The following is a 224,960-nucleotide window of genomic DNA, read 5'->3' as shown; positions in this document are numbered from 1 at the left end:
CGCGGTACACCGCCGGGTCCGTCGACGGACGCGAGCTGCCCGCGTACGCCTCGGAGGAGGGCGTGGACCCCGAGCGCGGCACCGAGACGCTCGCCGAGCTCACGGTCGAGATCGACACCTGGCGCTGGGCCGGCGTGCCCTTCACGCTGCGCTCCGGCAAGGCGCTGGGCGAGCGCCGCCGCGAGGTGGTCATCCGCTTCAAGCCCGTGCCGCACCTCCCCAGCGGCTTCCACGGCACGGAGTCGCCCTCGGTGCTGCGGCTGTTCCTCGCTCCGGACAAGATGGCGCTCGAGCTCAACATCAACGGTCCCGGCGACCCCTACACGCTCGAGCGCGCGTCGCTCGAGGCGACCTTCGGAGCCGGCGAGCTGCTGGCCTACGGCGAGGTGCTGTCGGGCATCCTCGACGACGACCCGTCGCTCTCGGTGCGCGGGGACGCGGCGGAGGAGTGCTGGCGGATCGTGCAGCCGGCACTCGACGCCTGGCGCTCGGGCGCCGTGCCGCTGGACGAGTACCCCGCGGGCAGCGAGGGCCCGGAGGGCTGGAAGCAGGTCTGACCGGGAGGCGCGTCTCACGACCCCGCGGTGCCGGGGGGATCTCGATACGCCCGCTGCGCGGGCTACTCGATCAGCGAGGGGCCTCTGCTGGTCGAGTAGCGCCGGGGCGCGTATCGAGACCGACGTGTCCGGGCGGTGGGGGATCTCGATACGCCCGCTGCGCGGGCTACTCGATCAGCAGGGGAGGGGCGGGATCCGCTCGCCGGGCCTAGCGGGTCGCGTCGACCGGGAGCTGCGCGGGTGCGTCGGGCTCCGCCCAGACGGCGATCGGCTTCGGTTCCCAGGTGAGGGCCGCGGGCTCCGTCTCGACGGGCGGAGTGGAGGCGCGCATCACCGGGATCGCCGAGGTGACGGGATTCTCGGTCTCCGCGACGCCTGCGCGCAGCTGCTGCGCCTGGATCGCTCCGGCGAGCTCGTGCGCCAGGGACCTCGCGAGCATCCCGTGGAAGATCGGATCGCGGTCGTCGTGGCTGCGGCGCGTGACGACCCACGCCCCGTCGGAGCCGACGAACGCGGCGAGGCGCTCGTGCACGACGGCGAAGAGCTCGTCCTGCGTGAGCGCCGGGGCCGCGACGACCTCGGGGACCGGCGGGCGGCGCCTCAGACGAAACCTCATGACGAACCCCGATTCCCGTGCGACCAACAGCTGAGACCAGTGTCGCGGGGGAGCGGGGACGGGGTCCGCTGACACGCCGCCGCACAGGGCGAACGGCGCGTCAGCGGGCACGATCACCGATCGCGCACACGATTCCCGTCAGCGCGATCAGCGATCGCGCACACGATTCCCGTCAGCGCGATCAGCGATCGCGCACACGATTCCCGTCAGCGCGATCAGCGATCGCGCTTCTTGCCCTTCTCCTCCTTGGCGAGCTCCTTGGAGTCGTAGGAGACGGATCCGAAGGCGACCGCCACGGCGATCGCCCAGCTGACCCACTGCAGGACGAGTCGCCAGTCGCGCGGCCCCTTGCGGGTCGTCTGAAGGATCGACCAGCCGCCGACCAGCGCGCTGATGACGCTCGAGTTGAGGATGAACTTGCGCATCGATTGCCTCCCGGTGTTCACGACGACGCTACCGGTGCCGTCGCGATGCCCGGAGCGGTTGACAGGACGGACCCGTCCTCCCGCTACCGTGGACCGCCGCCCGGCAGCATCCGGGCGCCGGGAGGAACGGAACCGCATGCGCACCGCAGTCATCGGGGTGGTCCTGCTCCTGCTCGGAGCGGTGGCGGTGCTCACGGGCGTCCTCCCTCCCGAGGCGCTGGGCGAGCTCGTCGAGCGGACGGGACCGATCCTCGCCTTCGTGGTGGCGGTCACGGTCGTGGCCGAGCTGGCCTCGGAGGCGGGCGTCTTCACCGTGGTCGCCGAGCGCGCCGCCGTCTGGGGTCGAGGCCGCACGGCCGTGCTCTGGCTGCTCGTCGTGCTCCTCGCGGTGCTGAGCACGGTCTTCCTGTCGCTCGACACGACCGCGGTGCTGCTGACGCCCGTCGTGGTGCTGCTCGCGGCGCACGTGAAGGTGTCGCCCCTGCCGTTCGCGATGGCGACGGTCTGGCTGGCGAACTGCGCGTCGCTCCTGCTGCCCGTGTCGAACCTCACGAACCTGCTCGCGGAGCGTCGGCTCGGCGTCGACGGGCCGCTCGAGTTCGCCGCGCTGACCGCTCTGCCCGCCCTGGTGGCCGCCGCGGTCCCGGTGCTGGTGCTCGCGATCCGGTACCGCCGCGAGCTGGCGGGCCGCTACAGCGCGGGGGAGCGGACGCCGATCGGGGACCGCGTGCTGCTCGTCGGCTCCGGCGCGGTGGTGGCCCTCCTGCTGCCCGCGCTGGTGTCCGGGCTGGAGGTGTGGATCCCCGCCACGGCCGCGGCGGTGGTGCTGGTCGTCCTGTTCGCGGTGCGCCGGCCCCGCGCGCTCCGCGCCTCGCTCCTCCCGTGGCAGCTCGTCGTCTTCGCGGCCGGCCTCTTCGTCGCGATGGAGGCGGCGCACCAGCTCGGGCTGGGGGCGGCGCTCGCCGTGGTCGCGGGGCAGGGCGGCGGAGTCGCGGACCTGCTGCGTCTCGCCGGCTCCGGAGCCGTGGCCGCGAACCTCGTCGACAACCTGCCGGCGTACCTCGCTCTCGAGCCCGTGGCCGCGGATCCGGTGCGACTGGTCGCCCTGCTGATCGGCGTCAACGCCGGTCCGCTGATCACGCCGTGGGCGTCGCTCGCGACGCTGCTCTGGCACCAGCGGCTGACGGCGATGGGCGTCCGGATCTCGTGGGCGCAGTACGCGCTGCTCGGTCTCGTCGCGGTCGTGCCGACCGTCGGCGGCGCCGTGCTCGCTCTTGCGCTGACGCAGGGCTGAGCGGCGGGCGGACATCTCCTGTCCGACACCCGTTCGAGAGGGGCTGGTAGCCTCCTGGGGTCCACGACGACCCGATTCGACGAGGGGTACACCATCTCCGAGCACGCAGTTCCCGACCTCCAGGACGGTGCTCCGGCGCCGCGCAACGCGTTCGTGGTGGTGTCCAACCGGCTCCCCGTCGACCGTGTGACGGCCGAGGACGGCACCGCCTCGTGGAAGACGTCCCCCGGCGGCCTGGTGACCGCGCTCGAGCCCGTCATGCGGGCGAACGAGGGCGCCTGGGTGGGCTGGCCGGGAGTCGCCGACGAGGTCGTCGCCCCGTTCGAGAACGACGGCGTGCTCATCGTGCCCGTCGCACTCAGCGCGCAGGAGCTCGAGGACTACTACGAGGGCTTCTCGAACGACACGCTCTGGCCGCTCTACCACGACGTCATCGCGCCCCCCACCTACCACCGCGACTGGTGGGACGCCTACGTGCGGGTCAATCGGCGCTTCGCCGAGGCCGCCGCCGCGGTGACGGAGGAGAACGGCGTGGTCTGGGTGCAGGACTACCAGCTGCAGCTCGTGCCCAAGATGCTCCGCGAGCTCCGACCCGACGTCACGATCGGCTTCTTCAACCACATCCCGTTCCCGCCGTACGGGATCTTCGCCCAGCTGCCGTGGCGCAAGCAGATCGTCGAGGGCCTGCTGGGCGCCGACGTCATCGGCTTCCAGCGCCAGGGCGACGCCGGCAGCTTCCTCCGGGCGGTGCGGCGACTGCTCGGCTACGACACCCGCAGCACCGTCGTCGAGGTCCCGGTCGAGGACGAGGCCGCCGGCGGCACTCGGCGCGTCAACCGCTCCCGCCGGGGGGCGAGCGTGCGGCCCGTGGTGGCACGGCACTTCCCGATCTCGATCGATTCGGCCTTCTTCGAGGAGATGGCCCGCACGCCCGAGATCCAGGCGCGCGCGAAGGAGATCCGCGACGAGCTCGGGAACCCCGAGGTGATCATGCTCGGCGTCGACCGGCTCGACTACACCAAGGGCATCGGGCACCGCCTGAAGGCGTTCGGCGAGCTCCTCGCCGACGGCCGCCTCAGCACCGCCGACGCCGTGCTCGTGCAGGTCGCGAGCCCCAGTCGCGAGCGCGTCGACACCTACCGCCAGCTGCGCGACGACATCGAGCTGCAGGTCGGCCGGATCAACGGCGACTACGGCAGGATCGGGCACCCGGCGATCAGCTACCTCCACCACGGCTACCCCCGCGAGGAGATGGTGGCCCTCTACCTCGCCGCCGACGTGATGCTCGTCACGGCGCTGCGCGACGGGATGAACCTCGTCGCCAAGGAGTACGTCGCCTCGCGCTTCGACAACGACGGCGTGCTGGTGCTGAGCGAGTTCACCGGAGCGGCCGACGAGCTGAAGCAGGCGGTGCAGATCAACCCGCACGACATCTCGGGGCTGAAGGACGCGATGGAGGCCGCCGCGCGCATGCCGCGGGCCGAGAAGACGCGGCGGATGCGGGCCCTGCGCCGCCGGGTCCTCGAGAACGACGTCGCGCGCTGGTCCGAGAGCTTCCTCGCGGCCCTCACCGAGCACGCCGCGGGCCAGCAGCTCGACGTGCGCCCGGCGGCGCGCGGCCAGGAGGCCCCCGTCGGCCAGGAGGCCGAGCACCGCGAGGACTCCGAGCGCGGCAAGGAGGCGGAGGCGCGATGAGCACCGTCACCCCCTCGCCCGTCGACCCGCACCTCCCCGGCGTCCCCGACCGCCTCGTCCTCGCTCTGCGCGAGCTGGCGGCGACCGGTCGGCTGCTCGTCGCCCTCGACTTCGACGGCACCCTCGCCCCGGAGGTCGACGACCCCGCGCGCGCCCGCGCCCTGCCCGAGGCGCGCGAGGCCGTGCTGCGCCTCCTCGGCCTGCCCGGCACCCGCGTCGCGCTCGTCTCGGGTCGAGCGCTCGAGAGCCTGGAGGAGGTGTCGCAGCTCCCCGACGAGGCCCTGCTCGTCGGCTCCCACGGAGTGGAGATCCGGCTCGACCCCGACGAGGACGCCGTGCGTCTGAACCCCGTCGAGCTCGCCAAGGTCGACCGGCTCGAGGGCGTGCTCAAGGGCATCGCCCGCGGGATCGACAACGTGTGGATCGAGGACAAGCCGGCCGGCTTCGCCCTGCACACCCGTCTCGCCACCGACAAGCACAGCAGGGTCGCGCACGTCGTCGCCCTCTCGGAGGCGCGCGCCGAGGTCGCGGGCGTCCACGTGCGCGAGGGCAAGAACGTGCTCGAGTTCTCGGTGCGCTCCACGACCAAGGGCGAGGCCGTCGAGCACCTGCGCCGCTACACCGGCGCCACCGCGGTGCTCTACGCGGGCGACGACGTGACCGACGAGGACGCCTTCGCCGTGATGCGCGCGGGTGACGTGGGCGTGAAGAGCGGGCCGGGCACCACCTCCGCGGCGTACCGCGTGCGGGGCCCGGAGCAGGTCGCGCACGTGCTCTCCCTGCTGGCGGAGTTCCGCGGCGCCTCGGCCTGACGAGGAGCGCGATCGGGGCGCTCGGGAGCGCCGGAGCAGGGGTCGCGAGGCGGTAGCCTCGTCACATGCCGGAAATCGATTGGAAGCCTCGTTCGCGCACCGTCACGGACGGCATCGAGGCCACGACGTCCCGCGGGATGCTCCGCGCCGTCGGAATGGGCGACGACGACTGGGAGAAGCCCCAGATCGGGATCGCCTCCTCCTGGAACGAGATCACCCCCTGCAACCTCTCCCTCGAGCGCCTCGCGCGCTCCGCGAAGGAGGGCGTGCACTCGGGCGGCGGGTACCCGCTGCAGTTCGGCACCGTCTCGGTGTCGGACGGCATCTCGATGGGCCACGAGGGCATGCACTTCTCGCTCGTCTCGCGCGAGGTCATCGCCGACTCCGTCGAGACCGTGATGATGGCCGAGCGCCTCGACGGCACCGTCATGCTCGCCGGCTGCGACAAGTCGCTGCCCGGCATGCTGATGGCCGCCGCGCGACTCGACCTCGCCGCCGTCTTCGTCTACGCCGGATCGATCGCCCCGGGCTGGGTCAAGCTCTCGGACGGCACCGAGAAGGACATCACGATCATCGACTCCTTCGAGGCGGTCGGCGGCGTGAAGGCCGGGATCATGTCCGAGGAGGACGCCAAGCGCATCGAGTGCGCCTTCGCCCCGGGCGAGGGCTCGTGCGGCGGCATGTACACCGCGAACACCATGGCCAGCGTCGCCGAGGCGCTCGGGATGAGCCTGCCCGGCTCGGCCTCGCCCGCCGCGGCCGACCGCCGCCGCGACTACTTCGCCCGCAAGTCCGGCGAGGCCGTCGTGGAGCTGCTGCGCAACGGCACCACCGCGCGCGACATCCTGACGAAGGAGGCGTTCGAGAACGCGATCGCCGTCGCGATGGCCTTCGGCGGCTCGACCAACGTCATCCTGCACCTGCTCGCGATCGCCAACGAGGCCGAGGTCGACCTCACGATCGACGACTTCAACCGCATCGGCGACACGATCCCGCACATCGGCGACCTCAAGCCCTTCGGCAAGTACGTCATGAACGACGTGGACCGCCACGGCGGCGTCCCCGCCGTCATGAAGGCGCTGCTCGACGCCGGCCTCCTGCACGGCGACTGCCTGACGGTCACCGGCAAGACGGTCGCCGAGAACCTCGCGGCGATGGACATCGCGCCGCTGGACGGCGAGGTCATCCGCACGCTCGACAACCCGATCCACGCGACCGGCGGCCTGACGATCCTCAAGGGCTCGCTCGCCCCCGAGGGCGCGGTCGTCAAGACGGCCGGCTTCGACGCGTCCGTGTTCGAGGGACCCGCGCGCGTCTTCGAGCGCGAGCGCGCCGCGATGGACGCCCTGACGAACGGCGAGATCGAGAAGGGCGACGTGGTGGTCATCCGCTACGAGGGCCCGAAGGGCGGCCCGGGGATGCGCGAGATGCTCGCCATCACCGCCGCCATCAAGGGCGCGGGCCTCGGAAAAGATGTACTACTCTTGACCGACGGACGATTCTCAGGCGGCACAACCGGCCTGTGCATCGGACACATAGCACCCGAATCGGTGGACGCAGGTCCCATCGCATTCGTGCGCGATGGGGACCCGATTCGGGTCGACATCGCCGCTCGCTCGATCGACCTACTTGTCGACGACTCCGAGCTCGCCGCCCGCCGAGAAGGCTGGGCCCCCCTTCCTCCGCGCTACACCCGCGGTGTCCTCGCCAAGTACGCCAAGCTCGTGCGCTCGGCGGCCGTGGGCGCCACCACCGGGTGACCCCGGCCCGCTCCCGCCGGCCGCGCACTCGCGCCTCCCGCGTCCAGGACCTCGCGGTCCCGGGCCCGCCGCCGCACTCCCTCTCGAAGGAAACGACACCCGCATGACCCCGGACCCGTCCGCCGTGCATCCCGCACCCACGCCCCAGCCACCCCGCCCCGCCGCGTCCGCAGCGGCCCCGGCCCCGCGGTCGAGACCCTCACCGGAGCGCAGGCGGTCGTCCGCTCGCTCGAGATGCTCGGGATCGAGGACGTCTTCGGCCTGCCCGGCGGCGCGATCCTCCCGGTCTACGACCCGCTGATGGACTCGTCGAAGATCCGCCACATCCTGGTCCGCCACGAGCAGGGCGCCGGCCACGCCGCCGAGGGCTACGCCTCGGCGACCGGCAAGCTCGGCGTCTGCATCGCGACATCCGGCCCCGGAGCGACGAACCTCGTCACGGCGATCGCGGACGCCTACATGGACTCGGTCCCGATGCTCGCGATCACCGGTCAGGTCTTCTCGACGCTGATGGGCACCGACGCCTTCCAGGAGGCGGACATCGTCGGCATCACCATGCCGATCACGAAGCACTCGATCTTGGTGACGCGACCGGAGGACATCCCGCAGGCGCTCGCCTCCGCCGCCCTCATCGCGACGACCGGGCGCCCCGGACCCGTGCTCGTCGACATCACGAAGGACGCGCAGCAGAACGAGGCGCCGTTCCTCTGGCCGCCGAAGATCGACCTGCCCGGCTACCGCCCGGTCACCAAGGCGCACGGCAAGCAGATCCAGGCCGCGGCGCAGCTGCTGGCCGAGTCGAAGAAGCCGGTGCTCTACGTGGGCGGCGGCATCATCCGCGCCCGCGCCTCCGCCGAGCTCCTCGCGTTCGCCGAGACGTCCGGCGCGCCGGTGGTCACCACGCTGATGGCCCGCGGCGCGTTCCCGGACTCGCACGAGCAGCACCTCGGCATGCCCGGCATGCACGGCACCGTCCCCGCGGTGCTGGCGCTGCAGGAGGCCGACCTGATCCTCGCGCTCGGCTCGCGCTTCGACGACCGCGTGACCGGCAAGGCGGCGCTCTTCGCCCCGCACGCGAAGGTCGTGCACGTCGACATCGACCCCGCAGAGATCTCCAAGATCCGCACCGCCGACGTGCCGATCGTGGGAGACCTCAAGGACGTGCTGCCCGACCTCACCGACGCCTACGCCAAGGTGATCGACGGCGGCGCTCCCGACACCTCCGAGTGGTGGTCCTACCTCAAGGGCCTCCAGGAGGAGTTCCCGCTCGGCTACACGGAGCCGACCGACGGCCAGCTCTCGCCGCAGTACGTGATCAAGCGCATCGGCGAGATCACCGGACCCGAGGGCGTCTTCGCCTCCGGAGTCGGCCAGCACCAGATGTGGGCCGCGCAGTTCATCAAGTACGAGCGCCCCAACTCGTGGCTGAACTCGGGCGGCGCCGGCACCATGGGCTATTCCGTCCCGGCCGCCATGGGCGCCAAGGTCGGCGAGCCCGACCGCGTCGTGTGGGCGATCGACGGCGACGGCTGCTTCCAGATGACCAATCAGGAGCTCGCCACCTGCACGATCAACGACATCCCGATCAAGGTCGCGGTGATCAACAACTCCTCGCTCGGCATGGTGCGGCAGTGGCAGACCCTCTTCTACGAGGGCCGCTACTCCAACACGGACCTCAACACGGGACACGACACCGTGCGGGTGCCCGACTTCGTGAAGCTGGCCGACGCGTACGGCGCGCTCGGCATCCGGGTCACGAAGCCCGAGGAGATCGACGACGCGATCCGCCTCGCGATCGCGACGAACGACCGCCCCGTGGTCATCGACTTCGTGGTCAGCCGCGACTCGATGGTGTGGCCGATGGTGCCCCAGGGCGTCTCGAACAGCTACGTCCAGTACGCCAGAGACCACAGCCCGACCTGGGACGACGAGGAGTAGACCGCATGACGCACCACGTTCTCTCCCTGCTCGTCGAGGACAAGCCGGGACTGCTCACCCGTGTCGCCGGGCTCTTCGCCCGACGCGGCTTCAACATCGAGTCCCTCGCCGTGGGCCCGACCGAGCTCGACGGACTGTCGCGCATCACGGTCGCCGTCGACGTCGAGGATCTCCCGCTCGAGCAGGTCACGAAGCAGCTCAACAAGCTCGTCAACGTGATCAAGATCGTCGAGCTCGACCCCGACCAGTCGGTGCACCGCGAGCACCTGCTCGTGAAGGTGCGCGTCGACAACGTCACCCGCTCGCAGGTGCTCGAGGCCGTGAACCTCTTCCGCGCCCGCGTGGTCGACGTCGCGACCGACGCCCTCGTCATCGAGGTGACGGGCGACTCCGGGAAGACCAACGCCTTCCTGCGGGTCATCGAGCCCTACGGCATCAAGGAGATCGCGCAGTCGGGCCTGCTCGCCATCGGGCGCGGCTCGAAGTCGATCACCGAGCGCGTCTTCAAGAACTGACCGCGACCACTCCTCAACAGAAAAGGACACACCACGTGACCGAGCTCATCTACGACACCGACGCCGATCTCTCGATCATCCAGGCCAAGAAGGTCGCCATCGTCGGCTACGGCTCGCAGGGCCACGCCCACGCGCAGAACCTCCGCGACTCCGGCGTCCAGGTCGTCATCGCGCTCAAGGACGGGTCGAAGTCGACCGCCAAGGCCGAGGACGACGGCTTCGAGGTCAAGAGCGTCGCCGACGCCGCCGACTGGGCCGACCTGATCATGATCCTCGCGCCGGACCAGCACCAGCGCGCGATCTACAGCGAGCAGATCGCCGACAAGCTGACCGAGGGCAAGACGCTCGCCTTCGCGCACGGCTTCAACATCCGCTTCGGCTACATCGAGGCCCCTGCGGGCGTCGACGTGATCCTGATCGCGCCGAAGGCCCCCGGCCACACCGTGCGCCGCGAGTTCGTCGCCGGCCGCGGCATCCCGGACATCATCGCCGTCGAGAACGACGCGACCGGCACCGCCTGGGAGACCGCGAAGTCGTACGCGAAGGCCATCGGAGGAACCCGCGCGGGCGTCATCAAGACGACCTTCACCGAGGAGACCGAGACCGACCTGTTCGGTGAGCAGGCCGTGCTCTGCGGCGGCACCTCGCAGCTCGTCCAGTACGGCTTCGAGACCCTCGTCGAGGCCGGCTACCAGCCCGAGATCGCCTACTTCGAGGTGCTCCACGAGCTCAAGCTGATCGTCGACCTGATGTGGGAGGGCGGCATCGCCAAGCAGCGCTGGTCGGTCTCCGACACGGCCGAGTACGGCGACTACGTGTCGGGCCCCCGCGTCATCGACCCCAGCGTCAAGCAGAACATGCAGGCGGTCCTCGGCGACATCCAGAGCGGTGCGTTCGCGAAGCGCTTCATCGCCGACCAGGACGCCGGAGCTCCCGAGTTCCAGGAGCTGCGCGCCAAGGGCGAGCAGCACCCGATCGAGGCGACCGGCCGCGAGCTGCGCAAGCTGTTCGCCTGGAAGCAGACCGACACCGACTACACCGACGGCAGCGTCGCGCGCTGACGCACTGACGCCTGACGGACCGAGGGAACCCCGGACCGTCGAAGGAACCCGCTCCGGCGGGATCCCTCGACGGGTCGGGGTTCCCTCGCGTCCGGGGTTCCTCTGCCGATCGAGTGGCACGCGCTCTCTGCTGATCGAGTAGGCCGCGCAGCGGGCGTATCGAGATCCACCGGTCGGTCCGGTGGGATCGCCGATCCGCTGGCGTCGGCGGGTCTCGATACGCCCCTGCGGGGCTACTCGACCAGCAAGGGAGGGCGCGGGTCTCGAAGCGCTCGTAGGGGCTGCTCGACCAGCGAAGGGAGTGGCGTCCTCGGGGCGGCGGGTAGCGTGGGGCGGATGGAGCGACGGGCGCGGCGGCCGCGGCAGTGGGACGAGACGGCGGCGGCGATCCGGGACGGGCTGTCGTACGGGGTGGCGGCGGGGGTCGTGCTGTGCGGGCTCGCGGGAGCGGGTCTCGCGGCGGCGCTCGCGCTGCTGTCCGGCGGGATCCTGGAGTCGTCTCCGCCGCTGCTGCGCACCCTCGCCGCTCTGCCGCTCGCACTCATCGCGGCGACGACGCTGGTCGTGACGGCGTCGCAGCTCCGTCGGCACTCCGACCGTGCTGCGCGGCGGTTCACGGCGGCGGCGTGGCCCGTGCCGGCGGACTTCGACCGGAGCGATCTGGATCGGACCGCCGATCTGCCGTTCGACGTGCGCCTGCCCGAGGACGCCCTGACCCCGGCGGACCTCGCGCGGATCCTCAGCCCGTCGGCCGCCGAGCGCGCCGAGGCGCGGACGCGGAGCGCCGCGGCCGGCCTCGGGAGCCGCTCGGTGCTGGTCGCCCTGCTCTCGATCGCGGGCGTCGTCACGGCGGGTGCCGGTCTGCTCCTCCTGTTCGCGACCCTCCTCGTCACCGGAGAGGAGCGGCTCGTCGTCGCGGCCGCCGTGCTCGCCGCCGCCGGGGCCGGGGCGGGCATCGGATCCTCCCAGGCGAACGCCGTGCCGATCGCCCTCGCGCGCGTCGGCGACGCGTAGCTGGCGCGGAGCCGTCGCCTGCTCGTCGAGCTGTGGCCGGGGGACCTCGAGGAGGGGCCGCTGTCGGTCCGCGGGGGAGTGGCCGCGATCGACCGGCGGGCTCTGCCCGGAGCATCACGGAGGGCGGCGCCGGCGAGCCCCGCCGCCGGACGGGCGGCTCCGATCGTGATGCTGGCCGCCGTGCTGCTCCCGGTGCTGGTGCTGCCACTGCTGAGCTGACGGGCCTTAGCTCCCGGCCTCCCGCGCGAGGCGGCGCAGGCCGCCCTTCGGAGGGACGCGCACCGGTTCCGGCCAGCGGGGCTCCAGGTGGTCGCCGAGCGTGACGCGCCGGATCTTCCGGCCGACCAGGGGGAGCACCCAGTCCGTCGTCCAGCGCTGCTGGTCGCGCAGCCACTCGAGGGGAGTGAGCGGCTCGGGCGGATCCCACGGTCCGTCCGAGATCGAGTGCGGCACTCCGAGGGTGTCGAGTACGCGGGCGGCGAGGTACCGGTGGCCGCGCTGGGAGAGGTGCATCCGATCGGGCGACCACATCATCGGCTCGCGGAACGCCTGCATCCGCCAGTAGTCGACGAGGACCGCGCCGCGCTCCCGGGCGATGCGGCGCACGGCGCTGTTGTAGATCCGATTGCGGCGCACGAACATCCGCGGCGCCGGCAGTCCGGGGATGTCGAAGCCCGTGAAGAGCACGAGCACGGCGCCGGTGGTCGCGAGGTCGTCGACGAGGGACTCGTAGCGCCGGACCAGCACCTCCATGTCGGTGCCGAGGTCGAGGATGTCGTTCCCGCCGGCGTAGAGGGTGACGAGCGTGGGCCGCAGCGCGAGCGCGGGCTCGAGCTGCTCGTCGCGGATCTGCGCGAGGCGCTTGGAGCGGATGGCGAGGTTCGCGTACTCCCAGCCGGGCTCGGCCTTCGCGAGACGGTCGGCGACGCGGTCGGCCCAGCCCCTGACTCCGTTGGGCAGTCGCGGATGCGGATCGCCGACGCCCTCGGTGAAGGAGTCGCCGATCGCGACGTAGCGCCGCTCGCCGGCCGCCGCAGTGCGTTCCCCCATCCGGGGAGGATCGCGGGCGGGGGAGACCGGGCGGTGGCGAGCAGGTGTCCGGGCGGTGACCCCTCACTCCGAGCAGCCTGGGAGCCGGGCGCGGTTAGGGTGTCGGGGTGATCGATGCCAGGGACGACGACGCGCTCAGCTGGGCGGGCGAGGACGAGGACCCGACGCTCGCGGCGGGGCCGGGGACGACGCGGCGGCGTCCGCCCCGCGCGGTCCGCTCGGCGCCCCAGGAGCGACCGGCGCTCGAGGACGAGGCCGAGGAGCCGCTCCCGGAGGAGCTGCGCGAGGACGAGCCGGAGGAGGACGAGGCGTCCGAGCTCGACGCCGCAGCCGCCTCCTCCGTGCTGCTCATCGCGACCGGGGTCACCGCCGGCGTCTACCTGCTCTACACGATCGCGTGGATGATCTCGGCCACCCGTCAGAACGCCACGATCGCGGGCACCTTCGCCGGCGACGCGGTCGGCGGGGGGCTCTACGGCCTCGGGCTGTGGCTGGCTGTCGCCGCTCCCGTCGCCTGGTTCACCGCGACGCTGCTCGGCACCCGCGACGCGCGGGTGCGCACCCGCGTGCTCTGGCTGGTCGCGGGACTCGTGCTGCTCGCTCCGCTGCCGTTCCTGAAGGGGGCGTGAGGATGAGCGACGAGACCGCCACGAAGGCCACCCTGGGCGGCCGGCGCGAGGGTCGGGGGAAGCGCTTCGCGCTCTCGGCGCTGATCGCCGTGCTGTTCGGGGCCCTCTTCGCGTGGGACGTGTGGGAGGCGATCGGCAACCTCGTCGGCATCCGCGCCTACGCCGCGGGGCTGAACACCGATCTCAACGCGACCGGATGGACGGTGCTGCTGCTCGGGCTGGCGCTGCCCGTCGTGTGCTTCGCCGTCGCGCTGCTGCTCGGGCGGCGCCGAGGAGTCGCCGCGCGGGCGGGGCTCCTGTTCGCGTCGCTCTGCCTCTCGGCCGTGCTGTCGCTGGACGTGCAGCAGGTCTTCGGCTTCGCGAGCCTCGTCTCGCTCGGCTGAGCAGCGCGTCGTCACCGCGGGGAGCGCGGCGTCACACGGCCGAGCCCGGCGGCGGGGCTCCGCTACAGTGGCGGGGGCTCCCGCGACGCCCGCGTCCGGTGCCCGCACCGTCCCCTCCCCGAAGGAAGCGCACTCGTGACAAAGCCGGTCGTCCTGATCGCCGAAGAACTCTCGCCCGCCACCGTCGACGCTCTCGGTCCCGACTTCGAGATCCGCTCCGTGGACGGCACCGACCGCCCGGCGCTGCTCGAGGCGCTCGGCACCGCCGACGCGATCCTCGTCCGCTCGGCGACGCAGGTCGACGCCGAGGCGATCGCCGCGGCGCCCTCGCTCAAGGTGATCGCGCGCGCGGGAGTGGGCCTCGACAACGTCGACATCACCGCCGCGACCGCCGCCGGTGTCATGGTCGTCAACGCGCCGACCTCCAACATCATCTCGGCGGCCGAGCTGACCGTGGGCCACATCCTGAGCCTCGCCCGCCACATCCCCGCGGCGCACAGCGCGCTCGCGCAGGGCCTGTGGAAGCGGTCGAAGTACACGGGCACCGAGCTCTACGAGAAGACCGTCGGCATCATCGGCCTCGGCCGCATCGGCGCGCTGATCACCGCTCGCCTGCAGGCCTTCGGCGTCGACGTCGTCGCGTACGACCCCTACGTCACGAGCGCCCGCGCGCAGCAGCTCGGAGTGACGCTCCTGCCGCTCGAGGAGCTCCTCGCGCAGAGCGACTTCATCACCATCCACATGCCGCGCACCCCCGAGACCACGGGGATGATCTCGGACGAGCAGCTCGCGCTGATGAAGCCGACCGCGTACATCGTCAACGTGGCGCGCGGCGGCCTCATCGACGAGGACGCCCTGCACCGCGCCCTGGTCGCCGACACGATCGCCGGCGCCGGGCTCGACGTGTTCGTGAAGGAGCCGCCGGTCGGCTCGCCGCTGCTCGCCCTCGAGAACGTGGTCGTCACTCCGCACCTCGGAGCGTCGACCGACGAGGCCCAGGAGAAGGCGGGCGTCTCGGTCGCCAAGTCGGTGCGCCTCGCGCTCTCGGGCGAGCTCGTGCCGGACGCGGTCAACGTCGCCGGCGGCGTCATCGACGAGTACGTGCGCCCCGGCATCCCGCTGGTCGAGAAGCTCGGCCAGGTCTTCGCGGGACTGGCGCACTCTCCCGTCACCTCCATCGACGTCGAGGTGCGCGGCGAGCTCGCCGCGTACGACGTCAAGGTGCTCAAGCTCGCGGCGCTCAAGGGCGTCTTCACCAACGTCGTGTCGGAGACGGTCTCGTACGTGAACGCTCCCGTCCTCGCCGAGCAGCGCGGCATCGAGGTGCGCCTGATCACCGACGGCGTCTCGGACGAGTACCGCAACCTGATCACGCTGCGCGGCGCCCTCTCGGACGGCTCGCAGATCTCGGTCTCGGGCACGCTCACCGGCACCAAGCAGGTCGAGAAGCTCGTCGCCGTCAACGGCTACGACGTCGAGGTGCCGATCGCGAAGCACCACGTCGTGATGAGCTACGTCGACCGCCCCGGGATCGTCGCGGTCTACGGGCGCGAGTTCGGCGAGGCCTCCGTCAACATCGCCGGGATGCAGATCGCGCGCACCGAGGCGGGCGGCAAGGCCCTCTCGGTGATCACCATCGACTCGCCGGCACCGGCGGGCCTGCTCGAGAAGGTCCGCGTCGCGATCGACGCCGACATCATGCAGGAGATCGACATCACGGAGCAGTAGCCCCGTCGCTCACCGAGCACGACCCGAGCCCGTCCCGCGCACCGTCGCGGGGCGGGCTCCGTCGTCGGCGCGGTGCGCGCGGCGATCAGTCGCCGCGCGGGGCCAGGAGGCGGTCGATGACCGCGAGGACGTCCTCGGCCTCGCCGCGCGACTGCTGGCCCGTGGGCAGCAGGGCGGAGTTGTAGTAGAGGCCGTCGCTCATCAGGACGATCGCGCGGGCGACCAGCGGATCGCCGACGGCCTCGACGACGACGTCGTTCCAGCTGTCGTGGATCCGGGCGAGGGCGGCGCTCGCGCGCTCGTCGTGGCCCTGCGCGATGCGAGAGACGGCGAGGATCGTGCGGTCGAAGGGGGTGTCGGCGGCGAACGAGGTGCGGATCAGGTACGGGACCACGCCCTCGTCGGACGTGCGGATGCGGTCGATGTCCTCGGCGAGGCGCTCGTCGAGCCGTGCGACGAGTCCGTCGACCAGCGCGTCCTTCGAGGGGAAGTGGTAGAGCAGGCCGCCCTTGGAGACTCCGGCCGCGCGGGCGACGGCGTCGAGGGTGGCCGCGCGCTCGCCCTGCTCGTTCAGCAGCTCCTCGAACGCGTCGAGGACGCGGTCGCGGGCGGGGGAGGCGGGAGGCATGCGCCCCATCCTACGGTCGGCCTTGCGCTACTATACCGGCTGGACGGTATACTCCTCGGGTCGCCCGCTGCGCGCCGTCCGGTGCCGGCGCGACGTCGATCCGAGAGAGAGCACCACCGTGTCCGCCCGCACCGCCCCCGTCACCGTTCCGCCCACCTCCGCCGCGCTCGCCGAGGACCGCGTCGGCCGCCGAGCCTGGTTCGCCCTCGCGGTGCTGATGCTGCCGGTGCTGCTGGTCTCGGTCGACAACACGGTGCTGAACTTCGCGCTGCCGCTGATCGCCGAGGACCTCGGACCCACGGGCACCGAGCTGCTCTGGATCGTCGACGCGTACCCGCTGGTCCTCGCGGGCCTCCTCGTGGCGATGGGCAGCCTGGGCGACCGGGTCGGCCGGCGGAAGCTGCTCGTGATCGGCGCGATCGGCTTCGCCGTCGTCTCGATCGCCGCGGCGTTCGCTCCGACGGCCGGTGCGCTCATCGCGGCCCGCGCGGCGCTGGGCCTCTTCGGCGCGACGCTCATGCCCTCGACGCTGTCGCTCCTGCGCAGCCTCTTCCCGAACCGCGACCAGCGCCGTCTCGCGATCGCGATCTGGGCGACCGGGTTCGCGGTCGGCTCCGCGGTCGGTCCGCTCGTCGGCGGGGTGCTGCTCGAGAGCTTCCCCTGGGGCTCGGTGTTCCTGCTCGCGGTGCCCGTGCTGCTGCCGCTGGTCGTGCTCGCGCCGATCCTCGTGCCGGAGTCGCGCGACCCGCAGCCGGGGCCCGTGGACGTCGTCAGCATCCTGCTGTCGCTCGCGACCATGGCGCCCCTCGTCTACGCGGTGAAGTCGGTGGCCGAGCACGGCGTCGACGCGGTGGCCGTGACCGCCCTCGTCGTCGGCGTCGTGAGCGGCGTGCTGTTCGTGCGGCGCCAGCAGCGGCGCGCGGTGCCGATGCTCGACCTGTCGCTCTTCCGCCGCGGCTCGTTCAGCGCGGCCATCGTGGTGAACCTCCTCAGCGTCGTGGCGCTCGTCGGCGGACTCTTCTTCGTCTCGCAGCACCTGCAGCTGGTCATCGGGCTCTCGCCGCTGCAGGCCGGGCTCGTGCTCGTGCCGGGGCTCGCGGTGATGATCCTGGCGGGGCTCGGCGTCGTGCCGGTCGCGCGCCGCATCACTCCGCGGCTCGTCGTGCCCGCCGGGCTCGTGGTCTCGGCGGTCGGCTACGCGCTGCTGGCGATCGGCAGCGGGGCGGAGGGAGGCGCCACGGCGCTGACCGTCGCCGTCGCGTTCGCGTTCCTCGGCCTGGGCATCGGGGCGGCCGAGACGGTGTCGAACGAGCTCGTGCTCGCGAACGCGCCGGCCGACAAGGCGGGGGCCGCTTCGGCGGTGTCCGAGACGGCGTACGAGCTGGGCGCGGTGCTGGGGACGGCGACGCTGGGCACGGTGCTGACGTCGGCGTACCGCAGCGGAGTCGTGCTGCCCGCCGGCCTCGACGCCGATCAGGTGCAGCGCGCGGGGGAGACCCTGGGCGGCGCGGTCGCGGTGGCGGGCGAGCTGCCCGCCGACTCCGCCGCGAGCCTGCTGGCCTCGGCCGGCGCCGCGTTCGACGCGGGAGTCGGCTGGTCGGCCTGGATCGGCGTCGGCCTGGTGCTGCTCGCGGCGGTCGTCGCGGCCTGGCGGCTGCGGCGCAGCTGAGCGGCCCGAGAGTACGCTGGGACCGTCTCTGCCCCGCACTGCTCGCGCACTGCCCCCGCACGCCTGAGGATGCCCCATGCCCCGCACCGTGAAGCTCGCCGTCATTCCCGGAGACGGGATCGGACCGGAGGTGATCGCCGAGGCCGTGAAGGTCCTCGACGCCGTCATCGCCGACTCCGACCTGGTGATCGAGAAGACGCCGTTCTCGCTCGGGGCGGCCCGGTTCCTCGAGACCGGCGACGTGCTGACCGACGAGGACCTCGCGGCGATCGCGGCGCACGACGCGATCCTCCTGGGTGCCGTCGGCGGCGTGCCCGGCGACCCGCGCCTGAAAGACGCGAACATCGAGCGCGGGCTGCTGCTGCGCCTGCGCTTCGCGCTCGACCACTACGTGAACCTCCGCCCGACCCGCGTGTACCCGGGCGTCCCGTCGCCGCTGTCCGCGCCGGGCGACGTCGACTTCGTGGTCGTCCGCGAGGGCACCGAGGGCCCGTACGTCGGCAACGGCGGAGCGATCCGCCAGGGCACCCCGCACGAGATCGCGAACGAGGTGTCGGTGAACACCGCCTACGGGGTGGAGCGGGTCGTGCGCCACGCGTTCGAGCTGGCCCGCAAGCGCCGCTCGAAGCTCACCTTCGTGCACAAGACCAACGTGCTCGTCTTCTCCGGATCGCTGTGGAAGCGCCTCGTCGACGAGGTGGGGGCCACCTACGAGGACGTGGCCGTCGATTACCTCCACGTGGACGCCGCCACGATCTTCCTCGTGACCGACCCTGCTAGGTTCGACGTCATCGTCACCGACAACCTCTTCGGCGACATCCTCACCGATCTGGCCGGCGCGATCAGCGGCGGCATCGGCCTCGCCGCCTCGGGCAACATCAACCCCGACGGCGCGTTCCCCAGCATGTTCGAGCCGGTCCACGGATCCGCGCCCGACATCGCCGGGAAGCAGCTCGCCGATCCGACCGCCGCGATCCTCTCGGTGGCACTGCTGCTGGACCACCTGGGCCGGCCCGACGAGGCCGCCCGCGTGACGGCCGCGGTGACCGCCGACATCGAGTCCCGCGACGGCTCCGCCCGCGCCACCTCGGCGATCGGCGACGCCGTCGTCGCCCGGCTGAGCTGAACCGGCCCCCACTCCCGACGCTCCCGACGAAAGACACCGAGATGACCATCCCCCTCCCGCTCGCCCCCCAGGACCTCGCCTTCCAGGTGACTCCGAACCCCGAGCCGCGCTCGATCGAGGAGCGCGACCGGATCCTGGCCGACCCCGGCTTCGGCGTCTACTTCACCGACCACATGGTCGACATCTGCTGGTCGCGCACCGGCGGCTGGCACCGCCCGCGCGTGCAGCCCTACGGCCCGATCGCGCTCGACCCGGCCGCGGCGGTCCTGCACTACGCGCAGGAGATCTTCGAGGGGATGAAGGCCTACCGCCACGCGGACGGCTCCGTCTGGACGTTCCGCCCCGAGGCGAACGCCGCGCGCCTGCAGCGCTCGGCCCGCCGCCTGGCCCTGCCCGAGCTGCCGACGGAGCACTTCATCGAGTCGCTCCGCCAGCTGATCGCGGTCGACGGCGACTGGGTTCCTTCGGAGCCCGAGACGAGCCTCTATCTGCGGCCCTTCATGTTCGCGAAGGAGGCGTTCCTGGGGGTCCGCGCGGCCGAGAAGGTCGGCTACTACGTGATCGCGAGCCCCGCCGGCGCCTACTTCTCGGGCGGCGTCGCTCCGGTGTCGATCTGGCTGTCGACCTCGTACGCCCGCGCGGGCAAGGGCGGCACGGGAGCCGCCAAGACCGGCGGCAACTACGCCTCGTCGCTCCTGCCGCAGCAGGAGGCCTACGAGCACGGCTGCGCGCAGGTGCTGTTCCTCGACTCGCAGGAGTCGCAGTACATCGAGGAGCTCGGCGGCATGAACGTGGTGCTCGTCAAGAAGGACGGCACGCTCGTCACTCCGGAGTCGGACTCGATCCTCGAGGGCATCACGCGCGACAGCGTGCTGCAGCTCGCCGAGGACCGCGGGCACCGCGTGGAGCGTCGCCGCGTGAGCATCGACGAGTGGCGCGACGGGGTGGCGTCGGGCGACGTCGTGGAGGTGTTCGCGTGCGGGACCGCCGCGGTCATCACTCCGATCGCCGAGCTCAAGGGCGAGGGCTTCTCGGTCGGGCACGCGGACGCGCCCGCCGGCGAGCTCACGATGTCGCTGCGGGAGGAGCTGACCGGCATCCAGTACGGACGCCGCGAGGACCGGCACGGATGGATGACGAGGTTGGACGCATGAAGATCGCACGATTCGCCACGCAGCGCTCGGGGGACAACGGGGGAGCGATCCACTTCGGGATCGTCGACGAGGACGACCTCGTCGTGCTCGCCGGGGACCCCATGTTCGCGGGCTTCGACACGACGGGGGAGCGCATCCCGATCTCGGAGGCGAAGCTCCTCGCCCCGGTGATCCCGCGCTCGAAGGTCGTCGGCATCGGCAAGAACTACTCGGACCACGCGGCCGAGATGGGCGGCGACGCTCCGGCGGAGCCGCTGATGTTCCTCAAGCCGAACACGTCGGTGATCGGGCCGGACGAGGCGATCGTGCTCCCCGAGGACAGCCAGCAGGTGGACTACGAGGGCGAGCTCGCGGTCGTGATCGGAGCCGTCGCGCGGAACGTGCGGGCGGAGGACTACGAGGACGTCGTCTTCGGGTACACGATCGCCAACGACGTCACCGCCCGCGACCTGCAGAAGAGCGACGGCCAGTGGGCGCGCGCCAAGGGCTACGACACGTTCTGCCCGATCGGGCCGGTCATCGAGACGGAGTTCGTCTGGAACGAGGCGGCGCTGGAGACGCGCGTGAACGGGCGCCGCGTGCAGTCGGGGAACACGGGCGACATGATCCACGGGGTGCCCGAGATCATCGCCTACGTGTCGCGGGTGTTCACGCTGCTGCCGGGGGACATCATCCTGACCGGAACGCCGGCCGGGATCGGGCCGATCGCGAACGGGGACGCCGTGGCGATCGACATCGAGGGCATCGGGACGCTGTTCAATCCGGTGATCGTCCGGGGCTGAGCGCGCGACAGTCGGGAAGGGCCTTCCACCTGCGGGTAGGAGGCCCTTCTGCGCGTCGGGGCGCGTCAGTCGGCGGTGGTCGGGCCGGTCGTCTCGTCGGGGAGCTCGTCGTCGTCGGCGACGGAGTCGCCTCCGCTGTCGAGATCGGTGACCTGATCGGACGTGCCGCGGTCGATCGCGGTGCCGCCGGGAGCGGCTCCCGCCATCGAGGCGTCGGTCGCGTCCTCGCCGGGCAGGGTGGTCTGCGCGCCGTCGACGGCGGTCGGGTCGGCACCCGCGGTCGAGCCCGCTCCGGTGGTCTGCTCGGGGAGGTCCTCGTTCGCCATGGTGGCTCCTTTCCGGTCGGTGACCTCAGCCCAGCACCCACCGCGGCAGCGGCGCAGGACGTTGACAAATCCGCCGGAGGAGCGTCCGGCGCGTCGGGGGACCGGCTCGGGGGAGCACTTCACCGTGCTCCCCCGAGCTGTCAAGCGGAGTCGCTCGAAGAGGTGTTCGACGTAGCGTCGAAGGCATGAACTCGTCCCGGAACGACCCCGTCGCACGCATCGCCCGAGAGGACTTCGGCTGGACGTCGCTCCTGCCGGGGCAGCGCGAGGCGATCGAATCGGCGGCCTCCGGACGCGACACCCTGCTGGTCCTCGCGACCGGCGGCGGCAAGTCGGCGGTGTACCAGATCGCCGGTGCCCAGCGCGGCGGCGTCGTGCTCGTGGTCTCGCCGCTCGTCGCGCTGCAGGCCGACCAGCTCGCCTCCATCGAGGCCGCCCCCGCCGCACCGCCCGCCGTCGCCATCAACTCCTCAGCAGGAGCCGGGGCCGTCGCCCGTGCATGGAAGCGCATCGACGAGGGCGGCCCGCTCTACGTGCTGCTCGCTCCCGAGCAGCTGGCCAAGGAGGAGAACGTCGCGCGGCTCGCCGCGGCGGGCGTCTCGCTCCTCGTCGTCGACGAGGCGCACTGCGTGTCGTCCTGGGGCCACGACTTCCGACCCGACTACCTGCGCCTCGCCGACGTGCGCCGCGAGCTGGGCGATCCGCCGGTGCTCGCGATGACGGCCACCGCGTCGGGTCCCGTGCGCGACGAGATCGTCGAGCGCCTCAGGATGACCGATCCCGAGGTGCAGGTGCACGGGGTCGACCGCCCCGAGATCCGGCTCGTCGTGCACCGCCACGAAAGCGAGAACGAGAAGCGCGCCGCGGTCGTCGAGGAGGCGCGCAGCTGGACGGCTCCCGGTCTCGTCTACGTCGCGACGCGCAAGGAGACCGAGGCCTACGCCGCCGAGATCGCCGCAGAGGGGCGCCGCGTCGCCGCCTACCACGCCGGCCTCAAGGTGAGCGAGCGCCGCGACGTGCAGGACCAGTGGCGCGACGGTGGCCTCGATGTCGTCGTCGCGACTTCGGCCTTCGGCATGGGCATCGACCGGGGCGACGTGCGCTTCGTGCTGCACGCGACCACCACGGAGTCTCTGGACGCCTATTACCAGGAGATCGGCCGCGCGGGTCGCGACAGCGAGCCTGCGACGGCCGCCCTGCACTACCGCGCCGAGGACCTGGGGCTCCGCCGCTTCTTCTCGAAGCGGTCGGTCGACACGGCGGCGCTGAAAGTCGTCTGGGCCGCTGTCACCGGCGAGCCGGGAGTCGGCGTCGCCGACCTCGCCGCGGCGCTCGACAAGCCGGCCCGCACGATCGCCCGGCTCGTCAACGATCTCGTCGACGCCGACCTGGTCGACACCTCCGACGGGGTGCGCGCCACAGGAGACGCGGACGCCGACGCGGCAGTGCACGCCGTGAAGGAGGCGCTCGCCTCGCGGGAGCGGATCGCCGAGTCCCGCCTGTCGATGATGCGCGCCTACGCCGAGACGTCGCACTGCCGCCGCCGGGTGCTGCTCGACTACTTCGGTGTCGAGGGGTCGGAGTGGTGCGGGAACTGCGACGGCTGCAAACGGCACGAGGCCACGCACGAGGCGGCCGTCGAGGAGGCGCCCGCCGAGGCCCCGCTGAGCGTCGACGAGGTCGTCGAGCACCGCGAGTGGGGCTCGGGGACGGTCATGAGCGTCGAGAACGACCGTGCGACCGTCTTCTTCGAGTCGGAGGGGTACAAGGTGCTGTCGTTCGCGGCGCTCGACTCCGGCGTGCTGCGTGAACGCGAGACTGCGTCCGTCTGAGGAAGCGAGAGGAGGCCGCCCCCTCGGGGACGGCCTCCTCCGCCGTGCTCGAGCTCTGCTTCAGGCCTTCGAGACCGCCGAGCTGACGTCGGTCGGCTTCTCGTAGTCGCCCTCGGGGATGGCGCGGAGCGCGTCGAGGACGTCGCTGTCGGCGCCCTCCTTCTCGGCCGTCTCGACGATGGTGTCCTTCGAGGCGGGGTAGTCGATGCCCGAGAGGTACTTCTGGATCTGGATGGGGTTGGGGGCGTCCATGACGGTGTCCTTTCGTGGTGCGGTCAGTGCTGGTGCTCTTCGGCGAAGAGCCGGTCGAAGGCGTCGACGCGCCGGTCGGTGACCGTCGTGGGCGTCTCGAGGTGGACGGCGCCGCTGGGGATGAGCCCCGCGCCGCCGAACCGCTCCATGACGCGCCATTGCGCGGCGACGTCCTCGCCGCTGTGCTCCGGGGGCAGCTGCTCCCAGAAGTCGAAGCCGCCGCTGGCCATCAGGGCGTCGCGGCGGTAGAGGACGCACGCGCCGAGCCAGGCGACGCGGTAGGCGCGCCAGTCGCCCTCCGCCACGTCGAGCCGGGCGGCGAGATGCGTCAGGTTCGCCGCGTTGTGCAGCGGCCAGCGCTCGAACTCCGGGGTGCCGCGGCGGATGCGCTCGGGCTGCACGTCGTCGTCCCACGGCTCGAAGGCGGTCTGCTCGTGCGGTCGCTCGTCCTGGAGGTAGGACAGCCCCTGCACGGCGGAGCCGACGAAGCCGCAGCCGAGGCGCTCGAGGGCCTCGTGCATCCGGAGCAGCGTGCCCGGTTCGAGCCACACGTCGTCGTCGAGGAAGAGGACGGACGGCGCGGTGGAGAGCGAGAGCAGGTAGTGGCGCTGCTCGGCGAGTCCGCGGCGGGGGAGGTGCCTCCGCACGATCGGCGCGCGCCCCTGCGCCTCCAGCACGCGCAGCATCGCCAGCACCACGGGGTCGCTCTCGGCGACCGCGTCGTCGGACTGGTCGCTGACGATCACGCGGAACGGCGGATCGTCCTGCGCCGCGAGACCGGCGAGGGTCGCGGTCAGTTCGGCACGGCGTCCGGCGGTCGGCACGAGCACGTCGATCAGCGGCGCCTCGGGCTCGAGGGGCCGCCCCCACTGGCCCGACCAGCGCCGGCTGGTCACCGCGGGGCCGCCGACCGGATGCGCTGCACCATCTCGGTGGTGGAGTGCTCCGAGACGTAGCCGACCGTGGTGACGGTGCCGCCGTAGGAGCGGACGACCACCGCCTCCTGGAGCATGTCGGGGTTGTAGTCGCCGCCCTTGACGTAGACGTCGGGTCGTACGCGCTCGAGCAGCGGGATGGGGGTGTCGCCGCTGAACAGGGTCACGTAGTCGACGCAGCCGAGCTCGGCGATCACGCCGGCGCGGTCGCCCTCGGGATTGATCGGCCGGCTCTCGCCCTTCAGGCGGCGGACGGAGTCGTCGTCGTTCACGGCCACGACCAGCACGTCGCCGAGCTCGCGCGCCTGGCGCAGGTAGGCGGTGTGGCCGCGGTGCAGGACGTCGAAGCAGCCGTTGGTGAAGACGACGCGGCGGCCGCGGCGCGACTCCTCGGCGAGCACCTCGACGAGGCGGTCCTCGCCGAGGACCACGGCGCCGGGGGCGGCGAGGGAGGCGAGGAGATCGTCTGCGGAGCAGACGGAGGTGCCGGGGCGCTGGACCACGACGTCGGCCGCCGCCTGGGCGAGGTCGACGGCGGTGGCCAGCGATCGGCCTGCGGCGAGGGCGAGCGTGGCGGTGGCGGCGAACGTGTCGCCGGCTCCGGACGCCTGCTTCTCCTCCGCGGGCTGCGCGAAGGTGCGGCTGACGGTGCCGTCGGCGTCGAGGGCGAGGCTGCCCTCGCGGTCGAGGGTGACCACGACGTGACGGGCGCCGGAGCGCTCGCGGAGGGCATCGGCAGCGTCGCGGACGGCGGTCGCCCTCGCTGCTCCGCGGCCGAGGGTCGAGCCGAGGAGCGCCTCCGCCTCCTTCGCGTTCGGCGTGACGAGGTCGGGGCGGGCGAAGGCCCAGTCGGCGAGCTCGTGCGCGTCGATCACGAGCAGGTCCGGGCGGTGCTCGGCGAGCACGCGCTCGACGGCCGCGCGGAGGATGCCGGAGCCGTAGTCGCAGACGAGCACGGCGTCGGCGCCCTCGGCCGCCCGCACGGCGAGCTCGGCGAGCCGCGCGATCTCGTCGTCGGAGGGGCGGTGCGGTCCGGAGTCGACGCGCAGCATCACGCTGTCGCCGCCGACCACGCGGGTCTTGATCGTGGTGGCGGCAGCGGTCCGGAGGATCGACCCGGTGTCCAGGCCCGCCCGCTCGAGCGCCGCGATCAGGCGGTCGCCCTCGGGATCGCGGCCCGCGACTCCGACCGTGCGGACCTCGGCACCCAGAGCGCGCAGGTTCGCGGCGGTGTTGGCGGCACCGCCCGCGACGTCCACGACGTCGTCGAGGCGGAGGACCGGAGCCGGAGCCTCGCGCGTCACGCGCTCGGCGTCGCCCAGCCACCAGGAGTCGAGGATCAGGTCGCCGACGACGGCGACGACCGGCGGGTGCTCGCGCACGTGCGCGACGAGCGCGCTCGCTCGCTGGAGTGCGGAGCCCTCGAGGCTCATCGCGCGCCGCCGGGCAGGACGGGGAGGCCGAAGTGGACGACCGTGGTGGTGGTCATCTCGTCCAGCAGCTCGGGGCCGTAGCCGAAGCCGGAGCCGCTCGTGCCGCGCGGTTGGGCGCTGCCGCCGGGAGCGCCTCCGAAGACGGCGTTGATCTTGACGGTGCCGACGGGCAGGGCCGCCGCGGCGCGGTGCGCGTGCTCCATGTCGGCCGTGAGCACCGTGGCGGCGAGGCCGTAGGGGCTCGCGGCGGCGCGGAGGAGCGCCTCGTCGAAGTCGTCGACGACGACGATCGGAGCGACGGGGCCGAACGTCTCCTCGGTCATGACGAGCATCTCGTCGGTGCAGTCGGCGAGGACCGTGGCCGGGTAGAAGGTGCCGTCGCCGGGCTCGCCGCCGATGAGGGCGCGGGCGCCCGACTCGAGCGCCTCGGTCACGTGCTCGTGCACGGCGTCGCGCATCCGGGCGTCGACGAGGCGGGGGAGCGGGCCCGCACTCCAGCGGTCGGCCTCGGCGACGAGCGCCGCGGTGAACGCGTCGGCGACGGCGTGGTGCACGTAGATGCGCTCGACGGAGGTGCAGATCTGGCCGGCGTTCGCGAACGCGCCCAGGGCGGCCTGCTCGGCGGCCCAGACCGGATCGACGTCGGCGTCGACGACGAGCGCGTCGTTGCCGCCGTTCTCGAGGATCACGTGCGCACCGGTGACGGCGGCGACGCGGGCCAGTGCACGGCCCGTGGCCGTGGATCCGACGTGCGCGAGGACTGCGACGCCCTCGGTGCGGGCCAGGGCGTCGCCGACGGCGCCGTCCCCCTCGACGAGCGTCAGGACGCCCTCGGGGAGGGCCTCGGCGAGGATCCGCGTGAAGAGGGCGCCGGTGCCGGGGCTGCGCTCGCTCGGCTTGTGGACGACGACATCGCCCGAGACGATCGCGGCGCCGAGCATGCCGGCGGCGACGGCGACGGGGTCGTTCCACGGGGTGAGCGCGAGGACGACGCCGCGCGGGTGCGGGAGGGCGAGGTCGACGTTCAGGGCGCCGCCGCGGAGCGACTTGCCGCGGTGCAGCGGGCCGAGCTCGGCGTACTGGAGGAGCGTGTCGACTCCGGCGCGGACGCCGCCGAGGGCGTCCCCTGCGGGCTTGCCGGTCTCGTCGGTGTTGAGGGCGGCGAGCTCCTCCTCGCGTTCGGCGACGCGGTGCGCGGCGGCGCGGAGGAGGGCCCCGCGCTCGGCGGGCGGGGTGGCGGCCCAGCCGGGGAACGCGGCGCGGGCGCGGGCGACGGCGGCGGTCGCGGTGTCGGTGGTGCTGCGGGGGGCGTCGTCCGCGGTGGCGGAGTCGGCGGGGGTCGCGGTGTCGATGGTCACGGTCACCTCTCGTTCCAAGGCTCGCCGGAGGCGGCGGGCGCGTCTGCCCACGTCCGGTACCCCGGGGGTCCGCGGCTAGACACGGCGCGCGGGATCGCCGGACGGGGTTGCGCGGGAGGCGGGTCGTGCGGCGCGGTTCGGCAGGAGTTGCGGGAGAGGTGCGCGGTTACCGCGACTTCTGGAGAGGTGAGGGATGAGCGAGAGGAGGGTCGCGCCCGGTTCACCACAAGTTGCGGGACACGCTCGCGCTTACCGCAACTTCTGGAGGAGGGAGAGTGCGCCCGGGAGGAGGAGGTGCCCGGGAGGAGGGGCGGGCGCGGTTCCGCAGAAGTTGCGGGAGAGGCGCGCGCTTACCGCAACTTCTGGAGAAGGGCGGGGGCGATCGGGAGGAGGGGCCGGCGCGGTTCCGCAGATATTGCGGGAGAAGCGCGCGTTTCCCGCAACTTCTGGAGGAGGGAGTCGGCGAGCAGGGGAGGGTGGAGAGGGGACGAGCGGTGACGCGCCTCAGAGCCGCTCAGGCCGCGCCGAGGTGCGTCACCGCGGAGGCGATCGCGGGGGTGGTCTCGCCGTCCGGCCAGCGGAGGACGACGCCCTCGCCCGGGACGAGGCGGCCGATCGGGGCGGTCGCGGCGTACGGGGAGCGCATCCGCCCCCGGCCCGGCCGGTCGGCGGTGAGCATCGCGAAGCCGGGGAAGCAGGAGAGCCAGTCGGCGACTCCGGCGGCGGTGGGGCGGGGGATCGCGGCGACGTCGAGCTCGGCGGCGGTGCCGGACGCCTCGGCGAGCATGCCCACGGTGCCGACGAGGCCCGCCATGCTGACGTCCTTCGCGCCGTCGGGAGCGCAGGCGCCGACACTCTCGGCAAGAGAGCGCAGGACGTCGGGGGAGCGACCGGAGGTCGAATCCCACTGGGCTCCCGCGTATCCGGGGCGCCAGGATCCGCTCAGATCGGCGGTCAGGCTCAGCTCGTGACCGAGCGGGGCGGAGCCGGGGACCGGGCGGGAGGTCCGGCCCAACCCTGTCACGGACAGCGCGGCGGGGACGCCGAGCTGGGTGTGCCCGCCGAGCAGTGGAACGCCCCAGGCCTCGGACGCCGCGCGGAGGCCGCGCAGGATGCGGGCGGCGGAGCCTGCGTCGCGGGCGCCGACCGCGTCGAGCAGGCCCACGGGATCCGCGCCCATGGCGGTGAGGTCGTTCACGTTCACGAGCACCGAGCACCAGCCCGCCCACTCCGGATCGCGCTCGACCATCGAGGGGACGATCGCGTCGCAGACGGCGATCAGGTCGGAGCCGGGCACGGGGGCGCCGTCGTCGCCGCGGAAGCCGGGGCCGCCGAGCTGACCGGCGAACGCCTCGAGCAGCGGTCCGAGGGAGGCCTTCGCCGCGCGGGCGAGGCGGTCGAAGCGGTCGATCGGCCAGCGCATCCGCACGTGGGGCAGGCCCGCGACGTCGGCGGTGCCCAGGCGGTCCCAGCCGAGGCGGCGGAAGAGGACCTCGTTCTGCCGCTGCACGGTCGCCTCGAAGCGGATCACTCCGCGCGACTCCGCCTCGGCGCACGCGGCGCGCACGAGGGCGGCACCCAGCCCGGCCGCTCCGCGGGCGTCGCGGCGGACCACGAGGCGGCTGCCGGTCCACCAGCCGAGGTCCTGCTCGAGCGCGGGCGCGAGGCGCACCCCGCCGACGACCTCGCCGCCGAGGCGGGCGACGAGCACGACGGTGCGCGGGTCGTCGTCGAGGGCGTCGCGATCGTCGGAGTCGAAGAGCTGCTGCTCCTCGACGAACACCGCACGGCGCAGGGCGCGATAGGCGCGGGCGTCGGCCGCGTCGGCGACTCCGATCGACGGCAGGGCGGCCGGAGCGGTCCTCCGGACGCCCTCGAGGATCGACAGCTCCATCAGGCGCCGGCGGTCTTCAGCACGCCGCACGCGCCGCAGGCGGCGCAGCCCGCCTTCTGGCCCGACGACAGCATGCCGGCGGCGATGAGCAGCGCGGCCACCTGCTCGCTGACCGTCTCGAGGAGCGAGCCGGCGGGCGGGAGGACGTGGTCCACCTCCGTCGCGAGCGTGCCCTTCAGGGGGCGGAACGGGACGACGAACGGGTACACCCCCATCTCGATCAGCTCGCCGGCGCTCGCCACGAGCTGGTCCGGGTCCTCGCCGAGGCCGACGAGGAGGTAGGTCGAGACCTGGTTGCGGCCGAAGATCCGCACGGCCTCCGCCCACGCCTCCTTGTACTTCTCGGTCGAGACGCGGGCCTTGCCGGGGGTCCAGCGGCGGCGGATGTCGTCGTCCATCGACTCGATGTGGATGCCGATCGAGAGGGCGCCGGCGTCCTTGAGCTCCTGCAGCGCCGCGAGATCCTCGGGCGGTTCGCACTGCACCTGGATCGGCAGCCCGGGCACGGCCTCGAGCACGGCGCGGACGCAGCGGGCGAGGTGGCGGGCGCCGCGGTCGCGGCCCTTGGAAGTGCCGGTCGTCATCACCATCTGGCGGATGCCGTCGAGCCGCGCGGCTGCCTCGGCGACCTCGGCGAGCTGCGCGGGGGTCTTCACCGCGATGGTCGAGTCGTTCTTCAGGGACGCCTCGATGGCGCAGAAGCGGCAGCGCTCGGCCTCGTCGTAGCGCATGCAGGTCTGCACGACGGTGGTGGCGAGGATGTTGCGGCCGTGCAGCCGGGCGATCTTCTCGTACGAGACGCCCTCGGCGGTCGCGAGGTCGTAGAAGCGCGGGCGCTTCACCGGCTCGACGTCCAGGCCGATGTCGGCGCCGTCGAGCAGCAGGCGGCCGTTGGTGACGGAGTAGGGGCTGCGCGGGTTCACGGGGATCGCGGCGCCGAGGCCGCCGAGCACGACGTGGCCGTCGTCGCTCGGGCCGGCTCCCGCCTCGCGGTGCACGGGGGCGTCGACGCGGATGCCCTGCAGGGCGATGTCGACGCGGGTGCGCAGCGGAGTCGCTCCGCAGGACGAGTCGGCGGAGTCGGACGGGACGGAGTGCGAGGCGGTGCGCAGGCGGGGCATCTGCAGATCGGTCATGGGGCTCCTCGGTGCATCGAGTCGAGCGGTGCGCGGCGCGGACGTCCGTCGCCGTGAGCACCCATTAGAGGCGCCGGGTGTTTCCGAACGATGACATCGGGAACGCGATCGTGTTACATCCGCGACGGCTGTCGTGTAACGCAGGCTTCTTCCGCTCGAAACCACACGGAAACAGGAGCGGCCTTGACTGATCGGTACCGGGAGGCGTCCTCGACGACCCGGCCCCGTCGCTCCGCTCGTCCGGATCCGCCCCGAGCGACACCCGCATCACAGCACGACCGCATCACCGGCTCTCCTGTCCTTGCTCGACTCGCACCGTGCTCAGGCGCGGTCGTCCCCCCTCGCACCTGCGCCCCTCGGCGCAGGCACTCGACGAACCCCGGAGGTTCCCGTGTCCGACATCGAAGACCAGATCACCGCCAACATCGAGAAGTCGCGCTCCGAGATCGCGCACCCGTCGCTCCCGAACGGCAGCAACCTCTACGGCTCCACCAAGGTGTTCCCCGATTACCAGGCCGAGCCCGGCCAGTCCTACTTCACGCTCGTGCACGGCATCGCCCACGAGTCCTCCGTCAGCTTCGTCGCGATCCTGCAGGCGACCCGCGCCGCCCGGAAGGGCTTCGAGTCGGCCGTCTACTTCTACGGCCCCGGCACGATCAACGCGATGGCGACCCGCGGCTTCCCCACGGTCGGCGACTCCGGCTTCCCGGGCGAGCAGAACATCAACAACGCGCTGAAGACGTTCATCGACGAGGGGAACCGCGTCTTCGTCTGCCGCTTCGGCATGGCGCTGCACGGACTCCGCGAGGAGGACCTGATCGAGGGCACGATCCCGTGCCACCCGCTCGACGTGCAGGACGCCGTCATCCACTACGCCCGCAAGGGCGCCATCATCAACTCCACCTACAACCTCTAGGCGCCCGCGATGACCGTCGTCGGATCCGTCGCGGCCAACTTCACCCGCGACCTCGACCAGAACTACGCGCTCATCCAGGCGCTCGCCGACGAGGCGAGGGAGAAGCGCGTCGAGTTCCTCGCGCTGCCCGAGGCCGCGATCGGCGGCTACCTCTCCTCGCTCGGCAACCACGGCGACACTCTCCGCACCACCACGCGCTCCCTGCCGCCGGCGATCTCGCTCGACGGGCCGGAGCTGCGTCGGGTGCAGGAGATCGCGGGCGACCTGCTCGTCGCGATCGGCTTCTGCGAGCTCGACGAGGACGGCGAGACGCGGTACAACGCGGCGGCGCTGCTGGACGGCGGGCAGATCTACGGCAGCTATCGCAAGGTGCACCAGCCGCTGGGCGAGCACATGTCGTACTCGCCGGGCCCTGGCTACGCGGTGCACGACACCCCGGTCGGCCGCGTCGGCCTGCAGATCTGCTACGACAAGGCGTTCCCGGAGGCGGCGCGCTCGATGGCGCTCGACGGCGCCGAGATCATCGCCTCGCTCTCGGCGTGGCCGGCCGCGCGCACGGCGACGGCCGAGAACCTGCAGGAGGACCGCTGGACCTACCGGTTCAACCAGTTCGACATCGCCCGGGCGCTCGACAACCAGGTGTTCTGGATGGCGTCGAACCAGTCGGGCACGTTCGGGTCGCTGCGCTACGTCGGCAACGCGAAGGTCGTGGATCCGGGCGGCAACATCCTCGCGACGACGCTGCTGGGCTCGGGGATGGCCGTCGCCGAGATCGACGTGCAGGGCACCTTCGAGGCGATGCGCGGCGGCATGTTCCACCTGCGCGACCGCCGCCCCGACGCGTACGACATCGACCGGGTCTGGAGCGGGGGCCTCGTCCATGCCTGAGATGACCTTCTCCGTCCGCTGGCCCGACGGCGTCGAGGAGCGCTGCTACTCGCCGAGCCTGGTGATGCACGACTTCCTCGCCGCGGGCGAGAGCTACCCGCTCGAGGAGTTCGTCGGCCGCTCGAGCGAGGCCCTGCGGATCGCGAGCGACCGCGTCCGCGCGAAGTTCGGCTTCGCCTGCACCTCTGCGATGCAGCAGGAGGCGGACATCGTCGCCGCGGCCGCCCGCTTCGACGGCGGACGCGTCCGCGTGCTGGCCATGGATCCGCCGGCGGTGCCCTCGTGACCGCGCTCGAGAACGGCCGGCACGTCGAGGTCGCCGTGATCGGAGCGGGCCAGGCCGGCCTCTCGATCAGCCGCCACCTCACCGACGACGGGATCGACCACCTGGTGATCGAGCGCGACACGATCGCGCACGACTGGCTCGACCGGCGGTGGAGCAACTTCACGCTGGTCACGCCGAACTGGCAGTGCCGTCTGCCCGGCTACCCGTACGACGGCGACGACCCCGACGGGTTCATGACGCGCGACGAGGTCCACGTGTGGGTCCGCCGCTACGCCGAGTCGTTCGACGCGCCGGTGGCCGAGGGCACCGAGGTGCTGCGGATGCGCGAGCGCGAGGGCGGCGGGTTCGAGGTCGTCACCTCGCGCGGCACGATCACGGCCGACCGCGTCGTCGTGGCCACCGGCGGCTACCATCGCCCGGTGCTGCCGGCCGTGGCGCAGCGGATCCCCGACTCCGTCGCGCAGCTGCACTCGGCCGACTACCGCTCGGCGGCCGACCTGCCCGAGGGCGGTGTGCTCGTCGTCGGCTCCGGTCAGTCGGGCGCGCAGATCGCGGAGGACCTGTTCCTCGAGGGCCGCGAGGTGCACCTGGCGCTCGGCACGGCTCCGCGGGTCGCCCGCTTCTACCGCGGGCGCGACTGCGTCGCCTGGCTCGCGGACATGGGCGTCTACGACGTGCCCGTGCACGCGCAGGTCGGCGGCCTCTCGAAGCGGGAGTCGACGAACCACTACGTGACCGGCCGCGACGGCGGCCGAGACATCGACCTCCGAGCCTTCGCACGCGACGGCATGCACCTCTACGGCCGGCTGCAGAAGGTCGACGGCGGGGTGCTGCGCTTCGCGCCGACGGCGGAGGCGTCGCTGGACTACGCGGACTCGGTGGCGGAGTCGATCAAGAACGACATCGACGCCTACATCGAGCGCTCGGGAGTGGCGGCGCCGACCGAGGCGCGGTACGTCCCCGTCTGGCGGCCGGAGCGCGAGATCGAGGAGCTCGACCTCGCGGCGAGCGGGATCACGAGCGTGATCTGGGCGGTCGGCTTCCGCTCCGACTACTCCTGGGTGCAGGTCGGCGTCTTCGACGGAGCGGGGCACCCGACGCACCGCCGGGGTGCCACGTCCGTGCCGGGGCTCTTCTTCCTGGGCCTGCCCTGGCTGCACACCTGGGGCTCCGGACGCTTCGAGGCCATCGCGCGCGACGCGGGCCACGTCGCGGAGCAGCTGCGCTCCGGACGCCGACTGGACCGGCTCGAGAGCACCGCGGTACGGTGACGCCCACCGGTCGCGGGGCCGGTCGCCGGGAAGAGGACCATGACGACGATCACCATGGCCGCCGTCGCGGCGCACTTCGGCCGCGACCTCGAGCGGACCCTCGTGAAGCTGCCCGGGATGATCGCCAGCGCCCGCGAGCGCGGGATCGACCTGCTCGTGCTCCCCGACGCCACGCTCGGCGGCTACCTGCTCGACCTGCACCACCCGGGTCCGGACGATCTGCCGGAGGCGGTCGAGGTGGACGGGCCGGAGGTGGCGGCGGTCGCCGAGATGGCCGGCGACATGACGGTCTGCTTCGGCATCGCCGAGCGGGCCCTCGAGGGCGGGGAGGCGCGGCGCTACAACTCCGCCGTCTGCGTGCAGGGCGGTGAGGTCATCGGCACGCACCGGAAGGTCCACCTGCCGCTGGGGGAGTCGCGGGTGTACGCGCCGGGCGACCGCTTCGGCGCCTTCGACAGCCCGGTCGGGCGGATCGGCATGATGATCGACTTCGACAAGACGTTCCCGGAGTCGGCGCGCTCGCTCGCGCTGGACGGGGCCGAGATCCTCTGCTGCCTGAGCGCGTGGCCCGCCAGCGTGACCGACCGTTCCGACCGCATCCGCAACGACCGCCAGGCGCACCTGTTCGACCTCTACGACTGCGCGCGGGCGGCCGAGAACCAGGTGTACCTCGTGTCCTCGAACCAGACCGGGGTGCTGGGCGGGCTGCGCTTCCTCGGCCAGGCGAAGGTCGTCGATCCGGCGGGCGAGATCGTGGCGAAGACCTGGGCGAAGGGCGGGCTCGCGACCGCGACGGACGACGTCGCCGCCTCCGTCGCCCGGGCCCGCCGCAGCATGGACCACCTCCGCGATCGGGCGGAGCACAGCTACCACCCCGGCGTGCGGCTCGCGGCCGACGAGGGCTGACGGCGTGCGGATCGCGCTGCTGACGTACTCGACCCGGCCGCGCGGGGGAGTCGTGCACACCCTCGCCCTCGCGGAGGCGCTCGCCGGCCGCGGCCACGAGGTGACGGTGTGGACGCTCGGGCGCGGGGGCGACGACGCGTTCTTCCGGCCGGTCGCGCCGGCGGTGCGGGTGCGGGTCGTGCCGTTCGCGGCGCGCGACGACGAGAGCGTCGGCGACCGCATCGTCCGCTCGCTCGCCGCGATGGCCGCGGCGCTCGGCGGCGAGGCCGACGTCGTGCACGCGCAGGACTGCATCTCGGCGAACGCGGCGCTGGACGCCGGATTCGCGGGCCCCGGCGGACTGCTGCGCACGGTGCATCACCTCGACGAGTTCACGACTCCGGCGCTCGTCGCGTGCCACGAGCGCGCCCTGGTCGCCCCGGCGGCGCTCGTCTGCGTGTCGCAGGCGGTGGCCGACGACGTGGCGGCCGGATGGGGACGGCGAGCGGAGGTGATCCCGAACGGAGTGGACGCGGCGCGGTTCGTGGGCGCCGCCGGGAGCGACGCGGCGCTGGCCTGGCGCGCCCGGCTTGGCCCGTACGTGCTCGCCCTCGGCGGCATCGAGCCGCGCAAGGGCAGCATCGACCTGCTCGAGGCGCACGCCCGCCTCGCTCCGGGCACCGCGCTCGTCTTCGGCGGAGGCGAGACGCTCTTCGACTACCGGCCCTACCGCGAGGAGTTCGAGCGCCGGGCCCGCGAGCTCGGGGTGTCGCCCGTCGTGCTGGGCACTCTGGCCGAGGAGGAGGTCGCTCCGCTCGTCGCCGGTGCCTCGGTGCTCGGCTTCGTGTCGACCAAGGAGGGCTTCGGTCTCGCGGCGATGGAGGCGCTCGCCGCCGGGGTGCCCGTCGTCGCCCGAGATCTGCCGGTGCTGCGGGAGGTGTTCGGCGACACGGTGGCGTACGGATCGGACGTCGAGGGGATCCGGGCCGCGCTCGCGGCGGCGCTCGAGGGGTCGGCACCGCGCGACGGCCGGGCGCTCGCCTTCTCGCACGACTGGCGCGACGTCGCGGCCCGGCACGAGGACCTCTACCGCCGGCACCTCGCGAGCTGATGCGCCGCTCCTTCTCGCGCTGCGTGACGGCGCTCGCCGAGGCGGATCCGGAGCGGATCGTGGTGATCGCGGACGACCGCACCCTCACCGCCGGCGAGCTCGAGGCCGAGAGCACGCGGCTCGCCCGCGCGTACCTGGCGCTCGGAGTGGCGCACGACTCGCTCGTCGCGGTGTCGCTGCCGAACACGGCCGAGTTCGTCGTGGTCTGCGCGGCGATCTGGAAGGCGGGAGCGACTCCGCTGCCGCTGTCGAGGGACCTCTCGCCGCGCGAGCGGGCGGAGATCGCCGACCTCGCGCGGCCGGCGCTGACGGTCGGCTTCGCGCTGGACGGGGTGCCGTCGGTGCCGGCCGGGCACGAGCCGGACCCCGCGCTGCCGGACGCGCCGCTGCCGGACGCCGCCGCGTCGTCGTGGAAGGCGCCCGCCTCCTCCGGCAGCACCGGCCGACCGAAGATCGTGCTCGCCGCCGCGCCCGCCGTCATGGATCCGACGCAGCCGGTCGCCGCGTTCCTGCCGCGGGAGGGGGTGCAGCTGGTCGCGGGGCCGCTCACCCACTCGGCGACGTTCACCTACGCGTTCCGCGGGCTGCTGACGGGCCAGCGGCTCGTGATCCTGCCCCGGTTCGACGAGGGGCGGGTGCTCGCGGCGATCCAGGAGCACCGGGTGACCTGGGCGCTGCTGGTGCCCACGACCATCCATCGGCTGCTGCGCTGGCCGGGGCACCGCGACGTCGACGTGTCCTCGCTCGAGACGGTGCTGCACCTGGGCTCGCCGTGCCCGCCCGCCGACAAGCGCGGGCTGATCGAGTGGGTCGGGGCGCGGACGGTGGTCGAGGTGTACGCCGGGAGCGAGTCGAACGGGCTCACGATGATCCGCGGCGACGAGTGGCTCGAGCGGCCGGGCAGCGTCGGTCGGCCGATCGGAGGGACCGAGGTGCGGATCCTCGACGCGGACGGGGCTCCGGTGCCGGTCGGGCGGCCGGGCACGATCTGGATGCGGCGCGGCGCGGAGCCGGCGTACCGCTACCTCGGCGGGGAGTCGCGGCGGACCGGGGACGGCTGGGACACGCTCGGCGACCTCGGGTCGCTCGACGCCGACGGCCGGCTGACCGTGCTCGACCGCGTCGACGACCTCGTGCTGCGCGGCGGGGTGAGCATCCACCCGGCCGAGATCGAGCGGGTGCTGGAGGAGCATCCGGCCGTGCGCGGGGCCGTCGCGTTCGGCGTGCCCGACGAGGACCTGGGGCAGGCGATCGAGGCGGTGGTCGACATCGACCGGGCCGACGTGGGGGCGGAGGAGCTCCTCGCGTTCGCGCGGGAGCGGCTCGGGCGGGCGCGGACGCCGCGTGCCCTGCGGCTGCAGCGGGAGCCGCTGCGCAGCGACGCGGGGAAGGTGAACCGGCGGCGGCTGCGCGAGGGGTGAGCGGGGCGCTGCTTCCGCAGAAGTTGCGGTATCGGCGCGCGCTCACCGCAACTACTGAGGAACCAAGAACACGCGCGTGGGTGGCTGAGGCGCGGGCCGGACGTCGTCCGTGCTGCTTCCGCAGAAGTTGCGGTAACGGCGCGCGCTCACCGCAACTTCTGGAGAAGGAGGAGGGAACCGGCGCTCAGTCGCGCGGGCAGTGCAGCTGCGTGCGCTCGCCGGAGCGGTCGATCGAGTGCTGCGCCATCAGGCGGCCGCAGAGCGGGCAGACGGGGTCCGCGGGGGCGACGTACGGCTCCTCCGGGCGGCCGATGCCGACGTGGGCGGGGCCGGTGAAGGAGTAGATCGCGCGGTTGATCCGGTTGTAGAGGCCCGGCTTGCCGTCGAAGGGGTTCATCGGGTTCGGCGTGCGCTTCGAGGAGCCGTCGTTCTTCCTTCGTGCCATAAAGGTTAGTATACGAAGGATTAAGGCGAGCGGCGAGGGAACACGGGGTTCTGCTGTCGATCGCCGAGCCGCCCGCTGGCAGACTCGAGTGATGAGTGCGGCACTGCCGGCGGTGTCCGGCTTCGAGCACGCGAGCCGCCGGGTCGACGAGGCGATCGCCTTCTACTCGGACGGGTACCACGGCACGCGGTTCCGGGCGGAGCCGCTGCCCGACTCCTTCTTCTTCCGCTACACCGCGCTGGGCGACGAGCGGGTCAGCATCCGCACCTCGACCTTCCGCGGCTCCATCCGCGGCGAGATCGCCCCGCAGGGGGAGTACGTCGTCTCGTGGCTCCAGGCGGGCCGCGGAGTGATGGACGTCGGCCGTGACGAGACGCCGCTCCTGCGCGCACGCCCGGCCGTGTTCCCCACGGGACGCCCGTTCGAGTTCGACTTCGGCGAGTACGACCAGCGCCTCGTGCACGTGGACGGCGGGTTCCTCGAGGGAGTCGCCGCGGAGTCGACGGGCGCCGATCCGGCCCCGCTGGTCTTCGACCACCGCGCGGTGCCCCGACCCGCCGATGTCGACGCCTGGTGGGATGCGGTGCGCGACCTGTCCGGGCTGCTCGCCTCCCGCGCGTCGGCACTGCAGCTGGCCGAGGCCGACCGCGGAGTCGCGCTCCGGCTCCTCGCGGCGTTCCCGCACCGCCCGGTCGCCGTCCCGGCCGATGTGCTCCGGCCGAGCAACGCCCACCTCCTCCGAGCGGCCGAGTTCGTGCACGCCTTCGCCTCGTCGCCGATCTCGCTCAGCGACATCGCGACAGCGGCGGCGCTCACTCCGCGCGCGCTGCAGCTCGCGTTCCGGCGGCACTTCGGCCGGACCCCGCTCGGCTACCTCCGCGACGTCCGGCTCGACCGGGCGCGCGACGAGCTGCGGCACGCGGATCCGGACACGACGACGATCGCCGCGGTCTCGGCGCGCTGGGGGTTCCTCAACCCGGGCCGGTTCGCCGGCGCGTACCTGCAGCGGTTCGGGGAGTACCCGCTCGAGACGCTGCGCGGAGGGCGCTGAAGCGGGCACACGGCGCTGAGGCGGCTCAGGGCCCGCCGAGCCAGTGGTCGATGCGGTGGTGATCCGGCGTGAAGCCGTGGTCGACGCCCCAGAGCACGGCCTGCGTGCGACTCGTCGCTCCGATCTTCCCGTAGACGCTCCGGATGTAGGACTTGACCGTGTTGGGGCTGAGATAGGTGAGCGCGGCGACGTCGGCGTTGCTCTTGCCCTGCGTGATGAGCGCGAGAATCTCGGACTCGCGGTCGGTGATGCCCTCGTGCCGGCCCGGCCAGTCGAGCCCGGGCGCGGCTCCGGCCCGCTGCGGAGGATCGCTGACGACGATCTCGCCCGCGGCGACCCGCTCGAGGGCGGCGACGAGGTCGCGGGCGGGCAGCGTCTTGGAGAGGTAGCCGTGCACGCCCTGCTCGAGTGCGTCGGCGACGAGGGTCGGCGCGAAGTTCCAGGTGTAGACGACGACGTGGCGGGCGCGCGGGTTCCTCACGAGGCCCGCGATCTCGTCGTGGTCCGACTCCGGTTGCGCGAACGAGTCGTAGAGCACGACATCGATCGTGTCGGACAGTGTCGCGTTGGCGTCGATCTCGGCGACCAGCACGCGGTGGCGGTAGTGGTCGAACATGTGCGCGAGGCCGGTGAGCACCACGTCGTAGTCGTCGACCAGCGCGACGGTGAGGGGCGCGGTCCGGGACATGGGTCGGACGCTACCGCACCCCGGCGAGCGGAGACCACACCCCCAGGGGTGTACCGCAGCCTCCCTGCGGGTGGAACCTTTGCCTCAGGCCCCGCACCAGCAGGGCTGACACGCGGACCCGGTCCGCCCAACGGAAGGTGACCATCGTGATCGGTCTCATCATCAGCATCGTCGTCGTCGGTCTCATCGCCGGAGCGCTGGCGCGCCTCCTCGTCCCCGGACGGCAGAGCATCAGCATCCTCATGACCATCGTGCTCGGCATCGTCGGCTCGTTCGTCGGCGGGTTCCTCGGCTTCCTGATCTTCGGGCAGGACGCCGGCGACGGATTCCTGCAGCCGGCCGGCATCATCGGCTCGGTCATCGGCGCGATCATCGTGCTGCTCGTCTACACCCGCTTCGCCGGCCGCTCGGGCGCGCGCCGCTGACCCCGCGGGGTCGACTCCGGTCGCGGGCGTTTCGGATCGGGCCGTCCGGGGAAGGGGAGGAGTGCACCTTCCCCGGATCCGGCCCTCCGGCTCCGCACCACCGAGAGGAACACCCCGTGGTCGCCATCGCCCCCCTCCGAGAGCGCTTCGACGGAGTCGAGAGGATCGCCGTGCTCCGCGGCGGCGGCCTCGGCGATCTGCTGTTCGCGCTGCCCGCCGTGGATGCGCTGGCCGCCGCCTACCCGGGAGCCGAGATCACCCTGCTCGGCACTCCCGCCCACCGCGTCCTGCTAGAGGGCGGAGTGTCGCCCGTCTCCGACGTGGAGGTGCTGCCCGTGGCGCAGGGCGTCCGCGACGGCCAGGGCGAGGACCCGCGGGTCGTCGAGGACTTCACCGCTCGGATGCGCGCGCGCTCCTTCGACCTCGCCGTGCAGCTGCACGGCGGCGGGCGCTACTCCAACCCGTTCCTGCAGCGACTGGGCGCGCGCCACACCGTCGGCTCCCGCACACCCGACGCCGCCGAGCTCGAGCGCATGATCCCCTACGTCTACTACCAGCACGAGATGCTGCGCGCGCTCGAGGTCGTCGGTCTCGCCGGGGCGCCGGCAGTCCGGCTGGAGCCGGAGCTGCGCGTCGACGTCGAGCGCCGCGACCGGCTCGCGGCGACGCTGGGCGGCGGCGGTCCGCTCGTGCTGATCCACCCGGGGGCGACGGATCCGCGTCGCCGCTGGCCGTCCGAGTCGTTCGCCGCGGTGGCCCGGGCCCTGCTCGAGGACGGAGCGCGCGTGCTCGTCGTCGGCGACGACTCCGACGTGCCCGCCGCCGACGCGATCGCCGCGGGGGCGCCCGGCGCCGAGTCGTGGGCGGGACGCGTGGAGCTGCGCGACCTCGCTCCGCTGCTCTCGCTCGCCGACCTCGTGCTCGGCAACGACAGCGGCCCCCGCCACCTCGCCGCTGCGGTCGGTGCCCCCACCGTCGGCGTCTTCTGGGTGGGCAATGCGATCAACGCGGCACCGCTGGGCCGGCAGCGCCACCGCGTGCAGCTCAGCTGGACCACCGCGTGCCCGGTCTGCGGTCGCGACACGACGCAGGTCGGCTGGACGGCTCCGCGCTGCGAGCACGACCCGTCGTTCGTGGCGGACGTGCGGATCGAGGCTGTCCTGGAGGACGTGCGCGAGGTGCTCGCCGCCACCCGCTGAGACGCGAGATGCCACTCCGGTACGCCCGCGACGGCGTGTCGCGGACCGGAGTGGCATCTCGCGGAGTCGATCCCTAGGGGATCAGGCGGCTCACGGCCAGGACGGCTCCTCCTCGTGCGTGATGACGAGCTCGCGCACCTCGCAGCCCTGCGGCTGGCCGAGGACGAACATGACGGCGTTCGCCACGTTCTCGGGCTCGTTGAGCAGGGCGTCGGGGCCCGGCTTGTACTGCGCGTCGCGGTCGTCGAAGAAGCGCGTCTTCATGCCCGAGGGGATGAGCGTCGTGACGCCGATCTCGCCCTTGGTCTCGGCGGCGAGGGCGCGGGTGAAGCCGAGCACGCCGAACTTCGACGCGCAGTAGGCGGTCGCGTCCGAGACGGCCTTGATCGCGAGCGAGGAGGCGACGGTGACGACGCGGCCGTGGGTCTCGGTCAGGAACGGCAGCGCCGCCCGGACCACCGCGGCGGTGCCGAGGAGGTTGACCGAGATGACGCGCTCCCACTCCTCCGGGTCGACGTCGACGAGGCGGCCGCAGCGGTCGATCCCGGCGGCGGTGACGACGGCGTCGAGTCCGCCGTGCTCGCGGGCGATGTCGACGACGGCCTTCTCGGCCTCGCGGGTCTTCGCGACGTCCACCTGGTAGGCGGCGACGCCCTCGGCCACGCTCGAGACGTCGCGGTCGAGCACGATCGGCGTGCCGCCCGCGGCGGTGACGGCGGCCGCGACGGCGGCGCCGAGGCCGGAGGCTCCTCCGGTGATCAGGACGCGGCCGATGGGGGTGGGGGTGAGACTCATGATGTCCTTCTGGGTGACGGTGCGACGGGTCGCGGGTGGCTCGCCGTCGCGGGGCGGGAGTGGTGAGGTCAGCCGACGCGGGCGAGCGCCGCGGCGAGGTGGGTGGTCGAGCGGCCCGGGTGGTACGGCACGGTGAGCACGCGCCCGCCCCACTCGGCGACGGTCGCGGTCTCGGGGAGGGACTCGGCGGAGTAGTCGCCGCCCTTCACCCAGACGTCGGGGCGGATGCGGCGCAGCGCCTCGTCGGGGGTGTCCTCGCCGAAGACGAGCACCGCGTCGACGCATTCGAGCGCGAGCAGCAGGTCGACCCGGTCGTCCTCGGGGATGATCGGCCGCGACGCGCCCTTGAGGCGGCGGACCGAGTCGTCGGAGTTCAGGCAGACGATCAGGCAGTCGCCCAGCGCCCGGGCCGCCGAGAGCGTGCGGGCGTGTCCCGCGTGCAGCAGGTCGAAGCAGCCGCCGGTCGCGACGACCGTGCCTCCGGAGCCACGGACGGCCTCGGCGACGCGCAGAGCGTCGACGCCGGCGCCGTGCAGGACCGCGGTGTCGGCGGGAGCCGCGAGCGAGGCGACCCCGCCCGCGAGGAGGTAGGCGCCGGCGTCCGAGACGGCCGCGTTCACCGCCTCCGAGGCGGACGCGCCCGAGGCGAGGGCCACCGCGGCCGACGCTGCGAACCGGTCGCCCGCTCCGCACGGGTCGGTCGGCGGCACGGAGGCGGCGGGCACGACGACGGGCACGCCTGCGCCGCGCGAGCGCACGAGCGCACCGCTCCCGCCCATGGTCACGGCGACGGCGGCGCAGCCCCAGCGCTCGAGCAGGGTGGTCGCGGCGGTCTCGGCGAGCGTGACTCCGCGGCCCGTCGCCTGCGAGAACGCGGTCGCCTCGGCGAGGTTCGGAGTCGCGAGCGCAGTGCCGGCGACGGGCGCGGTGCCGCGGGGATGCGGATCCCAGACGAGCGGCACGGTGAGGGCGTCGAGCGCCGCGCGCAGCGACCCGTCCTCGGTGAGGCGGCGGCCGTAGTCGGCGACGACGACGGCGTCGACGTCCTGCAGCGCCGCCAGCATGCCGTCGGTGACGGCCGGGACCGGCGGGCGCTCGCAGCCGCGGTCGAAGCGCACGACGGCCTGCCCCGAGGCGGCGACGCGCGTCTTCACCGGAGTCGGTGCTCCCGACGGGCCGGCGACCACGTGGATCCCGTCCAGCGCCGCGCGCAGCTCCGCCACGTCGGCGTCGGAGTCGTCGGCCAGCGCCGTCACGAGGGTGACGTCGTGCCCGTCGCGGGCGAGCATCCGCGCCACGAGCCCGGCTCCGCCGGCGCGGACGCCGCGAGTCGAGACGTCGACGACGGGAACGGGCGCGTCGGGGCTCAGCCGCTCGGCGGGCCCCGAGAGGTCGACGTCGAGCATCACGTCGCCGACCACGGCGATCCGCAGGCGCGGGCTCACGCGGCGGCTCCCGTGCGGGCGCGGATGCGGTGCTCGAAGGCCCGGCAGAGCGCGTGCACGAGCACGAGCTGCGCCTCCTGCACGTTCGAGCCGTGGCCCTCCAGGGCGATCGCCTCGTCGCACGCGTCGGTCAACGGGTTAGGACCGTCCCCGGTGAGCGCCCAGGTGCGGGCTCCTGCGGCGCGGGCCGCCTCGGCGGCGTGCAGCAGGTTGGCGCTGCGCCCGCTGGTCGATAGCAGCACGACCACATCGCCGGAGCGCGCGTGAGCCGTGACCTGGCGGGCGAAGACGTGGTCGAAGCCGTAGTCGTTGCCGATCGCGGTGAGGCTGGACGTCTCGGCGTGCAGCGAGATCGCCGAGAACGGCACGCGGTCGCCGTCGAAGCGGCCGACCAGCTCGGCCGTCAGGTGCTGCGCCTCGGCCGCGGAGCCGCCGTTGCCGGCCGCGAGCAGCCGGGCGCCCGAGTGCAGGCGGTCGGCGAGCTCGACGCCCCAGGCGACGATCTGCTCGGAGTGGCGCTCCAGCTGCGCGACGACGTCGAGCGAGCGGGAGATGTGGTCGTCGACGATCCGCCGGGCGGCGTCCGTCGGGGTGTCCAGCACGGTGTCGATGCTCATCGTCGGGGGGCCGCCTTCCGGGTCTTCGAGGAGTGGGAGCTGCGGGGAGCGCCGGTCAGGACGGCCTCCCCGTCGCCGAGTCCGGCGAGGGTGGTGAGGTACGCGCGCTCGGTGTCCGCGGCGACGCGGTCCCAGGAGTAGCGCGACTCGACGCGCTCGCGTCCCGCGGCTCCGTAGGCGCGGGCGCGCTCGGGGTCGGCGATCAGAGCGGCGAGGGCGGCGGCGAGGGCCGCCGGGTCGCGGGGCGGCACGTGCACGCCGGTGACGTCCTCGACGACGGTGTCGATGAGCCCGCCGACCGAGGACGCGACGACCGGCCGGCCGCACGCCATCGCCTCCAGCGGCACGATGCCGAACGGCTCGTACCAGGGGGCGCAGACGACGATGTCGGCCGAGCGGAGCGTCGCGGGCATCTCGGTCTGCGAGAGCTGGCCCACGAGGTGGACGCGGTCCGCGACTCCGAGGCCCTCGGCGACGCCGTGCAGGCGCTGGTACTCGGGGTCGGCTGCGAGGGCGTCGCCCGAGCCCGAGCCGCCGACGATGACGAGCTCGGCGTCGTGCCCGTCGTCGACCAGGCGGGCGAGCGCCTCGATCGCGTGGCCCATGCCCTTGCGGGGCACGAGGCGCCCGATGCTCATGAGCCGGATCGGACGGGTCTTCTCGGCCACGGGTCCGTCGGGGGAGAAGCGTTCCAGGTCCACTCCGCAGGGCACGACCGAGATGCTGCTCGTCGGCACGCCGAGGCCCTTGAGCTCGAACGCCTCGTCGGAGCAGGTCGCGACGATGCCGTCGGCGCGCTGGCCGACTCCGGGCTCGAGCCAGGCGCGCTCCTCGGGGCTCGTGTCGAGCGCGCCCTGCTGGCGGCGCTTGACCACTCCGAGCGCGTGGAAGGTGTGGAACACGGGCACGCGGCGGCCCGTCGCGCGCTCCACCCGCTCGGAGGCGTCGAGCGCGGCGACCCCGGACATCCAGAAGTGGCTGTGCACGAGGTCGGGGCGGGAGTCGAGCCAGTCGTTCGCGAGGTCGACGGCGAAGTCGCCCATGTAGGGGAGCAGATCGTCCTTGGACACCTTCGCGGCCGGGCCGGCGTCGATGTGCACGACCTCGACTCCGGAGGTGAACGGGACGCGGCGGGGGAGCGAGGGGTCGTCGCGCCGGGTGTACACGGTGACGCGGTGGCCGCGGCGAGCGAGCGCGTCGGCGAGGGCCGCGACGTGCACGTTCTGGCCGCCGGCATCGACGCCTCCGAGCGTCGCCAGCGGGCTGGCGTGCTCCGAGACCATCGCGATCGCGAGCGGTCGGGTGGTGGTCGTGTGCGTCATCGGGTGCTCCCTCCTCGGGTCCCTGCGGCGGTGAGGGTCCGGCCGGTGCGGCGCGGACGATCGGAGAGGACCTCGTCCCAGTCCCGGTGGAACCGGGCGAGGCCGTAGCGCTCGAGGACGCTCTCGCGGGCGATCGCCCCGGCGGCGGCGGCGCGCTCCGGATCCGCGATCAGCTCGCGAGCGGCGGCGACGAGCTCGTCGAGGTCGTTCGAGACCGCTCCCGCGCCGGGCGGCACGGCGCGGCCCGCCTCGGTCGTCTCGAGCGCGATCACGGGCATGCCCAGGTGCATCGCCTCGAGCAGCGCGAGGCCGAGCGAGGTCCAGCGGAACGGATGGAGGTAGACGCGGCGGCGGGCGAGCTGCGCGTGCATCTCGCTCGTCCGCACGTCGCCGAGCACGTCGAGCCGGCCCTCCGGGAAGCCCGGCAGCTCGGCCAGGCCCTCGGTCTTCATCCCGAACACGTCGAGCGGCGCGACCTCGGCGAAGCGGGGCAGCAGGTCGGTGCCGGTGACGCGGTTGCGCCGCACCGGCTCGTTGATCACGACTCCGAAGTGCGCGAGTTCGCCGGTGTAGAGGGGCCCCGGATCGTGGATCCCGTGCTCGATCACCGTCGTCGGCGTCGATCCGGTGTCCCACATCAGCGCGTTGAAGTGCGTGACGTGCACCAGGAGGAGGTCGTCGCGGTCGGCGAGCGGGTGCCGACTGGTCGGGGCGTCGCCGCGCGGGGTGTTGTGCTCGACGTAGACGGCGGGCACGTCGTGGCCGAGGCGCCGGCCCAGCAGTCGCTCCGCTTCGGCGAGCTCCTCGGGGCGCTGCAGGAGCACGACGTCGACGTCGGCGTCGCGCAGATCCTCGGGGGCGATCTCGATCGCGTTCGGCCAGTCGCGGCCGCCGGTGCCCAGGCCCCAGCCGTCACGGGCGGCCGTCGTGGGGAGCAGGTACTCGTGGTCGCCGCGGACGAACGCGTCCGCCCAGCCGCCGTGCACGTGCCAGAGGAGGATCCTCATGCCATCGCCTCCGTCGTGGTCGTGGTGGAGCGCCCGAGGGCGCGGAGTCGCAGGACGGCGGCGACCGCCTCCTCGGCGCTCACCCCCGCCAGACAGGGGTGGCCGGGCACCGGGCAGACCCGGGCGCGGGAGCCGGCGCACGCGGCGCCCTGATCGCCCAGCAGCTCCACGGGCACGCCGTAGGGCGCCCAACGGATCGCGGGGACGACCGGGGCGAAGAGGCTGACGACCGGAGTGCCGACGGCCGCGGCGAGGTGCGCCGGACCGGTGTTGCCGCTGACGACGACCTCGGCGCGGGCGAGCACCTCGGCGGCACCGGCGAAGTCGGTCGCGCCGCCCAGGTCGATGCCGCGGCTGCCCGCGACCTCGGCCGTGAGCGCGCGCTCGCCGGGACCGCCCGTGACCGCGACGGCGAAGCCCTCGTCCGCGAGCAGCTCGACGGCGCGGGCCGCGTTCTCCGCGGGCCAGGCGCGCGCCGGCACCGCCGCTCCGGGGTGCACGACGACGTAGGGGCCCACTCCCTCGAGCGCGGCCGGCAGCGAGCCCTCGCGGTGCACGCGCAGGCGTCCGTCGTCGCCCTCGGGCAGCGCGAAGCCGGCCGCGGCGGCGATGGCGAGGGCGCGCTCCGGTTCCGGCTGGTCCTCCTCGAGGGTCTCGCCCGGAACCAGCCGCACATCGAGCAGGGCGCCGGCGAAGTCGACGGAGGCGCCGCTGATCCGCGCGACACCCGCGAGGCGCAGCAGCAGCGCGAGCGGCAGCGGCGACTGGTGGAAGGAGGTCAGGATCACGGCCTCGTCGGGAGCGAACTCCTCGACGATCGCCTGCAGTTCCGCCACGAGCGCGGCGTCGACCGGGCGCGAGGCGTCGCCGATCCACGGGCACCACCAGGTGCGGACGCTCGTCGGGCCGGGCAGCAGCGCCGCGGCGGGCGCACCCTGGGGCCCCGCGAGCAGCAGCACCTCCGCGTCCGCGGCGATCGCGCGGACGGCGGGGCCGCAGAGGAGCACGTCGCCCGCGCTGTCGAGGCGGGCGACGAGGACGCGGCGGGTCATGCGGCGCCCTCCTCGGACGGGTCCGGCTGCATCGCCAGGAGCAGCTCGACCGCCTCGAGGAGCGTGTCGGCGCGGAACGCCGCGGCCGCCACCTCCTCGGCCCGCGTGATCGGAGTGGGGACGAGCACGCCCCGCGCGCCCGCGTTGGCCGCCGCGCCCACGTCGGCGCCGATGTCGCCGATGACGGCGAGGGAGTCGGCGGGCAGCCCGAGAGCCGCCGCCGCGCCCAGCACCATCCCGGGCGCGGGCTTGCGGCAGTCGCAGCCGTCCTCGGGTCCGTGCGGGCAGAGCATCCAGACGTCGAAGCCGCCGAAGAGCTCGTCGACCCGCCGGTTCACCGCGTCGGCCTGCGACCGGTCGATGATGCCGCGGGCGATGCCGGACTGGTTGGTGACGACTCCGATCGCGAGCCCCGCCTCGCGCGCGCGCTCGACGGCGTCGAGGGCGGTCGGCATCGGCTCGACCCGGTCGGGGTCGCCGTTGTAGGGCACGTCGACCACGAGCGTGGCATCGCGGTCGAAGAGGATCCCGCGCAGTCGCGGGGTCCGCTCGAGCTCGGCGGTGCCGCGCTGCTCGCGCGGGTGCATCGGATCGGTCACACCGTTCTCGTACCCTGCTTCTCCTCCTCGTAAACGGTGCCAAGGAGAAGTGGTGCCGCTCGGGCGCGTCGGGATCGGGGCGCGTGCGTCTGAGCGTCCGGCGACGGGGTACGGGACCTCCGACAGGAAGGAGGCGCCGTGCGCGCTCTCACCGAACCGGACGGCACCCCGGAGGTCCTCGCGCTCCGCGCGCTCAAGCTCGGCGACATCCTCGTGGCGGTGCCGGCGCTCAAGGCGCTGCGCCGCGGCTTCCCCGAGCACCGGCTGATCCTCGCCACGACGCCCTGGCTCGAGCCGATCGTCGACCTGATCGAGGGGCTGGACGCCCTGGTGCCCACCCTGCACGGTCTCGACGATCCGCTGCCGATGGCCGCCGGCCGCGTCGAGCTCGGCGTCAACCTGCACGGCAACGGTCCGGAGTCGCGGCTGCGCCTCGCCGAGATCGAGCCCGAGCGCACGCTCGAGTTCCGCGTGCCGGCGCTCGATCCCGACGCGAGCCACGACGACCCGCGCCCGCTGTGGATCGACGGCGAGCTCGAGCGCGCGCGCTGGGCCCGCCTGGTGAACTCGATCGGCCTCGACGCCGATCCCGAGGACGTCGCCATCGCGGTCCCCGAGGTCGCTCCTCGCGTCGACGGCGCCGCCGTCGTGCACATCGGCGCCTTCTACGGCTCGCGCGAGTGGCCCGAGGCGCGCTTCGCCGCGGTCGCCCGCTCGCTCGCCGGCCAGGGGCACCGCGTCGTCTACACCGGAGGCGCGAACGAGGCCGACCGCGCCCGTCGCGTCGCCGAGCTCGCCGGCACCGGGGAGGTGCTGGCCGGGGAGGTCGACCTGGTCGAGTTCGCCGCGGTGGTCGCCGCCGCCGAGACGCTGGTCACCGTCGACACCGGAGCCGCTCACCTCGCCTCGGCTTACGGCATCCCCTCGGTCGTGATCTTCGGCCCGGCACCGCCCGAGGCCTGGGGCCCGCCCGTCAGCGGACCGCACATCGTGCTGACCGACGCGTCGCTCCGCAAGGGCGACGTCTTCTCGTCCGAGCCGGACCCGGCCCTCCTGGCCGTGCAGACCGAGGACGTCCTGGACGCCCTCGTCTCGCTGCCCTCGCGCGCCGAGGCGCACCTCAGGCGGACCGCAGGCGGGGTGCCTGCCGGACGGGCGTGACCACGGCGACGCGGGTACGGGGGGAGCGCGGCTGATGCGAGCGCGAGGGTGCGCCCAGCCGGTCGGCCAGCTGCGCGAGGATCCGGCGCTGCAGGCGCGAGACCTGCATCTGCGTCGTGCCGAGCGCCTCCGCGATCTGCTGCTGGGTCATCTCCTCGACGAAGCGCATGCGCAGCAGCTCGCGCTGCGCGTCCTCGAGCTCCGCGAGGGCCGTGGCGAGGCCGTGCCGGCGGTCGATCGCCGCGAGGTTCTCGTCGTCGCCGCCGAGCGTCTCGCCGAGCCGCACTCCTCCGTCGCCGCCCGTGCCGACCGTCTCGTCGAGGGAGAGCGGATGACCGGCCGAGCGGGCATCGGCGACCTCGGCGGCGTCGACGCCGAGCCGCAGAGCGATCTCGTGGTCGGACGGGTGCCGACCGAGCTCCTGCGAGAGCTCCTCCGCGACGACCCCGGAGCGGCGGTGCAGCTCCTGCACGCTGCGCGGCGGGCGGACCATCCAGCCCAGGTCCCGCAGGTGGCGCTTGAGCTCGCCGGTGATCGTGGGCACGGCGAAGGCCGCGAAGCTGTCGCCGCGCTCGGGAGCGAAGCGGCGGGCGGCCTTGACGAGGCCGACGTAGGCGACCTGGCGCAGGTCCGCCCAGTCGCCGCCGGCACCGCCTCCGCGCGAGACGCGGCGGGCCATGGCCTCGGCGAGTCCCAGGTGGTCGAGCACGATGCGCTCGCGGATGCGGTCGCCCTCGGCGCCCGTGGCCTCGGCGGCCGCGCGGAACAGCGAGAGGGTGCGAGCGTCCTTCTCCTCGCGTGCCGGATCCATCGCGGCGGTGGCGCGCGACATGGCGACGGTCGTGCTCATCCGAATCCCCTTTCCGGGCGTGCTGGCGCGAGGCCCGGGGCATGGCGGATGCGGTGCGCTCCTCATCGAGCGGCCCCGGAGAAGCGCTCTGCACAGAGCACCACTGCTCCTCGGAGAAGACGAGTCCGTTGACGCGGAGCACTGCTTCGCGATAAAGGGCGTGGGAGCGCGGTCATGCGGTCGATCCGCGGAGGATCCCGTCCGTACGGCAGTGCGGAGGGCCCCTGAACCGGCGTCCGCGCGGAGTCCGCACCCCCGGAACGCCCCTTGTCCAGCCCGACGGCACTGCGCGCTCCGCGGCTAGAATCGCGGGCGTATGTCTGAGCTCACCCCGCCCTCCGATCGCGCCGCAGCGGCGCACCCGTTCACGACCGCGACCGGGAGCGACGTGCGCGTCCGCTTCTGCCCGTCCCCGACCGGGACGCCGCACGTCGGCCTCATCCGCACCGCCCTGTTCAACTGGGCGTACGCGCGGCACACGGGGGGCACCTTCGTCTTCCGCATCGAGGACACCGACGCGGCGCGTGACAGCGAGGAGAGCTACGAGCAGATCGTCGACGCGCTGCGCTGGCTGAAGCTCGACTGGGACGAGGGCGTCGGAGTGGGCGGCCCGCACGGTCCGTACCGCCAGTCCGAGCGCAGCGACGTGTACCTCGACGTGATCCAGCGTCTTCTCGCCTCGGGCCATCTCTACGAGAGCTACTCCACCGCCGAGGAGATCGACGCCCGGAACGAGGCCGCGGGCCGCGCCAAGCAGCACGGCTACGACAACTTCGACCGCGGTCTCACCGAGGAGCAGCGCGCCGCGTTCCGTGCCGAGGGCCGCAGCCCCGCACTGCGTCTGCGGGTCCCCGACGCCGATCTCTCCTTCGACGACCTGGTCCGCGGCGAGATCACCTTCCCGGCCGGCTCCTTCAGCGACTTCGTCGTCGTGCGCCCCAACGGCCAGCCGCTCTACACGCTGGTGAACCCGGTCGACGACGCGATCATGCAGATCACGCACGTGCTCCGCGGCGAGGACATCCTGCCCTCCACCGCCCGGCAGATCGCGCTGTACCACGCGCTGATCGACATCGGAGTGACCACCTTCGTGCCGCGCTTCGGCCACCTCCCGTACGTCATGGGCGAGGGCAACAAGAAGCTCTCGAAGCGCGACCCCTCCTCCAACCTGTTCCACCACCGCGACCGAGGCTTCATCCCTGAGGGCCTGGTCAACTACCTCGCGCTGCTGGGCTGGTCGCTGACCCACGACCGCGACGTCTTCTCGATCGACGAGATGATCGCCGCCTTCGACGTCGCCGACGTGAACCCCAACCCCGCGCGCTTCGACCTCAAGAAGGCCGAGTCGATCAACGGCGACCACATCCGTCTGCTCGCCGTCGACGACTTCACCGAGCGCACCGTGCCGTACCTGGTCGCCGCGGGCGTGCTCGACGGCGAGCCGACTCCGTCGCAGCGCGCGGTGCTCGACGCCGCCGCGCCGCTCGTCCAGGAGCGCATCGGCCTGCTCGGCGAGGCGCCCGGCATGCTCGGCTTCCTCTTCACCACCGCCGAGGCGCTGTCCTACGACGAGGACGCCCTCAAGGGCCTCCCCGCGAACGCCGGCGACGTGCTCGCCGCGTCGATCGAGGCGCTGTCCGCGGTGCCGGAGGGGGAGTGGCTGACCGCCTCGATCCAGGCCGCGCTCGCCTCGGCCCTGATCGAGGGCCTCGGGCTCAAGCCCCGCATCGCCTACGGACCGCTGCGCACCGCGATCTCGGGTCGCCGCGTCTCGCCCCCGCTGTTCGAGTCGATGGAGATCCTGGGCAAGGCGGAGTCGCTCGCGCGCCTCTCGCGCCTCGCCGACCGCACCTCCGCCTCCGCCGGACCGGCCTGAGCATGGCCGAGGCGGTGGGAGGTCGCGATTATGACGTCGTCGTGATCGGCGCGGGCCCGGCCGGACTGTCGGCCGCGCTCAACCTGGCGCGCGCCCGTCGCAGCGTCCTGCTGCTCGACAGCAACCGTCCGCGGAACGCCGCGACGCTGCACTCGCACGGCTTCCTGACCCGCGACGGAGTCTCTCCGCTCGAGCTCCGCCGCCTCGGCCGCGAGGAGGTCGAGAGCTACGAGGCCGCTGAGGTGCACAACGCCCTGGTGACCTCGGTCGAGCGCTCCGGAGGCGAGTTCCTCGTCTCCGCACGCGGCGTGCGCGGAGCCGCGAACCGCGCCGTCGTGGCCACCGCCGTGGTCGTCGCCGCGGGCCTCAGTGAGAAGCTGCCCCGCCTGCCCAGCCTCCGCGCCTACTACGGCACCGCCGTGCACAGCTGCATGGAGTGCGACGGCTACGAGAAGGCGGGGGAGCCCCTCGCCCTGATCGGAGAGACCTCCGACCTCGCCGAGCGCGCCATGCTCCTCTCGCAGTGGTCGACCGATCTAATCGTCTTCACCAACGGCATCGGAGTCGTCAGCGACGCCGACGAGTCCCTGCTCGGCTCGATCGGCATCCGCGTCGAGCGCCGCCCTGTCGCAGACCTCGCCGGCGAGCGCGCGGAGATGACCGGCGTCCTGCTCGAGGACGGCGACGTCATCCCGCGCACCGGCGCCTTCGTCCGCCCGATCTGGGTCCCCGTCCTCGAGTACCTCGACGCCGCCGGCCCCGAGACCGACGGCGACGGCTTCCTCCGCGTGGATGCGGGCGGACGCACCTCCGTGCCCGGCCTCTACGCCGCCGGAGAGGTCACCGCCCCCGGCCCGCAGCAGCTGATCGTGGCCGCCGGCTCCGGCGCGCAGGTCGCCTCGGCCGTCAACCGCGACCTCGTGCGGGCCCGCCTCGGCGAGGCCGCCCCCGAGTCCGAGGCCCACGCGATCCACGAGGCCGGCGTCGATTTGAGCGGCGTGCGCCCGTAGGGTAGTGTTCTTCCTCGGCGCCGGAAGTTCTTCCGGCCGCCGCCTGGCCTCCTCCCTCACCTGTGGATGGCCATTGGGGTATGGTGTAATTGGCAACACGGCTGATTCTGGTTCAGTTGTTCTTGGTTCGAGTCCAGGTACCCCAGCAGTTTCTCGGCTCCGCTTCGGCGTGAGCATCCTCGCCGGAGTCGTCCTGCAGGGTCGTGTCGGCCCGCGCGTCGCTCCGTCCGCGTGTTGCTGTCGATGCTCCGCGTTCGATGCGCCAGAGCCGCGGTCGATCGCGTCACTCGACTCGGATCGGGCCTTTCGCGGTCCTCAGGCCCCGTTCGCGCGCAATCGCTCCGGCCTTCCTCCGTCAGTGGACGCGGAACGGCCTCCGTATTCCGTTCGGGACCCGATCCGCGACGACTCGTCGTCGAGCGAGCACGGACCTGCCGCGTGAAGCACGCCGAACGCGATCCGTCCACTCCGTTCGACCTCTGGAGCACGCGGTTACGCTGGCGCCATGCGGGCTGAGCGGATGCGGAAGTTCGAAGTCGCCGCCCTCGCCCTGACCTCCGTCCTCCTGCTCACCGGCTGCTCCGGCGACTCGTTCCGCGCCGACTTCGCACGGACTTTCGGCAGCGACGAGGCGATCGCCGATCTCGAGCTCTCGACGGTCGACAACATGCCCTTCACCGGCGGAGTGAGCGCCGAGGTGATGGCACGCGACGACCTCGCGGATGCCGACCTGCGGGCGCTCGCCGACCGACTCAGTGCCTTCGCGTCCGAACGCCCAGCGGGAGACGTCCGGGTCGTGCTCGACGCGGAGGGGCTCAGTCTCCCCGTCTCGGGCGACTCCGATCTCACCGACGGGAGGATCGCGGCGGCGCTCGAATTGCGGGACGATCCGCGCGTGTCGTCCGTCGCGCTGGCCGCGGACGACAGCGACGACCGAGTCAGCGGGCTGAGCCTCCTCCTCGCCGAGTCGGCGACGGCGCGGGACCTCTTCGCGCTCGCCCGGGACGCTCCCGACCTGCTGCCGGACGCGGCTCCGGTCCACGTCAGCGTGCAGAGCTCCGACCGGTCGGAGCTCGTCAGCGGCGACCCGGGCGTCTGGATCGACGCTGCAGAGGGCACGTGGGAAGCGGTTTCGGCGGCGGTGCCGGTGATCGGCTTCCGGGCGGCGCCGGAGCGCCTCGAGGTGACGCTGGGCAGTGAGGAAGACCTCGCGGCGGCGGAATCGGCAGCGGCATCGCCCGGCGGCCCCGAGGTCGCCTTCTCGAGTCCGCTGGTCGCGCTCGGCGACGGCGCGTCGGGGGAGTCGGCGCGCGCCGTGCTCGCCGCTCTCGACCCTGCGGTCCTCGCCGACCTCCGCTCCGTCTGGACGGACGACGACCACCTCCGGCTCGCCGTCGACACGGTGGATCGGGCGCTGACGGTCGCGGAGGCGGTGTCCGCGACTCCGGACGCCGCGCGGTTCTCGACCGTCACGATGAGCGTCGGTGAGGCTCGAACGCTCGAGATCAGCGCCGCTCCCCGCTCCATCGGCGGGGCCGTGGCCGACGCCTCGGCGCTGCTCGCGACTCCGAGCGTCACCGCGGTGGCCCGATCGGACCGGTCGGTGACGGTGACGGCCTCGGGTGACGACGGCGACCTCGAGCGACTGCTCCCTGCGGCGCGGAGCCTCGCCCCCGAAGGCGCCCGCGTCTGCGTGGAGCGCGTCGACGGCACCGGAGTCTGCGACACCTCCACCGACTGACGGCGCAGAGTCGCGGTCGCTCAGAGCCGATACCCGCCGCCCTCCGCTCCGCCTCGGGCCGGGGCATGCCACGATGAAGCCGTACATCGCTCAGAGACACGTCTCCGGCGTGTCCCGAGAAGGGGGAATCTCGTTCATGCAATCCGACCTGCTCTGGATCGTCATCGCGGGGGTCGTCGCCGGCGCCCTGCTGCTGCTGGCACTCATCGGCTTCTTCATCTTCCGCGCCTGGTATCAGGTGCCTCAGGCCGACGAGGCGATCGTCATCGTCGGCAAGAAGCAGAAGGGCGATGACGGGCTCACGTCCAACATGACCGTCATCACCGGCGGGGGTGCCTTCGTCAACAAGCTCACCCAGCGCTCCGACCGCATCTCGCTGCGGTCGCGGCAGATCAAGATGGAGCCGGTGGCGCAGACCAAGAACGGCGTCACGATCCACCTCGCCGGCGTCGCGCTCGTGAAGATCGGATCCACGGCCGACCAGGTGCGCGCCGCCGCCGAGCGCTTCGCCTCGCAGGACCAGTCGATCGACGTCTTCACGACCGAGCAGCTCGAGGGCGCCCTCCGCGGCGTCGTCGCGAAGCTCAGCGTCGAGGAGGTCATGCAGGACCGGCAGAAGCTGGGCGACGAGATCGCCGAGGGCATCAAGGGCGACCTGCTCGCGCAGGGACTCGTCCTCGACTCGTTCGCGATCCAGGGGGTCACCGACCGCAACGGCTACATCGAGGCGCTCGGCGCGCAGGAGATCGAGCGCGTCCGCCGCGAGGCCGACGTCGCCCGGATCAACGCGGCGCGCGAGGTCAAGGCCCGCCAGCTCGCGACCGACGAGGCGAACCTGATCGAGCAGACCGCCTACGACAAGAACACCGCTGCCGCGAAGTCCGAGGTCGGCCGGGCGAACGCCGAGGCCGAGCAGGCCGAGAACCTGGCCCGCGCCGAGCGCGAGCAGGCCGTTCTGGTGCAGCGCGCCGAGAACCGCCAGGCCGAGCTCGACGCCGACGTCAAGCGCGTCGCGGACGCCGAGAAGTACCGCCGCCAGACCGAGGCCGACGCCGACGCCTACGGCCGCGCCAAGAAGGCCGAGACCGACCGCCAGGTCGCGCAGCAGGTGTCCGACGCCGAGGCCTACGCCGTTCAGCGCCAGGCCGAGGCCCGCCAGGCATCCGCCGCCGCCGAGGCTGCCGCCGTGAGCGCCCGCGCCGAGGCCGAGGCGCATGCTCTGCGCGCCAAGGCCGGCGCCGAGGCCGAGGCCCTGCGCGCGAACGCGACCGCCGAGGCGGAGGCGATCCGCGCCAAGGGCGAGGCGAGTGCGGCGGCCATCGCGGCCGAGGCGGAGGCGCTCCGCGAGAACCAGGAGGCGATCCTGGGTCGCGAGCTCATCGGGCAGCTGCCCTCGCTCATGTCCGAGTTCGCCAAGGGCTACCAGAACGTCGGCACCATCACGCTGATCGGCGGCGACACCGCCGGCACGCACATCGCCCGCGAGCAGGCGGCGAGCCTCGCCGCGACCTTCGACAGCGTCAAGTCCGCGACCGGCGTCGACCTGGGGGCGATCCTCCAGGGCCAGGCGTTCGGCCGCGGCGTCGGTGCGGCTGCTCAGGGGTCGGGCCAGTCCGACCCGACCGCGGTTCCCTCGACGAGTTGAGCTCCGGTGGCAGGCCGCCCGACCCGGTGCCCGATGGTGGCCCCGGGTCGGGCGGCCGTCGTTCCATGCGAAGAGCTGGAGCGCGGAGCGACCCAGCCGGACGCGGCCCACTCGTCGCGCACCGGTGCTCGCGGGGTCAGCAGGCCCCGGTTCGGGTCCATCCGGCGCGGGCTCTGTCGCCGAGTGGACGCGGAACGGCCCTCACAGCTCGTTCAGGCCCCGGAACCCGTCCACTCGTCGCGGCGATACTCAGCGGCGACCAGTGCGCAGGCCGACGACGGGCCCAACGCGAACAGTGCACGCGCGACCACCGCGGAACTGTGGCCGCTACTCCGGCGTGCCCAGCTCCTTCCGCATCTGCACCGCCGTCGTCTCGTAGCCGAGCGACTCGTACAGTCCGCGCGCCGTCGTGTTGAACCCGAAGACGTTGAGGGCCAACGCGCGGTAGCCGCGCGCGAGAGCGTGCTCCTCCGCCAGGAGCATCGCGGCGCGACCGAACCCATGCCCGCGGAACGGCTCGTCCACCTCGACGTCCCAGATCCACGCCACGCCCTCGAGCTCCTGCGGGTGCGGCCCCACCCAGATCACGCCGACCGGGACGCCGTCGTCGAGGATCCGCAGCACGTCGTGGCCGGGTGCGAGGCGGCCCTCCGGGAAGACGCGGTCGTGCGAGGCGTCCGCGTTCCGCTCCGCCGCCGCAGCGTCGTCGCCCGCGCGCAGGCGGTCGGCGACGTAGGACGCACGCTGCACCTCCATCCAGGCGGCGAGATCGGAGGAAGGGAACGGGGCGAGAGAGACGGACACCCCTCCACGCTCCCACGATGCGGATCGATCAGTCGCGCACAGACCCTGCGCGCGATCGATCCGTCACTCCCGGCGCGAGGTCCCTACTGATCCGTCACGGACGGCCGCTCACCCCGAGCAGGGGCGACCGTTCGCGACGGATCGGATCACACCGCGTCACCGTTGGGCATGATTCGCTGCTCTGAGCAGTTCAGAGCCGCGGAAAGCCCCCAACGGCGGCGATCACGAGCGGTCCGCGTCCTCGCGCGCCGACACCTGGTCGGCGTGACGCTTCTTCCCGAAGCGCGTCGCCAGGAACAGCAGCGACCCGACCACGACGTACCCCGCCGTCCCGAGCCACACCACTCCGGTCTGCTGGGTCAGGAGCACGATGCTCGCGATGGTCGCCAGGATCGGGACGACCCGCGGCACCGAGAAGTGCGGGTGGTCGACGCGGTCCTTCTTCAGCACGAGCACCGAGACGTTCGCCGAGATGAAGACCAGGAGCAGGAGGAGCACGGTGGTCTCGGACAGCGTGCCGACGTCGCCGAGGACGCTCAGCACCATCGTCACGCCGCCGACGACGATGATCGACACCCACGGGGTGCGGCGGTTCGGCAGGACGCGTCCGAAGGCGCTCGGCAGCAGGCCCGCCGTGGCCAGGCCGAAGCCGACCCGGCTCGCCATGACCATGAACAGCAGCGCGCCGTTCGCGATCGCGACGAGCGCGATCAGGCCGAACAGCCACGGCGGCACCGCCACTCCGCTGGCCGCGACGACGTCGAGCAGGGGACCGGTCGACTCGGCGAGCTCGTCGATCGGCAGCACGATCACCGCGCCGAGGGCGATCAGGAGGTAGACGACGGCGGCCGTGAACAGGGCCGCGAAGAGGGCGCGCGGGTAGACCTTCGAGGGGTTCCGCACCTCCTCGGCCATGTTCGCCGCGGCCTCGAAGCCGAGGAAGGAGAAGAAGGCGACGATGGAGGCGGCGAACGCGCCCTGCAACGGGGCGACCTCGGGGTTGAACTCGAGCACTCGCGAGAAGTCGCCGTTGCCGCCGCCGAAGAAGATCGCCGCGCAGACGATCACGATCACGAGGCCGCTGACCTCGATGACCGAGGCGACGAGGTTCGCGGTCAGCGACTCCTTCACTCCGCGCAGGTTCACGAGGGTGAGGATCGCGATGAAGACGAGGGCCGTCGGCACGGGCGGCACGTCGAGCAGCGCGCCGAGGTAGTCGCCGGCGAACGCGTTCGCGAGGGCGGCGGCGGTCGTGATGCCGGACGCCATCATCAGGAAGCCGACCAGGAACGACAGGTACGGCTTGCCGAAGGCGCGGTCGACGTAGCGGGCGGCGCCGCCGGCGTGCGGGTACTTCGTGATCAGCTCGGCGTAGGTGCCCGCGGTCAGCAGGGCGATCACCAGGGCGATCAGCAGCGGGAGCCAGATCACGCCGCCCACGTCGTTCGCCATGGTGCCGACGAGGGTGTAGATGCCCGCGCCGAGGGTGTCGCCGACGATGAAGGCGAACAGGAGCGGCCCGGTAATGACCTTCTTGAGGGATCCCTTCTCGGATCCCTTGCCGGTCCCCGGGGAGCTCTCGCCGGTCGTGCTCGTCGTATCCGTCATCCGGTAACTCCACCCATGTGGGGGCACTCCGCGCAAGCCCTGGTGGTCGATCACTGCGAGATTTCTCACGGTCGAAACATCACGACGAGGCATCCACCGCCGGCAGCTGCGCCCCGATCACCCGCAGCAGTTCGAGCTTCTCGTGGCTCGGTGACCCGGGGGCCGCCGTGTAGACGAGCAGCGCGTGGGAGTCGACCGGGTCGATCAGTGTCTGGCAGGCGAGGTCGAGCCGCCCGAGCTCCGGGTGCTCGAAGCGCTTGGTCTCGCCGGGCCGCACGCCCACCTCGTGCAGCGCCCAGAGCGCACGGAACTCGTCGCTGCGCTCGAGGAGCAGCTCGACGTAGCGGGCGGCGCGGGAACCGGGTCCGCGGCGGCTGAGGACCTCGCGCAGTCCCGACGCCCAGACGCGCGACAGGTGCTCGTGACCCTCCTGGGCGTAGATCGCCCGGCTCGCCGGGTTCGTGAACCAGCGGTAGCCGATGCTGCGCTCGGGCCCGGTGAAGCGGGTGAGGTCGCCGGTGAGGGCGACGCCGAGCGGAGTCTGCCGCAGCGTCTCGCCGAGCTCCGTCACGATCTCGGCGGGCGTGTCCTGCAGGCGGTCGAGGATCCGGAGCAACCCCGGGCCGACGTGGCCGTCCGACGCTCCGCGCTCGGGCGGCCGGTGCCCGGCGAGGTGGAAGAGGTGGTCACGCTCGGCGAGGGTCAGGTGCAGTCCCTGAGCGATCGACGCGAGCATCTGCTCGGACGGCTGGGGGCTGCGTCCGCGCTCGATGCGCGCGTAGTAATCGGCCGACATGCTGCAGCGGGCGGCGACCTCCTCGCGCCGGAGCCCGGCGGTGCGGCGGCGCGCCGTGCGCGGCATCCCCACGTCCTCGGGCTGCAGCGCCTCGCGTCGTGCGCGCAGGAACTCGGCGAGCCCCTCCCGGTCCATCGTGCGCATCGGTCCTCCTGACGTTCGCTCCCTTTCTACCGGCGGTCGGCGCGCTCAGCCACGGTCCGCCGATCCACGGTTGAGCGGGACGTTCCTCCCGGGCGCCGCGGGCCGCACGCTGGCAGCACTGCACCTCGCAGCCCAGAGTCAGGAGCCCGACATGCCACGCCGACCGATCGACCTCGACCTCCCCGACCTCTCGGGCCGCCGCGCCCTCGTCACCGGGGGCAGCGACGGCCTCGGGCTCGTCCTCGCCCGGCGCCTCGCCGCGGCGGGAGCGGAGGTGCTGCTGCCCGTCCGCAACCGCGCGAAGGGGGAGGCGGCGCTCGCCCGCATCCGGGAGCAGCACCCGGGAGCCGCGGTCTCGCTCCGCGACCTCGACCTCTCGTCGCTCGAGTCGGTCCGGGCCCTCGCCGACACGCTCCTCGCCGAGGGGCGGCCGCTGCACCACCTGGTCGCCAACGCCGGAGTGATGACCCCGCCCACGCGCCTGAGCACGGCGGACGGCTTCGAGCTGCAGTTCGGCACGAACCACCTCGGGCACTTCGCCCTCATCGGCCGACTGATGTCGCTCCTGCGCGAGGGACGGGGGCGCGTCGTGTCGCAGGTGAGCGTCGCCGCGGATCGGAACGGGGTGCACTGGGAGGACCCGGACTGGGAGCGGAGTTACCACGCGTTCCGCGCCTACAGCTCGTCGAAGATCGCGGTCGGGCTGTTCGGCCTCGAGCTCGAGCGCCGCAGCGCCGCGCACGGCTGGGGCGTCACGAGCAACCTCTCGCACCCCGGAGTGGCGCCCACCAGCCTCCTCGCCGCCCGTCCCGAGACGGGTCGCACCCGCGACGGGCTCGACGTCCGGCTGATCCGGGCGCTGTCGCGCCGTGGTCTCCTGGTCGGCACGGTCGAGACGGCCCCGCTGCCGGCGCTGCTCGCCTCCGTCCTCGAGGGCGCGGGCGGCCGCTTCGTCGGACCGGGCGGCCCCGGTGGGCTCGGGGGAGCGCCGACGGAGCAGCGCCCGTTCCCGCGCCTCGTCGACCCCGAGGATGCGCAGCGCCTGTGGCGGCTCTCGGAGGAGCGGACCGGAGTGACGTTCCCGTGACGGCCGCGTTCACCTCGCTGTCACCTGCGCGGGTGATCCTCGACGGCATGTCGATGGCAGAGCCGTTCCTCCCGTCCTCCCGACCCGCCCGCGACGCCGAGCGGGCCGAGCGCGATCTCGACGTCGAGGCCGCCCCCGAGACCGCCGACCCCGAGGTGGGGCTCCCGCCTGCCGGGCCGTTCCGGACGCCCGCGCCCGGCGATCGGCTGAGCGCCGACGAGCTCGCCGCCGAGATCGGCGACGGCGAGCCCGCCGACTGCGACTGAGTCAGGAGCGCGTGCCGACCGCCACCACGACGGCCGCTGCCGCTCGATCGCCGGTGGTGGTCGCGGAGTTCGGCGTTCCGGCGCCGCACGGGAGCGACGCCCACCGAGTACCGCAGGCGCTCGCCGCGGCTCGCGTGAGGGGCGGCGGCCGCGTCAGCCGTCGATCCGCTCGGCCAGGGCGACGATGATGCCCTCGGGACCCCGGACGTAGGCCATCCGCCAGACGCCCTCGTGCTCGCCGACGCCGCCGACGAGCCCGTGGCCGTCATCGGCGAGCCGCGCGAGCACCGCCGCCAGGTCCTCGACCACGAACGCGAGACTCCGCAGCCCGGGCTCGGTCGCTCCGACCGGCGGCGGGACGGTAGGCGACGGGGGCCGGACGAAGCGCGAGAGCTCGACGGCCGTCCCACCGCCCGGAGGCCGGAGCATCACGATCTCGGTCCGCGCGCCGCTCAGGCCGATGACCGTGTCGAGGAACTCGCCCTCGACGGGAGTGCTGCCCTCGATCTCGAGGCCGAGTCCGACGAAGAACGCCGTCGCCGCCTCGAGATCGACGACCGTCACTCCGATGTGGTCGAACCCCGTGATCCCCGCCATGAGCGCCTCCTCGCGTCGGACCCAGTCAGGCACCGCCGCGGCGCCGTGTCAACGCACGGATGCACTCACGCCCGCAGCGCCGCCGCGCAGCTCGCGAGCAGGAGCGTCAGCCGCTCGCGGTCGCCGTCCGCGAGCCCGGCGACCATGCGGTCCTCCACCGCGCGGACCGCAGCGCTCGCCGTCCGCAGCTGACGGCGCCCGGCTGCGGTCAGCTCGGTCGGGAGGACGCGCCCGGACACGGGTCGCTCCGCCCTCGCGACGAGGCCCTGCTGCTCGAGCGACTGCAGCAGCACGTTCATCGACTGCCGTGTCACGAAGGTCCCCCGCGCGAGCTCCGAGTTCGACAGTCCCGGGCGCTGAGCGAGCAGCTCGAGGCACGAGTAGTGCGTGATCGTCATGCCCAGCGGATGCAGCATCTCCTCCATGGCGGCGCGCAGCGCGGTCGACGCGACCTTCAGCAGGTATCCGGGGGAGGCGGCGAGATCGATTCCACTCATGTCAGGATTCTGACATAGGATGTCACATGTCAAAAGACTGACATCAACGGAAGGACTCCCCATGACCGTCTCCGGACCCGGCTTCGTCTCGCTGCAGGTGCGCGACCTCGACTCCTCCGCCGCCTTCTACGAGCGGCACCTCGGCTTCGCGCGGCAGGCCGGCCCGCCGCACGCGGTCGTCTTCGCCACCTCGCCGGCGGCGTTCGCGGTCCGCTCCGCGGCGCCCGGAGTCGATCTCGACGCGGCCCCGCTGGGCCGGGGCGTCGGGCTCTGGCTGCACGCCTCCGACGCCGAGCGGACCCACGCCGCACTCGTCGAGGCGGGCGTGCCGATCGCCTCCGATCCGGTGCAGGGCCCGTTCGGTCTCACGTTCACGTTCGAGGATCCGGACGGCTACCTGATCACGCTGCACGACCGCGCCTGACGCGGCCGGCGGGCGACCGCTCGGCGGCGGTCGCGGGGCGCCGCCGCCCCCGCGCGACGAGCCAGAACAGGTACGCCCCGCCGACCGCCCCCGTCACCAGCCCGACCGGCAGCTGGAGGGGAGCGAGCACCCGCTGCGCGAGCACGTCCGACGCCAGCAGGAGGGTCGCCCCGATCGCCGCCGACGCAGTCAGCGGGATCCCCGCCGAGCCCGTCGCGCGGCGGGCGAGCTGCGGTGCCGCGAGCGCGACGAATCCGATCGGACCGCTGACCGCGGTCGCCGTCCCGGTCAGCCCCGCGGCGAGCAGGAGCAGCACCAGCCGGGTCCGCCGCACCGGCACTCCGAGCCCCGTCGCCAGTTCGTCGCCCAGCTCGAGCAGCCGCAGCCGCTCGCGCTGCGTCGCGAGCAGCAGTGCGAGCACTCCGCCGGCGACCGCGAGCAGCGCGGTGTCTCCCCAGTCGGTCGCCGACAGCGATCCGAAGAGCCAGATCGTCGCCGAGCGCGCCACCTCGGTCGGCGCACGGGTCAGGAGGAACTCGTTCGCCGCCGAGAGCAGGGCCGCGAGGGCGATCCCCGCCAGGATCGTCCGCTCGCTCGCCAGGCCCGCTCCGCGGGTGAGGAAGAGGACGGCGAGCACCGCGCCGATCCCGCCGGCCCACGCGCCGAGGGCCGGGTCGGCGGGCGGGGTCAGCAGCACCAGGCAGACCAGGGCGCCCGAGGCGGAGCCGGCGCTGAACCCCACGATGTCGGGACTGCCGAGCGGGTTCCGCGAGAGGGTCTGGAAGACGGCGCCCGCGACTCCGAGGGCCGCTCCGACGAGGAGCCCGGCGAAGACGCGGGGGAGGCGCATGTCGACGACGATCACGCTGGTCCGCGCCGACGCCGTGCCGAGGACGGCGTCGCGCACGTCGGCGAGCGTCGTCTCGTAGGAGCCTCCGACGATGCCCGCGACGGCCGCCGCGAGCGCCAGCACCGCGGTGACGGCGATCACGCGGGTGCGGCGCGCAGACCGCCGCTCGGCGAGCGTCATCGCGCGTTCCTCCGCGTCGCCAGGTGGAACAGGAGGGGCGCTCCCAGCAGGGCCGTCACGATGCCGACCTCCACCTCGCCCGGAGCGGCGATCAGCCGGCCGAGCACGTCGCCGACGACGACCAGCACGGCCCCGCCCAGTGCCGCCAGGGGGAGTCCCGAGCGCAGATCCGGACCGGCGAGGCGCAGCACGAGGTGCGCGACCAGGAGCCCCACGAAGGCGAGCGGTCCGGCGGCGGCGGTCGCGGCTCCGCAGAGCAGGGTGATCGCGGCGCCCGCGCCGAGGATCACGGCGCCGGGGCGCACCCCGAGGGAGCGCGCGACGTCGTGCCCGAGCGCCAGCTGGTTCAACCCCGGCGCGACGAGCGCGGCGACGACGAGCCCGAGCGCGACGAACGGAGCGAGCTGCGCCGCGGTGCCGAGCTCGCGCCGCTCGAGGGAGCCCACGACCCAGAACCGGTACGACTCGAACGTCTCGGTGTCGAGCAGCGTGACGATGCCGATCAGCGCGCTCAGGCACGCGCCCAGCGCGACTCCGGCGAGCACGGTGCCGATCGGGTCGCGGCCGTCGCCGCCGCCGACGAGGTGGACGAGCACCGCGGCGACGGCCGCACCGCCGAAGGCGAACCAGACGTACTCGCCCGCGCTCGAGACGCCGAGGAACCCGATGGCGACGACGACCGCCGCGGAGGCGCCCGCGTTCACCCCGAGCAGCCCCGGGTCGGCGAGGCGGTTGCGCGTCACCGCCTGCATCAGCAGCCCGGCCGCTCCGAGCGCGGCGCCGACGAGCAGGCCGGTGGCGGTGCGGGGGATCCGCAGCTCCCGCACGATCAGCGCGTCGGCGGTGGCGCCGCCGTGCAGCAGCGCGTCCAGGGCGGCATCGACCGGGACGGGTCGGGAACCGACCGCGAGACTCGCGGTGCAGGCGAGCACGAGCAGCACGGCGAGCAGCAGTCCCGCGCTGAGCGTCCGCCCGAGCGGTCGCCGAGGGGCGACGGGAGCCGTGGCGGGCTCCGGAGCTGCGGAAGGCGCAGGGGCGCGGTCGATCATTCAGGCAAGGCTATCCTTACCGGCGTGAACTCCTCGACCCGCACCGTCCTCGTCCGTCCGTCCCGCCTCCGGCTCGCCGTGCCGGCGCTCGCCGGAGCCGCCGTGCTCGCCCTGGCCGGCTGCTCGGGCTCCGCCTCGACCGCCGAGCTGCCCGACGCCGAGGCCGCCGCCGTCGGCGACTGGACCGTCTCGCGCACGATGGGCGAGGGCATGGGCGCCCCGGAGGAGGACGGCGTGTTCCCGCGCACCGTGGCGCACTACGCCGGGTCGACCGAGCTCGCCGCGGCCCCGGAGCGGGTCGCCGTCGTCTCGACGGGTCAGCTCGACGCCCTGCTCGCGCTCGACGTCGTCCCCGCCGCCGCGACCCGCGCCGAGAACAGCGGCCTCGTGCCGGAGTACCTCGCCGACCGTGTCGGCACCAGCGCCGGGATCGCGGACATCGGCGAGCGCACCGAGCCCGACGTCGAGGCGATCGCCCAGGCCGATCCCGACCTCATCCTGATCAACTCCGTCCGCGGAACGGAGCTCTACGACCAGCTCAGCGCGATCGCCCCCACCGTGGTGACGCTCGGCAACGGCGTGAACTGGAAGAGCGACCTCCTCCTGCTCGCCGACGCCCTGGGCCGCGAGGGCGACGCGCAGGAGATGCTCGACGAGCTGCACGAGGACGCCGACGCGTTCGCGGCGACGCTGCCCGATCCGGCGCCGACGGTCTCGTTCCTCCAGTCCACCGGGGACCGCACGCGGATCCAGGGCGTCCCGTCCTTCGTCGGAGGTCTCGCCGAGGACCTGGGGCTCGACCGGCCCGAGTCCCAGCGCTTCGACGACACCGCCCAGGAGATCAGCGCGGAGCAGCTCGAGCTCGCCGACGCCGACCACGTGTTCTACGCCGGGCTCGGCGACGGCCTCTCGCTGATCGAGGACGCGGCGCTCTGGCCCACGCTGACCGCGGTCGAGGGAGGCACGGCCGTCGAGGTCCCGATGGAGCCGTTCTTCCTGAACGCGGGGCCCCTCGCCGCGCGCCTCGTGGTCGACACCGTCACCTCGACGATCGGCTGACACCGCACCGCTCTCCCTCGGCGGGCTCCGGTAGACTGGAGCGCTTCGCAGTCGAGAGTGGAGCGGTCGCGGAGGAACCATGGGCAAGAAGCGCAATCAGGGACGATCCGGCGGCGGCCGATCGGGTGGTCAGGGCGGATCCGGCGGCGGGCGCACCGCCGAGACGGCGATGATGGTGCGGTTCCGCAGCTGGTACCGCGCGCACCTCGCGGAGGTCGGCGTCCTGCACGAGCACCTCGACGTCGACGAGGCCGTCGAGGTCCTCACCGACCTCTTCGCCATGACGCGCGACCTGCGCCCCCGCGGCTCCTTCGCCCAGCCCGACGCCGAGCTCCTCGAGGCGGTCTTCGACCAGATCGAGACCGACCTGTCGGGGGAGGAGAGCGAGGCCGATCTCGACGACACGCTCTTCACCGTCGCCGAGGTCATCGAGCACTTCCTCGACTTCCTGACCGACGAGGACCTCTGGACGGGCACCGACGAGGAGCTCGACGACTGCCAGGCGGTCCTCGACGAGGTCCTCGACCTCGCCGGCTCGTTCGTCGAGGCCGTCCTCGAGGATCTGACCGCCGTCGAGGACGTCCCCGCCTCCGAGCAGCTCGCCGCCGTGCGGGCCACCGCTCTCGTGCACGCCGCCGACGTCGTGGTCGAGCACCTCGCCGGCGCCGACGACGCGTCCCTCTCCGAGCGCGCGGCGCGCGAGATCGCGGTCGAGGCGGGCATCGCCTCCGCCGGGTCGACGCCGAGCGACGACGCCGTGCGGATCCCGGTCTCGGCCTGGTGGGACGCGCTGGTCGCCTCCTCCGTCCTCGAGACCGAGGGGTCCGTCGCGGTCCTCGGCGAGGCGGCTCCGCTCTGGCGCAGCTCCGACGCCCTCGAAGCCGCCGCCGAGCGCGTCGCCTACGTCGCCCGCTTCCTCGAGCAGTGGATCGTCAGCGCGCAGGCCGCGCTCGCCTCCGCCGACACCGAGAACGGGGCGTTCTCGCCCCGCGAGCGCGCCGTGACCACGACCGACGCCGTGCTCCTGCGCATCGCCGTCGCCTGCCAGTCGCAGATCCACCCCGGCCTCGTGGTCGGCGAGCTGGTCGACGAGCTCGCGGCCGACGCCGACGTGGCCCTCGAGGAGGCGCTCGACGAGCGCGAGCGCATGGTGGGCGCGGCCGAGCGGATGCTCGACGACGCCGCCGAGCTCGGACTGCTCCTGCACTCGCCCGAGTTCGGCTACGTGGTGCCCGAGGGCCTGCAGCCGGTGCTCGCCTCGGTCGTCCGCGCGAGCATCGTGCTGCTCGGTGAGCGCGACGCCTCGCGCCTCGAGATCCTCGACGAGGCGACGCAGGACACCGCCTCGGCCTACACCCTGAAGGTGGCGCTGCTGGGCACCAAGCCCGTGGTCTGGCGCCGCCTCGAGCTGTCGTCGGAGTCGTCGCTGCGCGATCTGCACCTCGCGCTCCAGCTCTCGCTGGGCTGGACCGACGCGCAGCCGCACTACTTCAGCGTCGGCGTGCCCGACGAGGACGGCACCCGCATCGGCTCGCCCGCCGACGCCGAGGAGCTCGGGGCCGATCTGGTCGACGAGGCCTCCGTCGCGCTGGCCGAGGTGCTCGAGAACGTCCAGGACGAGCTGTTCTACGTCTACGACCTCGAGGACGAGTGGCGCCACGTCATCCGGCTCGAGGCCGTCTCGCCGCTCGGTGCGGCGCTGCCACGGTGCGTCGGAGCCCGTGGCGCGGCTCCGATCGATGCACCCGGCGGCCCGGCGGCCTGGGCCGACACGGTCCGCGCGGCCACCGATGCGTCCTCGGCCGACCACGCCGAGGCCCTCGAGGCGCTCGGCCTCGCGGAGGGCGCCTCGTTCGACCCGGCCTCGGTCGACGTCGACGGCATCAACCGCTCGCTCGGGCTGCTCCGCTCCGGAGTCTGAGCCCGGGGCCCCTGCATCGGCCGGGAGTGCCCGTCAGCCGCGACTGACGGGTGCTCCCGGCAGGGGTTGCTGCAAGACGCCGACCGGTCACGGCGTGAGCAGCAGCTTGCCGATGTGGCCCGACGCCCGCATCCGCTCGTGCGCCCGCTCGGCCTCGGCCAGGGGCACGACCTCGTCGATCACCGGGCGGATGCCGCCGTCGGCGACCAGCGGCCAGAGCTTCTCGCGCACCTGGGCGATGATCGCCCGCCGCTCCTCGAGTGGCCTCGCCCGCAGTGTCGTCGCGTGCACCGCGCCGCGCTTGCGCATCAGCAGCCCGATGTCGAGCGCTCCCTCCGTCCCGGACTGGTTGCCGATGAAGACGATGCGCCCACCCGTCGCCAGAGCCTCCACGTCGCGCGCGAGGTAGTCGCCGCCGATCGGATCCAGGATCACGTCGACCCCGCGGCCGTCGGTCTCCTCGCGGATCCGAGCGACGAAGTCCTCCTCGCGGTAGTCGATCAGGACGTCCGCTCCCAGCGCCCGGCACGCGTCGAGCTTGCGCGGGCTCCCGGCCGTCACCGCGACCATCGCCCCGACGGCGTGCGCGATCTGGATCGCCGCAGTGCCGATGCCGCTCCCTCCGCCGTGGATCAGGACCGTCTCTCCCGCCCGCAGCCCCGCCACCATCACGAGGTTCGACCAGACCGTCGCGGTCGCCTCGGGCAGCGCCGCCGCCGAGACGAGCCCGACCGAGGCGGGCACCGGCAGGAGGAGCCCCGCGTCGACCGCGACGTACTCGGCGTAGCCCCCGCCCGAGAGCAGCGCGCAGACCTCGTCGCCCACCGCGACGCCCGAGACGCCGCGCCCCACCTCGACGACCGAGCCGGACACCTCCATGCCGAGGATCTCGGAGGCGCCGGGCGGCGGCGGGTAGACCCCGGCCCGCTGGCCGAGATCAGCGCGGTTCACACCGGCGGCCGCGACGTGCAGCAGCACCTCGCCCTCGCGGGGAGTCGGGGTCGGCACCTCCTCGAGCACGAGACGGGAGTCTGGTCCTGGTGCGACGACGCGGAGGGCATGCATGGCGCGATGCTACGCCTGCACCCCGCGAGCGGTCAGGGGTGCTCCGCGAGGAACGCGAGCACCGCCTCCTTGAACGCGCGCGCGGGCACCGTGCTCGTGTGATCGCGGCCGGGCACCTCGACGAAGCGGGCGCCGGCCGCGGCGGCGAGCCGGGCGCCGTCGGGGGCGATCGGATCGGCTCCGCCCGTCACCAGGAGCATCGGGGCCGCCGGGTGCTCGCCCGCCTCGGGATGCGCTCCGCCGCGCACGCCGTCGGCCACGGCGACGAGCGCTGCGAGGTCGTTGCCGGCGACGCCCTCGGCCATCCCGATGAACGCGCGGGTGAAGCGGTCGTCGATCTCCCCTCCGCTCGCCACGCGCGCCCGGGCCGCCTCGGCGTCGAACCGGGTGAGCGGCTCGCCGACGGTGAGCCCGCCGAGGCTGAGCGTCGCGACGAGCCCGGGGTGCCGGAGGCCCAGGACCCAGCTCATCCGCGACCCCAGCGAGTAGCCGAGCATGTGAGGAGCGACCAGGTCGTACGACTCGATCACCCGCACGAGGTCCTCGACCATGACGTCGACTCCGTAGGCCCCGGTGCGGTGCGGCTTCTCGCTCGCGCCGTGACCGCGCTGGTCGAGCGCGACCACCCGGTACCCGGCGCGGACGAGCGTGCGGAGCCAGCCCGCCGTCTCCCAGTTGAGGACGGCGTTGGACGCGAAGCCGTGCACCGCGAGAACGGTCGGCGCGCCCTCGTCGCCGACGGAGTAGGTGGCCAGTCGGGTGCCGTCGTCCGCGACGACGAAGACGGGGGAGGGGAACGCGATCGGGGTCACCGCTCCACCCTGCCGCATCCGCCGCGGGGCTTAGCGCAGCGGGCGGGAGGAGCGGACGAACGGCACCGCGATCGGCAGGCGCACGCTCTTCCCGCGGCCGGAGCGGATCCCGAGCACGATGCACACCACGAGGTTGAGCACCGCGAGCGCCAGGATCGCCGTGATCGTGACGACCGGCCAGTCGGCGCTGAGGGTGTCGCGCACCGAGACCAGCGCCAGGTGGAGGGGCACCAGCATGAGCTGCAGGGCGAGGTAGGTGAGCTGCCAGTTCACGGCGACGACGCCGTTGCGATCGCTGAGGCCGCCGATCCGCCGCTTCGCGCCCCAGGTCATCACCGTCGCGGTGAGCGAGATCAGCGGAGAGAGGAGCACGAAGCCGGCGACCGCGCTCAGCCCGGCGAACCACACCGCGCGGGCACCGCGGCTGTCGCGGGTCCGGTGCCGGATCTCGTCGTCGGTCATGGGTCACCGCCTCCTCGCGCGCCCGGCGGAGCACCGGTGATCCCAGTCTCGCACCCGCCCCCTCCCGCGTGCGGGGGCTTCCCCCCGTCGGCGGGGGGTTCACCGGATGGGGCGGCGCGAGCCGCGTCCGTAGCGTGGAGGCATCGCCGGAGACACCGGCCCACCCACGACGACCAGGAGCATCAGCCATGTCCAGCGACGAGACCACCCCCCGCAGCAGCACCGCCTCCGAGCAGCCGACCGAGGATCTCGGGATGCGCGCCACGGCCGTGCTCCCGGACCCGGTGGTCGAGGAGCGCGACACGCTCCGCATCGAAGGGGCGTCGCAGCACGCCGAGCAGGTGCGCCCCGAGGAGGTGCGCGCCGAGGACGTGCGCGCGTCCTACCCCGCGCCGTACGGGACCCCGAGCGTCCCGCCGCAGACCGTTCCCGCCGCTCCGTCGACGCCGTTCTCGCTCACCAGCCTGATCCTCGGCGTCACCTCGGTCTTCTTCGGCCTGACGGTGATCGCCCCGGTCGCCGGCCTCGTCTTCGGCCTCCTGGGGCTCCGTCGCGAGCCCACCGGGCGCACCCTGGCCATCTGGGGCATCGTCCTCAACGCGGTGATGATCGGGCTCGTCGGCCTGTTCCTCGCGTTCCTGATCGTCGCCGGGCTGCTGCTGCCGCTCGTCGCGGTCGCGACCGGCGACTACCGCTGACCCGGCGGCGCCGACCGGTCGCCTGACGGGTCCCTGACCGGTCCCGAAGCCCGGTTCGCGTCCACTCGCCGCGCGACTGAGCACCGAGTGGACGTGGATCGGGCTCGTGTACGCCCGCAGAACCCGTTCCGCGCCGACTGGCGGCGCCCGGCGTCGGCCTCGGGGCTATGCCTGCGGGGGCATCGGATGCGGCGGGTCGTTCTCGAAGACGGTCCCGTTCTCCGATCCCACGCTGGTCACGGTGTAGGGATCGAGGTTCAGAGTGTCCCCGGCGAAGAGCGTCGCCGCACCATTGCGCCGGACCTGGTTGAGAGCGTTGATGTAGTCGACGTGGAGGCAGAACCGCTCGGCGACCACGGTCCACACGTCGTCCGGAGCGACGAGGTAGGCGACCGGTCGGCCGGCGTCGTCGAGGACCGCGTCCCCGCTCGCGTGCTCGACCGGGCCCTGATCGACCGGGATCCGCATCGGACTGCTCCCGAGCGTGGCCACGATCGGAGTCGCGGGCGACCACGGCTCGTACAGCTCGAGGGGAGAGCAGGCCGAGACCGTGGGAGCGGGCGAGTTCGATCCGTCCGCTTCGGTCGAGGCGCGGGGCGTGCCCGCTTCGGTCGAGGCGCGGGGCGTGCCTGCCCCGGTCGGCGCTGACGCGGACGGTCCGGTGCTCGCGCCGGCTGCGGAGCCCGGCGAACCGGAGGGGGAGCTGGAGGACGTCTCGGGCGTGCAGCCTGCGAGGGCGATCGCCAGGACGAGTGCGGGAGCGATGAGTCGCGCGGTCCGGCTGGTCATGAGGCGAGCGTACCCATCCGTCGTCCGACGGCTCAGCTCTCGGCCGCCCTGTCGCGGTGCCCGCGGGCCGCGGCGACGAGGCCGCTGAAGAGGCGGTCGTCGGCGGAGTCCTCCTCCGGGTGCCACTGCACGCCGAGGGCGAAGCGCCGGCCCGGCAGCTCGACGGCCTCGATCGTGCCGTCGGCCGTCCGCGCGGTGACGACGAGTCCCTCCGCCACCCGGTCGACCGCCTGGTGGTGGTGCACCATCGCGACGAGCGACCGGACACCGAGCAGGTCCTCCAGTCGTGATAGCGGAGCGATGGCGACGTCGACGTGCGAGAAGACGCCGCCGGCCGCCTGGTAGCGGGTGTCGCCGACGACCTCGGGCAGGTGCTGATGCAATGTGCCGCCGAGGGCGACGTTGAGCAGCTGGGCTCCGCGGCAGACCCCCAGCAGCGGCAGGTCGGCCTCGAGGGCGGCCGTCAGCAGGGCGTCCTCCCACGCGTCGCGGTCCGGGCGCGGGAGGTCGGTCTCGGGATGCGGCTCCTGACCGTAGAGGGCCGGATCGATGTCGAGACCGCCCGTGATCACCAGGGCGTCGAGGCGGTCGACGACGGCGCGGGCCACGTCGGGAGAGGCGGGCTGCGGCGGCAGGAGCAGCGCGACTCCGCCGGCCCGGGTGACGGAGTCGACGTAGCTGGCGGGGAGGTACGGCGCCTCGAGGTCCCAGACGCCGGACACGATGCGCTCGCGGTAGGTGGTCAGGCCGACCATCGGGCCGGGCGCGGTCGTCTGCTGCATGGGATCCTCCGGTCGCGGCTCCCGTCGCGGCCGTGCGGGAGCCCTGGCGACGATGAAACCACGGCGAGGGGGCGGCAGACGGACGGTTCCCGGGTGATCCGCCGCGAGTCCGGGGCGGGCGGGCGCACGATCTGCAGGGGATCTGCGAGCGAGGTGCGCACGATCTGCAGGGGATCTGAGGGGAAAAGCGCATTCCTCCCTATGACGCCCGTGCGGAGACCCCGGATCCCCTGCAGATCGCACAGGTGCCTGCAGATCGCACGGACCCCTGCAGACCGTGCGGACCCCTGCAGACCGTGCGCGCCGCCGCGGCCGCTCCGCTCCTGCAGCCGCGACCTGCCTCCGGCGTAGGCTGGCGGCGCAGACCGCGGACCCCCTGCACCCCCGGGGCCGCACGACGACAGCAACGGAGCTGACGTGACCCTCTCATCGAGCACCCTCCCCGAGAGCGACCAGGAAGGACCCGCCGTGACCCGCACCGAGAGCGACTCCCTCGGCTCGCTCGAGATCCCGGACGACGCCTACTGGGGCATCCACACCGCCCGGGCCCTCGAGAACTTCCCCATCTCGAAGCGCCCGATCTCGATCTACCCGGATCTGGTCAGGGCGCTGGCGACCGTCAAGCTCGCCGCCGCGCGCGCGAACACCGAGCTCGGCACCCTGCCCGCGCACAAGGCAGAGCTGATCGAGGCCGCCTGCCGTCGGATCATCGACGGCGAGTTCCACGACCAGTTCGTGGTCGGAGTGATCCAGGGCGGTGCCGGCACGTCCACGAACATGAACACGAACGAGGTCGTCGCGAACGTGGCGCTCGAGATCGCCGGGCGCCCCAAGGGCGACTACGGCACCCTCCATCCGCTCGACGACGTCAACCGGAGCCAGTCGACGAACGACGTCTACCCGACGGCGATCAAGATGGCCATGACCTGGTCGCTGCGCCGGCTGCTGGACGAGCTGGCGCTGCTCCGCGAGTCGTTCTCGCAGAAGGCGGTCGAGTTCGGCGGCGTGCTGAAGGTCGGGCGCACGCAGCTGCAGGACGCGGTGCCGATGACGCTCGGCCAGGAGTTCCACGGCTTCGCCACGACCCTCGGCGAGGACCACGCGCGCCTGTCCGAGACGATCTGGCTCCTCGCCGAGGTCAACATCGGAGCGACCGCCATCGGCACCGGCATCACCGCGGATCCCCGCTACGGTGCCGCGGCGGTGCGCCACCTCAACGACATCACCGACCTCGATCTCGAGATGGCGCAGGACCTCGTCGAGGCGACGAGCGACACCGGCGTCTTCATGTCGTTCTCGAGCGCGCTGAAGCGCTCGGCGATCAAGCTGTCGAAGATCTGCAACGACCTGCGCCTGCTCTCCTCCGGGCCCCAGGCGGGCTTCGGCGAGATCAACCTGCCGCCGCGGCAGGCCGGCTCGAGCATCATGCCCGGCAAGGTCAACCCGGTGATCCCCGAGGTCGTGAACCAGGTCGCGTACTCGGTCGCGGGGGCGGACGTCACGGTGACCATGGCGGCCGAGGCGGGGCAGCTCCAGCTCAACGCCTTCGAGCCCGTCATCGCCCACTCGCTCCTGCAGAGCATCACCTGGATGACCCAGGCCTGCCTCACCCTCCGCGTGAACTGCATCGACGGCATCACCGCGAACACCGCCCGGCTGGAGGCGATGGTGGCGTCGAGTGTCGGCGTCGTGACCGCGCTCACGCCGAGCATCGGCTACACGGCGTCGGCGGCGATCGCCAAGGCGGCCCTCGCGACCGGGCGCAACGTCGCCGATCTCGTCGTCGAGGCGGGGCTGATGTCGCGGGAGGAGGTGCTGCGGCTGATCTCGCCCGCGCGCCTGTCCGGCATCGAGGCGATGACGGCGTCCCTGCCGATCATCCCGCCTGCCGCGGACCAGTAGCCCGCCGCGGATCGTCGGCCGCGCGCCGCAGGTGCTCTCCGGCGTAGCTGCGCCAGGGGGCCCAGCGGCGTCCGGCCGCGGCGAGCGCGAGGGGAGCACCACCGAGCCCGACCGCGATCGCTCCGCGTCGGACGCCCCTCTGCTCTGTCTGCAGGACGTCGGGATCGCCGGTGACGCGCATGGCCACCGCCACGGCGGTCCTGGCCGAGACGCCGGGGACCGCGAGCAGTCGCTCCGACAGCTCCTCGCGGCTCGCTCCGGCGTCCAGCCGCAACGCGCCGTCGGCGAGCAGGGCGCAGACCCGACGGACGGTCTCGGCCGCTCGACCCGGCACCGCGTCTCCGTCGGCCGCGATCACGGCGGAGGAGGGGAAAGTGCGCGAGACGTCCGCGCCGGCGAGCGCCGGGGGCAGCGGATCGCCGAGGAGCGCGACCAGCCGGGCCAGCACGGCGGGGCGCCCGTCGAGCAGGACGCGCACCAGGGTCTCGGCGGGGTCGACGGAGCCGGGCAGCCGGATCCCGGGGGTCGCCGCGACGAGCGGGGCGAGCACCGGATCGGCACCGAGCGCCTCGTCGATCGCGCGCGCGTCGGCGTCGAGGTCGAGCAGCCGGCGCACCCGCGAGACGAGCGGCGCGATGTCGGCGACGGAGGCGAGGGCGGCGGAGCAGCGCACCGCGGCACCGTCGACCTCCAGCCGGACGACGGCCGGCCCGCCCGGCAGCAGGAGCGAGCGCGTGTGACGGCCGCGGCCCCCCTCCTCCAGCCCCGGGATCGCCGACGCCGCGAGCGCGTCGAGGACGCCGGAGTCGAACGGAGCTCGGACGGGCAGCCGCAGCTCGAGCGTCGTCGCGCCGGGCTGCACGGCGACCCCGGTGCGGCCGCCGCGGGCCGAGGCGCGCAGCTCGCTCGGCGTCCGCTCGTACACCTCGGCGATCGTCGCGTTGAACTGGCGGATGCTCGCGAAGCCGGCCGCGAAGGCCACCTCCGACACGGGCAGCTCCGTCCCGGTGAGCAGCAGTCGTGCGGTCTGCGCGCGCTGGGCCCGGGCGAGGGCGAGCGGAGGCGCGCCGAGCTCCTCGCGCAGGATCCGGCCGAGGTGACGCGCTCCGTAGCCGAGTCGCGACGCCAGGCCCTCGACGCCCTCCCGGTCGACGACGCCGTCGGCGATGAGGCGCATGGCGCGGGCGGCCGTGTCGTCGCGCAGGTTCCACTCCGGCGACCCGGGCACGGCGTCGGGCAGGCAGCGTTTGCAGGCGCGCAGCCCGGCCTCGTGCGCGGCGGCCGCGGTGGGGTAGAAGCGCACGTTCGCGGCGCGGGGCGTCGTGGCGGGGCAGCTCGGCCGGCAGTAGATGCCGGTCGAGTGCACCCCGGTGATGAAGCGTCCGTCGAAGCGGGCGTCGCGGGAGGCGACGGCGCGGTAGCGCTCCTCGAAGAGCGGATCGGAGACGGGCACGACCCGAGCCTGTCACGCGGACGGCCTCCGCGGTCGCGGGAATCGGACACGGCAGGCCGGCGCCGTCCTGTCAACCGCCGGAGGCGCTCGCCGCCCGTGCCCTACTGTCGGTCCCCATGAGCGCCTATCCGCCGCCGGCTCCCGCCCGCCCCTCGATCGTCCCGACCGTGCTCGGCGCCCTCGGAGTCGCGCTGCTGGGGGTCCTGCTGCTGCTCGTGCTCGCCTACGTGGTGCTGGGGCTCGGAGTGAGCGCCGCGGCGGTCTGCGCGGTCGTCGCGCTCGTGCCGCTGCTCGTCGTGCTGTCGGGCGTGCGCTGGGTCGACCGCTGGGAGCCGGAGGCGCCCCTGGGGCTGTGGTTCGCGTTCCTGTGGGGCGCGGCGGGATCGGTCGCGATCTCGCTGCTGGTCGACCTGGGCGTGCAGATCGCGGTCTACGCCTCGGGGGAGCAGCCGAGCGGATCCGACTTCGTCGGCGCCGTGATCCAGGCGCCGCTCGTCGAGGAGAGCGCCAAGGGCCTGGGCGTGCTGCTGATCCTGCTGATCTGGCGCCGCACCTTCGACGGGCCCGTCGACGGCATCGTCTACGCGGCGGTCGTGGCCTCGGGCTTCGCCTTCGTCGAGAACATCCTCTACTTCGGCAGCGCTCTGGTGGAGGGCGGGCTCGGCTCGCTCGCGGTCACGTTCTTCCTCCGCGGGGTGCTCTCGCCGTTCGCCCACGTGCTCTTCACCTCGTGCACGGGAGCGGCGCTGGGCTTCGCCGTGTCGCGGCGGGCGGGTGCGGCCGTGCCGATCGCGCTGCTCGGCCTCGCCGCTGCGGTGTTCCTGCACGCGCTGTGGAACGGCTCGTCGTTCCTCGTCGCCGACTGGTTCGGCTTCTACGGAGTGGTGCAAGTGCCGCTGTTCGTCGTCGCGGTCGTGGTCGTCGTGCTGCTGCGGCGGCAGGAGCGCCGGGTCACCCTCGAGCGCCTCGGCGACTACGCCGCGGCCGGCTGGCTCTCGCCCGCCGAGGTGCGCATGATCGGCACGGCGGAGGGGCGCCGGACGGCGATGCGCTGGGCGCGGACCGCGGGCGGCGACCGGCCGCGGGCGATGAGCGCGTTCCTCCGCTCGGCCACCCGGCTGGCCCACCTGCGTCAGCAGCAGGTGGCGGGGCGCGGTGGACGCACGGGAGCGGTCGACGAGCGCGTGCTGCTCGAGGAGCTCGTGGCCCGGCGGACGGCGCTGACCGGGCGCTAGGCGCTCGCGGGCCGCACCGCGATCCGGCGCCGTCGCAGGTCGAGCAGGGCGACCACTCCGGCCGCCACGCACAGCAGGGCGACCACGGGGGCGACGAGATCCAGAGCGAGCTCGAGCCCCAGCGACGTCGCCAGCGCTCCGGCGGCGACCGCCGTGACGGCCTGGCCGAGGTAGCTGACGAGGTACACGGCCGAGATCATCGAGCCGCGGTGCTCGGCCGGCGCCGCCCGGCCGACGAGCGAGAGCCCGCCCGAGAAGCTCAGGGAGTAGCCGACTCCGCTGACGACGCTGAAGGCGAGGAAGAGGGCGAAGGAGCCGCTCGACGCGGCCCACTCCATCAGCGCGAGCCCGGCGATCGCCGCGCCGGCGCCGGTGACGATCAGCGTGTGCGCCGGGACGCGCTGGATCGCGAGGGCCGTCACTCCGATCACGACCGAGGACAGGGCGAGGGCCGAGCCGATCACGAGCAGGTCGGTCGCGCCGGTCAGCTCCCGGGCCATCTGAGCGCCCAGCGAGAGCACGAGAGCCCCGGTGGCGTAGGCGACCGAGACGGCCAGCGTCGCCCCGGCGTAGACCATGCGGAGTTCCGGAGCGACGTGCGGAAAACGAGGGCGCCAACGGGCCGCGCCCTCGGGGCGGTCGTCGCGGCTGAGGGCGAGCATCACGATCGTGAGCAGTCCGACCAGGGCGAGCACCCAGTAGCTCAGCTGCAGGGGCAGCGGCGCGTACTGCGCCAGCGCGCCCGAGACCAGGAGCGAGAGGGTGAGTCCCGTCGAGGTCGAGACCGTGGTCAGCGAGGACGGCAGTCGCGGATTGGCCGAGACGTTGTTGTCGACGAGGGAGGCGCTCGCCGCGCTCAGGGCGAGGGCCGTGCCGACGCCCTGCAGAGCCCGGCCGACGTAGAGCAGCGCGACTCCGCCCGCCAGCGAGAAGACGATCGCCGAGACCGCGATCAACGCGATGCCCAGGAGCATCGTGCGCCGCCGGCCGATGACGTCCGAGAGGTCGCCGACCACCAGGAGGCTCAGGAGCAGCGCCGCGGGGTACGCCGCGAAGACCGAGGTGACGACGACCGACGACAGTCCCCACTCCTGCGCGTACGTCGGGTAGAGGACCGACGGGGCACCGCTGGACCAGAGGCACAGCGCCAGCACCAGGGTGGACACCCAGAAGCTGCCGCGACGGCCGAAGCGGCTCATCGGGGCGCGCGTCGTCGCGGGCGGCTCACGCGGCGGCCGCGCGCAGCACCCGGCGCTCGCCGGCGGTCACCGGCACGCCGAGGCGGTTCTGCGCCGGTGGCAGCGGGCAGTTGTAGTGCGGCGAGAAGCCGCAGGGCGGGATGTACGCGCGGTTGAAGTCGAGCAGGACCGGGCCGGGCGTGCCGGCGTCGGCCGCGCCGCCCAGGCGCTGCACCACGAGGAACCGGCCGACGGGGTAGCTCTGCAGATCCGGGTCGTCCGAGCGGTTGGTCGGGTCGCCGAACGGCACCAGCAGCGTGCCTCCGTCGTCGAACGCGGCGACGGTGTACTCGTGGGCGCGGCCGTCGTCGACCAGCGAGAAGGTGATGTCGCCGGGCACGACGAGCTCGCGGGTCGCCCCGTTGTCCCGCAGGTGCTCGAAGGGGATCGTCCGCTCCCCGTCGACCGGCTCGAACCAGGCCTCGAGCACCCAGGCGGCGTCGAAGGGGAACGTCTCGATGGCGTCGAACGTGCGGACGCCCTCCGAGGCGGCGTCCCAGACGCGGTAGCCGTACTCCTCCTCGCCGGTCTCGAGGTTCGGGCGGCGCATCCGCGAGAGGGTGGCGGTGGGTCCGTACCCGGCGAGCGCCGTCTCGTCGTCGACGCTCTCGCCGGACTCGAGCCAGCGGGTCTCGACCAGGGCGAGGTCGCCGCGGGGGCCGGTGACGCGCTCGGCGCGGCGGGCGAGCCACGACTCCCAGCCGGCTCGCGCCGACTCGGTGGTGTCGATCGAGGCGCGGGAGGGGGCGGTGGTGCTGCTGCTCGTCGAAGGCATGCAGCGTGCAACGCGGGAGGCGTCCGAACTGTTCCCGGCGAGGAGCGCACAGATGAGACGCCTCTCATCCTCGTCTCACACCCGCCTTACGCCGCGTCACGAGGCTGTGAGCACGGGTCGAGGATCCGCCGCGGCCCCGGCCGCGACCGCCGCTGAGGGGAACGCCATGGTCATCCGCATCGCCCTGTACTCGCACGACTCCGTGGGGCTGGGACACGTCCGGCGCAACGTCGCTCTCGCGCACGCCCTGAACACCGCGCTGCCCGAGCTGCTCGGCGAGCAGGTGACCGGCCTCCTCGTGACGGGTCAGTCCTCCGCCACCGCGTTCGCCGCTCCCGACGGCTGGGACTGGCTCGCGCTGCCGGGCGTCACGACCGGCGAGCAGGGCTACCGGTCGCGGCACCTCGACGTGGAGCTGCGCACCCTGACGAGCCTGCGCGGAGGAGTCGTCCGGGCCGGGCTCGCGGCCTTCGCCCCCGACATGGTCATCGTCGACCGGCACGCGTTCGGCGTGCACGGCGAGCTCGAGCCGGCGCTGCGGGCGGTCCGCGCGGCGAACCCCGCCGCCGTCGTGGTGCTGGGGCTGCGCGACGTGCTCGACCGCCGCTCGGCGACCGCGGCCGAGTGGAAGGCCGTCGGGGGAGCGGCCGCCGTCCGCGAGCTCTACGACGCGGTCTGGGTCTACGGCGACCCGAGCGTCCACGACCTCGCGGCCACGGGGGAGATCCCGCCCGGGCTGCACGACCTCGTCGCCCACACCGGCTTCCTCGCGAACGGGCGCCTGGGCACCGGCCACTCCGTCGTCGACGAGCCCTTCGTGCTCACCACGGTCGGCGGAGGATCGGACGGGCGCGCGATCGCCGAGGCGGCCGTCGGGGCCGAGGTGCCGGCCGGCTACCGCCACGTCGTCGTCACCGGCCCGCAGATGCCCGCGGAGCACCGGCGGGCCATCCGCGCCGCCGCCGGCCCCGCGACCACCGTCGTCCGCTCGGTGCCGGATGCGCTCGCGCTGCTGCGCCGCGCCTCCGCCGTCGTCAGCATGGGCGGCTACAACACGGTCTGCGAGGTGATGAGCACCACCGTCCCCTCGCTCGTCGTGCCCCGCACGCACCGCCGCCAGGAGCAGCGGCTACGTGCCGAGGCGCTCGCCGCCCGCGGAGCCGTCGAGGTGCTCGACCCCGCCGACGTCACCGCCGAGCGGCTCGGCGCCTGGTTCGCCGCGAGCGTCGGCACCGAGGTGCACCGCACGGGGATCGACCTCGACGGCCTCGCCGCCGTCGGCCCGCTCGCCGCCCGCCTCGTCGCCGCGGCCCGCGGCACCGCTCAGGAGCAGGCCGACCGTGCCGTCTGACCCGCCCCCGTCCGTGACCGCGCCCACCGGAGGAATCCCGATGCCCCGCACCGCCTACGTCCTGAAGGTCTACCCCCGCTTCTCCGAGACCTTCGTCGTCTCCGAGATCCTGGCCCGCGAGGCCGCCGGCGAGGACCTCGTGATCTTCTCGCTCCGAGCGCCCGACGATCCCCGCTTCCACCCCGAGCTCGCCCGGGTGAGCGCGCCCGTGCGCTACCTCGACAAGCCGGTGAAGGCATCCGCTCTCTGGCAGGGCCTGCGGACCGCCGAGCAGTCGCCGGAGCTCCTGGCCGCGGTCGGCCGCCTGCTGCCGGAGCTGCTGCGCGCGAGCCCCGAGGACGCCGTGCAGGCCGTGCAGCTGGCCGCCGCCGTGCAGCGCGAGGGAGTGACGCACCTGCACGCGCACTTCGCCTCCAGCGCGACGACCGTCGCCCGGCTCGCGTCGCTGCTGACCGGGGTGCCCTACTCCTTCACCGCCCACGCGAAGGACCTGTTCCACGAGTCGGTCGACTCCGCCGACCTGGCCCGCAAGCTCGCCGACGCGAGCTTCACCGCGACCGTCAGCGACTACAACGTGCTGCACCTCGCGGCGCGCTTCCCCGAGGCCTCCGACCGGGTCCGCCGCGTCTACAACGGGCTCGAGCTCGAGCGGTTCGCCTTCTCGCCGCGCCCCGAGCGCGCGAGAGTGCTGCGCGTCGCCGCCGTCGGCCGTCTCGTCGAGAAGAAGGGCTTCGCGCTGCTCGTCGACGCGGTCGCGATGCTCGCCGCGGGCGGCCAGGACGTCGAGGTCGAGATCGCGGGCGGCGGCGAGCTGCACGGCTCCCTCGCCGAGCGGATCAGCTCCGCGGGCCTCCAGTCGCGCGTCCGGCTGCTCGGGCCGGTGCCGCAGAACGAGGTGGCCGCCCTGCTGCGCCGTTCCGACGTCTTCGTCGCACCCTGCATCGTCGGTGCCGACGGCAACGCGGACGGGCTGCCGACCGTGCTGCTGGAGGCCATGGCCACCGGGGTGCCGTGCATCTCGACGGCCGTCACCGGGATCCCGGAGGTGGTCCGCGACGGCGACACCGGTCTGCTCTGCCGGCCGGGCCGCGTCGACGACCTGGCCCGAGCGCTCCAGCGCGTGGCCGACCCGGCCTTCGACACCCCCGGAGTCACCGCCCGCGCCCGCGCGCTCGTCGAGCGCGAGTTCGACTCCCGCGTGCAGGCGCGGACCCTCGCGGGGCTCACCCGCGAGGCCGCCCGGACGGCGGTGGCGTGATGCGCGTCGCCGTCGTCTGCGCCGACCCCGGCGTGCCCGTCTTCGGGAGCAAGGGCTCCTCCGTCCACGTCCAGGAGATCCTCCGGGCCCTCCGCTCCCGCGGCGACGAGGTGCGCGTCTACTGCGCCCGTGCCGGCGACAGCGTCCCGTCCGACCTCGCCGATGTCCCGGTGCTCGAGCACCGCACTCGAGTGCAGGACCCGGCCGAGCGCGAGCGCGCGATCGCCGAGGCCGCCGTGCACCTTGCCGAGGCGGTGGTGCTCGACGGCTGCGACCTCGTCTACGAGCGCTACTCCCTCTTCAGCCGCGCCTCCGCTCTCGTCTCGCGCGCCCTCGGCGTGCCCGCTGTGCTCGAGGTGAACTCGCCGCTCGTCGAGGAGCAGCGCGAGCACCGCGTGCTCCTCGACGAGCAGGGCGCGCTCGACGCGACCCGCGCGGTCCTGGCCTCGGCGGCGGTCGTCGCGTGCGTCTCCGCTCCCGTCGCGTGCTGGGCGTCGGAGCACGGCGCCGTCGCTCCGCTCGTGGTGCCCAACGGGGTCAACACCCGCCGCATCGTGCCGGGAGCCGTGCGCGGCGACGGCCCGCTCACCGTCGGCTTCGTCGGCACGCTCAAGCCGTGGCACGGAGTCGGCGCCCTGCTCGACGCGGTCGCCCTCCTCGATCCCGCCCTCGTCCGGCTCCTCGTCGTCGGAGACGGACCGGAGGGTCTTGCGCTCCGCGAGCAGGCCCGGCGCCTCGGCCTCGACGTCGAGTTCACCGGGGCCGTCGCGCCCGAGGACATGCCCGCGCAGCTCGCCCGCCTCGACATCGGAGTCGCCCCCTACCCGGCGCGCGCCGCCGAGGACTACTTCTCGCCGCTGAAGGTCTACGAGTACCTGGCCGCGGGGCTCCCGGTCGTCGCGACCGGCGTCGGGCAGATCCCGTCGATCCTCCGCCACGGCGTCACCGGTCTCGTCGTCGAACCGGGTCGGCCGGAGGCGCTCGCCGCGGCGATCGCGTCCCTCGCCGCCGATCCCGCCCGCCGCCGAGCGATGGGGGAGGCCGCCCGGTCCGCCGCCGTGGCCGAGCACGACTGGTCGCAGGTGCTCGAACGGATCCTCGCGGCGCTGCCCCGCACCGAGGAGGCCGCCGCGTGAGCCGCACCAGCCGCACCACCCCCGACCCCGGAGCCCTGCGCCGCAGCCTCCACATCGTCCGCCCGCACCTGCGCGAGCACCGGCTGCTGATGCTCGGCGGCCTCGTCGCGCTGCTGGCCGAGGTGATCCTCCGGGTCCTCGAGCCGTGGCCGCTCAAGATCGTGATCGACAGCGTCAGCGCGAGCCTGGGCGCGACCGCGGGTGCGAACGCCGGCACCCCGCCGGCGACGATCGGTCTGCTCGTGGCGTGCGGAGCGATCCTGCTGGGCCTCGTGGGCCTGCGCGCGATCACCGCCTACCTCTCCACGATCGCCTTCGCCCTGGTCGGCTCGCGGGTCGCGACCTCGCTCCGGGCCCGGGTCTTCGCCCACGTGCAGGCCCTGTCGCTCCGGTACCACACGGTGTCCTCGGCGGGCGACACGGTGCAGCGCCTGGTCGGCGACATCGGCCGCCTGCAGGAGGTCGCGGTCACGGCGGGCCTGCCGCTGGTCGGTAACATCATCACCCTGGTCGTGCTGACCGTCGTGATGCTCTGGCTGGACCCGCTGCTCACGCTCGTCGTCGTCGCCGCCGCGGTCGTCTACCTGGTCTCGTCCCGGCGCAGCTCGACGTCCATCACGAGCGCCTCGCGCTCCACCCGCAAGGGCGAGGGCGCCCTGGCCGACACCGCCCAGCAGACCCTCGGCGCGATCCGCGTCGTGCAGGCCTACGGACTCGAGAAGGAGGTCGGCGGAGCGTTCGACCGCGGCAACGCGACCGCCCTGCACCAGGGCGTGAAGGCCCGCCGCCTCGCCGCCGCGCTCGAGCGCCGCACCGACGTCATCGTCGGAGCCGCGACCGCGTTGGTCCTCGTCGGCGGCGGCTGGCGCGTGCTCGAGGGCGTCATGACTCCGGGCGACCTCGTCGTCTTCACGATGTACCTCAAGATCGCCATGCGCCCGCTGAAGGACCTCGCGAAGTACACCGGCCGCATCGCGCGCGCGGCCGCCTCGGGCGAGCGCGTCGCCGATCTGCTCGACGAGCGGATCGAGGTGCAGGACCGCCCGGACGCGCGCGACCTGGTCACGACGGTCGGCGCGGTCTCCTTCCGGTCGATCGGAGTCGACGACGGCTACGGCCGTCCCCTCTTCTCCGGTCTCTCGCTCGAGATCCGCGGGGGCGAGAACGTCTGCCTCCTGGGTGCGTCCGGCGCGGGCAAGTCGACGCTCGTGAGCCTGCTCGTGCGCGCCTCCGATCCGCGCAGCGGCTCGCTCGCGATCGACGGCACGGATCTGCGCGACGCCACCCTGTCGAGCCTGCGCTCGAGCATCTCGCTGCTGCTGCAGGACTCGGTGCTGTTCGCCACGACGGTGCGCGAGAACATCCGCTACGGCCGGCTCGACGCGACCGACGCCGAGGTCGAGCAGGCGGCGCGCCGCGCGAACGCGCTCGAGTTCGTCGTCGCGCTGCCCGACGGCTTCGAGACGGTGCTCGGCGAGCGCGGCGGCACCCTCTCGGGCGGCCAGCGCCAGCGCATCGCCATCGCCCGCGCTCTCCTGCGCAACGCCCCGGTCGTCGTGCTCGACGAGGCGACGACGGGGCTGGATCCGGAGGCGCGCGCGCAGGTCGCGCAGTCGCTCGCCGAGCTCACCCGCGGGCGCACCACGATCTCGATCACGCACGACCCGGCCGCGATCGCGGGCGCCGACCGCCTGCTCTGGCTCGAGGACGGCCGCATCGTCGAGGACGGCAGCCCCCAGGAGCTGCTGGGCAGCGACTCCCGTGTCGCCGCCTGGTTCCGCCGGGCCGAGGTCTCCTCGACCGCGGCGGAGGTGCGCGCATGACCGTCGCCACCGCTGCCGCCGTCGCCGATCTCGCCCGACGCGATCCGTCGCTCCCCGCGCTCGCCTCCCTCCTCGACCCAACCCGGCTCGCCGAGGCGCTCGGCCACCCCGCCCTCGTGACCCGCCGCCGCTGGAAGCGGGGAGCGGACGTGGTCGTCGCCTTCGACGCGCCCGACGGCCCCGCGTGGATCGCCGCCTACGCCGATCCGGCCAAGCTCGAGAAGACCCGCGAGCGCGCCGCCCGCATCGGCGTCGTCCTGCGGGAGCACCCCGAGCTCGGCGCGGTCAGCGGTCCCGTGCGCGCCGACCGCGAGCTCTCGCCCACCCTCCGCCGCCTCGCCCGCCGCGAGCCGGCCCTGCTCGACGGCGCCCGCGTGCTCCGGCACAACCCGCACCGCCGCCTGGTGCTCGCCGACGGCTCCCGCGTCGTCAAGATCGTGGCTCCCGGAGCCGCGTCCCGCGTCGCGGACGTCGCCCGCGTGCAGGCCGCCCTGGCCGCGCGCGGCGTGCCGGTCCTCGTGCCGACGGTGATCCGCGCCGGAGCGTCCGCCACCGAGTGGTGGGGCGACGGCGACCTCGGCGAGCGCCCCTCCGAGAGCGCCGCGGCGGCCGCCGGAGTCGCGCTTGCCGGGCTCCACGCCGTGCACGGCGTGCCCGTGCCGGACGGCCAGGACGACGAGACGGCCGTCGCGGTCCGCGCCCTCGCCGACCTCGTCCCTTCCCTCGCCGCGCGCCTCGAGCGCCTCGCCGCGGCGCTGCCGGTGGTCGGACGGCGCCGCTGCCTCGTGCACGGCGACTTCTCCGCCGATCAGGTCCTCGTCGGCGACGGTGTCCGCCTGATCGACTTCGACCGCGTCCGGATCGACGAGCCCGAGCGCGACCTCGGCGGCCTCCTCGCCGCCGAGCCCCGCGGATCCGCCCTCGGCCCCGCGCTGCTCGACGCCTACCGCCGCGCCGGGGGAGCGATCGACCTCGAGGCTCTCCGCCGCCGCACCGCCTCGAGCCTGCTGCTGCGCGCCGTCGAGCCCTTCCGCACCGCCCGGCCGGACTGGCGCGAGAGCGTCGAGGCCGCCGTCGCCCGCGCCGAAGGGGTACTCGCATGCTGAGCGGTGTGCCGTCCGCGGTGATCGAGGACGGAGTGACGTGGACCGTGTCGCGCGCGTGGCCCGCTCCCGACGGGGCCGATCTCGAGGCGTCCGCCGAGGGGTCCGCCGATGTCCGCGGCGGTCACTGGAGCGCCGACCGCGGAGTCGAGCTGCTGCCCGCGGGGACCGACCGCCGCCTCCCCGCCCTCGCGCACGCCCGCCGCGAGGGAGCGGTCGTCGTCCACCGGCCGCGGCGGCGCGCCGTGATCCGGGCGGCCGACGGCCGCAGCTTCCTGAAGGTGCTCCGCCCGCACGCCGCCCCGGCGGTCGTGGCGGCCCACGCGAGCGCCGAGGCGTTCGCCGCCGGGTTCGACCTGCCCCGGGTGCTCCACCGCGACGACGATCCCGAGGGCCTCGTCCGCTTCTCGGCGCTGCCCGGCCGCACCGTGCTCGAGGTCGGTGCCGACCCCCGCACCGTGCCGGAGCAGTGGCGCGCGGTCTGGGAGCGCTGGGCCGAGGGCTGGGCGCTCCTGCCGGAGGCCGGCTCCGACCTTCCGGTGCACGGCCCCGAGGCGGAGGCCGCAGTCGTCGCGACGTGGGCGGCCCACGCCGCGACCCTCCTCCCGCCGGAGCGCCGGGCCGACGTCCTCGCCGCCGCCGCCCGCGCCGCCCGCACCCTCCTCGCCGGCCCCGCCGAGCCGCTGGTCCTCGCGCACCGCGACCTGCACGACAAGCAGCTGCTCGCCTCCGACGACGGGCGCCTGGCGCTGCTCGACCTCGACACCGCGGCGCGGGCCGAGGCCGCCCTCGACCTCGGCAACCTGCGCGCGCATCTGCGGCTGCGCACCGCCCAGGGTCTGCTGCCGGCCGCGTCCGCCGCGGCGGCGACCGCGATCGTCGACCGCGCCGCCGAGCGGGCCGGAGTGCCTCCGCACCGCCTCGAGGCGTACGAGAGCGCCGCACGCCTCCGCCTCGCCTGCCTCTACCTCTTCCGACCGGCGTGGCGCTCGCTCGCCGCCCGGTCGCTCGCCCGTACCACCGAGAGGATCCTCGCCCCGTGAGACGATCGATCACGTCCCTGTTCCGTCCGACGACCGACACCGGCCCCACCGGTCAGGAGAAGCCCATGACCCGACGCGGTCCCGTCCTGCTCGCCGTCGGCGCGGCCGTCTGCCTCGCCGCGATCGCGGGGGGCGTCGTGACGGTCGCCGGCGCGATGCAGCAGCCGCAGCAGGTGACCGAGATCGGCTCGACGCCGGTCGTCGGCCCGAGCCGTGCGCCGGGCTCCGAGGAGACCCCCGGGAGCACGGCGCCCGCCACGGACCCGGCGGCCACGGACCCCGCGGCGCCTCCCGCGGCGCCGACCGCCCCCACCGAGCAGGTCCCGCCGGCCGAGCAGAGCGGAGGCACCGCGCCCGTCCCGGTCGTCCCCGTCCCGGCGCCCGCACCCGCCGATCCCGACGACGACGACGGCGACGACGAGGACACCGACGATCCGGACGACGACGTCGACGACGATCTCGACGACTAGGGCCTCAGCCTGCGGGCCTCGGCCGGCGGGCCTCAGCCCACCATCCGGTAGCCCATGCCGCGCACCGTCTCGATCCGGTCGGCGCCGATCTTGCCGCGCAGGTAGCGCACGTACACGTCGACGACGTTCGAGCCCGGGTCGAAGTCGTACCCCCACACGCGGCTGAGCAGCTGCTCGCGGCTGAGCACCTGCTCGGGGTGGCGGAGGAACTCCTCGGCCAGGGCGAACTCGCGCGCAGAGAGGTCCACGGTCCCGCCCTCCACGGTGGCGCGGCGCGAGCGCAGGTCCAGCGCCACTCCGCCGTGCACGAGGGTGCCGTCGTCCGCTCCCGATCCTGCCGCGGCGGACTCGCGCAATCGCAGCCGGATCCGCGCGAGCAGCTCGTCGAAGCGGAACGGCTTCGCGAGGTAGTCGTTGGCGCCGAGGTCGAGCCCCTCGACCGTGTCGGTCACGGAGCTCCGCGCCGTCAGCATGATCACGGGGAGCGACTCCCCTTCGGCGCGGAGGGCGCGCAGCACCGCGAAGCCGTCCATCCCCGGCAGGCCCACGTCCAGCAGCACCAGGTCGAACCCGCCGCTGCGGAGGTAGGCGAGCGCGTCGTCGCCGCGGGTGGCGCGCGTCGTGGTGTAGCCCGCGGAGCGCAGGCCCTTCTCGACGAACGCGGCGATGCGCTCCTCGTCCTCGGCGATGAGGATGGTGCTCACTCGGCGCCTCCTGTCCTGTCGTGGTCGTCGGTGTCGTCGTGCGCGGGGGGCCGGAGGGGGAGCGAGAGGGCGAAGCGGGTGCCGCGGCCGGGGACGGAGTCGAGCTCCACCCGTCCGCCGTGCGCCCGGGCGATGGCCGAGACGATGGCGAGCCCGAGCCCGGAGCCGCGGATGCCGCGCCCGTCGTCGACGCGCCCGAACCGCTCGAAGATCCGCTCCCGCGCTGCGGCCGGGATCCCCGGGCCCTCGTCGGTCACGAACAGCTCCACCCGGTCGCCGCGCCGCTCGCTGCCCACGACGATGCACGACCCCTCCGGGCTGTACTTCGCCGCGTTGTCGGCGAGCTGCAGCCAGGCCTGGGTGAGCCGCGCCGGATCCGCGTGCACCCGGACCTCGGCCACCGGCCCCGCCTGCCACTCGCGTCCCGGGATCACGGACACCTTCGCGAGCACCTGGCGCGTGAGCTCGCCGACGTCGGTCGGCTGGGGGTCGAGCCGGTCCTCGCGCTCCGCCTCCGACAGCTCGGCGATGTCGCCCAGCAGGTGCCCCATGCGGTCCAGCTCGTCGAGGGCGATCGCGCGCGTCGACTCGACGTCGGCGGGGTCGTGCGGATCCACGAGTTCGAGGTGCCCGCGCACGATCGTGATCGGCGTGCCGAGCTCGTGCCGCACGTCGGCCAGCAGCCGACGCTGGGCTTCGAACGAGCCCTCCAGCCGGCCGATCATGTCGTTGACCGTGCGGGTGAGGTCCGAGACGTCGTCGTCGCCGCCGACCGGGATCCGCTCGCCGAGGTCGGTCGCCGTGATGCGCGAGGCGGTCCGCCGCAGCTCGCGGATGGGGGCGAGGAGGCGGCCGGCGACGAACCAGCCGACGAGCCCGGTCGCCGCCAGGGCCACGAGCGCGATCACCGCGTAGCTGAGCGACACGTCGCCGAGGTCCGCGAGGCGCGCGTCGGTGTCGATCGCCGTCACGTACACGCCCTCGGCGTCCGAGCCCTCGACGCGGAGGGGCACCGCCGCGTAGCGGAGGGTGCCGTCGTCGGTCTCGCCCCAGCCCAGCACCGTCGCTCCGGCGCCGGTCTCCTCCGACACCCGTGTCAGGAACTCGGGGTCGTCGTCCAGCAGGAAGCTGAGCGCGTACGGCTGCGGCTCCCACCGGGCGACCCCGTCGACGAGCCCGACGGTGCTGCCGTCCAGCCGGGGGAGCACCTGACCGAGCACCGTCCGCAGCAGCGCGTCGATGTCCGAGAAGCCGGAGCCGTCGGTCGGAGCCGCGGTGAGCGGGGCGCCGTCCGGTTCCACGATCGCCGCCTCCCCGGGCGACTCGACGATCGTGCGCACGCTCTCGACCTGCTGCCGCAGCTCCTCGTCGATCGACGCCAGGATCCGGTCGCGCTGCAACAGGAACGACGCACCGCCCGAGACGAGCAGCCCGAGCGCCGTCACGACCAGGATCGCCGCGAGGATCCGCACCCGCACCGAGCGCAGCCGCCGCACGGGCGCGGACGCGAGCGTCGGAGTCATGGGGGCTCCCGGAGGACGGGGCCGATCGACGGCCGGTCGGGCGGGAGCGCGGCTGGTCCCTCCGCCATCATCGCAGGAGCGCGCCGCGCGGTTCCTGGAGGGTGAGAGTCCTGACGGGCCCGGACAGAGATCGACCCCCGACGGCAGGGGCGGGGCCGCCTGCTCGGACCGGGGGTGGAACTCTTCTTGGGCAGAAGCCTCCTCCCGGAGCCGCCGTCCGTCAAGACCCCCGGGATCGCCGCCCGCGCCGACCGGACCCTGCGCGGTCGTTAGACTGGACCGCCTGTTTTTCTGCGGCCCCCGGAGTGCGATCCGCCTCCCGGCCGCGACGGCGATGCACGGGAAGGGCGCACGATGACGGACCAGAACACGATCCTCGAGTCCGAGCTCTCGCGCGAGCGCGAGTATGTGGCGGGCCTCTACGCCCGCCTGGACGAGCTGGTCGCGCAGGCGCGCGAGGCGCTGGACCGGGTCCGGATCCAGAGCGTGGGCGGCAACCACCAGAGCCGCTCCGAGCGCGACGCGTACGCCCGCCTCTACGAGGACCGCATCCAGACGCTCTCCGGAGCCGACGACCGTCTCGCCTTCGGGCGGCTCACCCTCGCCGATCAGGAGGCGGAGCACCGCTACATCGGCCGCATCGGCCTCCGCGACGAGGAGCAGGACACCCTGCTGCTCGACTGGCGCGCCCCGCAGTCCGCCGCCTTCTACCAGGCGACCGCCGCCCGCCCGATGGGCACGCGCGCCCGCCGCCACCTCACCACCCGCGGCCGCGAGGTCGTCCGCTTCGAGGACGAGGTCTTCGACGAGGAGCTGCTGCGCGAGGGCACGGCGCTCCAGGGCGAGGGCGCGCTGATGGCGGCGCTGGGCGCCGAGCGCACGGGTCGGATGCACGACATCGTCGCCACGATCCAGGGCGAGCAGGACCGCATCATCCGCTCCGACCTCCGCGGGGTCCTCGTCGTCCAGGGCGGCCCCGGGACGGGCAAGACCGCGGTGGCGCTGCACCGCGCCGCCTACCTCCTCTACTCCTACCGCGACCGCATCGCCTCCTCCGGCGTGCTGGTCGTGGGTCCGTCCCGCTCGTTCCTGCGCTACATCGAGGCGGTCCTGCCCTCCCTCGGCGAGACGGGCGTCGTGCTCTCGACCCTCGGGCAGCTCTACCCGGGGCTCGACCTCGTCGACGAGGACGACCCGGCCGTCGCCCGGGTGAAGGGCTCCGCCCGCATGGCGGAGCTGCTGCGCCGGGCCGTCCGCTCGCGTCAGATCGTGCCGGCCGAGACGCAGATCCTCGACGTCAACGGCGAGAAGCTGCGCCTCGAGCCGCACGACGTCGAGCGCGCGATCACCCGCGCCCGGGAGTCGCGCAAGCCGCACAACGAGGCGCGCGTGGGCTTCGTGAAGACCATGATCCGCGACCTCACGAAGCAGCTCGCCGATCAGCTCCGCAGCCACGGCAACACGGTCGACGAGGCCGATGAGGCGGTGCTCCGGGAGGACGTCCGCACCGCGAACGACGTGCGCATCGCCCTGAACACCGCGTGGATCCCGCTCACCCCCGAGAAGCTGATCCAGGACCTCTACGCCCGGCCGAACTGGTTCGCCGCACTCACGCCGCGCTGGACCCCAGAGCAGCGCGCGCTGCTGCGGCGGGGGCGCGACGAGCCCTTCACGGTCTCGGACGTGCCGCTGCTCGACGAGGCCGCCGAGCTCCTCGGCGCCTACGACGACCACGCCGACGCGCAGAAGAAGGCCGAGAAGGAGCAGCGCCGCCGCGACGTCGAGAACGCCGAGCAGGCCATCCGCAACATGGGCGTCGACGGCCTCGTCAACGCGAAGGACCTCGCCGCCGGATTCGCGGAGCGCACGAGCCAGGGCACGACGGCCGAGCGCGCCGCCGCCGACCGCTCGTGGACCTACGGCCACGTCGTGGTCGACGAGGCGCAGGAGCTCTCGCCGATGCAGTGGCGCGTGCTCATCCGCCGCTGCCCGATGCGCTCGTTCACGATCGTGGGCGACACCGCGCAGGCGTCGGGAGCCTCGGCCGCGTCGAGCTGGGACGCCGCGCTCCGCGACGCCTTCGGCCGTCAGGGCCGGGACGGCGAGCCGCCGGTGTGGCGCATCGAGGAGTTGACGGTCAACTACCGCACTCCCGCGCAGATCGTCGCGTTCGCCGAGCGGACGGCGCGCGGGAACGGACTCGAGATCACCCCGAGCCGCTCGGTCCGGTCGACGGAGTGGCCCGTCCGCACGATCCGCGACCGCGGCGACGCGGCGCTGCCCGACCGCGTGCTCGGCGCGATCCGCGAGGACCGCGCGATCTCGACGGAGGGGACCCTCGCCGTCATCGCGCCCGACGCCGACCTCGACGCCGTCACCGCCCGCCTCGAGGACGAGTTCGGCCGCGCCGTCGGCCGAGGCTCCACGGGGCTCGACCGCGCGATCGCCGTCCTCTCGACCACCGAGGCCAAGGGGCTCGAGTTCGACTCCGTCGTCATCGCCCGTCCCCGCCTGATCGCCGCCGCCGGCGAGCGCGGCGCCGCCGCCCTCTACGTCGCCATGACCCGCCCCACCCAGCGCCTCACCCTCGTCGAGTGACCCCCGAGGGAACCCCGACCCGTCGAGGGAGCCGGCAGCACCGGGCTCCCTCGACGTCCCCGGGCTCCCTCACCCGCCCGCGCCCACCCGTGCTGATCGAGTAGCCCGCGCAGCGGGCGTATCGAGATCGACGTATCCGGTCGGTGGTGGTCTCGACACGCCGCTCCGCGGCTACTCGACCACCGGACGCTGCCCGTCCTCTCCTCTCTACCCTTGCTGATCGAGTAGCCCGCGCAGCGGGCGTATCGAGATCGACGTCTCCTGGTGATGGCGGGCCTCGATCCGTCGCTCCGCGGCTACTCGACCACCAGGAACCGCCCGCCCCCTCCCTGCTGATCGAGTAGCCCGCGCAGCGGGCGTATCGAGATCCACCGTCTCCCGGCCCGCCCCTCCCCGCACACCCCGCTCCCGGCCGCCCCGCTCTAAGATCGATGACCATGAGCAGCGAGAACCTGACCAAGCCCGAGGTCGACGCCCCCGACGGCCCGGCCCCCGACTCCCTCGTCGTCGAGGACGTCGTCGTCGGCGACGGCGCCGAGGCGCAGCCCGGCTCGACCGTCGAGGTGCACTACCTCGGCGTCGAGTACGACACCGGCGAGGAGTTCGACTCCTCCTGGAGCCGCAACCAGTCGATCAACTTCCCCCTGAACAACCTGATCCGCGCCTGGCAGCAGGGCATCCCCGGCATGAAGGTCGGCGGACGTCGCAAGCTGATCTGCCCGCCGGCCCTGGCCTACGGTCCCGCGGGCGGCGGGCACCCACTGTCCGGCAAGACCCTGATCTTCGTGATCGATCTGCTCGGCACGAAGTAGTCCCTCCGCACCGACGACGAAGGCGCAGCTCCCGTGAGGGGCTGCGCCTTCGTCGTGTCCGGGGCCGGGGAGTCGTCAGCTCGGCTGCGCCTTGCGCACCCGGTCGACCAGCTCCCGCCATGCCCCGTCGAGCTCGGTCTCGCCGAGCCGCACGTGGTGGGTCTGCACCTGGATCTCGTACACGAAGCGATCCGGTCGGCCCGGGGCGGCAGCGGAGGCGGAGCGGCCGGCGGAGGCCTGCGGTTCGTCGTCCGCCTCCCACGGCAGGGACCCCAGCAGCTCCCGCCATGCGCGCTCGTCCGGCTGCTCCTCCACGTCGACCCGCCACACGCGCCGGAGTCCGGCGAATCCTCCGCTGCGCGACACGATGACGTCCATGCGCGCGATGGTACTCGCCCGCCCTCCGAAGGGGAGGGGTCGGCGCCCGCTCAGGCGGGGACCTCGACCCCCACCGTGCTCCAGCCGGTGCGCACCGCCGACTCGACGTCCGACCCGGCACCGTAGCGCTCGGCCGCCGCGGCGACCGTGAGCCTCGCGAATCCCGCGAAGTCGGCGGTCGCCGTGAGCACTCCGCCGGTCAGCACGTCGTACCAGACCTGGCCTGCGCGCTCCCACGCCTTCCCGCCGAGCTCGATCGCGGCCACCGCGAAGGCCCGGTTCGGGATCCCGGAGTTGATGTGCACGCCGCCGTTGTCGTCCTCGGTGTCGACGTAGTCGTCCATCGAACCCGGCTGCGGATCCTTGCCCAGCACGTCGTCGTCGTAGGCGGTGCCGGGCGCGATCATCGAGCGCAGGGCCGTGCCCTCGACCTCGTCGGTGAAGAGCCCCTCGCCGATCAGCCAGCTCGCCTCCTCCGCGCTCTGCCCGGCTCCGAACTGCTCGAGCAGCGCGCCGAAGACGTCCGAGATCGACTCGTTGAGCGCGCCCGACTGCCCGCGGTAGACGAGGTTCGCGGTGTACTCGGTCATCCCGTGCGCGAGCTCGTGCCCGATCACGCTCGGCGAGATCGTGAAGCGGCGGAACACCTGCCCGTCGCCGTCGCCGAAGACCATCCGGGAGCCGTCCCAGAACGCGTTGTCGTAGTCGTCGCCGAAGTGCACGGTCGCGTCCAGCGGCAGCCAGGCGTCGTCGATGGAGTCGCGGCCGTAGGCCTGCTGGAGGAACGCGGACATCGCTCCCAGCCCGTCGTACGCCTCGTCCACCGTGACGTCGCCGTTCGAGGGCTGCCCCTCGGTGCGGACGGTGACGCCGGGGAGCGACTCGGTCGTCTGCGCGTCCGAGATGGTGCGCTGCAGGGCGGCGACCCGGTTGCGGGGCGTCGGAGTGGCGGTGGCGGTCGGGCCCGGCGTCCCGCGGCCGGGAGACGGCTCGCCCGGGCGCACGCGCCGGAACGGCACGTCCTGCTCGAGGGAGCGGCTCGCGGCCCGGGCGGCCCGCGCGAACGCGGGATCGTCGAGTCGGGCGATGCGGACGAGGAGGTACGGCGGCACGACGGTTCGTCTCATGCGCCGATCCTCGCACTCACCGCCGACACCGGCTCGGGCTCGCCCGAGGGCCCGCGATGGAGTAGCGCCGCGCCGCCGCGATAGCCTGACGATCGACGAGCGGTTTCCACCGAGCCGGGGCGCTGCCCCGAGGACGACGAGGGCGGACATGGGCATCATCACGCGGGGCTTCTTCGGCAAGCGCGCCGAGAATCCGGACATCCCGCCCGGGCAGTACCTCGAGACGGGCTTCCCCGTCCTCTCCATCGGGCCGACGCCGAACATCCACGAGTGGAGCTTCTCGATCGACGCGGGCCCCGCCGGCGTCCGGAGCTGGACCTGGGACGAGTTCCAGGCCCTGCCGCAGGAGGACGTGCACACCGACATCCACTGCGTCACCCGCTGGTCCAAGCTCGGCACCACCTGGCGCGGCGTCTCGGTCGACACCCTCCTCGAGGGCGTCGAGACCGACGCCGGCTACGTCATGGCGCAGAGCTTCGGCGGCTACACCACCAACCTGCCGCTGGCCGAGATCCGCGGGGGCAAGGCCTGGGTGGCGACCACGTTCGAGGGCGAGCCCCTCGCCGCCGAGCACGGCGGACCTGCGCGACTGCTGGTGCCGCACCTCTACTTCTGGAAGAGCGCCAAGTGGGTGAGGAGCCTCCGCTTGATGCCCGGCGACGAGCCCGGCTTCTGGGAGCAGAACGGCTACCACATGCACGGAGACCCGTGGAAAGAGGAGCGCTACCGGTGATCTGGCAGGAGTCGACCGCCGAGGCGGTCGCCCCGCTCACCCCGACCTCGCGACTGATCACGCTGCGCGTGCCCGGCTGGCCCGGTCACCTCGCCGGGCAGCACCTCGACGTCCGGCTCACGGCCCCCGACGGCTACCATGCCAGCCGTTCCTACTCGATCGGCGCGCCCGCCGACGGCGAGCACGTCGAGCTGGCGGTCGAGCGCCTGGAGGACGGCGAGGTGTCGCCGTACCTCGTCGAGGGCCTCGAAGCGGGGGACAGCCTCGAGGTGCGCGGTCCGATCGGCGGCTGGTTCGTCTGGCGGCCCGAGCAGACCGAGCCCGTGCAGCTGATCGCCGGCGGCAGCGGTCTCGTCCCGCTGATGGCGATGGCGCGCGAGCACGGCCGGGTCGGCAGCGCGGCTCCGATGCGCCTGCTCTACTCGGTGCGCTCGCCCGTCTTCGCCTACTACCGCGACGACCTGCAGCGGCTGGCCGAGCTGCCGGCCGAGCAGGGCGGAGTGGCGACGAAGGTGGTCTACACCCGCGTCGCTCCGCCCGGTGCGGCCCGTCCGGCCGGCCGTCTCACTCCGGAGCTGCTCGCCGAGGCGGCCCTGCCGCCCTCGGCCGAGCCCACGGTCTACGTCTGCGGCCCGACCGCCTTCGTCGAGGCCGTCGCGACAGCCCTGGTGGCCCAGGGCCACGCCCCCGAGCGCGTCCGCACCGAGCGCTTCGGCGGTCCCTGACCCCATCACTCCGCCGCGAGATGCCACTCCGGGACGCGACACAACGGACGAGGCGTACCGGAACGGCATCCCGCGGAAGGAGACAGCAGGCGCGTCTACTCGAACGAGACGGTGCGGTTCTCACCCACGTCCGGCTGCCCGCCCCGGACCGCGGCGGTCAGCACCTTGAACAGCACGACGGGCCCGGGCTCGTCCGACGCCCACAGCTCCACCGTCTCGGCGTCGACGCGGATCAGGGCGACGGTCGGGTCGTCCTTGCCGTCGGGGAACCAGCCCGAGACGGAGGGGCTCCACAGCTCGTCGACCTTCGCCGCATCGTGCACGACGCTCGCGGTTCCGGCCACCGACAGGTAGCCCTTCTTCGACTCGAACGCCACGTTCACGCTCGGGTTCGCGCGGATGTCCTCGACCTTGGGCGAGGGGTCCTGGGTGAAGAACCAGAGCACGCCGTCGAAGTCGGTGTCCTGGGCGGCGAGCGGACGGCTGACGAGCTGGCCCGTGGCGTTCACGGTCGTGAGCAGCCCGATCTTCGCGCTCTTCACGAGCTCGGCGATCTGGGCGACGTCGTCGGAGTCGGCGGGGGTGATGTCGGTGTCGGTCATGGAGGCGACGCTACGCGTCCACCCGAGCGCCGCAAGGGGTGGCGAGCGCCCCGCGGGCGTGCCTACCGTCGAGGCATGGACACCACCACGTACACGGCCATCCTCGACAGCGGCGCCGAGCAGGAGAGCATCCGCCTCGAGCTCGTCGACGGAGCCCCGCAGCCCACCATCACCCGGGTCGCCGACATCGACGGCGAGGAGGTCGAGGTCGTCTGGGAGCTGGAGGACGACGACGAAGGCTTCCACGTCTACCGCCCAACGCGGGTCGAGGGGCGCGACGACGACAGCGGCGCCGTCTCCGACGAGAACCTCACCGACGGCGGCGGCACGAGCGACTTCGCGGGGGAGTGACCCCGGGTCCGCCGCGCTCACCGGGCGCGGCGGGTCGGCTCACGCCGTCGGACGCAGCGCGTCGTAGCCGCGGAACGCCGGCCGCGTCCGCAGCACCGCGCCGAGGATCCCGATGATCGCGAGCCCTCCGGCCAGCGGCGGCAGCCAGAGCAGCGCCAGCGAGGCCAGCAGCCCCGTGTAGAGGTCTCCGACGCGCGGACCGCCGGTCACCACCACGATGAACACGCCCTGCAGCCGCCCGCGCATGTTGTCGGGGACCGCGGTCTGCAGCATCGTCTGCCGGAAGATCGAGCTGATGTTGTCCGCCGCGCCGGCTCCGGCCAGGGCGACCGACGCGAGGGCGATGAGCGCGAGGTCCGGCGCCGAGTCCTCGTGCCCGACGAGCGCGGCGGTCAGCAGCACCGCGCCGAACGCCGCGATGAACCCGCCGTAGACCTGGATCGACCGTCCGATCGCGAGCCCCTGCTGCCGCACTCCCGTGAGCCGGCCCGAGAAGACTCCGCTGAGCAGCGCACCGACCGCGAACGCGGCCGTCAGGACCCCGACCGTGACCGCTCCGCCCCCGAGCAGGAGCGCCGCCGCCGCGGGGAAGACCACCCTCGGCTGCCCGAACGTCATCGCGACGATGTCGACGAGGAACGACAGGCGGATGTTCGGCGCCCCGCGCAGGAACCGCATCCCGAACCGCAGCGACTCGAGTCCCGGCCGCTGCCGCTCGCCCTCGGGCACCAGCGCCGGGAGACCCACGATCCCTAGGAACGCCGCGAGGAACAGCACCACGTCGATCGTGTAGGTCGCCGGGAAGCCGACCCCGGCCACCAGCACACCCGCCAGCGCCGGTCCCACGGTCACCTCGACGCCGCTCGCGATCCCGCCGAGCGCGGCGGCCGCGGGCACGGGCTCCGGTCGGAGCAGCCGCGGGGCGAGCGTCATCCGGGTGGCCACGATCACGGTGGTCGCGACCGCGTTGAGCGCGGTGAGCAGGTACAGGGTCAGCGGAGTCTCGGCGCCGAGCCAGGCGAGCGCCGCGATCCCCGCGGTCGATCCCCACGCCACGATCGCCGAGAGGAGGAGGACCAGCCGCCGGTCGAACGCGTCGGCGAGCATCCCGCCGTAGAGCCCCGCGATCACGGTCGGCACGAGCGCGACGACCCCCACCATCGCGACCGCGAGCGTCGAGCCGGTGAGCTCGTAGATGTGCAGGCCGACGGCGACGATCGTCATCTGCCCGCCGATGCCCGAGATCACGTTGCCGGCCCAGAGCCGGGCGAAGGCGGGCGACTCCCGGAGCGGCGAGACATCGATGACGTGGCTGCGCCGGGGCGCGCGGGGGACCTGACTCACCCGCCCCATTCTGCTCGCCGGGCGGCGCGGTGCCCGCACGGACCCGCAGAGCCGACCCTCTAGGGTGGTGGGCATGAGCACGTCTCCCGACGGCGCGCCCCGACGTCCGGCCGCCCCCGCGTCGCGCGCAGCCGGATCCTCTTCCCCGCGCCGCTCGGCCCGCGGCGCCTCGCCCTCGTACCGCCCGCGGAACGCCGCCCGCCCGTCCTCCTCCGGCGGCCGCGCCGCCGGATGGTGGCGTCGCTACGGGCCCGCGCTGGCAGGCTCGGCCATCGCCGTGGTGACCGTGCCGATCTCGTTCTTCGTCTGGTACTCGCTGATCTCGCTCGGGGCGTACCCGGGCGACCGCGCGATGAGCGACCTGATCGTCGGAGTCCTCTACACCGCCCTCATCCACGCGCTGCTGCTCGTGGGCGTCCTGCTCGGCGTCTCCTCGATCCGCGCCCGCCGCCGCGAGAAGCGCCCGCCGATCGCCGGGTGGATCGCCGTCGTCCTGAACGTGCTCGTCCTCGTCTACTGGGAGCTGCTCGTGTCGCCGTGGCTCGTCGTGCTCTGGAACAGGGCCGTCGGCGCCTAGGCGGTGTCGACCCGCCCCACACCGCTCCACCCTCTGGTAAGCTCGTGCAGTTGCCGTTCGACGGCCGCGGATCAAGAGAGCCCACGCATCAGGCGCCGGGCACCGCGCAACGAGAGAGAGGGGATCCACCTATGGCACTCGAAGCAGATGTCAAGAAGGCGATCATCGAAGAGTACGCGACCCACCCCGGTGACACCGGATCCCCCGAGGTCCAGGTGGCCGTCCTGACCCGTCGGATCAAGGACCTCACCGAGCACCTCAAGGAGCACAAGCACGACCACCACTCGCGTCGTGGTCTGTTGCTGCTCGTGGGTCAGCGTCGCCGACTCCTCGGCTACCTGTCGGACGTGGACATCAACCGCTACCGCGCGCTGATCGAGCGTCTCGGCCTCCGCCGCTAGTTCCTCACGGAGCGAGCGCGGGGTCTCGATGACACCGCGAACTTCTTGCCGAACGGGCCGTCCTCCTCGCGGAGGGCGGCCCGTTCCGCGTTCCCGGCGCGGCTCACGGGAGCCGCTGCGGTCGCTCCGCACCGCCCCAGGAGTACCCGCCCGCCGCCGCGAACCATCCCTCCGCCGCCCGCGCACGGGCCCGATCGTGCTCCAGCCGGTCCGGATCGCGGACCGCCGCGACGAGCGCGGGCAGCCGCCAGCCGTCCGCGAGCGCCCGTGATCCGGCGGCGCGCCACGCGCGAGCGCATCCCGCCGTCGAGGCGGCCCGTTCGAGTGCGTCGACGGAGGCGATGTCCCATCCGGAGGCGACCCCGCTCAGCGCGACGGCGCAGGTGAGCGCGGCCGATCGCAGCACCGCTCTGGGCGCCCGCGGGGGCAGCGTCGCCTCGGCGGCGTCCTGCGCCTCGACGATCGCCGTCAGGGCGAGGTGCAGTCGGGTCGCCTCCCGATCCGGCCGGGGAGCGATCCGTCCAGGCCCTGCCGAGACGGAGGCGGAGGCGCCCGGAGCGAGCAGCAGTCCCCGTCCGGAGCGCGACGCGTGGGAGCTGAGCAGCCCGCTGACGCCGCCCGCCTGATCGACGACGCCCGTCACCGACGGATCCCCGATCGCCCAGACCACCGGTGTGCGGTTGTGGATCGTCAGCCGGCGGTGATCCTCGTCGACGCAGGCGATCAGGTGCCCGGGGTCGGCGCCCTCGAGTCCCGGCGCGGCGGCCAGCAGCTCCCGGGAATCCGCGCACTGCGTCGGCGCTCCGGCCGCGGAGGAGGGGAGCGAGGCGAGCGGAGCGGTCGCCGCAAGCGCGAGGGCGAGCACGGCCGAGGCCGCTGCCGTCGCGGCCGTCGATGCGATCAGGCCGTGGGGCCGCGGAGCAGCCCGCCGCGAGCCCGACGCGGGTCCGGGTGTGCTGCGTCGCACCATCCGTCACTCCCTCTCGGCGCGAGCGTAACCCCGGAAACACACGCTGAACAGGGCGTTCCCGGGCTCGAGGGCACCCCGTAGGAGATTCTTCGGAGAAATCCGCCACGAGGTGCATCCGTCGAGGGGGTTCGTCCGGAAGTAGTCCGTGAAGGCCCTTCTCGAGTACCCACCGACCCGCTCCGGGTCCCATCGTGAAAGAGGAACACCGTGACCACCTCCAGCTTCTCCCGCCGTCTCCTGACCGGTGCCTGCGTCGGCACCCTCGCCGTCGTCGGCCTCTCCGCCGCTCCGGCCAGCGCCGCCGACGCCGACTCCGCCGACCTGTACGTCCTGCACGCCGTCCCGGACACCACCGTGGACGTGTACGTGAACGGAGCACTGACGCTCGACGACTTCACCCCCGGCACCCTCGCCGGACCGCTGGACCTGCCCACCGGCACCTACTCCGTCGCGATCACCGCGGCCGACGCAGCCGACGCGAGCGCTCCCGTCATCGGCCCGATCGACCTCGCGCTCGAGGCGGGCAAGAGCTACACCGCCGCCGCGCACCTGAAGGCCGACAACACCCCCACCGCGACGCTCTTCACGAACGACATCTCGACCACCGCCGCGGGAGAGGGACGGCTCACCGTCCGCCACGTGGCCGCCGCGCCCGCGGTCGACATCCTCGCCGGCGGCTCGCCCGTCCTGACGAACGTCACCAACCCGAACGAGGGCGTGCTGAACCTCGCTCCGGCGACGATCTCGACGGTCGTCGCGGCGACCGGCACCACGACCCCGGTCATCGGCCCGGCCGACGTCCAGGTCCAGGAGGGCGTCAACACGATCGTCTACGCCTGGGGCAGCCTCGAGAAGGGCAACCTCGCCCTCGCGACGCAGACCATCGACGGCCTGCACTCGACCCCGTCCGGCGTCCCCGCCGGTGAGGCCGGACTCGCCGCCGACAACCGCACCGACGCCGCCGCGGGCTGGTGGGGCGCAGCCGCCCTCGCCGCTCTCGGTCTCGCCGGAGCGGCCCTGTTCGGCCGTCGCAAGGCCGCTGCGGGCCGCTGACCCGCGGAAACACCACCGGCTCGGGCGTGCTGGAGCGCGCCCGAGCCGGTCACCCGATCACGACCCAGGAGGACGCCATGAGCCGGAACCCCTTCCCTCTGCGCGTCCTCGTCGTGATCGGGTCGATCGCGGTCGGCGCGGGTCTCGCCGGATGCTCAGCTCAGGCGGCTGGGGTCGTGCCCTCGCCCGACGCGAGCCTCTCGGTGCAGCAGCCCCCGCCCGCGCCGTCCGCGATCCCCTCCGCCGCCCCGCCCGCCGTGCCCCTCGCGGATGCGCGTCTGGGAGCGACCCCGGCGCCCAGCGTCGTCGCCCCCACGCGGATCGTGGTCGACGGGCTGCCGGTCGACATGCCGCTCGAGCCGGTCGGAGTGGCCGACGACGGCACCATGGAGCTCGTCCCCGACACCGCGACGGCCGGCTGGTACCGGTTCGGAGCGGGCCTGGACGAGCCCGACGGGACGATCGTCATCGCCGCCCATGTCGACTCCCTCGTCTACGGCCTCGGCCCGTTCGTCGAGCTGACATCGGCGCAGCCCGGCCAGATCGTCCGCCTCACGGGCGACGACGGAGCCGAGCGCTCCTTCACCGTGACGACGGTCGAGACCACCGAGAAGACGTCCGTCGATCTCCCGGCCGTGTTCACCCGCGACGGTGCGCCCCGGCTCGTCCTCATCACGTGCGGCGGCGACTTCGACTACGACACGCGCCACTACCTCAGCAACGTCGTCGTCACGGCGGTGCCGTCCCCGTGACTCCGACCGCCCGATCGCCGCGCGTACGATGAGCGCAGCGACCGCCGCAGCGCAGCCCGACGCCAGGGTCCAGCGCCGTCCCCACCTCAGGAGCATCCCACTGTCCGACGCCCTCCCCAGCGCACCCCTCGACGGGGCCGAGGACGAGCGCGCCGTCGTGCGCCGTCTCGGGCTCCGCTTCGCCGCGGGCGACGAGTCCTCGCTCGCGGAGGCCTACGCGCGGTGGTCCCCGCTGCTGTTCACCCTCGCTCTGCGCTCTCTCGGCGACCGGGGCGACGCGGAGGACGTGGTGCAGCGCGTCTTCGTCTCGGCCTGGACCGGCCGGCAGAACTTCGATCCGGACCGCGCCGCTCTGGGAGCCTGGCTGGTCGGGATCTCCCGCAACCGCATCGCCGACGCGCACGAGAACCGATCGCGCGAGCGCCGGCTCACCCAGGCGCTCGTCGCCGTCGCTCCGATCGAGGAGGGCGAGACTCCGGTCGATCTGGAGGCGAAGGTCCTGGTCGCCGACGAGCTCGCCCGACTCGACCCCGTGCCCCGCCGGGTGATGAGCCTCGCCTTCTACGACGACCTCACCCACACCGAGATCGCCGCTCGGACCGGGCTGCCGCTCGGTACCGTCAAGAGCCACATCCGCCGCAGCCTCGACAGACTCCGCTCCCGATTGGAGGTGAGCAGCACATGACCCACCTGGATCCCGACGAGATCGCGCTGCTCGCGCTCGGCGAGGAGTCGAGCGGCGAGGCCGACGCGCACCTGGCCGAGTGCCCGGAGTGCGCGCAGCAGCTCGTCGAGCTCGGCCACGTCGCCGAGGTCGGCCGCGACAGCCGCGGAGTCGTCCTCGAGACGCCGTCCGCCGCGGTCTGGGACCGCATCCGCGACGAGCTCGGTCTCGAGGAGCACTCCGCGGCTCCCGTGCTCGCCCCCGTCCCGGAGCGACCCGACACCGCTCCCGTCCCGGTCGCTCAGTCCGGCTCCACGGGCCGGCACCGTCCCGAGCGCCGTCGTCGGCGCACCGGCCGCGTGGTGCTCACCTCGCTCGCCGCCTTCTCCGCCCTCGTGGTCGGAGTGGCGGGCGGAGCGTGGTGGCAGGCGTCGCAGACGGAGGACGTGGTCGTCGTGGCGCGGGCCGAGCTCCAGGCGTTCCCCGACTGGCAGGGCGCGACCGGCTCCGCCGAGCTCGAGGCCGTCGACGGCGGTCGCGAGCTGATCGTGCGGCTCGACGTGCAGGGTGGGGACGGCGGCTACCGCGAGGTCTGGCTGATCGCCGCCGACGCGTCCGGCCTCGTGCCGCTCGGAGCCCTCGACGGCACCGAGGGCCGCTTCGCCGTCCCGGCCGGCCTCGACCTCTCGGAGTACTCGCTGGTCGACGTGTCGGAGGAACCGCTCGACGGCGACCCCGCGCACTCGGGCGACTCGATCGTCCGCGGTCCCCTCCTCGAGGGCTGACGCCGACCGCTCAAGCGCTCCGCCGCTCCCGGAGGAGCGCGGTCAGCGCCTCCACCGCGGCGGAGGGTCGCAGCGCGGTCCCGACCGAGAGCTCCCACTCGAGCCCCGGCCAGTCCAGGGTGATCGAGCGCACGCCCCCGAGCGCCGCCACGCCCGCCCGCGGCACGATCGCCACGCCGAGGCCCGCCTGCACGAACCGCGGGATCCCGGGCAGATCCGCGACCTCGGTCGCCACGCGCCGGGGGACACCCTCGGCGAGGAACGCGCGGTCGACGCTGACCCGGTTGCCGAAGCCGGCCGGAGTGTCCACGAACGTCTCGCCCGCGAGGTCCTTCGGTCGGGGTGCGGTCGCGTCGGCGAGCGGGTGGTCGTCCGGTACCAGGAGCACGTAGTCGCTGCGCGCGAGCGGCGTGACGGCGAGATCCGGCATCCCGTCCGCGGGGAGCGCGAGCAGTGCGACGTCGAGCCGTCCGCGGCGCAGGTCCTCGGCCAGGCCCGTCGATCCGGTCGCCGAGGTGCGCAGCAGCAGGTCCACGAGCGGATGCCGGCGCCGGTACACGCCGAGCGCCCCGGGCAGGTCGATCAGGTCCATCCCCGAGAACGTGCCCACCCGCACCCGTCCGCGCAGCCCCGCGGCGTCCTCGGCGGCGAGCGTGCGCATCCGGTCGAGCCCGTCGATCGCCCGGCGCGCCTCCGGCAGCAGCGCCTCGCCTACCGCGGTGAGGGCGACCCGGCGCGTCGAGCGCTCGAACAGCGCCGCTCCGAGCTCGTGCTCGAGGGCGCGGATGCTGGCGGACAGCGTGGACTGCACCACGAACAGCCGCGCCGCCGCCCGAGTGAAGTGGAGCTCCTCCGCGACCGCGACGAACGCGGCCAGTTGTCGATCGTCCATCCCGCCATCATCCACCGGACTCGATGAATGCGACCGAGATCCTCCGTTGGACACGCTCAGTCCGGCGGAGGAACCTGATCGCGTGACCACTCCGGACCTCGACCACCGCCCCTCCCGGCCCGCTCCCACGGGTCCGGCCTCCCGCCGACCCGAGCTGCCGCACGGCCCCGGCTTCTGGGTCATCGCCGCGGCGTTCCTCGCGGTCATGGCGTTCTCCACCGTGCCGACCCCGCTCTACGCGATCTACCAGGCCCGCGACGGCTTCCCGGCCTTCGTCGTCACCGTGGTGTTCGCCGCCTACGCGGTCGGAGTGGTCGCGAGCCTCTTCCTCGCCGGACACGTCAGCGACTGGCTCGGCCGCCGCCGCATCCTGCTCGCGTCGATCCTGGTCGAGGTGCTCGCCGCGATCGTCTTCCTGCTCTGGCCCGAGGTCCCGGGCCTCCTGATCGCCCGCCTGCTGACGGGGCTCGGCGTCGGCGCCCTGACGGCCACCGCGACCGCGCACCTCTCAGAGCTGCGCGCCGTCGCCCGCCCCGAGGAGGGGCCCGGCACCTCGCGGGCGGTCTCGACGCTCGTGAACATGGGCGGGCTGGCGCTGGGCCCGCTGGTCGGGGGCGTGCTCGCCGTGACCGTCGACCGCCCGCTGGTCGTCCCCTACGAGGTCTTCCTCGTGCTGCTCGTGGTCCTCGGCCTCGGAGTCGCCCTCGTGCCCGAGACCGTCGAGCGGCGCGAGGTCCTGCCCGCCTACCGCCCGCAGCGGCTCGCCGTGCCCGCCGAGTCGCGCGGCGCCTTCCTCTCGGCCGCGGTCGGCGCGTTCGCCGGCTTCGCCGTCTTCGGCCTCTTCACCTCGCTCGCTCCGACCTTCCTGGCCGGTCGCTTCGGCGAGACCTCCCACCTGGTCGCCGGCGCCGTGTCGTTCGGAGTCTTCGCCGCAGGCGCCGTGGCGCAGCTCCTCTCCGCCCGCCTCGCCGCCCGTCCCGCACTCCTGCTGTCGGCCGCCGCCCTCGCCGTCGGCCTCGTGCTGGTCGCCGTCGGCGCCGTGACGGCCGTCCTCTGGCCGTTCGTCGCCGGGGGAGTGCTCGCCGGTGCCGGAGTCGGGCTGCTGTTCCGCCTGTCCCTCGCGGTCGCCGGCTCGCTCGCCTCGGACGCCGCGCGCGGCGAGGTCCTCGCCGGCATGTTCCTCGCCGCCTATCTGGGCCTCGCGGTCCCCGTCCTCGCGATCGGAGCGGCCCTCGCGCTCCTTCCCGCCGTGCCCGTCCTCCTGGGCTTCGTCGCCGTGGTGCTGCTGCTGGTCCTCGCGGCGATCGCACGGATGCTGCGCTCCTCCCGCTCCTGATCGAGCCCCGGGGCCGCACCTCCGCTCGCGAGAGCCGCCCCGTCGCCGTCAGCGTCACAATGGGGGCATGAAGCTCTTCTCCTTCGGACGCGGACGCGACGACCAGAACCCCCTCCCCGCGAACGACCGCGGATCGGGGAAGCTCGACGACTACGACTACGACCTGCTGCCGAAGTCCCGGCGCGGGGAGACGCTGCTCGGCATCGCCGACAGCGCCTCGCACCAGGACGAGCTCGCCCGGGTCCTGGCGCTCGGCGAGGACGAGATCACGGCGGTGATCCCGCGCCGCACCCTCGAGGAGGAGCGCGTGGACGCCCCCATGCCGGTCCGCCTCTTCGCCAACCACCGCCCCTCCGACCTCGTCGGCTACGTGCCCCGCGGTCTCGAGAACGTCGTCGACGCGGCGCTCTCGCGGCTGTCGGAGGCGGGCAAGCAGCCGCGTGTGCCGGCGCGCATCGTCACGGTGAAGGGCGCGCTCCGGGTGCAGCTGCTGATGCACGAGACGCGCGGCTGAGCGCTCCCTGCGACAGCCGCCCCGGAGCGTCCCGCCGCGCGTTCCTGGCCGTCCGGCACCCGTGCTGATAGCATGAACCGGTTCCGAATCCGCAGCGGCCGCCGGCCGTCACCGGATTCGAACCACGGAGCAGGCCGGCAGGAAGCTGGTCCTCGGTGGTGGAGTCCCGGTTCACAGGTGCGGCGTCGTCGCACAGGAGGCGACCCGGAGCTTTTCTACTGGTGGCCAGCACGAACGCCCTCCACACGACGGCACGGCGCGACGCCCTGCCGTGGAATCGTCTCGATTCCTGACCGGAACTCTGCTCCGACGAACGCCGGCGCCCAGAACGGGCGCCGCTGCATACGTTGAAGGAGACAGAACCTCTTGGAAGGTCCTGAAATCACATTCGCCGAAGCCGTTCTCGACAACGGCTCGTACGGCACCCGCACCGTCCGCTTCGAGACCGGCCGCCTCGCGCAGCAGGCTCAGGGAGCGGTCGCCGCGTACCTCGACGAGGACACGATGATCCTCTCGGCCACCTCGGCGTCGAAGAACCCGAAGGACAACTTCGACTTCTTCCCGCTGACCGTCGACGTCGAGGAGCGCTCCTACGCCGCCGGCAAGATCCCCGGCTCGTTCTTCCGCCGCGAGGGCCGCCCCTCCACCGAGGCGATCCTGGTCTGCCGTCTGATCGACCGGCCGTTGCGCCCCTCGTTCGTCGAGGGCCTGCGCAACGAGGTCCAGATCGTCATCACGGTCCTGAGCATCGCTCCGGACGAGTTCTACGACGCCCTCGCGATCAACGCCGCGAGCGCCTCGACCCAGATCTCCGGTCTGCCCTTCTCGGGCCCCATCGCCGGTGTGCGCCTCGCGCTCATGTCCGACGGCTCGGGCAACGACCAGTGGATCGCGTTCCCCAAGGCCTCGCAGCTCGAGAACGCCGTCTTCGACCTCACCGTCGCGGGCCGCGTCGTCACCAACGAGGACGGCTCCTCCGACGTCGCCATCATGATGGTCGAGGCCGAGGCGACCGAGGGCTCCTGGAACCTCATCAAGGCCGGCGCCACCAAGCCCGACGAGACCGTCGTGGCCCAGGGCCTCGAGGCCTCCAAGCCCTTCATCCGCGCGCTCGTCGAGGCGCAGGCGAAGATGGCCGCGAACACCGCCAAGCCCGTCAAGGACTACCCGGTGTTCCTGCCCTACGCGCAGGAGACCTACGACAACGTCGCCGAGCTCAGCTACGACGAGCTCGTCCGCATCTACTCGATCGCCGACAAGGTCGAGCGCCAGGACGCCGACGACGCCCTCAAGGCGAAGGTCAAGGAGCAGATCGCCGAGCGCATCGCGTCCGGTCAGCTCTCGGCCGAGGCCTACAGCCAGGTCGGAGCGGCGTACAAGTCGGTCACGAAGGTGGTCGTCCGCGGACGCATCCTCCGCGACGGCGTGCGCATCGACGGCCGCGGCCTCGCCGACATCCGTCCGCTCGACGCCGAGGTCCAGGTCATCCCGCGCGTCCACGGCTCGGCGATCTTCCAGCGCGGCGAGACCCAGATCCTGGGCGTCACCACGCTGAACATGCTCAAGATGGAGCAGCAGATCGACTCGCTGTCGCCCGTCACGAAGAAGCGCTACCTGCACCACTACAACTTCCCGCCCTACTCGACCGGTGAGACCGGTCGCGTCGGGTCGCCGAAGCGTCGCGAGATCGGGCACGGCTTCCTCGCCGAGCGCGCCCTCGTGCCGGTGCTGCCCTCCCGTGAGGAGTTCCCCTACGCGATCCGCCAGGTCTCCGAGGCGCTGAGCTCCAACGGCTCGACCTCGATGGGCTCGGTCTGCGCCTCGACCCTGTCGCTCCTCAACGCCGGTGTGCCGCTGCGCGCCCCGGTCGCGGGAATCGCGATGGGCCTCGTGTCCGACGTCGTCGACGGCCAGACCCGCTACGCGGCGCTGACCGACATCCTGGGCGCCGAGGACGCGCTCGGCGACATGGACTTCAAGGTCGCCGGAACCTCCGAGTTCGTCACCGCGATCCAGCTCGACACGAAGCTCGACGGCATCCCGTCGTCGGTCCTCGACGCCGCGCTCAAGCAGGCGAAGGACGCGCGCAGCACGATCCTCGCCGTGCTCACGGCCGCGATCGACCAGCCCGACGAGATGGCCCCGACCGCGCCCCGCGTGATCTCGGTGCAGATCCCCGTCGACAAGATCGGCGAGCTGATCGGCCCCAAGGGCAAGACGATCAACGCGATCCAGGACGAGACCGGCGCCGACATCTCCATCGAGGAGGACGGCACCGTCTACATCGGCGCCGTCGACGGCCCGTCGGCCGAGGCCGCCCGTGCCCAGGTCAACGCGATCGCGAACCCGACGAACCCCGAGGTCGGCGAGCAGTTCCTCGGAACCGTCGTCAAGCTCGCGACGTTCGGCGCGTTCGTCTCGCTGCTCCCGGGCAAGGACGGACTGCTGCACATCAGCGAGGTCCGCAAGCTCGCCGGTGGCAAGCGCGTCGAGAACGTCGAGGACGTTCTCGGAGTCGGCCAGAAGCTGCTCGTTTCGATCACCAAGATCGACGACCGCGGCAAGCTGTCCCTCGCGCCCGTCGTGGCCGAGGAGGCCGGAGCCGAGGCGCCGGTCGAGGCTCCCGTCGAGAGCTGATCGCTCTTGCACGTCGTGACGCCCGTCCCACTCCGGTGGGGCGGGCGTCCGTCGTTCTGCGGCGGATGGGGTAGCGTTGCCGAACCGCGCCGTCGCACCGCCCCGACCGGAGGAACACCGTGATCGACCCGACGCCCCTGGCCACCGAGCCGGAGACGCCCGCCGCTCCCCAGCGCACCCTCGGTCGCACCGGCCTCCCCGTGCATCCGCTCGCCCTCGACGGCTCCGTCTTCGGCTGGGCCGCGGGGATCGACGACACGACCGAGGCGCTCGACGCCTTCGCGGCGCTCGGCGGCACCCTGATCTCGACCGCCGACCACTACGCGACCGGTCGCAGCGAGTACATGATCGGCCGCTGGCTCGAGGCGAGCGGCGCACGCGAGCGGATGCTCGTCGCCACCAAGGTCGGCCGCCACCCCGACGCCCCGGGCCTCGCTCCGGGCGACGTCCGGGCGGCCGTCGAGGGCAGTCTCGAGCGCCTGGGCACCCGGATCGACCTCCTGTCCTTCGACAGCGAGGACCCGGAGGTGCCGATCGAGGAGAGCCTCGCGGCCGTCGCCCCGTTCCTCGCGAACGGCTCCGTCGGAGCGCTCGGCGCCGCCCACTTCAGCGGCGAGGCGCTCGCCCGCGCCGAGGAGGCCGCGACCCTCCACGGGCTGCCCGTCTTCTCGGTCGTGGTGGCCGAGTACAACCTGATGGAGCGCAAGGACTACGAGTCCGACGTCGCCCCCGAGGTGATCCGGCAGGAGCTCGGCACGCTGGCGCGGCTCCCGCTCGCGAGCGGCTACCTCACGGGCGCGATGCGCCACCGCTCGGACGAGCCGCAGTCGGTCATGTTCGAGGCTGCGCTCGACTACGTGGGGCGCCACGGCAGCAAGGTGCTCGCCGCGCTCGACGAGATCGCCGAGGCCCACGGCACCAACCCCGGCACGGTCGCCCTCGCGTGGGTGCTCTCGCATCAGGAGGTCTCCGCCGCAGTCGTCCGCGCCCGCGGAGCCGAGGAGCTCGAGTCGGTCTTCGGCGCGGCCTCCCTCCCGCTGACCCGCAGCGACCTCGCCCAGCTCGACCGCGCCTCCGCCTGACCGGTCCGACGGCTCCCGGGTGATCCCCGGAGCCGTCGGCACGAGGTCGGGGAGCCTGTCGGCCGACCGCGCTCCCGATCAGCGGCGCAGGACCCGCGCCTCCCACGGCTGGAGCGTCGTCCCGGTCGACCCCGGCACGTTGCCCAGCACCGTCTCGGCCCCCGCCCACTCGGCCAGCAGCGACACCTCGAGCGGCTCGCCCGACACGTTGCCCACGGCGAGCAGCTCGCTCGCGCCGGTGCGCGTGAACGCGAAGAGCGTCGGGTGCTCGGGCTCGAGGAGCCGGAACCGGCCCAGCTGCACGGTCTCGTCGGCGTGCCGCAGCGCGATCAGGGCCCGGTAGTACTCGAACACCGAGCGCTCCGATGCCCGATCGGCCGCCACGTTCAGCTCGATCGAGTTCGGATTGACCGGGATCCACGGTTCGCCCGTCGTGAAGCCGGCGTGCTCGCCGCCGTCCCACTGCACAGGTGTGCGCGCGTTGTCGCGGCTCTGCGCCCGCAGACCCGCCAGGACCTCCTCCGGATCCTCCCCGCGGTCGCCGACCGCCTCGGCGTAGTAGTTCAGCGACTCGACGTCCCGGAAGTCCTCGATCCCCGAGAAGGGCACGTTCGTCATCCCGATCTCCTCGCCCTGGTAGATGTAGGGCGTGCCGCGCTGCAGGTGCAGGAGGGTCGCCCAGAGCGTCGCGGATTCGTAGCGGTAGCGGCCGTCGTCGCCGAAGCGCGAGACCAGCCGCGGCTGGTCGTGGTTGTTGAGGTAGAGCGAGTTCCAGCCGCGCTCGGCGAGGCCTTCCTGCCAGCGGGCGAGGTTCGCCTTGAGCGCGACGAGGTCCAGCGGCACCGGGTGGAACTTGTCGACGCCGTGGTCGATGCCCACGTGCTCGAACTGGAACACCATGTCGAGCTCCCGGCGCTGGGGATCGGTGACGAGCGCGGCCTCCTCCAGGGTCACTCCGGGCATCTCGCCGACGGTGAGGTAGGCGCCCTCGCGCCCCGCGAACACGGCCTCGTTCATCTCGCGGAGGTACTCGTGCAGCCGCGGACCCACTCCGCCGACGATGCCCGTGCCGCCGCCCTCGCCGTCGACCTCGTCGAGGTTCTTCGACACGAGGTTGATGACGTCCATCCGGAACCCGTCGACGCCGCGGTCGAGCCAGCGGTTCATCATCGCGTGCACCGCGCGCCGGACCTCGGCGTTCTCCCAGTTCAGGTCGGGCTGCTGCACCGCGAACAGGTGGAGGAAGTACTCGTCGGTCACGGAGTCCCGGGTCCACGCCGGCCCGGAGAAGTACGAGCGCCAGCCGTTGGGCTCGGCGACGTCCAGTCCTGCGTCACCGGCGGCCTCGAGCTCGGAGGAGACGCCTGCGGCGGCGCGACCCTTCCGCCACCAGTACCAGTCACGTGTGGGGTTCTCGATCGAGGAGCGGGACTCGACGAACCACGCGTGCTCGTCGCTCGTGTGGTTCACCACGAGGTCCATCACGATGCGGATGCCGCGTTCGTGCGCCTCCGCCAGCAGCAGGTCGAACTCCGCGAGGTCGCCGAAGAGCGGATCGATGTCCTCGTAGTCCGAGATGTCGTAGCCGTTGTCGTGCTGCGGTGACGGGTAGATCGGCGACAGCCAGACGACGTCCACTCCGAGGTCGGCCAGGTGGTCGAGCCGGGAGCGGATCCCGCCGAGGTCGCCGATGCCGTCGCCGTTCGAGTCCGCGAACGAGCGGGGGTAGATCTGGTAGACGACGGCGCTGGTCCACCAGGGCGTCGACGGGGGCGGGGTGAGGGGCTCCATGAGGGCGAATCTAGCCGCGACCCGGTGCCGCGGAGGAGTCGCCGCACCGCATCCTGGGGAGAGCGGAGCAGGTTCGCGGCGGGGGAGGAGACCGCCGTGTAACGATCTGATGAACCGTTCCGCACCGCCTCCGGAGCGGCGCTCGGCCCTCGGCTACTCTCGGTCCTGGCGGGTCCCGAGCCGCCGCAGGGAGAGTGGTGGCGTGCCGAGGCTGAAGGCCCGCGCGACCGTGAAGGCGACGCGTCACGGATCCCTCGGAGCGCTCCCGGAAGCGGGTTCCCCGGGCGACACCGGACCGGTCGTCGCCCACACGCTGCGCCGCTCGCTCGGCGACTCCGCGCAGTCCCTCTTCCCCCTCCTGCTCGACGCCGCCGTCCTCGGCCGTCGCGGCCACGACGCCGGTCCCGAGCTCCTCGAGCGGTTCGCGGCCTGGGGTGGCAACGGAGTCCTCGTCACCGACACCGCGGCCTCCGCCGCCGGCGAGGAGACCGTGGGCCGCTGGCTCGCCGGTCACCGGGATCGCGACCGCTTCCTCCTCCTCGGGCGCCTGGGACCGACCGCCGACGCCTCGCCGTCCCCCCGCGCCCTGGTCGCCCGCGTCGACCAGTCGCTCCGGCGCCTGCGCACCGACCACCTGGACGTCCTCGCGGTGCGGCCCGACAGCGCCGGGAGGCTCGACGAGCTGCTCAGCGCCGTCGAGGTCCTGCTCGCGCGCGGGAAGGTCCGGGCGGTCCTCGCCTCGGGGTTCGCGGCCGAGGAGCTCTTCGAGGCACGGGTGCTCGCCGGTCACGGTCTGCCGCGCTTCTCCGGGGTGGAGCTGCGCTACAGCCTGCTCGAGGGCTCGGACGCCGAGGGCGACCTCGGGCTCGTCGCGCGGGGCCAGGGGCTCTCCGTCGTGGCCACCGCGCCTCTCGCGCACGGCTTCCTGCACGGAGCGGCGCGCTCGAGGCGCGAACTGCGGGCTCTTCCCGACGGGGCGCTCGCGTCGGTGCATCTCGGCCGTCGCGGACGGCGGGTGCTCGCGGCGCTCGACGCGATCGGCGCCGAGCTGTCCGCGACCACGGCCGCCGTCGCCCTCGCCTGGCTGCTCGCCCGGCCGGGTGTCGCCGCGGCGACCGTCGAGCCCGCATCCTGCGCCGAGATCGACACCCTGGTCCGCGCCGTCTCGCTCGAGCTCGACGCCGCTCATCTCCACGCCCTCGAGCGCGCTCGACGCTGACGTCGAGTCCTGCACGGATGACCGCGGGCCGGGACAGCGCGTGCGGGTGACCTAGTGTGGGTCGGATGAACCACGGCGTCGCACTCCCTCTCGACCAGCCGGAGACGACGATCCGGGCCGCCGGTGGCTCGCTCGTCCGCCGCTCCGTCCTCTCCAGTGGTGTCCGCATCCTGAGCGAGGCCGTCCCCGGTGCCCGCAGCGCCACCGTCGGCTTCTGGGTCGCCGCGGGCTCGCGCGACGAGCAGCCCGCGCGTCCTGCCGAGGGCGGGCGTCCGGCGACCCCGTCGAACTTCGGCTCCACCCACTTCCTCGAGCACCTGCTCTTCAAGGGCACCCGGTCGCGCTCGGCTCTCGACATCGCCGTCTCCTTCGACTCCGTGGGCGGCGAGCACAACGCGCTCACCGCGAAGGAGTACACCTGCTACTACGCCAAGGTGCAGGACCGCGATCTCCCGATGGCCGCCGAGGTCATCGGCGACATGGTCACCTCCAGCCTGCTGGACCCGGACGAGTTCGAGACCGAGCGCGGCGTGATCCTCGAGGAGCTCGCCATGGCCGACGACGATCCGGCCGACGTGGCGAGCGAGCGCCTGTTCGAGTCCGTCTTCGGCGACCACCCGCTGGGGCGCCCTATCGGCGGCAGCCCGCAGACCATCGGCGAGGCCACCCGCGACGCCGTCTGGGCGCACTACCGGGCCGCCTACAGCCCCCGCGATCTCGTCGTCTCCGTCGCCGGCGCCGTCGAGCACGAGTCCCTGGTCGCGCTGCTCGAGCGCGTGCTCTCCTCCGACGGCTGGGACCTCTCCGTCCCTGCGGCTCCCGTGGCGCGCCGCGTGGGCCTCGAGGCCCACTACGAGCGGGGCAGCGCACTGTCGATCGTCCACCGCCCGACCGAGCAGGCCAACATCCTGATCGGGTTCCCCGGCCTCGCCGCGGCCGACGACCGTCGGATGACGATGGGCGTGCTCAACTCGATCCTCGGCGGCGGGATGTCCTCGCGCCTCTTCCAGGAGATCCGCGAGAAGCGCGGCCTCGCCTACTCCGTCTACTCGTTCGCCCCGTCCTACTCCGACGCCGGCATCTTCGGCCTCTACGCGGCGAGCACGCCCGCCAAGGCCGGCACCGTCGCCGAGCTCCTCGTCTCGGAGTTCCACCGCCTCGCCGAGGACGGCGTCTCCGAGGACGAGATCGGGCGCGCCCGAGGCCAGCTTTCCGGCGCCGCCGCCCTCGCGCTCGAGGACTCGGACACGCGGATGTCCCGGCTCGGCCGCGCCGAGCTGACCTTCGGCGAATTCGTCGACCTGGATGAGAGCCTGCGCCGTCTTGCGCGCGTCGGCGCGGAGGATGTCCAGGCTCTCGCGGCAGACTTGGCGAGGGGGCCGTCGTCGATCTCGGCCGTCGGTGCGGTCGACGCATCGACGTTCGCCGGTATCGCCGAGATCGAGAGCGCTCCCACCGTCTGATCCGTTCTCGCGAACGACCGTTGACCGCGCACCGTCGCGCCGCACCCGGGGGAGCCCCACGTGTCCCATTACATCTACCTCGTCCGTCACGGCGAGCAGCAGGACGCCGAGCACGGCATGCCCGACGGGCCGCTGTCGGCACGAGGGGAGCGCCAGGCCCGGCTCATCGCCGAGCGGCTCGGCGGCGTCCCGTTCACGGGCGCGTGGCACTCGCCGCTCCGGCGGGCGGAGGAGACGGCCGCCCGGTTCCGCGCGGTCCTGCCCGGACTCGCGATCGAGCCCTCCTCGCTGCTGTTCGACTGCATCCCCTCCGGCCCCACGCCCGACATGCCGCGCGCGTTCGAGCCGTTCTTCGGCAGCGTCACGCCCGCCGAGATCGAGGCGGGACACGCGCAGATGCAGGATGCGGTCTCGGAGTTCCTGGCCCCGTCGCGCGAGGACCGGCACGACCTCCTCATCACCCACAACTTCGTGATCGGCTGGTTCGTGCGGCACGTCTTCGACGCCCCGGACTGGCGTTGGCTCGGGCTCAACCAGGCCAACTGCGGGCTGACGATCATCCGCGTCCGATCGCGGAAGCCCCCGGTCCTCGTCGTGCACAACGACCTCGCGCACCTGCCCGTGGAGCTGCGCACCGGCCTGCCGGAGGCCCAGCCCTACTGAGCGGCCGCCCCCGCGGGTGCGGCGCCCGCCCCCGTGGGCAGCCGCGTTGTTACGCTGACGGAGTGACTACTTCCGTCGCCGTCGTCGGTGCGTCCGGCCGACTCGGCTCCCTCACCTGCTCGCTGATCGACGCCTCCGACGAGTTCGAGCTCGTCGCCCGGCTGGGCTCCCGGAGCGATCCGCAGGAGATGCTGGCGGCCGACGTGGTCGTCGACATGACGGTCCCCGCGGTCAGCCAGGGCGTCGTCGACTTCGCGGTCGCCCACGGCCGGAAGGTGCTCGTGGGCACGTCCGGATGGACCGGCGACCGCATCGCGGCGCTGCGCCGCACGGTCGAGGCCCAGCCCGACGCGGGTGTCGTCATCGTCCCGAACTTCTCGCTCGGCTCCGTCCTCGCGACAGCGCTGGCGACCGTCGCCGCCCGCTTCTTCGACGCCGTCGAGATCGTCGAGACGCACGGCGCCCGCAAGGTCGACTCGCCGTCGGGCACCGCCGTCCGGACCGCGGAGCTGATCCTGCAGGCCCGGGCGGAGCTCGGTCCGGTGCAGGCACCGCACACCGACCAGCGCGCCCGCGGGCAGCAGGTGGCGAGCATCCCGGTGCACAGTCTGCGGCTGCCCGGAGTCGAGGCCCGCCAGGAGGTCGTGTTCGGCGGCACCGGAGAGACCGTGACGCTGCGCCACGACACCTCCTCGCCGGCCTCCTACGAGGCCGGGATCCTGAGGGCGCTGCACGCGGTGCGCTCGACGACGGGGGTCGTCGTCGGGCTCGACGCCCTCCTCGATCTGCGCGCGGCGTTCGACGCGGCGCCGCTGGCCGAGCGGGCTCCCGGCGAGCCGGCGCCGGTCGACGATGCGCCGTCCGGCCAGGCCGCGGCCGCGACGAGCGCACCGTGAGGACCCGCGTCGGCGTCGGGCTGATGGCGGTCCTGCTCGCCCTCTACCTCTTCGTCTGCCTGCAGTACTCCGTGGTCGCGTTCGCCGCGGGCACGGTCCCCGGCATCGTGATGGGGCTGGGCCTGCTCATCCTCGGCGCCGTCGGCGTCTGGGGGCTCGTCCGCGAGCTCCTGTTCGGGCTCCGCGCCGAGCGCCTGGCCCGCCGGCTCGAATCCGAGGACGCGCTCCCGAAGGAGGTCCTCGACTCGCGCGCCAGCGGCCGCCCGCTGCGAGAGGAGGCCGACACGCTGTTCCCCGGCTACGCGGCCGAGGTGGACGCCGATCCGCAGAGCTGGCGGGCGTGGTACCGCCTGGGGCTCGCCTACGACGCGAGCGGCGACCGCAAGCGCGCCCGGGGCGCGATCAGGACGTCGATCGCCCTCGAGAAGGACGCTCCGGCCTGAGCCTCCGGGGACTCCCGGCGCTCGTCAGGCCAGGACCCACTCCAGCGCCTGGGCGACCGTGCGGTGCCGGAAGACGAAGCCGTCCTCCAGCAGTCGCTGCGGCAGCATCCGCTGGCTCGAGAGCAGGAGCTCGTGACCCGCGTCCTGCAACGCGAGCTCGATGATCCGTCCCGGCACCGGCAGCTTGAACGGCCGGTGCAGCTGCTCGGCGAGCGTCTTCATGATCTCGTTCGCGGTCGCGGGGACGGGCCCCGCGAGGTTGACGGGACCGGACAGCGTCGAGGTGAGGAGGTGGCGGATGGCCGCGGCCTCGTCGTAGAGGCTGATCCAGGGCCAGGCCTGCTCGCCGCCGCCGAGCGGACCGCTGAGTCCGAGCTTCGTCAGCGGAAGCAGCGGCTTGAGCGCTCCTCCGTCGCCGAGGACCAGCCCCGTGCGCAGGGTCGCGACGCGGGTGGATTGCGGCGCGAGGTGCGCGGCCTCCTCCCAGCGGGCGACGACATCGGCCAGGAACCCTTCGCCCCGCGCGGAGTTCTCGGTCAGGTCCTCGCCCGGGCGGTCGCCGTAGAAGCCGACGGCGGAGGCGTTCAGGAGGATCGACGGGGGAGAGGTCGCCATCCGCATCGCGTCGGTGAGGGTGCGGGTCGCCTGGACCCGCGAGTCCAGGATCTCCCGCTTGTAGGAGGAGGTCCACGGGAGGCGGCTGATGGAGGCGCCCGAGAGGTTCACGACCGCGTCGACGCGGTCGAGCACGCTGAAGTCGAGCATGTGCGACGTCGGCGCCCAGTGGAACTCGTCCGCGCTCGTGGGCGCGTGCCGCACCAGGCGGAGGATCTCGTGGCCGTCGGCGCGCAGCTGACGGCTCAGCTCCGTGCCGATCATGCCGCTCGCGCCCGAGATCAGCACGGTCAGCGGCGCCACGGGCTCCGCAGCGGGGACGGCCGGCTGCGTCTGCGCGGGCGGCAGGACCGAGGGGCGGGCGGTGCTCTCCCGAGCGGAGCGGCGGGACGGAGCGCCTGCGCCGTCCGAGTCGGTGCGCGGTGCGGACGAGTCGCTCATCTGTGCCTCCCGAGGCCCGTCGCGGGCGGCCCGCGAGGTGAGAACGAGCCTAGAGCCTCACGCCCGTGAGGCCGCCGAGCGCCCGAGCACCCCGGCGCGAACCAGCAGCAGGTAGAGCTCGCAGCCCAGGCACAGGCCGAACACCGCGTTGAGGAACGCGGCGAGGAACGCCAGCGACCCGGCGACCGGCACCGCGTACGGCACGCCCGCGAGGTGCAGCACGACGCCGACGGCGGTCACCGCGAGTCCGACGAGCTGGGCGAAGCGCGGCGGTCGGGCGTCCTCCCACTCGGTCGCAGGAGCGAGGCGCGGCCGCACCAGACGGCGGAAGACGACGGCCCAGGGCCCGGCGCCCACCCCTCGCGCGGCGGACCAGGCGAAGAGAGCGGCGATCAGCACGAGCGCGAGGAACCCGGGCTGCGCCAGGCGGCCCGGCAGATCGGCACGGGCCGGCGCCGGGAGCGAGAGCCCCACCGCGACGAGCAGGAGGAGGGCGGTGACGGAGGCGGCGAAGCGCGGTCCGCGCGGATCGACGCGGTTCGCGGGGGTGGGAGTGGTCACGGGGTCTCCAGGAGTCGGTCGAGCTCGTCCAGCACGACGCTGCGCGCCGGGGCGCCCGCGATGCGGCTGCGCGGGATCCCGTCGCGGTCCAGGACGAGCAGGGTGGGCGTCTGCAGTACACGGAACCGGTCGGCGAGGTCGGCGCGGTGGGTGAGGTCGACGTCGAGGTGCTCGACGCCGTCGCGGTCGCGGGCGAGGCCGTCGAGCATGCGGTGGACGGCCGGGCAGCGGGTGCAGTACTCGGTCGAGAACTGCACGATCGTCGCCGTCCGGCCCAGCGCCGCGCCGGGGACGAGCCCCGCGGGATCGATCCGCTCGCCCGATTGCGTCGGCCGCGCGCGGACGCGGCCGAGCGAGCGCCGGTACACGAGACCGAGGCCCGTCGCGAGGGCGACGAGTCCGGCCAGCAGCACGGCGATCAGAAGAGGGTCCACGGAGGAAGGCTAGGCGCGAACCGTGCGTGCACGTCCGTTCATTGCGCGAGATGTCGATCCGCACGGCCCGGGCGGCCGGACCGGGCGTGCTCTATCGTGATCCGGTGACCGAGCAGAAGAACGAGCCGAATCCCCCCGAGACCGGACCGTCGATCGAGTTCCGATCCGATGTCGTCGTGGAGCTCGTCCGCTCCAGCGCCCACGACTCCGACGTGCTCTTCGCCGCCCGGGTCTCGACCCAGGGCGAGCAGACCCTCGCCGGAGCGCTCGACGACGCCGACGAGGCCGACGCCGAGCTGCAGCGCAAGCGCGACCGCGGCCTCATCAACTACCTGATGCGCGACCGCCACGGCTCGCCCTTCGAGCACAACTCGATGACCTTCTACGTGCAGGCGCCCATCTTCGTCTTCCGCGAGTTCATGCGGCACCGCATCGCCTCCTACAACGAGGAGTCGGGCCGCTACCGCGAGCTGCGCCCCGTCTTCTACGTGCCCGGCCCCCAGCGGAACCTCGTCCAGGTCGGCAAGCCCGGCGCCTACTCCTTCGAGCCCGGCACGCCGGAGCAGACCGAGCTCGTCGTCGCCGAGACCCGCCGCGCCAGCACGCAGGCCTTCGAGGCGTACCAGCGGATGCTCGGCGAGGGCGTCGCGCGCGAGGTCGCCCGCATCGTCCTGCCGCTGAACATCTACTCGTCGATGTACGTGACGCTGAACGCCCGCTCGCTGATGAACTTCGTGTCGCTGCGCACCAAGCGCGAGGACTCGACCTTCCCGTCCTTCCCGCAGCGCGAGATCGAGATGGCCGCCGAGCAGATGGAGCAGCGCTTCGAGGAGCTCATGCCCCTCACCTACGCCGCCTTCAACGCCAACGGCCGCGTCGCCCCCTAGCCCCTCCGGCCGCCGGTCCGCGCCCCACTCCGTCCCACCGCGCGCTCTGCAGGCACCCGCACGCTCTGCAGGTACCCGCACGCTCTGCAGGTACTCGCGCGCTCTGCAGGTACTCGCGCGATCTGCAGGTATTCCGCGGAGGAATGGGCTTTCCACCGCTCCTCCCGGTCCGGGCGGGCGCGAATCCCCTGCAGATCGTGCGCTCAAGACGTCGCCGTCCTCCCTCCCCACGTCGCGGTCGTGCACGCCCATCCCCAGAAGGCCGCCGTCTCCTCATAGCACCGGGTCGAGGTCCCGAGACTGTCCCCGTGCCCCCCTCCTCGACGACAGTGCTCCGCTCCGGCGGGGTGGTGAAGACCGAGCAGTTCCTCCGGGAGGGAACGACACCGCGCCAACTGCGTGATGCGGTCGTCGCGGGCTCACTCGTCCGCATCCGGAAGGGCTGGTACAGCCTTCCGGGCCTCGACGGGCGAGTGGAGCAGGCGTTCCGCGTGGGCGGAGTGCTCGCCTGCGCCGATGCCGCGGTCTCCCACGGCCTCTGGGTCCCTCGCTTCCGCGGTCTCCACGTCGCCGTCCCCGAGCACGCCTCCCGCTTACGCGATCGCGAGCAGTACGCGCGACGGCTGCTCGCGGATCCGGACGTCCACGTGCACTGGTCCCTGTCGGCACCGCCTCCGCGCGCGCTCGTCCAGTCCCTCGAGGACTGCATCGTCACCGCCGCGTCGTGTCTCGGCGCGGAGGCGGCGTTCGTGCTGCTCGAGTCCGCACTCCACCACCGACGGCTCGGCCCGGCGGGCAAGGCGCGGATCCTCGCGCGCCTGCCGCTTCCGGTGCGGGCTCTCCTCGAGTGGGCCGGCGCTCTCTCCGAGAGCGGACTCGAGTCGCAGGTGGCCTTCCGGCTCCGCCGCCTGGGCATCGTGTTCCGCCAGCAGGTCCGGATCGGCGGACGCCGTGTCGACTTCGTGATCGGCGAGGTCCTCGTGCTCGAAGCGGACGGCGCGGCCTTCCACGATGCGGACAGCGACAACCGCAGGGATGCGGCTCTCGGCTCCCTCGGATACCGGATCCACCGCCTGCGCACGTCCCTGATCGACGACGGCTGGGACCTCGCGGAGGCGGACATCGTCGCGGCGCTCTCGCGCGGCGACCACTGGCGCAGCTGAGAGCTGCCGAGCGTTCCTCCCTCCGGAGCACGAGTGAACGGTCTGCAGGGGATCCTCGCCGTCAGGGCGGGGCGGAGCGGAGGAATACGCCTTCCTCCGCCGATCCCCTGCAGATGGCACGATCCCCTGCAGATCGCACCGTCCCCTCCCGCGCCCAGCGACCCTCCGGATCCTTCGGCCCCCGCCTCCGGCGCGCCGCCGCCGACCCGCTACCCTGGCCTCGTGTCAACTCCGGAGAATCCTTTCGGCCAGGTCCTGGTCGCCCTGGTCACCCCGTTCACCGCCGACGGCGAGGTCGATTGGCCCGGCGTCGAGAAGCACATCGACGACTGCATCGCGGCGGGCGCCGACGGCATCGTCGTCACCGGCACGACGGGAGAGACGAGCACGCTCACCGACCCCGAGAAGATCCGTCTCGTCGAGGTCGGCAAGTCGGTCGCGGCGGGTCGCGCCAAGATCATCACGGGCGGAGGCTCGAACGAGACCGCGCACGCGATGCAGCTCGCGCGGCAGAGCGAGAAGGCCGGCGCCGACGGCAACATGATCGTCACGCCGTACTACAACAAGCCCACGCAGGCGGGCATCCTCACGCACTTCCGGATGATTGCGGACGCCACGGATCTGCCCGTCATCCTCTACGACATCCCGGGCCGCACCGGCGTCCCCATCCGCTACGAGACGATCCTGCGCGCGGCCAAGCACCCGAACATCCTCGCCGTGAAGGACGCCAAGGGCGATCTGTCCGAGGTGAGCCGGGTCCTGAACCAGACCGATCTCATGTACTTCTGCGGCGACGACGCCAACGTGCTCCCCGAGCTCGCGATCGGCGCCACCGGGCTCATCGGAGTGACCGCCAACGTCGCGTCCGCGCCCTACCGCACGATCGTCGACGCCGTGAACGCCGGCGACCTGCGCGCCGCGACCCTCGCGCACCAGCAGCTCGAGCCCCTGGTCCGCGCCCTCATGACGCACGTGCCCGGCACCGTCGCGGTGAAGTACATCCTGCACGGCCTCGGGCGCATCTCGTCGCCGCGCGTCCGGCTGCCGCTGGTCGGTCCGGAGGAGTCGGAGGCTGCGTTGATCGAGGACGAGCTCGGTCTCGTCCGCGACATCCCGGGCGTCGACTTCCGCAACTTCCGTCCCGACCGCAACGCGGCCGCGGGCGGCGCACTGCCGAAGGTCGCCGGCACCACCCGCTGACACCGCTCGAGCGGCAGCGCCCGGCGGGAGACGAACGAACAGGAGCACGCATGCCCAGTCCCGTGATCATCCCGCCGACGCTCGCGGCCGGGACCCTGCGCATCATCCCTCTGGGCGGTCTCGGCGAGATCGGCCGCAACATGACGATCTTCGAGATCGACGGCAAGATCCTGATCGTCGACTGCGGCGTGCTCTTCCCGGAGGAGAACCAGCCGGGCGTCGACCTGATCCTCCCCGACTTCGGCCCGATCAAGGACCGCCTCGACGACGTCGTGGGCGTCGTGCTCACCCACGGCCACGAGGACCACATCGGGGCCGTCCCGTACCTGCTCAAGCTCAAGCGCGACCTGCCCCTGATCGGCTCGACCCTGACGCTCGCCCTCGTCGAGGCGAAGCTGAAGGAGCACCGCATCAAGCCGTACACGCTGGCCGTGAAGGAGGGGGACGTCGAGAACCTCGGGCCGTTCGAGCTCGAGTTCGTGGCGGTGAATCACTCGATCCCGGATGCGCTCGCCGTCGCGATCATCACGGACGCCGGCTCGGTGCTGCACACGGGCGACTTCAAGATGGACCAGCTGCCGCTGGACGGCCGGATCACCGACCTGCGCGCGTTCGCCCGTCTGGGCGAGGAGGGCATCGATCTGTTCCTGGTCGACTCCACGAACGCCGACGTGCCCGGATTCACGCCAAACGAGCGCGACATCGGCCCCGTCATCGAGAGCGTGATGGCGAAGGCGACCCGGCGGGTCATCGTCGCGAGCTTCTCGAGCCATGTGCACCGCGTGCAGCAGGTGCTCGACGCCGCGCACGCCACCGGCCGCCGCGTGGCGCTGCTCGGCCGCTCCATGGTCCGCAACATGGGCATCGCCGCCGACCTGGGCTATTTGAAGGTCCCGCAGGGCGTGCTCATCGACGTCAAGAAGGCCGGCGACGTGCCCGAGGACCGCATCGTCTACATGTCCACCGGATCGCAGGGCGAGCCGATGGCGGTGCTCAGCCGCATGGCCAACCTCGACCACCAGATCCAGCCGGGCGAGGGCGACACCGTCATCCTCGCGTCGAGCCTCATCCCGGGCAACGAGAACGCCGTCTACCGCGTGATCAACGGACTCACCAAGCTCGGGGCGACCGTCGTGCACAAGGGCAACGCCAAGGTGCACGTCTCGGGCCACGCCGCCGCCGGCGAGTTGATCTACTGCTACAACATCCTCAAGCCGCTGAACGTGATGCCGGTCCACGGCGAGTACCGCCATCTGGTCGCGAACGCGAAGCTGGCGCGCGACACGGGCATCCCGGAGGAGAACACGATCATCGCCGAGGACGGCACCGTGATCGACCTGCTCGACGGGAAGGTCTCGGTGGTCGGGCAGCTCGACCTCGGCTTCGTCTACGTCGACGGCTCGACCGTCGGCGAGATCACCGACGCCGATCTGAAGGACCGCCGCATCCTGAGCGAGGAGGGCTTCATCTCGATCATCGTCGTGGTGGAGGCCGGCACCGGTCGCATCGTGGTCGGTCCCGAGATCCATGCGAAGGGCTTCGCCGAGGACGACCGCGTCTTCGACGAGGTCAAGCCGCGCATCGCGAAGGCGCTCGAGGAGGCGGTGCAGAGCGGAGTGAACGACCAGCACGCGCTCTCGCAGACCATCCGCCGCGTCGTCGGGCGCTGGGTGAACACGAGCTACCGCCGCCGTCCGATGATCGTCCCGCTCGTCATCGAGGCCTGACCCGTCCGGACGGAGGCGGCCTCGCCTCCTCCGTCCGCCGTCCAGCACCCGGGGGGAGTGCGCACCGTCCGCGGGGGACCGCCGTTCGAGCAGCCAGGAGGCCGCACGTGGACCACACGATCCGCACCGCCCGGAGCGAGGACGCGCCCTTCCTCGCGGACATGCTCGTCGAGGCGGCCAACTGGAACTGGACGACTGCGCGCACGCGGATCGACGTCCTCGAGGAGGAGTCCACGCGTCGCTACGTCGCCGGCTGGCCGCGACCGGGCGATCTCGGCTCGGTCGCCGAGACGTCCGAGGGCGAGCGGATCGGCGCCTGCTGGACGCGGCTGTTCACGTCGGCCGTGCCGGGTCGCGGCTTCGTCGCACCGGGAGTGCCGGAGCTGACGCTCGGCGTGCGTCCGGTCTGGCGCGCCCAGGGAGTCGGCCGCGCCCTGCTGAAGGCCGCGCTCGACCAGGCGCGCGCCGCCGGCTACGCGCGGGTGTCCCTGAACGTGGCCACCGACAACTTCGCCCGCCGGCTCTACCGGAGCGAGGGCTTCACCGCGGTGGACGACCGCGGCGATGCGGAGACGATGGTCGTCACCCTCCGCTGACGGCACCGGTCCCGGCGCGGGTCCCCGGCGATGACGGGGGCGGCGGGTACGGTGGCCTCATGGCGACCAGTACCAAGACCACCTCCCGCGGGCGGGGGAGCGGCTCCGCGCGCTCCGGCGCCCCGCGATCCGGACGGGGCTCGGGGCGGGGAGCGGCCGAGACGAAGGCCACGGTCGCCTTCGACTCCACCCCGCGCACGAACGTCCTGGTCCGCCTGTGGATGACGCTGGCGCACGTCGTCGGCGGAGCCGCGCGCGCGCTGGGCCCCGAGCGGCTCGCGAAGGAGGAGCGCCGCGACGGCGTCCCTTTCCTCCTGGTGCTGCTGGGCGTCACCGGCGCGGTGGTCGAGTGGTTCCTCGCGGGTGATCCCGTCGCCGCGATCCTCGACGCCTGGAGCTTCGGCGCCCTCTTCGGACGGGTCGCCTACGTGCTCCCGGTCGTGCTCGTGCTGTTCGCGCTGTGGCTCTTCCGGCACCCGAGCTCCGTCGACGACAACGGCCGGATCGGCGTGGGCCTGTCGTTCCTGCTCATCGCCTCCGCGGGCATCTGCCACGCGCACCTCGGCACGCCGTACCCCGGCGACGGGATCCTCCCCATGGCGGCCGCCGGCGGCGTGCTCGGCTGGCTGGTCGGAGCGCCGCTCGTCGCGATCGCCCAGGTCCCCGGCGCGACCGTGATCCTCTCCGCGGTCATCCTGCTCTCGCTCTTCATCATCACCAAGACGCCGCCGAACCGCATCGGGGCGCGATTCCGCGACCTCTACTCCTACCTGTTCGGCGCCCCCGTCCTCGACGACGAGGAGCGCGCGCGCCTGAAGGCCGAGAAGGCGGCGGCCAAGGCCGCCAAGGCCGAGGCCGAGTCCTCCGAGGAGCAGGAGGAGGGCGGCGAGCTGCCCTGGTGGCGCCGCACCGAATCCGGTCGCGAGGACGAGCCCACCGTGCAGACGGAGCTCCCCATCGACTCGCTCACGGAGGTCATCGACGAGCCGAAGGGCCGTCGGGGCCGCTCCCGCACGAAGGGGTTCGACACCGCCCTCGAGGAGCACGACGAGCCGTCCGATCCGCCGACGCGGGCCTACGAGACGCAGGTGCTCTCCGACGCCGAGAACGCCGAGGCCGCGCTCGAGCGCTTCGAGCGCTCCGGAGCCGCGACCACTCCGGTCGGAGTCATCGACGACGACGCGACCGGGGTCATCCACCTCGACGACCTCGACGTGTCACCGGTCGTGCCTGTCCCGGCCGCGATCGGCACCGGCCCCATCGCTCCCGTGCCCGCCGACGATTCGACGGCCGGTTTCGACTCCTCGTTCGAGGAGGACGCCCCCTACCGCCTGCCGTCCGCCGCGGCGCTCTCCACGGGCACCCCGTCGAAGGCGCGCTCCGCCGCGAACGACGAGATGGTCCGCGCGATCACCGAGGTGCTGCAGCAGTTCAACGTCGACGCGACGGTCACCGGATTCTCGCGCGGCCCCACCGTGACCCGCTACGAGATCGAGCTCGGTCCGGGCGTCAAGGTCGAGCGGGTCACCGCGCTGAGCAAGAACCTGTCCTACGCGGTCGCCAGCAACGAGGTCCGCATCCTCTCGCCGATCCCCGGCAAGAGCGCGATCGGCGTCGAGATCCCCAACACCGACCGCGAGATCGTCTCGCTGGGCGACGTGCTCCGCTCCGCCGCCTCGACCACATCGACCCACCCGATGACGATCGGCGTCGGCAAGGACGTCGAGGGCGGCTACGTGGTGGCGAACCTCGCGAAGATGCCGCACCTCCTGGTCGCCGGCTCCACCGGCTCCGGCAAGTCCAGCTTCGTGAACTCCATGATCACCAGCCTCCTGATGCGAGCGCGTCCCCAGGACGTCCGCATGGTGCTGATCGACCCCAAGCGCGTCGAGCTGACGATCTACGGAGGCGTCCCGCACCTGATCACGCCCATCATCACGAACCCCAAGAAGGCGGCCGAGGCGCTGCAGTGGGTCGTGAAGGAGATGGACATGCGGTACGACGACCTCGCGTCGTTCGGCTACCGCCACATCGACGACTTCAACGCGGCTGTGCGCGGCGGCGAGATCGTCCTGCCGCCCGGCAGCAACCGGGTCCTCAAGCCCTATCCCTACCTGCTCGTCGTCGTCGACGAGCTCGCGGACCTCATGATGGTCGCGCCGCGCGATGTGGAGGACTCGATCGTCCGCATCACGCAGCTGGCCCGCGCGTCCGGCATCCACCTCGTGCTGGCCACCCAGCGTCCGAGCGTCGACGTCGTGACCGGTCTGATCAAGGCCAACGTGCCGAGCCGTCTGGCCTTCGCGGTGACCAGCGTCACGGACTCGCGCGTCATCCTCGATCAGCCCGGCGCCGACAAGCTGATCGGCCAGGGCGATGGGCTCTTCCTGCCGATGGGGACGAACAAGCCGATGCGCGTCCAGGGCGCCTGGGTCCGCGAGGACGAGATCGCCAAGGTCGTCGAGCACGTCACGCGGCAGGCGCAGCCCGAGTACCGCCAGGACATCACGGTGCAGGCGCAGCGCAAGGAGGTCGACTCCGACATCGGCGACGACCTCGAGCTGCTGGTCGCGGCGGCCGAGCTGGTCGTCAGCACGCAGTTCGGCTCCACCTCGATGCTGCAGCGGAAGCTCCGTGTCGGCTTCGCGAAGGCGGGCCGCCTGATGGACCTCCTGGAGTCCCGCGAGGTCGTCGGCCCCTCCGAGGGGTCGAAGGCGCGCGACGTGCTCGTCACGGCGGAGCAGCTGCCCGGGGTGCTCGCGCGGATGCGCGGGGACCAGCCCGGTGACGCTCCGGCCGCTCCCTCCGCGGTGGCGCCCGACGCCTACGCCGACCCGCTCGCCGAGCCGACCGGCCCCGTGGCGACCGACTACCACGACGACGACGAGGGCTCGGACGACGACGCCTGGCAGCTGACCGGCCGCTGAGCGATGCGCGGCACGCGGACGACCACGACGAACGCAGGAGAACGATGAGCAGTCCCGCCTCCGCCTCGGCGGCTCCGGTGAGCAACTGGAACCTCCCGAACGCGATCACGGTCGTACGGATCCTGCTGGCTCCGCTGTTCTTCTGGATGCTGCTCGCCGACGCCGGAGCGGACGGCGGTCTGCGCATCGCCGCGGCGCTGCTGTTCATCGTCGCCATCGCGACCGACGGCATCGACGGGCACATCGCCCGCAGCCGCGGACTGGTCACCGACCTCGGCAAGCTGCTCGACCCCATCGCCGACAAGGTGCTCACCGGAGCCGCTCTCGTCGGCCTCTCGATCCTCTTCGAGCTGCCGTGGTGGGTCACCATCGTCGTGCTCGTGCGCGAGATCGGCATCACGGTGTTCCGGATGGCCGTGCTCTCGGACCGGGTGATCCCCGCGTCCCGCGGCGGCAAGCTGAAGACGATCGTCCAGTCGGTGGCCCTCTCCCTCGCCCTCCTGCCGCTGTGGAACCTGCTGGGCGAGTGGGTGCACTGGGTGAACGGCATCACGATGACCGCCGCGGTCGTGCTGACCGTCGCGACCGGTATCGACTACCTGGCGGATGCGGCCCGCCAGAGCCGCGCCGCGCGCCGGTCGTGATCGCCGAGCGCCTGGTCCGGGCCCTCGAATCCCGGGGCCTGCTCCTCGCCGTCGCGGAGTCGCTGACCGGCGGAGCACTGAGTTCCGCCGTCGTGGAGGTGCCCGGCGCCTCGGCGGTGCACCGCGGGGGAGTGGTGAGCTACGCCACGGAGCTCAAGCACCTCCTGCTCGGGGTCGACGCGGCCCTGCTCGACGCCGAGGGTCCGGTGCACCCCGAGGTCGCCCTGCAGATGGCCCGCGGAGTCGCGGAGCGTCTGGGCCCGGTCGGCGGTCGCACCGTGGGCATCGCCACGACCGGGGTCGCCGGCCCCGATCCGCAAGGGGGCCGCGCGGTCGGCACCGTGTTCGTGGCCGTCGTGGTCGACGACGTCGAGGCGGTGCGCGAGCACCTGTTCGCCGGTGACCGCGCCGCAGTCCGCGCCGCCGCCGTCGAAGCCGCTCTGTCCCTCGCCGAGGAGACGGTCGCAGGACTTCCCGGATCCCTTTCCTGACTGTTCCGGAATCCGCTCCGGATCAAGGAATGCCATGCGTTTCGCCCCGGTTACATCTGACGTCGCTCACACGCAAAGTCCAGTCATCCGGTATTAGAGTCGACTCACACGAACCGGGTAGTGAACAGCTATCCGGTTCCTTCGTACACACCCCCTTCGATTCCTGCTCCGGCATCCTTCGACGAGACCGTGGACGAAGTAGCGGTTGACGTGGAGAAGGAGGGTCCAGTGGTTCTAGTTCGTCAGGAGATCGGCGATGTCCTCAGGGACTTTCGCCTGCAGAAAGGTCGCACGCTCCGCCAGGTGGCGAGCAAGGCGAGTGTCGCTCTGGGATACCTGAGCGAAGTCGAGCGCGGTCAGAAGGAGGCGTCCTCCGAGATCCTCGCTTCGGTCGCCGATGCGCTCGACACCCCGATCTCGGTCATCATGCGCGAGGTCGGAGACCGGCTCGCCGTGATCGAGGGGATCGACACCATTCCCGACACCATCCCGGCCGACATGGTCGCCGGATTCGACGCGGATCTCGTCACGCGGTAGACGGCTCCGTCCCCATCATCCACCACCCCCATTCCACGCGAAGGGCGCTCGGGCTCCGGCCCGGGCGCCCTTCGGCGTTCCCGGCCGGGCGCGCCTGCGGTTAGCGTGGAGGCATGAGGTTGAGCGACTTCCGGCAGCTGGTCGACGACGAGTTCGGGTCGGCCTACGCGCGCGTGCTGGTCTCGGACCTGGTCCTCACCGAGCTCGACGGCCGCACGGCCGACCGTGCCCTGAAGGACGGTGCGGAGCCCCGCGAAGTGTGGCTCGCGCTCTGCCGGGCGAACGACGTACCCGAGTCGCGCTGGCACGGGATCGATCCGGCGAAGCGCCGCCGCTGAGCGGTGGCGACGCGTGGCGACCGAAGTCGTGTTCGACACGCCGTGACCTGTTGATCGAAGTCCTGTTCGAACGGAGATAGGCTCCTCCACAGAAGCAGGAACGCCGCCGTCTCCACGGTGGCGCTCGTGTCCTCCACCGATGTCGGTGGTCGGGCATACCGTCGAGACAAGTCAACGGACCTGCTTCACCGCCTTGTCGCATCCGGCCGGCGTCGTACTCGTACGGCGGCACCACCGGCACGACGCGACAGCCTGTAGGCGATACCACCCCGACACGAGAGCGAGACGGCCATGCCCAGTTCCTCAGACCGCGAGAAGTCCCTCGAGACCGCACTCGCGCAGATCGACCGCCAGTTCGGCAAGGGCGCCGTCATGCGCCTCGGCAGCGATGAGCGCGCCCCCGTCGAGGTGATCCAGACGGGCTCCATCGCCCTCGACGTCGCGCTCGGCATCGGTGGGCTCCCGCGCGGCCGCATCGTCGAGATCTACGGCCCCGAGTCCTCCGGAAAGACGACCCTCACCCTGCACGCGATCGCCAACGCCCAGCGCAACGGCGGCATCGCGGCGTTCATCGACGCCGAGCACGCGCTCGACCCGGAGTACGCGAAGAAGCTCGGCGTCGACATCGACTCCCTCCTCGTCTCGCAGCCCGACACGGGTGAGCAGGCCCTCGAGATCGCCGACATGCTCGTGCGCTCCGGGTCAATCGACCTGATCGTCATCGACTCCGTCGCGGCGCTCGTGCCCCGCGCCGAGATCGAGGGCGAGATGGGCGACTCCCACGTCGGCCTCCAGGCGCGACTCATGTCGCAGGCACTCCGCAAGCTCACCGGTGGTCTGAACACGACGAACACCACGATGATCTTCATCAACCAGCTGCGCGAGAAGATCGGCGTCTTCTTCGGAAGCCCCGAGACCACCGCGGGCGGCAAGGCGCTCAAGTTCTACGCCTCCGTCCGACTCGACATCCGCCGCATCGAGACGCTGAAGGACGGCACCGACGCCGTCGGAAACCGCACCCGCGTCAAGGTCGTCAAGAACAAGATGGCCCCGCCCTTCAAGCAGGCCGAGTTCGACATCCTCTACGGCATCGGCATCTCGCGCGAGGGCAGCCTCATCGACTTCGGTGTCGAGCACGAGATCGTCCGCAAGTCCGGCGCCTGGTACACCTACGACGGCGACCAGCTCGGACAGGGCAAGGAGAAGGCGCGCCAGTTCCTCATCGACAACCCCGACATCGCGGCCGAGATCGAGAAGCGCATCCTGATCAAGCTCGGCGTGGTCGCCGATCCGAACGCGGTGAAGGACGCCGCTCCGGTCGCGATCGAGACGAAGCAGCCCGTCGCCAAGCAGCCCGTCCGCAAGGGCGCTTGAGTCCGGTGAGCGGGTCGGAGGGACCGACGGGAGCGGGCCGCCCCGTCGCCTTCCTGCCCTGGGTGTCCGAGGGCGAGCGCGAGTCGGAGGCGTCGGTCTCCGCTCCTGCCGTCGCCGAGGCGGGCGACGAGCGGACGGATCGGATCGCCGAGCTGTCCACGCACGTCGCCCGCCGCTCCGCGGTTCCTGCAGCGGTCGCCGAGGTCTCCGAGGACACTCCGGAGTTCCGGGACGCCGACGAGGACGTCTCGGAGCTCCCGGAGGAGCCCGATCCCGAGCAGATCGCCGATCGCATCGTGCGCGGGCTCGCGCGGAAGAGCCTGTCTGTCGCCGAGGTGGAGGCCCGCCTCTACACCGAGGGAGTCGCCGAGAAGGACGCGCTCGAGATCCTCGACCGGTTCGCCCGGTTCGGCTACCTCGACGATCACCGCATGGCCGAGCAGCTCGTCACGCAGCTGCGCGAGCGGAAGAAGCTCGGGCGCTCCTCGATCATGCAGGAGCTCCGCGCCCGCAAGCTCGATGCCGACGCGATCGCGAGGGCGCTCGACGAGCTCGACGGCGACGACGAGTACCGCACCGCCGTGGAGCTCGCGCGGAAGCGCCTCCCGAGCCTGCGATCGCTGTCGGACGAGGTCGCCGAGCGGCGGTTGACGGGCTTCCTCGCCCGCCGGGGCTACTCCGGTGCCCTCGTGCAGCGCGTGGTGCGCGAGACGGTGCGCAAGCCCGGCTCGAGCGTCCGCTTCCGCTGATCCGCCGTCCCGGGCGGTCGCCGCGCCGCTCAAGAGGGTCTCCGGGCGGCGCGTAGAATCCGAGACCATGACCACGCTCAGCCCCGCTCCGGTCCCCGCCGCCGGCAGCCGTCCGAGGACCTACGAGGTCCGCACCTTCGGCTGCCAGATGAACGTGCACGACTCCGAGCGCCTGAGCGGCTCCCTCGAGGCGGCCGGCTACGTGCCGGCCGACGGTGCCGAGGCCGACGTGGTGGTCATCAACACCTGCGCGGTCCGCGAGAACGCGGACAACAAGCTCTACGGCAACCTCGGGCACCTCGCCTCCGTGAAGCGGCGGCACGAGGGCATGCAGATCGCCGTCGGCGGCTGCCTCGCCCAGAAGGACAAGAACGTCATCCTCGACAAGGCCCCGTGGGTCGACGTCGTCTTCGGCACGCACAACATGGGCGCGCTCCCCAGCCTGCTCGAGCGCGCGCGGCACAACGACGAGGCGCAGCTCGAGATCCTCGAGTCGCTCGACGTCTTCCCGTCGACCCTTCCCACCAAGCGGGATTCGACCTACAGCGGGTGGGTGTCGATCTCGGTCGGCTGCAACAACACCTGCACCTTCTGCATCGTCCCGTCCCTCCGCGGCAAGGAGAAGGACCGCCGTCCGGGCGACGTCCTCGCCGAGATCCAGGCGCTCGTCGATGACGGCGCGATCGAGGTGACGCTCCTCGGGCAGAACGTGAACTCGTACGGCGTCGAGTTCGGCGACCGGCAGGCGTTCTCGAAGCTCCTCCGCGCCGCGGGGACGATCGACGGGCTCGAGCGCATCCGCTTCACGAGCCCGCACCCCGCGGCCTTCACCGACGACGTCATCGACGCGATGGCCGAGACCCCCGCGGTCATGCCGCAGCTCCACATGCCGTTGCAGTCGGGGTCCGACCGGATCCTCAAGGCGATGCGCCGCTCCTACCGTTCCGAGCGCTTCCTCGGGATCCTCGAGCGCGTCCGCGCGCGCATCCCGCACGCGGCGATCAGCACCGACATCATCGTCGGCTTCCCGGGCGAGACGGAAGCCGATTTCGCCGAGACGCTGCGGGTCGTCGAGGAGGCGCGGTTCGCGTCCGCCTTCACCTTCCAGTACTCGATCCGCCCCGGCACACCGGCCGCGACGATGCCCGACCAGTTGCCGAAGGAGGTCGTCCAGGAGCGCTACGAGCGACTGGTGGCTCTCCAGGATGCGATCAGCGAGCAGGAGAACGGCGCTGTCGTCGGGCGCGAGGTGCACGTGCTCGTCGCCACGGGGGAGGGACGTCGCGACGCCGAGACCCACCGGCTCAGCGGCCGCGCGGAAGACAGCCGCCTGGTGCACTTCGACGTGCCCGCGGGGTCGGAGCAGCCGCGTCCGGGCGACGTCGTCACGGTGCGGATCACCCGTGCGGCACCCTTCTACCTCCTGGCGGACTCCGCGGACGGAGCGCCGCTGCGCATCCGCCGCACGCGGGCGGGCGACGCGTGGGACCGCTCGCAGACCGAGTCCTGCGGAGTGCCCCCGACGTCCGCGGGGGCCGCGCCGCGGGTGTCCCTCGGCCTGCCGTCGCTCCGCGTGCGCCCCGCGGCGCTCACGACTCCGATCTACGACGCCCTCGATGGCGAGCGCTGAGCCGCCCGAGCCGGAGGTGATCGCCGTCGTCGGAGCGACCGGCACGGGCAAGTCCGAGCTCGCCCTCGATCTCGCCGAATGGGTGCTCGGCTCCGGCCGCGCGGCCGAGATCGTGAACGCCGACGCCATGCAGCTCTACCGCGGCATGGACATCGGGACGGCGAAGCTCGCGCCCGAGGAGCGCCGGGGCGTCCCGCACCACCTGCTCGATGTGCTCGAGGTGACGGAGGAGGCGTCGGTCGCCCGCTATCAGGCCGAGGCGCGTCATGTCATCGACGACGTGCTGTCGCGCGGAGCCCTGCCGATCCTGGTCGGCGGCTCCGGACTCTACGTGTCCAGTGTCGTGTTCGAGTTCTCCTTCGCCGGCACCGATCCGGACGTCCGCCGCGCTCTCGAGGAGACGGCGGAGCGCGAAGGCCCGGCCGTGCTCTTCGCGCGGTTGCGCGCGATCGACGCGGACGTGGCCAATCGGATCGGCCCGCACAACCTGCGCCGGATCGTCCGTGCACTCGAGATCGCCGAGCTGACCGGCTCGCCGCACAGCGCGCTGATGTCGGACGAACCGCAGTCGTGGCGACCAGCCGCGCTCCTGTTCCTCGAGGCGCCCCGCGAGGTGCTCGTGCCTCGGCTCGACGCCCGCGTCGAGCGGATGTGGGCCGACGGGATGCTCGACGAGATCGACGCGCTGATCCCGCTGGGTATCGAGCGCGGCGTCACCGCGAGCCGCGCCATCGGCTACGCGCAGGCGCTCGCGCAGCGGGCGGGCGAGGCCACGCAGGAGGAGGCGATCGCCTCCACGCAGGCGCTGACGCGGAGGTACGCGCGGCGGCAGAACAGCTGGTTCCGCCGCTACCGCGACGCCCATCGGCTCCCGTCAGGAGCCCCGGACCTGCTCGGGCGCGCGATCCACGCCGCCCAGCTCGGCGGCCGGTCCCCTCGCTAGGCTGTCCGCCATGACCATCGAGCTGCACTTCACCAAGGGCCAGGGCACAGGCAACGACTTCGTGCTCTTCAGCGACCCGGACGGCGAGGTGGAGCTCACTCCCGCGCAGATCGCGATGATCTGCGACCGGCACTTCGGAGTCGGAGCCGACGGCCTCATCCGTGCCGTGCGCTCGAAGGCGATCGCCGAGGGGGCCGCCTCGCTGTCCGAGGAGCCGGAGGCCGAGTGGTTCATGGACTACCGCAACGCCGATGGCTCGATCGCCGAGATGTGCGGCAACGGCATCCGGGTCTACGCCGCGTTCCTCCTCGCCGGCGGCCTGGCCGGGCTCGAGCCCGGTGACACGCTGCCGATCGGCACCCGCGCCGGCGTGCGCGACGTCACCCGCAGCGGAGCGGGGTTCCAGGTGGACCTCGGGCGCTGGCGACTGGCGGGCGGCGAGCCCCTCGTCCGCGCGAAGGAGCTCAAGGTCGCGCGTCCGGGCATCGGCATCGATCTCGGCAACCCGCACGTCGTCGTCGCGCTCAGCAACGACGAGGAGCTCGACTCCGCCGACCTGACCTACATCCCGCAGCTCGATCCCGAGCCCGTCGACGGGGCGAACGTCGAGTTCGTCGTGCCGGGGGAGCCGCTCATCCACGACGGCATCGGCCGCATCCGGATGCGCGTGCACGAGCGCGGCAGCGGCGAGACCCTGAGCTGCGGCACCGGTGCCGCTGCAGCGGCCCTGGCGGTCCGCTACTGGGCGGGGGAGCGCGCTCCCCAGTCCTGGCGCGTCGATGTGCCCGGCGGCACCCTCGGGGTGTCGATGTTCGCCACGGAGGAGGGTGAGCACGTGGGTCTCTCGGGGCCGGCCGATCTCGTCTACACCGGCACGATCCGGATCGACTGAGCCGGCCTCGTCAGATCCGCGTCGTCCGCAGCACGCGGAAGCCCTTGGAGACGGCGGCGCGCTCCACCTCCAGGCGATCGGCGAACGTCTCGGTCAGCCAGGTCTGGAGCGAGTCGGAGCCGAGGTTGCGCTGCACGACGAGCCAGGCGTCCGCTCCGGTCTCGAGGCGGGGGAGCCAGCGCTCGAGCAGAGCGTGGAGCTCGACCTTGCCGATCCGGATCGGCGGGTTGGACCAGACCGTGCTGAATCGCACGTCGTCGGGAACATCCTCGGGCAGCACGGCGTTGACATTGGTGACGCCGAGTTCCTCGCAGTTGCGACGGACCAGCTCGAGCGCCCGCTGGTTGACGTCGACCGCCCACACCCGGGCGTCCGGTGCGTCGAGGGCGAGCGCGAGGGCGATCGGGCCCCAGCCGCAGCCGAGGTCCAGCAGGTCCCCGCCGGCGGGAGGCTCGGGGACGGTGTCCAGCAGGACGCGCGTTCCCAGATCCACGTGGCCGGGGCTGAACACGCCTCCGGCGGTGGTGAGCTCGAGGTCGCGGCCCGCGAGACGGGCCGTGATCCTGCGGGGCCGGATGTCGCCGTCGGGAGTGTTCGTGAAGTAGTGCTCGGCGGCCATGGGAAGTGAACTTATCAACAGCTGAGGAGTTAGTGTTATCCGGATGACGGAAGACCTGAACGAGACCGACACGACCGAGGCCGTGGACGTCGTCTCGAGGGTCCTGGCGAACGCGCAGTCGCGGTCGGCGGGATACTCGCGCTTCGTCGCGGGCGGCGCACAGGCGCTGCAGACCTCGGGCCACGAGGGCGAGGACTCGGACGGCGAGCAGTTCGACCGTGCCGACCGCCAGGCCCTGCGACGCGTCGCCGGTCTGTCCACCGAGCTCGAGGACGTCACGGAGGTCGAGTACCGGCAGCTCCGCCTCGAGAACGTCGTGCTGATCGGCGTGTACTCGCAGGGCTCGCTCGAGGACGCGGAGAACTCGCTGCACGAGCTCGCCGCCCTCGCCGAGACCGCGGGCGCGACCGTCCTCGACGGGCTGCTGCAGAGGCGTCCGCACCCCGACCCGAGCACCTACCTCGGCAAGGGCAAGGCCCAGGAGCTCGCGGGAGTCGTCGCAGCCCTCGGAGCCGACACGGTCGTCGCCGACACCGAGCTCGCACCGAGCCAGCGTCGCGCACTCGAGGACGTCGTGAAGGTGAAGGTGATCGACCGCACCGCGGTGATCCTCGACATCTTCAGCCAGCACGCCAAGAGCCGCGAGGGCAAGGCGCAGGTCGAGCTCGCTCAGCTCGAGTACCTCCTCCCGCGACTGCGCGGATGGGGTGAGTCGATGTCGCGCCAGGCCGGTGGCCAGGTGGGCGCGGGAGCCGGTATGGGCTCGCGTGGACCGGGTGAGACGAAGATCGAGCTCGACCGTCGCCGCATCCACACGCGCATGGCGCGACTGCGCAAGCAGATCACCGCGATGAAGCCCGCCCGCGAGGCGAAGCGCGCGAACCGCAAGCGGAACGCCGTGCCCTCCGTCGCCATCGCCGGCTACACCAACGCGGGCAAGTCGAGCCTCCTGAACCGCATGACGCACGCCGGGGTCCTCGTCGAGAACTCGTTGTTCGCGACGCTGGACGCGACCGTCCGCAAGGCCCAGACGGCGGACGGCCGGCTGTACACGTTCGCCGACACGGTCGGCTTCGTGCGCGCACTGCCGCACCAGCTGGTCGAGGCGTTCCGCTCGACGCTGGAGGAGGTCGCCGACTCGGACATCATCGTCCACGTCGTCGACGGCTCGCACCCCGATCCCGCCGGGCAGATCGCGACCGTGCGCGACGTGATCGGCGAGGTCGGAGCGCGCGGGATCCCCGAGATCATCGCCTTCAACAAGTCCGACCTGGTCGACGAGGGCACGCGCCTCGTCCTCCGCGGGCTCGCTCCGGGTGCCGTCTTCGTCTCCGCGCGGACCGGCGAGGGCATCGACGAGCTGCAGGCCAGGATCGCCGAGATCCTGCCCGAGCCCGACGTCGAGATCGACCTGCTCGTCCCCTACGACCGCGGCGACGTGGTGTCGCACCTGCACCGCAGCGGCCGCATCCTGGCGACCGAGTACGTCGACGGAGGGACGCGCGTCCAGGCGCTCGTCCACCAGGACCTGGCGGGCTCGCTCGCCGAGTTCGCCGCCCCCGCGGCGGCCGTCGAGGCCTGACCGCACGACGCGAGCGCCCGCTTCCCCCGCTGGGGGGAGGTGGGCGCTCCGTCGTCTCCGGAGCGCCGAGCGCCTCCTCCGACGTCGTACTCCCTCACGCTCGTCCCGCTCCTCGACGGCGTGGCACCGCCCTTCCTCCGGTGGCCCCCGGAGGGCCGAGGGTCCACGCGTCCGTTCCGGCGCCAGCTCCGGATCGACCCGGGCTGCGGCCTGACCACCCACGGCTACGACGAGACCGCGGCGTTGCTGCGCACAGGGTCGACGCGGCCGTCGAGGCGTGGTGAGACCCCGTGGAGGCTGTGGTCGAGAAGTGGAACTCGGAAGGGGCGGACGGCACTCGGCCGTCCGCCCCTTCCGTATGTCCTGACCGGCCTGCGCGAGCACGGTCACGGCGGCTCGGACCGAGCGCAGCACGGCCGCAGTGGCTCGGACCGAGCGGAGCACGGCCGCAGCGGCTCAGACCGAGCGGAGCACGGCCGCAGCGGCTCAGACCGAGCGGAGCACGGCCACGATCTTGCCGAGGACCTCGGCCTCGTCGCCCAGGATGGGCTCGAAGTTGGAGTTGCGGGGGAGCAGCCAGGTGTGGCCGTCGCGCTGCCGGAGGACCTTCACCGTGGCCTCCCCGTCGAGCATGGCCGCGACGATCTCGCCGTTCTCGGCGGTGCGCTGCGAGCGGACGACGACCCAGTCCCCGTCGCAGATCGCCGCGTCGATCATCGACTCGCCGACGACCTTGAGCATGAAGAGCTCGCCCTTGCCGACGAGCTGGCGGGGGAGGGGGAACACCTCGTCGATCTGCTGGTCGGCGGTGATGGGGACGCCGGCCGCGATGCGGCCGACGAGCGGCACCATGGCGGCGTCCCCGACCGTGACGCTCGACTCGAACGACCCGTCGTCCTCGGTGGAGCTCGGGACGTCGATGAGGATCTCGAGCGCGCGGGGGCGGTTCGGGTCGCGCCGGAGGTAGCCGCTGAGCTCGAGCTGGTTGAGCTGGTGCGTGACGCTCGAGAGCGAGGCGAGTCCGACGGCGTCGCCGATCTCGCGCATGCTCGGCGGGTAGCCCCGGCTCGAGACGGAGCGCTGGATCACGTCGAGGATCGCGAGCTGCTTCGCGCTCAGGTTCTTCCGGCGCCGTCCGGTGCCCTGCTTCGCCTTGGCGGTCTGCGCGTCGCTCACGTCGTCCTCTCTCGGCGCGCACCCCGCGTGCGCGCCCGCCCGGCTCCTCGTCGATCACCGATGTCGGTGGTCGCTGCTGTACTACCAGCGGGCTCTCGAAACTGTATCCGCCGAGGGTTCCCGTTCGGAACATTCGTTCGAGTGTGTCGTACGATCCGTCGACGGATACGACGCGGCAGGCTCTTGCCTCTCGTTTTATTCGAAGATATATTCGGAACAGAGATTCGGGGCGGCCTCCCGGCCGAGGTCCGCCCCGAGTCCCTGCTGAAAGGAGCGATCCCCATGATCGACCAGCACATCGACCAGCACCGCGTCACCTCCGGCCCGGAGGCGCAGGTCTCCGTCATCGCGGCTCCTGCCGTCGCGTCGCCTGCCGTCGCTCGTGTGCGCCTGCGGATCACCCGCCGCGGTCGCGGCGTCCTGGCGGTGCTCGGCGCTCTCCCGATCGTCGCGGGAGCGTTCGTGTTCGGCATCAACGGCGGGGGTGCGGTCGCCTCCGGCGAGTCGTCCGACGTGCAGTTCCAGTACGTGACGGTGCGTGCGGGGGAATCTCTCTGGTCGCTCGCCGAGGACATCGCTCCCGGCTACGACCCCCGCGACGTCGTCTCGGACCTCCTCTCGCTCAACCAGCTGGCGAGCGCCGGCCTCGAGCCCGGGCAGCGGCTCGCCGTTCCGTCCGGGTACGAGCTGGCCCGCTGATCCGGCGGCTGCCGCCTCGGCGGGAGCGGGCGCGCAGTATCCGGATCGGTTCCCCTGTCGCCGCTACCATTCCCTGGTGACGACTCTCGACGACCTCCCCCTCCGCGACGACCTCCGCGGGAAGCTGCCGTACGGCGCTCCGCAGAAGATCGTCCCCGTGGCACTCAACGTAAACGAGAACACCCACCCGGTCCCCGACGGGGTCATCGCCGACATCGTCGAGCGGGTGTCCATCGCCCTGCGGACGGTCAACCGCTACCCCGATCGCGAGTTCCGGGAGCTGCGCGACTCGCTGGCCGCCTACCTCGGACACGGTCTCACCGCGGACGGCGTTTGGGCGGCGAACGGCTCCAACGAGGTCCTGCAGCACATCCTCCAGGCCTTCGGCGGCCCGGGGCGATCCGTGCTCGGATTCGCGCCCACCTACTCGATGTACTCGATCCTCGCCTCCGGCAGCGGCACCGAGTGGATCGGCGCTCCGCGACAGGACGACTTCGAGGTCGGCGCCGAGTACGCGGCCGAGCAGGTCCGGCGTGCGCAGCCCGACCTGGTCTTCCTCTGCGCACCCAACAATCCCACCGGCACGCCCCTCTCCCTCGAGACGGTCGAGGCGGTCTACGACGCCACGGACGGCATCGTCGTGGTCGACGAGGCGTACGCCGAATTCGGGGGCCCCGGCGCGTCCACCGCGCTGAGCCTGCTCGCAGGACGCCCCCGGCTGCTCGTCTCCCGCACGATGAGCAAGGCGTTCGCCTTCGCGGGCGTGCGTCTGGGGTACCTCGCCGCCGACCCCGCCGTCGTCGACGCGCTGCGCCTCGTCCGCCTGCCCTACCACCTCTCCGCGCTCACCCAGGCGGCCGCGACCGCCGCTCTGGCGCACTCCGACGAGATGCTGGCGATGGTCGGCGACATCATCGAGCAGCGCGACCGCATGGTCGTCGGCCTCCGCGAGCTCGGGTACACCCCGCACGCGAGCGGCAGCAACTTCGTGCTTTTCGGGGGAGTCTCCGATCCGGGCGCGACCTTCGAGGCGCTCCTCGCCCGGGGTGTGCTGATCCGCGACGTCGGCATCCCGAACCACCTGCGCGTGAGCGCTGGCACCGCGGAGGAGACGACGGCGTTCCTCGACGCCCTCGCGTCCCTGCCCTCCCTCGACGCCGACCCCGCCGCAGCGCTCGCGCACGAGTAGCGCCCGGCCCGAGGGCGGCCGCGGAGCGGCGAATAGACTGGTCGCATGACCTCTCCGAGCGCCGCATCCGGGCGCACCGCCTCCCTCAGCCGTGCCACCAGCGAGTCGAGCATCGAGCTCTCGATCGACCTCGACGGCACCGGCACCGCGGACCTCGAGACCGGCGTGCCGTTCTTCGACCACCTGCTCACCGCCTTCGCCAAGCACTCGCTCACCGACCTCCGTGTCCGGGCGACGGGCGACATCGAGATCGACATCCACCACACGGCCGAGGACATCGGCATCGCGCTCGGCACCGCCATCCGGCAGGCCCTCGGCGACAAGTCGGGCATCTCCCGCTTCGGCGACGCGCTGGTGCCGCTCGACGAGGCCCTCGTGCAGGCCGTCGTCGACATCTCCGGACGCCCCTACCTGGTGCACAGCGGTGAGCCGGAGGGCTTCGCCCTGCACCTGATCGGCGGGCACTTCACCGGCTCGATGGTGCGCCACGTCTTCGAGGCGATCGCCTTCAACGCGGGTCTCACCGTGCACGTCACCGTGCTCGGCGGACGCGATCCCCACCACATCGCGGAAGCCGAGTTCAAGGCGTTCGCCCGCGCGTTCCGTCAGGCCAAGGCGCTCGACCCGCTCGTCGTCGGCGTGCCCTCGACCAAGGGCGCCCTGTGAGCGCCCGTCCCTCGGTCGTCGTCTACGACTACGGATCCGGCAACGTCCACTCCGCCGTCAAGGCGCTCGAGCTCGCCGGCGCCGACGTCGAGCTGACGTCGGACCGCACGAAGGCGCTCGAGGCCGACGGACTGCTCGTCCCCGGCGTCGGGGCGTTCAGTGCGGTCATGGACGCCCTGACGACGGCGCGCGGTGGCGAGATCATCGACAAGCGACTGTCCGGCGGGCGCCCGGTGCTCGGCATCTGCGTCGGGATGCAGGTGCTGTTCGAGCGCGGCGTCGAGCGCGGCGTCGAGAGCGAGGGCCTGGGCGAGTGGCCCGGCACTGTCGACCTCCTGCCCGCCGAGGTCGTTCCGCACATGGGCTGGAACACCGTCAGTGCTCCCGAGGGCTCGGTGCTCTTCGACGGCATCGCCGACGAGCGCTTCTACTTCGTCCACTCCTACGGCGCTCGGGAGTGGTCGCTCGACGTCATGCCGCCCTTCCCCGCTCCCGCGGTCACCTGGGCCGACCACGGCGGCTCCTTCATCGCCGCGGTCGAGAACGGGCCGCTCTCGGCCACCCAGTTCCACCCCGAGAAGTCCGGCGCGGCGGGCCTGCGCCTGCTCTCGAATTGGCTGGGCGGGCTCCGCACGAACTAGGATCGGCCGGTGGTCGGCGCCGCTCCCCGTGAGCGCCGCCTCCGCACCAGGGCTCCCGAGACTGAGGATGACGATGAGCGAGTTCACCAAGGCCCCGGGCCTTGTCCTTCTCCCCGCGATCGATGTGGCGGGCGGCAAGGCCGTCCGACTGACGCAGGGCGAGGCGGGCACCGAGACCAACTACGGGGACCCCATCGACGCCGCAGGCGACTGGGCCGATCAGGGCGCGGAGTGGATCCACCTCGTCGACCTCGACGCCGCCTTCGGCCGGGGCGACAACCACGGCATCATGAAGAAGGTGATCCGGCAGGTCAAGGGCGTCAACGTCGAGCTCTCCGGCGGGATCCGCGACGACCGCAGCCTCGAGTCCGCGCTCAGCGCCGGTGCGAAGCGCATCAACCTCGGCACCGCCGCCCTCGAGAACCCCGAGTGGGCCGCGAGCGTGATCGCTCAGTACGGCGACCAGATCGCCGTCGGTCTCGATGTGCGCGGCACCACCCTCGCGGCCCGCGGCTGGACCAAGGAGGGCGGCGACCTCTGGCAGGTCCTCGACCGCCTCGAGGAGGCAGGCTGCACCCGCTACGTCGTCACCGACGTGACCAAGGACGGCACCCTCAAGGGACCGAACCTCGAGCTGCTCGAGCAGGTCATGGCCCGCACCCGCCGCCCGGTGATCGCCTCCGGCGGGATCTCGAACCTCGACGACATCGCCGCACTGCGCGACCTCGTCCCGCAGGGCCTCGAGGGCGCGATCGTGGGGAAGGCGCTCTACGCCGGCGCCTTCACGCTCGCGGAGGCGCTGGATGTCGCGTCCGAGTGACGGACGCGCTCTCCCCTCGCATCTGACCGACTCCGCCGGCACCCCCTGGGCGGGCCGCCGTTTCGAGGCGGGCGCGGGGAGCGAGGACGACGGCCGCGCGCCGGAGCCGCTCGTGCGCGCTCTCGCCGCCTTCGCGGACGGATCGCGCGGCCCGGACGCCGTCGTCGACGCGCTGCGTGGATCCCGCCTGCTGATCCCGCTCGTGGCGCACCTCGGCGAGGAGGGTGACGAGGTCGCCGGGCTCCGGACCGACAAGACGCAGGAGCTGTCGATCGTCACGGTGGCCGGCCCGGACGGGCGCGACGTCCTGCCGGTGTTCAGCAGCGTCGACACGATGCGGCGCTGGGATCCGGCGGCGCGCCCCGTGCCCGTCGACGGGCGCCGTGCCGCGCTCGCCGCCGTCGCCGAGTCGACCGAGCTGATGGTGCTCGACCCGGCGTCCGAGCACGAGTTCGCGGTGCGCCGGCCCGCGCTGTGGGCGATCGCCGAGGGCACGCCGTGGCGCAGTGCCGCGGAGGACTCCGAGGTGCTCAGGGCGCTGCGGGCGTCCGCGGAGCAGGAGCCGGTGGTCGTCTCGGTCGACGTCCGAGCCGGAGATCCGCGTCAGCGGCTGCACGGTCCCGAGGTCGTCGTGGTGCTGGCACTCGCTCCCGGACTCGACCGCGAGGCGCTCGGCGCGCTCGTCTCCCGCCTGGGGGAGCGGTGGGCCGCCGACGAGATCGTCGCCTCGCGGGTCGACTCGCTCTCGGTCCAGCTGGCTCCCGCCCGCTGACTCAGGTGACCGGGCCCGTCCACTTCTCGCCCGGGCCCTTGCCGATGGGGTCGGCGATCGGCGAGGCCTCGCGGAACGCGAGCTGGAGGGTGCGCAGTCCGTCGCGCAGGCTGCGTGCGTGCATGTCGCTGATGTCCGGAGCGCCGGCGGTCACGAGGCCGGCGAGCGCGTTGATGAGCTTCCGCGCCTCGTCGAGGTCGACCTGGGCGCCCGGCTCGTCGGCGAGGCCGCACTTCACCGCGGCGGCGCTCATGAGGTGGACCGCCGCCGTCGTGATGATCTCCACGGCGGGCACCTCCGCGATGTCGCGGGCGGCCTCCACGTCGGAGGAGGCGTCGGCGTCGCCGAAGCGCCGCACGTAGTCGTCGTCGTACTGGGCCATGGGTCCTTCGTTCGGTGGATCGGGCCCGCGGAGGGGCCTCGCGCTGCGGCGGCGAGAGGCGACCGCATCCGCTCTGTCGCTCGGGCCGGGATTCTGCTAAGGTGATGCGGGCTCCGAGGCATGTCCTCGGTTCGAAAGTGGAGATTCTCCCACCCGCGCTTGACCGCTTCATTAGGTTACCGGGTCTGAAGCACTCCGCCCTCGGTGACGAGGGCAGGGCTGCGGCACCCGAGCGAAACCTCGGAGGCCGGGTCGCAGGGTGCGAGCACGTGCACGAGCACGTCAGGAATCTCCTCTCTCGGGATGCGCCGGATCAGAATCCGGCAGCAGAGCAGCTACTCACCGAGATCAGAGGAGAAACGCAATCAGCGATCCCCGTACCAACGACCGAATCCGCGTCCCCGAGGTCCGCCTCGTGGGTCCCGCCGGAGAACAGGTCGGCGTCGTGAAAATCGAGGTCGCCCTGCGACTCGCGCAGGACGCAGACCTGGATCTGGTCGAGGTTGCTCCCAACTCCAAGCCTCCCGTCGCCAAGATCATGGACTACGGGAAGTTCAAGTACGAGCAGGCCCAGAAGCTCAAGGAAGCCCGTCGCAACCAGGCGAACACGATCCTCAAGGAGGTCCGTTTCCGCCTGAAGATCGACAAGCACGACTACGAGACCAAGCGCAAGCGCGCCGAGGGCTTCCTGAAGGCCGGCGACAAGGTCAAGGCCATGATCCTGTTCCGCGGTCGCGAGCAGTCCCGCCCCGAGATGGGCGTCCGACTCCTGCAGCGCTTCGCGGAGGACGTGTCCGAATTCGGTCAGGTCGAGTCCACCCCGACCATCGACGGTCGCAACATGGTGATGGTCATCGGCCCGCTGAAGAACAAGTCCGAGGCGAAGGCCGAGGCGAACGCGGTCCGCGCGGCTCGCCGCGAGGCCAACACCCCTGAGGAATCGGCCGAGGCCGAATCCGTCTGATACTTCGCCGCCCCGGCCTCGGGGCCGGCGGACGCCCTGCTCGCGGGGCACCGGTTTCGCCCCGCTGACGCGGGTGCGACGTGACAAGGAGAGAACATGCCCAAGATGAAGACCCACTCGGGTGCCAAGAAGCGCTTCAAGGTGACCGGCTCCGGCAAGGTCATGAAGCAGCAGGCCGGTATGCGTCACAACCTGGAGTCCAAGTCCAGCGTCCGCACCCGCCGCCTGAACCAGGACCAGGTCCTCGCCCCGCAGGACGCCAAGGTCGCCAAGAAGCTTCTCGGTCTGTAGCCCGCAGCCGGCGCAGTCCGCTGCGCCGCGTGGCTACTCCACCGACCCGGATCGATAGGAAGAAAAAGAAATGGCAAGAGTCAAGAGGGCGGTCAACGCCCACAAGAAGCGTCGCGTCATCCTCGAGCGCGCGTCGGGCTACCGCGGCCAGCGCTCGCGCCTGTACCGCAAGGCGAAGGAGCAGGTCACCCACTCCCTCGTCTACTCGTACCGCGACCGTCGTGCGAAGAAGGGCGAGTTCCGCCGCCTCTGGATCCAGCGCATCAACGCCGCGTCCCGCGCGAACGGCCTGACCTACAACCGCTTCATCCAGGGCCTCGCCCTGGCCGGCGTCCAGGTCGACCGCCGCATCCTCGCGGACCTCGCGATCACCGAGCCCGCGACCTTCGCCGCCCTCGTGGCCACCGCGAAGAACGCGCTGCCTGCCGACACCTCGGCGCCCAAGGCCGCCGCGTAGTCCTCGCTGCTCCCGGAGGGGGTCACGACCACTGGTCGTGGCCCCCTCCGTCGTTCCCGGGGAGGCTCGACCGCGGGCGACGTGTCGCCGGGGCCCCCGTCCGCGCCGCCGATAGGCTCGCCGCATGCTCGACAACCCCCGTTCCCCCCGTGTCCGCTCCGTGGCCAAGCTCACCCGGCGCCCGGCCAGGCAGGAGACGGGGCTCTTCCTCCTCGAGGGGCCGCAGGCCGTCTCGGAGGCGCTGCGCTACCGTCCGGAGCTGCTCGTCGAGTCGTTCGCGACTCCGACCGCGCTGGAGCGCCACCCCGAGATCGTCGCCGCCGCCGAGGAGGCCGACGTCGAGATCGAGTACGTGACCGAGGACGTCCTCGATGCGATGGCCGACACCGTCACGCCGCAGGGCTTCGTCTCGGTCTGCCGGCAGTTCCCGACCTCGCTCAAGGACATCGTCGCCTCGGAGCCGCGCCTGGTCGCCGTGCTCGAGGAGGTGCGCGACCCGGGCAACCTCGGCACGATCGTCCGCGCCGCCGATGCGGCCGGCGCCGACGCCGTGATCCTCACGGGGCGCTCGGTCGACCTCTACAACCCGAAGGTCGTGCGCTCGACCACCGGCTCCCTGTTCCACCTCCCCGTCGCGGTCGACGCCCAGCTCGCCGACGTGCTGCAGCGGCTCCGCTCGATCGGCCTGCGCTCGGTGGCCGCGGACGTGAAGGGCGAGGACCTGCTGGACGTCCGTGCCCGCGGCGATCTCGCCCAGCCGACCGTGTGGGTGTTCGGCAACGAGGCCCGTGGGCTGGAGGACGAGTCGCTCGAGCTCGTCGACAGCGTCGTCGCGGTGCCGATCTACGGAGCGGCCGAGTCGCTCAACCTGGCGACCGCCGCCTCCGTCTGCCTCTACGAGAGCGCCTTCGCCCTGCGATCCTGAGCACCAGGAGCGCACTCCTGGGTGCGAGCCGGGCGTCCGGCGCGGTTATTAACCTCTGATTAAGAAAACACTCATGATTTGACCCACCCATTCGCGTGTGATTCTCTGGCCGAATGGAAGCACCTGTGCAGGACGATCGCTCGTCCGCTCCCGTCGGAGAACCCCTCGTCGTCCTCGACGGCGTGCAGAAGCACTACGGGGAGTTCCAGGCTCTGAAGGACATCGACCTCACCATCAACCGCGGTGAGGTCGTCGTCGTCCTCGGTCCCTCCGGCTCCGGCAAGTCGACGCTCTGCCGCACGATCAACCGCCTCGAGACCATCTCGGGCGGCACGATCTCGATCGACGGGCAGAAGCTGCCGGAGGAGGGCAAGGGCCTCGCCGCGCTGCGTGCGGACGTGGGGATGGTGTTCCAGTCCTTCAACCTCTTCGCGCACAAGACGATCCTCGAGAACGTGACGCTCGGGCCGATCAAGGTCCGCAAGCTCGCCCGGAAGGCCGCCGAGGCCGAGGCGCAGGCGCTGCTCGACCGGGTCGGCGTCGGTCACCAGGCGGGCAAGACCCCGGCCCAGCTCTCGGGCGGCCAGCAGCAGCGCGTGGCCATCGCCCGCGCACTCGCGATGAAGCCCAAGGTGATGCTCTTCGACGAGCCCACCTCGGCCCTCGACCCCGAGATGATCAACGAGGTGCTCGACGTGATGGTCGGCCTCGCCAAGGACGGCATGACCATGATCGTCGTCACCCACGAGATGGGCTTCGCGCGCAAGGCCGCCGACCGCGTCGTCTTCATGGCCGAGGGCGAGATCCTCGAGGACACCGACCCCGAGTCGTTCTTCACCGCGCCGCGCACCGACCGCGCCAAGGACTTCCTCTCGAAGCTCATCACCCACTGACTCCTCCCGCACCAGGAGGTGCGAGGGCCCGCGTCCGCACAGCACGCAGGACGCGGGGCCCCGCACAGCATCCATCCGACGGATCGACCCCCACCATCCCGGGGAGCGATCGGACACCGCCCGCTCAGACGGGCCACACCCAGGAAGGACGACCATGCGCACCAAGCTCATGTTCATGACCGCCGGGATCGCAGCAGCGACCCTCGCCCTCGCCGGCTGCGCCGGCGGCGACTCCGGTACCGGCGACGCCGGCGCCGGATCCGAGGAGAGCGGAGCGGCCTACGAGGTCGCCACCGACGTGACCCTCGAGGGCAGCCCCACCTTCGACGCGATGACCTCGGCCGACCAGGTCACCATCGGAGTCAAGGAGGACCAGCCCGGACTGGGCTACCTCGACGCCGCGACCGGTGAGCGCTCGGGCTTCGACATCGAGATCGCGAAGTGGATCGCGGCCTCGCTCGGCTTCTCCGAGGACCAGATCGAGTACACGGCGATCCCGTCGGCCAACCGCGAGGCGTCGATCGTGAACGGCGACATCGACTACTACGTCGGCACCTACTCGATCACCGACAAGCGCAAGGAGCAGGTCGGCTTCGCCGGACCCTACTTCGAGACCGGCCAGCAGCTGCTGGTCGCCGCGGACAACGACTCCATCGAGGGTCCGGACGACCTCACCGCCGAGACCACCGTGTGCTCGGCGACCGGGTCCACCCCGATCCAGAACATCCGCACCAACTACCCCGATGTCCCGACCGAGGAGTTCGACACGTACTCGCAGTGCGTCGACGCCCTCAACGACGGACAGGTCGACGCGGTCACCACCGACGGCGCGATCCTGATCGGCTACGCGGCGCAGAACCCGGACGAGCTCAAGGTCGTGGGCGAGCCCTTCAGCACCGAGCTCTACGGAGTCGGCCTCGCGAAGGACGACACCGCGCTGCGCGGCTTCATCAACGACATGTTCACCGAGGGCGGTGACACCTGGACCGCGATCTACGACGAGACTCTCGGCGAGTCCGGCACCGAGGTCGAGCAGCCCGCGGTCGACGCGTACTAGCAGGTCTCCCGGGGCGGCGCCGAGCGCGCCGCCCCGGGGCCCCGCCTCTCCCACCCACCTCCCGATGAAAGGGCTCGCCGCATGGATGTTCTGCTGAACAACCTCGACGTGTTCGTCCCGGCCTTCGGCAACACCCTGTTGCTCTTCGCCGTCTCGCTCGTCTTCGCCCTCCTCATCGGCACCGTCGTCGGCGCCATGCGCGTCTCGCCCGTCCCGATCGCCCGCGCGGTCGGCACGGTGTACGTCAACACCATCAGGAACACGCCACTGACGCTCCTGATGTTCTTCTTCGCCTTCGGCTACCCGAAGCTCGATCTGCCGGACCTCGACTACACGACGCTCGCCATCTTCGCCCTCAGCCTCTACACCGCGACCTACGTCGCCGAGGTGCTGCGCTCGGGCATCAACACCGTCCCGATCGGGCAGGCCGAGGCCGCCCGCGCCATCGGCCTCGACTTCGGCCTCACGATGACCCAGGTCGTCCTGCCGCAGGCCTTCCGGTCGGTGATCCCGCCTTTGATGAGCGTGCTGATCGCCCTCCTCAAGAACACCACCGTGGCGGCGGGCTTCTCCGTCGCCGAGGCCGGCACGATCGTCCGCGAGCTCAACGAGCGCGGCGAGAACAGCCTCATCGTGGTGCTCTGGGTCGCGCTCGTGTTCGTGGTCCTGGTCACCGTGCTCTCGCTCGTCCAACGCCAGCTCGAGAAGAAGTGGAGGGTCGCCCGATGAGCTCCGTCCTCTTCGACAACCCGGGCCCGCGCGCCATCGCCCGCAACCGACTGATCGGGGCGGTCGTCGTCCTCCTCCTCGCGGCCTTCCTCGCCTTCGTACTCTGGCGATTCGCCGAGTCGGGGCAGTTCTCGGCCGAGAAGTGGCGCGCGTTCCAGTACCCCCTCGTCTGGCAGAGCATCGGAGCGGCGCTCGGGCAGACGCTCGCCGCCTTCGCCACCGCGGGAGTCGCCAGCATCGTGCTCGGCCTGGTCCTCGCCGTCGGCCGGCTCTCGGACCGCCGGTGGATCAACATCCCGGTCACGCTCTTCATCGAGCTGTTCCGCGCGATCCCCGTCCTCATCCTGATGATGCTGATGTACTACGGGCTGCCGTTCGCCGGGCTCAAGCTCAGCCCCTACCTGGCGGTCGTCATCGCGCTGACGCTTTACAACGGCTCCGTCTTCTCCGAGATCTTCCGCGCCGGCATCGAGGCGCTGCCTCGCGGGCAGAAGGAGGCGGGCTACGCCGTCGGCCTGAGCAAGGCCGGCGTCATGCGGCTCATCCTGTTCCCGCAGGCGATCCGCTCGATGCTGCCGGTCATCATCGCGCAGCTCGTGGTGGCGCTGAAGGACACCGCGCTCGGCTCGATCATCACGTACAACGAGCTCCTCTACTACGCGAAGTACCTCGGCAACCAGCCGAGCCTGGACAGCCCGATCATCCCCGCCGCCATCGTCATCGGAGCGATCTACATCGGCATCTGCCTCGCCCTGTCGGGCCTGGCGAAGTGGGTCGAGATCCGCACCAAGAACAGTGGACGCCGAGGGACCGGCCACCCCGCCGCCCGTGCCACGACCGACACGGCGCTGCTGGCGGCGCAGGACTGAGTTGGTTGGTCCTTCACTCCGCCGGCGTGAAGGACCGCGGTCGGCGGGGCGCGTGGTGCGTTTACGGGAGCGGAGTGCGTTCGGCTAGCGCGGATCGCTGGCACGCGATCCGCGCGTTCGCCTCCGGGGACGCGGCTGGTCGTCCGCGAGGGGCTCCTTGCCCTCTGCTGGTCGAGTAACCGCGCAGCGGCGTATCGAGACCGACGTCTCTGAGGGCCGCCCCCGCCTGCTGGTCGAGTTGCCGCGTAGCGGCGTATCGAGACCCACGTCCCCCCGGCCTCGTCCCGTTCCGCTCTCTCCGAAGAGGGACGAGGCCGACCCGCCCCACAGGGCACGCGGGAAGCCCCGCGCGACCCCTCGCCTACACTGGGGGATCGTGTCCGACAGCAACCCGATCACCGACGAGGCCGTCTCCTCAGCCGTCGCCGAGGCGCTCACCGCGATCAGCGCGGCCGGCGACTCCGCTGCCCTGAAAGCGGCCCGCTCCGCCCACCTCGGTGAGGGCTCCGCCCTCGCCCGACTGAACGCGCAGATGCGCTCCGTGCCCCCCGAGGCCAAGGCCGCCTCCGGCAAGCTCGTCGGCTCCGCCCGCAAGCAGGTCGGCGACGCCTACACCGCCCGCGAGGCGGAGCTCGTCGCCGCGGAGGAGTCCGCCGCCCTCGACGCCGAGAGCGTCGACGTCACCGCCGGCGCGTCCTTCCGCCGCGTCGGCGCCCGGCACCCGCTGTCGCTCCTCCAGGAGACCGTCGCGGACGTCTTCGTCGGCATGGGCTGGGAGATCGCGGAGGGCCCCGAGCTCGAGAACGAGTGGTTCAACTTCGACGCCCTGAACTTCGACGAGGACCACCCGGCCCGCGCGATGCAGGACACGTTCTTCGTCGATCCGGTCGACTCCCATCTGGTGCTGCGCACGCACACCTCGCCGGTGCAGATCCGCTCCATGCTCGAGCGCGACCTGCCCGTCTACGTCATCGCACCCGGACGCGTGTACCGCACCGACGAGCTCGACGCGACGCACACCCCTGTCTTCACGCAGTTCGAGGGGCTGGCCGTCGACCGCGGTCTGACCATGGCGCACCTCCGCGGCACGCTGGAGCACGTCGCACGACTCCTGTTCGGCGACGAGGCCCGCATCCGCCTGCGTCCCAACTACTTCCCCTTCACCGAGCCCAGCGCGGAGCTCGACATCTGGCACCCGACGTTCGTCGGCGGCGCCCGGTGGATCGAGTGGGGAGGCTGCGGCATGATCAACCCGAACGTGCTGCGCGCGGCCGGCATCGACCCGGAGGAGTACTCCGGCTTCGCCTTCGGCATGGGCATCGAGCGCACGCTGATGTTCCGCAACGACGTGAAGGACATGCGCGACATGGTCGAGGGCGACGTCCGCTTCAGCGAGCAGTACGGGATGGTGATCTGATGCGCATCCCGCTGAGCTGGCTGGGCGAGTACGTCGATCTGGAGCCGGGCACGAGCACCGAGTCGGTGCACGCAGCGCTCGTCTCTGTCGGTCTCGAGGAGGAGGACGTCCACCGCTTCGACGTCTCCGGGCCCGTCGTGGTCGGGCAGGTGCTCGAGTTCACCCCCGAGCCGCAGAAGAACGGCAAGACCATCAACTGGTGCTCCGTCCGCGTCGCCCCCGAGGGAGAGACGGCAGCCGACGGCGGCGAGGACGTCCGCGGCATCGTCTGCGGCGCGCACAACTTCGTCGCGGGCGACAAGGTCGTGGTCTCTCTTCCCGGTGCTGTTCTGCCCGGCCCGTTCCCCATCTCCGCGCGGAAGACGTACGGTCACGTCTCGGACGGCATGATCGCGTCGAGCCGCGAGCTCGGCCTCGGTGACGACCACGACGGCATCCTGCGCCTGGCGACCCTCGGCATCGATCCCGAGGTCGGCACCGACGCGATCGGACTGCTCGGCCTCGACGACGCGGCGGTCGAGGTCAACGTGACTCCCGATCGCGGCTACGCCTTCTCCCTCCGCGGCATCGCCCGCGAGTACGCGCACGCCACGGGAGCCGCGTTCCGCGACCCCGCCCTCGCGGTCACCGGCGTCGAGCGCTCCGAGCACGCCCCCGTGTTCCCCGTCGCGATCGAGGACGGCGCGCCGATCCGAGGCCGCGACGGCGCCTCGGTCTTCGTGACCCGCGTCGTCCGCGGCGTCGACACCGCTCGCCCGACCCCGCCCTGGATGGTCGCGCGCCTGCGCCTCGCCGGCGTGCGGTCGATCTCGCTCGTGGTCGACATCACCAACTACGTCATGTTCGAGCTCGGCCAGCCCCTGCACGGCTACGACCTCGACACCCTCCAGGGCGGCATCGTCGTGCGGCGTGCGCAGCCGGGGGAGACCCTCGAGACACTCGACGGGCAGACCCGTCGGCTCCACGCGGAGGACCTGGTCATCGCCGACGACGGCGGAGCGATCGGTCTCGCCGGCGTCATGGGCGGCGCCCGCACCGAGATCGGCGGGGCGACCCGGGACGTCCTGATCGAGGCTGCGAACTTCGATCCGGTGTCCGTCGCGCGCACCGCCCGCCGGCACAAGCTGCCGAGCGAGGCCTCCCGCCGGTTCGAGCGCGGAGTCGATCCGCTGGTCGCCCCGATCGCCGCGGCCAGGGCCGTGCAGCTGCTCGTCGAGCTCGCCGGCGGCACGGCGGACGAGCTCGGCTCGTCCCTGACCGGCTCGATCGCGCCGCCCGTCCTCGAGCTGCCCGACGGCTACGTGTCCGCCCTCATCGGGGTCGATTACACGCCGGAGGAGATCCGGGGCTCGCTCGTCGAGATCGGTGCGAGTGTCGAGGCCGGCGGCGCCGGGCTCCTCGTCACTCCGCCGAGCTGGCGTCCCGACCTCACCGACAAGGCGACGCTCGCGGAGGAGGTCGCCCGGATCACCGGGTACGACCGCATCCCGTCGATCCTGCCCGTCGCTCCGCCCGGCCGCGGTCTGACGACCGGGCAGCGCCTGCGCCGGACGATCGCGCAGACGCTCGCCGCCCAGGGGCTCGTCGAGGTGCTCTCGTACCCGTTCCTGTCGCGGTCGATCAACGATCGGCTCGGCTCGCCGACCGGCGATCCGGTGCAGCAGGTCACACTGGCGAACCCGCTCGACGCGACCGCGGGGCAGCTGCGCGTCACGCTGCTGCCCGGCCTCGTGCAGGTCGCCGCGCGCAACCGCTCCCGCGGGCTGACCGATCTGGCCCTCTACGAGACCGGCACCGTGTTCCTCCCCGACGCCGACGCGCCGTTCGGCTCGGCCGAGCTGCCGCGCGGCGCCGAGCGGCCCTCGGCCGAGGTCGAACGGTCTCTCAACGCCGGCATCCCGCCGCAGCCGCTGCACGTCGCCGCGCTGCTGACCGGCGCCGCCGTGGAGCGCCAGCCCGGTGTCGCCCAGCGCGACGTCGACTGGCGCGACGCGCTCGACGTCGTCCGTGCGGTCGGTGCGGCCGCCGGAGTCGAGCTCGAGATCCGCCAGGGCGCCCACGCGGCTCTGCACCCGGGACGCACCGCCGAGGTCCTGCTCGCCGGCGCCGTCGTCGGCTGGGCGGGGGAGCTGCTGCCCTCGCTGGCAGAGGAGCTCGATCTGCCGCGCCGGGTCGCCGTCGCCGAGATCGACCTCGATCCCGTCCTCGCCCGTGCGGGTGGCGTCGTCGTCGCGCGTCCGGTCGGGGCCCTGCCCGCCGCGACGCAGGACCTGTCGCTCGTCGTCCCCGTGGGGGTGCCGGCGGGCGAGGTCCGCTCGGCCGTCGCCGAGGGTGCCGGGATGCTGCTGGAGTCGCTGCGACTCGTCAACGACTACCGGGGTGCGGGCCTCGAGCCGGGCACGAAGTCGCTGACCTTCGCCCTGCGCTTCCGCGCCGCCGATCGCACTCTCACCGCCGCCGAGGCGACCGCGTCGAAGGAGAGCGGAGTCGCTCTCGCGGCCGAGCGCTTCGGCGCCCGCCTGCGCGACTGAGCGGTCCGGCCGTCCGCCCTCGCGGGGCGGGCGGACCGATCGCGTCACCCGCACGGACTAGGCTGTCGGGCATGACTTTTTCCGTGGCGGTGGCCGGTGCGAGCGGATACGCGGGCGGCGAGCTGTTGCGCCTGCTCGCCGATCACCCCGAGTTCGAGGTGCGGACCGTCACGGCGCACGCGAACGCCGGCCAGCCTCTGATCGCTCTCCAGCCGCACCTCCGGTCGCTGCGTCACCTGACGCTGGTCGACACCACGACCGAGAACCTCACGGGTCACGACGTCGTGTTCCTCGCACTGCCGCACGGCCGGTCCGGTGAGATCACGGCCACGCTTCCCGAGGACGTGCTCGTGGTGGACTGCGGCGCCGATCACCGGCTGAACGACGAGCAGGACTGGGCCGACTACTACGGCGGCGAGTTCGCCGGGGCGTGGCCGTACGGACTCCCCGAGCTCCTGATCGGCGGCGGCGGACGCAAGCAGCGCGAGCTCCTCGAGGGCGTGCGGCGGATCGCGGTGCCCGGCTGCAACGTCACGGCCGTCACCCTCGGTCTCGCGCCCGGTGTCCACGCCGGCGTGATCGAGCCCGCGGACCTCGTCTCCGTGCTGGCGGTCGGCCCCTCCGGCGCAGGCAAGACCCTGCGGACGGATCTGCTCGCGAGCGAGCTCCTCGGCTCGGCCCACGCCTACGGGTTGAGTGGCGCCCACCGCCACAACCCCGAGATCCGGCAGAACCTCGCGCTCGCGGGCGCCGGCCCCGTCTCGATCTCCTTCACCCCGGTGCTCGTGCCGATGTCCCGGGGCATCCTCGCCACGTCGACGGCGCGGCTCGCACCCGGGGTGTCCGCGCACGACGTGCGCGCCGCCTGGGAGGCCGCATACGCGGACGAGACCTTCGTGCAGCTGCTGCCGGAGGGCGTGTTCCCACGGACGGCCGACGTGGTGGGGGCGAACACCGCCCTGGTCGGCATCGGCGTCGACGAGCGCGCCCGCCGGGTGGTCGCGGTGACCGCGATCGACAACCTCGTGAAGGGCACCGCGGGCGCGGCGATCCAGTCCACCAACATCGCCCTGGGCCTCCCCGAGTCCCTGGGCCTCAGTGTGAACGGAGTCGCCCCGTGAGCGTCACGGCAGCAGCGGGCTTCGAGGCGGCGGGCGTCGTCGCGGGTCTCAAGTCCACCGGAGCGCGCGACATCGCGCTCGTCCGAAACCTCGGCCCGCTGCAGAACGCGGCCGCCGTCTTCACGAGCAACCGGTGCAAGGCGAACCCCGTGCTCTGGAGCGAGCAGGTGATGCGCGACGGAGTCGCGTCCGCGATCGTGCTCAACTCGGGCGGTGCCAACTGCTACACCGGGTCGCAGGGCTTCCAGGTGACGCACCGCACGGCCGAGCTCGTCGGCGAGCTGCTCGAGGTCGCGGCCGGTGACGTTCTCGTCTGCTCGACCGGGCTGATCGGCGATCAGCTCGACCTCGCGAAGATCACCGGCGGAGTGACGGACGCGGCGGCGGTCCTCGCGGGAGCGACCGGCGCCGAGGCGGGCGAGGACGCCGCGCGCGCGATCATGACCACCGACACCGTGCCCAAGCAGTCGACCGTGCGCTCGGACGACGGCTGGAGCATCGGCGGCATGGCCAAGGGCGCCGGCATGCTCGCACCGGGCCTCGCGACGATGCTCGTGGTGATCACGACCGACGCCGTCCTCGACTCCGCCGAACTCGACGCGGCGCTGCGATCGGCCACTCGCGTGACCTTCGACCGGCTCGACTCCGACGGCTGCATGTCGACCAACGACACCGTCGCGCTGCTGGCCAGCGGAGCGAGCGGGGTGCGCCCCTCCGTCGACGCGTTCGCCGCCGCCCTCACCGAGGTCTGCCGCGACCTGACGCTCCAGCTCCAGGCCGACGCGGAGGGAGCCGCGCACGACGTGGCGATCCGCGTGCTGAACGCCGCGAGCGAGGACGAGGCCGTGGTCGTCGCCCGCGCCGTGTCCCGCAGCAATCTCTTCAAGGCCGCGATCTTCGGCAACGATCCCAATTGGGGTCGGGTCCTGGCGGCCGTCGGCACGACCGACGCCGAGTTCGACCCCTACGGCATCGACGTCGCGATCAACGGGGTGCAGGTCTGCCGCGCGGGCGAGCCCTTCGAGAGCCGCGACCTGGTGGACCTCGCACCGCGGGCGGTCTCGGTCGACATCGACCTGCACGCAGGAGAGGCCACCGCGACCATCTGGACGAACGATCTCACGCACGACTACGTGCATGAGAACTCGGCCTACTCGAGCTGAGGCGGACATGGACCACGACACGCACACCGAGGCGGAGGGCATCGCCCTGCGCGCCGACGCGGGCGCGAAGGCGGGCACGCTCATCGAGGCGCTGCCCTGGCTGAAGCGCTTCCACGGCCGCACGATGGTGATCAAGTTCGGCGGCAACGCCATGGTGTCGGAGGAGCTGCAGCGCGCCTTCGCGCAGGACATCGTCTACCTGCGCTACGCCGGCATCCGGCCGGTCGTCGTGCACGGGGGAGGGCCCCAGATCACGCGGATGCTGGACGGGCTCGGCATCACGAGCGAGTTCCGGGGCGGGTACCGCGTGACGAGTCCCGAGGCGATGGAGGTCGTCCGGATGGTGCTCACCGGGCAGATCAGCCGCGACATCGTCCGCCGGATCAACGAGCACGGACCGCTGGCCGCCGGGATCTCCGGGGAGGACGCCGGGCTGTTCCTCGGCCGCAGGCGCGGTGTCGTCCTCGACGGTGTCGAGCACGATCTGGGGCTCGTGGGCGATGTGGTCGCGGTCGACCCGGCCGCCGTGCTCGCCCAGCTCGAGGCCGGCCGCATCCCCGTGGTGTCGTCAATCGCGCCCGACTCCGACGATCCGACGCAGTCGTTGAACGTCAACGCCGATGCGGCCGCCGCCGCGCTCGCGGTGGCTCTGGGTGCCGAGAAGCTGGTGATCCTGACCGACGTCCCCGGCCTCTACTCCGACTGGCCGAACCGCGACTCGCTCGTCTCGCAGATCTCGTCCGACGAGCTCATCGCCCTGCTGCCCTCCCTCGAGTCGGGCATGATCCCCAAGATGACGGCGTGCCTGGACGCGGTGCAGGGCGGGGTCCCCAAGGCGGCGATCATCGACGGTCGTCTGCCCCACTCCGTGCTCCTCGAGGTGTTCACGAGCGAGGGCGTCGGTACCGAGGTCGTCGCCTCCCCGCCGACGGTCGACCGGGAGCGAACGTCGGGCCGCTGACCTCTCAGCGGCCCCGGCTCCGAGCGCCGATCCATCGGGATCCGCGCACAGACGGCCCCCTCGGCCGGTCCGCTCGCTCAGAAAGGCTCGCCATGTCCTCCGACTCCGTTCTCACCGACTCCCGCACCGACGAGGCGCGCGACCGCTACGCCGCGGCGATGATGCGCACTTTCGCCGCTCCGCTCGCGGTCCTCGAGCGGGGCGAGGGCTGCCGCGTCTGGGACGTCGACGGGCGCGAGTACCTCGACTTCCTCGGCGGGATCGCGGTGAACTCGCTCGGCCACGCCCATCCGGTGTTCGTCGAGGCGGTGGCCCGCCAGGCGGGCGCGATCGCCCACGTCTCCAACTACTTCGCCACCGCGCCGCAGATCTCGCTCGCCGAGAAGCTCCGCGAGCTGAGCGGAGCGGGTGACGCGGGCCGTGTCTACTTCGCGAACTCCGGCACGGAGGCGAACGAGGCCGCGTTCAAGCTCGCGCGGCTGAACGTCCAGGGCGGTCCGCGGCCACGGATCCTCGCTCTGCACGGCGCGTTCCACGGCCGCACCATGGGCGCACTGGCGCTGACGGCCAAGGCGTCCATGCGGGCGCCGTTCGAGCCGATGCCGCCCGGAGTCGAGCACATCGACGCCACGGTCGAGGCGCTCGAGCGGGCGATCGACGGCTCGGTCGCCGCGCTCGTCGTCGAGCCGATCCAGGGGGAGGCGGGGGTCGTCCCGCTCCCGGACGGTTTCCTCCAGCGGGCTCGCGAGCTCACCCTGCAGCACGGCGCGCTCCTGATCGTCGACGAGATCCAGACCGGAGTGGGGCGGACCGGCCACTGGTTCGCCTTCCAGAGCGCCGGGATCGTCCCCGATGCGATCACGCTCGCGAAGGGACTCGGCGGCGGCTTCCCCGTCGGCGCGTTGGTCACCTTCGGTCGAGCGTCCGAGCTGTTCCAGAAGGGGCACCACGGCAGCACCTTCGGCGGCAACCCCCTGGCCACCGCGGTGGCAAGAGCCGTGATCGGCGAGATCGAGCGGGCCGACCTGCTCGACAACGCCCGGCAGCGCGGGGCGCAGATCGGGCGCGCCGTCGACGCCATCGGCTCGCCCCTGATCGGCGGCGTCCGCGGAGCGGGGTTGCTCCTCGGGATCGCCCTGACCGAGCCCGTCGCGGCCGAGCTCGCCGCCGCGGCCCTCGCCGAGGGCCTGATCGTCAACGCGGCGAACGAGACGAGCATCCGCCTCGCGCCTCCCCTCATCATCACCGCCGACGACGTCGACGACTTCGCCGCCCGCTTCGGCCGCGCTCTCGCGGCGATCACCTCCGACCACTCCTCCACCGAAAGCGACCCCCACCCGTGACCCGCCACTTCCTCCGCGACGACGACATCACCCCCGCCGAGCAGGCCGAGATCCTCGACCTCGCCCTCGAGCTCAAGCGCGACCGGTGGTCGCGCACACCGCTGCAGGGTCCGCAGACCGTCGCCGTGATCTTCGACAAGTCCTCGACGCGCACCCGGGTGTCCTTCGCCGTCGGCATCGCCGACCTCGGCGGGTCGCCGCTGATCATCTCGACGGCGAGCAGCCAGCTCGGCGGCAAGGAGACCGCGTCGGACACCGCGCGCGTCCTCGAGCGGCAGGTGGCCGCGATCGTCTGGCGCACCTACGCGCAGTCCGGACTCGAGGAGATGGCGCGCGGCACACGGGTCCCCGTCGTCAACGCGCTGTCCGACGAGTTCCACCCGTGCCAGCTGCTCGCGGATCTGCTGACCATCCGCGAGCACCGGGGGCGCCTGGCCGGGCTCACCCTGACCTTCTTCGGCGACGGAGCGAGCAACATGGCGCACTCCTACCTGCTCGCGGGTGCGACGGCCGGCATGCACGTGCGCATCGTGTCTCCCGAGAGCTACTCTCCCGACCCCGCCGTGCTGGCCGACGCCCAGCGCATCGCCGCGGGCACGGGCGGCTCGGCGACCACGACGACCGATCCGGCCGAGGGAGCCGCCGGTTCCGACATCGTGATCACCGACACCTGGGTGTCGATGGGCAAGGAGGAGGAGAAGGCGGAGCGCGTCGCGACGTTCGGCGCCTACCGGGTGGACGCGGGCACAATGGCCGCCGCCGCCCCCGACGCCCTCTTCCTGCACTGTCTGCCGGCCGACCGCGGCTACGAGGTCACCTCCGAGGTGATCGACGGGCCGCAGAGCGTGATCTGGGACGAGGCCGAGAACCGGCTGCACGCCCAGAAGGCGCTCCTCGTCTGGCTCCTCGAGCGCGCGGACGAGCCCGCCGCCGCTCAGTAGACTCGACAGCCGACCCCGAGGAGAACCATGACGGAACGACCCTCCGCCCGCGCGGGCGAGGCCGGCGCTCTCTGGGGCGGCCGGTTCGCCGGCGGCCCGTCGCCCGAGCTCGCCGCTCTCTCGAAGTCGACGCACTTCGACTGGCAGCTGGCCGCGTACGACCTCGCCGGCTCTCGTGCCCACGCGCGAGCACTCGCGGCCGCGGGCTATCTCGACGACGCCGAGCTGTCCGGAATGCTGGCCGCACTCGAGCGGCTCGGCGCCGCCGTCGCCGAGGGCCGCTTCGTCGCGGAGGACTCGGACGAGGACGTGCACGGCGCGCTCGAGCGGGGTCTGATGCTCGAGGCGGGCCCCGAGCTCGGCGGCAAGCTGCGCGCGGGCCGCTCCCGCAACGACCAGATCGCGACCTTCGTCCGGATGTACCTCCGCGACCACGCCGCGGTCATCGCCGAGCAGGTCGTCCAGCTGATCGACGCGATCGCCGCACAGGCCTCGGCCCACCCCGGCGCGATCATGCCCGGACGCACGCACCTCCAGCACGCGCAGCCCGTGCTGCTCGCGCATCATCTGCTCGCTCACGCGTGGGCGCTGCTGCGCGATCTGGAGCGACTGCGCGACTGGGGCGTCCGCGCGGACGTCTCGCCCTACGGCTCCGGTGCCCTCGCCGGCTCGACGCTCGGTCTCGACGCCGAGGCGGTGGCGCTCGAGCTCGGCTTCGCCGCGAGCGTCCCCAACTCGATCGACGGCACGGCGAGCCGTGACCTCGTCGCCGAGTTCGCCTTCGTCGCCGCGATGATCGGAGTCGACGTCTCGCGGATCGCGGAGGAGATCATCCTCTGGAACACCCGCGAGTTCGCGTTCGTCACCCTCGACGACGGCTACTCGACCGGGTCCTCGATCATGCCGCAGAAGAAGAACCCCGACATCGCCGAGCTCGCGCGCGGCAAGGCGGGCCGTCTGCTCGGCAACCTGACCGGTCTGCTCGCGACGCTCAAGGCGCTGCCGCTCGCGTACAACCGCGACCTCCAGGAGGACAAGGAACCGGTGTTCGACTCGGTCACGACCCTCGAGGTCCTGCTGCCCGCGTTCAGCGGGATGATCGCGACGCTGACCTTCCACACCGAGCGGATGGCGGAGCTCGCTCCGCAGGGCTATTCGCTCGCTACCGATGTCGCCGAGTGGCTGGTCAAGAAGCACGTCCCGTTCCGTGACGCGCATGAGATCACGGGCGAGCTCGTGAAGGCGGCGGAGCAGAGCGGCCTCGGCCTCGAGGAGCTCGACGACGAGGCCCTCTCGGCCGTGTCGCCTCTGCTCACGCCGGACGTGCGCTCCGTGCTCTCCCTCGAGGGCTCCGTCGCGAGTCGTGACGGCGTCGGCGGAACGGCGCCGGACCGGGTCGCGGAGCAGCTCGCCCGGCTGACCGAGCGCGTGCGCGTGGTGCGCTCGTCGCTCCGGGGGGAGCGCTGATGACCCTGCGTCGCGACGACGACGACGATCACCGTCCGACGCTGCGCCCCTGGCAGCAGCGCACGCTCGTCGTCGTGGCCTCGGTGATCATCGTGGCCGTCGTCCTCATCACCGTGATGACCGGCCAGAGCTTCTTCTAGAGCGTGCTTCCGCCGATCGACCTGAGCCGCTCCGCGGTGGACGTCGCGCCGGATCTGCTCGGGTGCACCCTCGTGCACCGCACGGGCGAGGGTTCGGTGGCGGTCCGCCTCACGGAGGTCGAGGCGTACCTCGGCGTGGGGGAGGACCCCGGCTCGCACGCCTACCGGCGGCGCACAGACCGGACGGCGCCCATGTTCGGCCCACCCGGCACCGTGTACGCGTACTTCACCTACGGCATGCACACCTGCGTCAACATCGTCTGCGCTCCGGAGGGAACCGCGTCCGCCGTGCTCCTGCGCGCGGGCGAGATCGTGGAGGGAGTCGCGCTCGCGAGATCGCGGCGGGGCACCGCGACCGATCGGGATCTCGCGCGAGGACCGGCACGACTCGCGCAGGCGCTCGGGGTCCTGCTCTCGGAGTCGGGCGATCCCCTCGAGGCGTCGTTCGAGCTGCGGCCGCGATCCGGTCCGGTGAGGGTGCTGGCCACGCCGCGGACGGGGGTGGCGGGACCCGGAGGCGGCCCCGAGTTCCCGTGGCGGTTCTCGATCCCCGAGGAGCCGACGGTCTCGCCGTACCGGCCCGCTGTGCCGCGTCGGCGACCGGGTGGAACTCAGCCCGCCAGGTAGATCCGCCCCAGAATGCCCAGGGCCGCCGCCCAGGCCAGGCTCGCGAGAGTGCCGATGATGAACCGCTCGCGCGCCTCCGGTGAGGCGAGCTCGCTGAACCGCCCGACGCCCTTCACGGCGACCACGACGGCCACCCCCTCGGGGATGCCGCTCATCAGGGCGCCCGCGGTGGCGAGGCGCTCGAGAAGACCGATGGTGGTGCCTCCGCGCAGGACCTCGATGGGCTGACCGATGGCGGTCGGAGCAGCGGTCACCGGGCGCGGGGCGGCGATCATGATGCCGCCGTGGACGCCCGCCCGCGCATCGGCGGTCGCGAGATCGAGGGTCAGCAGCACGGCGGGTCCGCCCCCGAGGATCGCGAGGGAGAAGGCGAGAGTGGCGACGAGGAGTGCGACGGGCGCGGGGGCTGCCACTGCGCCCAGTCCCGTCAGCAGGAACGCCGCGGCGACTCCGCCGAGGGGGATCCACGCGAGAGCGGGTCGTCGCAGCCGCAGGGCGAGGACGGTTCCGACGAGCGCCGCGACGAGGACGAGGACGACCCCGGTCGTGGCGGCGGTCTGCACCGTGGCGGCCACGGTGTCGCTCAGTGCTGTGCGGGGCGGGATCATCGCTCGGTCCTTCCGTCGGTGGGGTCGAGCGTACGGTCGACCACCGTCAGCAGCCGGACGAGGGCGTCGGCGGCGGGTCCGTCGACCCGAGCGCTCGCCGCGCGGACCCGGAGGCTCACCGCCTGCGGAGTCACGGAGAGCTGTGCGGCGGCCTCCTTCTGGCTCCGCCCGGCTGCGAGGAGGTCGATGATCTCCCATCCGGCGTCCGATCGCGCATCGCGCAGGTGCAGCAGCGGATCGAAGAGCGCTTGGGCGTCGGGGACCGAGGGGAAGGCCCCGCCTCTCGCGTCCGGATCGAGCGCGAAGCGCGCCGGCCTGCTCTTGGCGCTCTCGACCGCGCGCCGGGCCGCGAAGAAAGCGTCGCCGGTCGCGGCTCTGATGGTGCGGGGGAGGGGGCGCTCGACGGGGCCGATCCCCAGGCCGATGCTCCAGTGGCCGCTGCGGTGGAGCGCGAGCACGAGGGGGACGACCGCGCTCGCCGATTCGAGGACGCACTGGAACTCGTCGCCGGCGGTGCGCTCCGGAGGCAGCACCAGGTCGTCGGGTCTGTCGGCGGTCAGTCGCGCGATCGCGTCGTCGACGCGGTCGGCGTCGTGGCGGCTGTCGCGCTGGTCGGCGGTGATGACGAACATGGGGGCCTCCGTGATCAAGTATCCACACTTGATTCGGCGGGATCAAGCCTCCGCGCTTGATCCGGCCCGCGGTCGGCGTCCGACCGACGGTACCCTGGACCGGTGATCGATCAGGCACCCACCGGCTCCGCTTCGCATCCCCTGCTGGACCCGAGCTTCGACAACGTCTGGGACGAGATCGTCTGGCGCGGCTCGGTGCACGTCTCGACGGATCGGGAGGCGCTCCGGGAGCTGCTCGCCGGCGACCCGATCACCTACTACTGCGGTTTCGATCCCACAGCGCCGAGCCTGCACCTGGGCAACCTCGTGCAGCTGATCCTGATGAGGCGCTTCCAGCTCGCGGGGCACCGACCGCTCGGTCTCGTCGGCGGGTCCACGGGGCTGATCGGAGACCCCCGCCCGACGGCGGAGCGGACGCTCAACACCCGGGAGACCGTGTCCGAGTGGGTCGAGAAGCTCCAGCGGCAGGTGTCCCGGTTCCTCTCGACCGACGGGGACAACGCGCTACGCCTGGTCAACAACCTGGACTGGACGGCACCGCTCTCGGCCATCGACTTCCTGCGCGAGATCGGGAAGCACTTCCGGGTCGGCACGATGATCAAGAAGGACGCCGTCAGTGCGCGCCTCAACTCGGACGCCGGCATCAGCTACACCGAGTTCAGCTACCAGATCCTGCAGGGCCTGGACTTCCTCGAGCTCCACCGCCAGTACGGCTGCGTCCTGCAGACCGGCGGGAGCGACCAGTGGGGCAACCTGACGAGCGGCACCGATCTGATCCACCGCACCGACGGGGTCTCGGTGCACGCGATCGGCACTCCGCTGGTGATGAACTCCGACGGTACGAAGTTCGGGAAGAGCGAGGGGAACGCCGTCTGGCTCGATCCCGAGCTGACGAGCCCGTTCGCGTTCCACCAGTTCTGGCTCAACGTCGACGACAGCGACGTCGTCGACCGGCTCAAGGTGTTCACGTTCCTCCCCAGGACCGAGATCGAGCGCCTCGCCGAGGCGACCGCGACCGCCCCGTTCAAGCGGGAGGCGCAGCGCGCGCTCGCGTGGGAGGTCACGTCGCTCGTGCACGGCGAGGACGTCACGCGTGCGGTCGAGGCCGCCGCCTCCGCCCTGTTCGGTCGCGGCTCGCTCGACGGGATCGACGCCGGGATCCTCCGGGGCGCGCTCGCCGCCGTGCGCACCATCGAAGCGGACGCCTCCACGCCCGTGATCCAGGCGGTCGTCGAGGCGGGACTCGCGACGAGTCTCGGCGAGGCGCGTCGAGGCATCGCCCAGGGGGGCATCTCCGTGAACAACACCGTGGTGACCCAGGACTCCACCCTGCTGGGCGACCTCCCGCTGATCGACGGGATCGCCGTGCTGCGCCGCGGCAAGAAGAGCTTCGCCGGCGCGTTCGTCGCACCGGAAGCGTGAGGCGACACGCCCGGGTTGCGGGCGATTTGCGGCCCTGCGAAACATCGACGTAATGTAACTCCTCGTCACCCCAAAGGAGCGGCGAGCGAGAGTCGGACGCAGAGCGTCGAGACCAGTTCGTCGGCCTCAAGCGGGGACCATCCCCTCACTCCGAGGCCTGTTAGAGATTCGTCTCTTGAGGGCTGAGGATCGTGAGCGTAAGATGTACAGCCTCTGCAGGACTTCGGTCCCGGCTTCGAAGCGACATCGCCACCGGCAACGGCGGCGACGAGCGGATGAAGGCTTCGGAAGGCGATCGTGACGATCGTCGTGCTCCTCGTGAACACGGCAGTCGGATCGAGAGCTCCCGGTCGCCGACATCGCGAAGAAGCCGATTTGACACGGCTTGCGGATGTGCTAAGTTAGTCGAGTTGCCACGGGGGCGATCGGAACTGCGGTTCTGATAAGCCTAACCGGTCTCGGCACAGGAAACAAATCGAAGGCCTTCGGGTCGTCGCTAATACTTCGATCACTCTCGTTGTGAAACTCCTTTGTGGGGTGGAGGCGGGGTGTGTCCGATTCTTGAGAACTCAACAGCGTGCACTATGTTCAATGCCAATTTTATAACCCCGGCCGGGTTTTGTGATCCGGTTGGGATTCCTTTGGAAATTGATGTCAGTAATGATGTCTTATTTGCTAGAGGTCAAACTTGACTTCCTTCTCTTCGGGGTTGGAGTCGTAATTTTTTACGGAGAGTTTGATCCTGGCTCAGGACGAACGCTGGCGGCGTGCTTAACACATGCAAGTCGAACGATGAAGCCCAGCTTGCTGGGTGGATTAGTGGCGAACGGGTGAGTAACACGTGAGTAACCTGCCCTTGACTCTGGGATAAGCGCTGGAAACGGCGTCTAATACCGGATACGACCTGCCCCGGCATCGGGTGCGGGTGGAAAGTTTTTCGGTCAAGGATGGACTCGCGGCCTATCAGCTTGTTGGTGAGGTAATGGCTCACCAAGGCGACGACGGGTAGCCGGCCTGAGAGGGTGACCGGCCACACTGGGACTGAGACACGGCCCAGACTCCTACGGGAGGCAGCAGTGGGGAATATTGCACAATGGGCGAAAGCCTGATGCAGCAACGCCGCGTGGGGGATGACGGCCTTCGGGTTGTAAACCTCTTTTAGTAGGGAAGAAGGACTTCGGTTTGACGGTACCTGCAGAAAAAGCACCGGCTAACTACGTGCCAGCAGCCGCGGTAATACGTAGGGTGCAAGCGTTGTCCGGAATTATTGGGCGTAAAGAGCTCGTAGGCGGTTTGTCGCGTCTGCTGTGAAAACCCGAGGCTCAACCTCGGGCCTGCAGTGGGTACGGGCAGACTAGAGTGCGGTAGGGGAGAATGGAATTCCTGGTGTAGCGGTGGAATGCGCAGATATCAGGAGGAACACCGATGGCGAAGGCAGTTCTCTGGGCCGTTACTGACGCTGAGGAGCGAAAGCGTGGGGAGCGAACAGGATTAGATACCCTGGTAGTCCACGCCGTAAACGTTGGGAACTAGATGTGGGGACCTTTCCACGGTCTCCGTGTCGCAGCTAACGCATTAAGTTCCCCGCCTGGGGAGTACGGCCGCAAGGCTAAAACTCAAAGGAATTGACGGGGGCCCGCACAAGCGGCGGAGCATGCGGATTAATTCGATGCAACGCGAAGAACCTTACCAAGGCTTGACATATACCGGAAACTTCCAGAAATGGTTGCCCCGCAAGGTCGGTATACAGGTGGTGCATGGTTGTCGTCAGCTCGTGTCGTGAGATGTTGGGTTAAGTCCCGCAACGAGCGCAACCCTCGTTCTATGTTGCCAGCACGTCATGGTGGGAACTCATAGGAGACTGCCGGGGTCAACTCGGAGGAAGGTGGGGATGACGTCAAATCATCATGCCCCTTATGTCTTGGGCTTCACGCATGCTACAATGGCCGGTACAAAGGGCTGCGATACCGTAAGGTGGAGCGAATCCCAAAAAGCCGGTCTCAGTTCGGATTGAGGTCTGCAACTCGACCTCATGAAGTCGGAGTCGCTAGTAATCGCAGATCAGCAACGCTGCGGTGAATACGTTCCCGGGCCTTGTACACACCGCCCGTCAAGTCATGAAAGTCGGTAACACCCGAAGCCGGTGGCCTAACCCCTTGTGGGAGGGAGCCGTCGAAGGTGGGATCGGTGATTAGGACTAAGTCGTAACAAGGTAGCCGTACCGGAAGGTGCGGCTGGATCACCTCCTTTCTAAGGAGCATCTGGGCACCGCAGGGTGTCCCAGGCGCCAGATCGAAGCGAATGTCTTCGCTGGTAGCTCATGGGTGGAACATTGAACTAGGTGCAGGTCGAGTTCGTCTCGTGTCAGTACAGCCTTCGGGTTGGGAACGCACGGTGCGGAGGGTGGCTTGCACATGCACGCTGTTGGGTCCTGAGGGACCGGGCCGGCTGTCTTCGGATGGTTCGGGTCGACCTTCTGGATCCTTTCTTCACGCCTGGGTGTGTGGGGGAGGGGTACCGCCCGTATTTTGAGAACTACACAGTGGACGCGAGCATCTTAGATTCAGGACTTTCGGGTCTTGAATCGACAGAGGCGCAGGGATGCCTTCGGGTGTTCCTGCAAATCATTGAAATCTGCAATCTTCGAATTGTAGTTTCTTAACTCATGTGATTTTCAAGTTTTTAAGAGCAAACGGTGGATGCCTTGGCATCTGGAGCCGAAGAAGGACGTCGTAATCTGCGATAAGCCTCGGGGAGCTGATAAACGAGCTGTGATCCGAGGATTTCCGAATGGGGAAACCCCGCCAGGCCCTTTGTGGTGACCTGGTGACTCCCGCCTGAATATATAGGGCGGGTAGAGGGAACGTGGGGAAGTGAAACATCTCAGTACCCACAGGAAGAGAAAACAACAGTGATTCCGTTAGTAGTGGCGAGCGAACGCGGAAGAGGCTAAACCGAGCCATGTGTGATACCCGGCAGGGGTTGCATGGTCGGGGTTGTGGGACTTTTCGTCGTGTTCTGCCGAGCACGGAACGTTACAGCGCATCATAGACGAACAGGTTTGAATGCCTGGCCAGAGCGGGTGCGAGCCCCGTAGTCGAAATGGTGTTATGGCGTGAAGAGTATCCCAAGTAGCACGGGGCCCGAGAAATCCCGTGTGAATCTGTCAGGACCACCTGATAAGCCTAAATACTCCCAGATGACCGATAGCGGACAAGTACCGTGAGGGAAAGGTGAAAAGTACCCCGGGAGGGGAGTGAAATAGTACCTGAAACCGTTTGCTTACAAACCGTCGGAGCCTCCTTGTAGGGGTGACGGCGTGCCTTTTGAAGAATGAGCCTGCGAGTTAGTGCTCTGTGGCGAGGTTAACCCGTGTGGGGCAGCCGTAGCGAAAGCGAGTCCGAATAGGGCGATTCAGTCGCAGGGTCTAGACCCGAAGCGAAGTGATCTATCCATGGCCAGGTTGAAGCGACGGTAAGACGTCGTGGAGGACCGAACCCACTTCAGTTGAAAATGGAGGGGATGAGCTGTGGATAGGGGTGAAAGGCCAATCAAACTTCGTGATAGCTGGTTCTCTCCGAAATGCATTTAGGTGCAGCGTTGCGTGTTTCTTGCCGGAGGTAGAGCTACTGGATGGCCGATGGGGCCCAAAAGCTTACTGACGTCAGCCAAACTCCGAATGCCGGTAAGTGAGAGCGCAGCAGTGAGACTGTGGGGGATAAGCTTCATAGTCGAGAGGGAAACAACCCAGACCACCAACTAAGGTCCCTAAGCGCGTGCTAAGTGGGAAAGGATGTGGAGTTGCACAGACAACCAGGAGGTTGGCTTAGAAGCAGCCACCCTTGAAAGAGTGCGTAATAGCTCACTGGTCAAGTGATTCCGCGCCGACAATGTAACGGGGCTCAAGCACGCCACCGAAGTTGTGGCATTGACATTTTGTGGTAGGCCTTCGTGGTCCAGCCGTGTTGATGGGTAGGAGAGCGTCGTGTGGCGAGTGAAGCGGCGGTGTGAACCAGCCGTGGACGCCACACGAGTGAGAATGCAGGCATGAGTAGCGAAAGACGGGTGAGAAACCCGTCCTCCGGAAGACCAAGGGTTCCAGGGTCAAGCTAATCTTCCCTGGGTAAGTCGGGACCTAAGGCGAGGCCGACAGGCGTAGTCGATGGACAACGGGTTGATATTCCCGTACCGGCGAAGAACCGCCCAAGACAATCCAGTAGTGCTAAGTATCTGAATCCCTGTGATGGATCCCTTCGGGGTGAAGCGTTGGGCCTAGCGTACGACCCCGTGCTGGTGCGTTTAGCGTATTAACAGGTGTGACGCAGGAAGGTAGCCGAGCCGGGCGATGGTTGTCCCGGTCTAAGGATGTAGGGCGAACGATAGGCAAATCCGTCGTTCATATAGCCTGAGATCTGATGGGTAGACGCAAGTCGAAATCGGTGATCCTATGCTGCCAAGAAAAGCATCGACGCGAGGTTCTAGCTGCCCGTACCCCAAACCGACTCAGGTGGTCAGGTAGAGAATACCAAGGAGATCGAGAGAATCGTGGTTAAGGAACTCGGCAAAATGCCCCCGTAACTTCGGGAGAAGGGGGGCCTGAGGCGTGAACGGACTTGCTCCGGGAGCGTTCGATGGCCGCAGAGACCAGTGGGAAGCGACTGTTTACTAAAAACACAGGTCCGTGCTAAGTCGCAAGACGATGTATACGGACTGACGCCTGCCCGGTGCTGGAAGGTTAAGAGGAACGGTTAGCCGCAAGGCGAAGCTGAGAATTTAAGCCCCAGTAAACGGCGGTGGTAACTATAACCATCCTAAGGTAGCGAAATTCCTTGTCGGGTAAGTTCCGACCTGCACGAATGGCGTAACGACTTCCCAGCTGTCTCAACCGCGAACTCGGCGAAATTGCATTACGAGTAAAGATGCTCGTTACGCGCAGCAGGACGGAAAGACCCCGTGACCTTTACTATAGTTTGGTATTGGTGTTCGGTGTGGCTTGTGTAGGATAGGTGGGAGACTGTGAAGCGGGCACGCTAGTGATCGTGGAGTCATTGTTGAAATACCACTCTGGTCACTCTGGATATCTAACTTCGAACCCTAATCGGGTTCAGGGACAGTGCCTGATGGGTAGTTTAACTGGGGCGGTTGCCTCCTAAAAAGTAACGGAGGCGCCCAAAGGTTCCCTCAACCTGGTTGGCAATCAGGTGGCGAGTGTAAGTGCACAAGGGAGCTTGACTGTGAGACTGACAAGTCGAGCAGGGACGAAAGTCGGGACTAGTGATCCGGCAGTGGCTTGTGGAAGCGCTGTCGCTCAACGGATAAAAGGTACCTCGGGGATAACAGGCTGATCTTGCCCAAGAGTCCATATCGACGGCATGGTTTGGCACCTCGATGTCGGCTCGTCGCATCCTGGGGCTGGAGTAGGTCCCAAGGGTTGGGCTGTTCGCCCATTAAAGCGGTACGCGAGCTGGGTTTAGAACGTCGTGAGACAGTTCGGTCCCTATCCGCTGCGCGCGTAGGAAATTTGAGAAGATCTATCCCTAGTACGAGAGGACCGGGATGGACGAACCTCTGGTGTGTCAGTTGTTCCGCCAGGAGCACCGCTGATTAGCTACGTTCGGAACGGATAACCGCTGAAAGCATCTAAGCGGGAAGCCGGCTTCGAGATGAGATTTCCATCCCTTCGGGGGAGAGGCTCCCAGCCAGATTACTGGGTTGATAGGCCGGATGTGGAAGACAGGACTAAAGACTGTCGGAGCTGACCGGTACTAATAAGCCGATAACTTGATAATCACTACACTCATACCGTTGTAAAGGCTGGTAGGAGTGGTCAGAGATTGCTTGCGTCCACTTTGTGGTTCCCAGAATACGGGCACCGCACCGCCGAGAGGTGGTGCACATAATTGAATACACGCTTGACGTGTAACCCAGATTTGACCCCCACCAGCACCGTGTGTGCGGTGGGTGCGTCGCAAGGGTTACGGCGGCTATAGCGAGAGGGAAACGCCCGGTCACATTCCGAACCCGGAAGCTAAGACTCTCAGCGCCGATGGTACTGCAGGGGGGACCCTGTGGGAGAGTAGGACACCGCCGGACACCATTCACGATGGCCACCCAGAAATGGGTGGCCATCGCTGTTTAACCCACCACCCGCACCACCAGGCCCTGCACACGCGGAAGACGTGCGTCGTGCCTCACGGACGACTCGACGAGGAGTCGCTCCGGGCCGGCCGGAGCGATCTAGGGTGGAATGCATGACGTCAGACGACACTGTTCGATACGAGGAGAACGAGGTCCCTGTCGATGACTTCGTCGAGACGCTCGCAGTGATCGAGGAGCAGCCGCTCTCCGCTCGGGCATCGTCTTACATCGCGGTGCAGGATCGGCTGCGGGCGCGACTCGAGGGCGCGGACGAACGCCGATGAGTGACCCCGTCTCGGACGCTCCTGCGCAGGACACGCGCCTCGATGCGGCACTCGCCGCGCGGGGGATCGCACGGTCGCGCACTCACGCCGCCCGTCTCATCGCGGATGCTCTCGTCACGGTCGACGGAGCCCCTGCGCTGAAAGCGTCCCTCCGGGTGCGGCCCGATCAGGACGTCGCGGTCGCCGGACTCGATCACTACGTGAGTCGGGCGGCGCACAAGCTGCTCGGCGCGCTGGAGAGCTTCCCCACCGTCTCCATACAGGGTGCGAACGCTCTCGATGTCGGAGCCTCGACGGGCGGATTCACCCAGGTGCTCCTCGAGCGCGGGGCCGCCTCGGTGATCGCGCTCGATGTCGGACATGCTCAACTCGCGCCGCGCATCCGCTCGGATGACCGTGTGCACGTCGTGGAGGGCTTCAACGCCCGGGACATGACGCCGGCCTCGCTTGCGTCAGCAGCTCGGACGACGGTCGTGCCCGATCTGGTGGTCTCGGACGTCTCCTTCATCTCGCTCACCATGGTGCTGCCCGCCGTCGCGGCGTCCGTCTCTCCGCTCGCCGATTTCGTCGTGCTGGTGAAGCCTCAGTTCGAGGTCGGTCGGACCGGTGTGAAGGAGGGCATCGTGCGTGATCCGGAGCTGCGCCGGGAAGCGCTGTCGGACGTGCTCTGGGCGGCCTGGGATCTCGACCTCGGAGTGGTCGGCCTCGCGTCCTCCCCATTACCCGGAAGCGCTGGGAATCACGAGTATCTGGCTCACCTCCACCGCGACCGCGGGACGATTCCGACAGAATGGAGGGACGCGGTCACCGCGCTCACCACCGGGTGAAGCGGGCGGTCGACCGACGTCGATCTACCTGGAGGACACCCTCTCGATGCAGTCCCCTCCGCAGGAGCGCAACATCCTCGTCGTCGCCCACACCGGCCGGACGGACTCCCTCGAGGCGGCGATCCTCGTGATCCAGCGGCTGCGCGGCTCCGGAGCCCGGCCCGTTCTGTGCGGTGATGACAAGGGCGACATCGTCGCTGCATCCCCGTCCCTGTCGGACGTGGCCGTCCTCGGCACCGACGTCCTGCTCGCCGACGTGGAGCTCGTCTTCGTCCTCGGCGGCGACGGGACGATCCTCCGCGCCGCTGAGATCGCGCGCACCGGGACGGCTCCACTGCTCGGCGTGAATCTCGGGCACGTCGGCTTCCTGGCCGAGAGCGAGCGCGACGATCTCGACGACGCCGTCGCCCGTGCGCTCGACGGTGATTACGGCGTCGAGGAGCGGATGACGCTTCAGGTGCGGGTGAAGATCGACGAGCAGGTCGTCTACGAGACCTGGGCGCTCAACGAGGCCACCGTCGAGAAGGGCAGCCGCGAGCGGATGCTCGAGGTGATGGTCGGTGTCGACGGTCGGCCGCTGTCGAGCTTCGGCTGCGACGGGATCGTGGTGTCGACTCCGACCGGCTCGACCGCGTACGCGTTCTCGGGAGGAGGCCCGGTCGTGTGGCCGACCCTCGAGGCGATGCTGCTCGTGCCGCTCAGCGCGCACGCCCTGTTCGCGCGTCCGCTGGTCGTCGGCCCCGGGTCGAGCCTCGCGGTCGAGGTGAAGGAGCGCACCGACGGTGTCGGCGTGCTCTGGGCCGACGGCCGGCGGACGTACGAGCTGCCCCCCGGCGCTCGCGTCGTGTTCCGGCGCTCGCCCTACCCCGTGCGACTGGCCCGCCTGCACGACGCCCCCTTCACCGACCGCCTGGTGCACAAGTTCGGCCTCCCCATCCGCGGATGGCGGGGGTCCACGGAGACGGAGTAGTCCCCCCGATGCTCGAAGAGCTGCAGATCCGCGACCTCGGCGTCATCGCCGAGGCGACCCTCCCGCTCGGCCCCGGCTTCACCGCCGTGACCGGAGAGACCGGCGCCGGCAAGACGATGGTGGTGACGGCGCTCGGGCTGGTGCTCGGTGCCCGGTCCGACGCGTCCGCCGTCCGCTCGGGCCGCCCGCAGGCGTGGGTGTCGGGCCGCTGGATCGTGCCGGAGGACGGAGCGGTGGCCGAGCGGGTCCGCGACGCCGGCGGCGACCTCGACGGCCCCGAGCTCCTGCTGGCCCGGTCGGTCTCGGCGGAGGGTCGCGGCCGCGCGGTCGTCGGCGGCAGGGGAGCGCCGGTCAGCGTGCTCTCGGAGCTCGCCGACCAGCTCGTCGTCGTTCACGGCCAGTCGGATCAGATCCGCCTGCGGTCGGCCGCAGCGCAGCGCGACGCTCTCGACCGCTTCGGCGGTGCCGAGCTCGCCGAGGCGCTGCGCGACTACGGGAGCGCGTTCGAGCGCTGGCGCGCGAACCGCGAGGAGCTCGACGAACTGACTGCGGCGCGTGAGGCGCGGGCGCGTGAGGCGGAACGACTCCGGAGCGCCCTGGCCGAGATCGAGGTGATCGCGCCGCAGCGCGGCGAGGACGTGGAGCTCGCGGCGCAGTCGGAGCGGCTCGGCAGCATCGAGCAGCTGCGGCTCGCGGCAGGCGAGGCGCGCGAGGCCATCTCGTCCGAGGAGCTCGACGGCCGGGACGCCCTCGGTCTGCTCGACCTCGCGCGTCGGGTCCTCGAGCGGGCGGCCGAGCACGACGCCGTGCTGCAGCCGACGGTCCAGACGCTGAGCGAGGCCTCCGTGCTGCTGGTCGACGTCGCGGGCAGCCTCTCCTCCTACCTCGCCGAGCTCGACCTCGACGGAGCGCACGACCTCGAGCTGATCGAGAACCGGCGGGCCGAGCTGTCGTTGCTCGCGCGCACCTACGGGCCCACGCTCGACGACGTCCTCGACCTCGTCGACTCCTCGGGTCTGCGGCTGCTCGAGCTCGACGGTGATGACGAGCGCATCGCCGCGCTCGAGTCGGACACGTCCGCCCACCAGGATCTGGTCGACCGTCTCGCGACGACGCTCAGCGCGCTGCGCACGGCCGCGGCGGCCGAGCTGGGGGAGCGGGTCAGCGACGAGCTGTCCGCCCTCGCCATGGGCGACGCCCGCCTCCACGTGCGCGTGACGAGCACCGGCGACCCGACCGCGCACGGCCGGGACACGATCGAGATGCTGCTCGAGCCGCACACGGGCGCGACGCCTCGGCCGCTGGGCAAGGGCGCCTCCGGTGGTGAGCTCTCGCGGGTGATGCTCGCGATCGAGGTCGTCGTCGCGGCCAACGACCCGGTGCCGACCTTCGTCTTCGACGAGGTGGACGCCGGGGTGGGCGGAGCCGCGGCCATCGAGATCGGACGTCGGCTCGCCCGGCTCGCCGAGACCTCCCAGGTCATCGTCGTGACGCACCTCGCGCAGGTCGCCGCGTTCGCGAACAACCACCTGCGGGTCGAGAAGGGCTCGGACGGCAGCGTCACCTCCAGTGCGGTCACCCAGCTCGACGCCGACGAGCGCGTGTCCGAGATGGCGCGACTGCTCTCGGGGCTGACCGACTCGGCCAACGCGCTGGCGCACGCGCGGGAGCTCCTCGAGACGAGCCGGCGCGGCTGATCGATCCGGCCGACCTGGCCCCCCTCCCGGGAACTGCTGTTAGGGTGGAAGCCCGTGGTGGACATTTCGAACGCGGGCCCTTCAGACTCCTCTTCCGACTCCTCGACGGCCGGGCACTCCGCCCCCTCGAAGGTCACGAAGCACATCTTCGTCACGGGTGGCGTCGTCTCGTCGCTGGGCAAGGGCCTCACGGCCGCGAGCCTCGGCAACCTGCTGACCGCCCGCGGGCTGTGCGTCGTGATGCAGAAGCTCGACCCCTACCTGAACGTCGATCCGGGAACGATGAATCCGTTCCAGCACGGCGAGGTGTTCGTCACCGACGACGGCGCCGAGACCGATCTCGACATCGGGCACTACGAGCGCTTCCTCGACATCAACCTGAACCAGGCCGCGAACGTGACGACCGGGCAGATCTACTCGCGGGTCATCGCGCGCGAGCGGGCGGGGGAGTACCTCGGCGACACGGTGCAGGTCATCCCGCACATCACCGATGAGATCAAGCGCCGTATGCGGCTGCAGGCCGAGGACGACCCGCAGCCCGACGTGATCATCACCGAGATCGGCGGCACGGTCGGCGACATCGAGAGCCAGCCGTTCATCGAGTCGGCCCGTCAGGTGCGGCACGAGCTCGGGCGCCGGAACGTCTTCTTCGTGCACGTGTCCCTGGTGCCGTTCATGGGCGCCTCCGGCGAGCAGAAGACCAAGCCGACGCAGCACTCCGTCGCTGCGCTGCGCTCGATCGGCATCCAGCCCGACGCGCTCGTGCTGCGCAGCGACCGGCCCGTCTCGGAGTCGAACAAGCGCAAGATCGCGCTGATGTGCGACGTCGACGAGCAGGCCGTCGTGAACGCCAAGGACGTCGCCTCGATCTACGAGATCCCCGGCATGCTGAACGAGCAGGGGCTCGACTCCTACATCATCGACCAGCTCGGGCTCGACGCCGGAGAGGTCGTCTGGGACGGCTGGTCCAAGCTCCTCGAAGCGGTCCACGAGCCCAAGCACGAGGTCACCATCGGTCTGGTCGGGAAGTACATCGACCTGCCCGACGCGTACCTCTCGGTGACCGAGGCGCTGCGCGCCGGGGGCTTCGCCCAGCAGACCAAGGTGGCCATCCGCTGGATCGCCTCGGACGGACTCGAGGACCCGGAGGCGGCGTCGAAGGCGCTCTCGGAGCTCGACGGCATCTGCGTGCCCGGCGGGTTCGGCATCCGCGGCATCGAGGGCAAGCTCGGCGCTCTCCGCTTCGCTCGCGAGAACGGGATCCCGACGCTGGGACTCTGCCTCGGCCTGCAGTGCATGGTGATCGAGTACGCGCGGAACGAGGCGGGGCTCGAGGGGGCGTCGTCGTCGGAGTTCGACCCGGGAACCGAGTTCCCCGTCATCGCGACGATGGCGGAGCAGGTCGAGATCCTCGCGTCCGGAGACATGGGCGGCACGATGCGCCTGGGCCTCTACACCGCGGAGCTCGCCGAGGGCTCCATCGTCTCCGAGGTCTACGGAGCGCCCGTGGCGGCCGAGCGGCACCGCCACCGCTACGAGGTCAACAACGCGTACCGCGACCGGATCGCCGAGGCCGGCCTGTGGTTCTCGGGCACCTCGCCCGACGGCCGCCTCGTCGAGTACGTCGAGCTGCCGCGCGATAAGCACCCCTACTACGTCGGCACCCAGGCCCACCCCGAGCTGCGCTCGCGTCCGAATGACGCGCACCCGCTGTTCCGCGGACTGGTGACGGCGGCGCTGGAGCGCCAGGAGGCCTCGCGCCTCTTCCCGGCCTCGGAGGCCGGCGCCGATGAGTGACTCCGGCCTCTCGGACGAGCTCGTCGAGCCCGAGATCCTGACGAGCGAGAGCGTCTTCGACGGCATGGTCTGGGGCGTCCGCGCCGAGACCTTCCGCTACGGCGACGGCGAGCTGCGCCGCGAGTTCCTCGACCACACGGGCGCCGTCGCGGTGCTCGCCCTGGACGACGAGGACCGCGTCGCACTGATCAAGCAGTACCGCCACCCCGTCCGCACCCGCGAGTGGGAGATCCCCGCCGGGCTCCTGGACATCGAGGGCGAGGACGCGCTCGTCGCCGCCCAGCGCGAGCTCGCCGAGGAGACCGACCTGCAGGCCGGCCGGTGGGACCTGCTCTCGGAGTTCGCCACCTCGCCCGGGGGCAGCGACGAGGTCATCCGCATCTTCCTCGCCCGCGATCTCTCGAGCACCGGCTCGGTGTTCGACCGGGAGGCGGAGGAGGCCGACATGGAGCTGCGCTGGGTCGCGCTCGACGAGCTCGTCGACGCCGTCCTCGCGCGCCGGGTGCAGAACCCGTCGCTCACGATCGCCGCGCTCGCGGCCCACGCCTTCCGCTCGCGCGGCTGGGCGGGCCTCGGCGACGCGTCGTCGCCGTGGACGCGGCACCCGAGGGTGCGGCACCCCCGGGGATGACCCCGCGGGCGAGCGTCGAGGCGTTCCTCCGGCAGGCGAGCGTCGAGCGCGGGCTGTCCGCGCACACGATCGCCGCCTACCGCCGCGACCTCGAGCTGTACCTGAGCCGCCTCGACGAGCTCGGCATCGGCGACCTGGCCGAGTTGCGCCGCTCGGACGTCGGCGACTTCGCCTCCTGGCTGGCCGCGCGGCCCGGGCGTCCGCTCGCCGCGTCCTCGCGCGCGCGCATCCTGTCGAGCGTGCGAGGTCTGCACCGCTTCGCGCTGGAGGAGGGACTCGTCGTCGACGACGTGGCGCACGACGTCGTGCCGCCGAAGCTCCCGACGACCCTGCCGAAGGCGATCACGGTGGAGCAGATGAGCGCGCTCCTCGAGGCGTCCCGCGGAGAGGAGCTGGCGCAGATGCGCGACCGGGCACTGCTGGAGCTGCTCTACGCGACCGGCGCGCGGATCTCGGAGGCGGTCGATCTCACCGTCGACGACGTCCTCGACGCGGACGTGGTGCGCTTGACCGGCAAGGGATCGAAGCAGCGGATCGTACCGCTCGGGCGCTACGCGCGGGAGGCGGTCGACGACTACCTCGTGCGGGCGCGGCCGGAGCTGTCGCGGCGCGGACGCGCGACTCCGGCGCTCTTCCTCGGCGTGCGCGGCGGACGGCTGTCGCGGCAGAGCGCCTGGCTCGTGATCCGGGCGGTCGCCGAGAAGGCGGGGCTGGACCGCGAGATCTCCCCGCACACCTTCCGGCACTCGTTCGCGACGCACCTGCTCGCGGGAGGAGCGGACGTCCGCGTGGTGCAGGAGCTGCTGGGGCACGCGTCCGTGGCCACGACGCAGATCTACACGCTGGTGACGGCGGACACGCTGCGGGACGTGTACACGACGGCGCATCCGCGGGCGCGGCGCTGAGAGGGGAGCGGGGGAGGAGCGGCTTCGGTGGGGGTGGGTCTCGATACGCCCCTGCGGGGCTACTCGACCAGCAGATGCGGAGGGACGGGCGCACGCGGCGGGGCGCGGCTCCGGGGGCGGAGGGGGTCGGTAGACTCGACGGCAGGCCGCGCGGGAGCGCACGCCCCGGGAAGCGAGGACGACGCAGGTGACAGGCAAGACGGACGACACGACGGAGCTCACCGGCCTCGAGGCTCCGACGCTCGGCCCGACCGGCCGCCCCCTGCGCGAGTTCCCCCTCCCGGTCGAGCTGACGGGCCACGGACCGGCGCGCATCATCTCGCTCTGCAACCAGAAGGGCGGCGTCGGCAAGACGACGACCACCATCAACCTGGGCGCCACCCTCGCCGAGTACGGCCGCCGCGTGCTGGCCATCGACTTCGACCCGCAGGGTGCCCTGTCCGCGGGCCTCGGTGTCGCCACCTACGACGCGATCACCATCTACGACCTCCTGCTCGGCACGGTCAAGGACCCCTCCGAGGCGATCCGCTCGACCAGGGTCCCCGGACTCGACGTCATCCCGGCGAACATCGACCTGTCGGCCGCCGAGGTCCACCTCGTCAACGAGGTCGCTCGCGAGCAGATCCTGGCGCGCGTGCTCCGCAAGGTGAGCGCCGACTACGACGTGATCCTGATCGACTGCCAGCCCTCGCTCGGGCTGCTGACCGTGAACGCGCTGACCGCGAGCCACGGCGTGCTCATCCCGCTCGAGTGCGAGTTCTTCGCCCTGCGCGGTGTGGCGCTGCTGATCGAGACGATCGACAAGGTGCGCGATCGCCTCAACCCGGCGATCGAGCTCGACGGGATCCTGCCGACGATGTACGACTCGCGCACCCTGCACTCCCGCGAGGTGCTCGACCGCGTCGTGGACGCGTTCGGGGACAGCGTCCTCGAGACGGTGATCGGCCGCACGGTGAAGTTCCCCGACGCCAGCGTGTCGGGTGTGCCCATCACGCAGTTCGCGCCGGAGCACAAGGCCGCGGCGGCGTACCGCCAGCTCGCCAGGGAGCTGATCTCGCGTGGCGCGGTCGCCTGAGTCGGTCCTCGTCCAGGAGCCGGTGGTCGAGGCCGCCGGCGGCTTCCGTGTCGCGCTGGCGAACTTCGAAGGACCCTTCGATCTGCTGCTGAGCCTCATCGCCAAGCAGCAGGTCGACATCACCGAGATCGCGCTGAGCGCGGTGACGGACGAGTTCCTGTCGTACCTGCACGGCATCGACACGCTCGAGGGGCTCGACCGCGCGTCGGAGTTCCTGGTCGTCGCCGCGACGCTCCTGGACCTCAAGATCGCCGGGCTGCTGCCGCAGGGCGAGCTCGTCGACGCCGAGGACGCCGCGCTGCTGGAGGCCCGCGACCTGCTGTTCGCGCGACTCCTGCAGTACCGCGCGTTCAAGCAGGTGTCGAGCTGGTTCGCCGAGCGGATCGAGATCGAGACGGCGCGCCACGTGCGCGACGTCCCGCTCGAGGAGGAGTACCGGGCGCGGAAGCCCGAGCTCGTCTGGACGCTGTCGGCGGAGGACTTCGGCGCGCTGGCCGCCTTCGCCCTCGCACCCCGGGAGATCCCGACGGTCGGCCTCGATCACCTGCACGCGCCGCTGATCAGCATCAGGGAGCAGGCCGCCTACGTCGTCGCGGTGCTGAGGGAGCGGTCGACCGCCACCTTCCGCGAGCTGATCGCGACCGCCGAGGAGAAGGGCGTGATCGTCGCCCGCTTCATCGCCGTCCTCGAGCTCTACCGGCACGCCGCAGTCGCCTTCGAGCAGCCGGAGCCGCTCGGCGAGCTGACCCTGCAGTGGGTCGCTCCGTCGTGGTCCGATGCGAACCTGGCGCACCTGGGAGCCGACTATGACGGCTGAGACCCAGGAGGCGGCGCTCGGCACCGTGGCGTTCGAGATCGACCGGGCGATCGAGGCGATCCTGATGGTCGCCGACGAGCCGCAGTCGCTCGTCGCCCTCGCAACGGCGCTGTCCCGACCGATCGCGGTCGTGCGGCAGTCGATCGAGCGTCTCGTCGCCGACTTCGACGGCGTCGACGGCGGCGTCCGACGCGGCTTCGAGCTGCGCGAGGTCGGCTCGGGCTGGCGGATCTACGTCCGCCGCGAGTACGACCCCGTGGTGTCGGACTTCGTGCTGACCCAGAACCCGACGAAGCTCTCGCAGGCGGCGCTGGAGACCCTCGCCGTCATCGCCTACAAGCAGCCGATCTCGCGCGGACAGGTCGCGCAGATCCGCGCCGTCAACGTCGACTCGGTCGCCCGCACACTGCTGGGTCGCGGTCTGATCGCGGAGGTCGGCAACGACCCCGAGACCGGCGCGATCCTCTACGGCACGACGGAGCAGCTGCTCGTGCATCTCGGCCTCGCCTCGCTCGACGAGCTGCCGAAGATCTCCCCACTTCTGAGCGACGGACGGGACGGATTCGATGAGCACGCCTGACAGCGGGCCCGAGGGCGAACGACTGCAGAAGGTCCTCGCCGCGGCGGGGGTCGCCTCCCGCCGGGTCGTCGAGGAGATGATCGTCGCGAGGCGGATCCGGGTGAACGGCGAGGTGGCCGCGGAGCTCGGGCGCCGCATCGATCCGGCGACCGACTCGATCGAGGTCGACGGAGTGGCGGTGCAGCTGGACACCACGCGCCGCTACGTGATGCTGAACAAGCCGGTGGGAGTCGTGAGCTCGCTCGCCGACGAGAACGGCCGCGCCGATCTCAGCACCTACACCCAGAACTTCGAGGAGCGGCTCTTCAACGTCGGCCGGCTCGATGCCGAGACGTCGGGGCTGCTCGTGCTCACCAACGACGGGGAGCTGGCCCACGTGCTCGCGCATCCGTCGTTCGGAGTGACCAAGACGTACATCGCCAAGGTGCAGGGGCAGGTTCTACCGCAGACCATCTCGGCGCTGACCGCCGGCGTGGAGCTCGACGACGGCCCCGTCGCGGCCGACAAGGCGCGGCTGCTGGGCCGTCCGGAGGGGAAGTCGAACGCCTCCCTGGTCGAGCTCACCCTGCACTCGGGGCGGAACCGCGTGGTGCGGCGCATGATGGCGGCCGTCGGGCACCCGGTGCTCGAACTCGTCCGGCGCCAGTTCGGACCGCTGCACCTGGGCACGCTGCGTTCCGGGGATCTGCGGGATCTGACCCGCGAGGAGCTGGGCGCCCTGCTGACGATCTCGCGCCAGGGCGGCGAGAAGGTGGCCGAGAAGCCCGAGCCGACGCGGAAGGCGAGCGCGGGAGCGCGGCGGCCCCGACCGGACGAGCGCCGGGAGGACCGGCGTCCCGCCGAAGGCCGCGAGGACCGGCGGCCCGCCGAGCGCCGGGAGGACCGGCGGCCGACCGGCGAGCGGCGCGACAGCGGGGACCGGCGGCCCTCCGACGACCGACGCTCCTCCCCGAGCGCGGATCGACGTCCCGCGGCCGGTCGGCGCTCCGGCCCGGACAAGCAGCGACGACCGGATCGGTAGGCTGTCGGGGTGAACGAGCTCCTGCACCCCGCCCCGCCCGCGATGCGGACGACGGGGACGGTGCGGGTGGTCGGCTCCGGACTGCTCGGTGCGAGCATCGGCCTCGGCCTCGCCTCGCGCGGGGTCGACGTCGTGCTCGACGACGCGTCGCCGGCCAGCCTCTCGCTCGCCATCGACTACGGAGCGGGTCGTGCCGCCTCCGCCGAGGACCGCCCCGCACTGGTCGTGGTCTGCGTGCCTCCGGACGTGGTGGCGGGGGTCGTCGAGCGGGAGCTCGCCGCGCACCCCGACGCCGTCGTGACGGACGTCGCGAGCGTCAAGACCGAGCCGTTGCGAGACCTCCGCGCGCGCGGCATCGACCTCACGCGCTACATCGGCTCGCACCCGATGGCCGGCCGCGAGCGCGGTGGCCCCGTCGCCGCGCGCGGCGACCTCTTCGTCGGACGCCCGTGGGTGATCTGCCGCGACGGTGAGACGACCGCGGAGGCCCTGGCCCGCGTCGAGGCCCTCGCGCTCGATCTCGGTGCCGCGATCGTCGAGATGGGTCCGGAGGAGCACGACCTGTCGGTCGGCCTCGTCTCGCACGTGCCCCAGGTCGTCTCCTCGCTCCTCGGTGCGCGGCTGCTCGACGCGCCGAACGCGTCGCTCCGCCTCGCCGGGCAGGGGGTGCGGGATGTCACCAGGCTCGCGTCGTCGGCTCCGGAGCTCTGGGTGCAGATCCTGGCGGCCAACCGCGGGAACGTGGTCGAGGTGCTCGACGCCTTCCGGGACGACGTCGCCGCGTTCGCCGACGCCCTGCGCGACCTGGACGCTCCCGGAGCGCGACGCCTGCTGGCCGAGCACTTCGCTGCCGGCAACGCGGGGGTCGCCCGCCTGCCCGGCAAGCACGGCCAGGACCAGCGCTTCGCGACCCTCATCGTCCTGATCGACGACGTGCCCGGAACCCTGGGCCGTCTCCTCGTCGAGATCGGCAAGGCCGGCGTCAACATGGAGGACGTGCGCCTCGAGCACGCGGAGGGGCGCCGCGTGGGCCTTGCCGAGATCTCGGTGGTGCCCGAGGCGGTCGGGCCGCTGACCGAGGAACTGACCGCACGCGGCTGGAGGATCGCCGGATGAGCACGGAGCAGAGCAGGCAGGAGGGCGGCCTGAACAGGATGACGCCCGCCCGCAGAGCCCAGCAGAGCATGCCGGAGGAGGGCGGAGCCGCTCCGTCGTCGACCCGCGGTGCGCGCGCCGACGAGTCCGCCGACTTCGGCGACGCGGTCGTGGTCGCCGTCGACGGCCCCGCCGGGAGCGGCAAGTCGAGCGTCTCGCGCGAGGCGGCCCGCCGCCTCGACTTCGAGTTCCTCGACACGGGCGCGGCCTACCGGGCCCTCGCCTGGCACGCGCTCGAGGTCGGGCTCGACTTCGACGACGAGGACGCGATCGTCGACGCCCTCGACGGCTTCGACTACTCCATCGGCACCGACCCCGAGTCCTACTCCGTCTGGGTCGGCCGGACCGAGGTGACCGCGGCGATCCGGGAGCCCCGTGTCACGGGCCGGGTGTCGGCCGTGGCGAAGGTGCCGGAGGTGCGCCGACGGGTCACGCTGCTCTTCCGGCGGATCATCGGCGAGACCCGCAAGGCGGGCATCATCGTCGAGGGACGGGACATCACCACCGTGGTCGCACCGACGGCGGCGGTCCGGATCCTGCTCACGGCGAGCGAAGAGGCTAGAATGGCGAGGCGTTCGCGCGAAGTCACCACGGAATCCGCGGAAGCGACGGGTCAGGCACTGCGGTCGAGGGACCGCGCCGACTCCCAGGTGGTCGATTTCCTCAACGCCGCAGAAGGAGTCACTCTTCTCGACTCCACTCATCTCGACTTCGAGCAGACCGTCGACGCGGTCATCGCCGAGGTCAATACCTCGAGAGCAAGGGCCGATCATGGCACAGGACACGCGCGTCGGTGACGACGAGCTGAACTTCGGAGACGACGACCTCGTCGAGCGCCTCGGCGACCTCGACGAGCAGCTCGTCTCCTCGCGCGCGAACGCGCTCCGGAGCGGACTCGAGGACTACGACCTCGACGACGAGGACCTCACCCTCCTCGAGTACTCGGGCGAGGACTCGGACGAGGTCCGCTACCTGCCGGCTCTGCCTGTGGTCGCGATCGTCGGCCGGCCGAACGTCGGCAAGTCGGCGCTCGTCAACCGGATCCTGGGGCGCCGCGAGGCAGTCGTGGAGGACACCCCCGGAGTGACCCGCGACCGCGTCTCCTACCGCGCCGAGTGGATCGATCGCGCCTTCACGATCGTCGACACCGGCGGCTGGGAGCCCGACGCCCGCGGCATCGACGCCTCCGTCGCCGCGCAGGCCGAGATCGCGATCGACCTCGCCGACGCCGTGATCTTCGTGGTCGACGCGAACGTGGGAGCGACCGCGACCGACGAGCACGTCGTGAAGCTGCTCCGCAAGACGAAGAAGCCGGTGTTCCTCGCGGCCAACAAGGTCGACGACGCGCGCCAGGAGCCCAACGCCGCCACGTTGTGGTCGCTCGGCCTCGGCGAGCCGTACCCCGTCTCGGCCGTCCACGGCCGCGGCGTCGCGGACCTGCTCGACACGGTCCTGAAGACCCTGCCGCTCGAGTCCGCCGTCGCCAAGCGCGAGGTCGGCGGACCGCGCCGCGTCGCGATCCTCGGCCGGCCCAACGTCGGCAAGTCGAGCCTCCTGAACAAGGCCGCGGGGGAGGAGCGGGTCGTCGTCAACGAGCTCGCCGGCACCACCCGCGACCCGGTCGACGAGCAGGTCGAGATCGCCGGCAAGGTGTGGCGCTTCGTCGACACCGCCGGCATCCGCCGTCGCGTGCACCTGCAGCAGGGCGCCGACTTCTACGCGTCGCTGCGCACCTCGACCGCGCTCGAGAAGGCGGAGGTCGCGGTCGTCGTGATCGACGTCTCCGAGCCGATCTCGGAGCAGGACGTCCGCATCATCGACCTCGTGCTCGAATCCGGTCGCGCTCTGGTCCTCGCCTTCAACAAGTGGGACCTGCTCGACGACGAGCGCCGCCGCTACCTCGAGCGCGAGATCGAGAAGGACCTGGCGCACGTCGCCTGGGCTCCCCGCGTCAACATCTCGGCGCGCACCGGCCGCCACCTCGAGAAGCTGGTCCCCGCGCTGGAGCTGGCGCTCGAGTCGTGGGACACACGCATCCCGACCGGCAAGTTCAACGCGTTCCTCGCCGAGCTGACGGCGGCGCATCCGCACCCCCTGCGCGGAGGCAAGCAGCCCCGCGTGCTGTTCGGCACGCAGGCGTCCTCGCGGCCGCCGACATTCGTGCTGTTCACGACCGGGTTCCTCGACCCCGGCTACCGCCGCTACATCCAGCGCCGGCTGCGCGAGATCTACGGCTTCCAGGGGTCGCCGGTGAACGTGAACATGCGCGTGCGCGAGAAGCGGGCGCGCTGACCCTCGTTCCTCCTGTCTCCGGCCCGCCGGGATCCTCGGATCCGGCGGGCCGGAGGCGGTTCCGGCGTCGGGGCGGTGCAGACGTTCGTGCGGCTCAGGCGTTCGCGGTCTCGGGCGCGTCCGCCGTGAGCGGCCACCACGCCGGCAGGACCTGGGCGAAGGCGTCGAGATAGAGATCGGGGTCGCGAGGAGCGGGCAGTCGCAGCCACTCCTCCATCAGCGCGGCCGAGCCGGCCGAGATGTAGGACGCCGCGCCGCCGGGGAGGCGGCTCTCGTGCGGAACCGTCACCGCACCGCTCTCGACGGCCTCGCTGACGGATCGGCGGAATTGAGCGGCCAGCATGACGCGGATACCCGAGTCCCCTCCGACGTCGTCGAAGGCGCCGAGGTAGAGGGCGCGGTGACGCTCGAGGTGGTCGAGGATGCGGAGCGTCGCCTCGCGGTTGGACGCGCCCGCCGGATCGCCGTCGCCGAGCCTCGTCACGTACGCGACGCGGATGCGCTCGAGATCGGTCAGGAGCGCCGCCGTCAGCAGTTCGGCGGCGGACGCCGCGTGCGCGTAGAAGGTCGACCGGTTCACTCCGGCGCGGTCGGTGATGTCCGACACGGTCAGGCCCGACACGGCGCGCTCGGTGGCGAGCTCGATGATCGCCCTGTGCAGCGACTCCTGCGATCGCCTCTGCCGCGCGTCCATGCCGCCTCCCGTGCCGCCCGTCCGGCACCCGGTGGTTCCGGGGCGCAGGCGCTCAGCGATTCTACGCAGGCGCGGGCCCGGCTCGTTTTCACTTCCGGCGTCGCGACCCGCTAAGATAGTCGAGTTGCCCGGGCCACGTGCCCGGTCTGCCACGGGCTGTGGCGCAGCTTGGTAGCGCACTTGACTGGGGGTCAAGGGGTCGCAGGTTCAAATCCTGTCAGCCCGACAGCAAGCCCTGGTGAGAAGCCTCTTCCACCAGGGCTTCGTTGTTTCCGGGGGCGTTCCGCGTGCCGCCTCGGGCGGCGATCTGCCCGCGGGGCCGGCGGTACGCGCTCAGCGGCCATCCGCCGCATGAGCGGTGTCGGCCGGGAGCGGTGGCCGCCCGAGCGGGGCGGTCCGCGGCCGCTCCCGGCCGACGTGCTGCTCGCGGTCTATTCGGCGGAGACGCTGATCAGGATCTTGCCGGTGGTGCCGGCCTCGACGGCGTCGTGCGCGGCGGCGGTCTCCTCGAGGGGGAACCAGGTGAGGGGGAGGCCTGCGTCCTCGCCGACGGGGAGTGCTCCGTCGACGAGCGCCGCGGTGATGTCCTCGGCGGCGGCTCGGAGGGGCTCCGCGCCGACGGTGTAGAGGAGCAGGCCCTGCCAGCGGGCGTTCTTGGCGAAGCTCGGGACGATCGGGATCGTGAACTCGTCGCCGTTGTTGTTCGCGTAGTAGCCGATGCTGCCGTGGTTGGCGAGAACGTCGACGTCGAGAGCGGCGTTCTGCGCCGGAGCGACCTCGACGATCTGCTGCACGCCGTCGGGAGCGATCTCGCGGATGCGGTCGGCGAGCGCGTCGTCGGGGTACTGCAGGACGTGGTGGGCGCCGGCCGCGGTCGCGAGAGCGGCCTTGGCGTCGCTGCTGACGGTGGCGATGACGGTCGCTCCGGCCCATGCGGCGAGCTGGATCGCGGCGTGGCCGACGGCACCCGCTCCACCCTGGACGAGGACGGTGCGGCCGGAGAGCGCGCCGGGGGAGAGCCGTGCGGGGCCCTCCTCGTGCACGGTCAGGGCGCGGTGCGCGGTCATCGCCGGGACGCCGAGGCTCGCGGCGACGTCGAAGCCGATGCCCTCGGGGAGGCGCACGACGCGGTCGGCGGGGAGCACCGCGTACTCCTGCGCGCTGCCCGTGGGCCGCTGGTGCGCGGCAAGGAAGAACCAGACGCGGTCGCCCTCGGCGAGGTCGGCGACACCGGCACCGACGGCGTCCACCACTCCGGCGCCGTCCTGGTTCGGGACCACCTCGTCGAACGCGAGGTCGCCCTCGGCCCGCGCCTTCCAGTCGGTCGGGTTGACTCCCGAGGTGACGACGCGGACGCGCACCTCACCGTCGCCGGGAGCGGCGGGCTCGCGGTCGACGAGGGACAGGACGGACGAGGGGCCGGTGGAGGTGTAGACGATCGCTCTCATACGGGGTGCAAGACCGAGCGGGCGGCGGGCATTCCCGCGCGGCTCCGGGAGTGCGCGCAGGCGCCCGGCCGGACTACCCTTCCGCCATGAGCAGGATCTTCCGCACGGCGGTCGCCGACGTCCATCCGCACTACGTGGCGAAGGTGGAGAAGAAGGGGCGGACCGTCGAGGAGCTCCACGAGGTCATCCGGTGGCTGACCGGCTTCGACGAAGCCGAGCTGCAGAGGCACCTCGCCGAGCGGACGACGTTCGAGGACTTCTTCGCGGCGTCGGACCTGAACCCGAACGCCGTGCTGATCACCGGCGTGATCTGCGGGATCCGCGTCGAGGACGTCGAGGACCCGCTCATGCAGCGCATCCGGTACCTCGACAAGCTCGTCGACGAGCTCGCCCGGGGGAAGGCGATGGAGAAGGTGCTGCGGCCGACGCCGACCGCGGTGTCCTGACTCCCGGCTCCGTGCGCGCCTACTTCCCGATCTTCGCGTGGCGACGGGAGTAGGCGAAGTAGATCGCGAAGCCGATGGCCAGCCAGATCAGGAACCGCAGCCAGGTCTCGATCGAGAGGTTGAGCATCAGGTAGGTGCAGATCAGCGCCGACAGTCCGGGGAGCCACGGGTTGAGCGGGACTCGGAAGCCGCGCTTGAGGTCGGGGCGCGTGCGCCGCAGGACGATGACGCCGACCGAGACGAGCACGAACGCCGACAGCGTGCCGATGTTGACCATCTCCTCCAGGACGCCGATCGGGGTCAGCCCCGCGAGCAGCGCGACGACGACGGTCACGGCGAGGGAGGTGACCCACGGGGTCCGCAGGCGCGGGTGCACGGTGGCGAGGCGCTGGGGGAGCAGGCCGTCGCGAGACATCGCGAAGATGATGCGCGTCGCTCCGATCAGCAGCGTGAGCACGACCGTGGTGAGGCCCGCGACGGCGCCGGCCGAGATGACCGTCGCCATCCAGGTCTGGCCGTGGTACGCGAAGGCGTTGGCCAGGGCCGCGGAGGGGTCGAGCTCGCGGTAGGGGACCATGCCGGTGACGACGAGGGCGACCGCGCAGTAGAGGACGGTGCAGATCGCGAGCGAGGCGATGATGCCGATGGGCATGTCGCGCTGCGGGTTCCGCGTCTCCTCGGCCGTCGTCGCGACGACGTCGAAGCCGATGTAGGCGAAGAAGACGAGGGAGGCGCCGGCGATGATGCCGCCGATGCCGAAGGTGGCGGGCTCGATGCCCGAGAGGAACTGGAGGAGCGGCTGGGTGAGACCGGAGGCCGACTCCGTGGGCGCCGACGGCGGGACGAAGGGCGAGTAGTTCGCCGAGTCGATGAACTGGATCCCGGCGATGATGACGAACAGGACGATGAAGAGCTTGACCGCGACGAGCACGAGGTTCACGCGGAGGGACTCCTTGATCCCGAAGGTCATGAGGCCGCCGAGCACGAGCACCAGCAGGATCGCGGGCAGGTCGACGACTCCGCCGTAGGAGATCGCGGGGGGCAGCACGACGCCGAGCTGGCCGAGCAGCGAGCCCAGGTAGGCACTCCAGCCCTGGGCGACGACGCTCGCGCCGAGGAAGAGCTCGAGGATGAGGTCCCAGCCGATGATCCAGGCGAACAGCTCGCCGAGGGAGGCGTAGGAGAAGGTGTAGGCGGAGCCCGAGACGGGGACCGTGGAGGCGAACTCGGCGTAGCACATGGCCGCGAGGGCGCACGCGAAGGCGGCGACCACGAAGCTCAGGACGATGGCGGGTCCGGCGATGTCGTGCGCGGCGCGTCCGGTGAGAGTGAAGATGCCGGCCCCGATCACGACGCCGACGCCGAAGACCGTGAGGTCGAGGGCGGACAGCGACTTCTTGAGGCGGAACTCTGGCTCGTCGGTGTCGGCGATCGACTGCTCGACGGACTTGGTGCGGAGGAGGCTCACGGTGATTCTCTCTGGTGGGACGACAGGCGCGGAGGCCACCCTGGAGACTAGTCGGAGTCGGGCGCGGGCGGTGCCCGTCGGCGACGGACGGCCAGCACGACCGCGGCGACGACGGCGGCGACGAGCAGCCAGGGGAGCAGGAACCCGATGCCGATCAGAACGGCGTTCGCGGCCGCGACGAGACCGTTCCAGCCGCTGAGGAGCCCGTCGAGGAAGCCGGCGGGGTCGGCCGGCGCGGCGGTGTCCTCCGGGAGCACCGTGATGCTCAGGGAGGCGAGCGACACGCGGCTCTCGAGTGCGGTGAGCTGCTGCCGGGTCGACTCGAGCTCGGCCTGGCGCTGCGTGAGTGCGGACTCGGCCGCCAGCAGATCGGCGAGATCGCCGGCCTGCGCCACGAGCTCCGTGAGGCGATCGACCGAGGCCTGCGTCGCGGCGGCGCGCGCCCGGAGGTCGACGGCCTGCAGAGTGACGTCCTGCCTCTCGACGGTCGACTCGGTGACGGTGCCGAGCTCGGTCAGGGACGCCCGCGCGTCGGAGAGTCGATCGGCGGGGACGCGGAGGGTGACGGAGCCGGCGCCCGACGGGAGCGGTGCGGGGAAGGAGGGCTCGATCCGGTCGTCGCCGGAATCGTCCGCCGTCGTGGATCCGCCGGTGTCGGACGTGCTCGAGCTCTCGACGTAGCCGCCGAGTTCCACGGCGCTCGCGGAGAGGGCCGCGATCGCGTCGGCGACGGACGGGACGCGGACGGTCGCGGCGGCGGTCGACGCGATCTCGCGAGTGCTCGACGCAGGGGAGCCCACAGCGGGGAGGGCGCCGGCGATGCCCGCTCCCTCCGGCGCGGACCCCTCAGACGACTCCGCGCCGGCACCGGCGGCGGAGCCTGCGCCGGCGTCGGCGGCGGAGTCGGGTGCGATCGCAGCGGAGTCCGAGGAGCCGACCGACAGGCCGTTCACGCTCACGAGGGGACCGACCACGACGGCGAGCACGAGGAGGCCTGCGGCGGCACCTCCGATCGAGAGCGCCCTCCGACGGTGCGCCGACCGCGCGGCGCGCGCAGCGGCGAGCGAGCGGAAGACGCGCGCCTCGATCGCGGAGACGCGGTGCTCGTCGAGAGGCGGGAGGAGATCGGGAGTCTCGGTCACGGCTGTTCTGCTCCTCGGAAGTCGTCGACCACCAGGCGCAGGCGCCGGCGGACGCGGGACAGGCGGTTGCGGACGGTGGCGTGCGAGACGCCGAGCTCGCGCGCGGCCTCCTCGTAGCCCCGTCCCTCGGTCGCACACAGGCGGAACACGGCCCGATCGAGCTCGGAGAGCCCCTCGGTCGCCCGGAGGACGGCCTCGGCCAGGGCGGCGGTGACCACCTGCTGCTCGAGGTCGTGGGGGGAGGCGGGCTCCTCCTCCGTCGGCGCGGTGCGGTCGCGCTCGCGTCGCAGCGCGCGCACCCGGTTCGCCGCCTGGAAGCGGCAGATCGTGACGAGCCAGGGGAGGAGGGAGTCGCCGATCAGGTCGAGGCCGTCGAGTTTGCTCCAGGCCACGACGAAGGTCTCCTGCGTGACCTCCTCCGCCTCGGCGGGATCGTGGAGGACCCCGTGCGCGAGCCAGTAGACGGGGCGGACGTAGGCGCGGTAGAGCGTGCGGAAGGCCGCCTCGCTGCCCGCGGCGGCCCGCCGGACCAGCTCGGCGTCGGTGGTCGTCTCGGTGATCATCGGGCCTCCTCCGCCTGCTCTCACTGTGACAGTGTCGGCAGGAGCGGGATCGTCTCGATCGTGCGTCGGATCCGTTGACCCGCCAGTGATGCGCCAGGGGACTACGTGTCCTTCAACTTTGTGCTAGCGGAGGAGCGCCGCTAGATTGTCCGCGAACGACGTCGAGTCACGGCTCCAGCCCCTTCTTCGGACACGGATGTCCTGAACGGGAACGAATCCGCCCCGGCGACCGAACGCCGGACGCTGCGGCCCGCCCCGCCCCTCCGCCATTCGAAGGATCCTCCCGCCCATGCCGATCGCCCCTCCCTCGGACCGCACGACGCCCGGCGGCCGGTCGGCCCCCGCGGTCTCGAAGAAGTCCGACTCCGCGGGCTACCGGCCCGAGATCGAGGGCCTGCGCGCCGTCGCCTCGCTCCTGGTCGCGTCGTTCCACATCTGGCTGGGCCGCGTCTCGGGAGGTGTCGACGTCTTCTTCGTCGTCGCCGGGTTCCTGACCACGGTGACGCTGATGGGGCAGGTCCGCCGGTACGGGCGCGTCCGCCCCGTCGTGTTCGTCTCGCGGCTCGCGTCGCGGCTCTTCCCCGCGGCGGCCGTGGTGCTCGTGGTGGTCGCGGCGGTGAGCCCGTTCCTCCTGCGGCCCTCCCAGTTGAAGCAGACCTTCACCGAGGTGCTCGGGTCGGCGCTCTACGTCGAGAACGTGGTCCTGGACCGAGCAGGAGTGGACTACCTCGCGCAGGACAACTTCCACTCGCCGGTGCAGAACTTCTGGGCGATGTCGGTGCAGGGGCAGTTCTACCTGGTCTGGTTGCTCCTCGCGTTCGCCGCGACGGCGATCGTCGTCGTCCTGCGACGTCGGGTGGATCTGCTCCGGGTGCTGCTCGTCGTGGTCGCCGTCGTGAGCGTCGTCTCCTTCGCCTACTCCGTGCTGCTGGTGCAGCGCGACCAGCCGTCGGCCTACTACAGCGTGCTCGCGCGGACGTGGGAGTTCGGGCTCGGATCGCTCAGCGCTCTCGTGCTGACCGGGCGGACGCTGCCGACGGCGATCCGGGTGGTGGCGGGATGGCTGGGCCTCGTCGGCGTGATCTCGTGCGGCATCGTCCTGCAGGTGTCGAGTGCGTTCCCGGGAGCGGCCGCCCTCTGGCCGACCCTCTCGGCGGTCCTCGTCCTGATCGCGGGGACGGGCCCCGCTCCGACGTTCGGCGTCGCGCGGCTGCTCGCTCTGCGGCCGCTGGTCTGGCTCGGCGGCGTCAGCTACGGGCTCTACCTGTGGCACTGGCCGCTGCTCGTGTTCTGGGAGGAGATCTCGGGGCAGGAGCCCGGGCTGGTCGCCGGGCTGTCCATCGTGGCGGCGGCGGTGGTGCTGGCCACTCTGTCCAAGCACTTCCTCGAGGATCCGCTGCATCGGCGTGCGCCGACCGGATCGCGCTGGCGGGCGCTCGCTCCGACGGCGATGATGCTGGTCGCTGTGCTCGGCGGCGGAGGGGCGATCGCGGCCACGAACGCGGCGATCAGCGCCGATCTCGCCCGTGCGAGCGCGATCCCCGTCTCGACCGACGGCTGCTTCGGTGCCGCCGCGGTCGAGAACGCCTCGGCCTGCGAGCAGACCCGCTCCTGGACGACCAGCGTCCCCGCCTTCGACGCGTCCGAGGACGGCTCCGGGATCAACACGAGGGAGTGCAGCACCAACAACGCGGGCGTCGAGCTGAAGGAGTGCCGCTTCGGCGATCCCGCCGGCCGCCGGGTCCTGCTGATCGGGAACTCGCACGCCGCGTCCTTCTTCCCCGCGCTGCGCGGGGTGGCGGAGGAGCGCGGCTGGGATCTGCACTCCTACTACAAGACGGGCTGCGTCTTCACGACCGCGTCGCGTCGCGACGACTCGTCCGTGTCGCGCTCGTCGTGCGCGATCTGGGTCGAGAAGCTGCAGGAGGAGCTGGCGTCGCAGGAGCCGTACGACCTGATGGTCACGGCGTACTCCGCGAAGAAGTCCGTGTTCATCGGCTCCTCGGGCGAGCCCGACGAGCAGGCGGGCATCGACGGCTTCAGGGAGTCGTGGGCTCCCCTGATCGCCCGCGGAACCGAGGTCGTCGCGATCCGCGACAATCCGGTCGTCGAGACGGTGCACGATCTGGCGTGCAGCGAGCGCCCGGGCACCGCCGACGTCTGCGGGGTCCCGACCGACGAGGCGTTCGCCGAGCGGGAGCTGATGGCTGCCGCGGCCGAGGGCTGGGAGGGGGCGAACGCCGTCGACCTCACCCGCTACTTCTGCGACGAGGAGATCTGCCCGTTCGTGATCGGCGGGGTGAAGGTGTACCGCGACATGGGGCACCTGACCGAGACCTACGCCCGGACGCTCGCGCCGTACCTCGGGCGGGAGCTCGACCGCATCGCGTTCTGAGCCGCTGCCGGGACGGAGACGAGTTCGAGCTTCGTGTCCATGCTGATGCTCCTCCGCTCTCCGGGACCGGCACCGGGCCCGTGCTGCGAGCACCGTCCGACGCACCGGCGGCGGGCGCCAGTGCCGGAAGCGTCAGCGCCTCCTCCCCAGGGTGGGCATCGCGGCCGCTGTCCACGAATCGTCCTCCTCGGCCTGCGTGACGGTGCGCTGGAGAGGACGGTGTGGCGCATGGCAGATCACGACCGCACCTCCGTTCCCCTCGACCCGCACCCCGGCCCCGAGCTCATCCGCGCCCCGGGCTTCGCCGACCTCCTGTCGGTGATCCCGTCCCTCGTCGGAGTGCACCCGAAGGACTCGCTCGTCATCGTGCCGTTCCTCGGACGACGCGCGGTCGGAGGCTTCCGGGTCCCGCTGCCGGGGCGGCTCGGGGAGTCCGAGACCGCCGCCCTCGCCGGGGCCTGCGTCCAGGCCTTCACCGCGGTGCCCGAGGCCGACGCGGTACTCGTCGTCGTCTACTCGGAGCGGAGCTACGCCGAGGAGCGCGGCATCCCGCTCGCGGCTCTGGGGCGAGCGGTGGTCCGGCGGCTCGAGCGCACTCGGCACGGCATCGTCGGCGTCGCGTGCGTCGCCGCCGACGGGTGGGGCCGCTACACGATCGCGGCCGAACGGCGCTCGCCGCGTCGGCTCGACGAGATCCACGGCAGCGAATCGGGCCTGTTCTCGCGCGCGGTCGCGGACGAGCCGCTCGATGTGGCGGAGCAGGCCGTGCTGCCGGTGGTCGAGGAGGACGATCGCGCCGTGGTCGCGGCGGTCCTCGCGCTGGGCCCGGCGGGAGGCATCGCCGGTCTCACTCCGATCATCGAGCGGTGGCTGGCCGGTCCGTCGGTCGCGCGGCGGGAGGGACGCATCGTGCAGATCCTCCAGTCGCCTCCGCTGCGCGACCAGCTGACCCTGCAGATCGCCCTCGGGCCGGTGGAGGCCGGGCCGGCCCTGGTCAGGATGATCCGCCAGCAGATGGAGCAGGCGCTCACGGGCGAGACGATGGAGGCGCTCGTCGAGCGGCACGACGCCCTGCGACTCCCGGGCGACGACGAGGTGGCCGAGGCGGAGCTCCTGATGGGCGTAGGTCCGGGGCCGGATCCCGAGCGGCTCGCGCTCGCGACCCGAGCACTCGCGCGGACGGCGGCCCTCGCGCCCGTGCAGGCCCGTGCGCCGGTGCTGACCGCGCTGGCGTGGTGCTGGTGGGCACGCGGAGCGGCCTCGCTCGCCGCGGCCCACCTGGCGGAGGCCAGGAGGCTCGACCCCGACTACTCGATGGCGCTGCTCTACGAGTCGCTGTTCTCGGCGCGCTCCGTACCGGACTGGGTTTTCGAGAGCACGTCGCGGAGGCTCGTGTCGGCCGCGGCCCTCCCGTGACCGATCCGGTGCAGGCGAGGAGGACGCGACCCTTCCCCCGGCGGGCCGACCGAGCTAATCTACAGCCCTATGGTTGTAGATACGGGAAGCAGCACCGAGGTGGACCGCCTGTTCCGGGCGCTCGCCGACAGCACGCGGCGCGACATCGTCGCGCGGGTGCTGCAGGGAGAGCAGTCCGTCACGGCACTCGCCTCGCGGTACGAGATGTCGTTCGCCGCCGTCCAGAAGCACGTGGCCGTGCTCGAGCGGGCCTCGCTCGTCAGCAAGCGGCGGCGGGGCAGAGAGCAGCTCGTGCGGGGAGAGGTGGCGGGGCTGCGCACAGCGGCCCGCCTCCTCGACGCCTACGAGGAGCTGTGGCGCGGACGAGCGGATCGCATCGCCGACCTCCTCGCCGAGGAGGATCCGCCACCGTCCGGAGAACCGAGCAGAAGGAGCGCACGATGACCGTGCTGGAGTCCGTGAAGGACGTCGAGAACCTGACCCTGACCCTCACCGCCGAGTTCGACGCCGGCATCGACCGCGTCTGGCGGATCTGGTCCGATCCGCGACTGCTCGAGCGCTGGTGGGGGCCGCCGACCTGGCCCGCGACGTTCGAGCGGCACGACGCCGTCGTCGGAAGCCGGAGCAGCTACGTGATGACCGGGCCCGATGGCGAGAAGGCACGCGGCTGGTGGCTCGTGACCGCGGTCGACGAGCCGGTGCGCTTCGAGTTCGACGACGGCTTCGCCGACGACGAGGGGAATCCGGACGACTCGTACGGGACGACCCACGCGGTCGTCATCCTCGAGGAGGCGGGAGGGCGGACCCGGATGACCGTCCGATCGTCGTTCGCGTCCCTCGAGCAGCTCGAGCAGATGGTCCAGATGGGCATGGAGGAGGGCATGCGGCAGGCGATGGGCCAGATCGACGCCCTGCTCAAGGAGTGACGGATCGGGAAGGGTGACGGATCAGTCCGTGAGTGCCGCCGCGTAGGCGGAGACCGAGCGGCGGTAGCGGGGCAGCGTCGGCACGATCGCTTCGAGGGCGGTGCGGAGCGCCTCTTCGGGTCGGCCGGCGCTGTGCAGGGCGAGCGCGAGGAACACCTCGCGCGCGGCTCCCACCGACGGGTGCGGAGCGGCCGCGCTCAGCACGGCGACGGCCTCGTCGTGGCGGCCGAGGTTCCGCAGCGTCGAGGCGTACTGGATGCTCAGCTGCGCCTGCCGCTCCTCGTCGAGACCGAGGGCGAGCGCCTCCTCGTACTCGGCGGCGGCCTCCGCCTCGTGGCCGGCGCTGTCGAGAGCACCGGCCAGCTCGAAGCGGGCGCGGCCGTCCGTCCCGGGGTAGCGCGCCACGAGCACGCGCATCCGCCCGACGACGTCGTCGCCGTCGGCGTGCAGGCGGTCGGCGGCGCGCTGCCAAGCGTCGGCGTCGACCGGGAGGGACGGGCGGGTGGCGGAGGGCGGCAGCGGATCGGTCACGAATCCGACGCTACCGCCCGTCGCCGAGCCCGGTCGGGTCAGGCGGTGCCGTCGGCCGCCGAGGTGGGGGAGTCGGGAGTGGTGGACGAGTCGCTCGTCGCTCCGGGCTCCTCCGAGGTGCTGACAGCGCGGCGTCCCGCCTCGATGGCGGCGGTGGAGGCGGCGGCGCCCGCGACGAGCGCGAACAGCGCCCATCCGGCACCCCACTTCTTCTTCCCGACCAGCGCGTCGAAGGAGAGCGGGCCCGGACCGTCGGCGACGATCGCCGCCGTCGCCGCGACGAGCAGGCCGTTGAACTCCCACCCGCCGCCCGCGTTCCAGAGGCCGTTGCTCCAGTGCACCTTGCGGACGGCCGTGACCATGGTCGCGACGAGACCGGCCGCCGCGAGCGGAGTGGCCGCTCCAAGGGCGAGGGCGGCTCCGCCGGCCGTCTCGGTGACCGCGGCCGCGAGCGCGTTCCGGCGGGGCGGGTGCATCTCGAGGCTCTCCATCATCTGGGAGGTGCCCTCCAGACCCGGACCGCCGAACGAGCCGCGGAGCTTCTGCAGTCCGTGTCCGATGAACAGACCGCCGACGGCGAGACGGAGAACGAGCGAGCCGACCTTCATGGGGACCTCCTGGTGGTGGGGAGCGAGCGTGCTAGTGAGAGTCGCGGGTCGCGGAGTCCCGGTCAAGGGGTCGCGGAGCGGCTCCAGAAGCAGCAGGGCGGCACGGGACGTCCGCGCCGGCTCCTGGAGCGTCAGCCGAGCAGCGTGTACGTCGACGCCTCGAGCATCACCGTGCCGTCGGTGCAGACCTCGATCTCCGCCGACGCGGCGACCGCGGGATCCACGTCGTCCACCACCTCCGCGACGATCCGGCTCGACCGGGCGGAGGGGCAGCCGTAGGCGCCCGGCGAGTGCCAGAGCACGCGGACGTCGGCGCGGCCGCCCGGCTGCACCGTGAAGGGCTCGGCCGGGTTCGGCCCGAACGACGAGGCGACCGCTCCGATGCGCACGCCGTCGGCGTCGGTCGGGTACACGCCCGGGATCCCGGCCAGGGCGCAGGGCGCGGCGGAGACGTTGGTGAGGACGAGGTCGAAGGCGCTGCTGCCCGCGCCGGACGCCTCCGGGTCCGGGACGTACTCGAGAGCGAGGTCGCCGCCGTGGCAGCGCTCGACCGCAGCCGGTACCGGCGCAGGGACCGGCTCGGCGGGGACGGCCGTCGCCGGCGCCGAGTCCGAGGGAACCGCCTCGGGGACCGTCTCGGTTGGCGCGGGGCTCGCGCTGGGAGCGGACGTCGCGGTGACCTCAGGAGACGGAGACGGCGACAGGGTCGGCGAGGAGCTCACCGGCGTCGGGAGCGGGGCGCGCGAGGCCGCCACATCCGCTCGCCCCGCGCATCCGGCGACGAGGAGCACGGAGGCCAGGAGCACGGGGAGCGCGAGCGCCGCGGTTCTCGGGCGGCTGAGCAGGGACGGCATGCGCCGAGTCTGCCACCGCCGCCGCGCCGCGGCATCCCCGCGACAGCGCACCCTCGCCGGAGCGTCAGACCCGGACGACCATCTTCCCGGTGTTGCCGCCGCGCATCATCGAGAGGAACGCCTCGACGCTGTTCTCGATCCCGTCCACGACCGTCTCGTCGTAGGCGATCCGTCCCTCCTGGAACCAGCCGGACATCAGCCGGTCGAACTCCGGCGCGCGGTCGAGGTAGCCCGACAGGGTGAACCCGCGGAGGGTCAGCCCCCGGGTGATGATGTTCGCCATGTTGTCCGGCCCGGTCGGCTTCTCGGCGCTGTTGTAGCCCGCGATCGCTCCGCAGAGCGCGGCGCGGCCGCCGTCGCGGAAGACGTCGAGGGCGGCTTCGAGGTGATCGCCGCCGACGTTGTCGAAGTAGACGTCGATGCCGTCGGGGGCGACCGCGGCGAGCTGCTCGCGCACGGGGCCGGAGTGGTAGTCGAAGGCGGCGTCGTAGCCGTACTTCCCGGTGAGGAGCGCGACCTTCTCGGCCGATCCGGCCGAGCCGACGACCCGGCCCGCTCCGAGGAGGCGGGCGATCTGCCCGGCGGCCGAGCCGACCGCTCCCGCGGCGCCCGAGACGAAGACGGTGTCGCCCTCCTTCATCCCCGCGATCGCGGTCAGTCCGACGAACGCGGTGAGGCCGGTCATGCCGAGGATCCCGAGCCGCAGCGAGAGAGGAGCGCCGGGCACCTCGGGGACGACGCGGAAGGCGGAGGAGGGGGCCTGGACGACGTCGCGCCATCCGAGCTGGTGGAGCACGACCGCGCCCACCGGGAACGCAGGGTCGGAGGAGACGCTGACCCGGCCGATCGCGCCTCCGGTCATGGTCTCGCCGAGGGCGTAGGGCGGCGTGTAGCTCTTCACGTCGTTCATCCGGCCGCGCATGTACGGGTCGACAGAGACGAAGGCGTTCTCGACGCGGATCTCGCCGGCGGCCGGCGGGTCGTACGACACCCGGACGGTGCGGAAGTCATCGGCGACGGGCCAGCCCTCGGGACGGCGGACGAGCTGGATCTGGGTGCTGGTGGCGGTGGTCATGGAGCCTTCCGGAGGAGGTCGGGCGCGGGCGGCGGGGTCAGGCGGCGAGGCCGATCGCGAGCACGAGGATCGCGAGCAGCCCGGGTGCCATCTGGGTGAGCGCCGCGCGGCGCTTGGCGGGGGAGGAGAGGAGGAGGACGAGCGCCGCGGCGACCATCGAGCCCGTGCCGGTGAAGACGAGAGTGGCGCCGACGGCGGTCGCTCCGGCTGTGAGGACGACCAGGCCGACGATCGTCGTGATCGCCAGGAACAGGTTGTAGAAGCCCTGGTTGAAGGCGAGCTCCTTCGTGGCGCGCGCCTCGTCCTCGGAGGTGTCGAAGGTGGATCGGGCGCGAGGGGTCGTCCAGAGCAGCGACTCCAGCACGAAGATGTAGACGTGCAGCAGAGCGGCGAGGGCCGCGAGCACGAGTCCGATGACGATCACGACGAGACCTCCTGATTTTGGAACGTTCGATCCACTATAGGCCTGCGCGGTGCATAATGGAACGACCGATACAGAAAGAGGGCTTCCGTGGGACGCACGCAGGGGTTCGACACCGACGAGGTCGTGCGCGCCGCGCGATCGGTGTTCTGGGAGCGCGGCTTCGAGGAGGCGTCCGTCCCCGAGCTCGAGGCGGCGACCGGGCTGCGCCGCTCCAGCCTCTACCACGCGTTCGGCAGTAAGCGAGGGCTCTTCGATGCGGCCGTGCAGAGCTACCTCGACGAGGTGGTGCGACCGCGGCTCGCGCCGTTGCGGGCCGACGGTGTCGCTCCGGACGCGCTGGAGGGGTACTTCACGGGGCTCCGGGCCGCCCTGAGCGATGCGCGGACGATCTCCGCCCGCAGCGGCTGCCTCCTGCTGAACGCCGCGGCCGCGCCGATCGCGCGGGACGAGGCGGTGCGCGAGGTGATCGCGGACTACCGGGCGGAGCTGCTGCGGGCGATGCGCGCCGGCGCCGACGCGCTCTGGCCGCACGCCGCCTCCGCTCGACGCTCGGGCCAGGCCGACGTGCTCGTGTCGCTGCTGGTCGCCGCGCTGGTGCTCGCCCGGGTCGACTCCGTTCAGTCGGTGGCGACGGTGGACGCGGCGCTCGCCCTGGTGCGCGGTCCCGCCTCCTGACCCGGGCATCTCGCGGCGGGCCCCGGAACGGAGGAACCCCCCGGCACGCTCCGGAGAGGCGCCAGGGGGTTCCCGTCGTGCGGTGTCGCGTCAGTCGGTGCCGGCGTCGAACGCCGCGCCCTCGGAGGCGAGGTCGGTCGCGCGGCCGAGGGCATCGGCCGCGGCCGAGCCGCCGCCCTCGGTGATGGCCTCGCCCTCGCCGATCTCGAGGTGGCCGACGAGCTCGGCGGTCGGGCCTCCCACGAGACCTGCGGCGGCGTACTGCTCGAGGCGCGAGCGCGAGTCGGCGATGTCGAGGTTGCGCATGGTCAGCTGACCGATGCGGTCCTCGGGGCCGAACGCGGCATCGCCGACGCGCTCCATCGAGAGCTTGTCGGGGTGGTAGCTCAGCGCGGGCCCGGCGGTGTCGAGGATCGTGTAGTCGTCGCCGCGGCGCAGGCGCACGGTGACCTCGCCGGTGACGGCGGAGCCGACCCAGCGCTGGATCGACTCGCGCAGCATGAGCGACTGCGGATCGAGCCAGCGCCCCTCGTACATCAGGCGGCCGAGGCGGCGGCCCTCGGAGTGGTACTGCGCGATCGTGTCCTCGTTGTGGATCGCGTTGAGTAGGCGCTCGTAGGCGAGGTGGAGGAGGGCCATGCCCGGGGCCTCGTAGATGCCGCGGCTCTTCGCCTCGATGATGCGGTTCTCGATCTGGTCCGAGCTGCCGAGCCCGTGGCGGCCGCCGATGGCGTTCGCCTCGAGCACGAGCGCCACCGGGTCCGAGAACTCCGTGCCGTTGATCGCGACGGGGCGGCCGGCCTCGAAGCGCACCGTGACGACCTCGGAGGCGATCTCGACGTCCTCGCGCCAGGAGGCGACTCCCATGATGGGCTCGACGAGCTCGATGCCGGAGCTCAGCTCCTCGAGCCGCTTGGCCTCGTGGGTGGCACCCCAGATGTTCGCGTCGGTGCTGTACGCCTTCTCGGTGGCGTCGCGGTACGGGAATCCGCGGGCGACGAGCCACTCCGACATCTCGGTGCGGCCGCCGAGCTCGTTGACGAACTGCACGTCGAGCCACGGCTTGTAGATGCGCAGGCGGGGGTTCGCGAGCAGGCCGTAGCGGTAGAACCGCTCGATGTCGTTGCCCTTGTAGGTGGAGCCGTCGCCCCAGATGTCCACGCCGTCCTCACGCATCGCGCGCACCAGGAGGGTGCCGGTGACGGCCCGGCCGAGCGGCGTGGTGTTGAAGTAGGTCTTGCCGCCGGAGCGGATGTGGAACGCGCCGCACTGGAGCGCCACGAGGCCCTCCTCGACGAGGGCGCTCTTCGCGTCGACGAGGCGCGAGATCTCGGCGCCGTACTGCGCGGCGCGCGACGGGACGCTGTCGATGTCGGGCTCGTCGTACTGGCCGATGTCGGCGGTGTAGGTGCAGGGCACCGCGCCCTTCTCGCGCATCCAGGCGACAGCGACGGATGTGTCGAGGCCTCCCGAGAATGCGATTCCGACACGCTCGCCCACGGGCAGACTGCTCAACACTTTCGACATGGCTCCGATTTTAGGAGGGTCCGCGCCCCCTCTCGTGCCGCCGATGGCATACTGAGCCGTATGGCTCACCGTGGTGACGTGCTCGACACGGCGTTCCGCGCGCTCGCGGATCCGACACGGAGGGCCGTCGTGAGCCGCCTCCGCCGAGGTCCGGCGACCGTCGGCGAGCTGGCGGAGCCCTTCCCGATGGCGCTCACCTCGTTCCTCAAGCACCTGCGCGTGCTCGAGCAGGGGGGCTGGATCCGCACCGCGAAGCAGGGGCGCGTGCGCACCTGCCGACTCGAGCCGGCGGCCTTCGCCGCGGTGGAGGACTGGCTCGCCGAGCAGCGCTCGGAGTGGGAGCAGCGCACCGACCGCCTCGAGCGGGTGGCCTCCGGGCAGGCCGACCCCGAGCGCCGCCGTCCGGCGACGCCGCGCCCGTCCGACGAGAGGACAGCACCATGACCGCCTTCGACCCCGATCTCGACCTCGAGATCTCGCGCGTGATCCGCGCCCCGCGATCGTCGGTCTGGGCGGCGTGGACCACCCCCGAGCTGTTCGCGCAGTTGTGGATCCCGGCCCCGATGCGGTGCCGCGTCGACGCGATGGACGTGCGGCCGGGCGGCGCGCTCAAGACATCGATGAGCGACGGCGGGGAGTTCGCACCGCACCTCTCCGGCTGCTATCTCGCCGTGGATCCGGACGAGCGGCTCGTGTTCACGACCGCCCTGGTCGAGGGCTGGCGCCCGTCCGCCTCGCCGTTCATCACGGCGGTGGTGACGCTCGAGGACCACCCCGACGGCACGCTGTACCGGGCGCACGTGATGCACAAGGACCCGGCGACGCGCGACGAGCACGAGCGCCTCGGCTTCGCGGAGGGCTGGGGGACGGTCGCGGCCCAGCTCGCCGCGCTCGTGGAGTGACACACCGGCGCTGAGCGTTTCCCCGCGGTCGAGTGGACGGGCTCCACCTGCGCATGCCAGGCTCCGCCCAGGACGGCTCGACGACGAGCGTCCCTTCCTCCTCCGCCTCGGAAAGGCCCGCCCGTGCCCCAGCCGCACCATCCTCGCGTCACCGCGATCACCCTGTCCTGTCTGATCGCGATCGGAGGGATCGCCTCCCTGGCCCCCACCGCCTCGGCACTCCCCGCGATCGTCGCGCCCACCTCCGAGCCGACGGGCGAGCCCACCGAGGCGCCGGAGCCCACTGCGGAGCCGACCGCGACGGCCGAACCGACCGGGACGGCGACTCCCACTCCGACGGCGACTCCCACTCCGACCGTCGCGCCGACGCGGACACCAGGCCCGGCTCCGGTTCCCACTCGACCTCCCGCCCCCACGCCCCCTCGACCGCCGGCGGTGCCCGGTGATCGACTCGTCGCCGACGGAGCCCTCGCCGCGGGGGAGTCACTGGTCTCCGCCAACGGCGCCTTCCGCTTCGTGATGCAGACGGACGGCAACGCGGTCGTCTACGACGCTTCGAACCGCCCGGTCTGGTACACGGGCACCTCCGTCGCCGGGTCGCGGATCGTCCTGCAGGCGGACGGCAACCTCGTCGTCTACTCATCCTCGAACTCCGCGGTCTGGAATTCGGGCACCGGCGGCAACCCGGGAGTCGGCCTGGTCATGCAGAGCGACGGCAACCTCGTGATCTACCGAGCCGACGGCTCGCCCGCCTGGGCGACGGGGTACCAGGCGCCGCCGCCTGCCGTGGTCGGAGACACGCTCCAGGGAGGCGGCGAGCTGCGCTCCGACCAGCGGCTCACCTCCGGTGACGGGGGCTCCCAGGCGGTCATGCAGGCCGACGGGAATTTCGTCGTCTACGGGCGCGGCGGTGTGAACTGGAACTCGGGCCTCTCGGGTCCCGGGAACCGCCTCGTGATGCAGAGGGACGGCAACGCCGTGGTCTACGCCGCGGCCGGAGGAGTCCGCTGGCAGTCGGGCACGAGCGGCAACGCCGGGGCCCGCCTGGTGATGCAGAACGACGGAAACCTGGTGATCTACTCCACCACCGGTCGTCCGCTGTGGTCCACGTACGTGCCGCCCGCCCCGCCGGCGCCTCCCGCTCCGGTGATCGCCGACGTCCTCACCTCCGGCAGCGAGCTCGCGTCCGGGCGGGGTCTGCGCTCGGCGGACGGCGGCAGTGAGGCCGCGATGCAGGCGGACGGAAATCTCGTCGTCTACAGCCGCGGCGCGGTCCGCTGGTTCACCGGCACCTCCGCGGCCGGCAGCCGTCTCGTGATGCAGGCGGACGGCAACGCCGTCGTCTACAGCCCCGCGAACCGACCGGTCTGGCAGTCGGCCACGAGCGGGAACGCGGGCGCCCGCATGGTCATGCAGAACGACGGCAACCTCGTCATCTACTCGACGTCGGGCCGGCCGCTGTGGCAGAGCAACCGTCCGGTTCCGGCACCGGCACCGGCACCGGCACCGGGACCTTCACCTGCACCTGACGGGAACCCCGGTGACATCGTCAACTGCGGGGATTTTCCCTCGCAACCCGCTGCTCAGGCGTGGTTCCTCCGTTACAGGGCGTACGGGGACCCGGGACGCCTGGACGGGGACAACGACGGCACGGCCTGCGAGTCGTACGACTACTGACCGGGATCGCCGTCGGTAACGGCTCGCCCCCTCCAGGTGGCGGGCCGTTCCCGGTCCTGCGTCGGATCACCCCGCATCGTCGTCGGCACCGCACTCCTGGGCGAAGTGGAACGGCTGGTCGTGGTCCTAGCGCCCCAGCCCGACCGCCGGCAGCACGATCCCGTCGATCAGCGACAGGAGGAACGCGCGGTCGACCGGGATGCGCAGCAGCAGCACGCGGTAGGCGACCATCGAGGGCGTGACGAGCGCGAGGGTCTCGACGTCGACGTCCGAGGGGATCTCGCCGCGGTCGATCGCCCGGCGCATCAGGATGCGGTTCGCCTCGGCCCGCGGTTCGATGATCGCGGCGCGGACGGCGTCCGAGAGCTCGGGCGACTTCGAGATCATGGCGACGACGCCGGCCATGATGCGGAGCTTGCGCTCGGCGTCCTCGATGGTCTGCGGCCGGATGAGGGCGACGAGGTCGCCGCGCAGGGTGCCGGTGTCAGGGAGGCGGTCCGGTGCGAGGTCGGCGCCCTTGAGGCAGGCGAGAGCGTCGACGACGAGCTCGGCCTTGGAGTCCCAGCGGCGGTAGAGCGTCGCCTTGCCGGCGCGGGCGCGAGCGGCGACCATGTCGATCGTCATGCCGTCGTAGCCGGTCTCGGCGAGCACGTCGAGCGCGGCTGCGAGGATCTCGCCGTCGCGGCTCGGATCGCGGCGGCGACCGGGGCGGGCGGGGGCGTCGATGCCGACGGCGGGGGGAGGGGGCGGCGTCATCGCAGCGTCTCCTGTCTGATGTGGGCGGCCGTCCGTCCGGGCGGCTCGTCGCTCCAGGGTAGGTCAGGATGCTGCGGATTGCGGAACCGGAAAGTTTCGAGACTTATCAGTATCGGAACCGCCCGGTCTCGTATATGTTCTCCTTCATGACGCAGACCTCCTCCCTGCCGGTGCCCGCCGCCTCCGCGGCCGCGGCCCCCTCGAACCGCCGCTGGTGGACCCTCGTGGCCGTCGGCCTCGCCCAGCTGATGGTCGTCCTCGACTCGACCGTCGTGAACATCGCCCTCCCCGCCGCGCAGGCTGACCTCGGCTTCTCGGACGGCGACCGCCAGTGGGTCGTCACCGCCTACTCGCTCGCCTTCGGCAGCCTCCTCCTGCTCGGCGGCCGCCTCTCGGACCTGCTCGGGCGCAAGCGCACGTTCGTGATCGGCCTGATCGGCTTCGCGATCGCCTCCGCTCTCGGCGGGGCCGCCGGCACCTTCGAGCTGCTGATCGCGGCCCGCGCGCTGCAGGGCGTGTTCGGCGCGCTCCTCGCTCCCACCGCCCTCGCGGTGCTCACCACGACGTTCACCGTGCCGAAGGAGCGGGCGCGCGCGTTCGGCGTCTTCGGTGCGATCGCCGGCGCGGGCGGCGCGGTCGGACTCCTCCTGGGCGGAGTGCTCACCGAGAGCTTCGACTGGCGCTGGAACCTCTACATCAACGTCGTGATCGCGGTCGTCGCCGTGATCGGCGCGATCGTGTTCGTGCCGCCGATCGACCGCACCGGTCCGCGTCCCCGCCTCGACGTGCCCGGCACCCTGCTGGTCTCGGGTGCGCTGTTCGGCCTGGTCTTCGGCTTCGCGAACGCCGAGACCGACGGCTGGGACTCGCCGATGACGTGGGTGCCCCTCGCCGCGGCGGTGGTGCTGCTGGCCGCCTTCGTGCAGCGTCAGCGCACGACCGAGCACCCGCTCCTGCCGCTGCCGATCGTGCTCGACCGCGACCGTGGCGCCGCCTACCTCTCGGTGCTGATCGCGGGCGCCGGGATGTTCGGCATCTTCCTCTTCGTCACCTACTACCTGCAGGTCTCGCTGGGCTACTCGCCGATCCGCACCGGGCTGTCGTTCCTCCCGATGATCGGCATGCTCGTCCTCGCGGCCCAGCTCTCGACCAACCTGCTGCTGCCGCGCTTCGGCCCGAAGATCATGGTGCCGTTCGGCATGGTGCTCGGAGTGGTCGGCATGCTCCTGCTCACCCGCCTGGACCTCGGCAGCGCCTACGCGGCCGACGTGCTGCCGGCGCTCATGGTGCTCGGCTTCGCGATGGGCTCGATCATGCCTGGGTCGATGCAGACGGCGACGCGCGGTGTCGATCCGCGCTTCGCCGGCGTCGCCTCGGCGATGGTCAACACGAGCCAGCAGGTCGGCGGATCGATCGGCACCGCCCTGCTGAACACGCTCGCCGCGACCGCGGTCACCGACTACCTGGCCGCGAACTCGCCGGTCACCGCGGCGGTCGCCGCCGAGGCCGCGGTGCAGAGCTACGCCGTGGCGTACGGATGGGGCGCCGGCTTCTTCGCGCTCGGCGCCGTGCTGTCGGTGCTGCTCTTCCGCCGGCGCTCCGCCGTGGCGGCGGCGCCGACCGCGGAGCCCGTGCTCGCGCACTGATCGACGCCGCACGCCCTCCTCCGCCCGGCCCCGGCCCTGCGGGGGAGGGCGTCGCCGTGTCGCCGTGTTGCGCTCCGGGTCGCTCCGCGGCGAGCGCCTGTCTAGCCTCGCAGCATGCCGGAGACCCTCGACATCGTCCACCTGCGCACGCTCGTGGCGATCGCCGACTGCGGCGGCTTCGGCCGCGCGGCGGTCGCCCTGCACATCAGCCAGCCCACGGTGTCGCAGCACGTGCGCACGCTCGAGCGCCGCCTCGAGCGGACCTTCATCGAGAAGGCCGGGCGGAAGGCGCGCTTCACCCCGGCCGGCGAGCGCCTGCTCGTGCAGGCCCGGCGGATCCTCGCCGTCCACGACGACGCGCTCGAGACGCTCGACGCCGCGACCGAGAACCCGCTCGCGCTGGGGCTCACCGAGCCGGCCGCCGAGCAGCTGCTCCCGAGCCTGCTCGGGACGCTGCGCCGCGCGTTCGACGACCGACCCGTCAGCTTCACGCTCGACCGCTCGACCCAGCTGGCGGGGGCGGTGGCCCGCGGAGTCGTGGACCTCGCGCTGATCCTCGGAGTCGGCGGCGACCTCCCGGGCCGCCAGGTGGCCACGCTCCCGCTGGACTGGTACGCAGCGCCCGGATGGGAGGCCCCCGAGGGCGTCCCCCTGCCGCTCGTCGCCTACTCCGAACCCTGCGGGATGCGCCGGAGGGCCCTCCAGCAGCTCGGAGCGTTCGGGCACGAGGTGCACGTGGTCGCCGAGTCGGCCGGGCTCGAGGGCGTGATCGCCGCGGCCCGCGCCGGCATCGGAGTCGCCGCCCTGCCTACCGCCCACACGGGCACGCTCGCCGAGGGGCTCGAGGTGCGCCGCGATCTGCCCGCACTCGGATCGGTCAACCTCCGGCTCGTCTCGCGCCGCGGCCTGGCCCCGGACATCGAGGAGACCGCGCTCGCGGCGCTCGCCGAGGTCTTCGGAGCGGTCCGCTCGAGACCGACGCCGGTGCCCGCCGAGGCCCGCAAGTGAGGGCTCCCACGCCGGGCGCACGCGAACAAGTCGGGAAGTTACCAACGATCGGGAGTGCCGATCGGAACGCATCCGGAATCATCGTTGGACGCCCCGACACGGCTCCCCGTAGCGTCGAGCCCATGACCTCCTCCCGTGCTCTCGCCCCGGCCGCGCCCCTCGGCGCCCGCCGTGCGACGCCCCGCGGAGTCGACGGAGCGATCCCCGCGCGAATGCGCCAGGACGGGAACACCTTCGCGTCGGTGCGCGGATGTTCCTGTCCGGCCTCCGTCTGACGCACCGCTGCTGACGCGCCCCTCCGGGCGTTCCGCTCCAGCCGCTCCGTCCGACGCGCGGCGCCTCGAGCGCTCGCTCCGTCGCACCTGTCGAGTCGCGACCTCCGGTCCGGCCCGAATCCCTCCGCGCCCCGCTCCCGGGCGCCTCCGACCTCCGCAGCGAGGTCTCTCCGCCGTGCCCGCACGCACCCTCCGAAAGGACCCACCGTGGTCGTCGAGTTCATCTCCGCCATCAACGTCAACCGCTCGAACGAGGTCAACGGCCTCACCGAGAGCGCGGTCGACGTCGCCCACCTGCGCCGCTACTCCCGGATCCTCGAGGAGGGCGGCTTCGACTACACCCTCGTCCCGTACGGCTCGGCCGGGCACGACCCGTTCACGATCGCCGCGGCGGTGACGCAGTACACCGAGCACCTGAAGCCGATCGTGGCCCTGCGCCCGAACACGGTGTACCCGACCGTCGCGGCCAAGGCGCTCGCCACCCTCGACCAGCTGTCGGGCGGCCGCGCCGTCGTGCATTTCATCGCCGGGGGGAGCGACCACGAGCAGGCCCGCGAGGGCGACCGCCTCGGCAAGGCGGAGCGCTACGCGCGGCAGGAGGAGTACATCCGGATCCTGCGTCGCGTCTGGTCGGCGACCGAGCCGTTCGACCACGACGGCCGCTACTACCGGTTCGAGGACTTCGTCTCCCGGGTGCGCCCGGTGCGCGGCGACATCCCGGTCTCGGTCGGCGGATCGAGCGACGAGGCCTACCGGCAGGGCGGGGCTCTCGCCGACATCTTCGGCCTGTGGGGCGAGCCCCTGGCCGACACGCAGCAGCAGATCGACCGGATCGCGGACGCGGCCCTCGCGGCCGGGCGTGCGGACGCGCCGCGCACGTGGGTCACGTTCCGCCCGATCATCGCGCCGACCGAGGAGCTCGCCTGGGAGAAGGCGCACCGCATCCTCGGGATCCTGCAGGGGCGCTCGGCGACGACCGGGACCCCGCGCAAGGGCGAGAAGGGGCTGTGGGTCCAGACGCCCGGCGCCTCGGGCCCGGCGAACGTGGGGTCCCAGCGCCTGCTCGACATCGCGAAGCGCAAGGATCTGCACGACCGCGCGCTCTGGACCCCGACCGCGACGGCCACCGGAGCGCAGGGCGCCTCGACGGCGCTCGTCGGCACGCCCGAGACGGTGGCGGCGGCGATCCTCGACTACGTCGACCTGGGCGCCGACCTGATCTCGATCCGCGGGTACGACAACCTCGACGACGCGATCGACTACGGCCGCTACCTCATCCCGCTCGTGCGGCAGGAGCTCGCGCACCGCGACGCCACCGGGCGCCGCGGTGAGGTCGTCGCGCAACCGCCGCTCGAGGCCGAGCGCGAGCTCGCGGAGGTGTCGGCGTGAGCCTCCTGACCGCGCCCCTGATCGACGCGCCGGACCTGTCGGACCGCGCCCTCGCCCGCGTCACCGCGCGCCTCGCCGAGACGGCCGAGCACTACGACCGCACCGCCGAGTTCCCGTGGGAGGGGATCCGGGCCGTCCACGACGCAGGACTGCTGACCCTCGCCGTCGGCACCCGCTACGGCGGCACCCCCGCCTCGACCGTCGATCTGGTGCGCGTGTTCGGCGCACTGGGCGCCGGCGACCCGGCCGTCGCGCTCATCTCGGCGATGACCGCGCTGCAGCACGCGGCGCAGGACCGCTCCGGGATCTGGCCGGAGGAGCTCTACCGCTCGGTCCTCCAGGACTCGCGCGAGCGCCCCGTGCTGCTGAACGCGGTGCGGGCCGAGCCGGAGTGGGGCGCGCCGGCCCGCGGCGGACTGCCCGCCACCACGATCCGCCGCGACGGCGACCACTGGGTGCTGGAGGGGCGCAAGGGCTTCGCCACCGGCTCCGAGGGCCTGGCGTACCACCTCGTCTGGGCGGTCGACCCGCAGGGTCCGTCGGGGGAGCCGGAGCTCGGCCACGCGATCGTGCCCGGCGACGCCGCCGGCGTCAGGATCGAGCGGACCTGGGACCACCTCGGTCAGCGCGCCTCCAGCACCCACGACGTCGTCTACGACCGCGTGCGGATCCCGATCGAGCACTTCCGCGGCACCCCGCGCTCGCAGCTGCCTCCCGAGGCGGGTGCCGCCGGCGGCTTCGGCCTCGCGGTCGCCGCGCTCTACGTCGGGGTCGGCCGCGCCGCGCAGAGCTTCTTCGTGCGCTTCGCGAACGAGCGGGTGCCGACCTCCCTCGGGCGGCCCATCGCGACCACCGAGCGGATCCGCTCCGTCGCCGGCGAGATCGAGGCGCAGCTCGTGCAGGCGGAGGAGGTGCTCCTCTCGCTCGCCGCCCGCGTCGACGCGGGGGACCCGCAGGCCGCCGAGCGCGTCCTCGCCGGCAAGCTCCTCGCCACCAGGTCCGCGGTCGCGGCGGTCGAGACCGCCGTCGCCGCCCTCGGCAATCCCGGCCTCACCCGGCACCACCCGCTCGAGCGGCACCTGCGCGACGTGCTCGCCTCGCGCGTGCACCCTCCGCAGGACGACGCCGCCCTCGTGATCCTCGGCACCCGCAGCCTCGCGGCCGCCGTGCGCTGACGGCGCGCACCGGCCCTCCCTCCCGCACCACCCTTCTCTGGAGACACCGACATGACCGCACCCTTCCGACGATCCCGCGCGGCGTCCGCCGCAGCGCTGGCCCTCGCCTCCGCGCTCGCCCTCACCGCCTGCTCCGGCGCCTCCGACGCGGGCACCGGCTCGGGCGACTCCGCCCCGGTCGACGGGGGCCGCCTCCGGCTCGCGTTCTTCCCCGACAACGCGGCGTTCTCGTGCGTCGACCCCTTCCAGACCTACTGGATCGAGCACCGCACGGTGATCCGCAACGTCGCCGACTCCCTCACGGACCAGGACCCCGAGACCGGCGAGATCCGGCCCTGGCTCGCGACCGACTGGACGGTGAACGACTCCGGAACCGAGTACACCTTCGACCTGCGGAGCGACGTGACCTTCTCGGACGGCACCGCGTTCACCGCCGACAGCGTCAAGACCGCCTTCGACAGCGCGCAGGCGACGCTCGCCGAGCTGCCCTCCGCCTACGGAGGCGTCTACCTCGCGGGCTACGCCGGCACCGACGTCGTCGACGCCGACACCGTGACCGTGCGGTTCGCCGCTCCGAACGCCTCGTTCCTGCAGGGCACCTCGACCACGAATCTGGCGATCCTCGCGGCCTCCTCGTACGCCGCGACCCCCGAGGAGCGCTGCCTCGGGAACGTCGTCGGCTCGGGCCCCTTCACCCTCACCGACTACACCCCGGGCACGGGCATCACGCTCGACAAGCGCGACGGGTACGCCTGGGGCTCGGCGCTGCGCGAGAACACGGGGGAGGCGCACCTGGACGGGATCGACGTCACCTACGTCGCCGAGGACAGCGTGCGCGTCGGACAGCTCACCAGCGACGAGATCGACGTCGCCTGGCCGCGCAATCCGATCACCGAGAACGACCAGGCCGTGATCACGGGCGGCGGCGACACGGTCGAGAGCCGCGCACTGCCGGGACCCGCGAGCAACTACTACCCCAACGTCGCCGAGGGGCGGATCCTCTCGGACGCGCGCGTGCGGCAGGCGGTGCAGAAGGCGATCGACCGCGAGACCTACGCGACGACGGTGTTCGGTGCCGACTACCCGGCGGTGACGAGCGTCTACAACACGACCACGCCCTACTGGGTCGACGAGTCGGACGCTCTGGCGTTCGACGCCGAGGGCGCGGGCGAGCTGCTCGACGAGGCCGGCTGGGAGCTCGGCGACGACGGGTACCGGTCGAAGGACGGCCGCAGGCTGACGCTGTCGGTCCCGATCGTTGCGCAGTTCGGCGCGGGCGATCAGCTGATCCAGGACCAGCTGAAGCAGGTCGGCATCGATCTCGAGCTGAACGTGATCACCAACGCCCAGCGCGCCGACGTGCTCGGCAGCGGGCAGTACGACCTGATCTCGACGTACTACACGCGGGCCGATCCCGGAGTGATCCAGTGGATCGTCGACTCGCGCGTCGCCGGATCGAAGGCGCAGGCGGTCAACAACTTCGCTCCGGAGCAGGCCGCCGAGGTGCAGGCACTGCTCGACGAGGGCGTGCAGACGGTCGACCCGACCGCCCGTGCCGCGGTCTACGCCGAGCTGCAGGACTACCTGATCGACGACGCGCTCGTGTTCCCGTTCGCCGAGCGGGTGCAGCTGGCGGGCGTCTCGTCCCGGGTGCACGGCTTCCGCTTCACCTCGGAGTCGTTCGGCGACTTCGCCGACGCCTGGATCCAGCCGTGACGACCCTCGAGGCTCCGCCCGCCGTGGTCGGCGGGAGGCCGGGCTCGCGCTCCGCCTCCTCCGGCCTCGGCCGGTACGTCCTCGGGAGGGTCGCGCAGGCGGTCCTCGTGCTCTGGGCCGCGTACACGGTGACCTTCGCCGTGCTGTGGCTGCTGCCGAGCGACCCGCTGGCGCTCCTCCTGTCGGCCAACAACGTCGAGCTCGACTCGCTCTCGCCGCAGCAGCTCGCCGAGGCGCAGGCCCGCTACGGCCTCGACCAGCCGGTCTGGCAGCAGTACGCGGGCATGCTCGGCAGCGCGCTGCGGGGCGACTTCGGCACGTCGATCACGAAGGGGATCCCGGTCACCGACCTGATCGCCGAGAAGCTGCCGGGCACGCTGCAGCTCAGCGCTCTGGCGATCGGCCTCGCCCTGGTCGGCGGCACGGCGCTCGCGTACGTCGCGGCGCTGGTGCAGTGGCGGCCCCTCAAGACCGTGCTGGGGAGGCTCCCCTCGGCGGGAGTGGCGTTCCCGGGCTTCTGGATCGGGCTCCTGCTCATCCAGTTCTTCGCCTTCACGCTGCACCTGCTGCCGTCCACGGGCAGCGCGACGCCGGCGAGCCTGATCCTGCCGGCGGTCACGATGGCGATCCCGACCTCGGCGATGCTCGCCCAGGTGCTGATCCGCAGCTTCGCGGACGTGCAGACGGAGTCGTACATCACGACCGCGCGGGCGAAGGGGCTCGGTCGGGCGGCAGTGCAGTGGCGGCACGCGTTCCGCAACGCCTCGCTCCCGACGCTGACGATCCTCGGCGTCCTCGCCGGCAACACCGTGACGGGGGCGATCGTGGCCGAGACGATCTTCGCCCGGCAGGGCATCGGCACTCTCGCCCAGGAGTCGGTGCTCACCCAGGACGTGCCGGTGGTCCAGGCGATCGTGGTGCTCGCCGCCGCGGTCTTCGTGGGCGTGAACCTCCTGGTCGACCTGCTCTACCCGCTCCTGGATCCGCGCATCACCTACACCCCGAAGGCGGCTCGACCGTGACGCTCGAACTCACCCGTCCCGACACCTCCGTCGAGGCCGCGCCGCCCGTCGTGACTCCCGTCGCGACCGCGCACGGGCGCGGGGCGCGGCGGCGGCGGACGCTCCGCCTGCTCCTGCGCCGACCGGGCTTCCTGATCGCCCTCGCCTTCGCCGTCTTCGTGCTGGTGTCGGCGATCGCTCCCGCGCTGTTCACCTCGTACGATCCGTACGCGACCGCTCCGATCGACAAGCTCCAGGCGCCGAGCGCCGCGCACCTCTTCGGCACCGACGAGCTCGGCCGCGACCTGTTCGCGCGCGTCCTGCACGGCGGAGCGCTCACGATCCAGGCGACCGTGATCGCCCTGGCCATCGCGCTGGTCGGCGGTCTGACACTCGGGGTCGTCTCCGGCTATTCCGGGGGAGTCGTGGACGCCGTGATCATGCGGATCGTCGACGTCCTGCTCGCCGTTCCCGGCCTGCTGCTCGCGCTGGCGATCGTCACGGCGATCGGATTCGGGACACTGCCCGTCGCCCTCGCGGTCGGGATAGGGATCCTGCCGGGATTCGCGCGGACGACGCGGGCGGAGGTGCTCCGGGTGAAGACGCTGCCCTACGTCGAGGCGGCGCGCACCGGCGGAGCCACGCGACTGCGGGTGCTGGTGCGGCACGTGCTGCCCAACTCCTGGGGCCCGGTCGCCGTCCTCGCCGTCCTGGATCTCGGCACGGCGATCATCGCGGTCGCGGCGCTGAGCTTCCTCGGCTTCGGAGCCGCTCCGCCCGCGGCCGAGTGGGGCACGCTCATCTCGACCGGCCGCAACTACCTGGTGACGAGCCCGTGGCTGTCCCTGCTGCCCGGCCTCTTCGTCGGACTGCTGGTGTTCTCGCTCAACCACGTCGCCAAGACGATCGAGGAGGTGCAGCGATGAGCGCGCTGGTGCGGCTCGAGAGCCTCTCGGTCTCGTACGACGGCCGGCCCGTGGTGCACGACGTCTCGCTCGAGATCGCCCCGGGCGAGATCGTGGCGGTCGTCGGCGAGTCCGGCTCCGGCAAATCCACGACAGCGAACGCCGTGCTGGGCCTGCTCCCGGCGAACGGCCGCGTGACGGGCGGATCGATCACGATCGACGGCTCCGACGTGACCGCCGCGTCCGAGAAGGAGCTGCGCCGACTCCGCGGTCGGTTCGTCGCCCTCGTGCCGCAGGATCCGATGGTCGGGCTGAACCCGACGCTGCGCATCGGCGCGCAGGTCGCCGAGTCGGTGCGCCTGCGCGGAGTCGACCGCCGCTCCGTCGACGCGGAGGTGCTGGCGGCGCTCGCCGAGGCCGGCATCGACGACCCGGAGCTGCGCTCCCGGCAGTACCCGCACGAGCTCTCGGGCGGACTGCGCCAACGGGCGCTCATCGCGATAGCGCTCGCGGGGAAGCCGCGGCTGATCATCGCCGACGAGCCCACGTCGGCGCTCGACGTCACGGTGCAGAAGCGGATCCTCGACCACCTGCAGTCGCTGGTGCGGGAGCAGGGCATCTCGCTCCTGATCATCACCCACGATCTCGCCGTCGCCGCCGACCGGGCCGACCGGGTGCTCGTGATGCGCGCGGGCCGCGTGGTCGAGGAGGGAGCACCCGCGCGGATCCTCGTCGCTCCCCGCGAGGAGTACACCCGGGCGCTGATCGCCGCCGCCCCGGGCCTGGGACACGGGGGCGCGATCGTGCCGCGCTTCACGCGGGTGGAGCCCGCGCCGGAGGTGCTCCGCATCGAGAACGTGGTGCACGAATTCGCTCTGCCGGGCCGCCGGCCCGACCTCCGCGCGCTGGACGACGTGTCGTTCTCGATCCGCGCCGGGCAAACCCTCGCCCTGGTGGGGGAGTCCGGATCGGGCAAGACGACCGCCCTGCGGATCGCGCTCGGACTCGTCGCGCCGACGAGCGGCCGCGTGCTGGTCGAGGGCGTCGACGTGACCCGGGCGCGCGAGCGGGAGTGGCGGCCGCTGCGCCGCCGGATCCAGCTCGTGCACCAGAACCCGTTCGCCGCGCTCGACCCCCGCTTCACGGTGCTCGAGTCGGTGATCGAACCGCTGGTCTCGTTCCGCCTCGGGGACCGCTCCTCGCGGCTGCAGCGGGCCCGCGAGCTCCTCGAGCGGGTCGGGCTGCCGGAGTCGTCCCTCTCCCGGCTGCCGGTCGAGCTGTCCGGCGGTCAGCGCCAGCGCGTCGCCCTCGCCCGCGCTCTCGCGCTCGGGCCGGACCTCGTGCTCCTCGACGAGCCGGTCTCGGCGCTCGACGTGTCGGTGCAGGCGCAGATCCTCGACCTGCTCGTCGAGCTGCAGCAGGACCTCGGAGTGGCGTACCTGTTCGTCTCGCACGATCTCGCGGTCGTCGCCGAGGTCTCCCACGAGGTCGTCGTGCTGAACCGTGGGCGCATCGAGGAGGCGGGGACGACCGCGCAGGTCTTCGGCTCGCCACAGGCGGAGTACACCCGGGCGCTCCTGGCCGCCGTGCCGGGCACGTCCGTAGCGGGAGCCGTCGCATGAGCGGGCGCTTCGTGGTGATCGGAGCGGGCGCCGTCGGCTCCGTCCTCGCCGCGCAGCTCCACCTCTCCGGGCACCCCGTCGTCCTCGTGGCCCGCGGAGAGCAGCTCCGCGTGCTGCGCAGGAGCGGGCTCACCGTGCGCCGGCCGGCGGGCGACGAGAGCGTCGCCGTGCCGGTGGCCGCCGGGCCGGAGGAGGTCGCGCCGATCCGCGGCGACGTGCTCGTGCTCGCGGTCAAGGCGCAGGACGCCGAGGCGGCGCTCGCCGAGTGGGCCTGGACACCGCTGGTCGGCGGGGGAGCGGGCGCCGACCTGCCCGTCCTCACCCTGCAGAACGGGCTCGCGGCCGAGGACGCGGCGCTCCGCCGCTTCCGCGACGTCTTCGGCGTCTCGATCGGCATCGCCGCGAGCTTCCTCGAGCCCGGCGAGGTCGTCTCGCCGTCCTTCCCGACCGTGGGCGTGCTCTGGATCGGCCGGTACCCGGACGCGGACGACCCGCGCGCGGAGGAGTACGCCGCGATCCTCCGCCGCGCAGGATTCGCCGCCCGCGCCGTCGGCGACATCAGCGGTTGGAAGGCCCGGAAGCTCATCGTCAACACGGCGAACGGCCTCGACCTCTTCGCCGGCACGGACGTCGAGAGGGCGCAGGCGCGCACGGCGCTCGCCGCGGAGGCGCGGGCCGTGCTGCTCGCCGACGGCCGCGCGATCGCCGAGGACGACGGCACGCGCCTCGTCGTCGATCCGGTTCCCGGGCACGTCCCCGGGCGCCTCTCGACCTGGCAGAGCTTCGCCCGGGGCGCCGGGAGCGAGGTCGATCTGCTGAACGGCGAGATCGTGCTGCTCTCGCGGCGCACGGGCGTGCCCGCGCCCGTGAACGAGCGCCTCCAGTCCCTCCTCGGCCGGCACGGAGCGGAGGCGGCCCGCGCGCCGCTCGCGCTGGCCGAGCTCCTGCATCCCCACACCGTTCCTCGCGACACCGTCCCCTCAGAAAGGGTCCCCGCATGACCGCCCCCGCCCTCGCACCCGCTCCTCTTGCCTTCGACGAGCCCGACGGGATCGCCCCGCGCGGCACGCTCGTCGTGCTCGCCGGCCGGGGCGAGACCCCGGCCGTCTACGAGCGCTTCGGCTCCCGCCTCGCCCGCGACGCCTACCGGGTCCGCGTGCTCGGCGAGGCGATCGCCGACGGCGTCGCCGATGCCGCGCGGGCGCTCCTCGCCGATCCGTCCCTCGTCGCCCCCGTCGTGCTCGTCGGCTCCGACGCAGGCGCGGCGATCGCGCTCGAGATCGCGGCCACCACCGCGGTCGACGCCGTCGTGGTCGCGGGCCTCCCGGTCCGCCCCGAGGGAGCGGCCGTCGCCGATCGCACCGCCTGCCCGGCCCACGCCGGCGTCCTCGCCCGCGAGACCGGCTCCGTCCCCACCGCTGTCCTGCCGCCCGAGCTGCTCGCGGTGGCGGCGAGCGCCGTCGCGGTGCCGCTGCTCGCCCTGCACGGCGACGCCGACCCGGTCAGCCCCGTGGAGGAGGCGGTCGCCGTGCACCGCACCGCCCCGCACGCCGAGATCCACCTGGTCGCGGGCGGCCGGCACGACGTCCTGAACGACGTCACGCACCGCTCCGTCGCCGCGACCGTCGTGCTCTTCCTCGAGCGGGTCAGGGTCTCTGCGGGTGCCGCGCCGATCGTCGAGCGGCTCGACGCGTGAGCGCCCTCGCGCCCGATCTCCCCTCCCTCCGCGCCGACCGCTCGGGCTGGTCCCCGGGCGGAGTCCCGGCGGAGGTCGTCCGTGCCCGCTCGGTCGACGAGGTGCGCGCGACCCTCGCCCGGGCGTCCGCGGAGGGGATCCCCGTCGTGACGCGGGGAGCCGCCTCCGGGCTCGCGGGAGCCGCCAGCGCCGGGGAGGGCTCGCTGATCCTCGACGTCTCGGGACTGCACCGCATCCTCTCGATCGACCCCGTCGACCAGGTCGCGCGCGTCGAGCCCGGCGTGATCACGGCCGACCTCGACCGGGCCGCCGCCGAGCACGGCCTCCTCTACGCCCCGGACCCCGGCAGCGTGGAGATCTCGACCGTCGGCGGCAACATCGCGACGAACGCCGGCGGCCTCCGCGGAGCCAAGTACGGGGTCACCCGCGACGCGGTCCTCGCCCTCGACGTCGTGCTGGCCGACGGGTCGCTCGTGCACCTCGGCCGCGACACTCTGAAGGGCGTCGTCGGTCTCGATCTCACGGCACTCGTCGTGGGCTCGGAGGGGAGTCTCGGCGTCGTCGTCGGCGCCACGCTGCGACTCCTCCCGCGGCCACGGTCCGTCGCCACCGCTGCGGCCTACTTCGCCGACGTCGCGACCGGAGCCGAGGCCACCACCGCCCTCGCCCGTGCGGGACTGCGCCCGAGCGTCCTCGAACTGGTCGACGACCGTACGCTCGGGGCGATCGACGCCCTCCGGGGCACCGCGCTGGCCCTCCGCGGCGGCGCCTTCCTCCTGGTGCAGACCGACGGCTTCGGCGCGGCCGACGAGATCGAGGCGGTCCGCACCGTCCTCGCCGAGACCGCCCTCAGCGTCGAGACGACGCTCGACCCCGCGGAGGGACTCGCGCTCGCCTCCGCTCGCCGCGACGCCCTCCCCGCGATCGAGGCGCGCGGCCGGGTCCTCATCGAGGACATCGCCGTGCCGCGGTCCCGGCTCGCCGAGGCGATCCGGCGGGTGCACGCGATCGCCGAGGACACCGGTGCCGACGTCTACGTCTTCGCCCACGCGGGCGACGGCAACCTGCACCCGATCATCCGCGTGCGCAACGACTCCGACGCGGCCCGGCGCCAAGCCGAGGCCGCCGCGGAGGCGGTCTTCGCCCTCGCCCTGGAGCTCGGCGGCACCGTCAGCGGCGAGCACGGCGTCGGCGCCCTCAAGCGCGAGTGGGCCCGCCGTGAGCTCGGACCCGAGGTCGTCGCCCTGCAGCGAGCGGTGCGGCGGGTCTTCGATCCGCAGGGCATCCTGAATCCCGGAACAGCGCTGTGAGCGCCCCCTCGAAAGGACCGTCATGACCGACACCCCCGCCCGGAGCGATGTCCTCGTCGCCCCCGACGAGCTCGAGGCGGCCCTCGCCTCGCCCGAGCCGCCCCTCGTCCTGGACGTGCGCTGGCGGCTGGACCGCCCCGACGGGCGCCCGGCGTACCTGGAGGGCCACCTGCCCGGCGCGGTCTACGTCGACCTCGACCACGAGCTGGCGGAGCACGGTGCACCGGAGCAGGGACGGCACCCGCTGCCCTCCGTCGAGCGGCTGCAGGAGGCGGCGCGCCGCTGGGGCCTGCGGCAGGGACAGTCCGTCGTCGTCTACGACGACCTCAAGAACCTGTCGTCGGCCCGTGCCTGGTGGTTGCTGCGCTCCGCCGGCGTGGCGGAAGTGCGCCTGCTCGACGGCTCGCTGCGCGCGTGGACCGGCTCGGGCCGCCCGCTCGCGACCGGGCCGGTCGAGCATCCGGAGGGGGACGTGGAGCTGCGCTACGGCGCGCTGCCCGTGCTCGACATCGACGACGCCGCCGCGCTGCCCGGGCACGGCGTGCTGCTGGACGCCCGTGCACCCGAGCGGTTCCGCGGGGACGTCGAGCCGATCGACCCGCGGGCGGGGCACATCCCCGGCGCCCGCAACGCCCCGGCGACCGCGAACGTCGACGACTCCGGCCGCTTCCTGCCGGGCGACGAGCTCCGCGCCCGCTTCGAGTCACTGGGCGTAAGCGGCGACGCGCCCGTCGGCGTCTACTGCGGTTCCGGAGTGACGGCCGCAGCCGATGCGGTCGCCCTCACGCTCGCGGGCTTCGCCCCGCGGGTGTTCCCGGGTTCCTGGTCGCAGTGGTCCAACACGCCGGGCCGCCCGGTCGCCGTCGGCGACGCCTGATCAGCGCTGTCGCCGTCGGCGACGCCTGATCAGTGCTGTCGCCGTCGGCGACGCCTGAGCCGGGCTGAACGCCGAAGCGGCCGCCCTCGGATGCCGAGGACGGCCGCTTCGATTTTCGAGCGGGTCAGCCGAGCCGCGAGTGCTCGCCGAGGTGGTGCCAGGTGCGGTTGTGGTAGACCAGCGGCGCCGTGGCGTCCGAGTCCTCGGGAACGTGCGCCTCGAGGGCGTGCACGGCCACGATCGTGGACGAGCCCGCCTCCATCCGGTTGATGACGGTGCCGCGGATCCACGCCGCGGCGGCCGGGAAGTAGGGCTCGCCGGTGGGCAGCCGCGACCAGAGCGACGTGTCGGCGAAGCGGTCGATCCCGCTCGTCGAGCCCAGTCGCGCGAGGTCGAGCTGCTGCGCGCCGAGCAGGTGGACGACGAGCGTCTCGGAGGCGCGGATCGCGGGCGTGCTCGAGGAGGCCGCCGACAGCGAGAAGACGAAGAGCGGAGGCTCGGCGCTGACCGAGAACACCGAGGTCGCGGTCAGGGCGACCGGGCCGGTGCCCGGGTCGGCCGTGATCAGCGCGACGCCCGCGGCGTGGTTGCGGAACGCGAGCTTGAACTCCTCCGGGGACAGGCCGGCGAACGCCGCGCGGTGGTGCGCGCCGGCGTCGGCGTCGGAGGTGGTGGCGAGGTTCTCACGGCTCATCGGAGACTCCTGATCGTTCGGGGTGCGGCGCGGCGACCGGGACGGCCCGCCTTCGTGCCGCAGCACGGTCCCTCCAGCCTGTCGTACAGACCCCGGGACCTCGGCCGCATTGCGGAGTATGACACCGGCGCCTGCAGGTCCCCTCGGCATCCCGCAACCGGTGGCAGAAGACCGGATGCCCGCGCAGACTCGGAGGATGGCCCACCGTGTCCGCGAGTCCTCCGCCCGCCCCGAGAGCAAGGTCTGCGCCTCCTGCGGCCGCGAGATCCAGTGGCGCGCGAAGTGGGCGCGCGACTGGGAGGACGTCAAGTACTGCTCCGACGCCTGCCGTCGCCGGGGAGTCGGCCCGGAGGAGGCGCGGCTCGAGGACGAGATCCGCACCGTCCTGCTCGCCCGGGCGGCGTCCTCGACCGCCTGCCCGTCCGAGGTCGCGCGGAAGGTCGGCGGCGAGGACTGGCGGCCCCTGATGGAGCCCGTGCGCCGCGCGGCGCGCCGGCTCGTCGACCGCGGCGAGATCGAGATCGTGCAGGGCGGGCAGGTCGTCGATCCGTCGCGCGCGAAGGGCCCGATCCGGCTCCGACGGCGCCGCGGAGGGCCCCTGTCGCCCGGAGGCACCGCGGGCTAGCGTGTGGGCATGCCCCGTGACGCCGTCGTCCTCACCGTCCCCGGACCGCACGGCGATCGCGAGGTGCGGCTCTCGAGCCCCGACCGGGTGCTCTACCCCGAGCCGGGGATCACCAAGCGCGAGGTCGCCGAGTACCTCATCGCCGTCGGCGACGCGTTCGTCGCGGCCAACGGCGACCGCCCGATCTCGCTGCAGCGCTTCTCCTCCGGGATCGACGGCGAGCAGTTCTTCTCCAAGAACCCGCCCAAGGGCGCACCGGAGTACGTCCGATCGGTGCCGGTGACCTACCCCAGCGGACGCGTGCATCCGCAGCTCGTGATCGACGAGCCCGCCGTCGCGGTCTGGGCCGCGCAGATGAACACGCTCGTCTTCCACCCGTGGGCCTCGCGGGCGGAGGACTCCGACCACCCCGACCAGCTGCGCATCGACCTCGACCCGCAGCCCGGCACCGGCGTCGCCGAGGCGGTGCGGGCCGCGCACGTCCTGCGCGAGGTGCTCCGCGAGGCGGGGCTGGAGGCGTTCGTGAAGACCTCCGGCAATCGCGGGCTCCACGTGTTCGCGCCGATCGTGCCCGAGCACGAGTTCCTCGTGGTGCGCCACGCGGTCATCGCCGCCGCCCGCGAGCTCGAGCGGCGGATGCCCGAGGACGTCACCACGGCGTGGTGGAAGGAGGAGCGCGGCGAGCGCCTCTTCGTCGACTTCAATCAGGCGAACCGCGACCGCACCATCGCCGGCGCCTACAGTCCGCGTCCTCTGCCGCACGCGCCGGTGTCGTGCCCCGTGGAGTGGGAGGAGCTCGACGGCGTCGACCCCGCCGCCTTCACGATCCGCACGGTCCCGGACCGGCTCCGCTCCACGGGCGACCCGTGGGCGCGGATGCACGAGACCGCGGGCACGCTCGAGACCCTGCTCGGCTGGTGGGAGCGGGACGTGTCGGAGGGGCTCGGCGAGCTGCCCTTCCCGCCCGACTTCCCGAAGATGCCGGGGGAGCCGCCGCGCGTGCAGCCGAGCCGCGCGAAGAAGCCGGTCGGCTGACCGCCCCTCAGCCCAGGACGTCCTGCAGGTCGTAGGCGACCGGCTGCTCCAGCTGCTCGAAGGTGCACGAGCGCGCCTCGCGATCCGGGCGCCAGCGCTCGAACTGCACCGTGTGCCGGAACCGGTCGCCCTCGCGCTGGTCGTAGCGCACCTCGAGCACGCGGATCGGTCGCAGCCGGACGAAGGACGTGTCCTTGGAGCCCGAGAAGCGGCTCCGCTCGCCGTCGCCGCGCACGGGGTCGCCCGACTCGTCGCGCTCCACGGCGTCCGCGAGCTCGTCGACGAGCTCGATCCGGCGCGCGTCCGAGAAGGCGGAGGCGCCGCCCACCTGCCGCAGTTGGCCGTCGTCGTCGTAGAGGCCCAGCAGCAGGGAGCCGACACCGGGCTTCGAGGTGTGCTCGCGGTAGCCGATCGCGACGACGTCGGCCGTCCGGTGGTGCTTGATCTTGAGCACCGTGCGCTTGCCGGGGGAGTACGGGGCCGCGAGCGGCTTCGCGATCACTCCGTCCAGGCCCGCGCCCTCGAACCGCTCGAGCCAGTCGCGCGCGAGGGCCTCGTCGTCGGTGCTGCGCCCGAGGTGCAGCGGATGCGGCACGCCCTCGAGCAGGTCGGCGAGCGCCGCGCGGCGGGCCGAGTACGCCTCCTCCAGCAGCGAGCGCCCGGCGACGGCGAGCAGATCGAAGGCGACGAGCATCGCCGGGGTCTCGGCGGCGAGCGTGGCGACCCGGCTCGCGGCCGGATGGATCCGCTGCGAGAGGAGGTCCCAGTCGAGCCGCTGCGCGCCGTCGGGCCCGGTCGCCAGCACGATCTCGCCGTCGACGACGCAACCGTCGGGGAGGAGGCGTCCGAGAGCCTCGACGAGCTCGGGGAAGTAGCGGGTGAGCGGCTTGGAGCCGCGACTGCCGATCTCGACGACGCCGTCGGAGACCGAGACGATCGCGCGGAAGCCGTCCCACTTGGGCTCGTAGGAGAAGCCGCCCGCGACGCTGTCCTGCGCGGGGACGGCGGCCACCGCCTTGGCGAGCATGGGGGCGATCGGGAGGGGGAACGGGAGGTCCATCCTGCGATCATCCCGGGCGTCCCGGCTCGGCGCACCCCCTTCGGGCGCGTCCGACACCGCCACCCGCGCGCCACTCGGCTTTCGTTCTGCGCCACTGCACCGCGAGACTGGGCGCATGCACACGTGGGCGCGCGCTTCCCGACCGCACGACGGACCGATCCGATCGGGCCGAGGGCTCCGAAGAGGAGTCATGACCATCAGACGCGCGAGCGTGCCCGGACGGAGCGTGCGCTGATGGCGCGCCCGACGTCCGCGGCCCGGCGACTGCTCTCGAAGGTCCAGTCCCTGACCGGCGGCCGCGAGGAGGCGGCGCCGCCGATCACCATGGTGCCGACGCGGAAGGTGATCCCCGCCGATCCGGAGCCGATCTTCGCGTCGGAGGAGCCCGCCGAGACGGAGGAGGTCGCCGACGAGACGGCCGCGTCGCCGCTCTCCGACGACACCCTGCCCAGGAGTGCCGTTCCGGTGCTGAGCCGCGCCCGCGAACTCGACCTCGCCGCCGCGCGGTCCGCTGCAGCCGGGACCGAGGCCCCACCCCGCGAAGTGGATGCTGACGCCGCACCCGAGGAGCCCGACCTCGACCGCACCCTCGCTCGACGTCCCGGTGCGGAGTCGTTCGCGCCCTTCGTGGTTCCCGAGGCCGAGCCTGCTGTCGCCGCCGAGGAGCCGGACACCGATCCGGACGCCGAGTCGGTCGTTCCGCCGGTCGTCGAGCCCGAGCGCGCGCCGGTCGTCGAGCCGGAGACGTCGCCCGACGTCGAGCCGGTCGAGGAGCCCACCCCTCCCGCGGAGCCTGAGCCCGCTCCTCCGGTCGAACCGGAGCCCACCCCTCCCGTCGAGCCGGAGCCCACCGCGCCGGTCGAACCCTGGCCGGGACCGCTCACCGTGCCCGAGCCCGAGCCGCCCGTCACGGCGGTCCCGGTTCCGACGTTCGGGGCGCTGACGCACCGGCCGGAGTCGCGATTCGCGCCGAAGCCGACCGCCGCCTCTGCGCCCGCGGTCGCGTCGGTTCCCCAGGACGCGCCCGTGCACGAGCCCGTGGCGGAGGCGCCCTCCGACGCGCAGCCGATGTCTCCTGACCCGATCGTGGCCGAGCCGATCGACGCCGATCCGGCCGAGCCAGCCGAGGCCGAGCTGGTCGAAGACGAGCCGGTCGACGCCGAGCTGGTCGAAGACGAGCCGATCGAGGTCGAGCCGATCGAAGACGAGCCCACCGAGGCCGAGCCGATCGACGCCGAGCCGGTCGAGGCCGAGCTGGTCGACGACGAGCCGGCCGAGGTCGAGCCGGTCGAGACGTCTCCGGGTGACGACACGACGATCGGTATCGAGATCTTCGAGCCCGAGCCCGAGCCCGAGCCCGAGCCCGAGCCCGAGCCCGAGACCGAGCCCGCGACCCCCGTCGCACCCCCGCCCGCAGTACCTCCCGTCCTGCCGCCCGCGGCGCCTCCCGCTCCGCGCGCCGCGCCCGCGGCGCCTCCCGTCGATCGCGGCGACCGCTCCGCCCTCCCCGCTCCCGTGCCCGCCTCCGAGCACCGCTGGCACGGCAGGGAGCAGGACTCCGACGACGAGGGCACCGTCGTCCCCGTCCGCCCCCGACGCCGCCGCCTCCTGATCGGCGCCGGCATCGCGGCCGGCGTCCTCGTGATCGGCGGCGCCCTCGTCGCCGTCCCGCTCCTCCTCCCCGACGACGGCGACGCCGTGGGCACCGCCGGGACGGCCGCCGACCCCGCGGCCACCAACGAGGCGATCGCCTGGATCGCCTCCACGGTCGACCCCGACTCCGTGCTGCTCGTCGAGGACGACCTCGTGTCCGACGTCACCGCCGCCGGGTTCCCCGCCGACACGATCGTGGCGGAGTCGACACTCGCCGCCGCCGCGCCGGACTCCGCCTGGCGCGTGGTGGAGTACGTCCTCGCCACCCCCGCGCTGCTCGCGGACGCGTCCGGCGAGACCGCGACCGCGCTCGAGAACTCCGAGGCGGTCGTGAGCTTCGGCAACGGAGACTCCGCGGTCGAGGTGCGCCAGGTGCTCGCCGACGGCACGGATCAGGCCTCCGCCGACGACGCCGTCCTCACGGCGGCGCGCGCATCGGCCGGCGGGCAGTTGGCGACGAACCCCGCCCTCACCTCGACTCCGGCCGCCCGCGAGCTCCTCGAGGCGGGACGGGTCGACTCCCGTCTGCTCCTCCTGCTCGGTCAGCAGCTCGCCGCCTCGCCGCTGTCGGTCGCCGACTTCCCGGCCGCAGCGGGCGAGCCCGACGGGGTGCGCCACCAGATGCTGCTCTCGGGCTTCAACGGCGCCGAGGTCCCCGGAGACGCCTCCGCCACCGCGTCCGCCACGGCGTGGCTCGACAGCCAGACGGGCGACTTCGTCCCCACCTCCGTCGAGTCCACCGACGCCGGCCTGCTCGTCACCCTCGACCTCGACGAGCCGTCCGGGCTGCTCCCGGGCGCCCCCTGAACGTCCCCCTCCACCCGAAGGACCCGCCATGCTCCCGACCACCCGCTCCTCCCGTCGCCGCCGCGTCTCCCGCGCCGCGGTCGTCCTCGCCGCCGCGTCCGCGCTGGCCGCACTCGGCGCCGCGCCCGCCTCGGCGGCCGAGCAGGAGACGGGATGGGTGCGGGTCGCGCACCTCTCGCCCGACACGAAGGCGGTCGACGTGACCCTGACGTCGCTCTCGGGAGGCGGAGCCGCGTTCGAACTCGACGACGTCGCCTACGGGGCGGTCTCGCCGTACTGGACTCTCGACACCGGGACGTACGTCGTCTCGATGGTCCCCTCGGACGCTCCGGAGGGGACCGCGCCCGTGATCGAGCAGGCGGTCGACGTCACCGGCGGCACACCGCTCACGGTCGCGGCCCTCGGGCGCAACGCCGTCCTGAGCACGACCGTGTTCACCGACGACCTCACCCCGCCCGCCGACGGGCAGGCCCGCGTCCGCGTGATCCAGGCCTCGACCACCGCGTCCCGGGTCGACGTCTCCACCGCGGCAGGCATCCCGCTCGCGACCGGCGCGGCGCAGGGCACGGCCTCGCCCTACACGAGCGTGCCGGCGGGCCCGTCCGGCCTCGACGTCTCGGCCGGCTCCGTCTCGGCGACGTCCGATCTCGACCTCGCTCCCGGATCCGTCGCCTCGCTCTTCGTCCTCGACGACGCGAACGCGGGCCTCGTTCTCTCTCCCGTGCTCGACTCCGCCGCCGTGGGCGATCTGCCCACCGGAGGCATCCAGACCGGCGGAGGAGCGACCGCCGTGCACGTCGCTTCGACCGGTGCGGCTCCGATCGTCTCGGGTGCCCTCGGAGTGGTCTCCGTCCTGGCGGTGTACGGCCTCATCGCCGGAGCGGTCGCCCTGATCGCCCGGCGCTCGAGCGTCGGCGGACGCGCGAGCTGATGCGGCGCAGTCCCGCGGCGATCGTCCTCGCGGCCCTGCTCGCGCTGGCCGGCTGCTCGGCGGCGGAGCCCGCCGCCGAGGGCGCGCCCGCCGCCTCCGCTCCGGCGACGGCTTCCACGACCGCGCCGTCGACCCCCGGCGCCGGCGCGGCGGCGGCCCTGCAGGACCCGGTCGCCGCCGCGGCTCCGGCCCGCTCGGCGGTCGTGCCCGAGCGCGTGGTCATCCCCGCGATCGGCGTCGACTCGACGCTGGAGTCGCTGACGCGGGACGGGACCGGCTGGATCCAGCCGCCCGTCGCCGTCGACCGGGCGGGCTGGTACCGGGACGGAGTCGTCCCGGGTGACATCGGCCCCGCGGTCATCGCCGGCCACGTCGATTCGCGGATCGGCCCCGGAGTCTTCCTCGACCTCTCCGCGCTGGTCCCCGGCGACACGGTCGACGTCGTGCTCTCGGACGGCAGCACCCGCACCTTCGAGGTGACCGGCTCGGTGAGCGTGCCCAAGGAGGACTTCCCGACCGAGGACGTCTACGGCCCGACCCCCACCGCGCAGCTGCGGCTGATCACGTGTGGAGGGGTGTTCGACGACTCCTACGGCCACTACGTCGACAACGTCGTCGTCTCGGCCCAGCGCGTCTCCTGACCCCTCGGACGTCGCGCGACTCGCAGCCGGCTCGGTGGTTCGCCGCGTACCCTCCCGGGGTATGAGCACCACATGGAAGCGCTGGGCGCCCGCTGCGGCCGTCCCCCTGGTCGTCGTCGCGGCGGCCGTCGCCCTGCCCCTCTCCGCGAGCGCCGCAGGAGACCTGCCCGAGAAGACCGCCTCCGAGCTCCTGACCTTCGCCGCCGAGAACGAGGTCACCGCGTTCTCGGGTGAGATCGAGCAGTCCTCCGACCTCGGCCTGCCGGACCTCTCCGCCCTCGGCGGCTCCGCGCCGGGCTCGTCGGGCTCCGACGCCTCCCCGGCCGGCGCCCTGATGGAGCTCGCCACCGGCTCTCACGAGGCCCGCGTCTTCGTGGACGCCGAGCAGGGTGCCCGCCTGCAGGTCCTCGACCGGCTCGCCGAGCGCGACGTGGTCGCGACGAAGGGCGAGGGCGTCTGGGTCTACGACTCCGCCGAGAACACGGCCACCCACTTCCTGCCTCCG

216 protein-coding genes, 2 tRNA genes, 3 rRNA genes and 1 pseudogene (2 of these 222 cut by a window edge) are annotated in these 224,960 nt (G+C 72.3%); 155 read left to right on the top strand and 67 right to left on the bottom strand.

Annotation, left to right across the window (positions count from 1 at the left end; translation table 11 throughout):
• Window positions 1-557, top strand: partial view of a glucose-6-phosphate dehydrogenase gene (locus C1I63_RS16665; RefSeq protein ID WP_211315637.1) — the 3' portion only. It extends 808 nt beyond the left edge of the window; 557 of the gene's 1,365 nt are visible here — the last part of the coding sequence; the start codon falls outside the window, past its left edge; the stop codon is at window positions 555-557.
• A 208-nt stretch (window positions 558-765) separates the two neighbouring features.
• Here C1I63_RS16665 and C1I63_RS16660 read toward each other — a convergent pair whose 3' ends face one another.
• Together C1I63_RS16660 and C1I63_RS16655 are read right to left on the bottom strand one after the other, a co-directional pair.
• Complete coding sequence (locus C1I63_RS16660; RefSeq protein ID WP_055793578.1) at window positions 766-1,173, bottom strand: hypothetical protein; 408 nt, start codon at window positions 1,171-1,173, stop codon at window positions 766-768.
• Between the two features lie 215 nt (window positions 1,174-1,388).
• Window positions 1,389-1,598 (bottom strand): hypothetical protein, encoded by a 210-nt coding sequence (locus C1I63_RS16655; protein ID WP_055793576.1) that lies wholly within the window; start codon window positions 1,596-1,598, stop codon window positions 1,389-1,391.
• Window positions 1,599-1,734: 136 nt separating this feature from the next.
• On the opposite strand from C1I63_RS16655, the gene C1I63_RS16650 reads away from it, so the two are divergent.
• The 9 genes from C1I63_RS16650 to C1I63_RS19850 all read left to right on the top strand — a co-directional run bounded on the left by C1I63_RS16650 (window position 1,735) and on the right by C1I63_RS19850 (window position 11,906).
• Window positions 1,735-2,892, top strand: a complete 1,158-nt coding sequence (locus C1I63_RS16650) for an SLC13 family permease (protein ID WP_107575489.1) — start codon at window positions 1,735-1,737, stop codon at window positions 2,890-2,892.
• A 159-nt stretch (window positions 2,893-3,051) separates the two neighbouring features.
• Complete coding sequence (locus tag C1I63_RS16645) at window positions 3,052-4,587, top strand: alpha,alpha-trehalose-phosphate synthase (UDP-forming) (RefSeq protein ID WP_107575926.1); 1,536 nt, start codon at window positions 3,052-3,054, stop codon at window positions 4,585-4,587.
• Window positions 4,584-5,399: a trehalose-phosphatase gene (gene otsB / locus C1I63_RS16640; protein ID WP_107575488.1), complete on the top strand. Its 816-nt coding sequence runs from the start codon at window positions 4,584-4,586 to the stop codon at window positions 5,397-5,399. Before C1I63_RS16645 ends, otsB begins: the two co-directional genes overlap by 4 nt.
• 65 nt (window positions 5,400-5,464) lie before the next feature.
• Window positions 5,465-7,159, top strand: a complete 1,695-nt coding sequence (gene ilvD, locus C1I63_RS16635) for a dihydroxy-acid dehydratase (RefSeq protein ID WP_056867668.1) — start codon at window positions 5,465-5,467, stop codon at window positions 7,157-7,159.
• Window positions 7,160-7,393: 234 nt separating this feature from the next.
• A complete protein-coding gene (locus C1I63_RS16630; RefSeq protein WP_244907125.1) occupies window positions 7,394-9,097 on the top strand; it encodes an acetolactate synthase large subunit in 1,704 nt (567 codons plus the stop codon).
• Between the two features lie 5 nt (window positions 9,098-9,102).
• On the top strand, window positions 9,103-9,612 hold the full coding sequence (gene ilvN / locus C1I63_RS16625) for an acetolactate synthase small subunit (protein ID WP_055793566.1): 510 nt from the start codon (window positions 9,103-9,105) through the stop codon (window positions 9,610-9,612).
• 35 nt (window positions 9,613-9,647) lie between these two features.
• Window positions 9,648-10,673, top strand: a complete 1,026-nt coding sequence (gene ilvC, locus C1I63_RS16620; protein ID WP_055793564.1) for a ketol-acid reductoisomerase — start codon at window positions 9,648-9,650, stop codon at window positions 10,671-10,673.
• Between the two features lie 336 nt (window positions 10,674-11,009).
• Window positions 11,010-11,687 (top strand): hypothetical protein, encoded by a 678-nt coding sequence (locus C1I63_RS16615; RefSeq protein ID WP_107575487.1) that lies wholly within the window; start codon window positions 11,010-11,012, stop codon window positions 11,685-11,687.
• 78 nt (window positions 11,688-11,765) lie between these two features.
• Window positions 11,766-11,906 (top strand): hypothetical protein, encoded by a 141-nt coding sequence (locus tag C1I63_RS19850; RefSeq protein ID WP_170116405.1) that lies wholly within the window; start codon window positions 11,766-11,768, stop codon window positions 11,904-11,906.
• 6 nt (window positions 11,907-11,912) lie between these two features.
• Here C1I63_RS19850 and C1I63_RS16610 read toward each other — a convergent pair whose 3' ends face one another.
• Window positions 11,913-12,737, bottom strand: a complete 825-nt coding sequence (locus C1I63_RS16610; protein ID WP_107575486.1) for an SGNH/GDSL hydrolase family protein — start codon at window positions 12,735-12,737, stop codon at window positions 11,913-11,915.
• Window positions 12,738-12,844: 107 nt separating this feature from the next.
• Here C1I63_RS16610 and C1I63_RS16605 point away from each other — a divergent pair, with 107 nt between their 5' ends.
• From C1I63_RS16605 to serA, 3 genes are all read left to right on the top strand, one after another.
• Window positions 12,845-13,366 carry a hypothetical protein gene (locus tag C1I63_RS16605; RefSeq protein WP_107575485.1) on the top strand — a complete coding sequence of 174 codons (522 nt, stop codon included), beginning with the start codon at window positions 12,845-12,847 and terminating at the stop codon, window positions 13,364-13,366.
• A gap of 2 nt (window positions 13,367-13,368) precedes the next feature.
• The gene (locus C1I63_RS16600; RefSeq protein WP_107575484.1) at window positions 13,369-13,749 is read left to right on the top strand and encodes a hypothetical protein; all 381 of its coding nucleotides are present in this window, start codon (window positions 13,369-13,371) and stop codon (window positions 13,747-13,749) included.
• Between the two features lie 135 nt (window positions 13,750-13,884).
• Window positions 13,885-15,477: a phosphoglycerate dehydrogenase gene (serA, locus tag C1I63_RS16595; protein ID WP_107575483.1), complete on the top strand. Its 1,593-nt coding sequence runs from the start codon at window positions 13,885-13,887 to the stop codon at window positions 15,475-15,477.
• Window positions 15,478-15,562: 85 nt separating this feature from the next.
• Here serA and C1I63_RS16590 read toward each other — a convergent pair whose 3' ends face one another.
• Entirely contained in the window at window positions 15,563-16,105 is a 543-nt protein-coding gene (locus C1I63_RS16590; protein WP_055793552.1) for a TetR/AcrR family transcriptional regulator, read from the bottom strand.
• Between the two features lie 118 nt (window positions 16,106-16,223).
• On the opposite strand from C1I63_RS16590, the gene C1I63_RS16585 reads away from it, so the two are divergent.
• From C1I63_RS16585 to C1I63_RS16570, 4 genes are all read left to right on the top strand, one after another.
• Window positions 16,224-17,774: an MFS transporter gene (locus C1I63_RS16585; RefSeq protein WP_243591631.1), complete on the top strand. Its 1,551-nt coding sequence runs from the start codon at window positions 16,224-16,226 to the stop codon at window positions 17,772-17,774.
• A gap of 76 nt (window positions 17,775-17,850) precedes the next feature.
• The gene (locus tag C1I63_RS16580; RefSeq protein ID WP_107575482.1) at window positions 17,851-18,900 is read left to right on the top strand and encodes a 3-isopropylmalate dehydrogenase; all 1,050 of its coding nucleotides are present in this window, start codon (window positions 17,851-17,853) and stop codon (window positions 18,898-18,900) included.
• Between the two features lie 41 nt (window positions 18,901-18,941).
• Window positions 18,942-20,054 (top strand): branched-chain amino acid aminotransferase, encoded by a 1,113-nt coding sequence (locus tag C1I63_RS16575; RefSeq protein ID WP_107575481.1) that lies wholly within the window; start codon window positions 18,942-18,944, stop codon window positions 20,052-20,054.
• Window positions 20,051-20,836: a fumarylacetoacetate hydrolase family protein gene (locus tag C1I63_RS16570; protein ID WP_055793545.1), complete on the top strand. Its 786-nt coding sequence runs from the start codon at window positions 20,051-20,053 to the stop codon at window positions 20,834-20,836. Before C1I63_RS16575 ends, C1I63_RS16570 begins: the two co-directional genes overlap by 4 nt.
• Before the next feature lie 65 nt (window positions 20,837-20,901).
• Here the strand turns inward: C1I63_RS16570 and C1I63_RS16565 are convergent, their stop codons facing one another.
• A complete protein-coding gene (locus tag C1I63_RS16565) occupies window positions 20,902-21,162 on the bottom strand; it encodes a hypothetical protein (protein ID WP_056867655.1) in 261 nt (86 codons plus the stop codon).
• Window positions 21,163-21,347: 185 nt separating this feature from the next.
• On the opposite strand from C1I63_RS16565, the gene C1I63_RS16560 reads away from it, so the two are divergent.
• Window positions 21,348-22,994 (top strand): RecQ family ATP-dependent DNA helicase, encoded by a 1,647-nt coding sequence (locus C1I63_RS16560; protein ID WP_107575480.1) that lies wholly within the window; start codon window positions 21,348-21,350, stop codon window positions 22,992-22,994.
• Between the two features lie 60 nt (window positions 22,995-23,054).
• Here the strand turns inward: C1I63_RS16560 and C1I63_RS16555 are convergent, their stop codons facing one another.
• The 6 genes from C1I63_RS16555 to C1I63_RS16530 form a co-directional block, all read right to left on the bottom strand.
• Window positions 23,055-23,246, bottom strand: a complete 192-nt coding sequence (locus C1I63_RS16555; RefSeq protein ID WP_107575479.1) for a DUF2795 domain-containing protein — start codon at window positions 23,244-23,246, stop codon at window positions 23,055-23,057.
• 23 nt (window positions 23,247-23,269) lie between these two features.
• A complete protein-coding gene (locus C1I63_RS16550) occupies window positions 23,270-24,142 on the bottom strand; it encodes a glycosyltransferase family A protein (protein WP_107575478.1) in 873 nt (290 codons plus the stop codon).
• Window positions 24,139-25,614, bottom strand: a complete 1,476-nt coding sequence (gene rfaE2, locus C1I63_RS16545; protein ID WP_107575477.1) for a D-glycero-beta-D-manno-heptose 1-phosphate adenylyltransferase — start codon at window positions 25,612-25,614, stop codon at window positions 24,139-24,141. Before rfaE2 ends, C1I63_RS16550 begins: the two co-directional genes overlap by 4 nt.
• Window positions 25,611-26,972, bottom strand: a complete 1,362-nt coding sequence (locus C1I63_RS16540) for an aldehyde dehydrogenase family protein (protein WP_107575924.1) — start codon at window positions 26,970-26,972, stop codon at window positions 25,611-25,613. The genes rfaE2 and C1I63_RS16540 overlap by 4 nt, the downstream gene beginning before the upstream one ends.
• A gap of 514 nt (window positions 26,973-27,486) precedes the next feature.
• A complete protein-coding gene (locus tag C1I63_RS16535; RefSeq protein WP_244907123.1) occupies window positions 27,487-28,896 on the bottom strand; it encodes an MSMEG_0567/sll0787 family protein in 1,410 nt (469 codons plus the stop codon).
• Window positions 28,866-30,002: an MSMEG_0568 family radical SAM protein gene (locus tag C1I63_RS16530; RefSeq protein ID WP_243591625.1), complete on the bottom strand. Its 1,137-nt coding sequence runs from the start codon at window positions 30,000-30,002 to the stop codon at window positions 28,866-28,868. The genes C1I63_RS16535 and C1I63_RS16530 overlap by 31 nt, the downstream gene beginning before the upstream one ends.
• Before the next feature lie 391 nt (window positions 30,003-30,393).
• Between C1I63_RS16530 and C1I63_RS16525 the strand changes: the two genes are divergently transcribed.
• From C1I63_RS16525 to C1I63_RS16495, 7 genes are read left to right on the top strand one after another with little or no spacing between them, the layout of a single operon-like run.
• The gene (locus tag C1I63_RS16525) at window positions 30,394-30,918 is read left to right on the top strand and encodes an MSMEG_0572/Sll0783 family nitrogen starvation response protein (RefSeq protein WP_055793533.1); all 525 of its coding nucleotides are present in this window, start codon (window positions 30,394-30,396) and stop codon (window positions 30,916-30,918) included.
• Between the two features lie 9 nt (window positions 30,919-30,927).
• Complete coding sequence (locus tag C1I63_RS16520) at window positions 30,928-31,806, top strand: carbon-nitrogen hydrolase family protein (protein WP_107575475.1); 879 nt, start codon at window positions 30,928-30,930, stop codon at window positions 31,804-31,806.
• A 1-nt stretch (window position 31,807) separates the two neighbouring features.
• Complete coding sequence (locus tag C1I63_RS16515) at window positions 31,808-32,092, top strand: MSMEG_0570 family nitrogen starvation response protein (RefSeq protein WP_243591623.1); 285 nt, start codon at window positions 31,808-31,810, stop codon at window positions 32,090-32,092.
• Window positions 32,089-33,363, top strand: coding sequence for an MSMEG_0569 family flavin-dependent oxidoreductase (locus tag C1I63_RS16510; protein WP_107575473.1), 1,275 nt, complete (start codon window positions 32,089-32,091; stop codon window positions 33,361-33,363). The genes C1I63_RS16515 and C1I63_RS16510 overlap by 4 nt, the downstream gene beginning before the upstream one ends.
• Before the next feature lie 39 nt (window positions 33,364-33,402).
• On the top strand, window positions 33,403-34,269 hold the full coding sequence (locus C1I63_RS16505; protein WP_107575472.1) for a carbon-nitrogen hydrolase family protein: 867 nt from the start codon (window positions 33,403-33,405) through the stop codon (window positions 34,267-34,269).
• A gap of 4 nt (window positions 34,270-34,273) precedes the next feature.
• The gene (locus tag C1I63_RS16500; protein ID WP_107575471.1) at window positions 34,274-35,359 is read left to right on the top strand and encodes an MSMEG_0565 family glycosyltransferase; all 1,086 of its coding nucleotides are present in this window, start codon (window positions 34,274-34,276) and stop codon (window positions 35,357-35,359) included.
• Entirely contained in the window at window positions 35,359-36,780 is a 1,422-nt protein-coding gene (locus C1I63_RS16495) for an AMP-binding protein (RefSeq protein ID WP_107575470.1), read from the top strand. Before C1I63_RS16500 ends, C1I63_RS16495 begins: the two co-directional genes overlap by 1 nt.
• Before the next feature lie 184 nt (window positions 36,781-36,964).
• Here C1I63_RS16495 and C1I63_RS16490 read toward each other — a convergent pair whose 3' ends face one another.
• Window positions 36,965-37,225: a hypothetical protein gene (locus C1I63_RS16490; protein WP_244907120.1), complete on the bottom strand. Its 261-nt coding sequence runs from the start codon at window positions 37,223-37,225 to the stop codon at window positions 36,965-36,967.
• 91 nt (window positions 37,226-37,316) lie between these two features.
• Here C1I63_RS16490 and C1I63_RS16485 point away from each other — a divergent pair, with 91 nt between their 5' ends.
• Window positions 37,317-38,276, top strand: coding sequence for a helix-turn-helix transcriptional regulator (locus C1I63_RS16485; RefSeq protein ID WP_107575468.1), 960 nt, complete (start codon window positions 37,317-37,319; stop codon window positions 38,274-38,276).
• 25 nt (window positions 38,277-38,301) lie between these two features.
• On the opposite strand, the gene C1I63_RS16480 is transcribed toward C1I63_RS16485, so the two are convergent.
• Window positions 38,302-38,964, bottom strand: coding sequence for a response regulator transcription factor (locus C1I63_RS16480; protein WP_107575467.1), 663 nt, complete (start codon window positions 38,962-38,964; stop codon window positions 38,302-38,304).
• A gap of 146 nt (window positions 38,965-39,110) precedes the next feature.
• Between C1I63_RS16480 and C1I63_RS16475 the strand changes: the two genes are divergently transcribed.
• Both C1I63_RS16475 and C1I63_RS16470 read left to right on the top strand, forming a co-directional pair.
• Window positions 39,111-39,389 (top strand): GlsB/YeaQ/YmgE family stress response membrane protein, encoded by a 279-nt coding sequence (locus tag C1I63_RS16475; RefSeq protein WP_055793914.1) that lies wholly within the window; start codon window positions 39,111-39,113, stop codon window positions 39,387-39,389.
• A 116-nt stretch (window positions 39,390-39,505) separates the two neighbouring features.
• Complete coding sequence (locus C1I63_RS16470) at window positions 39,506-40,588, top strand: glycosyltransferase family 9 protein (RefSeq protein ID WP_107575466.1); 1,083 nt, start codon at window positions 39,506-39,508, stop codon at window positions 40,586-40,588.
• Window positions 40,589-40,678: 90 nt separating this feature from the next.
• Here C1I63_RS16470 and C1I63_RS16465 read toward each other — a convergent pair whose 3' ends face one another.
• The 7 genes from C1I63_RS16465 to C1I63_RS16435 all read right to left on the bottom strand — a co-directional run bounded on the left by C1I63_RS16465 (window position 40,679) and on the right by C1I63_RS16435 (window position 47,425).
• Window positions 40,679-41,383: an SDR family oxidoreductase gene (locus C1I63_RS16465; RefSeq protein WP_055793508.1), complete on the bottom strand. Its 705-nt coding sequence runs from the start codon at window positions 41,381-41,383 to the stop codon at window positions 40,679-40,681.
• A gap of 68 nt (window positions 41,384-41,451) precedes the next feature.
• Window positions 41,452-42,816: a PfkB family carbohydrate kinase gene (locus C1I63_RS16460; protein WP_107575922.1), complete on the bottom strand. Its 1,365-nt coding sequence runs from the start codon at window positions 42,814-42,816 to the stop codon at window positions 41,452-41,454.
• Between the two features lie 8 nt (window positions 42,817-42,824).
• Window positions 42,825-43,445 carry a D-sedoheptulose-7-phosphate isomerase gene (locus C1I63_RS16455; RefSeq protein ID WP_055793507.1) on the bottom strand — a complete coding sequence of 207 codons (621 nt, stop codon included), beginning with the start codon at window positions 43,443-43,445 and terminating at the stop codon, window positions 42,825-42,827.
• The gene (locus C1I63_RS16450; RefSeq protein ID WP_107575465.1) at window positions 43,442-44,767 is read right to left on the bottom strand and encodes a glycosyltransferase; all 1,326 of its coding nucleotides are present in this window, start codon (window positions 44,765-44,767) and stop codon (window positions 43,442-43,444) included. Before C1I63_RS16450 ends, C1I63_RS16455 begins: the two co-directional genes overlap by 4 nt.
• A complete protein-coding gene (locus C1I63_RS16445; protein ID WP_107575464.1) occupies window positions 44,764-45,774 on the bottom strand; it encodes a glycosyltransferase in 1,011 nt (336 codons plus the stop codon). Before C1I63_RS16445 ends, C1I63_RS16450 begins: the two co-directional genes overlap by 4 nt.
• Window positions 45,771-46,826: a glycosyltransferase family 9 protein gene (locus C1I63_RS16440; protein ID WP_107575463.1), complete on the bottom strand. Its 1,056-nt coding sequence runs from the start codon at window positions 46,824-46,826 to the stop codon at window positions 45,771-45,773. The genes C1I63_RS16445 and C1I63_RS16440 overlap by 4 nt, the downstream gene beginning before the upstream one ends.
• Entirely contained in the window at window positions 46,823-47,425 is a 603-nt protein-coding gene (locus C1I63_RS16435; RefSeq protein WP_342353113.1) for an HAD-IIIA family hydrolase, read from the bottom strand. The genes C1I63_RS16440 and C1I63_RS16435 overlap by 4 nt, the downstream gene beginning before the upstream one ends.
• Before the next feature lie 138 nt (window positions 47,426-47,563).
• Between C1I63_RS16435 and C1I63_RS16430 the strand changes: the two genes are divergently transcribed.
• Window positions 47,564-48,586: a glycosyltransferase family 9 protein gene (locus tag C1I63_RS16430; RefSeq protein ID WP_107575462.1), complete on the top strand. Its 1,023-nt coding sequence runs from the start codon at window positions 47,564-47,566 to the stop codon at window positions 48,584-48,586.
• Here C1I63_RS16430 and C1I63_RS16425 read toward each other — a convergent pair.
• On the bottom strand, window positions 48,546-49,436 hold the full coding sequence (locus C1I63_RS16425) for a sigma-70 family RNA polymerase sigma factor (RefSeq protein WP_170116404.1): 891 nt from the start codon (window positions 49,434-49,436) through the stop codon (window positions 48,546-48,548). The two genes, C1I63_RS16430 and C1I63_RS16425, sit on opposite strands and share 41 nt — an antisense overlap.
• A gap of 316 nt (window positions 49,437-49,752) precedes the next feature.
• Between C1I63_RS16425 and gltX the strand changes: the two genes are divergently transcribed.
• From gltX to C1I63_RS16400, 5 genes are all read left to right on the top strand, one after another.
• Complete coding sequence (gltX, locus tag C1I63_RS16420; RefSeq protein WP_107575460.1) at window positions 49,753-51,312, top strand: glutamate--tRNA ligase; 1,560 nt, start codon at window positions 49,753-49,755, stop codon at window positions 51,310-51,312.
• Window positions 51,313-51,314: 2 nt separating this feature from the next.
• A complete protein-coding gene (locus C1I63_RS16415) occupies window positions 51,315-52,322 on the top strand; it encodes an NAD(P)/FAD-dependent oxidoreductase (protein WP_107575459.1) in 1,008 nt (335 codons plus the stop codon).
• Between the two features lie 74 nt (window positions 52,323-52,396).
• Window positions 52,397-52,468 (top strand) — tRNA-Gln (locus tag C1I63_RS16410).
• A 359-nt stretch (window positions 52,469-52,827) separates the two neighbouring features.
• Window positions 52,828-54,063 (top strand): hypothetical protein, encoded by a 1,236-nt coding sequence (locus C1I63_RS16405; RefSeq protein ID WP_146168478.1) that lies wholly within the window; start codon window positions 52,828-52,830, stop codon window positions 54,061-54,063.
• Window positions 54,064-54,199: 136 nt separating this feature from the next.
• The gene (locus C1I63_RS16400) at window positions 54,200-55,708 is read left to right on the top strand and encodes an SPFH domain-containing protein (RefSeq protein ID WP_055793491.1); all 1,509 of its coding nucleotides are present in this window, start codon (window positions 54,200-54,202) and stop codon (window positions 55,706-55,708) included.
• Between the two features lie 327 nt (window positions 55,709-56,035).
• Here C1I63_RS16400 and C1I63_RS16395 read toward each other — a convergent pair whose 3' ends face one another.
• From C1I63_RS16395 to C1I63_RS16385, 3 genes are all read right to left on the bottom strand, one after another.
• Window positions 56,036-56,512 carry a GNAT family N-acetyltransferase gene (locus C1I63_RS16395; protein ID WP_211315634.1) on the bottom strand — a complete coding sequence of 159 codons (477 nt, stop codon included), beginning with the start codon at window positions 56,510-56,512 and terminating at the stop codon, window positions 56,036-56,038.
• Window positions 56,513-56,734: 222 nt separating this feature from the next.
• On the bottom strand, window positions 56,735-58,120 hold the full coding sequence (locus C1I63_RS16390; protein WP_055793480.1) for an APC family permease: 1,386 nt from the start codon (window positions 58,118-58,120) through the stop codon (window positions 56,735-56,737).
• Between the two features lie 79 nt (window positions 58,121-58,199).
• Window positions 58,200-59,060: a helix-turn-helix transcriptional regulator gene (locus C1I63_RS16385; protein ID WP_107575457.1), complete on the bottom strand. Its 861-nt coding sequence runs from the start codon at window positions 59,058-59,060 to the stop codon at window positions 58,200-58,202.
• 151 nt (window positions 59,061-59,211) lie between these two features.
• Between C1I63_RS16385 and C1I63_RS16380 the strand changes: the two genes are divergently transcribed.
• Both C1I63_RS16380 and C1I63_RS16375 read left to right on the top strand, forming a co-directional pair.
• Window positions 59,212-60,147, top strand: a complete 936-nt coding sequence (locus tag C1I63_RS16380) for an SDR family oxidoreductase (protein ID WP_107575456.1) — start codon at window positions 59,212-59,214, stop codon at window positions 60,145-60,147.
• The gene (locus C1I63_RS16375) at window positions 60,144-60,413 is read left to right on the top strand and encodes a hypothetical protein (RefSeq protein ID WP_107575455.1); all 270 of its coding nucleotides are present in this window, start codon (window positions 60,144-60,146) and stop codon (window positions 60,411-60,413) included. The genes C1I63_RS16380 and C1I63_RS16375 overlap by 4 nt, the downstream gene beginning before the upstream one ends.
• 153 nt (window positions 60,414-60,566) lie before the next feature.
• On the opposite strand, the gene C1I63_RS16370 is transcribed toward C1I63_RS16375, so the two are convergent.
• Both C1I63_RS16370 and C1I63_RS16365 read right to left on the bottom strand, forming a co-directional pair.
• Window positions 60,567-61,010 carry a VOC family protein gene (locus C1I63_RS16370; protein ID WP_107575454.1) on the bottom strand — a complete coding sequence of 148 codons (444 nt, stop codon included), beginning with the start codon at window positions 61,008-61,010 and terminating at the stop codon, window positions 60,567-60,569.
• Window positions 61,011-61,075: 65 nt separating this feature from the next.
• Window positions 61,076-61,507, bottom strand: coding sequence for a MarR family winged helix-turn-helix transcriptional regulator (locus C1I63_RS16365; protein ID WP_107575453.1), 432 nt, complete (start codon window positions 61,505-61,507; stop codon window positions 61,076-61,078).
• 61 nt (window positions 61,508-61,568) lie between these two features.
• Between C1I63_RS16365 and C1I63_RS16360 the strand changes: the two genes are divergently transcribed.
• Window positions 61,569-61,931: a VOC family protein gene (locus C1I63_RS16360; RefSeq protein WP_107575452.1), complete on the top strand. Its 363-nt coding sequence runs from the start codon at window positions 61,569-61,571 to the stop codon at window positions 61,929-61,931.
• Here the strand turns inward: C1I63_RS16360 and C1I63_RS16355 are convergent.
• Both C1I63_RS16355 and C1I63_RS16350 read right to left on the bottom strand, forming a co-directional pair.
• Complete coding sequence (locus C1I63_RS16355; RefSeq protein ID WP_107575451.1) at window positions 61,909-62,961, bottom strand: FecCD family ABC transporter permease; 1,053 nt, start codon at window positions 62,959-62,961, stop codon at window positions 61,909-61,911. The two genes, C1I63_RS16360 and C1I63_RS16355, sit on opposite strands and share 23 nt — an antisense overlap.
• Window positions 62,958-64,010: an iron chelate uptake ABC transporter family permease subunit gene (locus C1I63_RS16350; RefSeq protein ID WP_082481565.1), complete on the bottom strand. Its 1,053-nt coding sequence runs from the start codon at window positions 64,008-64,010 to the stop codon at window positions 62,958-62,960. Before C1I63_RS16350 ends, C1I63_RS16355 begins: the two co-directional genes overlap by 4 nt.
• 24 nt (window positions 64,011-64,034) lie before the next feature.
• Between C1I63_RS16350 and C1I63_RS16345 the strand changes: the two genes are divergently transcribed.
• Both C1I63_RS16345 and C1I63_RS16340 read left to right on the top strand, forming a co-directional pair.
• Window positions 64,035-65,069 (top strand): iron-siderophore ABC transporter substrate-binding protein, encoded by a 1,035-nt coding sequence (locus C1I63_RS16345; protein ID WP_170116403.1) that lies wholly within the window; start codon window positions 64,035-64,037, stop codon window positions 65,067-65,069.
• 79 nt (window positions 65,070-65,148) lie between these two features.
• Window positions 65,149-66,990, top strand: coding sequence for a plasmid pRiA4b ORF-3 family protein (locus C1I63_RS16340; RefSeq protein WP_107575450.1), 1,842 nt, complete (start codon window positions 65,149-65,151; stop codon window positions 66,988-66,990).
• Between the two features lie 87 nt (window positions 66,991-67,077).
• Here the strand turns inward: C1I63_RS16340 and C1I63_RS16335 are convergent, their stop codons facing one another.
• Genes C1I63_RS16335 through C1I63_RS16325 form a run of 3 tightly spaced genes read right to left on the bottom strand, consistent with a single transcriptional unit; the run spans window position 67,078 to window position 69,329 of the window.
• Window positions 67,078-68,055, bottom strand: coding sequence for an NAD(P)H-quinone oxidoreductase (locus tag C1I63_RS16335; protein WP_107575449.1), 978 nt, complete (start codon window positions 68,053-68,055; stop codon window positions 67,078-67,080).
• A 32-nt stretch (window positions 68,056-68,087) separates the two neighbouring features.
• Window positions 68,088-68,867, bottom strand: coding sequence for an alpha/beta fold hydrolase (locus C1I63_RS16330; RefSeq protein ID WP_170116402.1), 780 nt, complete (start codon window positions 68,865-68,867; stop codon window positions 68,088-68,090).
• A gap of 30 nt (window positions 68,868-68,897) precedes the next feature.
• The gene (locus C1I63_RS16325; RefSeq protein WP_107575447.1) at window positions 68,898-69,329 is read right to left on the bottom strand and encodes a magnetosome magnetite crystal formation protein family; all 432 of its coding nucleotides are present in this window, start codon (window positions 69,327-69,329) and stop codon (window positions 68,898-68,900) included.
• Window positions 69,330-69,517: 188 nt separating this feature from the next.
• Between C1I63_RS16325 and C1I63_RS16320 the strand changes: the two genes are divergently transcribed.
• A complete protein-coding gene (locus tag C1I63_RS16320; RefSeq protein WP_107575446.1) occupies window positions 69,518-70,027 on the top strand; it encodes a DUF4190 domain-containing protein in 510 nt (169 codons plus the stop codon).
• Between the two features lie 165 nt (window positions 70,028-70,192).
• Here C1I63_RS16320 and C1I63_RS16315 read toward each other — a convergent pair whose 3' ends face one another.
• Window positions 70,193-70,816, bottom strand: coding sequence for a hypothetical protein (locus C1I63_RS16315; RefSeq protein WP_107575445.1), 624 nt, complete (start codon window positions 70,814-70,816; stop codon window positions 70,193-70,195).
• Window positions 70,817-70,848: 32 nt separating this feature from the next.
• Entirely contained in the window at window positions 70,849-71,598 is a 750-nt protein-coding gene (locus tag C1I63_RS16310) for a gamma-glutamyl-gamma-aminobutyrate hydrolase family protein (protein WP_107575444.1), read from the bottom strand.
• A 417-nt stretch (window positions 71,599-72,015) separates the two neighbouring features.
• Between C1I63_RS16310 and C1I63_RS16305 the strand changes: the two genes are divergently transcribed.
• Window positions 72,016-73,500 (top strand): aspartate ammonia-lyase, encoded by a 1,485-nt coding sequence (locus tag C1I63_RS16305; RefSeq protein WP_107575443.1) that lies wholly within the window; start codon window positions 72,016-72,018, stop codon window positions 73,498-73,500.
• Here C1I63_RS16305 and C1I63_RS16300 read toward each other — a convergent pair.
• Window positions 73,475-74,953: a DNA-3-methyladenine glycosylase 2 family protein gene (locus C1I63_RS16300; protein WP_107575442.1), complete on the bottom strand. Its 1,479-nt coding sequence runs from the start codon at window positions 74,951-74,953 to the stop codon at window positions 73,475-73,477. The genes C1I63_RS16305 and C1I63_RS16300 overlap by 26 nt on opposite strands.
• A gap of 116 nt (window positions 74,954-75,069) precedes the next feature.
• On the opposite strand from C1I63_RS16300, the gene C1I63_RS16295 reads away from it, so the two are divergent.
• Complete coding sequence (locus C1I63_RS16295) at window positions 75,070-76,188, top strand: PrsW family intramembrane metalloprotease (RefSeq protein WP_107575441.1); 1,119 nt, start codon at window positions 75,070-75,072, stop codon at window positions 76,186-76,188.
• Here the strand turns inward: C1I63_RS16295 and C1I63_RS16290 are convergent.
• Together C1I63_RS16290 and C1I63_RS16285 are read right to left on the bottom strand one after the other, a co-directional pair.
• Window positions 76,185-77,387: an MFS transporter gene (locus C1I63_RS16290; protein ID WP_107575440.1), complete on the bottom strand. Its 1,203-nt coding sequence runs from the start codon at window positions 77,385-77,387 to the stop codon at window positions 76,185-76,187. The genes C1I63_RS16295 and C1I63_RS16290 overlap by 4 nt on opposite strands.
• Before the next feature lie 25 nt (window positions 77,388-77,412).
• Entirely contained in the window at window positions 77,413-78,201 is a 789-nt protein-coding gene (locus C1I63_RS16285; RefSeq protein ID WP_107575439.1) for a DUF1684 domain-containing protein, read from the bottom strand.
• 166 nt (window positions 78,202-78,367) lie between these two features.
• Here C1I63_RS16285 and C1I63_RS16280 point away from each other — a divergent pair, with 166 nt between their 5' ends.
• From C1I63_RS16280 to C1I63_RS16250, 7 genes are read left to right on the top strand one after another with little or no spacing between them, the layout of a single operon-like run.
• Window positions 78,368-79,552, top strand: a complete 1,185-nt coding sequence (locus C1I63_RS16280; protein WP_107575918.1) for a glycosyltransferase family protein — start codon at window positions 78,368-78,370, stop codon at window positions 79,550-79,552.
• Window positions 79,553-79,592: 40 nt separating this feature from the next.
• A complete protein-coding gene (locus tag C1I63_RS16275; RefSeq protein ID WP_107575438.1) occupies window positions 79,593-80,810 on the top strand; it encodes a glycosyltransferase in 1,218 nt (405 codons plus the stop codon).
• Window positions 80,810-81,946 (top strand): glycosyltransferase family 4 protein, encoded by a 1,137-nt coding sequence (locus C1I63_RS16270; RefSeq protein ID WP_107575916.1) that lies wholly within the window; start codon window positions 80,810-80,812, stop codon window positions 81,944-81,946. The genes C1I63_RS16275 and C1I63_RS16270 overlap by 1 nt, the downstream gene beginning before the upstream one ends.
• Window positions 81,943-83,769, top strand: a complete 1,827-nt coding sequence (locus C1I63_RS16265) for an ABC transporter ATP-binding protein (RefSeq protein ID WP_244907117.1) — start codon at window positions 81,943-81,945, stop codon at window positions 83,767-83,769. Before C1I63_RS16270 ends, C1I63_RS16265 begins: the two co-directional genes overlap by 4 nt.
• A complete protein-coding gene (locus C1I63_RS16260) occupies window positions 83,766-84,875 on the top strand; it encodes a phosphotransferase (RefSeq protein WP_107575437.1) in 1,110 nt (369 codons plus the stop codon). Before C1I63_RS16265 ends, C1I63_RS16260 begins: the two co-directional genes overlap by 4 nt.
• A complete protein-coding gene (locus C1I63_RS16255) occupies window positions 84,869-85,915 on the top strand; it encodes a hypothetical protein (protein ID WP_107575436.1) in 1,047 nt (348 codons plus the stop codon). Before C1I63_RS16260 ends, C1I63_RS16255 begins: the two co-directional genes overlap by 7 nt.
• Window positions 85,912-86,385, top strand: a complete 474-nt coding sequence (locus C1I63_RS16250) for a hypothetical protein (protein WP_107575435.1) — start codon at window positions 85,912-85,914, stop codon at window positions 86,383-86,385. Before C1I63_RS16255 ends, C1I63_RS16250 begins: the two co-directional genes overlap by 4 nt.
• A 32-nt stretch (window positions 86,386-86,417) precedes the next feature.
• Here C1I63_RS16250 and C1I63_RS16245 read toward each other — a convergent pair whose 3' ends face one another.
• Window positions 86,418-87,089, bottom strand: a complete 672-nt coding sequence (locus C1I63_RS16245; protein WP_055793431.1) for a response regulator transcription factor — start codon at window positions 87,087-87,089, stop codon at window positions 86,418-86,420.
• On the bottom strand, window positions 87,086-88,612 hold the full coding sequence (locus C1I63_RS16240) for a sensor histidine kinase (protein ID WP_107575434.1): 1,527 nt from the start codon (window positions 88,610-88,612) through the stop codon (window positions 87,086-87,088). The genes C1I63_RS16245 and C1I63_RS16240 overlap by 4 nt, the downstream gene beginning before the upstream one ends.
• 354 nt (window positions 88,613-88,966) lie before the next feature.
• On the opposite strand from C1I63_RS16240, the gene C1I63_RS16235 reads away from it, so the two are divergent.
• The gene (locus tag C1I63_RS16235) at window positions 88,967-91,210 is read left to right on the top strand and encodes a HelD family protein (RefSeq protein ID WP_107575433.1); all 2,244 of its coding nucleotides are present in this window, start codon (window positions 88,967-88,969) and stop codon (window positions 91,208-91,210) included.
• A gap of 437 nt (window positions 91,211-91,647) precedes the next feature.
• Entirely contained in the window at window positions 91,648-92,022 is a 375-nt protein-coding gene (locus tag C1I63_RS16230; protein WP_055793425.1) for an FKBP-type peptidyl-prolyl cis-trans isomerase, read from the top strand.
• 75 nt (window positions 92,023-92,097) lie between these two features.
• Here C1I63_RS16230 and C1I63_RS16225 read toward each other — a convergent pair whose 3' ends face one another.
• Window positions 92,098-92,400 carry a protealysin inhibitor emfourin gene (locus C1I63_RS16225; RefSeq protein ID WP_055793422.1) on the bottom strand — a complete coding sequence of 101 codons (303 nt, stop codon included), beginning with the start codon at window positions 92,398-92,400 and terminating at the stop codon, window positions 92,098-92,100.
• Between the two features lie 50 nt (window positions 92,401-92,450).
• Window positions 92,451-93,527: a M4 family metallopeptidase gene (locus C1I63_RS16220; RefSeq protein ID WP_107575432.1), complete on the bottom strand. Its 1,077-nt coding sequence runs from the start codon at window positions 93,525-93,527 to the stop codon at window positions 92,451-92,453.
• A 148-nt stretch (window positions 93,528-93,675) separates the two neighbouring features.
• Between C1I63_RS16220 and C1I63_RS16215 the strand changes: the two genes are divergently transcribed.
• The gene (locus tag C1I63_RS16215; RefSeq protein ID WP_055793416.1) at window positions 93,676-94,260 is read left to right on the top strand and encodes a sulfite oxidase-like oxidoreductase; all 585 of its coding nucleotides are present in this window, start codon (window positions 93,676-93,678) and stop codon (window positions 94,258-94,260) included.
• Window positions 94,257-94,985 (top strand): ferredoxin reductase, encoded by a 729-nt coding sequence (locus tag C1I63_RS16210; RefSeq protein ID WP_342353112.1) that lies wholly within the window; start codon window positions 94,257-94,259, stop codon window positions 94,983-94,985. The genes C1I63_RS16215 and C1I63_RS16210 overlap by 4 nt, the downstream gene beginning before the upstream one ends.
• A 95-nt stretch (window positions 94,986-95,080) precedes the next feature.
• Here the strand turns inward: C1I63_RS16210 and C1I63_RS16205 are convergent, their stop codons facing one another.
• Window positions 95,081-95,587 carry a pyridoxamine 5'-phosphate oxidase family protein gene (locus tag C1I63_RS16205; protein WP_055793409.1) on the bottom strand — a complete coding sequence of 169 codons (507 nt, stop codon included), beginning with the start codon at window positions 95,585-95,587 and terminating at the stop codon, window positions 95,081-95,083.
• Between the two features lie 75 nt (window positions 95,588-95,662).
• Between C1I63_RS16205 and C1I63_RS19845 the strand changes: the two genes are divergently transcribed.
• Window positions 95,663-95,938 (top strand): hypothetical protein, encoded by a 276-nt coding sequence (locus tag C1I63_RS19845; RefSeq protein WP_055793406.1) that lies wholly within the window; start codon window positions 95,663-95,665, stop codon window positions 95,936-95,938.
• A 39-nt stretch (window positions 95,939-95,977) separates the two neighbouring features.
• Here C1I63_RS19845 and C1I63_RS16200 read toward each other — a convergent pair whose 3' ends face one another.
• Window positions 95,978-97,291, bottom strand: coding sequence for an MFS transporter (locus tag C1I63_RS16200; RefSeq protein WP_107575430.1), 1,314 nt, complete (start codon window positions 97,289-97,291; stop codon window positions 95,978-95,980).
• 64 nt (window positions 97,292-97,355) lie between these two features.
• Between C1I63_RS16200 and C1I63_RS16195 the strand changes: the two genes are divergently transcribed.
• Both C1I63_RS16195 and rpsO read left to right on the top strand, forming a co-directional pair.
• Window positions 97,356-97,859 (top strand): hypothetical protein, encoded by a 504-nt coding sequence (locus tag C1I63_RS16195; RefSeq protein WP_107575429.1) that lies wholly within the window; start codon window positions 97,356-97,358, stop codon window positions 97,857-97,859.
• 131 nt (window positions 97,860-97,990) lie between these two features.
• Window positions 97,991-98,260 (top strand): 30S ribosomal protein S15, encoded by a 270-nt coding sequence (gene rpsO / locus C1I63_RS16190; RefSeq protein WP_055793401.1) that lies wholly within the window; start codon window positions 97,991-97,993, stop codon window positions 98,258-98,260.
• Between the two features lie 103 nt (window positions 98,261-98,363).
• Here the strand turns inward: rpsO and C1I63_RS16185 are convergent, their stop codons facing one another.
• Entirely contained in the window at window positions 98,364-99,230 is an 867-nt protein-coding gene (locus C1I63_RS16185; RefSeq protein ID WP_146168477.1) for a hypothetical protein, read from the bottom strand.
• A gap of 207 nt (window positions 99,231-99,437) precedes the next feature.
• Between C1I63_RS16185 and C1I63_RS16180 the strand changes: the two genes are divergently transcribed.
• From C1I63_RS16180 to C1I63_RS16165, 4 genes are all read left to right on the top strand, one after another.
• Window positions 99,438-100,283, top strand: coding sequence for a DUF4397 domain-containing protein (locus C1I63_RS16180; protein ID WP_244907113.1), 846 nt, complete (start codon window positions 99,438-99,440; stop codon window positions 100,281-100,283).
• A gap of 77 nt (window positions 100,284-100,360) precedes the next feature.
• Window positions 100,361-101,035: a class F sortase gene (locus C1I63_RS16175; RefSeq protein ID WP_146168476.1), complete on the top strand. Its 675-nt coding sequence runs from the start codon at window positions 100,361-100,363 to the stop codon at window positions 101,033-101,035.
• A 28-nt stretch (window positions 101,036-101,063) separates the two neighbouring features.
• Window positions 101,064-101,720: an RNA polymerase sigma factor gene (locus C1I63_RS16170; protein WP_107575426.1), complete on the top strand. Its 657-nt coding sequence runs from the start codon at window positions 101,064-101,066 to the stop codon at window positions 101,718-101,720.
• Window positions 101,717-102,484, top strand: coding sequence for an anti-sigma factor (locus tag C1I63_RS16165; protein WP_107575425.1), 768 nt, complete (start codon window positions 101,717-101,719; stop codon window positions 102,482-102,484). Before C1I63_RS16170 ends, C1I63_RS16165 begins: the two co-directional genes overlap by 4 nt.
• Window positions 102,485-102,494: 10 nt before the next feature.
• Here C1I63_RS16165 and C1I63_RS16160 read toward each other — a convergent pair whose 3' ends face one another.
• Window positions 102,495-103,376 carry a LysR family transcriptional regulator gene (locus C1I63_RS16160; RefSeq protein ID WP_107575424.1) on the bottom strand — a complete coding sequence of 294 codons (882 nt, stop codon included), beginning with the start codon at window positions 103,374-103,376 and terminating at the stop codon, window positions 102,495-102,497.
• A gap of 82 nt (window positions 103,377-103,458) precedes the next feature.
• Here C1I63_RS16160 and C1I63_RS16155 point away from each other — a divergent pair, with 82 nt between their 5' ends.
• The 4 genes from C1I63_RS16155 (at window position 103,459) to C1I63_RS16140 (ending at window position 108,945) form a co-directional block, all read left to right on the top strand.
• The gene (locus C1I63_RS16155) at window positions 103,459-104,712 is read left to right on the top strand and encodes an MFS transporter (protein ID WP_244907111.1); all 1,254 of its coding nucleotides are present in this window, start codon (window positions 103,459-103,461) and stop codon (window positions 104,710-104,712) included.
• Window positions 104,713-104,779: 67 nt separating this feature from the next.
• Window positions 104,780-105,226, top strand: coding sequence for a hypothetical protein (locus C1I63_RS16150; protein WP_055793381.1), 447 nt, complete (start codon window positions 104,780-104,782; stop codon window positions 105,224-105,226).
• Window positions 105,227-105,592: 366 nt separating this feature from the next.
• Window positions 105,593-107,863 carry a polyribonucleotide nucleotidyltransferase gene (locus C1I63_RS16145; RefSeq protein WP_107575422.1) on the top strand — a complete coding sequence of 757 codons (2,271 nt, stop codon included), beginning with the start codon at window positions 105,593-105,595 and terminating at the stop codon, window positions 107,861-107,863.
• A gap of 119 nt (window positions 107,864-107,982) precedes the next feature.
• Window positions 107,983-108,945 (top strand): aldo/keto reductase, encoded by a 963-nt coding sequence (locus C1I63_RS16140; RefSeq protein WP_107575421.1) that lies wholly within the window; start codon window positions 107,983-107,985, stop codon window positions 108,943-108,945.
• A 78-nt stretch (window positions 108,946-109,023) separates the two neighbouring features.
• Here the strand turns inward: C1I63_RS16140 and C1I63_RS16135 are convergent, their stop codons facing one another.
• Window positions 109,024-110,736 carry a glycoside hydrolase family 13 protein gene (locus tag C1I63_RS16135; protein ID WP_107575420.1) on the bottom strand — a complete coding sequence of 571 codons (1,713 nt, stop codon included), beginning with the start codon at window positions 110,734-110,736 and terminating at the stop codon, window positions 109,024-109,026.
• Window positions 110,737-110,938: 202 nt separating this feature from the next.
• Here C1I63_RS16135 and C1I63_RS16130 point away from each other — a divergent pair, with 202 nt between their 5' ends.
• The 5 genes from C1I63_RS16130 to C1I63_RS16110 all read left to right on the top strand — a co-directional run bounded on the left by C1I63_RS16130 (window position 110,939) and on the right by C1I63_RS16110 (window position 115,420).
• Window positions 110,939-111,955, top strand: coding sequence for an aldo/keto reductase (locus C1I63_RS16130; RefSeq protein ID WP_170116401.1), 1,017 nt, complete (start codon window positions 110,939-110,941; stop codon window positions 111,953-111,955).
• Between the two features lie 65 nt (window positions 111,956-112,020).
• Entirely contained in the window at window positions 112,021-113,418 is a 1,398-nt protein-coding gene (locus C1I63_RS16125; protein WP_107575418.1) for a M16 family metallopeptidase, read from the top strand.
• A 60-nt stretch (window positions 113,419-113,478) separates the two neighbouring features.
• Window positions 113,479-114,081, top strand: a complete 603-nt coding sequence (locus tag C1I63_RS16120) for a histidine phosphatase family protein (RefSeq protein ID WP_055793368.1) — start codon at window positions 113,479-113,481, stop codon at window positions 114,079-114,081.
• A 62-nt stretch (window positions 114,082-114,143) separates the two neighbouring features.
• Entirely contained in the window at window positions 114,144-114,977 is an 834-nt protein-coding gene (dapB, locus tag C1I63_RS16115; RefSeq protein WP_107575417.1) for a 4-hydroxy-tetrahydrodipicolinate reductase, read from the top strand.
• Window positions 114,974-115,420 carry a hypothetical protein gene (locus C1I63_RS16110; protein ID WP_055793362.1) on the top strand — a complete coding sequence of 149 codons (447 nt, stop codon included), beginning with the start codon at window positions 114,974-114,976 and terminating at the stop codon, window positions 115,418-115,420. Before dapB ends, C1I63_RS16110 begins: the two co-directional genes overlap by 4 nt.
• 24 nt (window positions 115,421-115,444) lie before the next feature.
• On the opposite strand, the gene C1I63_RS16105 is transcribed toward C1I63_RS16110, so the two are convergent.
• From C1I63_RS16105 to C1I63_RS16095, 3 genes are read right to left on the bottom strand one after another with little or no spacing between them, the layout of a single operon-like run.
• On the bottom strand, window positions 115,445-116,476 hold the full coding sequence (locus tag C1I63_RS16105) for a TIGR01777 family oxidoreductase (RefSeq protein WP_107575416.1): 1,032 nt from the start codon (window positions 116,474-116,476) through the stop codon (window positions 115,445-115,447).
• Window positions 116,477-116,533: 57 nt separating this feature from the next.
• Entirely contained in the window at window positions 116,534-117,037 is a 504-nt protein-coding gene (locus tag C1I63_RS16100) for a DUF4395 domain-containing protein (RefSeq protein WP_107575415.1), read from the bottom strand.
• A complete protein-coding gene (locus C1I63_RS16095) occupies window positions 117,034-117,471 on the bottom strand; it encodes a thioredoxin family protein (protein ID WP_107575414.1) in 438 nt (145 codons plus the stop codon). Before C1I63_RS16095 ends, C1I63_RS16100 begins: the two co-directional genes overlap by 4 nt.
• Window positions 117,472-117,521: 50 nt before the next feature.
• Between C1I63_RS16095 and thyX the strand changes: the two genes are divergently transcribed.
• The 15 genes from thyX to dapF all read left to right on the top strand — a co-directional run bounded on the left by thyX (window position 117,522) and on the right by dapF (window position 133,569).
• Entirely contained in the window at window positions 117,522-118,358 is an 837-nt protein-coding gene (gene thyX / locus C1I63_RS16090) for an FAD-dependent thymidylate synthase (protein WP_107575914.1), read from the top strand.
• Between the two features lie 308 nt (window positions 118,359-118,666).
• A complete protein-coding gene (locus C1I63_RS16085) occupies window positions 118,667-119,521 on the top strand; it encodes a type IV toxin-antitoxin system AbiEi family antitoxin domain-containing protein (protein ID WP_146168475.1) in 855 nt (284 codons plus the stop codon).
• Between the two features lie 222 nt (window positions 119,522-119,743).
• Window positions 119,744-120,721, top strand: coding sequence for a 4-hydroxy-tetrahydrodipicolinate synthase (gene dapA, locus C1I63_RS16080; RefSeq protein ID WP_055793351.1), 978 nt, complete (start codon window positions 119,744-119,746; stop codon window positions 120,719-120,721).
• Between the two features lie 50 nt (window positions 120,722-120,771).
• Window positions 120,772-122,448, top strand: a complete 1,677-nt coding sequence (locus C1I63_RS16075; RefSeq protein ID WP_107575412.1) for a ribonuclease J — start codon at window positions 120,772-120,774, stop codon at window positions 122,446-122,448.
• Between the two features lie 107 nt (window positions 122,449-122,555).
• Complete coding sequence (locus tag C1I63_RS16070) at window positions 122,556-123,044, top strand: GNAT family N-acetyltransferase (protein WP_308197590.1); 489 nt, start codon at window positions 122,556-122,558, stop codon at window positions 123,042-123,044.
• Between the two features lie 59 nt (window positions 123,045-123,103).
• Window positions 123,104-125,971 carry an FtsK/SpoIIIE family DNA translocase gene (locus tag C1I63_RS16065; RefSeq protein WP_107575411.1) on the top strand — a complete coding sequence of 956 codons (2,868 nt, stop codon included), beginning with the start codon at window positions 123,104-123,106 and terminating at the stop codon, window positions 125,969-125,971.
• 44 nt (window positions 125,972-126,015) lie between these two features.
• The gene (gene pgsA / locus C1I63_RS16060; protein ID WP_107575410.1) at window positions 126,016-126,615 is read left to right on the top strand and encodes a CDP-diacylglycerol--glycerol-3-phosphate 3-phosphatidyltransferase; all 600 of its coding nucleotides are present in this window, start codon (window positions 126,016-126,018) and stop codon (window positions 126,613-126,615) included.
• Window positions 126,612-127,106, top strand: a complete 495-nt coding sequence (locus C1I63_RS16055) for a CinA family protein (RefSeq protein ID WP_244907110.1) — start codon at window positions 126,612-126,614, stop codon at window positions 127,104-127,106. Before pgsA ends, C1I63_RS16055 begins: the two co-directional genes overlap by 4 nt.
• A 228-nt stretch (window positions 127,107-127,334) precedes the next feature.
• Window positions 127,335-127,643, top strand: coding sequence for a helix-turn-helix domain-containing protein (locus tag C1I63_RS16050; protein ID WP_055793878.1), 309 nt, complete (start codon window positions 127,335-127,337; stop codon window positions 127,641-127,643).
• 113 nt (window positions 127,644-127,756) lie between these two features.
• Entirely contained in the window at window positions 127,757-127,981 is a 225-nt protein-coding gene (locus C1I63_RS16045) for a DUF3046 domain-containing protein (protein WP_055793340.1), read from the top strand.
• A gap of 291 nt (window positions 127,982-128,272) precedes the next feature.
• A complete protein-coding gene (gene recA, locus C1I63_RS16040) occupies window positions 128,273-129,355 on the top strand; it encodes a recombinase RecA (protein WP_055793336.1) in 1,083 nt (360 codons plus the stop codon).
• Between the two features lie 5 nt (window positions 129,356-129,360).
• Entirely contained in the window at window positions 129,361-130,104 is a 744-nt protein-coding gene (locus C1I63_RS16035; RefSeq protein ID WP_170116400.1) for a regulatory protein RecX, read from the top strand.
• A 67-nt stretch (window positions 130,105-130,171) separates the two neighbouring features.
• Entirely contained in the window at window positions 130,172-131,734 is a 1,563-nt protein-coding gene (gene miaB, locus C1I63_RS16030) for a tRNA (N6-isopentenyl adenosine(37)-C2)-methylthiotransferase MiaB (protein ID WP_107575408.1), read from the top strand.
• A complete protein-coding gene (gene miaA, locus C1I63_RS16025) occupies window positions 131,721-132,677 on the top strand; it encodes a tRNA (adenosine(37)-N6)-dimethylallyltransferase MiaA (RefSeq protein WP_107575407.1) in 957 nt (318 codons plus the stop codon). The genes miaB and miaA overlap by 14 nt, the downstream gene beginning before the upstream one ends.
• Window positions 132,678-132,687: 10 nt before the next feature.
• Window positions 132,688-133,569 (top strand): diaminopimelate epimerase, encoded by an 882-nt coding sequence (gene dapF / locus C1I63_RS16020; protein WP_107575406.1) that lies wholly within the window; start codon window positions 132,688-132,690, stop codon window positions 133,567-133,569.
• 10 nt (window positions 133,570-133,579) lie between these two features.
• Here the strand turns inward: dapF and C1I63_RS16015 are convergent, their stop codons facing one another.
• Entirely contained in the window at window positions 133,580-134,188 is a 609-nt protein-coding gene (locus tag C1I63_RS16015) for a class I SAM-dependent methyltransferase (protein ID WP_107575405.1), read from the bottom strand.
• A 43-nt stretch (window positions 134,189-134,231) separates the two neighbouring features.
• On the opposite strand from C1I63_RS16015, the gene hflX reads away from it, so the two are divergent.
• On the top strand, window positions 134,232-135,770 hold the full coding sequence (gene hflX / locus C1I63_RS16010) for a GTPase HflX (protein ID WP_107575404.1): 1,539 nt from the start codon (window positions 134,232-134,234) through the stop codon (window positions 135,768-135,770).
• A gap of 486 nt (window positions 135,771-136,256) precedes the next feature.
• Here hflX and lexA read toward each other — a convergent pair whose 3' ends face one another.
• Window positions 136,257-136,946, bottom strand: a complete 690-nt coding sequence (gene lexA / locus C1I63_RS16005; RefSeq protein WP_055793315.1) for a transcriptional repressor LexA — start codon at window positions 136,944-136,946, stop codon at window positions 136,257-136,259.
• Between the two features lie 282 nt (window positions 136,947-137,228).
• On the opposite strand from lexA, the gene C1I63_RS16000 reads away from it, so the two are divergent.
• The 6 genes from C1I63_RS16000 to C1I63_RS15975 all read left to right on the top strand — a co-directional run bounded on the left by C1I63_RS16000 (window position 137,229) and on the right by C1I63_RS15975 (window position 141,733).
• Window positions 137,229-137,645: a LysM peptidoglycan-binding domain-containing protein gene (locus C1I63_RS16000; protein WP_107575403.1), complete on the top strand. Its 417-nt coding sequence runs from the start codon at window positions 137,229-137,231 to the stop codon at window positions 137,643-137,645.
• 76 nt (window positions 137,646-137,721) lie between these two features.
• A complete protein-coding gene (locus C1I63_RS15995) occupies window positions 137,722-138,834 on the top strand; it encodes a histidinol-phosphate transaminase (protein ID WP_425326980.1) in 1,113 nt (370 codons plus the stop codon).
• 45 nt (window positions 138,835-138,879) lie between these two features.
• Window positions 138,880-139,500: an imidazoleglycerol-phosphate dehydratase HisB gene (gene hisB, locus C1I63_RS15990; RefSeq protein ID WP_055793307.1), complete on the top strand. Its 621-nt coding sequence runs from the start codon at window positions 138,880-138,882 to the stop codon at window positions 139,498-139,500.
• A complete protein-coding gene (gene hisH / locus C1I63_RS15985; protein WP_107575402.1) occupies window positions 139,497-140,141 on the top strand; it encodes an imidazole glycerol phosphate synthase subunit HisH in 645 nt (214 codons plus the stop codon). The genes hisB and hisH overlap by 4 nt, the downstream gene beginning before the upstream one ends.
• Window positions 140,142-140,214: 73 nt before the next feature.
• Window positions 140,215-140,961 (top strand): bifunctional 1-(5-phosphoribosyl)-5-((5-phosphoribosylamino)methylideneamino)imidazole-4-carboxamide isomerase/phosphoribosylanthranilate isomerase PriA, encoded by a 747-nt coding sequence (priA, locus tag C1I63_RS15980; protein WP_055793876.1) that lies wholly within the window; start codon window positions 140,215-140,217, stop codon window positions 140,959-140,961.
• On the top strand, window positions 140,945-141,733 hold the full coding sequence (locus C1I63_RS15975) for an SseB family protein (RefSeq protein ID WP_055793301.1): 789 nt from the start codon (window positions 140,945-140,947) through the stop codon (window positions 141,731-141,733). The genes priA and C1I63_RS15975 overlap by 17 nt, the downstream gene beginning before the upstream one ends.
• Window position 141,734: 1 nt before the next feature.
• Here the strand turns inward: C1I63_RS15975 and C1I63_RS15970 are convergent, their stop codons facing one another.
• Entirely contained in the window at window positions 141,735-142,115 is a 381-nt protein-coding gene (locus C1I63_RS15970) for a DUF1844 domain-containing protein (protein WP_055793298.1), read from the bottom strand.
• Between the two features lie 364 nt (window positions 142,116-142,479).
• Between C1I63_RS15970 and infC the strand changes: the two genes are divergently transcribed.
• The 18 genes from infC (at window position 142,480) to C1I63_RS15885 (ending at window position 160,011) form a co-directional block, all read left to right on the top strand.
• A complete protein-coding gene (gene infC, locus C1I63_RS15965; RefSeq protein WP_077222490.1) occupies window positions 142,480-143,079 on the top strand; it encodes a translation initiation factor IF-3 in 600 nt (199 codons plus the stop codon).
• A 96-nt stretch (window positions 143,080-143,175) separates the two neighbouring features.
• Complete coding sequence (gene rpmI / locus C1I63_RS15960) at window positions 143,176-143,370, top strand: 50S ribosomal protein L35 (RefSeq protein ID WP_055793295.1); 195 nt, start codon at window positions 143,176-143,178, stop codon at window positions 143,368-143,370.
• A gap of 70 nt (window positions 143,371-143,440) precedes the next feature.
• Entirely contained in the window at window positions 143,441-143,827 is a 387-nt protein-coding gene (gene rplT / locus C1I63_RS15955; protein WP_055793292.1) for a 50S ribosomal protein L20, read from the top strand.
• A gap of 124 nt (window positions 143,828-143,951) precedes the next feature.
• Complete coding sequence (locus tag C1I63_RS15950; RefSeq protein WP_107575401.1) at window positions 143,952-144,752, top strand: TrmH family RNA methyltransferase; 801 nt, start codon at window positions 143,952-143,954, stop codon at window positions 144,750-144,752.
• Between the two features lie 125 nt (window positions 144,753-144,877).
• Window positions 144,878-145,645: an amino acid ABC transporter ATP-binding protein gene (locus C1I63_RS15945; RefSeq protein ID WP_230674052.1), complete on the top strand. Its 768-nt coding sequence runs from the start codon at window positions 144,878-144,880 to the stop codon at window positions 145,643-145,645.
• A gap of 154 nt (window positions 145,646-145,799) precedes the next feature.
• The gene (locus C1I63_RS15940) at window positions 145,800-146,702 is read left to right on the top strand and encodes a glutamate ABC transporter substrate-binding protein (protein ID WP_055793283.1); all 903 of its coding nucleotides are present in this window, start codon (window positions 145,800-145,802) and stop codon (window positions 146,700-146,702) included.
• An 81-nt stretch (window positions 146,703-146,783) separates the two neighbouring features.
• Window positions 146,784-147,431 carry an amino acid ABC transporter permease gene (locus C1I63_RS15935; protein ID WP_055793280.1) on the top strand — a complete coding sequence of 216 codons (648 nt, stop codon included), beginning with the start codon at window positions 146,784-146,786 and terminating at the stop codon, window positions 147,429-147,431.
• Window positions 147,428-148,300 carry an amino acid ABC transporter permease gene (locus C1I63_RS15930; protein ID WP_055793872.1) on the top strand — a complete coding sequence of 291 codons (873 nt, stop codon included), beginning with the start codon at window positions 147,428-147,430 and terminating at the stop codon, window positions 148,298-148,300. Before C1I63_RS15935 ends, C1I63_RS15930 begins: the two co-directional genes overlap by 4 nt.
• Window positions 148,301-148,676: 376 nt before the next feature.
• Entirely contained in the window at window positions 148,677-149,717 is a 1,041-nt protein-coding gene (pheS, locus tag C1I63_RS15925) for a phenylalanine--tRNA ligase subunit alpha (RefSeq protein ID WP_107575400.1), read from the top strand.
• Window positions 149,717-152,248, top strand: a complete 2,532-nt coding sequence (gene pheT / locus C1I63_RS15920; RefSeq protein WP_107575399.1) for a phenylalanine--tRNA ligase subunit beta — start codon at window positions 149,717-149,719, stop codon at window positions 152,246-152,248. Before pheS ends, pheT begins: the two co-directional genes overlap by 1 nt.
• Window positions 152,249-152,319: 71 nt before the next feature.
• Window positions 152,320-153,369, top strand: a complete 1,050-nt coding sequence (gene argC, locus C1I63_RS15915; protein WP_107575398.1) for an N-acetyl-gamma-glutamyl-phosphate reductase — start codon at window positions 152,320-152,322, stop codon at window positions 153,367-153,369.
• On the top strand, window positions 153,366-154,532 hold the full coding sequence (gene argJ / locus C1I63_RS15910) for a bifunctional glutamate N-acetyltransferase/amino-acid acetyltransferase ArgJ (RefSeq protein ID WP_107575397.1): 1,167 nt from the start codon (window positions 153,366-153,368) through the stop codon (window positions 154,530-154,532). The genes argC and argJ overlap by 4 nt, the downstream gene beginning before the upstream one ends.
• A 7-nt stretch (window positions 154,533-154,539) precedes the next feature.
• Window positions 154,540-155,493: an acetylglutamate kinase gene (gene argB, locus C1I63_RS15905; protein WP_107575396.1), complete on the top strand. Its 954-nt coding sequence runs from the start codon at window positions 154,540-154,542 to the stop codon at window positions 155,491-155,493.
• Window positions 155,494-155,585: 92 nt separating this feature from the next.
• Entirely contained in the window at window positions 155,586-156,836 is a 1,251-nt protein-coding gene (locus C1I63_RS15900) for an acetylornithine transaminase (protein WP_107575395.1), read from the top strand.
• Window positions 156,833-157,777: an ornithine carbamoyltransferase gene (argF, locus tag C1I63_RS15895; protein WP_107575394.1), complete on the top strand. Its 945-nt coding sequence runs from the start codon at window positions 156,833-156,835 to the stop codon at window positions 157,775-157,777. The genes C1I63_RS15900 and argF overlap by 4 nt, the downstream gene beginning before the upstream one ends.
• 27 nt (window positions 157,778-157,804) lie before the next feature.
• The gene (gene argH / locus C1I63_RS15890) at window positions 157,805-159,244 is read left to right on the top strand and encodes an argininosuccinate lyase (protein ID WP_055793250.1); all 1,440 of its coding nucleotides are present in this window, start codon (window positions 157,805-157,807) and stop codon (window positions 159,242-159,244) included.
• Window positions 159,244-159,384, top strand: coding sequence for a hypothetical protein (locus tag C1I63_RS19840; RefSeq protein WP_170116399.1), 141 nt, complete (start codon window positions 159,244-159,246; stop codon window positions 159,382-159,384). Before argH ends, C1I63_RS19840 begins: the two co-directional genes overlap by 1 nt.
• Window positions 159,385-159,387: 3 nt before the next feature.
• Window positions 159,388-160,011 carry a DNA-3-methyladenine glycosylase gene (locus C1I63_RS15885; RefSeq protein WP_107575393.1) on the top strand — a complete coding sequence of 208 codons (624 nt, stop codon included), beginning with the start codon at window positions 159,388-159,390 and terminating at the stop codon, window positions 160,009-160,011.
• Here the strand turns inward: C1I63_RS15885 and C1I63_RS15880 are convergent.
• Both C1I63_RS15880 and C1I63_RS15875 read right to left on the bottom strand, forming a co-directional pair.
• Window positions 159,996-160,619, bottom strand: coding sequence for a hypothetical protein (locus C1I63_RS15880; RefSeq protein ID WP_244907109.1), 624 nt, complete (start codon window positions 160,617-160,619; stop codon window positions 159,996-159,998). The two genes, C1I63_RS15885 and C1I63_RS15880, sit on opposite strands and share 16 nt — an antisense overlap.
• Window positions 160,616-161,251: a hypothetical protein gene (locus C1I63_RS15875; RefSeq protein WP_055793241.1), complete on the bottom strand. Its 636-nt coding sequence runs from the start codon at window positions 161,249-161,251 to the stop codon at window positions 160,616-160,618. The genes C1I63_RS15880 and C1I63_RS15875 overlap by 4 nt, the downstream gene beginning before the upstream one ends.
• A gap of 102 nt (window positions 161,252-161,353) precedes the next feature.
• Between C1I63_RS15875 and tyrS the strand changes: the two genes are divergently transcribed.
• From tyrS to der, 18 genes and pseudogenes are all read left to right on the top strand, one after another.
• Window positions 161,354-162,673, top strand: coding sequence for a tyrosine--tRNA ligase (gene tyrS, locus C1I63_RS15870; protein WP_107575392.1), 1,320 nt, complete (start codon window positions 161,354-161,356; stop codon window positions 162,671-162,673).
• A gap of 724 nt (window positions 162,674-163,397) precedes the next feature.
• Window positions 163,398-164,923: ribosomal RNA gene (locus tag C1I63_RS15865) — 16S ribosomal RNA — on the top strand.
• A 422-nt stretch (window positions 164,924-165,345) separates the two neighbouring features.
• Window positions 165,346-168,462 (top strand): 23S ribosomal RNA (locus C1I63_RS15860).
• A 187-nt stretch (window positions 168,463-168,649) separates the two neighbouring features.
• Window positions 168,650-168,766 (top strand): 5S ribosomal RNA (gene rrf, locus C1I63_RS15855).
• Together the 16S, 23S and 5S rRNA genes form the textbook arrangement of a ribosomal RNA operon.
• A 158-nt stretch (window positions 168,767-168,924) precedes the next feature.
• Complete coding sequence (locus C1I63_RS19835) at window positions 168,925-169,095, top strand: hypothetical protein (RefSeq protein ID WP_170116272.1); 171 nt, start codon at window positions 168,925-168,927, stop codon at window positions 169,093-169,095.
• Entirely contained in the window at window positions 169,092-169,922 is an 831-nt protein-coding gene (locus C1I63_RS15845; RefSeq protein ID WP_107575390.1) for a TlyA family RNA methyltransferase, read from the top strand. The genes C1I63_RS19835 and C1I63_RS15845 overlap by 4 nt, the downstream gene beginning before the upstream one ends.
• Before the next feature lie 46 nt (window positions 169,923-169,968).
• On the top strand, window positions 169,969-170,892 hold the full coding sequence (locus C1I63_RS15840) for an NAD kinase (RefSeq protein WP_107575389.1): 924 nt from the start codon (window positions 169,969-169,971) through the stop codon (window positions 170,890-170,892).
• Between the two features lie 8 nt (window positions 170,893-170,900).
• Window positions 170,901-172,589 carry a DNA repair protein RecN gene (recN, locus tag C1I63_RS15835; protein WP_107575388.1) on the top strand — a complete coding sequence of 563 codons (1,689 nt, stop codon included), beginning with the start codon at window positions 170,901-170,903 and terminating at the stop codon, window positions 172,587-172,589.
• Between the two features lie 54 nt (window positions 172,590-172,643).
• Window positions 172,644-174,386: a CTP synthase gene (locus tag C1I63_RS15830; protein WP_107575387.1), complete on the top strand. Its 1,743-nt coding sequence runs from the start codon at window positions 172,644-172,646 to the stop codon at window positions 174,384-174,386.
• Window positions 174,379-175,017: an NUDIX domain-containing protein gene (locus tag C1I63_RS15825; RefSeq protein ID WP_107575386.1), complete on the top strand. Its 639-nt coding sequence runs from the start codon at window positions 174,379-174,381 to the stop codon at window positions 175,015-175,017. Before C1I63_RS15830 ends, C1I63_RS15825 begins: the two co-directional genes overlap by 8 nt.
• Window positions 175,014-175,922: a site-specific tyrosine recombinase XerD gene (gene xerD / locus C1I63_RS15820; RefSeq protein WP_107575385.1), complete on the top strand. Its 909-nt coding sequence runs from the start codon at window positions 175,014-175,016 to the stop codon at window positions 175,920-175,922. Before C1I63_RS15825 ends, xerD begins: the two co-directional genes overlap by 4 nt.
• Window positions 175,923-176,109: 187 nt before the next feature.
• Complete coding sequence (locus C1I63_RS15815) at window positions 176,110-176,997, top strand: ParA family protein (protein ID WP_056867358.1); 888 nt, start codon at window positions 176,110-176,112, stop codon at window positions 176,995-176,997.
• On the top strand, window positions 176,981-177,814 hold the full coding sequence (locus C1I63_RS15810; RefSeq protein WP_107575384.1) for a segregation and condensation protein A: 834 nt from the start codon (window positions 176,981-176,983) through the stop codon (window positions 177,812-177,814). Before C1I63_RS15815 ends, C1I63_RS15810 begins: the two co-directional genes overlap by 17 nt.
• Window positions 177,804-178,394: an SMC-Scp complex subunit ScpB gene (gene scpB / locus C1I63_RS15805; protein ID WP_107575383.1), complete on the top strand. Its 591-nt coding sequence runs from the start codon at window positions 177,804-177,806 to the stop codon at window positions 178,392-178,394. The genes C1I63_RS15810 and scpB overlap by 11 nt, the downstream gene beginning before the upstream one ends.
• Window positions 178,381-179,160, top strand: a pseudogene (locus C1I63_RS15800) (pseudouridine synthase); the annotation flags it as partial. The gene scpB and the pseudogene C1I63_RS15800, both read left to right, overlap by 14 nt.
• A 297-nt stretch (window positions 179,161-179,457) precedes the next feature.
• Window positions 179,458-180,531, top strand: a complete 1,074-nt coding sequence (locus tag C1I63_RS15795) for a prephenate dehydrogenase (RefSeq protein ID WP_107575908.1) — start codon at window positions 179,458-179,460, stop codon at window positions 180,529-180,531.
• Window positions 180,528-181,367 carry a (d)CMP kinase gene (cmk, locus tag C1I63_RS15790; RefSeq protein WP_244907108.1) on the top strand — a complete coding sequence of 280 codons (840 nt, stop codon included), beginning with the start codon at window positions 180,528-180,530 and terminating at the stop codon, window positions 181,365-181,367. Before C1I63_RS15795 ends, cmk begins: the two co-directional genes overlap by 4 nt.
• Window positions 181,342-182,862 carry a ribosome biogenesis GTPase Der gene (der, locus tag C1I63_RS15785; protein WP_056867355.1) on the top strand — a complete coding sequence of 507 codons (1,521 nt, stop codon included), beginning with the start codon at window positions 181,342-181,344 and terminating at the stop codon, window positions 182,860-182,862. The genes cmk and der overlap by 26 nt, the downstream gene beginning before the upstream one ends.
• A 94-nt stretch (window positions 182,863-182,956) precedes the next feature.
• Here der and C1I63_RS15780 read toward each other — a convergent pair whose 3' ends face one another.
• Window positions 182,957-183,556 carry a TetR/AcrR family transcriptional regulator gene (locus tag C1I63_RS15780; protein WP_107575381.1) on the bottom strand — a complete coding sequence of 200 codons (600 nt, stop codon included), beginning with the start codon at window positions 183,554-183,556 and terminating at the stop codon, window positions 182,957-182,959.
• Between the two features lie 152 nt (window positions 183,557-183,708).
• On the opposite strand from C1I63_RS15780, the gene C1I63_RS15775 reads away from it, so the two are divergent.
• Window positions 183,709-183,782: transfer RNA gene (locus C1I63_RS15775), tRNA-Pro, on the top strand.
• Between the two features lie 205 nt (window positions 183,783-183,987).
• On the opposite strand, the gene C1I63_RS15770 is transcribed toward C1I63_RS15775, so the two are convergent.
• Window positions 183,988-185,004 (bottom strand): NADPH:quinone reductase, encoded by a 1,017-nt coding sequence (locus C1I63_RS15770; RefSeq protein ID WP_107575380.1) that lies wholly within the window; start codon window positions 185,002-185,004, stop codon window positions 183,988-183,990.
• 86 nt (window positions 185,005-185,090) lie between these two features.
• Here C1I63_RS15770 and C1I63_RS15765 point away from each other — a divergent pair, with 86 nt between their 5' ends.
• Window positions 185,091-185,450, top strand: coding sequence for a DUF2200 domain-containing protein (locus tag C1I63_RS15765; protein ID WP_055794764.1), 360 nt, complete (start codon window positions 185,091-185,093; stop codon window positions 185,448-185,450).
• Window positions 185,451-185,469: 19 nt separating this feature from the next.
• Here C1I63_RS15765 and C1I63_RS15760 read toward each other — a convergent pair whose 3' ends face one another.
• The 3 genes from C1I63_RS15760 to C1I63_RS15750 are packed head-to-tail and all read right to left on the bottom strand — an operon-like array spanning window position 185,470 to window position 188,623.
• Window positions 185,470-186,918, bottom strand: a complete 1,449-nt coding sequence (locus C1I63_RS15760) for an amino acid permease (protein WP_055794766.1) — start codon at window positions 186,916-186,918, stop codon at window positions 185,470-185,472.
• Window positions 186,919-186,965: 47 nt separating this feature from the next.
• Window positions 186,966-188,060 carry a DUF4349 domain-containing protein gene (locus tag C1I63_RS15755; protein WP_107575379.1) on the bottom strand — a complete coding sequence of 365 codons (1,095 nt, stop codon included), beginning with the start codon at window positions 188,058-188,060 and terminating at the stop codon, window positions 186,966-186,968.
• Window positions 188,057-188,623: an RNA polymerase sigma factor gene (locus C1I63_RS15750; protein ID WP_107575378.1), complete on the bottom strand. Its 567-nt coding sequence runs from the start codon at window positions 188,621-188,623 to the stop codon at window positions 188,057-188,059. Before C1I63_RS15750 ends, C1I63_RS15755 begins: the two co-directional genes overlap by 4 nt.
• Before the next feature lie 289 nt (window positions 188,624-188,912).
• Here C1I63_RS15750 and C1I63_RS15745 point away from each other — a divergent pair, with 289 nt between their 5' ends.
• From C1I63_RS15745 to C1I63_RS15730, 4 genes are all read left to right on the top strand, one after another.
• The gene (locus tag C1I63_RS15745) at window positions 188,913-191,018 is read left to right on the top strand and encodes an acyltransferase family protein (RefSeq protein ID WP_107575377.1); all 2,106 of its coding nucleotides are present in this window, start codon (window positions 188,913-188,915) and stop codon (window positions 191,016-191,018) included.
• Between the two features lie 228 nt (window positions 191,019-191,246).
• Complete coding sequence (locus C1I63_RS15740) at window positions 191,247-192,434, top strand: DUF4192 family protein (RefSeq protein WP_170116398.1); 1,188 nt, start codon at window positions 191,247-191,249, stop codon at window positions 192,432-192,434.
• A 69-nt stretch (window positions 192,435-192,503) separates the two neighbouring features.
• The gene (locus tag C1I63_RS15735; RefSeq protein ID WP_107575375.1) at window positions 192,504-192,878 is read left to right on the top strand and encodes an ArsR/SmtB family transcription factor; all 375 of its coding nucleotides are present in this window, start codon (window positions 192,504-192,506) and stop codon (window positions 192,876-192,878) included.
• Window positions 192,875-193,360 carry an SRPBCC family protein gene (locus C1I63_RS15730; protein ID WP_107575374.1) on the top strand — a complete coding sequence of 162 codons (486 nt, stop codon included), beginning with the start codon at window positions 192,875-192,877 and terminating at the stop codon, window positions 193,358-193,360. The genes C1I63_RS15735 and C1I63_RS15730 overlap by 4 nt, the downstream gene beginning before the upstream one ends.
• 21 nt (window positions 193,361-193,381) lie before the next feature.
• Here C1I63_RS15730 and C1I63_RS15725 read toward each other — a convergent pair whose 3' ends face one another.
• The 5 genes from C1I63_RS15725 to C1I63_RS15705 form a co-directional block, all read right to left on the bottom strand.
• Window positions 193,382-193,891, bottom strand: a complete 510-nt coding sequence (locus C1I63_RS15725; RefSeq protein WP_244907107.1) for a tetratricopeptide repeat protein — start codon at window positions 193,889-193,891, stop codon at window positions 193,382-193,384.
• Between the two features lie 38 nt (window positions 193,892-193,929).
• On the bottom strand, window positions 193,930-194,499 hold the full coding sequence (locus C1I63_RS15720) for a DoxX family protein (protein ID WP_107575373.1): 570 nt from the start codon (window positions 194,497-194,499) through the stop codon (window positions 193,930-193,932).
• 131 nt (window positions 194,500-194,630) lie between these two features.
• Window positions 194,631-195,353: a DUF4232 domain-containing protein gene (locus C1I63_RS15715; RefSeq protein ID WP_107575372.1), complete on the bottom strand. Its 723-nt coding sequence runs from the start codon at window positions 195,351-195,353 to the stop codon at window positions 194,631-194,633.
• Window positions 195,354-195,417: 64 nt separating this feature from the next.
• Window positions 195,418-196,428, bottom strand: coding sequence for an NADP-dependent oxidoreductase (locus C1I63_RS15710; RefSeq protein WP_107575371.1), 1,011 nt, complete (start codon window positions 196,426-196,428; stop codon window positions 195,418-195,420).
• A gap of 37 nt (window positions 196,429-196,465) precedes the next feature.
• Entirely contained in the window at window positions 196,466-196,852 is a 387-nt protein-coding gene (locus tag C1I63_RS15705) for a DUF1304 domain-containing protein (protein WP_107575370.1), read from the bottom strand.
• Between the two features lie 87 nt (window positions 196,853-196,939).
• On the opposite strand from C1I63_RS15705, the gene C1I63_RS15700 reads away from it, so the two are divergent.
• Entirely contained in the window at window positions 196,940-197,527 is a 588-nt protein-coding gene (locus C1I63_RS15700; RefSeq protein WP_107575369.1) for a TetR/AcrR family transcriptional regulator, read from the top strand.
• A gap of 90 nt (window positions 197,528-197,617) precedes the next feature.
• Here the strand turns inward: C1I63_RS15700 and argG are convergent, their stop codons facing one another.
• A complete protein-coding gene (gene argG / locus C1I63_RS15695; protein WP_077224451.1) occupies window positions 197,618-199,054 on the bottom strand; it encodes an argininosuccinate synthase in 1,437 nt (478 codons plus the stop codon).
• Between the two features lie 60 nt (window positions 199,055-199,114).
• Here argG and C1I63_RS15690 point away from each other — a divergent pair, with 60 nt between their 5' ends.
• From C1I63_RS15690 to C1I63_RS15680, 3 genes are all read left to right on the top strand, one after another.
• The gene (locus C1I63_RS15690) at window positions 199,115-199,498 is read left to right on the top strand and encodes an ArsR/SmtB family transcription factor (protein ID WP_107575368.1); all 384 of its coding nucleotides are present in this window, start codon (window positions 199,115-199,117) and stop codon (window positions 199,496-199,498) included.
• Window positions 199,495-199,956, top strand: a complete 462-nt coding sequence (locus C1I63_RS15685) for an SRPBCC family protein (protein ID WP_107575367.1) — start codon at window positions 199,495-199,497, stop codon at window positions 199,954-199,956. Before C1I63_RS15690 ends, C1I63_RS15685 begins: the two co-directional genes overlap by 4 nt.
• A gap of 123 nt (window positions 199,957-200,079) precedes the next feature.
• Window positions 200,080-201,633, top strand: a complete 1,554-nt coding sequence (locus tag C1I63_RS15680; protein WP_107575366.1) for an excalibur calcium-binding domain-containing protein — start codon at window positions 200,080-200,082, stop codon at window positions 201,631-201,633.
• Between the two features lie 126 nt (window positions 201,634-201,759).
• Here the strand turns inward: C1I63_RS15680 and C1I63_RS15675 are convergent, their stop codons facing one another.
• Window positions 201,760-202,389 carry a TetR/AcrR family transcriptional regulator gene (locus C1I63_RS15675; RefSeq protein WP_107575365.1) on the bottom strand — a complete coding sequence of 210 codons (630 nt, stop codon included), beginning with the start codon at window positions 202,387-202,389 and terminating at the stop codon, window positions 201,760-201,762.
• A 146-nt stretch (window positions 202,390-202,535) separates the two neighbouring features.
• On the opposite strand from C1I63_RS15675, the gene C1I63_RS15670 reads away from it, so the two are divergent.
• The 12 genes from C1I63_RS15670 to C1I63_RS15615 all read left to right on the top strand — a co-directional run bounded on the left by C1I63_RS15670 (window position 202,536) and on the right by C1I63_RS15615 (window position 217,009).
• Window positions 202,536-204,035, top strand: a complete 1,500-nt coding sequence (locus C1I63_RS15670; RefSeq protein WP_107575905.1) for an MFS transporter — start codon at window positions 202,536-202,538, stop codon at window positions 204,033-204,035.
• Window positions 204,036-204,149: 114 nt separating this feature from the next.
• Window positions 204,150-205,043 (top strand): LysR family transcriptional regulator, encoded by an 894-nt coding sequence (locus C1I63_RS15665; RefSeq protein WP_107575364.1) that lies wholly within the window; start codon window positions 204,150-204,152, stop codon window positions 205,041-205,043.
• A gap of 482 nt (window positions 205,044-205,525) precedes the next feature.
• Window positions 205,526-206,707 carry an LLM class flavin-dependent oxidoreductase gene (locus C1I63_RS15660; protein ID WP_107575363.1) on the top strand — a complete coding sequence of 394 codons (1,182 nt, stop codon included), beginning with the start codon at window positions 205,526-205,528 and terminating at the stop codon, window positions 206,705-206,707.
• Entirely contained in the window at window positions 206,704-207,882 is a 1,179-nt protein-coding gene (locus C1I63_RS15655) for an acyl-CoA dehydrogenase family protein (protein WP_244907106.1), read from the top strand. The genes C1I63_RS15660 and C1I63_RS15655 overlap by 4 nt, the downstream gene beginning before the upstream one ends.
• Window positions 207,883-207,933: 51 nt before the next feature.
• Window positions 207,934-209,598 carry an ABC transporter substrate-binding protein gene (locus C1I63_RS15650; RefSeq protein WP_107575362.1) on the top strand — a complete coding sequence of 555 codons (1,665 nt, stop codon included), beginning with the start codon at window positions 207,934-207,936 and terminating at the stop codon, window positions 209,596-209,598.
• The gene (locus tag C1I63_RS15645; RefSeq protein WP_244907105.1) at window positions 209,595-210,620 is read left to right on the top strand and encodes an ABC transporter permease; all 1,026 of its coding nucleotides are present in this window, start codon (window positions 209,595-209,597) and stop codon (window positions 210,618-210,620) included. The genes C1I63_RS15650 and C1I63_RS15645 overlap by 4 nt, the downstream gene beginning before the upstream one ends.
• A complete protein-coding gene (locus C1I63_RS15640; RefSeq protein WP_107575361.1) occupies window positions 210,617-211,525 on the top strand; it encodes an ABC transporter permease in 909 nt (302 codons plus the stop codon). Before C1I63_RS15645 ends, C1I63_RS15640 begins: the two co-directional genes overlap by 4 nt.
• Window positions 211,522-213,126, top strand: a complete 1,605-nt coding sequence (locus C1I63_RS15635) for a dipeptide ABC transporter ATP-binding protein (RefSeq protein ID WP_107575360.1) — start codon at window positions 211,522-211,524, stop codon at window positions 213,124-213,126. The genes C1I63_RS15640 and C1I63_RS15635 overlap by 4 nt, the downstream gene beginning before the upstream one ends.
• Entirely contained in the window at window positions 213,123-214,127 is a 1,005-nt protein-coding gene (locus tag C1I63_RS15630) for a ketopantoate reductase family protein (protein WP_107575359.1), read from the top strand. Before C1I63_RS15635 ends, C1I63_RS15630 begins: the two co-directional genes overlap by 4 nt.
• On the top strand, window positions 214,124-214,822 hold the full coding sequence (locus C1I63_RS15625; RefSeq protein WP_107575358.1) for an alpha/beta hydrolase: 699 nt from the start codon (window positions 214,124-214,126) through the stop codon (window positions 214,820-214,822). The genes C1I63_RS15630 and C1I63_RS15625 overlap by 4 nt, the downstream gene beginning before the upstream one ends.
• Window positions 214,819-216,132, top strand: a complete 1,314-nt coding sequence (locus C1I63_RS15620; RefSeq protein ID WP_107575357.1) for an FAD-binding oxidoreductase — start codon at window positions 214,819-214,821, stop codon at window positions 216,130-216,132. The genes C1I63_RS15625 and C1I63_RS15620 overlap by 4 nt, the downstream gene beginning before the upstream one ends.
• Window positions 216,133-216,154: 22 nt before the next feature.
• Window positions 216,155-217,009 carry a sulfurtransferase gene (locus C1I63_RS15615; RefSeq protein ID WP_107575356.1) on the top strand — a complete coding sequence of 285 codons (855 nt, stop codon included), beginning with the start codon at window positions 216,155-216,157 and terminating at the stop codon, window positions 217,007-217,009.
• A 124-nt stretch (window positions 217,010-217,133) separates the two neighbouring features.
• Here C1I63_RS15615 and C1I63_RS15610 read toward each other — a convergent pair whose 3' ends face one another.
• Window positions 217,134-217,703 (bottom strand): flavin reductase family protein, encoded by a 570-nt coding sequence (locus tag C1I63_RS15610; RefSeq protein ID WP_055794819.1) that lies wholly within the window; start codon window positions 217,701-217,703, stop codon window positions 217,134-217,136.
• A 196-nt stretch (window positions 217,704-217,899) separates the two neighbouring features.
• Between C1I63_RS15610 and C1I63_RS15605 the strand changes: the two genes are divergently transcribed.
• Together C1I63_RS15605 and ligD are read left to right on the top strand one after the other, a co-directional pair.
• Complete coding sequence (locus C1I63_RS15605; RefSeq protein WP_055794820.1) at window positions 217,900-218,328, top strand: DUF2256 and DUF3253 domain-containing protein; 429 nt, start codon at window positions 217,900-217,902, stop codon at window positions 218,326-218,328.
• A 9-nt stretch (window positions 218,329-218,337) separates the two neighbouring features.
• Window positions 218,338-219,363, top strand: a complete 1,026-nt coding sequence (ligD, locus tag C1I63_RS15600) for a non-homologous end-joining DNA ligase (protein WP_211315632.1) — start codon at window positions 218,338-218,340, stop codon at window positions 219,361-219,363.
• 7 nt (window positions 219,364-219,370) lie between these two features.
• Here the strand turns inward: ligD and C1I63_RS15595 are convergent, their stop codons facing one another.
• Window positions 219,371-220,423, bottom strand: a complete 1,053-nt coding sequence (locus tag C1I63_RS15595) for an ATP-dependent DNA ligase (RefSeq protein ID WP_107575355.1) — start codon at window positions 220,421-220,423, stop codon at window positions 219,371-219,373.
• A 234-nt stretch (window positions 220,424-220,657) separates the two neighbouring features.
• On the opposite strand from C1I63_RS15595, the gene C1I63_RS15590 reads away from it, so the two are divergent.
• The 4 genes from C1I63_RS15590 to C1I63_RS15575 form a co-directional block, all read left to right on the top strand.
• Window positions 220,658-222,883, top strand: a complete 2,226-nt coding sequence (locus C1I63_RS15590; protein ID WP_107575354.1) for a hypothetical protein — start codon at window positions 220,658-220,660, stop codon at window positions 222,881-222,883.
• Between the two features lie 28 nt (window positions 222,884-222,911).
• Complete coding sequence (locus tag C1I63_RS15585; protein ID WP_107575353.1) at window positions 222,912-223,814, top strand: DUF4397 domain-containing protein; 903 nt, start codon at window positions 222,912-222,914, stop codon at window positions 223,812-223,814.
• Window positions 223,814-224,455 carry a class F sortase gene (locus C1I63_RS15580; RefSeq protein ID WP_107575352.1) on the top strand — a complete coding sequence of 214 codons (642 nt, stop codon included), beginning with the start codon at window positions 223,814-223,816 and terminating at the stop codon, window positions 224,453-224,455. Before C1I63_RS15585 ends, C1I63_RS15580 begins: the two co-directional genes overlap by 1 nt.
• Window positions 224,456-224,516: 61 nt before the next feature.
• Window positions 224,517-224,960, top strand: the 5' end (the start) of a protein-coding gene (locus tag C1I63_RS15575) for a LolA family protein (protein WP_107575351.1). The gene runs 669 nt beyond the window's last position; 444 of the gene's 1,113 nt are visible here — the first part of the coding sequence; its start codon is at window positions 224,517-224,519; its stop codon lies beyond the right edge, outside the window.

It is taken from the genome of Rathayibacter caricis DSM 15933, assembly GCF_003044275.1.
In the GTDB taxonomy this organism is placed as follows: domain Bacteria; phylum Actinomycetota; class Actinomycetes; order Actinomycetales; family Microbacteriaceae; genus Rathayibacter; species Rathayibacter caricis.
The sequence above is the reverse complement of the archived record's forward strand: the minus strand, read 5'-3'. Positions and strand labels throughout refer to the sequence as shown.

Excerpts from the sequence above, each read along its gene's own strand:
- C1I63_RS16660 (WP_055793578.1), bottom strand. The coding sequence starts at position 1,173 with ATGAGGTTTCGTCTGAGGCGCCGCCCGCCGGTCCCCGAGGTCGTCGCG.
- C1I63_RS16655 (WP_055793576.1), bottom strand. The coding sequence starts at position 1,598 with ATGCGCAAGTTCATCCTCAACTCGAGCGTCATCAGCGCGCTGGTCGGC.
- C1I63_RS16650 (WP_107575489.1), top strand. The coding sequence starts at position 1,735 with ATGCGCACCGCAGTCATCGGGGTGGTCCTGCTCCTGCTCGGAGCGGTG.
- otsB (WP_107575488.1), top strand. The coding sequence starts at position 4,584 with ATGAGCACCGTCACCCCCTCGCCCGTCGACCCGCACCTCCCCGGCGTC.
- ilvD (WP_056867668.1), top strand. The coding sequence starts at position 5,465 with ATGCCGGAAATCGATTGGAAGCCTCGTTCGCGCACCGTCACGGACGGC.
- C1I63_RS16630 (WP_244907125.1), top strand. The coding sequence starts at position 7,394 with ATGCTCGGGATCGAGGACGTCTTCGGCCTGCCCGGCGGCGCGATCCTC.
- ilvN (WP_055793566.1), top strand. The coding sequence starts at position 9,103 with ATGACGCACCACGTTCTCTCCCTGCTCGTCGAGGACAAGCCGGGACTG.
- C1I63_RS16615 (WP_107575487.1), top strand. The coding sequence starts at position 11,010 with ATGGAGCGACGGGCGCGGCGGCCGCGGCAGTGGGACGAGACGGCGGCG.
- C1I63_RS16610 (WP_107575486.1), bottom strand. The coding sequence starts at position 12,737 with ATGGGGGAACGCACTGCGGCGGCCGGCGAGCGGCGCTACGTCGCGATC.
- C1I63_RS16600 (WP_107575484.1), top strand. The coding sequence starts at position 13,369 with ATGAGCGACGAGACCGCCACGAAGGCCACCCTGGGCGGCCGGCGCGAG.
- C1I63_RS16590 (WP_055793552.1), bottom strand. The coding sequence starts at position 16,105 with ATGCCTCCCGCCTCCCCCGCCCGCGACCGCGTCCTCGACGCGTTCGAG.
- C1I63_RS16580 (WP_107575482.1), top strand. The coding sequence starts at position 17,851 with ATGCCCCGCACCGTGAAGCTCGCCGTCATTCCCGGAGACGGGATCGGA.
- C1I63_RS16575 (WP_107575481.1), top strand. The coding sequence starts at position 18,942 with ATGACCATCCCCCTCCCGCTCGCCCCCCAGGACCTCGCCTTCCAGGTG.
- C1I63_RS16570 (WP_055793545.1), top strand. The coding sequence starts at position 20,051 with ATGAAGATCGCACGATTCGCCACGCAGCGCTCGGGGGACAACGGGGGA.
- C1I63_RS16565 (WP_056867655.1), bottom strand. The coding sequence starts at position 21,162 with ATGGCGAACGAGGACCTCCCCGAGCAGACCACCGGAGCGGGCTCGACC.
- C1I63_RS16560 (WP_107575480.1), top strand. The coding sequence starts at position 21,348 with ATGAACTCGTCCCGGAACGACCCCGTCGCACGCATCGCCCGAGAGGAC.
- C1I63_RS16555 (WP_107575479.1), bottom strand. The coding sequence starts at position 23,246 with ATGGACGCCCCCAACCCCATCCAGATCCAGAAGTACCTCTCGGGCATC.
- rfaE2 (WP_107575477.1), bottom strand. The coding sequence starts at position 25,614 with ATGAGCCTCGAGGGCTCCGCACTCCAGCGAGCGAGCGCGCTCGTCGCG.
- C1I63_RS16530 (WP_243591625.1), bottom strand. The coding sequence starts at position 30,002 with ATGACCGATCTGCAGATGCCCCGCCTGCGCACCGCCTCGCACTCCGTC.
- C1I63_RS16520 (WP_107575475.1), top strand. The coding sequence starts at position 30,928 with ATGACCGTCGTCGGATCCGTCGCGGCCAACTTCACCCGCGACCTCGAC.
- C1I63_RS16515 (WP_243591623.1), top strand. The coding sequence starts at position 31,808 with ATGACCTTCTCCGTCCGCTGGCCCGACGGCGTCGAGGAGCGCTGCTAC.
- C1I63_RS16505 (WP_107575472.1), top strand. The coding sequence starts at position 33,403 with ATGACGACGATCACCATGGCCGCCGTCGCGGCGCACTTCGGCCGCGAC.
- C1I63_RS16495 (WP_107575470.1), top strand. The coding sequence starts at position 35,359 with ATGCGCCGCTCCTTCTCGCGCTGCGTGACGGCGCTCGCCGAGGCGGAT.
- C1I63_RS16490 (WP_244907120.1), bottom strand. The coding sequence starts at position 37,225 with ATGGCACGAAGGAAGAACGACGGCTCCTCGAAGCGCACGCCGAACCCG.
- C1I63_RS16485 (WP_107575468.1), top strand. The coding sequence starts at position 37,317 with ATGAGTGCGGCACTGCCGGCGGTGTCCGGCTTCGAGCACGCGAGCCGC.
- C1I63_RS16480 (WP_107575467.1), bottom strand. The coding sequence starts at position 38,964 with ATGTCCCGGACCGCGCCCCTCACCGTCGCGCTGGTCGACGACTACGAC.
- C1I63_RS16465 (WP_055793508.1), bottom strand. The coding sequence starts at position 41,383 with ATGAGTCTCACCCCCACCCCCATCGGCCGCGTCCTGATCACCGGAGGA.
- C1I63_RS16455 (WP_055793507.1), bottom strand. The coding sequence starts at position 43,445 with ATGAGCATCGACACCGTGCTGGACACCCCGACGGACGCCGCCCGGCGG.
- C1I63_RS16450 (WP_107575465.1), bottom strand. The coding sequence starts at position 44,767 with ATGACGCACACGACCACCACCCGACCGCTCGCGATCGCGATGGTCTCG.
- C1I63_RS16445 (WP_107575464.1), bottom strand. The coding sequence starts at position 45,774 with ATGAGGATCCTCCTCTGGCACGTGCACGGCGGCTGGGCGGACGCGTTC.
- C1I63_RS16440 (WP_107575463.1), bottom strand. The coding sequence starts at position 46,826 with ATGACCCGCCGCGTCCTCGTCGCCCGCCTCGACAGCGCGGGCGACGTG.
- C1I63_RS16425 (WP_170116404.1), bottom strand. The coding sequence starts at position 49,436 with ATGAGCACGACCGTCGCCATGTCGCGCGCCACCGCCGCGATGGATCCG.
- gltX (WP_107575460.1), top strand. The coding sequence starts at position 49,753 with ATGTCTGAGCTCACCCCGCCCTCCGATCGCGCCGCAGCGGCGCACCCG.
- C1I63_RS16415 (WP_107575459.1), top strand. The coding sequence starts at position 51,315 with ATGGCCGAGGCGGTGGGAGGTCGCGATTATGACGTCGTCGTGATCGGC.
- C1I63_RS16405 (WP_146168478.1), top strand. The coding sequence starts at position 52,828 with ATGCGGGCTGAGCGGATGCGGAAGTTCGAAGTCGCCGCCCTCGCCCTG.
- C1I63_RS16400 (WP_055793491.1), top strand. The coding sequence starts at position 54,200 with ATGCAATCCGACCTGCTCTGGATCGTCATCGCGGGGGTCGTCGCCGGC.
- C1I63_RS16390 (WP_055793480.1), bottom strand. The coding sequence starts at position 58,120 with ATGACGGATACGACGAGCACGACCGGCGAGAGCTCCCCGGGGACCGGC.
- C1I63_RS16385 (WP_107575457.1), bottom strand. The coding sequence starts at position 59,060 with ATGCGCACGATGGACCGGGAGGGGCTCGCCGAGTTCCTGCGCGCACGA.
- C1I63_RS16380 (WP_107575456.1), top strand. The coding sequence starts at position 59,212 with ATGCCACGCCGACCGATCGACCTCGACCTCCCCGACCTCTCGGGCCGC.
- C1I63_RS16370 (WP_107575454.1), bottom strand. The coding sequence starts at position 61,010 with ATGGCGGGGATCACGGGGTTCGACCACATCGGAGTGACGGTCGTCGAT.
- C1I63_RS16365 (WP_107575453.1), bottom strand. The coding sequence starts at position 61,507 with ATGAGTGGAATCGATCTCGCCGCCTCCCCCGGATACCTGCTGAAGGTC.
- C1I63_RS16360 (WP_107575452.1), top strand. The coding sequence starts at position 61,569 with ATGACCGTCTCCGGACCCGGCTTCGTCTCGCTGCAGGTGCGCGACCTC.
- C1I63_RS16355 (WP_107575451.1), bottom strand. The coding sequence starts at position 62,961 with ATGACGCTCGCCGAGCGGCGGTCTGCGCGCCGCACCCGCGTGATCGCC.
- C1I63_RS16350 (WP_082481565.1), bottom strand. The coding sequence starts at position 64,010 with ATGATCGACCGCGCCCCTGCGCCTTCCGCAGCTCCGGAGCCCGCCACG.
- C1I63_RS16340 (WP_107575450.1), top strand. The coding sequence starts at position 65,149 with ATGGGCAAGAAGCGCAATCAGGGACGATCCGGCGGCGGCCGATCGGGT.
- C1I63_RS16335 (WP_107575449.1), bottom strand. The coding sequence starts at position 68,055 with ATGCATGCCCTCCGCGTCGTCGCACCAGGACCAGACTCCCGTCTCGTG.
- C1I63_RS16325 (WP_107575447.1), bottom strand. The coding sequence starts at position 69,329 with ATGACCGACGACGAGATCCGGCACCGGACCCGCGACAGCCGCGGTGCC.
- C1I63_RS16320 (WP_107575446.1), top strand. The coding sequence starts at position 69,518 with ATGTCCAGCGACGAGACCACCCCCCGCAGCAGCACCGCCTCCGAGCAG.
- C1I63_RS16315 (WP_107575445.1), bottom strand. The coding sequence starts at position 70,816 with ATGACCAGCCGGACCGCGCGACTCATCGCTCCCGCACTCGTCCTGGCG.
- C1I63_RS16310 (WP_107575444.1), bottom strand. The coding sequence starts at position 71,598 with ATGCAGCAGACGACCGCGCCCGGCCCGATGGTCGGCCTGACCACCTAC.
- C1I63_RS16295 (WP_107575441.1), top strand. The coding sequence starts at position 75,070 with ATGAGCGCCTATCCGCCGCCGGCTCCCGCCCGCCCCTCGATCGTCCCG.
- C1I63_RS16290 (WP_107575440.1), bottom strand. The coding sequence starts at position 77,387 with ATGAGCCGCTTCGGCCGTCGCGGCAGCTTCTGGGTGTCCACCCTGGTG.
- C1I63_RS16285 (WP_107575439.1), bottom strand. The coding sequence starts at position 78,201 with ATGCCTTCGACGAGCAGCAGCACCACCGCCCCCTCCCGCGCCTCGATC.
- C1I63_RS16280 (WP_107575918.1), top strand. The coding sequence starts at position 78,368 with ATGGTCATCCGCATCGCCCTGTACTCGCACGACTCCGTGGGGCTGGGA.
- C1I63_RS16275 (WP_107575438.1), top strand. The coding sequence starts at position 79,593 with ATGCCCCGCACCGCCTACGTCCTGAAGGTCTACCCCCGCTTCTCCGAG.
- C1I63_RS16270 (WP_107575916.1), top strand. The coding sequence starts at position 80,810 with ATGCGCGTCGCCGTCGTCTGCGCCGACCCCGGCGTGCCCGTCTTCGGG.
- C1I63_RS16260 (WP_107575437.1), top strand. The coding sequence starts at position 83,766 with ATGACCGTCGCCACCGCTGCCGCCGTCGCCGATCTCGCCCGACGCGAT.
- C1I63_RS16255 (WP_107575436.1), top strand. The coding sequence starts at position 84,869 with ATGCTGAGCGGTGTGCCGTCCGCGGTGATCGAGGACGGAGTGACGTGG.
- C1I63_RS16240 (WP_107575434.1), bottom strand. The coding sequence starts at position 88,612 with ATGACTCCGACGCTCGCGTCCGCGCCCGTGCGGCGGCTGCGCTCGGTG.
- C1I63_RS16235 (WP_107575433.1), top strand. The coding sequence starts at position 88,967 with ATGACGGACCAGAACACGATCCTCGAGTCCGAGCTCTCGCGCGAGCGC.
- C1I63_RS16230 (WP_055793425.1), top strand. The coding sequence starts at position 91,648 with ATGAGCAGCGAGAACCTGACCAAGCCCGAGGTCGACGCCCCCGACGGC.
- C1I63_RS16225 (WP_055793422.1), bottom strand. The coding sequence starts at position 92,400 with ATGGACGTCATCGTGTCGCGCAGCGGAGGATTCGCCGGACTCCGGCGC.
- C1I63_RS16220 (WP_107575432.1), bottom strand. The coding sequence starts at position 93,527 with ATGAGACGAACCGTCGTGCCGCCGTACCTCCTCGTCCGCATCGCCCGA.
- C1I63_RS16215 (WP_055793416.1), top strand. The coding sequence starts at position 93,676 with ATGGGCATCATCACGCGGGGCTTCTTCGGCAAGCGCGCCGAGAATCCG.
- C1I63_RS16205 (WP_055793409.1), bottom strand. The coding sequence starts at position 95,587 with ATGACCGACACCGACATCACCCCCGCCGACTCCGACGACGTCGCCCAG.
- C1I63_RS19845 (WP_055793406.1), top strand. The coding sequence starts at position 95,663 with ATGGACACCACCACGTACACGGCCATCCTCGACAGCGGCGCCGAGCAG.
- C1I63_RS16200 (WP_107575430.1), bottom strand. The coding sequence starts at position 97,291 with ATGGGGCGGGTGAGTCAGGTCCCCCGCGCGCCCCGGCGCAGCCACGTC.
- C1I63_RS16195 (WP_107575429.1), top strand. The coding sequence starts at position 97,356 with ATGAGCACGTCTCCCGACGGCGCGCCCCGACGTCCGGCCGCCCCCGCG.
- rpsO (WP_055793401.1), top strand. The coding sequence starts at position 97,991 with ATGGCACTCGAAGCAGATGTCAAGAAGGCGATCATCGAAGAGTACGCG.
- C1I63_RS16185 (WP_146168477.1), bottom strand. The coding sequence starts at position 99,230 with ATGGTGCGACGCAGCACACCCGGACCCGCGTCGGGCTCGCGGCGGGCT.
- C1I63_RS16175 (WP_146168476.1), top strand. The coding sequence starts at position 100,361 with ATGAGCCGGAACCCCTTCCCTCTGCGCGTCCTCGTCGTGATCGGGTCG.
- C1I63_RS16170 (WP_107575426.1), top strand. The coding sequence starts at position 101,064 with ATGAGCGCAGCGACCGCCGCAGCGCAGCCCGACGCCAGGGTCCAGCGC.
- C1I63_RS16165 (WP_107575425.1), top strand. The coding sequence starts at position 101,717 with ATGACCCACCTGGATCCCGACGAGATCGCGCTGCTCGCGCTCGGCGAG.
- C1I63_RS16160 (WP_107575424.1), bottom strand. The coding sequence starts at position 103,376 with ATGGACGATCGACAACTGGCCGCGTTCGTCGCGGTCGCGGAGGAGCTC.
- C1I63_RS16150 (WP_055793381.1), top strand. The coding sequence starts at position 104,780 with ATGAAGCTCTTCTCCTTCGGACGCGGACGCGACGACCAGAACCCCCTC.
- C1I63_RS16135 (WP_107575420.1), bottom strand. The coding sequence starts at position 110,736 with ATGGAGCCCCTCACCCCGCCCCCGTCGACGCCCTGGTGGACCAGCGCC.
- C1I63_RS16125 (WP_107575418.1), top strand. The coding sequence starts at position 112,021 with ATGAACCACGGCGTCGCACTCCCTCTCGACCAGCCGGAGACGACGATC.
- C1I63_RS16105 (WP_107575416.1), bottom strand. The coding sequence starts at position 116,476 with ATGAGCGACTCGTCCGCACCGCGCACCGACTCGGACGGCGCAGGCGCT.
- thyX (WP_107575914.1), top strand. The coding sequence starts at position 117,522 with ATGTCGATCCGCACGGCCCGGGCGGCCGGACCGGGCGTGCTCTATCGT.
- C1I63_RS16075 (WP_107575412.1), top strand. The coding sequence starts at position 120,772 with ATGCCCAGTCCCGTGATCATCCCGCCGACGCTCGCGGCCGGGACCCTG.
- C1I63_RS16065 (WP_107575411.1), top strand. The coding sequence starts at position 123,104 with ATGGCGACCAGTACCAAGACCACCTCCCGCGGGCGGGGGAGCGGCTCC.
- pgsA (WP_107575410.1), top strand. The coding sequence starts at position 126,016 with ATGAGCAGTCCCGCCTCCGCCTCGGCGGCTCCGGTGAGCAACTGGAAC.
- C1I63_RS16045 (WP_055793340.1), top strand. The coding sequence starts at position 127,757 with ATGAGGTTGAGCGACTTCCGGCAGCTGGTCGACGACGAGTTCGGGTCG.
- recA (WP_055793336.1), top strand. The coding sequence starts at position 128,273 with ATGCCCAGTTCCTCAGACCGCGAGAAGTCCCTCGAGACCGCACTCGCG.
- miaB (WP_107575408.1), top strand. The coding sequence starts at position 130,172 with ATGACCACGCTCAGCCCCGCTCCGGTCCCCGCCGCCGGCAGCCGTCCG.
- miaA (WP_107575407.1), top strand. The coding sequence starts at position 131,721 with ATGGCGAGCGCTGAGCCGCCCGAGCCGGAGGTGATCGCCGTCGTCGGA.
- dapF (WP_107575406.1), top strand. The coding sequence starts at position 132,688 with ATGACCATCGAGCTGCACTTCACCAAGGGCCAGGGCACAGGCAACGAC.
- C1I63_RS16015 (WP_107575405.1), bottom strand. The coding sequence starts at position 134,188 with ATGGCCGCCGAGCACTACTTCACGAACACTCCCGACGGCGACATCCGG.
- hflX (WP_107575404.1), top strand. The coding sequence starts at position 134,232 with ATGACGGAAGACCTGAACGAGACCGACACGACCGAGGCCGTGGACGTC.
- C1I63_RS16000 (WP_107575403.1), top strand. The coding sequence starts at position 137,229 with ATGATCGACCAGCACATCGACCAGCACCGCGTCACCTCCGGCCCGGAG.
- hisB (WP_055793307.1), top strand. The coding sequence starts at position 138,880 with ATGACCTCTCCGAGCGCCGCATCCGGGCGCACCGCCTCCCTCAGCCGT.
- priA (WP_055793876.1), top strand. The coding sequence starts at position 140,215 with ATGAGCGAGTTCACCAAGGCCCCGGGCCTTGTCCTTCTCCCCGCGATC.
- C1I63_RS15975 (WP_055793301.1), top strand. The coding sequence starts at position 140,945 with ATGTCGCGTCCGAGTGACGGACGCGCTCTCCCCTCGCATCTGACCGAC.
- C1I63_RS15970 (WP_055793298.1), bottom strand. The coding sequence starts at position 142,115 with ATGGCCCAGTACGACGACGACTACGTGCGGCGCTTCGGCGACGCCGAC.
- rpmI (WP_055793295.1), top strand. The coding sequence starts at position 143,176 with ATGCCCAAGATGAAGACCCACTCGGGTGCCAAGAAGCGCTTCAAGGTG.
- rplT (WP_055793292.1), top strand. The coding sequence starts at position 143,441 with ATGGCAAGAGTCAAGAGGGCGGTCAACGCCCACAAGAAGCGTCGCGTC.
- C1I63_RS15950 (WP_107575401.1), top strand. The coding sequence starts at position 143,952 with ATGCTCGACAACCCCCGTTCCCCCCGTGTCCGCTCCGTGGCCAAGCTC.
- C1I63_RS15940 (WP_055793283.1), top strand. The coding sequence starts at position 145,800 with ATGCGCACCAAGCTCATGTTCATGACCGCCGGGATCGCAGCAGCGACC.
- C1I63_RS15935 (WP_055793280.1), top strand. The coding sequence starts at position 146,784 with ATGGATGTTCTGCTGAACAACCTCGACGTGTTCGTCCCGGCCTTCGGC.
- C1I63_RS15930 (WP_055793872.1), top strand. The coding sequence starts at position 147,428 with ATGAGCTCCGTCCTCTTCGACAACCCGGGCCCGCGCGCCATCGCCCGC.
- pheT (WP_107575399.1), top strand. The coding sequence starts at position 149,717 with ATGCGCATCCCGCTGAGCTGGCTGGGCGAGTACGTCGATCTGGAGCCG.
- argC (WP_107575398.1), top strand. The coding sequence starts at position 152,320 with ATGACTTTTTCCGTGGCGGTGGCCGGTGCGAGCGGATACGCGGGCGGC.
- argB (WP_107575396.1), top strand. The coding sequence starts at position 154,540 with ATGGACCACGACACGCACACCGAGGCGGAGGGCATCGCCCTGCGCGCC.
- C1I63_RS15900 (WP_107575395.1), top strand. The coding sequence starts at position 155,586 with ATGTCCTCCGACTCCGTTCTCACCGACTCCCGCACCGACGAGGCGCGC.
- argH (WP_055793250.1), top strand. The coding sequence starts at position 157,805 with ATGACGGAACGACCCTCCGCCCGCGCGGGCGAGGCCGGCGCTCTCTGG.
- C1I63_RS19840 (WP_170116399.1), top strand. The coding sequence starts at position 159,244 with ATGACCCTGCGTCGCGACGACGACGACGATCACCGTCCGACGCTGCGC.
- C1I63_RS15880 (WP_244907109.1), bottom strand. The coding sequence starts at position 160,619 with ATGATCCCGCCCCGCACAGCACTGAGCGACACCGTGGCCGCCACGGTG.
- C1I63_RS15875 (WP_055793241.1), bottom strand. The coding sequence starts at position 161,251 with ATGTTCGTCATCACCGCCGACCAGCGCGACAGCCGCCACGACGCCGAC.
- C1I63_RS19835 (WP_170116272.1), top strand. The coding sequence starts at position 168,925 with ATGACGTCAGACGACACTGTTCGATACGAGGAGAACGAGGTCCCTGTC.
- C1I63_RS15845 (WP_107575390.1), top strand. The coding sequence starts at position 169,092 with ATGAGTGACCCCGTCTCGGACGCTCCTGCGCAGGACACGCGCCTCGAT.
- C1I63_RS15840 (WP_107575389.1), top strand. The coding sequence starts at position 169,969 with ATGCAGTCCCCTCCGCAGGAGCGCAACATCCTCGTCGTCGCCCACACC.
- recN (WP_107575388.1), top strand. The coding sequence starts at position 170,901 with ATGCTCGAAGAGCTGCAGATCCGCGACCTCGGCGTCATCGCCGAGGCG.
- C1I63_RS15825 (WP_107575386.1), top strand. The coding sequence starts at position 174,379 with ATGAGTGACTCCGGCCTCTCGGACGAGCTCGTCGAGCCCGAGATCCTG.
- xerD (WP_107575385.1), top strand. The coding sequence starts at position 175,014 with ATGACCCCGCGGGCGAGCGTCGAGGCGTTCCTCCGGCAGGCGAGCGTC.
- scpB (WP_107575383.1), top strand. The coding sequence starts at position 177,804 with ATGACGGCTGAGACCCAGGAGGCGGCGCTCGGCACCGTGGCGTTCGAG.
- C1I63_RS15795 (WP_107575908.1), top strand. The coding sequence starts at position 179,458 with ATGCGGACGACGGGGACGGTGCGGGTGGTCGGCTCCGGACTGCTCGGT.
- cmk (WP_244907108.1), top strand. The coding sequence starts at position 180,528 with ATGAGCACGGAGCAGAGCAGGCAGGAGGGCGGCCTGAACAGGATGACG.
- der (WP_056867355.1), top strand. The coding sequence starts at position 181,342 with ATGGCACAGGACACGCGCGTCGGTGACGACGAGCTGAACTTCGGAGAC.
- C1I63_RS15780 (WP_107575381.1), bottom strand. The coding sequence starts at position 183,556 with ATGGACGCGCGGCAGAGGCGATCGCAGGAGTCGCTGCACAGGGCGATC.
- C1I63_RS15770 (WP_107575380.1), bottom strand. The coding sequence starts at position 185,004 with ATGAGAGCGATCGTCTACACCTCCACCGGCCCCTCGTCCGTCCTGTCC.
- C1I63_RS15765 (WP_055794764.1), top strand. The coding sequence starts at position 185,091 with ATGAGCAGGATCTTCCGCACGGCGGTCGCCGACGTCCATCCGCACTAC.
- C1I63_RS15750 (WP_107575378.1), bottom strand. The coding sequence starts at position 188,623 with ATGATCACCGAGACGACCACCGACGCCGAGCTGGTCCGGCGGGCCGCC.
- C1I63_RS15745 (WP_107575377.1), top strand. The coding sequence starts at position 188,913 with ATGCCGATCGCCCCTCCCTCGGACCGCACGACGCCCGGCGGCCGGTCG.
- C1I63_RS15740 (WP_170116398.1), top strand. The coding sequence starts at position 191,247 with ATGGCAGATCACGACCGCACCTCCGTTCCCCTCGACCCGCACCCCGGC.
- C1I63_RS15735 (WP_107575375.1), top strand. The coding sequence starts at position 192,504 with ATGGTTGTAGATACGGGAAGCAGCACCGAGGTGGACCGCCTGTTCCGG.
- C1I63_RS15730 (WP_107575374.1), top strand. The coding sequence starts at position 192,875 with ATGACCGTGCTGGAGTCCGTGAAGGACGTCGAGAACCTGACCCTGACC.
- C1I63_RS15720 (WP_107575373.1), bottom strand. The coding sequence starts at position 194,499 with ATGAAGGTCGGCTCGCTCGTTCTCCGTCTCGCCGTCGGCGGTCTGTTC.
- C1I63_RS15715 (WP_107575372.1), bottom strand. The coding sequence starts at position 195,353 with ATGCCGTCCCTGCTCAGCCGCCCGAGAACCGCGGCGCTCGCGCTCCCC.
- C1I63_RS15710 (WP_107575371.1), bottom strand. The coding sequence starts at position 196,428 with ATGACCACCGCCACCAGCACCCAGATCCAGCTCGTCCGCCGTCCCGAG.
- argG (WP_077224451.1), bottom strand. The coding sequence starts at position 199,054 with ATGTCGAAAGTGTTGAGCAGTCTGCCCGTGGGCGAGCGTGTCGGAATC.
- C1I63_RS15690 (WP_107575368.1), top strand. The coding sequence starts at position 199,115 with ATGGCTCACCGTGGTGACGTGCTCGACACGGCGTTCCGCGCGCTCGCG.
- C1I63_RS15685 (WP_107575367.1), top strand. The coding sequence starts at position 199,495 with ATGACCGCCTTCGACCCCGATCTCGACCTCGAGATCTCGCGCGTGATC.
- C1I63_RS15675 (WP_107575365.1), bottom strand. The coding sequence starts at position 202,389 with ATGACGCCGCCCCCTCCCCCCGCCGTCGGCATCGACGCCCCCGCCCGC.
- C1I63_RS15670 (WP_107575905.1), top strand. The coding sequence starts at position 202,536 with ATGACGCAGACCTCCTCCCTGCCGGTGCCCGCCGCCTCCGCGGCCGCG.
- C1I63_RS15665 (WP_107575364.1), top strand. The coding sequence starts at position 204,150 with ATGCCGGAGACCCTCGACATCGTCCACCTGCGCACGCTCGTGGCGATC.
- C1I63_RS15650 (WP_107575362.1), top strand. The coding sequence starts at position 207,934 with ATGACCGCACCCTTCCGACGATCCCGCGCGGCGTCCGCCGCAGCGCTG.
- C1I63_RS15635 (WP_107575360.1), top strand. The coding sequence starts at position 211,522 with ATGAGCGCGCTGGTGCGGCTCGAGAGCCTCTCGGTCTCGTACGACGGC.
- C1I63_RS15630 (WP_107575359.1), top strand. The coding sequence starts at position 213,123 with ATGAGCGGGCGCTTCGTGGTGATCGGAGCGGGCGCCGTCGGCTCCGTC.
- C1I63_RS15625 (WP_107575358.1), top strand. The coding sequence starts at position 214,124 with ATGACCGCCCCCGCCCTCGCACCCGCTCCTCTTGCCTTCGACGAGCCC.
- C1I63_RS15615 (WP_107575356.1), top strand. The coding sequence starts at position 216,155 with ATGACCGACACCCCCGCCCGGAGCGATGTCCTCGTCGCCCCCGACGAG.
- C1I63_RS15610 (WP_055794819.1), bottom strand. The coding sequence starts at position 217,703 with ATGAGCCGTGAGAACCTCGCCACCACCTCCGACGCCGACGCCGGCGCG.
- C1I63_RS15605 (WP_055794820.1), top strand. The coding sequence starts at position 217,900 with ATGGCCCACCGTGTCCGCGAGTCCTCCGCCCGCCCCGAGAGCAAGGTC.
- ligD (WP_211315632.1), top strand. The coding sequence starts at position 218,338 with ATGCCCCGTGACGCCGTCGTCCTCACCGTCCCCGGACCGCACGGCGAT.
- C1I63_RS15595 (WP_107575355.1), bottom strand. The coding sequence starts at position 220,423 with ATGGACCTCCCGTTCCCCCTCCCGATCGCCCCCATGCTCGCCAAGGCG.
- C1I63_RS15590 (WP_107575354.1), top strand. The coding sequence starts at position 220,658 with ATGGCGCGCCCGACGTCCGCGGCCCGGCGACTGCTCTCGAAGGTCCAG.
- C1I63_RS15585 (WP_107575353.1), top strand. The coding sequence starts at position 222,912 with ATGCTCCCGACCACCCGCTCCTCCCGTCGCCGCCGCGTCTCCCGCGCC.
- C1I63_RS15580 (WP_107575352.1), top strand. The coding sequence starts at position 223,814 with ATGCGGCGCAGTCCCGCGGCGATCGTCCTCGCGGCCCTGCTCGCGCTG.